210 protein-coding genes, 1 tRNA gene, 1 pseudogene and 1 riboswitch (2 of these 213 cut by a window edge) are annotated in these 230,686 nt (G+C 50.9%); of the genes and pseudogenes, 127 read left to right on the forward strand and 85 right to left on the reverse strand.

Features of this window, described 5'->3' with window-relative positions; translation table 11 throughout:
• The 4 genes from ACJJJB_RS19465 to ACJJJB_RS19480 all read left to right on the forward strand — a co-directional run.
• Positions 1-582, forward strand: the 3' portion of a protein-coding gene (locus ACJJJB_RS19465; RefSeq protein ID WP_020413828.1) for an SCO family protein. The gene continues 105 nt to the left of window position 1, outside the view; 582 of the gene's 687 nt are visible here — the last part of the coding sequence; its start codon lies beyond the left edge, outside the window; its stop codon occupies positions 580-582.
• Positions 583-645: 63 nt separating this feature from the next.
• Positions 646-1,422: a CPBP family intramembrane glutamic endopeptidase gene (locus tag ACJJJB_RS19470; protein WP_353375827.1), complete on the forward strand. Its 777-nt coding sequence runs from the start codon at positions 646-648 to the stop codon at positions 1,420-1,422.
• Positions 1,423-1,511: 89 nt separating this feature from the next.
• Complete coding sequence (locus tag ACJJJB_RS19475; RefSeq protein WP_020413826.1) at positions 1,512-2,708, forward strand: dipeptidase; 1,197 nt, start codon at positions 1,512-1,514, stop codon at positions 2,706-2,708.
• Positions 2,709-2,786: 78 nt separating this feature from the next.
• Entirely contained in the window at positions 2,787-3,014 is a 228-nt protein-coding gene (locus ACJJJB_RS19480) for a hypothetical protein (protein ID WP_282952004.1), read from the forward strand.
• A 440-nt stretch (positions 3,015-3,454) separates the two neighbouring features.
• Here the strand turns inward: ACJJJB_RS19480 and ACJJJB_RS19485 are convergent, their stop codons facing one another.
• The 3 genes from ACJJJB_RS19485 to znuC all read right to left on the reverse strand — a co-directional run bounded on the left by ACJJJB_RS19485 (position 3,455) and on the right by znuC (position 7,935).
• Positions 3,455-6,070, reverse strand: a complete 2,616-nt coding sequence (locus ACJJJB_RS19485; protein WP_020413823.1) for a TonB-dependent receptor — start codon at positions 6,068-6,070, stop codon at positions 3,455-3,457.
• 224 nt (positions 6,071-6,294) lie between these two features.
• Positions 6,295-7,104 carry an iron chelate uptake ABC transporter family permease subunit gene (locus tag ACJJJB_RS19490; RefSeq protein WP_282952003.1) on the reverse strand — a complete coding sequence of 270 codons (810 nt, stop codon included), beginning with the start codon at positions 7,102-7,104 and terminating at the stop codon, positions 6,295-6,297.
• Entirely contained in the window at positions 7,105-7,935 is an 831-nt protein-coding gene (gene znuC / locus ACJJJB_RS19495) for a zinc ABC transporter ATP-binding protein ZnuC (RefSeq protein WP_020413821.1), read from the reverse strand.
• A gap of 106 nt (positions 7,936-8,041) precedes the next feature.
• On the opposite strand from znuC, the gene ACJJJB_RS19500 reads away from it, so the two are divergent.
• Positions 8,042-8,947 (forward strand): metal ABC transporter substrate-binding protein, encoded by a 906-nt coding sequence (locus tag ACJJJB_RS19500; protein WP_445365347.1) that lies wholly within the window; start codon positions 8,042-8,044, stop codon positions 8,945-8,947.
• Between the two features lie 75 nt (positions 8,948-9,022).
• On the opposite strand, the gene ACJJJB_RS19505 is transcribed toward ACJJJB_RS19500, so the two are convergent.
• Positions 9,023-9,319, reverse strand: coding sequence for a hypothetical protein (locus tag ACJJJB_RS19505; RefSeq protein WP_157533526.1), 297 nt, complete (start codon positions 9,317-9,319; stop codon positions 9,023-9,025).
• Between the two features lie 344 nt (positions 9,320-9,663).
• On the opposite strand from ACJJJB_RS19505, the gene polA reads away from it, so the two are divergent.
• From polA to ACJJJB_RS19530, 5 genes are all read left to right on the forward strand, one after another.
• On the forward strand, positions 9,664-12,402 hold the full coding sequence (gene polA / locus ACJJJB_RS19510; protein WP_444945888.1) for a DNA polymerase I: 2,739 nt from the start codon (positions 9,664-9,666) through the stop codon (positions 12,400-12,402).
• A 457-nt stretch (positions 12,403-12,859) separates the two neighbouring features.
• Positions 12,860-13,504, forward strand: a complete 645-nt coding sequence (locus ACJJJB_RS19515) for a dienelactone hydrolase family protein (protein ID WP_020413817.1) — start codon at positions 12,860-12,862, stop codon at positions 13,502-13,504.
• Positions 13,501-14,469, forward strand: coding sequence for a ribose-phosphate diphosphokinase (locus ACJJJB_RS19520; RefSeq protein WP_020413816.1), 969 nt, complete (start codon positions 13,501-13,503; stop codon positions 14,467-14,469). Before ACJJJB_RS19515 ends, ACJJJB_RS19520 begins: the two co-directional genes overlap by 4 nt.
• Positions 14,470-15,090: 621 nt before the next feature.
• Positions 15,091-15,549 carry a hypothetical protein gene (locus ACJJJB_RS19525; RefSeq protein WP_020413815.1) on the forward strand — a complete coding sequence of 153 codons (459 nt, stop codon included), beginning with the start codon at positions 15,091-15,093 and terminating at the stop codon, positions 15,547-15,549.
• Between the two features lie 31 nt (positions 15,550-15,580).
• Complete coding sequence (locus ACJJJB_RS19530; RefSeq protein WP_157533525.1) at positions 15,581-15,736, forward strand: hypothetical protein; 156 nt, start codon at positions 15,581-15,583, stop codon at positions 15,734-15,736.
• 171 nt (positions 15,737-15,907) lie between these two features.
• Here the strand turns inward: ACJJJB_RS19530 and yihA are convergent, their stop codons facing one another.
• Complete coding sequence (yihA, locus tag ACJJJB_RS19535) at positions 15,908-16,567, reverse strand: ribosome biogenesis GTP-binding protein YihA/YsxC (RefSeq protein WP_020413814.1); 660 nt, start codon at positions 16,565-16,567, stop codon at positions 15,908-15,910.
• 124 nt (positions 16,568-16,691) lie between these two features.
• Here yihA and ACJJJB_RS19540 point away from each other — a divergent pair, with 124 nt between their 5' ends.
• The 9 genes from ACJJJB_RS19540 (at position 16,692) to ACJJJB_RS19580 (ending at position 24,741) form a co-directional block, all read left to right on the forward strand.
• The gene (locus ACJJJB_RS19540) at positions 16,692-17,351 is read left to right on the forward strand and encodes a c-type cytochrome (RefSeq protein WP_020413813.1); all 660 of its coding nucleotides are present in this window, start codon (positions 16,692-16,694) and stop codon (positions 17,349-17,351) included.
• Positions 17,352-17,581: 230 nt separating this feature from the next.
• Positions 17,582-18,268, forward strand: a complete 687-nt coding sequence (locus ACJJJB_RS19545; protein WP_020413812.1) for a thiol:disulfide interchange protein DsbA/DsbL — start codon at positions 17,582-17,584, stop codon at positions 18,266-18,268.
• A gap of 129 nt (positions 18,269-18,397) precedes the next feature.
• Positions 18,398-19,597 carry a hypothetical protein gene (locus ACJJJB_RS19550; protein ID WP_282951996.1) on the forward strand — a complete coding sequence of 400 codons (1,200 nt, stop codon included), beginning with the start codon at positions 18,398-18,400 and terminating at the stop codon, positions 19,595-19,597.
• Positions 19,598-19,643: 46 nt separating this feature from the next.
• The gene (locus ACJJJB_RS19555; RefSeq protein WP_282951995.1) at positions 19,644-20,108 is read left to right on the forward strand and encodes an ecotin family protein; all 465 of its coding nucleotides are present in this window, start codon (positions 19,644-19,646) and stop codon (positions 20,106-20,108) included.
• Positions 20,109-20,373: 265 nt separating this feature from the next.
• The gene (locus tag ACJJJB_RS19560; protein ID WP_353375820.1) at positions 20,374-20,859 is read left to right on the forward strand and encodes a hypothetical protein; all 486 of its coding nucleotides are present in this window, start codon (positions 20,374-20,376) and stop codon (positions 20,857-20,859) included.
• An 88-nt stretch (positions 20,860-20,947) separates the two neighbouring features.
• Positions 20,948-21,664 carry a hypothetical protein gene (locus ACJJJB_RS19565; protein WP_020413807.1) on the forward strand — a complete coding sequence of 239 codons (717 nt, stop codon included), beginning with the start codon at positions 20,948-20,950 and terminating at the stop codon, positions 21,662-21,664.
• 153 nt (positions 21,665-21,817) lie between these two features.
• Positions 21,818-22,228 carry an ACT domain-containing protein gene (locus tag ACJJJB_RS19570; RefSeq protein WP_020413806.1) on the forward strand — a complete coding sequence of 137 codons (411 nt, stop codon included), beginning with the start codon at positions 21,818-21,820 and terminating at the stop codon, positions 22,226-22,228.
• A 10-nt stretch (positions 22,229-22,238) separates the two neighbouring features.
• A complete protein-coding gene (locus tag ACJJJB_RS19575) occupies positions 22,239-22,982 on the forward strand; it encodes a hypothetical protein (RefSeq protein ID WP_445365348.1) in 744 nt (247 codons plus the stop codon).
• Positions 22,983-23,121: 139 nt separating this feature from the next.
• Entirely contained in the window at positions 23,122-24,741 is a 1,620-nt protein-coding gene (locus ACJJJB_RS19580) for a M28 family metallopeptidase (protein WP_445365349.1), read from the forward strand.
• Positions 24,742-25,119: 378 nt separating this feature from the next.
• On the opposite strand, the gene ACJJJB_RS19585 is transcribed toward ACJJJB_RS19580, so the two are convergent.
• Complete coding sequence (locus ACJJJB_RS19585) at positions 25,120-26,007, reverse strand: LysR family transcriptional regulator (protein WP_020413802.1); 888 nt, start codon at positions 26,005-26,007, stop codon at positions 25,120-25,122.
• Positions 26,008-26,131: 124 nt separating this feature from the next.
• Here ACJJJB_RS19585 and ACJJJB_RS19590 point away from each other — a divergent pair, with 124 nt between their 5' ends.
• Both ACJJJB_RS19590 and ACJJJB_RS19595 read left to right on the forward strand, forming a co-directional pair.
• Positions 26,132-26,908 (forward strand): ferredoxin--NADP reductase, encoded by a 777-nt coding sequence (locus ACJJJB_RS19590; RefSeq protein WP_445365350.1) that lies wholly within the window; start codon positions 26,132-26,134, stop codon positions 26,906-26,908.
• A gap of 139 nt (positions 26,909-27,047) precedes the next feature.
• On the forward strand, positions 27,048-27,608 hold the full coding sequence (locus ACJJJB_RS19595; RefSeq protein WP_020413800.1) for a lipocalin family protein: 561 nt from the start codon (positions 27,048-27,050) through the stop codon (positions 27,606-27,608).
• Here ACJJJB_RS19595 and ACJJJB_RS19600 read toward each other — a convergent pair.
• From ACJJJB_RS19600 to ACJJJB_RS19645, 10 genes are all read right to left on the reverse strand, one after another.
• Positions 27,600-29,291: a hypothetical protein gene (locus ACJJJB_RS19600; RefSeq protein WP_445365351.1), complete on the reverse strand. Its 1,692-nt coding sequence runs from the start codon at positions 29,289-29,291 to the stop codon at positions 27,600-27,602. The two genes, ACJJJB_RS19595 and ACJJJB_RS19600, sit on opposite strands and share 9 nt — an antisense overlap.
• Positions 29,288-31,516 (reverse strand): hypothetical protein, encoded by a 2,229-nt coding sequence (locus tag ACJJJB_RS19605; protein ID WP_445365352.1) that lies wholly within the window; start codon positions 31,514-31,516, stop codon positions 29,288-29,290. The genes ACJJJB_RS19600 and ACJJJB_RS19605 overlap by 4 nt, the downstream gene beginning before the upstream one ends.
• Entirely contained in the window at positions 31,509-32,714 is a 1,206-nt protein-coding gene (locus ACJJJB_RS19610) for a BatA domain-containing protein (RefSeq protein WP_445365353.1), read from the reverse strand. Before ACJJJB_RS19610 ends, ACJJJB_RS19605 begins: the two co-directional genes overlap by 8 nt.
• A 1-nt stretch (position 32,715) precedes the next feature.
• Positions 32,716-33,618: a DUF58 domain-containing protein gene (locus tag ACJJJB_RS19615; RefSeq protein WP_445365354.1), complete on the reverse strand. Its 903-nt coding sequence runs from the start codon at positions 33,616-33,618 to the stop codon at positions 32,716-32,718.
• 5 nt (positions 33,619-33,623) lie between these two features.
• On the reverse strand, positions 33,624-34,622 hold the full coding sequence (locus tag ACJJJB_RS19620; protein WP_353375814.1) for an AAA family ATPase: 999 nt from the start codon (positions 34,620-34,622) through the stop codon (positions 33,624-33,626).
• Positions 34,623-34,624: 2 nt separating this feature from the next.
• On the reverse strand, positions 34,625-35,350 hold the full coding sequence (locus ACJJJB_RS19625; RefSeq protein WP_445365355.1) for a DUF4159 domain-containing protein: 726 nt from the start codon (positions 35,348-35,350) through the stop codon (positions 34,625-34,627).
• Between the two features lie 214 nt (positions 35,351-35,564).
• Entirely contained in the window at positions 35,565-37,196 is a 1,632-nt protein-coding gene (locus ACJJJB_RS19630) for a TldD/PmbA family protein (RefSeq protein WP_444902404.1), read from the reverse strand.
• A 27-nt stretch (positions 37,197-37,223) separates the two neighbouring features.
• The gene (locus ACJJJB_RS19635) at positions 37,224-38,555 is read right to left on the reverse strand and encodes a TldD/PmbA family protein (RefSeq protein ID WP_282951987.1); all 1,332 of its coding nucleotides are present in this window, start codon (positions 38,553-38,555) and stop codon (positions 37,224-37,226) included.
• A gap of 35 nt (positions 38,556-38,590) precedes the next feature.
• Positions 38,591-40,222, reverse strand: a complete 1,632-nt coding sequence (locus ACJJJB_RS19640) for a TldD/PmbA family protein (RefSeq protein ID WP_020413791.1) — start codon at positions 40,220-40,222, stop codon at positions 38,591-38,593.
• Positions 40,223-40,431: 209 nt separating this feature from the next.
• A complete protein-coding gene (locus tag ACJJJB_RS19645; RefSeq protein ID WP_020413790.1) occupies positions 40,432-41,814 on the reverse strand; it encodes a nicotinate phosphoribosyltransferase in 1,383 nt (460 codons plus the stop codon).
• 297 nt (positions 41,815-42,111) lie between these two features.
• On the opposite strand from ACJJJB_RS19645, the gene ACJJJB_RS19650 reads away from it, so the two are divergent.
• From ACJJJB_RS19650 to ACJJJB_RS19685, 8 genes are all read left to right on the forward strand, one after another.
• Positions 42,112-42,567 carry a hypothetical protein gene (locus ACJJJB_RS19650; protein ID WP_445365356.1) on the forward strand — a complete coding sequence of 152 codons (456 nt, stop codon included), beginning with the start codon at positions 42,112-42,114 and terminating at the stop codon, positions 42,565-42,567.
• 101 nt (positions 42,568-42,668) lie between these two features.
• Positions 42,669-43,397: a PspA/IM30 family protein gene (locus ACJJJB_RS19655; RefSeq protein ID WP_020413788.1), complete on the forward strand. Its 729-nt coding sequence runs from the start codon at positions 42,669-42,671 to the stop codon at positions 43,395-43,397.
• Positions 43,397-44,050, forward strand: coding sequence for a YqiJ family protein (locus ACJJJB_RS19660; RefSeq protein WP_020413787.1), 654 nt, complete (start codon positions 43,397-43,399; stop codon positions 44,048-44,050). Before ACJJJB_RS19655 ends, ACJJJB_RS19660 begins: the two co-directional genes overlap by 1 nt.
• A 15-nt stretch (positions 44,051-44,065) precedes the next feature.
• Positions 44,066-45,760, forward strand: coding sequence for a flotillin family protein (locus ACJJJB_RS19665; RefSeq protein ID WP_020413786.1), 1,695 nt, complete (start codon positions 44,066-44,068; stop codon positions 45,758-45,760).
• A gap of 129 nt (positions 45,761-45,889) precedes the next feature.
• Entirely contained in the window at positions 45,890-46,453 is a 564-nt protein-coding gene (locus tag ACJJJB_RS19670) for a TFIIB-type zinc ribbon-containing protein (protein WP_282951983.1), read from the forward strand.
• Positions 46,454-46,935: 482 nt separating this feature from the next.
• Positions 46,936-47,304 carry a hypothetical protein gene (locus tag ACJJJB_RS19675; RefSeq protein WP_020413784.1) on the forward strand — a complete coding sequence of 123 codons (369 nt, stop codon included), beginning with the start codon at positions 46,936-46,938 and terminating at the stop codon, positions 47,302-47,304.
• Between the two features lie 150 nt (positions 47,305-47,454).
• Complete coding sequence (locus ACJJJB_RS19680; protein WP_020413783.1) at positions 47,455-48,414, forward strand: DnaJ C-terminal domain-containing protein; 960 nt, start codon at positions 47,455-47,457, stop codon at positions 48,412-48,414.
• Entirely contained in the window at positions 48,411-48,737 is a 327-nt protein-coding gene (locus ACJJJB_RS19685; protein ID WP_020413782.1) for a chaperone modulator CbpM, read from the forward strand. Before ACJJJB_RS19680 ends, ACJJJB_RS19685 begins: the two co-directional genes overlap by 4 nt.
• Positions 48,738-48,740: 3 nt before the next feature.
• On the opposite strand, the gene ACJJJB_RS19690 is transcribed toward ACJJJB_RS19685, so the two are convergent.
• Both ACJJJB_RS19690 and ACJJJB_RS19695 read right to left on the reverse strand, forming a co-directional pair.
• Positions 48,741-49,727, reverse strand: coding sequence for a glycerophosphodiester phosphodiesterase family protein (locus tag ACJJJB_RS19690; RefSeq protein ID WP_020413781.1), 987 nt, complete (start codon positions 49,725-49,727; stop codon positions 48,741-48,743).
• A 134-nt stretch (positions 49,728-49,861) separates the two neighbouring features.
• Entirely contained in the window at positions 49,862-50,842 is a 981-nt protein-coding gene (locus tag ACJJJB_RS19695; RefSeq protein ID WP_020413780.1) for a calcium/sodium antiporter, read from the reverse strand.
• Positions 50,843-51,192: 350 nt separating this feature from the next.
• On the opposite strand from ACJJJB_RS19695, the gene ACJJJB_RS19700 reads away from it, so the two are divergent.
• The 4 genes from ACJJJB_RS19700 (at position 51,193) to ACJJJB_RS19715 (ending at position 54,395) form a co-directional block, all read left to right on the forward strand.
• Entirely contained in the window at positions 51,193-51,447 is a 255-nt protein-coding gene (locus tag ACJJJB_RS19700; RefSeq protein WP_282951980.1) for a hypothetical protein, read from the forward strand.
• 288 nt (positions 51,448-51,735) lie between these two features.
• A complete protein-coding gene (gene hppD / locus ACJJJB_RS19705; RefSeq protein WP_020413778.1) occupies positions 51,736-52,815 on the forward strand; it encodes a 4-hydroxyphenylpyruvate dioxygenase in 1,080 nt (359 codons plus the stop codon).
• 15 nt (positions 52,816-52,830) lie between these two features.
• Positions 52,831-53,391: a VOC family protein gene (locus tag ACJJJB_RS19710; RefSeq protein WP_020413777.1), complete on the forward strand. Its 561-nt coding sequence runs from the start codon at positions 52,831-52,833 to the stop codon at positions 53,389-53,391.
• Complete coding sequence (locus tag ACJJJB_RS19715) at positions 53,388-54,395, forward strand: fumarylacetoacetate hydrolase family protein (RefSeq protein WP_020413776.1); 1,008 nt, start codon at positions 53,388-53,390, stop codon at positions 54,393-54,395. The genes ACJJJB_RS19710 and ACJJJB_RS19715 overlap by 4 nt, the downstream gene beginning before the upstream one ends.
• A 65-nt stretch (positions 54,396-54,460) precedes the next feature.
• On the opposite strand, the gene ACJJJB_RS19720 is transcribed toward ACJJJB_RS19715, so the two are convergent.
• A complete protein-coding gene (locus ACJJJB_RS19720) occupies positions 54,461-55,318 on the reverse strand; it encodes a carbon-nitrogen hydrolase family protein (RefSeq protein ID WP_445365357.1) in 858 nt (285 codons plus the stop codon).
• 624 nt (positions 55,319-55,942) lie between these two features.
• Between ACJJJB_RS19720 and ACJJJB_RS19725 the strand changes: the two genes are divergently transcribed.
• Positions 55,943-56,851, forward strand: a complete 909-nt coding sequence (locus ACJJJB_RS19725) for a hypothetical protein (protein ID WP_020413774.1) — start codon at positions 55,943-55,945, stop codon at positions 56,849-56,851.
• A 392-nt stretch (positions 56,852-57,243) separates the two neighbouring features.
• The gene (locus tag ACJJJB_RS19730) at positions 57,244-59,028 is read left to right on the forward strand and encodes a DUF885 domain-containing protein (protein WP_445365358.1); all 1,785 of its coding nucleotides are present in this window, start codon (positions 57,244-57,246) and stop codon (positions 59,026-59,028) included.
• A gap of 96 nt (positions 59,029-59,124) precedes the next feature.
• On the opposite strand, the gene ACJJJB_RS19735 is transcribed toward ACJJJB_RS19730, so the two are convergent.
• From ACJJJB_RS19735 to rtcR, 3 genes are read right to left on the reverse strand one after another with little or no spacing between them, the layout of a single operon-like run.
• Entirely contained in the window at positions 59,125-59,904 is a 780-nt protein-coding gene (locus tag ACJJJB_RS19735) for a TSUP family transporter (protein WP_445365359.1), read from the reverse strand.
• A 38-nt stretch (positions 59,905-59,942) separates the two neighbouring features.
• Positions 59,943-61,433: a C13 family peptidase gene (locus tag ACJJJB_RS19740; protein ID WP_445365360.1), complete on the reverse strand. Its 1,491-nt coding sequence runs from the start codon at positions 61,431-61,433 to the stop codon at positions 59,943-59,945.
• Between the two features lie 58 nt (positions 61,434-61,491).
• Positions 61,492-63,090 (reverse strand): RNA repair transcriptional activator RtcR, encoded by a 1,599-nt coding sequence (gene rtcR / locus ACJJJB_RS19745; protein WP_020413770.1) that lies wholly within the window; start codon positions 63,088-63,090, stop codon positions 61,492-61,494.
• Between the two features lie 219 nt (positions 63,091-63,309).
• Here rtcR and ACJJJB_RS19750 point away from each other — a divergent pair, with 219 nt between their 5' ends.
• The 4 genes from ACJJJB_RS19750 to ACJJJB_RS19765 all read left to right on the forward strand — a co-directional run bounded on the left by ACJJJB_RS19750 (position 63,310) and on the right by ACJJJB_RS19765 (position 70,774).
• Complete coding sequence (locus tag ACJJJB_RS19750; RefSeq protein WP_020413769.1) at positions 63,310-64,539, forward strand: RtcB family protein; 1,230 nt, start codon at positions 63,310-63,312, stop codon at positions 64,537-64,539.
• A gap of 628 nt (positions 64,540-65,167) precedes the next feature.
• On the forward strand, positions 65,168-66,328 hold the full coding sequence (locus ACJJJB_RS19755) for a slipin family protein (protein WP_445365361.1): 1,161 nt from the start codon (positions 65,168-65,170) through the stop codon (positions 66,326-66,328).
• A gap of 49 nt (positions 66,329-66,377) precedes the next feature.
• A complete protein-coding gene (rtcA, locus tag ACJJJB_RS19760) occupies positions 66,378-67,391 on the forward strand; it encodes an RNA 3'-terminal phosphate cyclase (protein WP_444945876.1) in 1,014 nt (337 codons plus the stop codon).
• A gap of 248 nt (positions 67,392-67,639) precedes the next feature.
• A complete protein-coding gene (locus ACJJJB_RS19765) occupies positions 67,640-70,774 on the forward strand; it encodes a S8 family serine peptidase (protein ID WP_444945875.1) in 3,135 nt (1,044 codons plus the stop codon).
• 83 nt (positions 70,775-70,857) lie between these two features.
• On the opposite strand, the gene ACJJJB_RS19770 is transcribed toward ACJJJB_RS19765, so the two are convergent.
• Positions 70,858-71,163: an ArsR/SmtB family transcription factor gene (locus tag ACJJJB_RS19770; protein ID WP_020413766.1), complete on the reverse strand. Its 306-nt coding sequence runs from the start codon at positions 71,161-71,163 to the stop codon at positions 70,858-70,860.
• 109 nt (positions 71,164-71,272) lie between these two features.
• Between ACJJJB_RS19770 and ACJJJB_RS19775 the strand changes: the two genes are divergently transcribed.
• Both ACJJJB_RS19775 and ACJJJB_RS19780 read left to right on the forward strand, forming a co-directional pair.
• Positions 71,273-72,310, forward strand: a complete 1,038-nt coding sequence (locus ACJJJB_RS19775; RefSeq protein WP_445365362.1) for a permease — start codon at positions 71,273-71,275, stop codon at positions 72,308-72,310.
• A gap of 24 nt (positions 72,311-72,334) precedes the next feature.
• The gene (locus tag ACJJJB_RS19780; RefSeq protein ID WP_445365363.1) at positions 72,335-73,558 is read left to right on the forward strand and encodes a MalY/PatB family protein; all 1,224 of its coding nucleotides are present in this window, start codon (positions 72,335-72,337) and stop codon (positions 73,556-73,558) included.
• Positions 73,559-73,591: 33 nt separating this feature from the next.
• Here ACJJJB_RS19780 and ACJJJB_RS19785 read toward each other — a convergent pair whose 3' ends face one another.
• The 3 genes from ACJJJB_RS19785 to ACJJJB_RS19795 form a co-directional block, all read right to left on the reverse strand.
• Entirely contained in the window at positions 73,592-74,035 is a 444-nt protein-coding gene (locus ACJJJB_RS19785; protein WP_445365364.1) for an SRPBCC family protein, read from the reverse strand.
• A gap of 53 nt (positions 74,036-74,088) precedes the next feature.
• Positions 74,089-74,763: a CHRD domain-containing protein gene (locus ACJJJB_RS19790; protein ID WP_445365365.1), complete on the reverse strand. Its 675-nt coding sequence runs from the start codon at positions 74,761-74,763 to the stop codon at positions 74,089-74,091.
• 404 nt (positions 74,764-75,167) lie between these two features.
• Positions 75,168-77,018 (reverse strand): histidine kinase, encoded by a 1,851-nt coding sequence (locus ACJJJB_RS19795; protein ID WP_020413761.1) that lies wholly within the window; start codon positions 77,016-77,018, stop codon positions 75,168-75,170.
• Between the two features lie 320 nt (positions 77,019-77,338).
• On the opposite strand from ACJJJB_RS19795, the gene ACJJJB_RS19800 reads away from it, so the two are divergent.
• The 6 genes from ACJJJB_RS19800 to can are packed head-to-tail and all read left to right on the forward strand — an operon-like array spanning position 77,339 to position 85,618.
• A complete protein-coding gene (locus ACJJJB_RS19800; protein ID WP_445365366.1) occupies positions 77,339-81,091 on the forward strand; it encodes a nitrate reductase subunit alpha in 3,753 nt (1,250 codons plus the stop codon).
• 2 nt (positions 81,092-81,093) lie between these two features.
• Positions 81,094-82,641: a nitrate reductase subunit beta gene (gene narH, locus ACJJJB_RS19805; protein WP_020413758.1), complete on the forward strand. Its 1,548-nt coding sequence runs from the start codon at positions 81,094-81,096 to the stop codon at positions 82,639-82,641.
• Between the two features lie 19 nt (positions 82,642-82,660).
• Positions 82,661-83,395 carry a nitrate reductase molybdenum cofactor assembly chaperone gene (narJ, locus tag ACJJJB_RS19810; protein WP_444902392.1) on the forward strand — a complete coding sequence of 245 codons (735 nt, stop codon included), beginning with the start codon at positions 82,661-82,663 and terminating at the stop codon, positions 83,393-83,395.
• Between the two features lie 4 nt (positions 83,396-83,399).
• Positions 83,400-84,089, forward strand: a complete 690-nt coding sequence (narI, locus tag ACJJJB_RS19815) for a respiratory nitrate reductase subunit gamma (protein WP_020413756.1) — start codon at positions 83,400-83,402, stop codon at positions 84,087-84,089.
• 55 nt (positions 84,090-84,144) lie between these two features.
• Positions 84,145-84,969 carry a peptidylprolyl isomerase gene (locus ACJJJB_RS19820; protein ID WP_445365367.1) on the forward strand — a complete coding sequence of 275 codons (825 nt, stop codon included), beginning with the start codon at positions 84,145-84,147 and terminating at the stop codon, positions 84,967-84,969.
• Position 84,970: 1 nt separating this feature from the next.
• Positions 84,971-85,618 carry a carbonate dehydratase gene (gene can / locus ACJJJB_RS19825; protein WP_353375799.1) on the forward strand — a complete coding sequence of 216 codons (648 nt, stop codon included), beginning with the start codon at positions 84,971-84,973 and terminating at the stop codon, positions 85,616-85,618.
• Positions 85,619-85,884: 266 nt separating this feature from the next.
• Here the strand turns inward: can and ACJJJB_RS19830 are convergent, their stop codons facing one another.
• From ACJJJB_RS19830 to ACJJJB_RS19925, 20 genes and pseudogenes are all read right to left on the reverse strand, one after another.
• Positions 85,885-86,361 carry a hypothetical protein gene (locus tag ACJJJB_RS19830; RefSeq protein ID WP_444945866.1) on the reverse strand — a complete coding sequence of 159 codons (477 nt, stop codon included), beginning with the start codon at positions 86,359-86,361 and terminating at the stop codon, positions 85,885-85,887.
• Positions 86,362-86,415: 54 nt separating this feature from the next.
• Complete coding sequence (locus ACJJJB_RS19835) at positions 86,416-86,868, reverse strand: GNAT family N-acetyltransferase (protein ID WP_445365368.1); 453 nt, start codon at positions 86,866-86,868, stop codon at positions 86,416-86,418.
• A gap of 115 nt (positions 86,869-86,983) precedes the next feature.
• Positions 86,984-87,559, reverse strand: coding sequence for a ClbS/DfsB family four-helix bundle protein (locus tag ACJJJB_RS19840; RefSeq protein ID WP_444945864.1), 576 nt, complete (start codon positions 87,557-87,559; stop codon positions 86,984-86,986).
• 38 nt (positions 87,560-87,597) lie between these two features.
• Complete coding sequence (locus tag ACJJJB_RS19845; RefSeq protein ID WP_444945863.1) at positions 87,598-87,999, reverse strand: hypothetical protein; 402 nt, start codon at positions 87,997-87,999, stop codon at positions 87,598-87,600.
• A gap of 108 nt (positions 88,000-88,107) precedes the next feature.
• Positions 88,108-88,899: a hypothetical protein gene (locus ACJJJB_RS19850; RefSeq protein ID WP_444945862.1), complete on the reverse strand. Its 792-nt coding sequence runs from the start codon at positions 88,897-88,899 to the stop codon at positions 88,108-88,110.
• Positions 88,900-89,307: 408 nt separating this feature from the next.
• A complete protein-coding gene (locus tag ACJJJB_RS19855; protein WP_444945861.1) occupies positions 89,308-90,486 on the reverse strand; it encodes an alpha/beta hydrolase in 1,179 nt (392 codons plus the stop codon).
• 217 nt (positions 90,487-90,703) lie between these two features.
• Positions 90,704-90,970 carry an MBL fold metallo-hydrolase gene (locus ACJJJB_RS19860; protein ID WP_444945860.1) on the reverse strand — a complete coding sequence of 89 codons (267 nt, stop codon included), beginning with the start codon at positions 90,968-90,970 and terminating at the stop codon, positions 90,704-90,706.
• Positions 90,971-91,006: 36 nt separating this feature from the next.
• Positions 91,007-91,111 (reverse strand): annotated as a pseudogene (locus ACJJJB_RS19865) (MBL fold metallo-hydrolase); the annotation flags it as partial.
• On the reverse strand, positions 91,108-91,497 hold the full coding sequence (locus ACJJJB_RS19870; RefSeq protein ID WP_282951951.1) for a VOC family protein: 390 nt from the start codon (positions 91,495-91,497) through the stop codon (positions 91,108-91,110). The pseudogene ACJJJB_RS19865 and the gene ACJJJB_RS19870, both read right to left, overlap by 4 nt.
• A gap of 153 nt (positions 91,498-91,650) precedes the next feature.
• Entirely contained in the window at positions 91,651-92,283 is a 633-nt protein-coding gene (locus ACJJJB_RS19875; protein WP_020413744.1) for a class I SAM-dependent methyltransferase, read from the reverse strand.
• Positions 92,284-92,395: 112 nt separating this feature from the next.
• Positions 92,396-92,659, reverse strand: coding sequence for a hypothetical protein (locus ACJJJB_RS19880; RefSeq protein ID WP_444945859.1), 264 nt, complete (start codon positions 92,657-92,659; stop codon positions 92,396-92,398).
• A 435-nt stretch (positions 92,660-93,094) separates the two neighbouring features.
• The gene (locus tag ACJJJB_RS19885) at positions 93,095-93,400 is read right to left on the reverse strand and encodes a GFA family protein (protein WP_445365369.1); all 306 of its coding nucleotides are present in this window, start codon (positions 93,398-93,400) and stop codon (positions 93,095-93,097) included.
• A gap of 91 nt (positions 93,401-93,491) precedes the next feature.
• Positions 93,492-93,782 (reverse strand): DUF1330 domain-containing protein, encoded by a 291-nt coding sequence (locus ACJJJB_RS19890; protein ID WP_444945858.1) that lies wholly within the window; start codon positions 93,780-93,782, stop codon positions 93,492-93,494.
• A 299-nt stretch (positions 93,783-94,081) separates the two neighbouring features.
• Positions 94,082-94,480, reverse strand: a complete 399-nt coding sequence (locus ACJJJB_RS19895; protein ID WP_020413740.1) for a nuclear transport factor 2 family protein — start codon at positions 94,478-94,480, stop codon at positions 94,082-94,084.
• Between the two features lie 857 nt (positions 94,481-95,337).
• A complete protein-coding gene (locus ACJJJB_RS19900; protein ID WP_020413739.1) occupies positions 95,338-95,901 on the reverse strand; it encodes a hypothetical protein in 564 nt (187 codons plus the stop codon).
• A gap of 250 nt (positions 95,902-96,151) precedes the next feature.
• On the reverse strand, positions 96,152-96,526 hold the full coding sequence (locus tag ACJJJB_RS19905) for a hypothetical protein (protein ID WP_444945857.1): 375 nt from the start codon (positions 96,524-96,526) through the stop codon (positions 96,152-96,154).
• 59 nt (positions 96,527-96,585) lie between these two features.
• On the reverse strand, positions 96,586-96,936 hold the full coding sequence (locus ACJJJB_RS19910; RefSeq protein ID WP_444945856.1) for a hypothetical protein: 351 nt from the start codon (positions 96,934-96,936) through the stop codon (positions 96,586-96,588).
• A gap of 78 nt (positions 96,937-97,014) precedes the next feature.
• Positions 97,015-97,527, reverse strand: a complete 513-nt coding sequence (locus ACJJJB_RS19915) for an SF0329 family protein (RefSeq protein ID WP_445365370.1) — start codon at positions 97,525-97,527, stop codon at positions 97,015-97,017.
• 321 nt (positions 97,528-97,848) lie between these two features.
• Positions 97,849-98,112 (reverse strand): hypothetical protein, encoded by a 264-nt coding sequence (locus ACJJJB_RS19920; protein WP_445365371.1) that lies wholly within the window; start codon positions 98,110-98,112, stop codon positions 97,849-97,851.
• A gap of 101 nt (positions 98,113-98,213) precedes the next feature.
• Entirely contained in the window at positions 98,214-98,711 is a 498-nt protein-coding gene (locus ACJJJB_RS19925; protein WP_445365372.1) for a DNA-deoxyinosine glycosylase, read from the reverse strand.
• A gap of 787 nt (positions 98,712-99,498) precedes the next feature.
• On the opposite strand from ACJJJB_RS19925, the gene csrA reads away from it, so the two are divergent.
• On the forward strand, positions 99,499-99,687 hold the full coding sequence (gene csrA / locus ACJJJB_RS19930; protein WP_444908461.1) for a carbon storage regulator CsrA: 189 nt from the start codon (positions 99,499-99,501) through the stop codon (positions 99,685-99,687).
• Between the two features lie 37 nt (positions 99,688-99,724).
• On the opposite strand, the gene ACJJJB_RS19935 is transcribed toward csrA, so the two are convergent.
• From ACJJJB_RS19935 to ACJJJB_RS19950, 4 genes are all read right to left on the reverse strand, one after another.
• Positions 99,725-100,576, reverse strand: a complete 852-nt coding sequence (locus ACJJJB_RS19935; protein WP_445365373.1) for a DUF4238 domain-containing protein — start codon at positions 100,574-100,576, stop codon at positions 99,725-99,727.
• A gap of 119 nt (positions 100,577-100,695) precedes the next feature.
• Entirely contained in the window at positions 100,696-101,067 is a 372-nt protein-coding gene (locus tag ACJJJB_RS19940; protein ID WP_445365374.1) for a hypothetical protein, read from the reverse strand.
• A 753-nt stretch (positions 101,068-101,820) separates the two neighbouring features.
• Positions 101,821-103,593, reverse strand: a complete 1,773-nt coding sequence (locus ACJJJB_RS19945; protein ID WP_445365375.1) for a bifunctional protein-serine/threonine kinase/phosphatase — start codon at positions 103,591-103,593, stop codon at positions 101,821-101,823.
• A gap of 101 nt (positions 103,594-103,694) precedes the next feature.
• On the reverse strand, positions 103,695-105,170 hold the full coding sequence (locus ACJJJB_RS19950) for a NarK family nitrate/nitrite MFS transporter (RefSeq protein WP_444903609.1): 1,476 nt from the start codon (positions 105,168-105,170) through the stop codon (positions 103,695-103,697).
• A 419-nt stretch (positions 105,171-105,589) separates the two neighbouring features.
• Between ACJJJB_RS19950 and ACJJJB_RS19955 the strand changes: the two genes are divergently transcribed.
• From ACJJJB_RS19955 to ACJJJB_RS20010, 12 genes are all read left to right on the forward strand, one after another.
• Complete coding sequence (locus ACJJJB_RS19955) at positions 105,590-106,891, forward strand: MFS transporter (RefSeq protein WP_020413727.1); 1,302 nt, start codon at positions 105,590-105,592, stop codon at positions 106,889-106,891.
• A gap of 142 nt (positions 106,892-107,033) precedes the next feature.
• Positions 107,034-108,257, forward strand: coding sequence for an alginate export family protein (locus ACJJJB_RS19960; protein ID WP_445365376.1), 1,224 nt, complete (start codon positions 107,034-107,036; stop codon positions 108,255-108,257).
• A gap of 218 nt (positions 108,258-108,475) precedes the next feature.
• Positions 108,476-108,626: riboswitch (molybdenum cofactor riboswitch) on the forward strand.
• The gene (moaA, locus tag ACJJJB_RS19965) at positions 108,615-109,592 is read left to right on the forward strand and encodes a GTP 3',8-cyclase MoaA (RefSeq protein WP_413664021.1); all 978 of its coding nucleotides are present in this window, start codon (positions 108,615-108,617) and stop codon (positions 109,590-109,592) included. It overlaps the preceding riboswitch by 12 nt.
• Positions 109,593-109,596: 4 nt before the next feature.
• Positions 109,597-110,196, forward strand: a complete 600-nt coding sequence (gene mobA / locus ACJJJB_RS19970) for a molybdenum cofactor guanylyltransferase (protein ID WP_445365377.1) — start codon at positions 109,597-109,599, stop codon at positions 110,194-110,196.
• Between the two features lie 2 nt (positions 110,197-110,198).
• Positions 110,199-110,741, forward strand: coding sequence for a molybdenum cofactor biosynthesis protein B (gene moaB / locus ACJJJB_RS19975; protein WP_445365378.1), 543 nt, complete (start codon positions 110,199-110,201; stop codon positions 110,739-110,741).
• Positions 110,742-110,744: 3 nt separating this feature from the next.
• Complete coding sequence (gene moaC, locus ACJJJB_RS19980; protein ID WP_020413722.1) at positions 110,745-111,236, forward strand: cyclic pyranopterin monophosphate synthase MoaC; 492 nt, start codon at positions 110,745-110,747, stop codon at positions 111,234-111,236.
• A gap of 21 nt (positions 111,237-111,257) precedes the next feature.
• Positions 111,258-111,503, forward strand: a complete 246-nt coding sequence (gene moaD / locus ACJJJB_RS19985; RefSeq protein WP_282951930.1) for a molybdopterin converting factor subunit 1 — start codon at positions 111,258-111,260, stop codon at positions 111,501-111,503.
• 10 nt (positions 111,504-111,513) lie between these two features.
• Complete coding sequence (gene moaE, locus ACJJJB_RS19990; RefSeq protein ID WP_353375778.1) at positions 111,514-111,993, forward strand: molybdopterin synthase catalytic subunit MoaE; 480 nt, start codon at positions 111,514-111,516, stop codon at positions 111,991-111,993.
• The gene (modA, locus tag ACJJJB_RS19995) at positions 111,978-112,760 is read left to right on the forward strand and encodes a molybdate ABC transporter substrate-binding protein (protein ID WP_445365379.1); all 783 of its coding nucleotides are present in this window, start codon (positions 111,978-111,980) and stop codon (positions 112,758-112,760) included. The genes moaE and modA overlap by 16 nt, the downstream gene beginning before the upstream one ends.
• Positions 112,757-113,479: a molybdate ABC transporter permease subunit gene (gene modB, locus ACJJJB_RS20000; protein ID WP_445356347.1), complete on the forward strand. Its 723-nt coding sequence runs from the start codon at positions 112,757-112,759 to the stop codon at positions 113,477-113,479. Before modA ends, modB begins: the two co-directional genes overlap by 4 nt.
• Positions 113,479-114,597 (forward strand): ATP-binding cassette domain-containing protein, encoded by a 1,119-nt coding sequence (locus ACJJJB_RS20005; protein ID WP_445365380.1) that lies wholly within the window; start codon positions 113,479-113,481, stop codon positions 114,595-114,597. The genes modB and ACJJJB_RS20005 overlap by 1 nt, the downstream gene beginning before the upstream one ends.
• A 99-nt stretch (positions 114,598-114,696) precedes the next feature.
• Positions 114,697-115,899 (forward strand): Ig-like domain-containing protein, encoded by a 1,203-nt coding sequence (locus tag ACJJJB_RS20010; protein ID WP_445365381.1) that lies wholly within the window; start codon positions 114,697-114,699, stop codon positions 115,897-115,899.
• A 54-nt stretch (positions 115,900-115,953) separates the two neighbouring features.
• Here ACJJJB_RS20010 and ACJJJB_RS20015 read toward each other — a convergent pair whose 3' ends face one another.
• Positions 115,954-117,567 (reverse strand): MFS transporter, encoded by a 1,614-nt coding sequence (locus ACJJJB_RS20015; RefSeq protein ID WP_445365382.1) that lies wholly within the window; start codon positions 117,565-117,567, stop codon positions 115,954-115,956.
• 132 nt (positions 117,568-117,699) lie between these two features.
• Between ACJJJB_RS20015 and narL the strand changes: the two genes are divergently transcribed.
• From narL to ACJJJB_RS20040, 5 genes are all read left to right on the forward strand, one after another.
• The gene (gene narL, locus ACJJJB_RS20020) at positions 117,700-118,431 is read left to right on the forward strand and encodes a two-component system response regulator NarL (RefSeq protein ID WP_020413714.1); all 732 of its coding nucleotides are present in this window, start codon (positions 117,700-117,702) and stop codon (positions 118,429-118,431) included.
• Positions 118,432-118,478: 47 nt separating this feature from the next.
• Positions 118,479-119,720 (forward strand): molybdopterin molybdotransferase MoeA, encoded by a 1,242-nt coding sequence (gene moeA / locus ACJJJB_RS20025; RefSeq protein WP_445365383.1) that lies wholly within the window; start codon positions 118,479-118,481, stop codon positions 119,718-119,720.
• An 875-nt stretch (positions 119,721-120,595) separates the two neighbouring features.
• A complete protein-coding gene (locus ACJJJB_RS20030; RefSeq protein ID WP_445365384.1) occupies positions 120,596-122,746 on the forward strand; it encodes an ATP-binding protein in 2,151 nt (716 codons plus the stop codon).
• Positions 122,743-124,113 carry a hypothetical protein gene (locus tag ACJJJB_RS20035; RefSeq protein ID WP_445365385.1) on the forward strand — a complete coding sequence of 457 codons (1,371 nt, stop codon included), beginning with the start codon at positions 122,743-122,745 and terminating at the stop codon, positions 124,111-124,113. Before ACJJJB_RS20030 ends, ACJJJB_RS20035 begins: the two co-directional genes overlap by 4 nt.
• 5 nt (positions 124,114-124,118) lie before the next feature.
• Complete coding sequence (locus ACJJJB_RS20040) at positions 124,119-124,535, forward strand: very short patch repair endonuclease (RefSeq protein ID WP_445365386.1); 417 nt, start codon at positions 124,119-124,121, stop codon at positions 124,533-124,535.
• 101 nt (positions 124,536-124,636) lie between these two features.
• On the opposite strand, the gene ACJJJB_RS20045 is transcribed toward ACJJJB_RS20040, so the two are convergent.
• Positions 124,637-125,620, reverse strand: a complete 984-nt coding sequence (locus ACJJJB_RS20045) for a DNA cytosine methyltransferase (protein ID WP_445365387.1) — start codon at positions 125,618-125,620, stop codon at positions 124,637-124,639.
• Between the two features lie 584 nt (positions 125,621-126,204).
• Positions 126,205-126,281, reverse strand: a tRNA-Arg gene (locus ACJJJB_RS20050).
• Between the two features lie 189 nt (positions 126,282-126,470).
• On the opposite strand from ACJJJB_RS20050, the gene ACJJJB_RS20055 reads away from it, so the two are divergent.
• Positions 126,471-126,890: a c-type cytochrome gene (locus ACJJJB_RS20055; RefSeq protein WP_020413711.1), complete on the forward strand. Its 420-nt coding sequence runs from the start codon at positions 126,471-126,473 to the stop codon at positions 126,888-126,890.
• Positions 126,891-126,968: 78 nt separating this feature from the next.
• Here ACJJJB_RS20055 and rep read toward each other — a convergent pair whose 3' ends face one another.
• The gene (gene rep / locus ACJJJB_RS20060) at positions 126,969-129,002 is read right to left on the reverse strand and encodes a DNA helicase Rep (RefSeq protein WP_353375769.1); all 2,034 of its coding nucleotides are present in this window, start codon (positions 129,000-129,002) and stop codon (positions 126,969-126,971) included.
• Positions 129,003-129,155: 153 nt separating this feature from the next.
• On the opposite strand from rep, the gene ACJJJB_RS20065 reads away from it, so the two are divergent.
• The 7 genes from ACJJJB_RS20065 to ACJJJB_RS20095 all read left to right on the forward strand — a co-directional run bounded on the left by ACJJJB_RS20065 (position 129,156) and on the right by ACJJJB_RS20095 (position 134,288).
• A complete protein-coding gene (locus tag ACJJJB_RS20065; protein WP_445365388.1) occupies positions 129,156-129,380 on the forward strand; it encodes a DUF3565 domain-containing protein in 225 nt (74 codons plus the stop codon).
• Positions 129,377-129,829, forward strand: coding sequence for a YaiI/YqxD family protein (locus ACJJJB_RS20070; protein WP_445365389.1), 453 nt, complete (start codon positions 129,377-129,379; stop codon positions 129,827-129,829). Before ACJJJB_RS20065 ends, ACJJJB_RS20070 begins: the two co-directional genes overlap by 4 nt.
• 15 nt (positions 129,830-129,844) lie before the next feature.
• A complete protein-coding gene (locus ACJJJB_RS20075; RefSeq protein WP_282951921.1) occupies positions 129,845-130,330 on the forward strand; it encodes a GNAT family N-acetyltransferase in 486 nt (161 codons plus the stop codon).
• Between the two features lie 28 nt (positions 130,331-130,358).
• On the forward strand, positions 130,359-130,934 hold the full coding sequence (locus tag ACJJJB_RS20080) for a GNAT family N-acetyltransferase (RefSeq protein ID WP_353375766.1): 576 nt from the start codon (positions 130,359-130,361) through the stop codon (positions 130,932-130,934).
• A 125-nt stretch (positions 130,935-131,059) separates the two neighbouring features.
• A complete protein-coding gene (locus tag ACJJJB_RS20085) occupies positions 131,060-132,022 on the forward strand; it encodes an alpha/beta hydrolase family protein (protein WP_445365390.1) in 963 nt (320 codons plus the stop codon).
• A 10-nt stretch (positions 132,023-132,032) separates the two neighbouring features.
• Entirely contained in the window at positions 132,033-132,896 is an 864-nt protein-coding gene (bla, locus tag ACJJJB_RS20090) for a subclass B3 metallo-beta-lactamase (protein ID WP_445365391.1), read from the forward strand.
• A 150-nt stretch (positions 132,897-133,046) separates the two neighbouring features.
• Positions 133,047-134,288: an amidohydrolase family protein gene (locus tag ACJJJB_RS20095; protein WP_445365392.1), complete on the forward strand. Its 1,242-nt coding sequence runs from the start codon at positions 133,047-133,049 to the stop codon at positions 134,286-134,288.
• A 118-nt stretch (positions 134,289-134,406) separates the two neighbouring features.
• On the opposite strand, the gene ACJJJB_RS22165 is transcribed toward ACJJJB_RS20095, so the two are convergent.
• The 5 genes from ACJJJB_RS22165 to ACJJJB_RS20115 all read right to left on the reverse strand — a co-directional run bounded on the left by ACJJJB_RS22165 (position 134,407) and on the right by ACJJJB_RS20115 (position 137,246).
• The gene (locus ACJJJB_RS22165) at positions 134,407-134,697 is read right to left on the reverse strand and encodes a putative antibiotic biosynthesis monooxygenase (protein ID WP_507021917.1); all 291 of its coding nucleotides are present in this window, start codon (positions 134,695-134,697) and stop codon (positions 134,407-134,409) included.
• The gene (locus ACJJJB_RS20100; RefSeq protein WP_444902362.1) at positions 134,601-135,041 is read right to left on the reverse strand and encodes a MarR family winged helix-turn-helix transcriptional regulator; all 441 of its coding nucleotides are present in this window, start codon (positions 135,039-135,041) and stop codon (positions 134,601-134,603) included. Before ACJJJB_RS20100 ends, ACJJJB_RS22165 begins: the two co-directional genes overlap by 97 nt.
• 6 nt (positions 135,042-135,047) lie before the next feature.
• Positions 135,048-135,335 carry a putative quinol monooxygenase gene (locus tag ACJJJB_RS20105; protein ID WP_282951914.1) on the reverse strand — a complete coding sequence of 96 codons (288 nt, stop codon included), beginning with the start codon at positions 135,333-135,335 and terminating at the stop codon, positions 135,048-135,050.
• A 140-nt stretch (positions 135,336-135,475) separates the two neighbouring features.
• Positions 135,476-136,972 carry a YifB family Mg chelatase-like AAA ATPase gene (locus tag ACJJJB_RS20110; protein WP_282951913.1) on the reverse strand — a complete coding sequence of 499 codons (1,497 nt, stop codon included), beginning with the start codon at positions 136,970-136,972 and terminating at the stop codon, positions 135,476-135,478.
• A 31-nt stretch (positions 136,973-137,003) separates the two neighbouring features.
• Positions 137,004-137,246 carry an accessory factor UbiK family protein gene (locus ACJJJB_RS20115; protein WP_020413697.1) on the reverse strand — a complete coding sequence of 81 codons (243 nt, stop codon included), beginning with the start codon at positions 137,244-137,246 and terminating at the stop codon, positions 137,004-137,006.
• Between the two features lie 442 nt (positions 137,247-137,688).
• Between ACJJJB_RS20115 and ACJJJB_RS20120 the strand changes: the two genes are divergently transcribed.
• The 5 genes from ACJJJB_RS20120 to ACJJJB_RS20140 all read left to right on the forward strand — a co-directional run bounded on the left by ACJJJB_RS20120 (position 137,689) and on the right by ACJJJB_RS20140 (position 141,136).
• Positions 137,689-138,402 carry a TorF family putative porin gene (locus ACJJJB_RS20120; protein ID WP_445365393.1) on the forward strand — a complete coding sequence of 238 codons (714 nt, stop codon included), beginning with the start codon at positions 137,689-137,691 and terminating at the stop codon, positions 138,400-138,402.
• A 51-nt stretch (positions 138,403-138,453) separates the two neighbouring features.
• A complete protein-coding gene (locus ACJJJB_RS20125) occupies positions 138,454-138,792 on the forward strand; it encodes a P-II family nitrogen regulator (protein WP_020413694.1) in 339 nt (112 codons plus the stop codon).
• A gap of 55 nt (positions 138,793-138,847) precedes the next feature.
• Entirely contained in the window at positions 138,848-140,107 is a 1,260-nt protein-coding gene (gene amtB, locus ACJJJB_RS20130; RefSeq protein WP_282951911.1) for an ammonium transporter AmtB, read from the forward strand.
• 85 nt (positions 140,108-140,192) lie between these two features.
• A complete protein-coding gene (glnK, locus tag ACJJJB_RS20135) occupies positions 140,193-140,531 on the forward strand; it encodes a P-II family nitrogen regulator (protein WP_020413692.1) in 339 nt (112 codons plus the stop codon).
• A gap of 380 nt (positions 140,532-140,911) precedes the next feature.
• Complete coding sequence (locus ACJJJB_RS20140; RefSeq protein WP_282951910.1) at positions 140,912-141,136, forward strand: hypothetical protein; 225 nt, start codon at positions 140,912-140,914, stop codon at positions 141,134-141,136.
• Between the two features lie 82 nt (positions 141,137-141,218).
• On the opposite strand, the gene ACJJJB_RS20145 is transcribed toward ACJJJB_RS20140, so the two are convergent.
• The 4 genes from ACJJJB_RS20145 to lptM form a co-directional block, all read right to left on the reverse strand.
• Entirely contained in the window at positions 141,219-141,956 is a 738-nt protein-coding gene (locus ACJJJB_RS20145; protein ID WP_020413690.1) for a DUF484 family protein, read from the reverse strand.
• Between the two features lie 128 nt (positions 141,957-142,084).
• The gene (gene dapF, locus ACJJJB_RS20150) at positions 142,085-142,915 is read right to left on the reverse strand and encodes a diaminopimelate epimerase (protein WP_445365394.1); all 831 of its coding nucleotides are present in this window, start codon (positions 142,913-142,915) and stop codon (positions 142,085-142,087) included.
• Between the two features lie 228 nt (positions 142,916-143,143).
• Complete coding sequence (gene lysA / locus ACJJJB_RS20155) at positions 143,144-144,397, reverse strand: diaminopimelate decarboxylase (protein WP_282951908.1); 1,254 nt, start codon at positions 144,395-144,397, stop codon at positions 143,144-143,146.
• Entirely contained in the window at positions 144,394-144,669 is a 276-nt protein-coding gene (lptM, locus tag ACJJJB_RS20160) for an LPS translocon maturation chaperone LptM (protein ID WP_020413687.1), read from the reverse strand. Before lptM ends, lysA begins: the two co-directional genes overlap by 4 nt.
• A gap of 106 nt (positions 144,670-144,775) precedes the next feature.
• Here lptM and cyaY point away from each other — a divergent pair, with 106 nt between their 5' ends.
• Entirely contained in the window at positions 144,776-145,102 is a 327-nt protein-coding gene (cyaY, locus tag ACJJJB_RS20165; protein ID WP_445365395.1) for an iron donor protein CyaY, read from the forward strand.
• Positions 145,103-145,159: 57 nt separating this feature from the next.
• Here the strand turns inward: cyaY and argH are convergent, their stop codons facing one another.
• Complete coding sequence (gene argH / locus ACJJJB_RS20170; protein ID WP_445365396.1) at positions 145,160-146,584, reverse strand: argininosuccinate lyase; 1,425 nt, start codon at positions 146,582-146,584, stop codon at positions 145,160-145,162.
• A gap of 90 nt (positions 146,585-146,674) precedes the next feature.
• On the opposite strand from argH, the gene ACJJJB_RS20175 reads away from it, so the two are divergent.
• Positions 146,675-147,832, forward strand: coding sequence for a sensor histidine kinase (locus ACJJJB_RS20175; RefSeq protein WP_282951905.1), 1,158 nt, complete (start codon positions 146,675-146,677; stop codon positions 147,830-147,832).
• Positions 147,829-148,575 (forward strand): LytR/AlgR family response regulator transcription factor, encoded by a 747-nt coding sequence (locus tag ACJJJB_RS20180; protein ID WP_020413683.1) that lies wholly within the window; start codon positions 147,829-147,831, stop codon positions 148,573-148,575. The genes ACJJJB_RS20175 and ACJJJB_RS20180 overlap by 4 nt, the downstream gene beginning before the upstream one ends.
• Before the next feature lie 11 nt (positions 148,576-148,586).
• Here ACJJJB_RS20180 and ACJJJB_RS20185 read toward each other — a convergent pair whose 3' ends face one another.
• From ACJJJB_RS20185 to ACJJJB_RS20200, 4 genes are all read right to left on the reverse strand, one after another.
• Positions 148,587-149,186, reverse strand: coding sequence for a LysE family translocator (locus tag ACJJJB_RS20185; RefSeq protein ID WP_020413682.1), 600 nt, complete (start codon positions 149,184-149,186; stop codon positions 148,587-148,589).
• A gap of 11 nt (positions 149,187-149,197) precedes the next feature.
• The gene (locus ACJJJB_RS20190; RefSeq protein WP_020413681.1) at positions 149,198-149,953 is read right to left on the reverse strand and encodes an SDR family oxidoreductase; all 756 of its coding nucleotides are present in this window, start codon (positions 149,951-149,953) and stop codon (positions 149,198-149,200) included.
• 163 nt (positions 149,954-150,116) lie between these two features.
• A complete protein-coding gene (locus ACJJJB_RS20195; RefSeq protein WP_020413680.1) occupies positions 150,117-151,268 on the reverse strand; it encodes a PilT/PilU family type 4a pilus ATPase in 1,152 nt (383 codons plus the stop codon).
• Between the two features lie 67 nt (positions 151,269-151,335).
• Positions 151,336-152,370, reverse strand: a complete 1,035-nt coding sequence (locus ACJJJB_RS20200) for a type IV pilus twitching motility protein PilT (protein WP_020413679.1) — start codon at positions 152,368-152,370, stop codon at positions 151,336-151,338.
• 69 nt (positions 152,371-152,439) lie between these two features.
• Here ACJJJB_RS20200 and ACJJJB_RS20205 point away from each other — a divergent pair, with 69 nt between their 5' ends.
• Positions 152,440-153,144 carry a YggS family pyridoxal phosphate-dependent enzyme gene (locus ACJJJB_RS20205; RefSeq protein WP_282951902.1) on the forward strand — a complete coding sequence of 235 codons (705 nt, stop codon included), beginning with the start codon at positions 152,440-152,442 and terminating at the stop codon, positions 153,142-153,144.
• Positions 153,145-153,183: 39 nt separating this feature from the next.
• Positions 153,184-153,408 carry a hypothetical protein gene (locus ACJJJB_RS20210; protein WP_020413677.1) on the forward strand — a complete coding sequence of 75 codons (225 nt, stop codon included), beginning with the start codon at positions 153,184-153,186 and terminating at the stop codon, positions 153,406-153,408.
• A 126-nt stretch (positions 153,409-153,534) separates the two neighbouring features.
• Here ACJJJB_RS20210 and ACJJJB_RS20215 read toward each other — a convergent pair whose 3' ends face one another.
• A complete protein-coding gene (locus ACJJJB_RS20215) occupies positions 153,535-155,538 on the reverse strand; it encodes a S9 family peptidase (protein WP_445365397.1) in 2,004 nt (667 codons plus the stop codon).
• Positions 155,539-155,678: 140 nt separating this feature from the next.
• Here ACJJJB_RS20215 and proC point away from each other — a divergent pair, with 140 nt between their 5' ends.
• From proC to ACJJJB_RS20280, 13 genes are all read left to right on the forward strand, one after another.
• Complete coding sequence (gene proC / locus ACJJJB_RS20220) at positions 155,679-156,512, forward strand: pyrroline-5-carboxylate reductase (RefSeq protein ID WP_040628952.1); 834 nt, start codon at positions 155,679-155,681, stop codon at positions 156,510-156,512.
• 64 nt (positions 156,513-156,576) lie between these two features.
• Positions 156,577-157,185: a YggT family protein gene (locus ACJJJB_RS20225; protein ID WP_020413674.1), complete on the forward strand. Its 609-nt coding sequence runs from the start codon at positions 156,577-156,579 to the stop codon at positions 157,183-157,185.
• Between the two features lie 151 nt (positions 157,186-157,336).
• Positions 157,337-159,304 carry a dynamin family protein gene (locus ACJJJB_RS20230; RefSeq protein ID WP_020413673.1) on the forward strand — a complete coding sequence of 656 codons (1,968 nt, stop codon included), beginning with the start codon at positions 157,337-157,339 and terminating at the stop codon, positions 159,302-159,304.
• Positions 159,305-159,419: 115 nt separating this feature from the next.
• Positions 159,420-160,625 (forward strand): homoserine O-succinyltransferase MetX, encoded by a 1,206-nt coding sequence (metX, locus tag ACJJJB_RS20235; protein ID WP_020413672.1) that lies wholly within the window; start codon positions 159,420-159,422, stop codon positions 160,623-160,625.
• Positions 160,615-161,205, forward strand: a complete 591-nt coding sequence (gene metW / locus ACJJJB_RS20240) for a methionine biosynthesis protein MetW (protein WP_020413671.1) — start codon at positions 160,615-160,617, stop codon at positions 161,203-161,205. The genes metX and metW overlap by 11 nt, the downstream gene beginning before the upstream one ends.
• Before the next feature lie 141 nt (positions 161,206-161,346).
• Positions 161,347-161,799, forward strand: a complete 453-nt coding sequence (locus tag ACJJJB_RS20245) for a DUF4426 domain-containing protein (protein WP_020413670.1) — start codon at positions 161,347-161,349, stop codon at positions 161,797-161,799.
• 97 nt (positions 161,800-161,896) lie between these two features.
• On the forward strand, positions 161,897-162,514 hold the full coding sequence (gene rdgB / locus ACJJJB_RS20250) for an RdgB/HAM1 family non-canonical purine NTP pyrophosphatase (RefSeq protein WP_445365398.1): 618 nt from the start codon (positions 161,897-161,899) through the stop codon (positions 162,512-162,514).
• Positions 162,498-163,721, forward strand: coding sequence for a radical SAM family heme chaperone HemW (gene hemW / locus ACJJJB_RS20255; protein ID WP_445365399.1), 1,224 nt, complete (start codon positions 162,498-162,500; stop codon positions 163,719-163,721). Before rdgB ends, hemW begins: the two co-directional genes overlap by 17 nt.
• 141 nt (positions 163,722-163,862) lie before the next feature.
• Entirely contained in the window at positions 163,863-164,192 is a 330-nt protein-coding gene (gene trxA / locus ACJJJB_RS20260) for a thioredoxin TrxA (protein ID WP_020413667.1), read from the forward strand.
• A 370-nt stretch (positions 164,193-164,562) separates the two neighbouring features.
• A complete protein-coding gene (gene rho / locus ACJJJB_RS20265) occupies positions 164,563-165,822 on the forward strand; it encodes a transcription termination factor Rho (protein WP_020413666.1) in 1,260 nt (419 codons plus the stop codon).
• Positions 165,823-166,092: 270 nt separating this feature from the next.
• Positions 166,093-166,362 (forward strand): RNA-binding regulator, encoded by a 270-nt coding sequence (gene rbp / locus ACJJJB_RS20270; RefSeq protein ID WP_020413665.1) that lies wholly within the window; start codon positions 166,093-166,095, stop codon positions 166,360-166,362.
• A 156-nt stretch (positions 166,363-166,518) separates the two neighbouring features.
• Positions 166,519-167,985: a 4-hydroxy-3-polyprenylbenzoate decarboxylase gene (ubiD, locus tag ACJJJB_RS20275; RefSeq protein ID WP_020413663.1), complete on the forward strand. Its 1,467-nt coding sequence runs from the start codon at positions 166,519-166,521 to the stop codon at positions 167,983-167,985.
• A 1,613-nt stretch (positions 167,986-169,598) separates the two neighbouring features.
• Complete coding sequence (locus ACJJJB_RS20280; RefSeq protein WP_020413661.1) at positions 169,599-169,928, forward strand: hypothetical protein; 330 nt, start codon at positions 169,599-169,601, stop codon at positions 169,926-169,928.
• Between the two features lie 211 nt (positions 169,929-170,139).
• Here the strand turns inward: ACJJJB_RS20280 and ACJJJB_RS20285 are convergent, their stop codons facing one another.
• The 9 genes from ACJJJB_RS20285 to gshB all read right to left on the reverse strand — a co-directional run bounded on the left by ACJJJB_RS20285 (position 170,140) and on the right by gshB (position 178,893).
• Positions 170,140-171,210: an alpha/beta fold hydrolase gene (locus tag ACJJJB_RS20285; RefSeq protein ID WP_020413660.1), complete on the reverse strand. Its 1,071-nt coding sequence runs from the start codon at positions 171,208-171,210 to the stop codon at positions 170,140-170,142.
• A 110-nt stretch (positions 171,211-171,320) separates the two neighbouring features.
• The gene (locus tag ACJJJB_RS20290) at positions 171,321-172,571 is read right to left on the reverse strand and encodes a heme biosynthesis HemY N-terminal domain-containing protein (protein WP_444902353.1); all 1,251 of its coding nucleotides are present in this window, start codon (positions 172,569-172,571) and stop codon (positions 171,321-171,323) included.
• On the reverse strand, positions 172,568-173,917 hold the full coding sequence (locus tag ACJJJB_RS20295; protein WP_444902352.1) for a uroporphyrinogen-III C-methyltransferase: 1,350 nt from the start codon (positions 173,915-173,917) through the stop codon (positions 172,568-172,570). Before ACJJJB_RS20295 ends, ACJJJB_RS20290 begins: the two co-directional genes overlap by 4 nt.
• Before the next feature lie 113 nt (positions 173,918-174,030).
• Complete coding sequence (locus ACJJJB_RS20300; protein ID WP_444902351.1) at positions 174,031-174,801, reverse strand: uroporphyrinogen-III synthase; 771 nt, start codon at positions 174,799-174,801, stop codon at positions 174,031-174,033.
• A gap of 11 nt (positions 174,802-174,812) precedes the next feature.
• Positions 174,813-175,730, reverse strand: a complete 918-nt coding sequence (hemC, locus tag ACJJJB_RS20305) for a hydroxymethylbilane synthase (protein WP_445365400.1) — start codon at positions 175,728-175,730, stop codon at positions 174,813-174,815.
• Between the two features lie 87 nt (positions 175,731-175,817).
• Complete coding sequence (gene ruvX, locus ACJJJB_RS20310) at positions 175,818-176,243, reverse strand: Holliday junction resolvase RuvX (RefSeq protein ID WP_026305114.1); 426 nt, start codon at positions 176,241-176,243, stop codon at positions 175,818-175,820.
• A 59-nt stretch (positions 176,244-176,302) separates the two neighbouring features.
• Positions 176,303-176,887 carry a YqgE/AlgH family protein gene (locus tag ACJJJB_RS20315; RefSeq protein ID WP_445365401.1) on the reverse strand — a complete coding sequence of 195 codons (585 nt, stop codon included), beginning with the start codon at positions 176,885-176,887 and terminating at the stop codon, positions 176,303-176,305.
• 35 nt (positions 176,888-176,922) lie between these two features.
• On the reverse strand, positions 176,923-177,831 hold the full coding sequence (locus tag ACJJJB_RS20320; protein ID WP_020413653.1) for an energy transducer TonB: 909 nt from the start codon (positions 177,829-177,831) through the stop codon (positions 176,923-176,925).
• Positions 177,832-177,936: 105 nt separating this feature from the next.
• Positions 177,937-178,893: a glutathione synthase gene (gshB, locus tag ACJJJB_RS20325; RefSeq protein WP_444902349.1), complete on the reverse strand. Its 957-nt coding sequence runs from the start codon at positions 178,891-178,893 to the stop codon at positions 177,937-177,939.
• 351 nt (positions 178,894-179,244) lie between these two features.
• Between gshB and pilG the strand changes: the two genes are divergently transcribed.
• The 6 genes from pilG to ACJJJB_RS20355 all read left to right on the forward strand — a co-directional run bounded on the left by pilG (position 179,245) and on the right by ACJJJB_RS20355 (position 190,153).
• A complete protein-coding gene (gene pilG, locus ACJJJB_RS20330) occupies positions 179,245-179,640 on the forward strand; it encodes a twitching motility response regulator PilG (protein WP_020413651.1) in 396 nt (131 codons plus the stop codon).
• Between the two features lie 235 nt (positions 179,641-179,875).
• Positions 179,876-180,238 carry a twitching motility response regulator PilH gene (gene pilH, locus ACJJJB_RS20335; protein WP_026305112.1) on the forward strand — a complete coding sequence of 121 codons (363 nt, stop codon included), beginning with the start codon at positions 179,876-179,878 and terminating at the stop codon, positions 180,236-180,238.
• 16 nt (positions 180,239-180,254) lie between these two features.
• Positions 180,255-180,794 carry a chemotaxis protein CheW gene (locus ACJJJB_RS20340; protein WP_020413649.1) on the forward strand — a complete coding sequence of 180 codons (540 nt, stop codon included), beginning with the start codon at positions 180,255-180,257 and terminating at the stop codon, positions 180,792-180,794.
• A gap of 163 nt (positions 180,795-180,957) precedes the next feature.
• A complete protein-coding gene (locus ACJJJB_RS20345; RefSeq protein WP_020413648.1) occupies positions 180,958-183,096 on the forward strand; it encodes a methyl-accepting chemotaxis protein in 2,139 nt (712 codons plus the stop codon).
• Between the two features lie 159 nt (positions 183,097-183,255).
• A complete protein-coding gene (locus ACJJJB_RS20350) occupies positions 183,256-189,636 on the forward strand; it encodes a hybrid sensor histidine kinase/response regulator (protein ID WP_445366293.1) in 6,381 nt (2,126 codons plus the stop codon).
• 34 nt (positions 189,637-189,670) lie between these two features.
• Entirely contained in the window at positions 189,671-190,153 is a 483-nt protein-coding gene (locus tag ACJJJB_RS20355; protein ID WP_020413646.1) for a chemotaxis protein CheW, read from the forward strand.
• A 117-nt stretch (positions 190,154-190,270) separates the two neighbouring features.
• On the opposite strand, the gene ACJJJB_RS20360 is transcribed toward ACJJJB_RS20355, so the two are convergent.
• Positions 190,271-192,931 (reverse strand): penicillin-binding protein 1A, encoded by a 2,661-nt coding sequence (locus tag ACJJJB_RS20360; protein ID WP_282951892.1) that lies wholly within the window; start codon positions 192,929-192,931, stop codon positions 190,271-190,273.
• A gap of 147 nt (positions 192,932-193,078) precedes the next feature.
• Between ACJJJB_RS20360 and ACJJJB_RS20365 the strand changes: the two genes are divergently transcribed.
• The 11 genes from ACJJJB_RS20365 (at position 193,079) to ACJJJB_RS20415 (ending at position 208,786) form a co-directional block, all read left to right on the forward strand.
• A complete protein-coding gene (locus ACJJJB_RS20365; RefSeq protein ID WP_282951891.1) occupies positions 193,079-194,155 on the forward strand; it encodes a pilus assembly protein PilM in 1,077 nt (358 codons plus the stop codon).
• A gap of 1 nt (position 194,156) precedes the next feature.
• On the forward strand, positions 194,157-194,732 hold the full coding sequence (locus ACJJJB_RS20370; RefSeq protein ID WP_020413643.1) for a PilN domain-containing protein: 576 nt from the start codon (positions 194,157-194,159) through the stop codon (positions 194,730-194,732).
• 12 nt (positions 194,733-194,744) lie between these two features.
• Positions 194,745-195,365, forward strand: a complete 621-nt coding sequence (locus ACJJJB_RS20375) for a type IV pilus inner membrane component PilO (RefSeq protein ID WP_020413642.1) — start codon at positions 194,745-194,747, stop codon at positions 195,363-195,365.
• On the forward strand, positions 195,362-195,892 hold the full coding sequence (locus ACJJJB_RS20380; protein ID WP_020413641.1) for a pilus assembly protein PilP: 531 nt from the start codon (positions 195,362-195,364) through the stop codon (positions 195,890-195,892). Before ACJJJB_RS20375 ends, ACJJJB_RS20380 begins: the two co-directional genes overlap by 4 nt.
• Entirely contained in the window at positions 195,892-198,099 is a 2,208-nt protein-coding gene (locus tag ACJJJB_RS20385; protein WP_445365402.1) for a type IV pilus secretin PilQ, read from the forward strand. The genes ACJJJB_RS20380 and ACJJJB_RS20385 overlap by 1 nt, the downstream gene beginning before the upstream one ends.
• Entirely contained in the window at positions 198,096-198,620 is a 525-nt protein-coding gene (aroK, locus tag ACJJJB_RS20390) for a shikimate kinase AroK (protein WP_020413639.1), read from the forward strand. Before ACJJJB_RS20385 ends, aroK begins: the two co-directional genes overlap by 4 nt.
• Before the next feature lie 78 nt (positions 198,621-198,698).
• Positions 198,699-199,784 carry a 3-dehydroquinate synthase gene (gene aroB / locus ACJJJB_RS20395; protein WP_445365403.1) on the forward strand — a complete coding sequence of 362 codons (1,086 nt, stop codon included), beginning with the start codon at positions 198,699-198,701 and terminating at the stop codon, positions 199,782-199,784.
• Between the two features lie 346 nt (positions 199,785-200,130).
• Positions 200,131-204,579: a glutamate synthase large subunit gene (gene gltB, locus ACJJJB_RS20400; RefSeq protein WP_020413637.1), complete on the forward strand. Its 4,449-nt coding sequence runs from the start codon at positions 200,131-200,133 to the stop codon at positions 204,577-204,579.
• Positions 204,580-204,599: 20 nt separating this feature from the next.
• On the forward strand, positions 204,600-206,018 hold the full coding sequence (locus ACJJJB_RS20405) for a glutamate synthase small subunit GltD family protein (protein ID WP_020413636.1): 1,419 nt from the start codon (positions 204,600-204,602) through the stop codon (positions 206,016-206,018).
• A gap of 162 nt (positions 206,019-206,180) precedes the next feature.
• Positions 206,181-207,260, forward strand: coding sequence for a uroporphyrinogen decarboxylase (hemE, locus tag ACJJJB_RS20410; protein WP_020413635.1), 1,080 nt, complete (start codon positions 206,181-206,183; stop codon positions 207,258-207,260).
• Between the two features lie 173 nt (positions 207,261-207,433).
• Positions 207,434-208,786, forward strand: a complete 1,353-nt coding sequence (locus tag ACJJJB_RS20415) for a cyclic di-GMP phosphodiesterase (RefSeq protein WP_020413634.1) — start codon at positions 207,434-207,436, stop codon at positions 208,784-208,786.
• A gap of 60 nt (positions 208,787-208,846) precedes the next feature.
• On the opposite strand, the gene asd is transcribed toward ACJJJB_RS20415, so the two are convergent.
• Genes asd through rsgA form a run of 3 tightly spaced genes read right to left on the reverse strand, consistent with a single transcriptional unit; the run spans position 208,847 to position 211,568 of the window.
• Positions 208,847-209,710: an archaetidylserine decarboxylase gene (asd, locus tag ACJJJB_RS20420; RefSeq protein ID WP_020413633.1), complete on the reverse strand. Its 864-nt coding sequence runs from the start codon at positions 209,708-209,710 to the stop codon at positions 208,847-208,849.
• Positions 209,711-209,736: 26 nt separating this feature from the next.
• Positions 209,737-210,531 carry a sulfurtransferase gene (locus tag ACJJJB_RS20425; RefSeq protein WP_020413632.1) on the reverse strand — a complete coding sequence of 265 codons (795 nt, stop codon included), beginning with the start codon at positions 210,529-210,531 and terminating at the stop codon, positions 209,737-209,739.
• The gene (rsgA, locus tag ACJJJB_RS20430) at positions 210,528-211,568 is read right to left on the reverse strand and encodes a small ribosomal subunit biogenesis GTPase RsgA (RefSeq protein ID WP_282951882.1); all 1,041 of its coding nucleotides are present in this window, start codon (positions 211,566-211,568) and stop codon (positions 210,528-210,530) included. The genes ACJJJB_RS20425 and rsgA overlap by 4 nt, the downstream gene beginning before the upstream one ends.
• 86 nt (positions 211,569-211,654) lie before the next feature.
• Between rsgA and orn the strand changes: the two genes are divergently transcribed.
• Positions 211,655-212,194 (forward strand): oligoribonuclease, encoded by a 540-nt coding sequence (gene orn / locus ACJJJB_RS20435; protein ID WP_020413630.1) that lies wholly within the window; start codon positions 211,655-211,657, stop codon positions 212,192-212,194.
• A 35-nt stretch (positions 212,195-212,229) separates the two neighbouring features.
• Here the strand turns inward: orn and queG are convergent, their stop codons facing one another.
• Positions 212,230-213,336 (reverse strand): tRNA epoxyqueuosine(34) reductase QueG, encoded by a 1,107-nt coding sequence (gene queG, locus ACJJJB_RS20440; RefSeq protein ID WP_444945824.1) that lies wholly within the window; start codon positions 213,334-213,336, stop codon positions 212,230-212,232.
• A gap of 135 nt (positions 213,337-213,471) precedes the next feature.
• Between queG and ACJJJB_RS20445 the strand changes: the two genes are divergently transcribed.
• The 13 genes from ACJJJB_RS20445 (at position 213,472) to ACJJJB_RS20505 (ending at position 228,896) form a co-directional block, all read left to right on the forward strand.
• Positions 213,472-214,953: an NAD(P)H-hydrate dehydratase gene (locus tag ACJJJB_RS20445; protein WP_282951880.1), complete on the forward strand. Its 1,482-nt coding sequence runs from the start codon at positions 213,472-213,474 to the stop codon at positions 214,951-214,953.
• A gap of 2 nt (positions 214,954-214,955) precedes the next feature.
• On the forward strand, positions 214,956-215,441 hold the full coding sequence (tsaE, locus tag ACJJJB_RS20450; RefSeq protein WP_020413627.1) for a tRNA (adenosine(37)-N6)-threonylcarbamoyltransferase complex ATPase subunit type 1 TsaE: 486 nt from the start codon (positions 214,956-214,958) through the stop codon (positions 215,439-215,441).
• A 60-nt stretch (positions 215,442-215,501) separates the two neighbouring features.
• Complete coding sequence (locus ACJJJB_RS20455; RefSeq protein WP_020413626.1) at positions 215,502-216,812, forward strand: N-acetylmuramoyl-L-alanine amidase; 1,311 nt, start codon at positions 215,502-215,504, stop codon at positions 216,810-216,812.
• A 55-nt stretch (positions 216,813-216,867) separates the two neighbouring features.
• Entirely contained in the window at positions 216,868-218,751 is a 1,884-nt protein-coding gene (gene mutL / locus ACJJJB_RS20460; protein WP_020413625.1) for a DNA mismatch repair endonuclease MutL, read from the forward strand.
• A 70-nt stretch (positions 218,752-218,821) separates the two neighbouring features.
• Positions 218,822-219,745: a tRNA (adenosine(37)-N6)-dimethylallyltransferase MiaA gene (gene miaA / locus ACJJJB_RS20465; RefSeq protein WP_040628948.1), complete on the forward strand. Its 924-nt coding sequence runs from the start codon at positions 218,822-218,824 to the stop codon at positions 219,743-219,745.
• A 190-nt stretch (positions 219,746-219,935) separates the two neighbouring features.
• Positions 219,936-220,220 (forward strand): RNA chaperone Hfq, encoded by a 285-nt coding sequence (gene hfq, locus ACJJJB_RS20470; RefSeq protein WP_020413623.1) that lies wholly within the window; start codon positions 219,936-219,938, stop codon positions 220,218-220,220.
• Positions 220,221-220,351: 131 nt separating this feature from the next.
• Positions 220,352-221,683 (forward strand): ribosome rescue GTPase HflX, encoded by a 1,332-nt coding sequence (hflX, locus tag ACJJJB_RS20475; protein WP_445365404.1) that lies wholly within the window; start codon positions 220,352-220,354, stop codon positions 221,681-221,683.
• A gap of 164 nt (positions 221,684-221,847) precedes the next feature.
• Positions 221,848-222,990 (forward strand): FtsH protease activity modulator HflK, encoded by a 1,143-nt coding sequence (gene hflK, locus ACJJJB_RS20480; protein WP_445365405.1) that lies wholly within the window; start codon positions 221,848-221,850, stop codon positions 222,988-222,990.
• An 11-nt stretch (positions 222,991-223,001) separates the two neighbouring features.
• Complete coding sequence (gene hflC, locus ACJJJB_RS20485) at positions 223,002-223,874, forward strand: protease modulator HflC (RefSeq protein ID WP_020413620.1); 873 nt, start codon at positions 223,002-223,004, stop codon at positions 223,872-223,874.
• A 201-nt stretch (positions 223,875-224,075) separates the two neighbouring features.
• Entirely contained in the window at positions 224,076-225,275 is a 1,200-nt protein-coding gene (locus tag ACJJJB_RS20490; RefSeq protein WP_026305107.1) for an ATP phosphoribosyltransferase regulatory subunit, read from the forward strand.
• 111 nt (positions 225,276-225,386) lie between these two features.
• On the forward strand, positions 225,387-226,709 hold the full coding sequence (locus ACJJJB_RS20495; protein ID WP_282951876.1) for an adenylosuccinate synthase: 1,323 nt from the start codon (positions 225,387-225,389) through the stop codon (positions 226,707-226,709).
• A 114-nt stretch (positions 226,710-226,823) separates the two neighbouring features.
• The gene (gene trhA, locus ACJJJB_RS20500) at positions 226,824-227,504 is read left to right on the forward strand and encodes a PAQR family membrane homeostasis protein TrhA (RefSeq protein ID WP_020413617.1); all 681 of its coding nucleotides are present in this window, start codon (positions 226,824-226,826) and stop codon (positions 227,502-227,504) included.
• A 171-nt stretch (positions 227,505-227,675) separates the two neighbouring features.
• Entirely contained in the window at positions 227,676-228,896 is a 1,221-nt protein-coding gene (locus ACJJJB_RS20505; protein ID WP_282951875.1) for a lytic murein transglycosylase, read from the forward strand.
• Positions 228,897-228,900: 4 nt separating this feature from the next.
• On the opposite strand, the gene ACJJJB_RS20510 is transcribed toward ACJJJB_RS20505, so the two are convergent.
• Together ACJJJB_RS20510 and ACJJJB_RS20515 are read right to left on the reverse strand one after the other, a co-directional pair.
• Positions 228,901-229,923: a succinylglutamate desuccinylase/aspartoacylase family protein gene (locus ACJJJB_RS20510; RefSeq protein WP_020413615.1), complete on the reverse strand. Its 1,023-nt coding sequence runs from the start codon at positions 229,921-229,923 to the stop codon at positions 228,901-228,903.
• A 93-nt stretch (positions 229,924-230,016) separates the two neighbouring features.
• On the reverse strand, positions 230,017-230,686 hold the end of the coding sequence (locus tag ACJJJB_RS20515; RefSeq protein ID WP_445365406.1) for a DUF6531 domain-containing protein. Its footprint extends 2,411 nt past the window's final position; 670 of the gene's 3,081 nt are visible here — the last part of the coding sequence; the start codon falls outside the window, past its right edge — the gene reads right to left on this strand; it ends in the stop codon at positions 230,017-230,019.

A 230,686-nucleotide genomic window follows, 5' to 3' on the forward strand; every position in this document is an offset into this window, starting at 1 on the left:
TTAGTCGGCTTTGTTCATAAGTTGAGCCAGCCACGAGTAATAACAGATTCCGAATTGCGATTAAATGGTGCGGTAAAACTTCAGAAGGCAAGGATATTAGATAATTTTCAGTTGGTTTCAGATACTGGAGAAGTATTTCATACCGATAGTCTAAAAGGCCAATGGACTTTAGTTTTTTTTGGTTTCACACACTGCCCAGATATTTGTCCTACCACATTATCCACTTTAAATAGTTTTTATCAGCTCCTTGACGGTAATACCCGGAGTAATACCGAAATAATTCTGGTCACTGTTGATCCGGCCAGGGATAATCCAAAAATTTTACATGATTATGTACGTTATTTTAACAAAGAGTTCCATGGAATTACTGGGGATTTTTTTGAAATAAAGCGTTTTGCTAGCCAACTCAATGTTCCTTTCAACAAAGTAATGCTGGATGAGGGCGGTTATACGGTTGATCATGGTTCTCAGGTGGTGTTAATAAACCCCCTTGGCCATTATCATGCTTTTTTTAAGGCACCTTTGGATCCTGCTAAATTAAAATTAACTTATCGCTCAATTCGGGCGACATTTAACGGATGATTTTCAGTTACATTCATTATATTTAAAGAGGGGGAGGATCGCTTTCCAAACGGTGAGCTGAAGATGCGAAATAGTATTTCTGAGACTAGAAATTTATTAGATAGAGAAGATATTCCCTGGGGAGCACCAGCTCTTTTATCTCTGTGTGTAATTCCTTTTGGTTGGGCGGGTCTGCTAGCACCAGTTATCTGGTTTGTATTGATAGGGTTGGAAGTAAGTAAAGGTTGGCGGCGCTTTACCCTATATTTTATTGCGGTGATTTCTATGCTAGTGGCTGCTTCTAATATCATTCCTGGCAGTAATCGCTTACACGTCTTGCCACCTTATTCAGATAGTAGTGGAAATCTCATATATGCTGGTTTTAATGGCGGTAAAGCAATTGTTTCAATTGCAATACTCGCTTTTATGTTACGATTACGTCAGACGATAAGAATTTCTGATCTCCGCTATCTACTCTTGGCTATTATTCCTGTAATTACAGGTATGTTCCTTTATGGTCCATCGATAAAATTATCTTGGGTAATTTTTTTTGCCGCGCTTATTAACTTAATTATTGTTTGTGTTAGTGAGGAAGGTTTTTTCCGTTGGATATTACAGAGAGGTCTGGAGGAGGGGCTGGGCCGCTTACGATGGATTTCCGTTCCTATTATTGCAACTCTGTTTGTTCTACTACACACTGGCTGGTCGGCCAATTCTGCTGCTGTTTTGTTATTGGGGATCGCCTCATTATGCTATGCCATACTGTGGTATATGTTTAGAAACTTTTGGATCTGTGTGTTGGCACATTGGGGGGTTAATTTCCTCCATATGCTAACTCTTCCTTATCCGTTGCCTGGCTAATTGATGAATAACAAGCCTTTTAAAACTGATAAATTATCCTGTAAAAAATTGATTAGTCTGGGTGATAATTGAATTCTGGAATTTATTTTATGAAAAAGTGTTCTCTTCTTCTGATAATACTGTTGACTGCTTGTAGTAACGAAACAAATGTTGACTTGCAGACTCGGGCACGAAAACTGGTTCAAGAAAATATTTTGATTGATGGTCACATTGATGTTCCTTATCGTTTATCTAAGGAAAATGTGGATGTTGGGTTATCGACTACAGGAGGCGATTTTGACTTTCCAAGAGCGAAAAGTGGAGGTTTAAATGCGCCCTTTATGTCGATTTATATCCCGGCAGAAAAAGAGAAAGATGGTAGCGCTAGAGCGTATGCGGATCAGTTAATAGATAATGTTGAAGAACTGGTGGGCAAACACCCTGATAAATTTGCTATTCCTATGTCCTTGAATCAATTGAATAGACAGGTAGCACAGGGCAAGCTCTCCTTCCCTCTAGGAATGGAAAATGGTGCTGCTATTGATGGTAGTATCGAAAACCTCCGGCATTTCTATAATCGAGGGGTGAGATATATCACTCTGACTCACTCAAAGAGTAATCATATCTCTGATTCCTCCTACGATAAAGAGCGCCCTTGGCAGGGGCTAAGTGATTTTGGTAAGCAATTAGTTCAGGAAATGAATGTACTGGGTGTCATGGTTGATGTATCTCATATTTCTGATCAAGCTTTCTGGCAGGTACTGGAGATTTCCCAAGTTCCTGTAATAGCTTCTCATTCATCAGCGAGGCACTTTACGCCTGATTTTGAGCGCAATATGAGTGATGAAATGATCAAGGCCCTCGCCAAAAAGGATGGCGTAATAATGATTAATTTTGGTTCAACGTTTATCAGCGCCAAGTCCAGAACATCTTATGCTGAAATTAATTCGGCGGTCGATAATTTTATAAAGGAGAGAAACTTAGTAAAAGAAAATACTGAGGTGAAAAAATATACAGAAAAATTACAAAAAGATAAATTCATTTACGCAGATCTAAATGATGTCCTTGATCACTTTGATCATATTCGAGATTTAGTAGGTGTTGATCACATAGGAATCGGTTCTGATTTTGACGGCGTTGGAGATAGTTTACCCGTCGGCTTGAAAGACGTATCTGAATATCCTAATTTGGTTCTTGGTCTGTTGAAACGTGGTTATAGCAATGACGATATTAGAAAGATTCTTGGGGGTAATTTATTACGTGTTTGGCAGAGGAATGAAGATTTTTCTGCCATGCAGAAGATTTGAGTGCCTGTTGAAGCCTCATTATTAAACTATGCTGTCACTAGTTTATTCTCTCAGATGTCATAGCGGATAGTAAATCTGTTGAAGAAAAAGGCCGACACCGTTAGTCGTTCTAAGAAATTCCGATTGGTAATTGGTTGGATCGGATTGTTGGTAGCTATGCCATTTTTCTTCTGGGCTTTGTTTGGCCTTTTGGGAATGGTTCCTTCAATACTTCAAGTTTTTGGAATAACAGGGATGCGAATACCTGCAAGCATCACAATAATCGGTTTGTTAATGGCGGCTGTTGGATTTTGGGATTATGACTAGCGTAAAGGGGAAATAAAGTGCTAAAAATGTCTGATCTTTTTATCATGTTGGCAGTTTTCATATCTTTTTTCCTGTCGGGGTTCTTATGGTTCAATGGATATAAAGAACAAGGAATTTTTACTGCCTTGTGGGTGCCGAGTATTTTAGGGTTTGGTATCTACTTTAAAGTGTCTGCACTACTAGCGCGCCGAGGCTAAATGTGTCTGATTCATTTATTTTAATAATTGGAATTGGTGTTTTTATTTGCCTGTTGATTGGTGTTACTTTAACTGTATATGAGTTTCATAAAGCGGGCTCAGAGTTGGTGAAAAAAAAGTCTAACGAGAATTAAGCTATAGAATTGTAAGAACTGAGTATTGTTGCGCTAGTTGATTGTTGAAAATAAAAAAGGGGAAGCTTCAAGCTTCCCCTTTTTTATTGGATCAGTGGTTACTTTTTATTTAAAAGGTGTAAGTCATCTTGCCGTAGATAAAGCGACCACGAGGATCGTGTTGAGATTCAACATAACCATACAGGTCAGTGTTTCCGTCGCCAATCGCAAATGGTGGTTCTTCATCGAATACATTGTCGGCACCCAAGCTCAGAATCATATTTTCAAAACCGGTAAAGCGTGCCTGTAGATTCATGGTCATAAATGAATCTACGGTGCGTGAGCTGTTGGTGTCATAGTCAAGGGTGCCATCGAAATCAATATCTGGCGTATCCTCAAACTCACCAATGTAACTCAGACCAGCACTGAAGCCGAAAGTATCAAAGGTCCAGTCAGCAGTAGCATTCCATCGATGCTGTGGATACTCGTATTCTCCAGCTAAATCCCTGGTGAGGAAGGCGCTGCCCTCAGAGTTCAGTTCTACTCTTTCAAACTCTGCCAGGTAGGAATAGTCCAGGCGAAGTCCTAAATCACCGCCTGCCAATTCGAGCCCACTATAAACTACGCTTAGATCTACGCCCGATACCTCTTGTTCGCCGATATTAGTGAAGCCGCTGCGAATAGATTGTAGAGCTCCCAAAGACTGACCGGCTACCGGTGTATCCCGACGGCAGATAGTGCTGCTTTGGTCATTACAGTACTTGTTGTAAAGGTAGCCAAAAGGTACTTCATCAATCTTTCCTTCTTGGGTGATATTCCAGTAATCCAGCGATAGCTGTAGGCCTTCGAGGGGTTGGAAAACACCACCGATATTGAAGGATTCTGATTCCTCAGCATCCAAGTCAGGATTTCCGGAATAAATAATGGTGTAGTCGGTCTGGTTACAATATGTATCGTTAACCTCACATCCATAGGTGTCGATGAAGAATAGAGACTCTTGTGAATCTCCAAGACCAACCTGCGCCAGTGATGGAGCACGGAACCCGGTACCCCAGGACGCGCGAAGGGATAGCATATCGTTGGCTGTCCACAGGAGGTTGGCCATGGGATTGGTGGTGCTGCCGAAATCGCTATAGTCGTCGTAGCGGCCAGCCAGGCTCAACTCAAAATTGGCTGGCAGTGGAATGGCAAACTCAACATAGGCCGAGGTGATATCCCGGCTGGCTTTGGCGGAAACTGATTCTGTACCAAAGATCAGGCCACGCTGGAACTGGTCGTCGGGGATATCTGAGGCTTTTTCCTCACGGTACTCAAGGCCTGCTGCCATGGCGATAGTCCCGTTACTGGTATCAAACAAGTCGCCATTAATGGAGAGGTCGTAAGCGGTAAGATCAGACTTGCCCTGGCGAACCAAGCTGGTGGTAATCGCATCAATCACTGAATCGGGGTTTTGGACCCCACCAAAGGGGTTGTAACGCCCGGCATTGATTTCCTGCTGGAGCAGGTCGGTGCGCACCCAGCCCTGGGAACGGTCCCCGGTTTGGGTCGATTCGCTGCGTGAACGCTGTACAGAGGCTTCCCAGTCCCATTCAGCAATACTACCGCGCAGGCCGAAAACACCGCGCAAGTTGTCTGTCTCGATATCCCATTGGCGCGCACCGGCATCCACGGTGCGGTAGCGGAAGATGTCCACATCCTCACCGAAAGGATTGTTGGGGTGATCGGCAGGTACATAGAGGCCTGCATCACCATCCAAGGGCGTTGGGGCTCCTTGGGCTACAGAAGTATTGTGCTGAACAGCGATTTCGCTGAAGAATTCGATATTCTCATTGAGGTCTGTATGGCCCAGCATTAACAGGCCTGTTCGCTCGGCCTCCGGGGTAATTAAGGTCCAGGGGCCGTAGTCATATACACAAACCTCGCCAGTATCGCGATCCTCCGGGCAATTGGGATCAGGCAGAATGGTCCCATTGCCCAGGGTAAAGCTGCCTGGGTAACCGCGGGAAGAGCGAAAATCCATACCGCCACGTCCAGACTGATTCGCTGTATCCAGGCCGCTGCGCTCTGTACTCGCCAGGCGGCTGTTTTTGTGGTGATCCAATATAACGGTGAAATTGGAGTTTTCCCCATTGATGCCCCAAACTGCGGAGAAAGACTGCTCGTCATATCCATCTGCACTGCCATAATCCATGGATACTTCAGTGCCTTCAAAGTCCTTGCGCAGTACCAGGTTGACCACACCGGCTACCGCATCAGAGCCGTAAATAGCCGAGGCGCCATCCTTCAAGACTTCCACACGCTCAACCGCAGCCAGGGGAATACTGTTGATATCCACGAAGTTAGTGGTAATGCTTTCGGCGAAAGCGCTGATAGCGACTCGCCTGCCGTTGACCAGTACCAGGGTGGCGTCGGCGCCCATACCGCGCAAACTAACTGCCGCTGCGCCATTGGCGGTAGAGTCCTGGTTGTTGCCGCGGGTGGAAAAGGTGCCGTTACCAGCTGCGGGGTTTTTCTCAAACAGCTGCTGCAGGTTGGTGTAACCAGACCTCTCGATGCTTTCGCGATCCATTACCTGGACCGGAGTGGCATTTTCAAATTCTGAATTGCGACTGATACGGGAGCCAACAACAGTGACTTCCTCTATAGCACCTTCCTCTGCAGCAAGGAGGGTTTGCGGGGTTGTTGTTGCGGCCGCAGCCAAGATGGCGCTGGCCAATACGTTGCGACGGAGAGTGAATTTTTCCATGTTTTTGCTCAACCTTTTTATTGTCATAGTCCGTGACTGGCCCAAAGTGGCTGGTCGTCGGGCAACACTAGCAATGGCGATAAATTGAAACAATTGGCTGGAGGCGGGGCTCAGGCTTATTGGGGAAATAGGTGATATGAGTCACCTTAAATAGATCATATGTGCGCCAAAATACGACAAGTGGCACTTATCGATTGATTTATACAGTGAATATTATTTTGGCGTTACTTGCTTCTGGATAGGCGTATCTGGCAGACGAGAAAAAATATTGCAGCAGCCAGGACGATAGAGGGGCCGGCGGGCGTATTCCACAAAATTGAAGCCATCAGGCCAAGTATGACGGCAAGGCAGCCGATCAGAGAGGCTAGCAGTGCCATCTGTTCCGGTGTATGGGAAAGTTTTCTAGCGGCTGCTGCGGGAATAATCAGTAATGCAGTGATTAGCAAAACACCGACTACTTTCATGGCAATAGCGATCAGTAGTGCCAGCATCAGCATCAGAGTCATGCGCACCCTTTCCACCGGTACGCCTTCGACGGAAGCCAGCTCTTCGTGCAGGGTAAAAGCCAGAAGTTTTTCCCACAGGAAGTAGAGCAGCGTCAGAATTCCCACCACCGTGATGCACATAAGTAGCAGGTCCTGACCGCCGACAGCGAGAAGGTCGCCAAGTAAAAGGGAGAGTAAGTCCACTTTTATTTTGAACAGGCTCACTGTCACTATGCCAAGGGCCAGCATCGAATGGGATAGAATGCCGAGCAGGGTATCCACTGCCAATTTCTGTCTGCGCTGTAGATACATCAACAATATTGCCAATAGACAGCAAGTGGCGCCTACAGCCAGCGTCGGCATGATATGCAGGATAAAGCCTAGAGTGACGCCGAGTAGAGCGGAGTGAGCCAGAGTGTCACCAAAGTAGGCCATGCGTCGCCATACGGCGAAGCACCCCAGGGGGCCACTTACTACAGCGACTAGCAGGCCGGCACCGAGGGCGAACCAAAGAAATTGACTGTGCAGTAATTCGCCGAATTCCACCACTTATTTTTGCTCTCTTTTTTTGCCGCTGGAGGCTGTATCGGAGTGGTCGTGGGTGCAGTCCCCTACAATCGCTATATCACCGCCTAATTTGTGCTGGTGGTTATGTTGATGGGTGTAGGGAGCCACCTTGTCACCAAAGAGTTCCAGGTATGCGGGATCCCGGCTCACCTGCTCCGGATGACCATGGCAGCAGATATGCTGGTTTAGGCAGAGCACTCTGTCTGTAGCGGCCATTACCAGATGCAGGTCATGTGAAACCAGTAGTACCCCGCAACCGAGCTCGTCGCGGAGAGTGGCGATCAGCTGATACAGCTCGCTCTGTCCACTCACGTCTACTCCCTGAGTGGGCTCATCCAACACCAGTAATTGCGGTTTGCGGGATGCGGCGCGGGCGAGGAGGACTCGCTGCATCTCGCCGCCGGAAAGGTTGGCCAGGTTGGCTTTGAGTAATAGCCCCGCTCCCACTCTATCCAGTGCTTCTTGCGCCTGAAGAGGGGTCATACTGGCTTGGCCCAGCAGCAAAAAGCGCTCGACGGACATTGGCATGGAGCTGTCGATATGCAACCGCTGGGGCATATAGCCAATGCGCAGCCCCTTTTTGCGCCAGATGTTGCCACTGGTTGGCTTAGTAAGGCCAAGTAGTAACCGCAATAATGTGGTCTTGCCGGCACCGTTCGGGCCGATCAGGGTGACAATTTCCCCCTGATCTAGCTCCAGGGAAACGTCCCTAAGCAACTGCCGGCCGGCAAGTTGTAAAGCTATGCTGTCGGCGGTAATTAGTGGCGCTGAAGAACTCAGGTTGTTATCTCCGGAGTTGGCGGGGAAAACCATATTATGTTTGTAGGCCCTTGGGTGCTTGGTTGCCAGATGCACCGAAGGGTAATCGGGCTGGCGGCTTAAGGCCGCTTGTGATTATATCGCAGTTTTGTGTCGTTAAATGTCTCCCATGTCTCTCTCTGTACGTACTTTGTTTTCTTCTGCGCTGATTGTGCTGATTTTATGCCTATTCGCTTGTGGTAAACCTCAACCTGTCGATAGGACGGAGCTGGTTGTGAGTGTGCGTCCTTTGGCATTGATTGCTCGCGAAATCGCTGGTGAGGAGACACCGGTGCGGATACTGATTCAGGGGAGTGATCCACATCATTACGCCCCTAGTGTGTCTGAGCGCGCCCTTCTGGAGCGCTCGCTACTCCTGGTATGGTTGGGGCCGCAGATGGAAGCTGTTCTCGCGAAGCAGGCGACCTTCTTGCCTGAACAAAGGCAGTTGCAACTGCTTGGCGCGGCCGACTATGAGTTCCAGGGTGCGAGTGCCACTGACCCACATGTCTGGCTGCGCCCACGTAATGCGGCGATTGCTGCGGCCCAGATAGCAGAGCGCCTGGCCAAGCTGCAGCCTCAGCGGGCCGAGATCTACCGGGCGCGGGCGCGGGATTTTTCCAAGTCTATGGCCAGCCTGCAAAAGGTGTTAGATCGGGCACTGTGGGGTTACCGCGATGTGCCGGTAGTGGTGACCCACGATGCCTATGGGCATTTCTTCGGCTCTGCCGGGGTACAAACCCATGCCCTCAGTGATAGCAGTGGCGTCAGTCACGGTGTTCGGGCAATGCTTGATCTATCCGCGGTAGAGAAGGGCTGCCTATTTGGCGGGATACCGGAGAATGATCGCGACAGACAGTTGGCCCTGCATTTGGGCCTGGAGTATGCGGCTCTGGATCCTCTAGGGGAGAAATTAGCCGCCGGCGCCAGCTATCAAGACCTGATCGAGTCCCTGTTAATTCAGGCTCGTGCTTGTCTAAGCCAGATTCCTGATAATACAACCAAGCTGGGCGAAGTACCGGGTTGATGTTCAGGAGGCTTGTGGAGTTTGGAGAAGGTGCCCGGCAATAATCTTGCCGGGCATGAAAGAGGTCGGTGGTGGTTAACCAGCATTGGTGGTATCACTTTTCAATTGCTGTAATTTCTCGGCGCGCACCGCTTCGCGTTCAGCTTGCTCGCGCAGTTTTTCCAGTTGGCGCATCTGGCGTTTTAGTAAGGCTTTTTCTTGTTCCCTTGTAGCCTGCTCCAGCATCAACTCGTGCCCCTGCGTGTGTGGAAATGCCGCTGTGGCAGAATTTGCCTTTTGGGTCTTCTCCGTTTCACAGGCTGAAACCGCACCAGCCGGTGTGGCCAGAGAGTGGGCGGCAAGTATAAGAGCGGCGTACATCACTCCTCTCATAGTTAGAATCCTTCCTTTAAACATCTGATGGGTATCGTTTTCCGGAAAACAAAAGGTCCCGCGCCGCCTGCAGGCAGCCAGTTGCCAGAAGTTCCCGGGGAGATAGCGAATGGTTAAGTCGCTACCCGCAAGACTAGTAGAGACTGGAAATATGGTGAGGTTGCTGCGCCGATAGTTATCGACCTTACGTCGAGGCGAGTTGGCTTTGATGCAATGTGAGGTACAGAGGCGGCAATTGCCTGTGAAGGATCTCGATAGGCGGAAAAACTATGTGAAGGGCGTTATCCTATCAGCCTGCCATTCGCGCCAAGCGCCCTAATAAGCAAGCAAGATTCCCATAATTTATGAGTAAACAAGATACCCACGCCGCCCCTCTGATCCTGGTGGATGGCTCGTCCTACCTTTACCGCGCTTTTCATGCCCTGCCGCCACTGGCTACCACCCAGGGTAAACCCACCGGGGCAGTGCGTGGTGTGATCAGCATGCTGCGCCGCCATTTGAAGGAGCATCCGGATAGCCCTGTAGTGGTGGTATTTGATGCCAAGGGCAAGACTTTTCGCGATGAGATGTTTGCTGAGTACAAGTCCCATCGCCCGCCTATGCCCGACGATCTGCGTGAGCAGATTCAGCCGATCCACGACATCATCGACGCCATGGGACTGCCGCGCCTGGTAGTTGATGGTGTTGAGGCGGATGACGTAATCGGTACCCTGGCTTTGGAAGCCCAGCGCAAAGGTCAGGAAGTCATTATCTCCACCGGTGATAAAGATATGGCGCAACTCGTGCGCCCCGGCGTCACCCTGGTCAATACCATGTCCAACACTGAAATGGATAGTGATGGTGTTGTAAAAAAATTTGGGGTTGGGCCTGAGCTGATTATCGACTTCCTCGCCCTGATGGGAGATAAGTCCGACAACATACCCGGTGTTCCCGGAGTAGGTGAGAAAACTGCACTGGCATTGTTACAGAATCTAGGCGGAATCAAGGATATTTACGCCAACCTGGATGCTATTGCGCCTCTAGGTTTTCGCGGTGCCAAGACCCTCGGCAGGAAAATGGCCGAGCATCGCGAGGCGGCAGAGCTTTCCTACAAGCTTGCGACCATCAAAACCGATGTAGAAATGCCTTACCATCCACAGGACCTGCACAATGCTGAGCCTAATACAGAGGCATTGATAGAACTGTTTACACAAAATGAATTTCGCGGCTGGTTGGAGGAGCTGACCAGTGAGGAAGCCGATGAAGCTATGGCTGAGGCTGTTGAGCGGGATTACGTTACAGTGACGGATATGGCGGAATTTGATGCTTGGCTGCAGCAGCTAAAAGACTCAGATATGTTCGCCTTTGATACCGAAACCACGAGCCTTAACTATATGCAGGCAAAATTGGTGGGGGTGTCTTTTGCCGTTCAACCACACCGCGCCGCGTACGTTCCCCTGGCCCATGACTATATGGGGGCACCTGAGCAGTTACCCTTTGAAGAGGTTTTGCAAAAACTAAAGCCCCTGCTGGAGGATGCCAGGCAGAAAAAAGTGGGTCAGAATCTCAAGTACGATAGTCATATTCTGGCCAATTACGGCATAGAGCTCAGCGGCATCACACGGGATACCATGTTGGAATCCTATGTGCTTGATAGTACCGGCAGTCGCCATGATATGGACAGCTTGGCGCTCAAGTACCTTGGTGAGCATACGGTGCACTTTGAGGATATTGCAGGAAAAGGCGTAAAGCAGCTCACTTTCAACCAGATTGAGCTGGATAAGGCTGGCCCCTATGCGGCTGAAGACGCGGATATCACCCTACGGTTACACAATGAGTTGGATTCCCGGTTGAGGCGGGAGCCAACTCTAATAAAGGTGCTCGATGAGATCGAGATGCCACTGTTGCCGGTACTCGCGCGTATGGAACGTAGTGGTGCCTATATTGATGCGAAGATGCTCGCGGAGCAGAGCGCGGAGCTTGAGCAGAAAATGCGAGAGCTGGAGCAACAGGCCTACGATGTAGCAGGTGAGGAATTTAACCTGGGCTCCACCAAGCAGCTTGGCGCCATCTTATTTGAGAAACTTCAGATTCCGGTAATTAAAAAGACCCCTAAAGGAGCACCTTCTACGGCAGAGGCGGTGCTGCAGGAGCTGGCTCATAACCATGAGCTGCCGGCTCTGATCATGCAGTACCGAGGTTTGGCAAAGTTGAAAAATACCTATACCGATAAACTGCCAAAAATGATCGACCCCAGCAGCGGGCGCGTGCATACCTCTTATCACCAGGCGGTGGCGGCCACAGGTCGCCTGTCTTCCAGTGATCCCAATTTGCAGAATATTCCTATTCGCACTGAGGAAGGACGTCGAATTCGTCGAGCTTTTACTGCCGACCCCCGAATTAATGGTGGCAGCGAAATTATCGCGGCGGATTATTCACAGATTGAGCTTCGTATCATGGCGCATTTGTCTGGCGACAGGGGGCTTCTGGATGCCTTTGCCCAGGGAGCGGATATCCACCGCGCCACCGCAGCCGAGGTCTTTGAAGTGGCTTTGGGCGAGGTGAGCGACGAACAGCGCCGCCGCGCCAAAGCGATCAACTTTGGTTTGATCTATGGCATGTCCGCTTTTGGCCTGGCAAAGCAATTGGATATTCCGCGCGGCGATGCACAGACTTATATCGATCGTTATTTCGAACGCTACCCGGGTGTGTTGCGCTATATGGAGGAAACACGTGCCCAGGCTGCAGAAAAAGGCTATGTCGAGACGCTGTTTGGTCGCCGGCTGTATCTTCCGGAAATTAATTCGCGCAATGGTATGCAGCGCCAAGCCGCTGAGCGTACAGCGATCAATGCGCCCATGCAGGGTACTGCCGCTGACATTATCAAGCGCGCTATGATCGCCGTTGATGCCTGGCTCACTGAAGAAAAGCTGTCTAGTAAGCTGATTATGCAGGTGCACGATGAACTAGTGCTTGAGGTACCCAAAGGGGAGATAGAGACAGTGGCCAATGGTTTAGTGGAACTGATGCAGGGTGCCGCCCAATTGCATGTGCCGTTAATTGTCGATGTCGGCCGTGGCAAAAGCTGGGATGAGGCCCACTGATTTTGCCTTAAAAGCACTTTGGCGCCACAAGATGGATATACCATCGTGACTTTTGTCACCTTGGCGGTTACACAGGTGCTTGTTTGAAGAAAATAGCGCCAATCTTCGTGTTTTGATCGGCGTTTTTACTTTCTTTGCATAAATTCGTGGAACTGTTCCGGCGACAGACTTTCTAAAAAGGCAAGATTGTTGGAATGCGTCATCATCCCCCAAGGAAGTCAGATGTTTGCCCCGGAACTCCCCCAAGTCCGGGGCATTTTTTTTGCCCTAAGACTTCTAACTCCCACAACCTAAACTGTTAATGGTTTAAGCCATTTGGCTCCAATTGGCAGAGCTTCTGGCGTTCTGCTGGTCTAGTCTGAGCACAACAGAGGATTTATTCATTCTGGTTTTTCTTCAGGCTTCTTTATCCCAGGGACACTATCGTGCCTGGCCAATTGTCTGTTGGAGGCAGTGGATGCAGAGCCAAGCCATAGCGCTGGCGACAGAAGACATAACTTTGAACGCCTCGCTCACGCTGCCACAGGGGGCGCGGGCACTGATAGTGTTTGCTCACGGCAGCGGCAGCAACAGGGCCAGTCCGCGCAATCTGACTGTTGCCAGTAGACTGAATGATGCTGGTTTTGCCACATTGTTGTTTGACTTATTGAGTGTCGAAGAGAGTCGCGCCGATGCTTCTACTTGCGAGTACCGCTTTGATATCGACCTGAGCGCAAGGCGCCTTGTGGAAGTTCTGGACTGGTCGGCCCATGAGGAGAGCACTGAGCACCTGAGAGTTGGTTTGTTCGGTGCCAGTACAGGTGCCGCCGTAGCCCTGGTGGCTGCCGCTGAGCGGCCGTCCCTGGTAGGCGCAGTGGTCTCGCGCGGTGGTCGGCCGGATCTTGCTGGCTCTGATCTGCCGCTGGTGAAAGCGCCGACGCTGTTGCTGGTCGGAGGGGATGACAAGCAGGTATTGGAGGTGAACAAAGAGGCCCTGACGCATATGGTAAATGGTCCTCGGTTACAGATTATTCCCCATGCGGGTCACCTGTTTGAGGAGCCCGGCGCCATGGATGAGGTAGTGCATCTTACTAGCCGCTGGTTTCGCACGAACCTGTTATGAGCCGTTTGAAACTTTTCAGCCTGGATGCCGGTGCCGATTTTGGCGGGCGAGTGGCGGCAGCCCTTGGAGAGCCACTGGCTCGACATGAAGAGCGCTATTTTGCTGATGGAGAGCACAAAGTGCGCCCCCTTGATGATGTGGAGGGGGCAGACGTATTCCTGGTGCAATCCTTATATGTCGACCCTCATAGCAGTGTGGATGAAAAATTGTTGCGCAGCTTGTTTTTCATTGGAGCTTTGCGGGATGCCGGTGCAATGCGGATAACCGCGGTGATGCCTTACCTGTGTTATGGACGCAAAGATCGGCGCACCAACCTGCGCGACCCACTGCCTACCCGCTATCTCGCCAGCTTATTGGAGGCGGTGGGTGCGCACACAGTAGTGACATTGGATGCCCATAATCTTTCCTCCTTTGAAAATGCTTTCCGCTGTCGCACAGTGCATTTATTGGCCGAATCTCCACTGTTGGATTTCGTCGTACCGCGCTTGGCGAATGAAACGCGGCCATTGGTTGTGCTGTCTCCGGATGAGGGGGGCATAAAGCGGGCGGAAAAATTGCGCAAGGCACTGGGTGAGCGATTACAGCGTCCGATTGGTAGGGTGTTTGTCGAGAAGTACCGGCGTGGAGAGCAGCTGACTGGTGGCACATTGGTCGGTAAAGTTGCCGGGGCTGCGGTCGTTATCGTAGATGACTTGATTGCCAGTGGCGCTACACTCTGCTGTGCCGCAGGTGCTGCGCAGAGAGCCGGAGCGGAACGGTTATTGGCGCTGGCCAGTCACGGCCAATTTAGTGGTGATGCTCGAAATGAATTGGCGCGCCTCCCCTTGGAGTGTCTGGCTGTCACTAATTCTTTGCCTCAGGTGAACTTGCCCAAGAATTGTGAATTGGTGGATTGTGCCCCCCTGGTGGCCGAAGCAATCCGTCGCCTGCATACCGCCGGCCCGGTGAGTGAGCTAACTATTTGAGGGCGCGTGGGAGTTGAGAATAACGCCACAATTGCTACTGGCGCCTGCTTCATTGATCTGGTTGCGTTGGTTTCAACGGATAGCTGGCGGTTTACATTTATTTACGCAAGCCCTGGGAACAAATGGGGGTGGTGATGTATCAGAAAGTACAGATCATTGTTGCTCCCTAACCCCAAAGCGTTCAGCTTTTTAACCCCGGACTTCCCCAACTCCGGGGTTTTTTTTGTCCCAGAAGATTTTTTTCTTACGAAAGTTGCCCTCCGTAAGTCTCCTTTTCATTGCGTGAATGGAATCTATTTCCTGAATTTATTTCTCTGTGAGCATAGTATTTACAGTTCTTCGATGATACCGGTTGGCGGCTGGGAATGTTTCTGGCACCAGCCTAGCCTTCAAGTAGGTTAAGGATGTGTTATCAAGGAACCCTCAGGCGTATCCGTCCCCCTGGATGCGTCTGGAAGTGCCCCACCCCAAGGGCACTGACCCCTAGCCGGCAGCCCCCATCTGCCGGCTTTTTTTATTCGGTGTGGCCCCCTCGCAGATTTGCAGAAAAACCTTCCTGACTTACTTGCAAATGATAATGGTTCGCATTAATGTTAATTGAGTTCTAACAGGGGGGTTACCGTGAATTTACGTTACCTATGTGCAAATCACCGTCAATGGTTGTTCGATAACAGGGATCGTGCAGAAAAGGCGTGGTTAGACTGGATGGAGCGCGGCAGGCTCCTAATAGAAGATGGACATCACTCGGAGGCTATTCCTTATCTGGGGTGTGCTTTTGATGTTGCCGGTATGTTGCTGGCACGCCAGTGGCCCAGCTATGCCGTTTCTGCGCAGCGCTTTAGCGAGAGCGCGGCCAGCCTGATGGAAGCTTACCGGGAGCAGGGCGATGAAAAATTACACCACTACATCCTCGCGGGAGCCAGTTCAGTACTCGCCCGCCAGCTGGGAGAGCGCGATAAAAATAAGGTTGCCGCTGAATGCATTAGTGCCCTCTACCCAGATGGCTCAGGAGAATTCATGTCAGCAGTCCCCAGAGGCAAAGCCGCAACTGGAGCCGAAACGAGTTGGCGCCTGCACTGAGGAACAGTCTCCCGCTGGGGAGCCTTCGGATTTGCTCACAGTTGCTATTCGCGAGGAGACTCTTGTTGAGTTATTGGCACAGCGGTACCTCTCTGCTGAAGAGCTATTCTGTCCAACGCCCAGGGCGCATCAACGGTTGCGCAAGGTCTTATTACGTGCCCTGATGCCAGTTGCGAAGCGCGGTTAGGCCCAGTGGGGTTAAATAGATCTGGCGGCCTTTGAGTCCCCGACCTCTCTGGTCGCCACCTTATTGATATCTACTGTACAGGTCTTGAGCAGTGGGGAAGGTATTGGTGGCAGTTTGGAGCCTGATCTGGGATTCGTCCCCCCGGTTGAGGCTCCTTCGGCAAGTGATACATTAGCCCCCTGCTGTATTTCCCTCTACTGGTGGGGCAAGCCATGCGTTTAATTTACGCTCCAGTTTGTCCAATCCAGCTTTCTTGGTGGAGGAAAAAGTCTGCACCGTTACACCACGGTCGAGGCCCTGCTGTTTGATGGCCTTTTCTACAGCAAAGCGGGCATTGTTAGCGGGGCCATTTTTTAGTTTGTCTGCCTTGGTGAGTAGGATATGCACAGGCAGACCGGCTTCAACGGCCCATGTGAGCATATGTATATCGAACTCTTTGAGAGGTTGTCGAATATCCATCAATAGCACCAGGCCTTTCAGGCAGGTGCGCTGCTCCAGGTATTCGGCCAGATGGCGTTGCCATTCGTCCTTCATGGCGCGGGCTACTTTGGCGTAGCCGTATCCCGGCAGGTCCACCAGGCGCTGTTGCTCGGAAAGGCTGAAGAAGTTGATCAGCTGGGTGCGACCAGGGGTTTTAGAGGTGCGTGCTAATTTGTTATTGCCGGTAAGGGCGTTTATGGCGCTGGATTTGCCCGCATTGGAGCGGCCGGCGAACGCTACCTCCGCACCTGAGTCCTCTGGACACTCAGTCAGGGTGGGGGCACTGGTAAGAAATCGTATAGTACGATAGTTCAGTTTTTGCGGTTGGGCTTCAAATTCGGTAATTGACATCGTTTAAGTCTGCTGATTCGGTACACTCGCTTGGCGCGCAAGTATATAATGCCGCGGTTTTCGCGTCGCAGGACTATTGGGGGCGACACGAAACGCCATATCTCAGCGCGCAACGGGACGACGTATGAACAGCATTATCAAGAACACTGCTCTGGCACTCGGTTTGGTTATCGGCCTGGGGGCCGTACCCTTTGCAATGGCCTCGGGCGATGCTGCTGCGGGCAAGGCGAAAGCCGCCCAGTGCGCCGCTTGTCACGGTACTGATGGCAACAGCCTGGCCCCGGCCTTCCCAAAAATTGCCGGCCTCGGCGAAAAATATCTCTATAAGCAGCTCAAGGACATCCAGGACAAAACCCGCGATGTGCCGCAGATGATTGGCCAGCTGGATAACTTCAATGACCAGGATCTGCAGGATATTGCCGCTTACTTCGCTTCCCAGCCCATGCAACTCTCCGGTTCCGAGGCGATCGCCATTAAATTAAACAGTGGAGACAGTGTTGACGGCCTGGCGTTCGGGCGCAAGCTGTACCGAGCCGGCAATATGGAGACCGGGGTGCCCGCATGTATGGGTTGTCACTCTCCCACTGGATTGGGCAATGCGCCCGCTGGTTACCCGCGTCTGTCCGGTCAGTATCCCGAGTACATTGAGGCTCAACTTAAAGCTTTCCGCGCTGGTACCCGCGATAATGATGGCGATACCCGCACCATGCGTACCGTAGCCAAGCAGCTCTCTGATGCAGAGATTAAGGCTGTGGCCAACTACATTGCTGGTCTGACAGAGTAAATCACCCAGTCACAGTAACGAGAGGCCGGTCACACACCGGCCTTTTTTGTACCCGAAGCTCGCTTAAAGGCCGGGGAATTGGGTAAAGTATTGCAGCTTTTACGGCGTTTCCTTGCGAGTGGCAACGGGAACTTAAATAATCTGCGTTGTCTATTGTGTCCTCAGTGGTCCGCCAGCCAGTCGCAAGCCGGTATTCGAATCACGAATGTACAAGTTGGAGAAGACTTATTATGAGAGCAGTTCTCGCCCCAATAACGATGGTAGTGGCTGTATTGTTCAGTCTGGTGGCCTGCGCCCAGGAAAGCGGCGAGTTTAAGGCTGGCCAGCACTATCAGGTACTACCACAGGCGGTTGCACAAAAGAGCAATAACAAAATCGAAGTTACTGAAATGTTCTGGTACGGCTGTGCTCACTGCTACCATTTCGAACCTACTCTGGATCGCTGGAAAAAGAATATGCCCAGTGATGTTGCTCTGCTTAAGTTGCCCGCCATTTGGCAGCCTGTGATGGATGTGCACGCGCGCCTGTTCTACGTGGCTGATGCTATGGGTGTTCTGGAGAAAATGCATACTCCGCTGTTCAATACTATCTACAACCAGCGCCAGATGCTGGCTACCCGCGAGGGACGTAATTGGAAGCCGGACCTGCAGGCAATTGAAGCCTTGTTTAACAAGCACGGTGCTGACGGTGCCAAGGCTGCCAAGCTGATGAACTCCTTCGCCATCAACAGCAAGGTTAAGCAAGGTATGGCCAATCAGCGTGCCTACAAAATGACAGGTACTCCAGAAGTGGTTGTAGCCGGAAAGTATCGTATCAGTTCCTCATTGCCAGGCTATAAGGGCAAGAGCAACTCCCAGGAAGTGATGCTGCAGGTGGCGGATTACCTAATCGCTAAGGAACGCGCAGATCGCGGTTGACATTCCTGTTGAGACAAACCCCGCCTTGAGCGGGGTTTTTTATATCCGGCGTTCCTGTAGGACCAATCTTTAGACCAAACTTGTGCCTATGCGGCGCCCTTTGGCTGCAATGCCCACCGGGAAGTACCCATGAGATACAAATGGATCTGGCTCTGCCTTTGCTTCCTGGCCCTGTCCCCTGAAATTCTGTTGGCACAGCTTGCCCCAGAGAACGACAGGCTGGCTGCGCGAGCCAGCAACCTCCTCTCCTATATCGCAGTGGACTACGGCGACGCTGTGGATGGTGGCAAGTTGCTCGACTCCGGGCTCTACCAATTGCAGCAACAACATGCCATTCAGGCTCTGCAGTTGGTGCTGCAGCTACCAGATCGGCCTGGCCGTAACTCTCTAGAAAAGGGAATCACTGAATTAGGTAAGGCTATAGAGCGCAGGGAGAGTGGGAAAACGGTGAGGCGGCGCGCCAATGAACTGGCCGACCGATTGGCGGCTCTTTACCAAATGCAAAGGTCACCGGCCCACACACTGCCGGCAGCGAGCCTTGCTATGCCTCTCTATCAAGAGCGATGTGCCAGCTGTCACGGTGGCCAGGGTGAGGGTGGAGTGAGCGGGCCGGGTTTTCTCGAAGCATCCCGAATAGGCAATTTCAGTCTCTATGACCTCTATAACACTTTGGACCCCACGGTTGATGAGATTCATGGACTTGATATTGATGGCAGTCTGACTGTCTGGCAGCGTTGGGCACTGGCAGTGACCGTGGCTGCTTTTTCAGTTCAAGGTCAGTTGCCTCCGGCTGCAGATATCGCTGAGCGTTACCCAGCCCTGGTGGGCTTGCCCGGTCTGGCGGTCACACGCCCGGTAGAATTGCCAGCTGATGCACAGAAGGCTTTGATGTGGTGGCGTGCCCACCCTCACTTAGTGCGCGCGCTGGAGCCCCCATTGGCCAGGGCTGATGGCCTGCTGCAACTGGCGCTCACGGATTATCGCAGTGGAGATAAAGCCGGTGCCTACCACAAGCTGATGCTCGCCTATCGCGAAGGTTATCTCCCACTGCGGTCACAAATTGAAGTTCGGGACCAAGTACTAATGAGCCAACTACAGTCGCGATGGCAGCTGCTTCGCAGTCAAGTATTAACAGGTGCGCCGAATACTAAGGTAATTGCCTCCTTCCAAGACCTGCGAGCCATGCTGGCTTCGGCACAGACCCGAATCGAACCAGCAGTGGACAGAGGCTATAAATTCTTTGGAGCTTTGCTGCTCTTTATCGTGGCCCTGGTGTTGGGATTAACTCTGTGGTGGGGGCTGCGGCGGAAAAAGCTGTCTAAACTTTAAGGAGGTTTGTGCGCCAGAACAGAGGTCGTTAGCTGAGGAAGTCCCAATGGCAAGATCCTTCGTTGCATCACTGGTTCTTTTTAGTAGTCTAACGGCCCAGGCCGCGGAGCCACTGGACGCCTTCCCGGTGGAAGTGGAGGGAAAGCAGCGCCATGTTATTCAGCTGCCAAAAGTAGTGGATGAAAGCCGTTTTATGGTGGAACTGGTGCCAGGAAAGAGTGAAGTCGCAGATTGTAACCTGCAAAGCTTCTCTGCACCGCTGGAGCGCCAGTTATTACCGGGCTGGGGCTATCCCTACTATGTTTTGTCTGAACTGAAGGCAACACCTGATACACAAAAGGTATGTGCGCCGGGGTCTGAGTCGAGGCGCTTTATTCGCGTGCGGGCTGAAGGCCTTATACTGCCTTACAGAAGTAGCCTGCCGCTGGTGGTGTACATGCCACAAGGTGTACAGCTCAAGTATCGCGTGTGGCGGGCGGATAAAAATATGTCTGATGCGCGCACCCGGTAAAGACCGCTCTCCTTCTCTTGATCAAACCTATTTATTCCATGCGCCTTTCTGGCGTCTCATTTAATATTTTTAATGCTTCTAATGCCACTGTGGGATTTTGCGTCTAGCCTTACTAAGCAAAGGATGTGAAAAGGAGCGCCTAAGCAACTTTTCACGCCGGTCGCCAAGGCTGTAACCGGACAGGAAAATTGGTGGCAACTTGGCCGCCGTTCGCAGAAACTCCACCTCGCGGTAGCTTCCGCGGGCTGACACAGTAGAGTAGCGCATGAAGTATTTGCGTCTTTCCCTATCGAATCGTGTCCTGGTTTCCCTCTTTCAGACTTATGCCGTCGTCTTGGTGCTTTTTCTGCTGTTGCCACTAGCAGCTGCAGCGGAGTCAGCGCAACAGAAATGGGCTGGCAACTGGCTGGTGGTTAGCGAGGGTGATGACCAATTGGTTTGGCAGCTGAACGCCGATGGTTCTGGCTATGCCTATGGCTTTAACTCTGGTGGACGCCTGACCCATGGATTCGCAATCAACTGGCAGCTCGATGGTGATCGAGTGCGGGTTCGCACCGGCGCTTCGGTTCACTGTAAGGGCGGTGTGGTGTCAGTGGCATTTCGGGGTTGGAGTAAATCCACGCTGCTATTCGCAGTGATTGATGGTCGACACTGGCTGCAGGCGGGAGGTGGCTTACTGAGCTTCCAGCGTCGACTCAGCAGCTGGCGTACACCGAAAGCGGGTAGCAATTGTCCGAATATTGCCAGCTGAGCGCTTTTCAATGTCATTTCAGGCTCGAAATGTCAAAGCCAGGAGTAATCCACTCAGGGAAGAATATGCCAACCTCCGGAGAAGCTTCGTGATTCAGAGGTGCCTGACTGTCGCTCTGATATTTATGCTCACCTGTACCTCGGTATTTGCGAAAGAGGAAATTAATAAGAAAGAAAAAGAGAAAACGCGAGTCGATGGTTGGCATGCACAGTCTCGTCTTAATGCCAGTCAGTGGGTTGGCGCCTGGTTAATCTCCAGAGATGGTGAAGCCCGCCATGTCTGGAGTTTAAAACCAGATGGTACTGGTCGCTCTTATGCATTTCTACCGAATAAGAAAGGGAAAATGCAGTTTGCTTTTGGGTACGATATACATTGGTACTTTGACCCATTCACACAGATGGCAAATATCAAAACCGGCCGCAGGATTATTTGTCGTCGTGGAAAAATATATCCGTATTTCCTGACCCTGAAATCTTATGAAAGTGACTATGCAGTGCGGGGAAAGTTTGCTTGGCAGACTACCTGGACGGAAGTGAGTATCGGCCGCAATAGGCTGCATAAATCTCTGGTGGTTTTTGTTGCCCCCCTCTCTGCTTGGCACGACCCGGAACGGGATGCGCCTTGCCCGGAATTTCCTAGCCTGGATCTTGAGAAAGATATCGATTCAGCCTTGAAAAGCTGGGAGAGAGAGGAGTCCCCGGATTTAGAAGTGGATACTACTCCGGCTCAAGGTGAACCGGAATTTGAGGGGGAGGAATTAAAAGAAACTGCAAAAAAAGGCGTGAAGAAGCGCAAGCGAAATTAGAATAAAAATCTCCAAGCCTAAGGGGTGCTCCTAAACAGAACATGTTCAGAGCATCTGGTCATTTTTCCAAGAATTCATAGCTGGTGGCTTGTGGATACAAGGTAGCTATTGGTTATCAATCGCTGAAGGTCTTCAAAAAAATGGCATTAGGATATGAGTGCTGAAGTCTCCCTCGCCAAGATCTTGCGAAATATGTATCCAAAACTGCAGGAAGAAACTTTCGTTTTTTGTCAGGTGTCTGATACTCGTCTCGAGGAAATACTGGCGGAAAGCCTGTGTATCTTCCGCGAAGGGGAGGGCATGAGTGCAATAATGCCGTTACACCTGGCCCAACAATATGGCATCGCCTCTAGCGCACCATTTCGACAGATTACTTTACAGGTATTTTCTGGACTCAGTGCGGTGGGGTTGACTGCAACTATCGCTGGGGAGTTGGCAGAAGCCGGTATCGTTGCCAATGTGGTGACTGCTTTGCGTCACGACCATATCTTTGTTCCGGAAGACAGCGCCGAACGCGCCCTGCAGCTATTGCGGGGTATAAGCAATCGGGTGCAGTACACCTGAGCGAAAGCCAGTGCGAATCAACTATCCACAGGCCCAACCCCACGGAGAGATTCGCCAGCTCTTGCCAGATCTGTTCTGCGTTCCGGGCACCGTAAAACTGGCTCCCGGTGTGACTATTAATCGTAATATGGCCATAGTGCGTTGGCGAGAAGATCTAACTTTGATAAACCCCGTACGTCTGCGTCCTCAACAGGAGGAAAAGTTGCGCGATCTCGGTAGAGTCCGCCATGCAGTCCGTCTCGGTTACCATCATGGCCAAGATGACCTCTATTACCGAGATCATTTCGACCTTACCTTTTGGCGGCAGGTTGGCTCTGATTTTTATCCCCCTGGTGCTGACCGGGTGATCAGGGAGAATGGAGAGTGCCCTATACCTGATGGACGTTTCCTGGAATTTTGCCACAGCCGTTTTCCAGAGGCAGTGCTTTGGTTGCCGTTTAATGGTGGTTTGCTGCTGAGCTGTGATGCCTTGCAGTATTGGGGTAGTTGGGGTGGTTGTAACTGGTTTGGCCGCAATCTCTTGCGCTTATCCGGTTTGCGTTGTGGAATGCAGATTCCACCTGCATGGCGCACGCGTATGACCCCGGATGGAGGTGACCCCAGTTATCATTTACAGGTCGACTTTCGGCGTTTGCTAGGCCTAAGTTTCCTACATCTATTGGCTGCTCACGGTGAATTTTGTCCTGATTGCGCCTATGAAAAGGTAGTTACCGCCGTGGAGCGGGCTTTCCCGGGGATTGATAAGGCAGCCTGAAAGTTATTCCGATACCAATTTTGGGTAAATAATCGCTAACGGTATTCTGCACGCAGTTACTGTCTATCGTGATAAGCTTGCGCCCCTTTCACTGGCGGCATCAACCCGTCGCGATGGTTTATTGAGAAGTAGAGCTCCCATGAGAAGCAAGATCCTGTTCAGTGCCCTTTTGGTGGCCCTGTTGGTGGCCTGCACCACTGTCCCCACGACTTCCGCTCCCAGTGCCAATACCGACCATATCCGCCGGGATGTGGATTACTTGGCATCGGCTGAACTGGAAGGTCGCGATACCGGCAGTGAGGGTTATCGCAAGGCTGCACAGTATGTTGCGGAACAGTTCGAACGTATGGGGTTGGCCCCCGCCGGTGATGAGGGTTACTTCCAGGACGTGCCTTTCCGCAGTGCAAGCTGGAATGGTGCAGAGCCTAGCTTTGTCCTGAAGGGGAAGAGTGGGCATGTCACTTTCCGTTTTGGCGAGGACTTTATCGCAGGTCCATCGGCGGTCAGTGAGCGCAGTAGCCTGGAAGCAGATTTGGTGTTTGTTGGTTACGGAATCGAGGCCCCTGAGTACAACCTCAATGATTATGCTGGCTTAAATGTTCAGGGCAAGGTGGCGGTGATCCTGAGTGGACGTCCCGAGAGCCTACCCAGTGAAGTTGGAGCCCACTACGCTTCAAGCCGTAATAAGCGTGAAACTGCCGCCCGCCACGGGGCCGTCGGCTACATCACCGTATATACCCCGGAAAGGGAAAAGCGTCGCCCCTTTGCCCGCTATGCCGAGCATCGTCACGATGACACCTTTGATTGGGTTAATAGGGAAGGCAACCCGGGCAGTGCAACTCCCGGGCTGCACCCAGGCGTTATGCTCAGCAGCGAAGCAGCGGCCAAGCTATTTGTCGGTGCGCAAAGCAGCCTGGAAAGCATCTTCAGCGATATTGAAAAAGGTCAGAATCCGAAGGGATTTCCACTGCCTTACAGTGCAGCACTAGGTACTAGTTCCAAACATAAGGAAACTACCAGTCCCAATGTGGTGGCAGTATTACCTGGCAGTGATCCCCTTTTAAAAAATGAATATGTAGTCTTCTCGGCCCACCTTGATCATATTGGTAAAAAAGAGGATGGCCAAATTTACTATGGTGCCCAGGACAATGCAGCAGGCATAGCAGTAATGCTGGAAACTGCGCGTCTGTTCGTGGAATCCGGTCATGCGCCACGGCGCTCACTATTATTTGTGGCTGTGACCGGAGAAGAGAAAGGGCTGTTAGGATCAGATTACTTTGCTGAATATCCTACCGTTCCTTTGCAGTCTATAGTAGCCAATATCAATCTTGATATGCCTATGCTGCTGTACCCGTTTCGCGACATTATCGCCTTCGGTGCCGAGCACTCGTCCTTGGGGCAGATTGCCGAGCGTGCCGCAGTGCGCAGTGGCTTAAAACTGAGCCCAGATCCCATGCCGGAAGAAGTGATCTTTGTTCGCAGTGATCACTACAATTTTGTGCGCCGAGGTATTCCCTCAATTTACCTGATTACTGGACGAGAGGCTCAGGATCCAAATATTGATGGTACCGCTATGCAAGTGGCCTTCCTGAAAGAGAGCTATCACAAGCCCGGGGATGCTCCCGATGCAGGGGTGAATTATATAGCTGCCAAGCAGTTTACCGAGGTAAATTACCTAATTGCCAGGGAAGTGGCAGATGCTGAGGGCAAGCCATTCTGGTATGAGGGGGATTTCTTTGGGGAGTTGTTTGGAAGGTAGCCCGTAAAAACTTCTTATTAAATCTATAAAAAATTTGTGAATGGATTCTTTTCTTCTGCAAGCTATACGATTGAATGCCATATGGCTGGTTACAAAGAGCAGAGCTTTCAAATTCAACCTGGTCTGAATGGTTGGAACATAGGTAATATTCTAATTGGCGGCCTTATTGGTATGCTGATAGTGGATCCTGCTACTGGTGCAATGTGAAAATTACCTGAATCGGCAAATATAACTTTACAGTCAAATACTGCATCTATTCCTAAGGGCGGACTGACAATAGCTTCTATTGATGAAGTTCCAGATGAAGCAAAATCACAGTTGGTACGAGTGAAGTAACTTAGGTAGTTTTGCTGGAAAAACCACCCAAAGGGTGGTTTTTTATTCTGATGATTCCTGTTTACATAACTCCAGCCATCGTTCAATTCCCGCACTTCTATATTTTTGTGTGTGCAAAGCGAAATAAAACTCTCTGTGAAAATCCCGTTGTGGTACAGGCAGCGCAATTAAAGAGCCTCGTTTTAATGCGTCAGCCAGTGAAACTTTAGATAGACAGCTAATTCCAAGACCGGCTTCCACGGCCCGTTTGATAGCCTCTGTGTGCTGTAGCTCTAAAAGAATGTGCAGACTGGGAAGTAAGCCAGCCATAGCCCGGTCAAAAGTCTGGCGTGTACCGGAACCGGGTTCCCGGGTAATCCAGATGGCTTTGAGCAGATCTCTGTCTGTTAGGCGCTTGCGTTTGGCCAGGGGATGAGAGGGGGCGCAAAAGACGACCAATTCATCACTGCGCCAGGGAATCATTTCCAGATCCGGGTGATTAAATTCACCCTCGATAAGCCCAAGGTCCAGCTCAAAGTTAAGCACCCGCTCTGTGATTACTGATGTATTAGCGACCTCCAGCTCCACTCGTGTGCCGGGCTGCTCTTCCATGTATCGCGCCATTACGTTTGCTGCCAGGTAATTGCCGATGGTTAGTGTTGCTCCTATTTTTAGGCGCCCGAGATCACGATGACTGGCCAGGCTCTGTTCCAGTTCCTGTGCCCTTTCCAGCAGCTCCTCCGCCTTGGGCCATAGTTGCCTGCCCAGCTCATTCAAGCGCAGGCGCTTACCGGTGCGCTCAAACAGGCGCAGCTCAAACTGCTGTTCGAACTCCTTAAGGGCGGTGGAGGCGGCGGACTGGGACATGCTCAGGCTCTCTGCTGCGCGGCTTACATTCTCGTGGTGAGCACAGGCAAGGAACACCTCCAGTTGGCGCAAGGTATAGCGCAAAGGGAAATCTCCACTTGATCGTTAAAATAGATAAGGAATATCGAAATATCCCACTTTGCCAATAGATCTTCCAGGGCTAAAATTCAACTATCAAGAGACTCGTGGAATAACCGGTTTTAAGTTTATGTCCAAATTGAATATAGAGAAGGTGTTGGAAGTCCGTCATTGGAACGACACGCTGTTTAGCTTCAAGACCACCCGGGATTCGGGTTTTCGCTTTGAGAACGGACATTTCACGATGATCGGCTTACAGCAGGACAACGGTCGTCCACTACTGCGCGCCTATTCCATTGCCAGTGCCAACTACGAAGATGAGTTGGAATTCTTCAGTATCAAGGTTCCCGATGGCCCCCTGACTTCCCGCTTGCAGAAGATTGTGCCGGGCGACGAGATCTACGTGAGCCAAAAACCCACCGGTACCCTGGTGGCCGATCACCTGCTGCCGGGCAAGCGCCTGTGGTTGCTGTCTACGGGCACCGGCTTGGCACCTTTCATGAGCATTATCAAAGACCCCACTGTCTATGAGCGTTTTGACCAGGTAATCCTTACCCACGGGGTGCGCTATGTCTCTGAGCTGGCCTATCAGGAGCAGATCGAGAATGAGCTACCGGAGCATGAGTATTTTGGTGAGATGGTACGCGAGCAACTGCTCTACTACCCGACTGTGACCCGTGAGCCCTACCGCAATACCGGTCGCCTGACCGACTTGATGCTGACCGGTAAGCTCTTTACAGATCTGGATGTGCCCAAGCCGAATGTTGAAGAGGATCGCTTTATGCTGTGCGGTAGCCCGGCAATGCTGAAGGATCTCACCAATATCCTAGATGACTGGGGATTCAAGGAGACACGCGCAGGGGTACCGCACGAGTATGTGATTGAGCGCGCTTTCGTCGAAAAATAAGTTGGCCAGTCCAGCGATAAAAAACCACCCTCGCGGTGGTTTTTTTATGGGTGAAATACAAACTCTCGAAACTATCCTGACCTTGTGAAACCCTTGTCTTCTATTTTGATTTGAGGGTGAGTTTGCTGGGAGTGGCTAGATGAAGCAGTTTTCCCTGGGAGTACTACTGTTTTCCTTCCTGTGGTTAGGTGCCTGCACGCGGGTACCGGAGGGGGTTGAGCCAGTACAGAATTTCCAGCTGCAGCGCTATTTAGGCCACTGGTATGAAATAGCCCGTTTGGATCACTCTTTCGAGCGGGGTCTAACCCTGGTGACTGCGGACTACAGCCTCAATCCTGATGGTTCCGTCGCGGTAATCAATACGGGTTACTCAAAAGCACGTGATGCCTGGCAATTAGCGGAGGGGCGGGCTGAGTTTGTCGGTTCCAAGGATGTAGGCCACTTGAAAGTATCTTTCCTTGGTCCCTTTTACTCTTCCTATATCGTAATTGCCCTGGCAGATGATTATAAATATGCGATGGTGTCCGGATATGACAAATCCTATTTGTGGATATTGTCCCGCACCCCAACTATGCCAAAGGATGTACTGGAGCAATTTATACAGAAAGCCAAGGCGATGGGTTATCCCGTCGATCAGCTGATATTCCCCAAGCAGGAGGCGCAGCCGGGTAATAAACCCTCCGCGCAGTCTTCAAGATAAGGGCCTGTTCAAGATTCTGCGCTCCCTCCACCAGCTTGTGCAGACCAATAACAGCAAAATCAAAGCCGGCCATTGGCGCTCAATAGGCATTTTGCCTGAGTGACGATTATCAACTGGCCCCAAGCGTGCGGCGGCCATTTGTCGGGCCTCCCTGGCATTTAGGGACCGTTGCCACTTGGGCCAGTCCTGTTTGGCAAAGATATAGAAGTTTAATACCGGCTCCCCATCCATATCAGTCTTAAGCTGATGCCAGCCAGAACCCTGTGGCCAGAAGCTGTAGCACTGGCCCTGGGAATTACTACTTACGGCGACACCACTGATGGGTAGGGAGTTTTCTTGGGAGCTTAATAATATTGGTCTCTGATTAGAAAAAAGTGGGCTGCATAGGATGGTGCGTTCCTGAGTCCGCGGTAACTTATTGGAGAGGGTTACTGGCGGCTGACTACCCAAATGCTTGAGTTGGTAATCAATAATGGACTTCCACAGGCTGGCGAATTCAGTAGCAAACCCACTGGTTAGCCAGCGGTGGCTGTCGCTAAATAGAATAAAACCCAAGTGCTGCGTCTGGGTTGAACGTCCCCAGAAAAGGGGAGTTTCTTCATTATCCAGTAAGAAGTCACTGGAGCCGGGCTGCACGGCTATAAAGCCAGAATTGCGCAGTGGGGGAATCTCCGCATTGGCCGCTTTTTGGTAGCCAAAGCCGGAGTGTAAACGGGTATCTTCTCCCTTTTGCAGAGGCATGGATTGGGCTGCAGCGTATTGGAGAAACTCTTCAGAGCTATCGCCACTGACTAACCATAACAGTGACTTTGTGGTGGCCAGCTCGCTGAGCTGATGTTTTTGTTGAGAGGAGAGTTGCGGCCACAAACTGCTATCGAGAATGACTAAATCGAAGGGACTTTCCTTTGTGAGTAGAACCGCAGACTCGGTAAGTGGAAGCCCATTGAGAGTCTCTTTTCTACTAATTTCAGGTGCCAACTGGGTCATCACTTGTGCTGCTACACCGGATTGACGCAGCCAGCGGGAGAGGGCGGCTGTCTCAAAAGAGGGGCGTGCCAGCCACAGTAACAATTTGGGCTGGAGCGGTTCTCGCACCAGGATGGGTAAAGGATCTGTATGGATTTCGCCGGTTTCGCTTTCCGTCCGTACTCGGTATAGCTGGGGGCCCGCGAGTTTTGGAGTGGCAGTGAGTTGTGCCTGAATTGCTTCTCCCACTTTCAGCTCAAGACTGTCTTCAATATGGCCGTAGGGATTGAGCAGACTAATTTGTCGGTTTTCAGTCAGTGGCTGGTTGTTGTGAACCTTTAACTTTAAAGAATCACCCAGGGTAATTCGCCGCTGCCAGTCGAATTCCCAGCTGCTATCAGATTCCTGGATATTCGATAGCTCCAGGCGCACTGGTGCCAGGTCCCGCAGTTTGTCGCGGCCGAGTGGCTCCCCATTGAGGGAGATATTTTCCACACCATTGAGATTTATTGGATGTGAACTCGCCAGCGCTTTGCTGTCGATAGAGATATTGCGCTCGGCGGGAATGATTGCTGGCGGCTGCCAGAGCATCCAGGCACTCAACCAAATCGCCAGTTGCAGGCCATAGTCGAACGGCTTGGCACCTCGGCGGCGCAATAGTACGAGTGATGCTAAACAGGCCAACAGGCACAGGCCGGGTATCAAGAAATCAATCACAATGACTTCACCCCTTGCTGGTGTAGCCAACGTCTGAAATGGCCGTCGGCCTCTGTTTGCAAAGGCAGTGAAGGCGCAGATTCCGGTGCTGGCAGTAGCTGATAGAGCAGCTGATTCAGGGAGTTTGTGCAATCAATACAATTCGGTTGCTGGTGGCGCTGCTGGTATAAACGCAGCTGTTTGGATAGCTCCAGGCCGAGATCCAGTGATTGCTCTGTGGCTAGCTCATTTATCTGCACCAGCAGATCGGTATCGAGTTCGGCACCAGCGCCTACCTGGGCCATTAGGGCGAGCACCTGTGCTCTTTGTATTTGTTCAAAGGCACTGTCGACGGTTTCTGGCGCTACGTCTTCCCGTTCACCGCTAAGCCGGCGGCTTTCGTCTATGGGGGGCGCCTCGAAGCCGACTCTCTGTAAGTAAATACGCGAAGCCTGCTGTACTTCCTTGATAAAGCGCAGAGCCCGGTGCTGATGGGGCAGGGAGGCCAGGGGCTCTATAACCGACAGGTCGCGCCAGGAACTCCACATGGCATTCAGCGCGTTGCGCAGTAGCTCCTTGGTCTGGGGGTCGAACAGGGTGGCATGTTCAGAGCTGTCATGCTGATGCCCGGCGGAAGCGACTATGCGTGCTGCCTGTTGGAAGTGGGAATCCCGCTGTACGAAGGGAGTCGCATTTTCTTCGCCATGTGCCTGGTGCTCACCTTGTTCTGTATGATCGTGGCTATGGCCGTGTTCGGACTCCTCTTCATCATCGTGCTCCTCGGTCTCTGCGCCAGAATGCTCCGCTTCCGAATCCTCTTCGCCGAGAAAGCGGCCGTAGCGCATGCGCAGCAAATTCTGTTCATAGGCTAAACCCTCGGAGCGTTTGCGAAATGCCTCCGGATGCAGCTGTTCTCGCTCGGATAGCAGGGCCTCGGTATCAATAATCAGCTGGCGTTGGCTGCGGAAGTACTCCGGCAATATTTTAATCGCCATACCCTCGCTGTCGCTCAGCCCGAAAATCTCTTCTTGCGGCCAGCGCAAGATAAAGTGTTGGCTCTTGGCAACGTTGGCGCTGGGCTCGCGGTTATCCCTGGCTTCCAGATACCAGTAGAGTTCATCTCCCGCTTCCATGGAAAACTGGTGGATGGGCAGGGTGAAATCGTAGCGAGCTGCTTTCTTATCTTCCGAGGGGCTTGTTGATAAAGCAGTGGATTGCAAACTGGTGAGTGGAATACGCTCTTCGCGAAAGCGTAAATTTTCCCCGGTGCCGCTGGCGAGGGTGACCAATAAATCTGCAGAACTCACCTGGTAATCATCACTAATTATTACTTTCACGGGAATACCTTGGGTGCTCCCTTGAATGGTATCGACGCGCAGGCTGGGTGCCTCAAAGGTAAACTCCGGGGCACTATCTTTATGCACCCGAATATTATGGATTTCCGGCAAAAGTATTTGGCTCTCCGCGAATTGCACTGAAAGCTGGTAAAAGTCTGCCTTAGCGATAGTGCGTTGTAATTGCCATTTTTTACTGGGTAGATTACCTAGCGGAGAAAAGGCGAAGCGCTCAGTTTCAGCCAACATTTCCAGCCCTTGCACCGGCTGATTCAATTCGAGTTGCCACTCGACCTTGGACTGCTCCGGCACATCGATTTGTAGGGATTGGCTTTCGGCTGTGAGCCCAGTGTAGGCGGGCGGCTGGATATGGGTTGCCGCGCGCATTATGGCAAGCTTTTCGGCAACGGGAATAGCTGTATTTTGTTGCGTGGTCTCAGTTTTATCCCCGGTGAAGTGAGAATCGCTCAGTACAAATAACAATAGTCCCAGGCAGGCACCAAAAGCATTTGTCAGGGCACTGCGGAGTTTTTTTGGACCGAAAGGCGACCGGTCGCCACTTTCCAGCAGTTGTTGCAGCGCTGTTTCGATACGCGCGCGCTGTAATTGCTGCAATGGACTTAGGTTGGTTTTCTGTTGGCTAAGCAACTGGCTGCTGTCTTGCAGCTGTGGATATTGTCCATCCAACTGTCGACATAGGCTTTCAGGGCTTGGGCGCCAGCTGCGATCCAATAGAATTGCTACAACAATAATTCCGAGCCAGGCGAGCAATAGCCACTGTGGCCAGCCGAATACAAAAATACCCAAGCCAGCCAGAAGGCTGAGGCCAGTGGCAAGCCAGAGATAGGGCCGCAGGGCTGCCAGTTGCCAGCGCCTGCGTACAGCGTTAAGGGTTAACTGACGCTTATCCATGGTCAGCCTCCCCATTACTAACGGTTGCCATAATGGCTGCAGGTCGCGATAGGGCAATTAGGCGTTCAAAAGCCAGAAGTAACAGTAGGGCGATAATTAACCAGGGTTGCAGTTGTTCAATACGACGGTTTTCCACCTCGCTGTCTTCTACAGGAAGGCCTGCCATTATTTTGCTAGCAGACCAGTGGCCACGATTTTCGTGCTGTAGCGACCAGTCTTGCCCAGACCACTGCTGCCATAAACGTTCAGGTAAATCTGCGCGGCGATAAAACACCTCGCTGTACCAGTCACTTTCGTAGCGCAGCCAACTTCCCCGTCCCACTGAGGCCACCTGAGTTGACTGGCTGTTATCCACAGCAACGAAGTTGAGATTATCGGTAGGGGGGATACTGTTGTCGGTGATTAACAGGCCGCCATCTGTAACAAATTCCAGCACGGCTTGTGGCAGGGGTGCGAGGCCTGTGTAGATCAACCAATCTGTCTGTTCGGCGCTGGGCGCCTTTTCTTGTTCCTGAATATGCACCGATAGTCCTGGCATTTTAATTTGCCAGTCTTCCAGCACTGGCGCCCACCAACTGGGCGGTTTGCCCATTAAAGCGATACTCGGTAATACCGGGCTCGGAGCTGTGGATGCTTTATCGAGGCCATGCCACTGCCAATGGGGACTGACTCTTAGTGCCTGGTGGGACGCTGGAACTCCGTTGTTTATCAACAGGATATGAGCCCTACGCAAATCCGCCCGGCGTGATAGTGCTGATAGAGTTTTCCACAGGTCCACATTTTGTGGTGGGGGTGAGGTTACGGAAGGTGTTTCTGGGGATAACCACAGCACTTTATAACCTTCCCCCACAAGCTGCGGCAGTGAATTGTGGATAAATGTATTCGCTTCGCCCGCCCCAATTCTGGGGTCCACCAGTATCACGCCCTCTTGGGGATAAATTTCCCGTTTAATCAGCGGCTGAGCCAACAAACTTGTCAGCAGGGCGACGATTAGCAGGCGCAATAGCAGCAACCACTTGTTATCCACAATAGGGCGGCGCGCGCGACTCTGTGAATATCTTTGTACCCATTGCAGCGCAGCAAAGGAGATCTGCTGTGGATTACTTCGGCGCAGCAAATGAATGGCGATAGGGATAATCAGGGCTGTGAATAGCCATAGCCACTGTGGGGATTGAAATAAGTTATTTATCCACAACATCTCAGCATAACCTGCCGTGCAGCTGAATAAATTGCCGCAATGACTTTTCCACAGGCTGCTCGATAAGGTCGGTCTGTAGTGAACATTCCTGTGTGGCAAAGCGTGCTTTTAACTCGCTCTGTGCATGAGCAAAAGCATCCAGGTAAGACTGGCGTTGCCGCTCGGCGTCCACTTCTAAAGTTGCGGGCGTACTGGCGCTTACTTCTGGATTGAGCAGCTTTAGCTCTCCGCCAAAAGGAAAAGTCTGTTCTGCCTCAATTAACAATTGCAGTGGCAGGCAGGGGCGGCCGGCGGCATGCAGGCGTGCGACAAAATCGCCGATCTCATTACCCTGTTCAAAAAAATCACTCAGCAATACCACCTGACAGGGCCGCTCAAAGTATTGCCACAGCGGCGCCAGTTGAGTGTGATCTGGCCAGTGGTCGCTGGCGTCGAGTTGTTGTAGCTGAAGGGCGATTTGACGCTGGTGGCTCTCGCCCTGGCCTTCCGGCACATAAACCGTCCGACTGCTGTTAAACGCCAATAGGGAATAGCTGTCTCCCTGGGCGTTGAGCAGCCAACAGAGGCTGGCAATCCAACACTTGGCGTAATGCAGTTTATTCAGGCTGGACTCGACAAAGCTTGCCTGGCCCAGGGAAGCGCTGGTATCGAGCACAAAGCACACGTGCATGCGGCTCTCCTGCTCGGTCTCGCGCACATAGTAGCGATCGCTGCGGGCGAATAGTTTCCAGTCGATATGACGAATGGAATCACCCGCTTGATAGCCTCGGTATTGGTGAAATTCCAGACCGGTGCCACGGCGCTGGCTGTGTTGCACACCGAGCATCACGCCCTCGGCGATATGCCGCGACAGCCACACCAGGTCGCGACAACTGGCCAGGGTTTTGGGGGACAGGTATTCCACGCTGATCAGTCCCGGCCCGGTTCCGGCACCGCTGTCAGTAATTCGTCAATCAGCTGTGGCATCTGCACGCCATCGGCCTGGGCCTGGAAGCTGAGCAGCACCCGATGGCGCAGTACCGGTAGTAACAGGCTGCGGATATCCTCGCGGGTGACGGCGAGGCGTCGTTGCAAAAGGGCCCGCGCCTTGGCGGCGAGAATCAGAGCCTGCCCCGCGCGGGGACCGGCGCCCCACTTGATCCACTGTTGCAGGGTATCGCTGCCGCTGGTTTCCATGCGTGTAGCGCGCACTAGTGTCGCCACGTAGCGGTACAGATCGTCGCTGACATGAATTTCCCGCACCAGTTTCTGCATTTCGCGCAATTGCTCTGCATCCAGGCTGGGGCTGGGTTTGACCCTGCTGGCACCGGTGGTGGAGCGCAGGATTTCAACTTCATCCCGCTCATCGGGATAGTCGATATGAATATTTAACAGGAAGCGGTCCAGCTGAGCTTCCGGCAGTGGATAGGTGCCGGCCTGTTCGATGGGGTTTTGTGTGGCCAGTACGAAATAGGGATCGGGCAATTTGAGTGTTTTACCGCCCACCGTTACCGAGCCTTCCTGCATGGACTCCAATAGGGCTGCCTGGGTTTTCGGCGGTGTGCGGTTAATTTCATCGGCGAGCAGGATATTGGTGAAAACCGGGCCCTGCTGGAATTTAAAAAAGCGCTTGCCGGTGCTGTGATCCTCTTCGAGGATCTCACTGCCAAGAATATCTCCGGGCATTAAATCCGGGGTGAACTGTACCCGCTTAAAATCCAGCGCACTGGCATCGGCGAGGGTTTTTACCAGCAGGGTCTTACCCAGCCCCGGCACCCCTTCGAGCAGGGCGTGGCCCCCGGCCAACAGGCAGATCAACATCTGCTCCACCACGGGTTTCTGGCCGACAATCACTCGCGCAATCTCCTGTTGCAGATTGTCGAGGCTGTGCAGTTGTTCTTCGATACTATTTTCCAGGGTGGTCAGCATAATCAGCTCGTCAGTGCGTAAATAACAATGTTCACCGCAAATTTTGTGTTATCGATGGCGAGCCAGCGTTTGTTGCGGTAGTCGTAGTCCCATTCGCAGCCGAAATCTTTGTTGCTGTAAAGCACGGCGATACGGCCGTTTACAACAATGGCTTTCAGGTAGTCGTGTACCAGATCATCACCCCAGCCATTTAATTCAAAGCTGGTTACCGGCAATTCATCGAATTGAAAGAAACAGCGGTAGAGGTCGTGATCGTCCGGGAGCTTTTGCAGGCAGTCTTCGCCAAACAGCTCGGTCATTTGCGCTTCGAAGGATTTGGCAAAGAGACCGTCGATATCGTGGTTGCAGTCGTCGACAAATATAAAGCCACCGCGATTGACGTAATCGCGAAAATTCTTTGCCTCTTCCGTGGTGAACTGCACCAGCTTGTGTCCGGCCAGGTAGCAGAAGGGCGCCAGCAGCATTTTCTTATCGGCCAGCGGCACTATGTGTTCTTTGGGGTCAACCCTGAGATTGGTGTACTCCACCAGAGAATTGAGCAGGTTGGAGGGCATGCGCTGATCTACATCCCAGTCACCGGATTCGTACATCAAGCGGGTGAAATAAAAATCGTAGTGCTCCTGCGCACTACCCGGTGCGGTATTTTGCGCGCGTGTACCCAGCGGCAGCGCTGCGGCGCAGCTACCCAGGATCAGGCGCTGGAGAAAAGCCTTGCGGGTGAGGGACACGGGATAACTCTGTTACTGCGTTGGTTTTTATTGTTGAGAGCAAAGGAAAAAAGGTGCTCCATTCGAGACACGCTGTAAATACATCCCTGTACGCTCGTAATCGGCATCCATGCCTCATACGGTCTCAAACGGAGCACTTTCTTTCCTTCTACCCATTTATTTTCAATGCTGGGAGCTGACTGGTTTGCTGGCCAGCTCCCGCCTGGATCAATGGCTAGCCCAGCTTGCGCTTGGTGTTAATCACATTGATACTGTCGAAGCGTGCAGTGGAACTACCGTGGGATACCGCACTGGTTTGCATCGGCTGTCCCTTACCGTCAAAGAAGGAACCACCCAGGCGGTAATCATCTTTGTCGCAGACCTGCGAACAGGCATTCCAGAATTCCTGGGTGTTGGACTGGTAAGCGACGTCCTCCACCATGCCGGTAATCTTGCCGTCTTCAATTTCGTAGAACAGCTGTCCACCAAACTGGAAGTTGTAGCGCTGCTGATCGATGGAGAAGGAACCGGCACCCACAATATAAATGCCTTTCTCCACATCCTTGATCATATCGTCGACGCTCAGCTCCTCCTTGCCAGGCAACAGCGAAACGTTGGACATGCGCTGGAATTGCACGCTGGACCAACTATCTGCGTAGCAGCAGCCGTGGGATTTCTTTTGCCCCAGCATATGTACCTGATCGCGGGTGGCCTGGTAGTTCACCAGCACACCGTCTTTTACCAGATCCCAGTTGCGGGTCTTCACGCCTTCATCATCGTAGCCGACGGCACCGAGAGAGCCGGGCTGTACCTTATCGGCAAACAGATTGACCTTGTCACTGCCGTATTGGAATTTGCCGCTGCGCCATTTATCGATAGTGGCGAAAGAGGTACCGGCAAAATTGGCCTCGTAGCCGAGTACGCGGTCCAGCTCCAATGGATGGCCGACAGATTCATGGATGGTGAGCCACAGGTGGCTTGGGTCCAACACCAGGTCGTACTTGCCCGGTTTGACCGATTTAGCCGTGAGCTTTTCCTTGGCTTGTTGCGCCGCCAGGCGTGCGTCTTCGGCCATATCGTAGGAATCGCGGTAGAGCACTGTCTGCGCTTGGATCTTGTCTTCGGCGCGGCCATCCAGGTATTCAAAGCCGCGTCCTACCGGCTGGCTGAGGCCCTGGCGGGTGCGGAAGCCGCCGGTTTTCTTGTCCACTGCGGTAACCGAGAAGGGCGCCCACAAACGGTGAACATCCTGGTCGATATAGGAGCCGTCGGTAGAGGCAAAATACTTTTGTTCATTCACCAGGTACAACATGGAGTTGATATAGCTGGCGCCGGCATCCATAGCGGACTTGTTCACGTCCATCAACAGATCCACCTTGTCGGCCAGGGGGATCTGCATAGCGTTTTTCTGGATGGGTGTCTGCCAGCTCACCTCGCCGTGGCCTTTTACCGGAGCCAGCTGTACTGGCTCCTGCTGGTATTTGGAGTTGGCCTTGGCCGTGGCTACTGCCTGGCGGGTGGCGCGAGCGACGCCATCGGCTGTCAGGTCATTGGTGGCGGCAAAGCCCCAGGTGCCGTTGGCAATAACCCGAATCCCCATGCCGATAGATTCGGTGTTCACCACGTCCTGCACTTTCATCTCGCGGGTGATCACGTATTGATTCAGGTAGCGACCAATACGCACATCGGCATAAGTGGCGCCGAGTTTAGTGGCGGTATTCAGGGCGACATCGGCAAATTCTTTTTTTACCGAGAGATCAATACCGCTTTGGGTCAGTTTGCTCTCGGCCACCAGATTGCCGGACAGCGGCAACATGGAAACACCCAGGCCGGCACCGCTGAGCTGGAGAAATTTTCTTCTATCCATTTCGTTATCCTCGATGGGTGCTGGCGGTTAAACGGCGTCGGAAAGGCTGCTGAAAGTAAAATCGCGTACTTTCAGTGCGGGAATCATGGCTGATATGCCCCACATCCCCACTCGCTGGGGTACGCCCATATCCTCAATATTGTTGAGCATGATTACCGGGCTCTCGTTGAAGCGGAAGTTCTTCACCGGGTATTTGATCTTGCCGTTTTCGATATAGAAGGTGCCGTCACGAGTGAGGCCGGTGAGCAACATGGACTGGGGATCGACCATACGGATATACCAGGTGCGGGATACCAAAATGCCGCGGCGGGTATTTTTGATCAGTTCTTCGGTGGATTTATCGCCGCCCACCATAATCAGGTTGTTGGGCTCGGGGACCACTTCGCCTTTGCTTTGCTCGGCCCAGTAGCGACTGCGCGCCAGGTTTTTCACCACGCCATTTTTCACCCACTCGATGCGTCCAAGCTGCATAAAGTCATCGTCGGTCCAGGGTTGAGCTGGCACATCGAGACTGGTGGGGTCGGAGTAGAAATTTACGCGCTTGTCGAACATCTTCTCGCCGGTACGGTTGCCGCCGCCCTTCTTGCTCATAAAGCTGCGGCCTTCGTCGGCACTGCGCGCATCGAAGCCGCTCATCATGTAACCCACCAGGCCGGACACCGCATTGGGCTCCAGGATCACGGTGTACTTGCCCGGTTCCAGGGCGCGGGCTTCCTGGGACAGGACCGCCTTGTCGATGGCCACAGAGGAAGTGCTGCCAGTATTCATCGCGCCGAAATCGGTAACGTCACTTTCAGCCCAACCGGAACCCAGGCCATTCTCGGTGCGCATGGTTACGGTGAAGTTGGCAGAGGTAGAAGCGTGGTAACCGAACAGGCCTTTGCTGGTGGCGACTGCCGCAAAAGAGCGCTGGTCTTCCAGGTAACCTGCGGCAACCACTTTCTTTTCCTTGGCTGCAATAATGGAATCTGCCGCAGCCTTGGCGCGCTGGTCTGGAGTGATATCTGCGGTGGACTTGGCGAAGCCGTCTACGCTGACATATTTCTGCGGTCCCAGCATCGGCATGGCTTCCGGGTTTTCCGGAGACAGCTTGGCCAGCTCTTCGGCGCGACGCATCACTTTTTCCAGGGAGGCATCGCTGAATTCATTGATGGTGGCCACACCGGATTTCTTGCCGAAACGGGCCTCTACAGCCAGCTCGATATCGTTGACGATGCCACTGGTGGAAACACTGTTGCGCGCGTAGCGAATATTGCCGGTCTCGCTGCCGGCCAGTTGCGCGCTGGCTTCATCGGCGCGGCTGTATTTTAAAACCTTGTCGAGAATACGCTTCGCTTCACTTCTACTCAGAATTGCCATTGCCTTTTCTCCAATTACTTATTCTTGTGCGCCCTTCAGGAAATCTTGCGCTTGGTATTGATTACATTAATTTTGTCAAAACGGGTGGTGGAGCAGCCGTGGGATACGGCGCTCACCTGGCTGGGCTGGCCTTTGCCATCGAAGAAGGTTCCGCCCAGGCGGTAATCACTGCTGTCGCATATCGCCGAGCAGGAATTCCAAAATTCCTGGGTGTTGGACTGGTAGGCGACGTCCTCAACTTGGCCGACGATCTCCCCGTTTTTGATCTCGTAGAACAGCTGTCCGCCGAACTGGAAGTTGTAGCGCTGCTGATCAATGGAGTAGGAGCCGCGCCCGACGATGTAAATGCCTTTTTCCACATCGCGGATCATGTCTTTGGCTGAGTACTTCTTCTCGCTCGGAGCCAGGGAGACATTGGGCATGCGCTGGAATTGCACGCTGGACCAGCTATCGCCATAGCTGCAGCCGTGGGATTCCTTTTGGTCGATCATATGTACCTGATCGCGGGTAGCCTGGTAGTTCACCAGGATGCCGTCTTTTACCAGGTCCCAACGCTTGGTTTTAACCCCTTCGTCGTCATAAGCGACGGCACCGAGGGAGCCCGGTTGTACTTTGTCGGCAAACAGGGTGACTTTGTCGCTGCCGTACTGGAACTTGCCGCTGCGCCACTTATCCAGGGTGGCGAAGGAGGTTCCCGCATAGTTGGCCTCGTAACCCAGCACGCGGTCCAGCTCTAATGGGTGGCCCACAGATTCGTGGATGGTCAGGCATAGGTGCGAGGGTTCCAGTACCAAGTCGTACTTGCCCGGATCGATGGATTTAGCCGAAAGCTTGGCCTTGGCCTGCTCTGCCGCGAGCACCGCATCCTCGGCCATATCGTAGGAGGCTTTGTAGAGCGTGGTCTGTCCGCGAATCTTGTCTTTATCGTGGCCAGCCAGGTATTCATAACCTCTTCCCACTGGATCGCTGAGGCCATTGCGCGTTTTGAAAGCACCACTCTTTTTATCTACAGCGGTCACCTGCATGGGCGCCCACAGGCGGTGGATATCCTGGTCGATGTAGGAGCCGTCGCTGGAAGCAAAGTATTTCTGCTCATTGACTAAATACAAGGAAGAGCGGATATAGCTGGCTCCGGCTTTGAGTGCACCGTTATTAACATCCATCAGGAAATCGACTTTCTCACTGATGGGCACCTGCAGGGCATTCTGTTTGATCGGTGTCTGCCAGGAAACCGCGCCTGCGCCTTTAACCGGTGCCAAGCGCACTGGCTCGGTCTGGTATTTCGCGTTGGCCTTGGCAACCGCAACCGCCTGGCGTGCGGCGCGGGCAACGCCATCGGCAGTCAGATCGTTGGTGGCGGCGAAACCCCAGGTGCCATTGGCGATTACGCGGATACCGGCGCCGAGGGATTCCGTATTGACGATATTCTCCACGTTGGTTTCGCGGGTCATAACGTACTGATTGAGATAGCGACCGATGCGCACATCGGTATAACTGGCTCCGGCTTTGCGCGCCGTATTCAGCGCGACATCTGCCAAGTGTCGTTTGTGCGAGCTGTGCATGCCCTCATTGAGCAGTTGCTCGGCGCTGACCTGAATGCCCTGTAGTGGTAATAAAATACCACTGGAGCCGACGCCGGCGATCTTGAGGAATTTTCTTCTTTCCATTGGCTACCTTTATCCCCCCAATAGGGTTTGGGGGTGTGCTTATTGTTATTGTGCCCGATACATACAAGAGGCCCGGCCGGGCGCCTTGTCCAGACAACAAACCTATACAGGTAACAGGCCATGATTGCTTTTGTAAAGTGTTGGTTCGGTGAAATGAGGTTTGCTAGGGGCAAATGGTTACGGAAAGAGGAGGCGGATGAATCAAGTTGCTAGATGGCTGCGCGTTGGCGTACCTCAGAAAAAGTCGTTTCTGTAAGCAGTTTACCATTACGAAACACTGGTCTCAGTAAATTCTTGTAATGATTTACATCCTCCAGACGAATGGTTCTGAAGTCGCCATTTTCGCATTGAATCAGGGCCAGGCGTCCGCGCTTGGATTTTTTCTCTGGCCCTGTGCGCGGGTCCTTGTAGATGTCCCGCCAGATACCATTGATGCGAATAGCACTGGCTTTCATGGCAAAGCTCATTAAATCCCTATCGACTTTTTGCAGCAGCCCGCCTCCCATACCGAAAGCTACATTCTCAGCACTTTGCTTATGCTTCTGCATTGCCTGCAGTATTTTGGGAATAGTGAAGCGAGAGATGCTATCTCCCTGGATAACACGAATATACTCAGGCAAAACACGGTAACCTTTGCTGTTGATGTGAGCTCCAAATATATGCATCAATCGCTCTATACAATCGACAACGATCTGCACAGGGTTGCCGGAGTCTGGGCGGATAACCAAGGTCCCACCACTGTTTTGAATCGTGTTTTTTAATTGGCCACCCCAGATATTTTCCACTGCGTGCCATAAATCATAGCTATCACTGACCACAGCAACGGTTTTATTTTTACCGGAAAAATGCTGCAGAATGTTTTGATAGGCCAATGCTTCCCCATCTCGGCCCCACGCGGTGATGGTGCTATGCTCCGCCGCCGGAATAGAAAATCCGGGCATATCGGCATGGTAAAAATTTCTCGCACCTATTATTCCCGAGAGAGTATCTGTTCCGTGAAAATTCACCAGATGAGCCATACCGCCCAACATGGCACTTTCCAAGCTACTGGCCCCACGCGCACCGAAATCGTGTAATTGGAAGGGGAGACTCTTTTGGCTGTCGGCCGTTTGCTGTAAATAATGCGCAATGAGTTTTTTAATTTCCCGGCTCTGTGTGGCGACAGTACAGGGATACCAGAGAGCACGCACTAGTGCGGTCTCAAGATAACTGGTCAACCAGAAACAGGATGGGCAGGTATTAACAATTTGTGCCATGACATTGTGTAAAGGAATGATGCCTCCCTCCTCTACAGCACAAATCTCTAAAGGCAGCAGTCCTCGATGTTTACTGACGATATGTTCCCAGCCTGCGCGATTAAAGGGCAAACCGTGGGTTTCTAGTAGCTTTTTTGCCTCTTCGATATTGGCAATTGTGATAGGTCTTTGTAGGTACTGCTTGATAAAAGCTTGTAAACCAAAAAATACCGTTTCAGAAAATTCCCCGCCGCGGCACTCGATATAGCTGCTAATAAATTCCGTACCTGGTGGATATTGCAGGTAGTGGCTGGCTTTATAGCTATCGACATTGAGAATCAGGTTTTCTATCGACATTACATCCGTCAGTTGGCGATGGAACTACTGGGTGTGTCGCCAAAAGCCCGTTTCTGGGTGTGGGAAACAAAAATATTTTTGCGGAAATTCATCTCTGTTAGGATGTGTAAATTAAAACGACTGGCGGTAATAAGAACAATTCCTTACAAAAGTCTCCTGAATTATAGATAGCACAGTTACTAGCATAATATTTTCCTGCGTCGGTTGGTTCTGCCGTACTAATAAGCCATATGAGTTTTAATTGACCCTGTGCATAGTGGTGTGTACTTTTGTATACATGGCAGGTAAGGGATCATTATGCTCAATAAAACACAATCTATATCGGCACGCCTATCGGCGGAAGATTATGCATATTTGATGTCGATTGATCGCAATGGGGCGGTCACCCAAAGTGAAAAAGTACGCGAAATTATTGCAATGGCGAGGGAGTCTATTGGCGGGGATTGTCTTTTCCGCAGCTATCTCTCCTCTGCAGAGGCCATGCTGCCATTAAAGGCTCGTTATCTGGAGGAAAACCAGCGGAGTCTGTTGATTGAGGCGGTAATGGAGTTGCTCACAGAAGGTGCCGCCATTATCAAAGTTTGTGCGGGTAAAGAGCCAATGGCACCGGAATTGGAGAAAGACTTGTTGCCGAGTGTCGAGGCTTTCCTGGAAAAAATGTTGCTGATGTCACAACAGAGTAATCCACGGAGCATTCACCGTGATTCCGCCGTGAGAATTCGTGAATGCCTAGAAGGTGAAACTGCGGAATAAGTATCCGCACAAATGAGTTTTATGCTTAAACAAGCAGCAGTATTCATCTTGAAATAAAAGCGGTAATTCAGCAGCCCGTTTTGGGAAGTAATTAATAAAGTTTGTCAGAATTTGAGGGACTTGGTCTGGCTTTATTGGAAATTGAAATAGTAAAAGGAAAGATGATCTTGAGAGAAGGATTAATTAAGCGCATTTCACGCTTAATCTCTGTGTCTGCGAATTCAGTCGTGGGCTCAGTTGAAGCCGCTGCGCCAGAGTCAGTAATGGAACAGGCAATTCGGGATGTGGATGATGCGATTAAGGATGTGCGAGGCCAGCTAGGGAAAGCAGAGGCATCTAAGTATCTAAATAGTAGAACGTTAAACGACGAAAATACACGTCATAAAAATTTAGCTGAACAAATTACCATCGCTATAAATGAAGGTCGTGATGATTTGGCTGAAGCCGCCATTGCCAAGCAAATGGATATTGAGGTGCAGCTTCCAATTTTAGAGAAAGCGATCAGTGAAAATGAGATAGAAATAAAGGAGCTAGGCTCCTATATTCTTGCTCTGCAAGGTAAGAAGCGGGAAATGCGTGAGAAATTGCAAGAATTTATCGCGGTCAATAAAAATGTAAGAGGTAGCGTTGTTGCTGATGAATATGGTAGGGATAGAAATTCGAAAGCCCAGGTAGAACAAGCTACAGATGCATTTAATCGAGCAATAGATAGTACAGCTATATCGACATTTGATTCCGAAATAGATGCCAGCAAGTTAGCAGAGCTTGAGGAGTTTGCACGAAAGAATCGTGTGAAAGAACGTTTAGCCAAAATTAAGTCGGGGGGCTGATGATATTCTTGTTGCAAGATCAAAACCTGATCTTCACTGGTGCGCTAATTTTAATGTTTATGATAGCGCTTCTTGAAGGTGTGATGACATTGATTGGTGTTGGTATTTCAGATCTACTCGATAACATGCTGCCGGATATTGATATCGATGGGCCGGATGGTGGTGCAACAGGTGGATTGACTAAAGTTTTGGGCTGGTTGCGCTTTGGCGAAGTACCAGCACTGATTCTTTTAGTGGCATTCTTGGTTGGCTTTGGTGTTACCGGTTTACTGATCCAGGTGTTTGTTGAGTCTACTTTGGGTCTGTTATTACCGGGCGGCCTGTTGGCCCTGGTAGTTTTTTTCCTGGCGCTGCCACAGGTGCGCTTTGTTGGTAATTTACTGCGGCGTTTCGCTGTCGGTGATGAGTCTGAAGCGGTGAGAAGAAACTCCTTTATTGGCAGAGTCGCGGTAATTACTGTCGGTAAAGCCGAGGCAGGATCACCCGCAGAAGCACGCTTTAACGATGAATATGGCACCACGCACTATGTGATGGTGGAGCCTGATGAGAGTGAAACTTTTAACCAGGGGGAAAAGGTGTTACTGGTAGAGGAGTTGGGTGTGCATTTCCGTGTGACTCGTCCAACCAGCGAGCACCTGATGGAAAGTAATTAACTGGAGAATCTAGAAGTGATAGGAAACCTACCCATTGTAGTATTTATTGCCGGTGCAATACTGGTTGGCCTGATTGTAATCGGTACCATTTTCGCGCGGCTTTATACCCGTGCCTCTAAAGAACGTTCGTTTGTACGTACCGGCATGGGCGGGCAAAAAGTCATCATGAATGGCGGTGCATTGGTATTACCGGTTTTACATGAAATTATTCCGGTAAATATGAATACCTTACGTCTTGCGGTATCCCGCAAAGAGCATCAGGCGCTAATTACCAAGGACCGTATGCGCGTCGATGTGCTCGCTGAGTTCTATTTGCGTGTAAAGCCCGATGTCGAGGCGATAGCCAACGCGGCACAAACTTTAGGCCTGCGTACTTTGGACCCCGAAGCCTTGAAGGAAATGATTGAGGGCAAGTTTGTCGATGCGTTGCGCTCTGTGGCCGCTGAAATGGAAATGGCGGAGTTGCATGAACAACGCAGCCAGTTTGTACAAAAAGTACAACAGGTGGTATCTGAGGATCTGTTGAAAAACGGACTGGAACTGGAGTCTGTTTCTTTGACCGGCCTGGACCAGACTCACAAAGAGTTTTTTAACCAGGATAATGTCTTCGATGCTGAAGGCCTTGCCAGCATGACCCGTTCTATTGAAGCGCGTCGTAAAGAAGTTAACGACGTTGAGCAAGAGACTATGGTACAGATCGAGAAGAAAAATCTCGAGGCAGAGCGTCAGAAACTGGAGATCGATAAAGAAAAACGCTACGCACACTTGGAGCAGCAGCGTGAGTTGGAAAATCGTGAAGCAGCACAAAAAGCAGATATCGCCCGTGAATTGGCTGCACAAGAGAGAGGCGCACGTCAGGCGGAGATCGAAGCTCAGCGTGAGGTTAGCCAGTCCCAGATTGCTGCAGAGCAGGCTACAAAATTGTTGGAGATTGAAAAGGAACGTCGCCTAAAGGAACAGGAAATTGAACGTGAACGTATCCTTGATGAGCAGCGTATCTCCAAAGAGAAATCTGTAGAAATTGCGGAGCAAGAGCGGGCAATTGCTGTTGCGGAAAAATCCAAAGAGCAGTCCCAGGCAGACCAGCAGGCCAACGTTGCACTGGCTGAAGCGGTAAAAGCAGAAGAGCAGGTGCGCACCGCCAAGGACGTGGAAGTGGCAGAGCGTGATAAACGTATCGAGATTATCGAAGCCCAGAAAGTGGCTGAGCGTCAGGCTACCGGTATTAAAGTAATGGCCGAAGCGGAGAAGTCAGCTGCAGAAGATAAAGCCGAAGCACTTCGCCTGCAGGCTTCTGCAGAGGCAGAGGCAATTCGTATTAAGGTTGAAGCAGATCGTGAGAAATATGCGGTGGATGCTGAAGGTCAGCGTCTGATGAACGAGGCATACAACAGTCTCAATGAAGCTCAGATTGCACTCAAGAAGGTGCTGAGCCTGCATGAGAATCTGCCCAATATTATCCGTGAGAGTGTTAAACCGATGGAAAGTATTGAGGGAATGAAAATTATTTCTGTTGAAGGTTTAAATGGTGTGGAAGGTCGTGCGTCCAGTGGAATTCTGGATGGAGAATCGGAAGCTAAAGGCCAAAGCCTGCCGGAAGCTTTAGTCGGTAGCGCTCTGAAGCACCGAGCGATGGCCCCTTTAGTGGATTCTCTCTTGAAAGAAGCGGGTGTAGGTAACTTAAGCAACCCCGTTGAGACTGAGGTTTAATATTTTTCAGATTTTGTAGATAAATGTTATTCAGGCTTTATTTACAAGTTATTCAACTGATAAAAACTCTAATTTATCAACCCAGGTCTTTAAAAAAGACCTGGGTTATTTTCTTAGGGAAAGGAAATTATGAAACGCTGTACCAGTTGTAAAAAAGGTGTGCTCAAACCAGTTGTTATTGAGGAGTTGTTTCGTGCACATACCTGCTCTAGCTGCGGGGGAAACTGGATTCTGGTTGAAGACTATCTGACTTGGAAAAGAAAAACCCCCGAAAATCATTTTTCAGATAACTTAGATGTGCTGAATGAAGTGGTGGCAGAAGATACCAAGAAAGCTATTTTATGTCCGGTAACAGGCATGATCATGCAGAAGTTAAAAATTACTGCAGGCAGTGAACACCGTTTAGATTATAGCCCGGCAATTGGTGGTATTTGGCTGGATAAGGGAGAGTGGGAGCTTCTGAAGGCTGAGGGGCTTGCTGCTTCTCTGAACTCTCTAGTCACTCATGAGTGGCAGAAAAAGGTTAGGGATACTAAAGCACAAGAGACTTTTTCTGAAGTTTATCGGAGCAGATTTGGCGAAGAGCTATATGAGAAAGTAAAAGAGGTCCGTGAGTGGTTGCACTCCCAAGAACAGAAAGCGGATATGCTTGCCTATTTGATAGCGGAAGACCCTTATTCTGCCGAGCGCTAGTTGCCAGTTTTTATAGTGTTATTGATCTGGGGGCAAGATTCACTCCTGTCCCCTTTAGCTAAATAATTGCTACCCAATTGTTATTCAAGTTGACTGTTGTTGGCTCGCTTCTTGATGGCATTAAGAATCACTAAAATCGATTATAAGATCGCTTTAATTATGATATAGAAGCTGCCTACATTTTTGTGATTGAATTTCTTCATTTCTAAACGAGACGATAGGCTATCTAAGAATGGGAATTGTTTTCCTTATTTAATCGAGGAAAGCCTCATTGTCACCTAAATCATCCGTCTCTGGATTTTCTAAATCAATGTTTTAATAGTAAAAAATATTTGTATGAAATTGATAATTTGTTCTCATTTTTTTTCGAGAGGATTTTGTAGGCGTCTTTGAAAATTAAAATCTTGATGTTAATCTAATTTAGGTCGCTAATTTGTTTAACTGTGACAATTAACATATAAAAAAATAATTGAGTTAGGAAGATGACTATTAAAAAATTATTCTTAGCGGTTTCTTTAATTGTTTGTTCTTTTACTGCATTCCCTGCATTTTCTGCAGATCTGGTGTGCAACCTTAATGTGAAAGCTGGAGGAAGTGTATTTGGTAATGGCACGAACCGCTGTGGTGGTCTCGATTTCAGTTTTGGGAATTCAACTTCGGGAAGCTGGGAAATTACTAATATCACCAAGTCTATCGATCGTATTAATTGGGTGAAAGGTTGCAGCTCGGGCTTATACTGTTCCGTGACAGTAAGGGCTTATTCGCCTAACCAAGCTGAAGTCTATATACATTATGTTGATGGAAGTATTGAATACTTGGAAGGCTCAATGTTTTACGAAACTGGACATTAAGTTAGTAATTTAAGTTAGTAATTTGGCGCCGATTGTTCTATCGGCGCTTCTATCTATCAGTGGACATCTGCTTAATCAGATAATACTCACGCCAATTTTCTCGCTTCAATTACATGGCGAACCCTCTCATCATCGGCTTTTATTAAAGCCATGGAATACAAGGACTATTACAAGATTCTCGGTCTGGAGCGAAACGCTGATCAGGCGGAGATTAAACGTGCCTATCGAAAGCTGGCACGTAAATATCACCCGGATGTCAGTAACGAGGAGGGTGCAGAAGAGCATTTCAAGGAGGTAAATGAGGCCTATGAGGTGCTTAAAGACCCCGAAAAGCGTGCAGCCTATGATCAGCTAGGCGCCGGTTATCAGTCTGGACAGGACTTTCGGCCGCCTCCAAATTGGGATCAGGGATTTGAGTTTCATGGTGGTGGTTATACCAATGCTGACCCAGAGGCTTTTAGTGACTTCTTCGAAAGTCTTTTTGGCCGGGGTGGATTCAGCCAGGGTTACGGTGGCAGGCAGAGGCGCCAATTTAGTGCCCAGGGAGAAAATACCTATGCGCGAATTGCCATAGACCTGGAGGATAGCTACCGCGGTGCCACCCGCCAGATCACTCTGAAGCACTCGGTATTGGGTGCGGATGGGCGCCCGCATATGCAGGAGCGTACCCTCAACGTAAAAATTCCTAAGGGTATTACTGAGGGGCAGCAAATAAGACTGGCAGGACAAGGTGAACCGGGTATTGGTGAGGGGAAGCCGGGCGATCTGTATCTGGAGATCAACTTTAATCCCCACCCTCTTTATCGTATTGAGGCTAAGACCGTCTACTTGGAACTGCCTCTTGCACCTTGGGAAATCGCATTGGGCGCTAAGGTACAGGTGCCAACACCAGAGGGGGCGATCAAGCTGACAATTCCAGCTAACAGTGAAAATGGCAAAAAGCTTCGCCTTAAAGGCCGCGGCATTCCCGCCAAACAGCCGGGGGACATGTATGTTGTGTTGCAGACGGTAACACCGTCGGCGTCTACAGATGCACAGCGCGATGCTTACCATAAATTCAGCGAAGCGTTTGAATATAACCCGCGTAAGTCTATGGGGGGTTGGGAGTGAGGATCAAAAAACTTGAGCGGGTGACCGGCATCCTCTTGGATGAAGATAGTGAGCTAAGCCTGAGCGAATTGTGCCGGGCTTGTGGAGTTCCTGCAGAGCGAATAATTGCCCTGGTGGAGGAGGGTGTAATCGAACCCCGCCACCGGGAACCACAGTGGCGCTTCAGTGGTATCTGCGTGCGCCGAGTTCGGCGGGCATATACCCTGGAGCGTGATTTAGGTGTCAATTTGGCCGGTGCGGCTCTGGCTATCGAATTACTAGAGGAAATTGAGAGGTTACAGGCACACTTGGCGCGGCTAGAGGCGCGCCACAGGCGTAAATAATATCTAGCGCACTGATCGCATGTGTGGACCTATAACCTCAATTTTTTCAATCCAAATGGCCCCACTGTAATCTTGTGGCAAGTAGTCTAACTCCTCCGGTTCATAGATACCGGCAAGGCCCCGCTTGCCACCTTGGTGATTTACCGCCATAACCAAGCTTCCCACCTGAGCTACCCGCGCAGAATAGCGATTGGGCCAGCCCCAAAGGGCCCATTTCCAAGTGTTGGGGGCAACCACTATGCTGTTGCGGCAGGCATCAGGCATGTAGCCACTCCAACCAATAAGCACATATTGCAGTGCACATTTCTTTGCACTGGTCTTGCTGAAGGCTAGTGCGTTTGGTCGTAATTCCCGGATCCTTTCTATTGGGCGGGTACCCCCATAAACCATCAGGCGGGAGTCAGTGAGTAATTGGTGCTGGCGTAGATAGGCATCCAGTCGGTCTGCTTCCGTTGGGTCATTGCTTTTTATATTGATAAGAAATTGTCGATTCGGGAAGTGTTGCAGAACCTCCTTTAAAGTAGGTAGCTGTCCAATACCTTGGCCGCGAAAGGGAAAAGTTTCACCACCATCGAAGGTATAGCCGTAGCCAATATCGAGCTTCTTTAAGTCTGCGAGGGAATGTTCCCGAGTAACGCCTTTTCCATCTGTACGGCAATCCAGGGTCCAGTCATGAAAAACGGCAAACTCACCATCAGTGGTGGGGTGAATGTCTAGTTCAACAATATTTGCACCGTGAGCAAAGGCAGCCTCCATGGAGGGTATAGTGTTTTCCAGGTAGCTGTGTTCAGGTCGGAATATACGAATAGCTGTGCAATCGTCACGTCCCAGGTTATCGCGATTGTAGGTTTGGTAGACTCCACGATGGGAAATCAGGATGGGGTCCCCCTGGGGAGCCGGTGCCAGCCAGGAAGCATTGAGTAGATAAATCACCCCAAATCCGAGAAGAGAAGTCAGTACTCCAATTTTGATGATAGGACCCCGCCCCATAAAATTGTCTCCGTATTTCCTGTTGAAGGTGCGCCAATACTAGCTGGCTTTGGCTCAAAAAAATGGGCGCTGGGAGGGCAAATTATGGCGAATTGAGGCGGGGAACAGGGCGGCTGGAACCGCCCCGGATCTGACTAGAGTGCGGCCTTCGTGATAGTAACAGTCAGGTAACCAGTGTAGACAAGGTAGGCCGTCAATAGTGCGGCGCCTTCCCACCGATTGATACGTCCCTGGCCGCGGAAGCCGTAGGCGAATATAAATAAAGCAATGGTGAGGCCAATCACCATGGGCCAGTCCCTGGACAAGACTTCAGGGGGTACGCTCGACATAGGTGCAATGGTTCCGGCGATACCCACGACTGCGAGCAGGTTAAACATATTGGAGCCGACCACATTGCCGATAGCGATATCGTGCTCGCCTTTGCGTGCCGCAACTATGGTAGCGGCCAGCTCTGGCAGGGAAGTGCCGAGAGCAACGATAGTAAGACCGATAACCAGGTCGCTGACTCCGAGGGATTCAGCAATCGTAACCGCGCCCCATACCAGCATGCGGGAACTGATAATCAATAAGGCTAGGCCGGCCACCACCCAGAAAATAGCCCGGCCGAGGGGCATGGAGTGCTCCTCCAGTTCGCCAGCTACTTCGCCTTCTAATTGATCGCCCTTGTTACGCAAGGCCGAGAAAACACTCCAGCCGATGAGGGCGAAGAAGCCCATAAGCAGAATAACGGCTTCCCAGCGCTCCAGTTTGCCATTCCACAGGAATGCGCCACCTAATAAGGTAATTGCCAGCAATAGCGGCAGTTCCTTGCGTACGATTTTTGAGTGCACCGTAAGGGGAATAATGAGTGCACTCAGGCCGAGGATCAGGCCGGTATTGGCAATATTGGAACCGTAGGCATTACCCAAGGCGAGACCGGGGCTGCCGTCCAAGGCGGCAATAGCGGAAACCACCATCTCTGGTGCGGAGGTACCGAAGCCAACGATCACCATGCCGATCAATAGTGTGGGCATTCCGGCATGTTTGGCAGTGGCTGCAGCGCCTTCTACAAAGCGGTCAGCACTCCAAACCAGCACAACAAAACCGGCGATAATGGCGAGAGCGGCAAGAAGCATAGGCGATCCTCAATAGTGGGCATTCAGATTGGGGCATTGCCCGACAAACGGGTGGCGATTGTACCGGCTCTCTGCGCTACAAACAGGGTGTTACCCCGATCAACGGCGCGATAAGTGAAAATAAACGTAAATGTCCCGCCAGTCAGACGGTTCTGCTGCCAGTGTGAACTACAGTCAATGCATGGCCCGGTAAATCTGCGGGGTGACCTATGGGCAGCGCACTTTGGCGCGGCGCCTCGTTCAGCTGGTGGAGATGTCGGGTAAATCTACGCGGGTCGCACAAAGCAATGCGCGGCAGATTCCGCGATATCCATGTCACCGGCCACTCGCCGGGTATCTAGGAGGCCTATATGCAACTCAAAGCTTCAATTGGAATACTGGCCGCGGCGCTGGTGCTGACCCTGTCCGCTTGCGAACATCGCAAAAAGGAAGAGGAGATGGACAAGAAAGGGATGGCGACCATGGAGACTGGATGTTGCCAGCACGCAGAGAGCGCCTGCGCGGGTGATGTCACCAAGTCTCAATGTGACCAGATGAGCGGCAAGTTTCACAAAGACCATATGTGCCGCACTGATAATGGTAAGTGTGCCCGTAAGGAGCGCTAGTGATATCGGGTGTGGTTAGAGGCTCATAGGCTAAGGCCACACCCGAATTCCATCCGCTCAATACATTTCCCCATTATCTTTCCCTGATGGGTCATTTCCTGTCTTTTATTTAACTCTCCATCTGAACAAATCTCTGTGACTGAAATTAACCTCTTGGTAACCGCTGTAGGGTCCAATAACAGGGGCCCTTGACATTAGTTACATCTGCAACTAACTTCGTTTGCGCTTTAAATCCACAATCCGCAGCCCCCATCAAAGGCGCTGCGATGATAAGAAATGGAGGACCGCATGGCGGACTTATTTGAAAACCCGATGGGTCTTAACGGCTTCGAATTCGTAGAGTTTACTGCGCCAGAAAAAGGTATCCTTGAAACCGTATTTACTGCCATGGGCTTTGAGAAAGTCGCCCGCCACCGCTCCAAGGATGTTGAGCTATGGCGCCAGGGTGATATTAACTTTATCACTAACTACGAGCCCAACAGCCACGCCTATTACTATGCCCAGGAGCACGGCCCCTCCGCTTGTGGCCTGGCTTTCCGTGTGAAAGACGCAAAGTTCGCCTATGAAGAGGCCCTGCGTAAAGGTGCACAACCTGTACAGGTGAATACCGGCCCGATGGAGTTGCACTTACCCGCGATTAAGGGAATTGGCGGCGCTACCCTGTATTTGATCGACCGCTACGAAGATGGCGAATCCATTTACGATATCGACTTTAATTGGGAAGAGGGCGTCGATCGCCGCCCTGAAGGCTGTGGTTTCCATACCCTGGACCACCTGACCCACAACGTATATCGCGGTCGTATGGACTATTGGGCCAAGTACTACGAAGACCTGTTTAATTTCCGCGAGATCCGCTACTTCGATATCAAAGGCGAGTACACCGGCCTGCTGTCCAAGGCTATGACCGCGCCCGATGGCAAGATCCGTATCCCGCTGAACGAAGAAGCGGCCGGTGGCGGTGGCCAGATCGAAGAATTCCTGATGAAGTACAACGGTGAGGGTATCCAGCATATCGCCTTCGCCTGTGACGACTTGATTGCCTGTTGGGATCGCCTGAAAGAGCGCGGTATGGAGTTTATGACTCCGCCGCCGGACACTTACTATGAAATGCTGGAAGAGCGCCTGCCCGGCCACGGTGAGCCCACCGAAGAATTCCAAAGCCGCGGCATCCTGCTCGATGGCACTACCGAAGGCGGACAGCCGCGCCTGCTGCTGCAGATCTTCTCCGCCAATATGCTAGGCCCCGTATTTTTCGAGTTTATCCAGCGCAAGGAAGACGAAGGATTTGGAGAGGGTAACTTTAAGGCCCTGTTCGAATCCATTGAGCGCGACCAGCTCAAGCGCGGCGTCATTAAAGAAAAGGAATAAAAAACGGAGGCTTCAATGGGTATTAAGCGCATTCACCACGTGGCGTATCGCTGCAGGGACGCCAAGGAGACCGTGGAATTCTACCGCGACCTTCTCGGTATGGACTTCCAGCTGGCCATTGCCGAAAACGAGGTACCCTCAACCGGTGAGCCGGACCCTTACATGCATGTCTTTATGGATGCGGGTATGGGGAATGTGCTTGCCTTCTTCGAAATCCCCAACTCTCCAGAGATGGGGCGCGATGAAAATACCCCCAAGTGGGTGCAGCATATCGCTTTCGAAGTGGAATCCATGGAAGAGATGCTAGCGACCAAAGAAAAGCTGGAAGCGGCCGGGGTCGACGTGCTCGGCCCTACCGATCACACTATTTTCCAGTCGATCTATTTCTTTGATCCCAACGGCCACCGTATCGAGCTGGCCGCCAATACCGCCAAGCCTGGTATGCACAAGGAACTGAAGCGGGTTGCTGAGGATATGTTGGAAGAGTGGTCTCGTACGAAAAAAGCCCCAAGGCATGCCGCCTGGATGCATGGGGAAGAAGAATTTGTGGAAAAAACTGAAGGGGAGGCACAGTGAAGTTAGCCAGCCTTAAATCCGGCCGCGATGGTCAACTGGTTGTTGTCAGCGACGATCTTACCCGCATGGTGCCGGCCGGCGATATTGCCCCAACCATGCAGAGTGCGTTGGACAACTGGGCATCAGTCAGTGGTGAGCTGGAGAAACTGCACGAGCGCCTGCAAAACGGTGAGATCCAGGGGGAGACATTTGATCAAGCCCTGTGCGCTTCACCTCTACCACGCGCTTATCATTGGGCCGATGGCAGCGCTTACGTGAATCATGTTGAGCTGGTGCGTAAAGCCCGCGGTGCAGAGGTACCGGAGAGCTTTTACAGTGATCCGCTCATGTATCAGGGCGGTTCCGATACCTTCCTGGCTCCGCGCGAGCCGGTGAAGATGCCGCAAAGCAATGGCTTTGGCATCGACTTCGAAGCAGAAATCGCCGTGATTACCGACGATGTGCCTATGGGGGTGTCCGCCGAGGATGCGCTGTCCCACATCAAACTGATAATGCTGGTGAACGATGTTTCCCTGCGTGGTTTGATTCCTGCGGAATTGGCTAAGGGGTTTGGCTTCTACCAATCCAAACCCTCCAGTGCTTTCTCACCGGTATGCGTGACTCCAGAGCAGCTGGGTGAAAACTGGCGTGAAGGCAAACTGCACTTGCCACTGGTTTCCCACCTGAATGGCGAGAAGTTTGGTGAGCCCAATGCCGGAGTGGATATGACGTTCCACTTTGGCCAGCTGGTTGCCCATGCAGCCAGAACCCGCCCACTTTGTGCGGGCACCATTATTGGTTCCGGTACTGTATCCAATAAGTTGGATGGTGGCCCTGGTAAGCCTGTCGCAGAGGGTGGAGTCGGCTACAGCTGCATTGCAGAGATCCGTATGATTGAGACCATCCAGAATGGCTCAGCGAGCACGCCGTTTATGGACTTTGGCAATAGCATTGCTATCGAAATGCTCGATGATAAAGGCCAGTCAATTTTTGGTCGTATTGAGCAGACAGTGGAGAAGGTTTAATACCATTTTTTTGCGACGGCTTATACCATAGAAAGGGGTACCCGATGGGGCCCCTTTTTTATTATTTATATTCCAAGTTGGCGCATGGAAAGTAATGGCATTTGCCGCCGTATATTGGTCAGCTTTTCAGCTTCCAACGTGGCAGTGATGACTGCTTCACCCTCGCCGGCTCCGGCCAGGATTTCACCCCAGGGATCGATAATCGCTGAATGTCCCCAGGTACGTCTTTTCTCCGAGTGGATCCCCCCCTGATTGGCTGCAATTACAAAGCAGCCGTTCTCGATCGCACGGGCTTGCAGTAGGGTCATCCAGTGTGCCCGCCCTGTGGTGTGGGTAAATGCTGCTGGCACCAAAAAAATCTCAGCACCGGCTATGGCCAGCTGGCGGTAGAGTTCGGGAAAGCGCAAATCAAAACAGATACTGAGCCCCAGGGCACCCCAGGGCGATGTCGCCACACAGGGCTCGTTGCCGGGTTCAATACTGGCGGATTCACGATAGCTGCCGGTAGCGTCCTCAACTTCCACATCAAATAAATGTATTTTGTCATAGCGAGCCATTAAAGTGCCTCGATCGCCGAATATCAGGCACGCTGAGCGGCTGCGCTTTCCCTCGGTAGGGCTACCGTCGGCTCGCTCCAGTAAGGGTATCGAACCAGCGACCAGCCAGATACCCAGCTCCTCTGCCCAACTCGCAAGCGCGTGTTGAATGGGTTGTCTATCTGAATTGGTTTTACCAGAAATGCAAAATGGTTCGGCCACGGAAAAACTACCTTTATCCGAAAAATGTGCAAAGTTTTCCGGTAGCAGTATTAGTTTCGCGCCTCGTCCGGCGGCTTCCTTAAGCAGCTTGTAGGCCTGTGAAAGATTCTCTGTAACGCTTTCGCCGCTTACCATTTGCACCGCTGCGACACAAAGATTTTTCACTGGGGATCTCCTTTTTCTCCAATAGTTTTACGGAGTATGATAAAGCTGGAACCTTACGGGATAAATCTCAAGTACGCTTAAGTGTGCCAACTGTGGGCAGGTTGAGTATGCAATACTTGATAGTGATATTTTTCTCATTGTTAGCCCCGCTTGTCTAAATGTGTTTGTTGATGATTCCTTATCGGTTTAGCAATCTCTTGTTAGCGTAGACCCAAATTTTCAGAAAAATAATTTTCTGTAGATTTACAAAAAAAAATCTATAGAGATTTGTGTTACATGTTATTCATAGTTTTATATCAAATAAAAGAACTATAGATTCTTAGAGGGCATGGTAATTCCGAAGGAATATCTGATCAGTTAAATTTCTTTATTGAGTGGCTTTAGAGGTTAGCTACCTTTTTATATTGGGTAATAGAAAAACTCATCTTTAATCAACGAAATTTGGTCAGTGTCTCTCAATAATCCCCTTCAAATAACTGTTTATGCGGCGTGAAAAAATAGTGCCAGAGTCGATTTAAAAAGCTTTTTTATTCCCTGTTGAAGTTGAAAATTTTCTGCTTCAATATGATTTAACTTGTTGAATTGGTTGATTTTTTGTGGAGTTGTCAAAGCGGATGGCTCTGAATGCCCAATAGATTAGTCGAATTTAATCAGCTAAATATTGATAATTTTCACTATAAAATTGACCATAAGTTATGGAGAGAAAACATGCCAATGTTAACAGGTAGACGAGGCGAGCTGACTCGTTCAAAACAAGATGTTATTAATGCTGGAGGGTTGGTTCCTAAATTAGGTTTAAATGCCCATAAGGGCGGCTTCAAAGGATTTCTCGATTGTAAAAAAAAGGTCAATGGCGTAATGGGCTGCCAATGTCCAAATATGGATGAAAAATGGCTTTATTACAGGGGCGTGGCTATGATGCGTGGCTTTGCCTTAGATCCGGGGTTACTTACCGTTCATGTAAAAGCTAATACTGCTGGTCTTCTTTCGTGGGCTGGACCTGGTAATGAGTGCTATGCCGGTCAGCAAACTCGATATACCTCACCTGACATGGCTGTATTTGGCTGGGAAGATGGCAAAGAAGCGTTGAAAGAGGTTTATAGAAGGCTCGAGATACCCAGTGCACCAACTAAGACTGCTTTCGATCTTTTTAGGCAACATCAAGTAAAGTTTGCCATGAGCCCTGACATGAAAGTTTTAGCAATGATCGTGAAGAATGGAGTCGAATATAGCTATTTTACACCAATCAAAACAAAAGACATTGAATTTGGTGGCATATATGATGGTGGCCTTCAGCCAAAAGAAGATCCGATACTTAAAATACTGAGAATTAGAAGAATACCGAAAGATTCGTCTCAATATCAAGAAGCTCTTAGGAAAATTGAGCGGGACAAAGCGATTGAATCTAAGCCATTTTTAGACATTGTGACAAAAGCACAACCAGTCAATTTAAAATGGTACCCAGTTAATTTTAGGCTTCCTCAGCCATATAGTGGCCTTGGTGTGGGGAGAAAGGAAAAAATAGGATTGTAATAATTCAAATATGCAACTAAGCCCATGTCAATTTGAATGTTGTGTTCAGGTAGGAGACTTCCGCAACTATCACTAAGTGCGTTGGTTATTGTGGAAATGCAGGGTTTACTCAGTCTTCTGGTATCAGCTCACGTACTTCATGTTCCTGAAGGGTAGCTCTGCTATTAGATCTTACAAGAGCGAGGGACTAGCTGCGTATATTGTGGGGCCGTAGGCATAACGGTTCCCACAATGATTTCACTTTGCACCTTTTCATGTAATCAACTTTCCATAAATCACAACCTTTCTTGGTTCATGGGGCATAGAAAGCAATCTCGCAGAGGGCAACCCATGTTAAGGTTGGTCGATCTAATTCTGATAACTAAAAACCGAGCGATTTAATGGAGAGCAGCGTGAAATCCGGCAAGGCCCTGGCAAAACACATTAAGCGGGTATCTGGTGTTATCTTGGCTACTTGTGTACTAACCCCCGTATCTTGGTCCCTAACAGCAACAGAACAGCTCCAGGGTGTGATTGAAGACCACTGGCAATACAGTCTGCGTGAGGACCCGATTACTGCGGGTCGTATGGGTGTGTCGGACTATAATCGCCAATTACCGGGGGTGGCTGCCGAGGACAGGGCACGTCGACTCAAAGCCGAAGAGGAATTGCTCCGGCGTCTGCAAGCGGTGGACACCAATGAATTGAACGATTCGGATAGGGTTAATCGCGAGTTACTCGCCTGGGTTTTGGAAAACTCTATTGAAGCCAATGAATTGTTCCTGGAGCGGGTGCCCCTCAATACTTTTTACAGTTTTTATAGCGCTGCCCTGGATGCCAATAGTGGTTTGGCGATGACCCGTGTTGGCGATTATGAGGACTATATCGCCCGCATCCGGGACTTTGGCCGGTATTTCGATGAGAATATTGCCAATATGCGTGAAGGAGTTCGCACAGGTTTTGTCTTGCCCAAAATAGTGGTGCAGGGCATAGCCCCCACCGTGCGAGCTCAAGTTTATAAGGATCCCACTAAGAGCAGCTTGTACAAACCTTTTGTTGAGATGCCTATATCAATTCCCCCTGCAGAGCAGCAACGTCTGCGTGAAACTGGAAAAGCGGCAATTGAACAGGTAGCTATTCCAGCCTTTGCTCGGGTGGCAAACTTCCTTGAGGGAGATTATCTCAAAGCTGCCAGCGAAACTATCGGTGCCGAGAAAATGCGCGGAGGTAGTGACTATTATCGCCACAATATCCGTAACTATGTGACTCTGGATATGGACCCGTTAGAGATCCATCGAACCGGCCTTGCTGAAGTCAAGCGTATCCGTGCAGAGATGGAGGAGCTGATTAAGGAGTCCGGCTTTAAAGGGACTTTTGAAGAGTTTACCCATTTCCTGCGCACCGACCCGCAATTCTATGCTCAGACTCCGGAAGAGTTACTTAAAGAGACTGCCTATATCTCCAAGCGCATCGATTACCTGCTGCCAGAGTTCTTTAACCTGCTGCCACGCACTCCTTACGGAGTGGTTCCGGTACCTAGCGAGATCGCGCCCAACTACACCACGGCTTCCTATAATCCTGCCGCTATTGGTGGTACCCGCGGTGGAGCTTACTGGTTGAATACTTACGGCTTGGATCAGCGCCCTCTGTACGAGTTACCCGCTTTGACCCTGCATGAGGCGGTGCCTGGCCACCATCTGCAGAATGCCCTGTCCCAGGAGCTTGAAAATGTGCCGGACTTTCGACGGAATCTTTATTTGAGTGCTTTTGGGGAGGGTTGGGCACTTTACTCCGAGCGTCTCGGCAAAGAAATGGGCCTGTACACTACGCCTTATGAGCATTTTGGGCGTCTCAGCTATGAAATGTGGCGTGCGGCACGCCTGGTAATTGATACCGGCATCCACTCCCAGGGCTGGACCCGTCAGCAAGCGCTCGATTTTCTATCCAGCAATACTTCACTTTCTCCCGCGAATGTGCGTGCAGAAGTGGATCGTTATATTTCCTGGCCGGGCCAAGCCCTCTCTTACAAAATGGGAGAAATTAAGATCCGCCAGCTGCGTGCGCAGGCGGAAAAAGAGCTTGGTGATCGGTTTGACTTACGTGTCTTCCACGATGCGCTGTTAAAAAATGGAGCCTTACCTCTCTCCATGTTGGAAGAGCAGATGCAAGGTTTTATAGAGGAGCAGAAATCTTCTTAAAATATCGTTTTGCAATCCCGCTCTCAATTGCTAAAGCGGGATTGCAAATGAGAAAACAGATGCGCTTCTGGCTAATTTCCTATTCACGCTAATAGTTCACATAAAGTCTATCCACCCCATGGAGTGGGCGTACTTTATTAGCATCCCGCTACACATAAAAACGACTACTCCTCTCAGGTAGGTAGGATTAATTTTAAATAGGCAGTGTGACCCTATCCACGCACCTATGATTTGTCCAATCATCATTAGGATGCCTACTATCCACGCAATATGTCCGGCAAGTAAAAATATAATTAAAGAGGCTAAATTGGTGGAGAAGTTTAGAGGTTTTGCCATCGCAGTAGATGTCAATATATCTTGTCCCCGGCAAGCTATACCTGACAGGGTGAAAAATGACCCTGTTCCAGGTCCGAACATGCCATCGTAGTACCCAATCAATGGAATTACCCCATATTTATATTTTCTGCTGGATAATTTTGGCTCCTCATTATTCTGAGTCAATGACGGGGAAATTAGGAAATAAACGGCAATAAATAAAAGCACTACAGGAATTATATATGACAAGATGTCAGTGTTAATAAATTGTACTGCTATTGTTCCAATAGCCGCACCAATAAAAGCCGGTAGCATTAAGCTCTTAATCCCACTCCAGCTTATTTTACTGCTCTTAATCATCATATAAGTTGCAGTTGCTGTACCGATACTGCCTTGCAATTTATTGGTGCCTAGTGCGGTTAAGGGCGGTACACCACTCAGAATTAAGGCCGGTACTGTTATCAGGCCGCCACCACCTGCCAATGTATCGAGTAGGCCGGCTATTACGGCAATAAAAAACAAAATAGACAATAATTCAATAGAGAAGCTTGCGAACTCCAAGAGAATACCTCCTATCGCATGTTGCTAAGGCTTAACTTTCAATAACCTTCTTTATTTTTCTTCCACCATGTTAGGAAATTTTCCCCAATGGAATGCTGTGGTAGGGAATGGGAATCTTTTTCTATCCCCTGTTCCTTTTCCATTTCAGTGACCTTTTTATTCGCCGTGCTAAACCAAACCTTGGGGTCTTTTATTCCCTGCTGTAGAGCATCGCCATAGAGTGCAGAACTGAACCAGGTGCGCTGGGAGTCGTCGCTGCAACCAAAAGAGGTTCTGTTATCGGCAGCGGAGGTAAATACGATACGATTTGGGGTGCTCAAAGGCTCAATCCACTGGCCGGAATAGCAGGCTGAAATTACTATCCACTGGTATCTTGCATTAAGGTTATCCAGCCATTTTTTTCCGTCTGCCACAGAGAGATCCTTTAGTGGCATTTTACCCTCAGCAATTGTTAAGTCGCCATTGCGTGCACCGTGGCTGACAAGGTGCACTAACAGTAGGTCTTCCTGTGGGTCCAGTAACTGATCCAGGGCATTGAGACTTTCTTGGATACTGGTGCGGGTGGCGAGAGGAAAACTGTAGCCGCCACCGTTACTGAGGCGCAGTACACGTTCATCAATACCAAAGGCCTTATCAAGGCGTTCTGACACCCAATCCAATTCTCTGGCAAATACCGGAGAGGTGCCATCACCGCCTACTAACAGCGTGTACACATCGCGTACACCAGGCCTCTGCGGTGCCAGTGCATCAATAGCGCTTTGTAAGCGATCACTCTCGCTGTAAAGGCGTGTTTCCGCCTCGGCTGCAGGAATTTCTTGTTGTGTACGCCAGGCCGCCTCACTGGGAAAATAGATGCCCTTCGCAAAATAGCCGGACTCTTCAATAGTATTTCCCTCGCCATCAATGCTCACACGCTGGCCTTCTCCATCCGCCTCTCCGTAGCGAAAGTTGGCGCGAATAGTGGTCCCATCAGGTTGGGTCAATTCACCAGCGCCAGAGTAAAAGCCGTATTCGAAGTCGCCTTTGTATCTGTAGCCTTTGTTATCTGAGTAGTCTCCGCGTAGAAACATTCCCTGCTCGAAAGTACCTTTATATTGACTGCCATCTTCAGTGGTCAGCTCACCTTCACCGTGTGGACCGTAATCCAGAAACTCACCACTATAAGTTTCTCTGCCATCCCATTTTGCTGTGCCTCTTTGCAACTCCCCATCATTGAAATGACCCGACCATTCATTTTCACCACAGGTATAGCGGCCTTCGCCATGTGGTTCTCCATTGAGGAATTCACCCTCATAAGTACAGCCATCTGTTTTGGTAAGTAATCCCTGGCCGCTAATGCGACCATTGTGAAATTCCCCGCGATAGTGATTACCATCGGGCCATTGCAACTGGCCCTGACCATGGAAAAGGCCATCTTGTAAGTCACCTTTGTATACAGAACCATCTGGCAGGGCGGTGCCGCCTGCAAACTGTGTTGGCTCGCAGGCACTGAGAAGAAGAAAAAGAGGGGTTAAGTAGGCGTATCTCATTCCATGGTCCATCATTGATGCTCTGGAGTGAGATTAACAAAATGGTGCCAACAGGGCTCTAGGCTTTATTCAGCTGCTCGAACTTAAGCCCGTATTTTTCCAGCAGCTGGCGTACCCGGTGGGAATCGTTGTTGGATTTTTTAGCTGTGCGGCTTATCTGAAAAAGCCGGCGCCCGGCTTCCGCCATGGAGCTGGATTCCTCACAGACCTGGATCAGTCCTGCCAGTTTGATCTGCTCGTAGTAATCCATCTGTTCAATATTGCCGGGGCCCAGTAGCGCTTCAATCCGTGCAATGGGTAGCGATGACTCATTGGTAGAGGCTTGCCACTTTAAGCACAGTCGCTGGATTTCCTCTTCCACCACTTCAGTGGTAATACGCCCACCATCGGCGAGAGTGCCCATGCGCAGGATACTGGCGTTAAGGTCGCGAAAGTTAGCGGACCAGCTGGCCTCTCCTGAATGGCCAAAGTTGAGATACCTCTCCCGTGCCGCTTTATTGAAGCTCACCAAATGGCCAGACTTTCTGGAAAAAGCCTCCAGCTCAAAGTCGATATTGGGTTCCAGGTCTTCAATACGTTCACGCAGGGAGGGCAGGCGGTAAGTCCACAGGTCAATTCGGGCAAGCAGGTCCGCACGAAACTTACCTTCGCGGCTGTGCTGGACAAGATCCCGGTTAGTACCGGCGATCAGCTGGAAGTGACTGCTCACCTCTTTGTCTGAGCCAAAGGGCATAAAACGTTTGTGTTCTATAGCGCGTAACAGCATGGCTTGCTCGTCCAGTCCCAGCTCGCCGATCTCGTCCAGAAAAAGTAGGCCCTTATCAGCTTCCATCAACAGCCCGGGACGATGTGCGGTGGCACCGGTAAAGGCGCCTTTGCGGTGGCCGAACAGAGCGGACATGGCATTTTCGCCGCGCAGAGTGGCGCAGTTTACTGCTACCAACCCGCCTTCCAGCTTACCGCGCTGTTTGCGCAGCTCATAAACACGCTGGGCCAGTTGTGATTTACCCGCCCCCGTAGGGCCGGTTATTAATATTGGGGCGTCAGAGCGGATAGAGACCTGCTCCAGCTGCTCGATCATCTGGTTAAAAGCGAGATTATTAGTTTCAATGCCACCTTTCAGGTAGGTGGTGCCCTCTTGGTGTTCCCTCTGGAATCGCGAGGCAATCTGATCGTATTTGGAAAGATCCAAATCGATAATTTGGTACTCGCCCGGCAAACCACTGTGCTTGCGTGCCGGGGATGTTTGTAGCAGGCGCCCGGGGAAATACCCCGCTTCTGTTAATAGATATAGGCAGATCTGGGCCACATGGGTGCCCGTGGTGATATGTACCAGGTACTGCTCATCATCCGGCTTGAAGCTATAGGCGCGGGCGAAATCCAGCAGGTTGCTGTATACGCTCTCGAAATCCCAAGGGTCGTTAAAGTTCACCCGGTGGTGGACCACTTCAGTCTCTGGAGAGACCCGTGCAATATCTTCGGTGACCTGGTCTGCCAGGTTCTTTGAGTGATTGTCGAACAGAAGTTCCAGACGGTCGATAAGCAGGTCTTCGTGCTGGCACATGGATATGTTTGGGCGCCATTTGTCCCAGCGCTTGTCACCTTTGCCGCGCCGATCTTTGCTGGTACCGAGAATACTGATAGCAATTGTCTTCATGCTATCTAAAATATTATTTTACTATCAAAAAAGATAGATATTTATGGCTTTGTTATTTCAAAAAAACTCTCAAGAGTTTTGGTATTAAAAATAAATTCCATAAAAAACAACAAGTTATAAAAAATTTCCAACTTTGATAAAAAGTTGGCACTCAATTCGCTATATCAATAGAAAAATGAAGCGTAAGAACATCGAGCGCGGTTTCAAAAGGAGTTAAAGATGAAACCAATGCCATATGAAGTGATGCAGGCAGGTGGGGTGCCGATTAAGTCCTGGACCCTGGGAGTGCCCTTTGAGGATGAAGCCAAGGCGCAGCTCAAAAATATTTCTCAGATGCCCTTTATCCACAAATGGGTGGCAGCGATGCCCGATGTACACCTGGGCAAAGGCGCCACGATTGGCAGTGTGGTACCTACCCTGGGGGCGGTAATTCCCGCAGCTGTGGGTGTGGATATCGGCTGCGGCATGATGGCGGTGCGAACCAGCCTTACAGCGGCGCAACTTCCGGATAACCTGGCAGGGGTGCGCAGCGCTATTGAACGCGCAGTGCCCCATGGCCGTACGGGCCGGCACCGGGGCAGGGGGAGAGATAAAGGTGCCTGGGAGAATCCGCCGGATGATGCACTTGCCGGTTGGGCGCCATTGGCAGCGCAGTTTGAGTTGCTTAAAGAAAAGCACCCTGTATTAAAAAATACTAATAACATCAACCACTTGGGAACATTGGGCACCGGCAACCACTTTATTGAGATGTGCCTGGATGAGCACGGTAGCGTATGGCTGATGCTGCATAGCGGTTCCCGTGGTGTGGGTAACCGTATTGGTACCTACTTTATCGAGAAAGCCAAGCGGGATATGGAGCGTTGGCATATCCATCTGCCGGATAGTGACTTAGCATATTTCCCCGAAGGCACAGAGCATTTCGATGACTATGTACTAGCGGTGGAATGGGCACAGGAGTTTGCTCGTATCAATCGTGAAGTAATGATGACGCGTACTATCGGTGCGGTGAAGCAGGCTCTGGGCATGGATTTCGAAGCGCGCATGGAGGCAGTGAATTGCCATCACAATTATGTTTCCCGAGAGCACCACTACGGCAAGGATGTGCTGGTGACGCGCAAGGGGGCTGTAAGAGCTCGTGTTGATGAAATGGGCATTATTCCCGGGAGTATGGGGGCCAAATCTTTTATTGTGCGGGGGCTGGGTAATGAGGAAAGCTTTTGCAGTTGTAGCCACGGTGCTGGGCGAGTGATGTCGCGTACCAAGGCAAAAAAACTGGTGTCCCTGGAGGAGCACCGCGCGGCTACCATCGACGTAGAATGCCGTAAAGATGAAGGTGTGATCGACGAAACCCCATCGGCCTACAAACCTATTGAGAAGGTTATGGCAGCACAAAAAGACCTGGTGGAAATCGTTTACACCCTCAAGCAGGTAGTCTGCGTCAAAGGATAATCGGTGTCGGTCAGGGATAAGTCCTTCAGTATGTAAAGAATGCCGGAGATAGTGCCCAACGGGCCGGTTCTCCGCAAACAAGTTTGAGTGTTTTTGTTCCAGTCAGCGGAGCCGGTTCTGTATGCCGGCCTGGCACCACCGCCGCTGGCGGCAGGTGTACCCTCTGGGCCAATCCTCAAACGCTAACTTTGTAGCTCAATTGGTAGAGCAACCGTTTTGTCGGTTGGTTACGGGTTCAATTCCCGTCAAAGTCACGTCGCCTGGAAAGCGATCTTAAGGGAAGGCGAGAGCCTGGGGTTCGAATCCCCGCAAAGAAGCCCTCTTTGTTGAAATCTATCCGGGGCCCATTGTGCCTTATGGTTTCGGCTATTCGGTATTACACCAATTGCCAAACAAAAAGGTACTTCGGTGGCAGTGTCGCCTTTCGTGGGTTTGCACTGTGCGAGCGGATTACAGGTTATGCATTGACTCTATTTTGACCAGGGATGTTGGCTGTATTTCCCAGGAGAGGAGAAAGAAAAAGTCTGCAAAACCGCTGTATTTTGCTCCTACTTTGTACAAGCGCTGGGCCACCCTGGGATCGGGTGGGCCCCACCCAAAAGGAATAAAAAGATAAGAGATCGGAGAAATGAAGTCTCTCTTTAAAATATGGAAGATTGTGGATGTGGCTGATAACGAGCGTGCATTGCTGTTTCGCCGCAGTCGATTTGAAAGGGTATTGCCTCCTGGACGTCACCGTATCTGGCTACTTTCCGGTGATGTGCGGGTGGAGACCTATGATATTACCGAAGTGGTTTTTGATGCGATTAAAGCAAAATTCCTGCTGAATACTTATGGACAAATATTGGGTGAATATTTGCAGTCCTATGAGTTATCTGATCATCAGGTAGGCCTTTTTTACCAGGATGGTCACCTGGTGGATATCCTTCCTCCTGGTACTTATCGCGCTGTGTGGAAGGGTAGTGAAACCGTGCGTGTAGGTATTGTAGACATTTCAAAGGAGTATTCCATTGATGACAATATATTGGGATTGCTTGGTCGTGGGGTGAAGGTCGGACAAATGCGTATTGCCGCTCAGGCGGTTAGCTACAACGAAATTCCCGATGAGCACGTAGGCCTTCTGGTTGTTAATGGCAAACTGGAAAAAACCCTGCAGCCCGGTCGTTATGGATTCTGGAAGTACAATCGCTCCATCGTGGTGAAATTGATGGACATGCGCTTGCAAACTATTGAAGTGAGTGGCCAGGAAATTCTTACCAAGGACCGGGTAAGTTTGCGTATAAACCTGAGCGGTAGTTTCAAGATTACTGATCCAAAGCGGGTAGCATTAAAACTCAGTGACTACAAAAGCTATATTTATCGTGAATTGCAACTATATCTGCGTGAAGCAGTGGGTACCCAGACTCTGGATAGCTTGTTGGCAGATAAGGATCGGCTGAATATTGTTATTGCTACGGGCATTCGTAAAAAAATAGCGGAGTACGGTATCGAGATCGTCAGTGTCGGTGTGAAAGACATTATTTTACCAGGCGATATGAAAATGATTCTAAATCAGGTAGTGGAAGCACAAAAAGAATCTGAAGCGAATTTAATAAAACGCCGGGAAGAGACCCAGGCCATGCGTTCCATGCATAACACCGCCAAGATGATGGATAACAATCCTGTGTTACTGCGGTTAAAAGAATTAGAGTCGCTGGAAAAGATCAGTAATCGTATCGATAAAATTTCAGTATACGGCGGTCTTGAGGGTGTGCTTAATGATTTAGTGAAACTGCGCCCAACTGCTTGAATAAAATAAAGACATCGAAACCGTTTAGTTGTATTTAAGGGAATTATTAGTGATTGAGATTGATGGCGCCCAGGGGGAGGGTGGCGGCCAGATTTTACGGACTTCCCTCACTTTGTCCATGTGCCAGGGAATACCGATTCGTATTAAAAATATTCGAGCAGGCCGCAATAAGCCTGGACTATTACGCCAACATCTCACTTGCTTACGCGCTGCCAAAGCTATTAGTGATGCTGATGTTAGCGGTGAGCAGCTGGGGGCTACGGAAGTTACTTTTATTCCGGGAAAAGTACGATCTGGCGAGTATCATTTTTCCATCGGCTCGGCCGGTAGTACCAGCTTGGTATTGCAAACGGTGTTGCTGCCTCTTTTATTTGCTGATGGTATTAGTGAGCTGCACTTGGAAGGGGGTACCCACAATAAAAAGGCCCCAAGCTTTGATTTTATAGCTCAGGTTTATTTGCCTCTATTAGCGCGTATGGGCGCGGGAGTGGAGGTGGAGCTAACGGATTATGGTTTTTATCCAGCTGGTGGCGGTGCCTGGCGTGCGCGTATCCACCCCCTCTCCAATTTATCAAAACTGGAACTGACTGAAAGAGGAGAGCTGCTGGAGCGCAAAGCTGTAGCCATATCCGCGAATATACCGGCTCATATTGGCTTGCGTGAACTGGCGCAGGTGAGTAAGCAATGTGAGTGGCCGGCTGAGTATTTGCAGCGAAAACAGGTGCGTTCCCAAGGGCCCGGTAATTTGCTGTCGCTGCGGTTGCAATCTGAACAGGTAACTGAAATCTTCGATTCCATGGGCGAGCAGGGCGTAAGTTCAGAGCGGGTTGCCCAGCGTGCGATTCGGCAGATGCAGCGTTATCTGAATTCTGGTGCGCCGGTAGGTGAATATCTGGCCGATCAACTGTTATTGCCTATGGCTTTGGGCAATGGTGGTCGCTTTTGTACATTGAAGCCCAGCCAGCATTTATTGACCAATATTCAGGTGATCCGAGAAATTATAGGTACGGACGTTCGGCTGGAAAAATTTGGTGCAGATAAATGGGAAGTACTTGTTGTTTAGAAGTAAAGAAGCTTGATACTTAGAAATTACAAAAGTGTACCTTTAAAAAGTATTCAGGCCATTGATATTCTGCTCGTTTAGAATCGTCTATTTGTATATTATCTAGAAACAAGATATCACATTTATAATGTGGCACACCTCATGGAGTCCCTTGTAATCACTCGTCTTAGCTCTTGAGTGTATTCAAGCATGAGAGCTTATTTTATTTCGAATGTAAAATGTCAATATAAAAGGAATTTATTAGGAATATGTCTAAGTTGTTAAGATTAGCCGTACCCTTAATTGCCCTTGTAACAGCCGCATGTGGCGGTGGTGGCAGTGGCGGCAGTGATGGAAATGCTGAAAATGGAAATGGTGGGACGACTGTTCCTGTCGCCAACCAAGCCCCGGTAGCAAGCTTTACTTTGTCTTCGCAGTCTGGGCTTTCACCTGCGCTGGTTAAGTTTGATGCATCTGCTTCAAGCGATACGGACGGCAGTATCACTAGTTACGAATGGAATTTTGGTGATGGCAGTGATGCTACTGGGAAGGAAGTTGAGTATACCTTTTATGCATACGACGGGGTTGACAAGGAGTATACGATTCAGCTGACGGTTACGGATAATGACGGTGCGACTGCCACTTCCGAATTGACGTTTACAGCCCTTAAAAATTCACCGCCCGTTGCAAAATTTTCATATAACCAGCCAAATCTTGAATCACGATTGGTTTTATTCGATGCATCGGAAAGTAATGATGCAGAAAGTACTGACTTATTGTACAAGTGGGATTTTGGTGATGGTACGACAGGTGAGGGTATTCAACCGGAGCATGAATACCAGGAGTATGGAGCTTATACCGTCACCCTAATTGTGGATGATCAGACAGGTAACACCAATAATTATGTGACTAACTTGTTAGTCAGTGATGGTCAGTTCGTTGCGTTTGGAAAGATATCTCTCGCAAAAGGAGAATATGCTGATAGCGATACCAATGATCCCAACAGCGAGCTTGTACCCAATAATTCAATGAAAGAAGCACAGACAATTTCCGGGGTTAGTGAAGTTGTTGGTTTTGTTGTTGCTCAATTTGCTTCTCAAGATAAGAGTTCAAGTGCCTACCGGGATGAGTTTGATTTCTATGTTGCCTCGTTAAAAAAGGATCAGAATGTTTCTCTACATATTCAGGACTGGCAAAATGGTGATGCAGATATCGATCTTTGGTTGATAGATGAGTCTGGTAATTTACTCATAGGTTCAAATGGTGTTGAAGAAACGGAATCCCTAAAAATCCCAGAAGATGGAAGTTATTATTTGGCAGCATTGGCATTTGGTGGGGCTTCTGCTTACCGTATGCAAATATCCTCTGCTCCGACAGTTGATAGCGTTGGTAATTCAATCCGTACCAATGAAAATTTTGTCGCTGGTGAACTTATAGCTCGTCTAAAGCCCAGGGCTAAATTAGCAGGTATTGGGAAGCTTACTGCGGCAGGCGCGGTCAAGCACACTACCAGGGATAATGGCCCAATGCTACTGGATTCAAATCAGGCGGCGAAGGGGTTTGGCTTATTTAAGTCAGCGGGAGTATCCTCGCTATCGAATACTGCTGGCGTAAAGGTTTCAGCTGAAATACAGCGTAAATTGGAGACCATTTATAATCTCAAGCGTCTTAATGCTAGTGGCCAATTTGAATATGTTGAACTGAACCGGATTCGTCAGCGTCAATCAGTCAGCGATCCCTTGTATCCAAAGATGTGGCATTACTCACAAATTGCTGTACAGGACGCGTGGAGTACGTCAACCGGAAGAGGTGCAATCGTTGCGGTATTAGACACGGGTATCTTATCAGGTCATCCAGACCTCCAGGGTCAGTTGGTAGCTGGCTTCGATATGATCAGTGATATTGATAATTCCGTGGATGGAGATGGTATTGATCCAAACCCTGAAGACCCAGGTGATGCTCCAGACAGTGATAATGATTCCTGGCACGGTACTCATGTGGCGGGCACAATCGCTGCAGCTACTAACAACGGTATTGGTATTGCAGGCGTTGCCCATGAAGCCAAAATAATGCCTGTACGGGTGCTGGGCGCTGAAGGAGCTAGCGATTATGACATTGCTCAAGGGATTTATTTTGCTGCAGGTCTTACAAATGACTCTGGTAAAGTTCCAGATCAAAAAGCTGATGTAATCAATATGAGCCTCGGGGGGGCGGGTTACTCTCAAACGATGCAGGATGCCATAAGCGCAGCCCGTGAAGCGGGCGTGATAATTGTCGCTGCAGCAGGTAATAATAGTGATGATGTTAGTAACTATTCGCCAGCTAACCTCGACGGTGTTGTTACCGTGGCTGCCACCCAACAAGGTGGTGAGCCTGTTTGGTACTCCAATTTTGGGGGGAATGTTGATTTAACAGCTCCTGGCGGTTTAATGCCAATTGATCGGCGTGACCCTTTTGATCCCTTTGACCCTAAGGTAATAGCGAAATCTGATGGCGGTGTGATAAGTACTCTCGGGAAAGAGACTGAGAGCGGTGAAATCGAGTTTATCTATGGGGGTATGCAAGGTACTTCTATGGCTGCACCTCATGTGTCCGGTGTTATTGCCTTGATGAAGGAGGAGTGGGAGTCGATGACTCCCGACGATTTTGACAGCTTGATAACAGACTTTAAGGTCTCCTACGGTAATACGCCAAGTCCTCGGTTTGGTTATGGTGAAATTAATGCTGAGCTTGCAGTTGCTTCTGCAAAATCTCGTGCGTTCGTCACGCCGCAGCTTGGGCGTCTGTATATTAAAAGTGGCCATCAGCATGAACTGTGGGCCCAAAAAGAAACGAAGGTAGAACTGTTGGCAAATATGCCTGGAGTTTCGGTTGCTGAGATTAATGCATCTGAGTCTTGGTTGAACGCCAGCTATCTAGATGAGGATTCAAGTGGTCTTGGTAATTATCAAATTACTGTAGATACCTCCAACCTGGAGGCAGGTCGTTATTCTGGTATTTTGAGCTTTGTTGCTTCTACCGAAACCCGTTTTGATTTATGGGTATCAGTCCAGGTTATCGGTGAAGATGTGGAATCTGGTGGTGATGCCGGTGCCGTTTATGTCGATTTTGTTGATATCAAAACTGGTGAGGCTGCAGGCCGGGTAATGGCAACTTTCGATCCAGAGCAGGGCGTCTACCATTATAAGTCCCCAGAATTAGATGCCACTTCTGAGTTAGGGTATGGTGTGATGGCAGGAACCGATATCGATAATGATGGGGTTATCTGTGAAGTGGATGAACTGTGCCACCGCTTGGTGACTAATGATGATTGGTTACCAATAGTTAGTGGGTATTTTCACGAAGATGTAGAAGTTACGGATTTAGAGTTAAGGGCGTTATGGTTCCCCTTGAAAGATCTATAACCTTAGGCGCTGTGCTAGCCGATAGCCATCCCCATCCTTTTGGGTGGGGATAATCATTCAATCTTATTTAGATCATCTAGTGATTAATCGTCGCAGTGAGGATTACCGTCAATACAGCACTCCTCCTGCAGGAATTCCACCAGCCTGAATAGTTCTTCATACTGAGGCACACAATAGAGGGTGCGGCCCTCTCGTCGTTGAATGACCAACCCCACAGATACCAAACGGTTAATGTGGTGGGAGAGAGTGGAGCCAGGAACATCCAGCGCTTCCTGTATTTCTCCAACAGGCATGCCCTCTGGGCCACCTCTGACCAATAGGCGGAATATTTCCAGGCGGGTTAAATGGCCTAATTCAGCGAAGCACTTGGCGGCTATGTCTGTCTGCATTGTTGTGTTCCTGGGGCTCCAATATTTCTATATTACTAGAAATAACTTGTAGTCACAAAAAAGCTGCACTAATATATTTCCATGAATCTAGAAATACGGAATGAATGCAATGTCTCCAGAAGTTCTTGTAATGCTTGAAGAGGCGCTGGGCATGTTTGTATGGCTCGGTATCGAGCTGACAGCGTTATTTTTGGTAATCAGTTTTATTATTGGCGTAATTCAGGAATACCTGCCGTCAGGAAAAATCCAGGCTATTCTCAGCTCAAAGAATGGCCGTGGCTACTTTTCTGCAGCGATACTCGGTGGTCTGACACCATTCTGTAGTTGCTCAACCATCCCTATGCTGAGCGGCCTGTTGAAAGCCCGAGCCGGTTTTGGACCAACAGTCACCTTCTTATTCACTTCGCCACTTTTGAATCCCATCATTATTGGTCTATTCCTTGTGACCTTCGGCCTTAATATCACTTTGGTTTATGCCGCAACGGCACTGGCAGTTTCAGTGACTGCTGGGTATGTATTGGAGCGGCTCAACTTTGCTCGCTTCATTCGCCCGGAAGTATTGAAGGGGAATACTGGAAGCGGCTGCTCTGGTGCGAGTAAACCCAGGAAACCAGAGACTGGCGGCTGTGGTGCCAGTGCATCTGCAACTACTTGTACAGAAGAGAAAGCTTGCAATGGACCGCTTCCCCAAGTCGCCGCTTGCGATGGTACCGTTGCATTGAGTGCCGTGCAGGACAATCGCTGGGTGCGGATCTGGCGGGAAACCTGGAGCCAGTTTAAGAAAGTACTGCCCTACCTGTTGATTGGGATCGCAATCGGTGCTTTCACCTACGGCTTTATACCTGCAGATTTCATTGCAAAGTATGCTGGAGCCGGTAACCCTCTCGCCATCCCTTTCGCGGCAGTAATTGGGGTCCCGCTATATATCCGTGCTGAGGCCGTAATCCCCTTATCTGCGGCGCTGCTCGCAAAAGGCATGAGTATGGGGGCAGTAATGGCATTGATTATTGGCAGTGCCGGTGCCAGCCTAACTGAGGTGATCCTACTGAAGTCGATGTTCCGCAAACCAATGGTAGCGGCTTTCCTGCTAGTGATCTTCGGTATGGCAATTTTTGCAGGTCTGCTGTTCCACCTGTTTTTCTCATAAACCCCTGAACCACATGTAGGAGCAATGATGGACTTTGATAAAAATAATTCCGGTGCTGAAAATCACTTTGTGCGTAACAGCCCATCGGCACTTAAAAATATTTTTGGCACAGAGAAAGTAACTCCCTTTTGGGTAGCGGATATGGATTTCAATGTAGCCGACCCTATTAGAGCAGAATTGCAAAGGTTGGTGGATAGAGGGCAGTTCGCCTACGAGTTCTACCCCGAGGGGATCTTTAGTGCAATTAGTAGTTGGTATCAGCGGCGTCACAATTTGCGGTTAGAAACGGATAAATTTGTTCAGGTTACAGGCGTTTTGACTGGTATTGCGCTATTGATCCGTGAGCTTACTGAAAAGGGTAATTCCGTTCTGGTTCAGCCCCCGGTCTATCACCAATTTAGTAAAGTGATCCAAAGTGCAGGCCGTAAAATTGTTAAAAGTCCGTTGCGAATGAGTGATGGAAGGTACCGGATGAACTTTACGGATCTGGATAAGCAGTTCGCAGATCCGGAAGTAAAAGCAATGATCCTTTGCAATCCGCACAACCCGGTTGGGAGGGTCTGGCAAAAGGAAGAGCTGGAAAAGCTCCTGCAATTAGCCAATAAATATAATGTGACCATTATCAGCGATGAAATCCATGGTGATATTATTTATTCGGGTCATCAATTTACCAGCTTGATGGCTCTGGATTCAGAGAAACATGTAGCCTTGATTGGCTCGCCAGCCAAGACTTTTGGTATGCAGAGTATTTCCAATGGATACATCTATACCCAAAACAGCAGGTTGCTACAGGCAGTTAGTGATAAAAGTGAATCCATGTATCTGAATCACGGCAATGCCTTCACCACTTTTGCAACTATTGCTGCTTTTGAAAAGGGGGATGCCTGGCTGGATCAGTTACTGGCTTATCTTCAGGATAACTTGGGTTGGATAAAGGAGTTTTTGCTGGAGGAATTATCGGTTGTAAAAATGACGTCCGTAGAAGGTACCTATCAGGTCTGGCTGGACTTTTCAGAAACTGGCTTTGCGGGTAGCGAGCTTACTACAAAATTGGCTGAAGCCGGCTTTGGCGCATCGCCAGGAACCTGGTTCGACGACACAGCAACACAGTTTGTACGGATGAACTTTGCTGTACCCAGGGCCGATATAAAAAAGGCCTTCCTGCGTTTAAAAGAGGTTTTTGCAAAGCCCAATACAAGTTCTGGGAGCAGTGCCGGTGATAGAAAGTGTTGTGGCTGCTGCGATTAGCTCAAAGTATCATCGTTTGCTAGTTGTCTATTGTTAGTAAGTATTTGGGCGGCCTCCAGTGCCGCTCAAGAAGTTCTTAAGGCTACCAGGTAGATAATGGTCCCAGCCACTTTTGCACATATCCCAACATTTCATCTCAGGGGAAAGGCCAATGTGGGTAAAAGTAACCAGAGTTCCCTTATTTTCCTCAGAAAACTCGAAGCGCAGGGTACTGCCCTTCCACTCCTCGGGGTCATCCACGTTATCGGACACCATATTCGACTCGATGCATTCGAGCTCAATCAGTTTTTCTGGCTTCAATGTTTTGGCGCGGAAAACCCAGTAAGACTCTCCCTTAAAACCGGTTTTGGCAGTGTCGCCCACCTTTAGAAAGGGTGCGCTTACCGGTGTCCACCACTGGGAAATTTTTTCGGCTACCGCTTTATAAGCATCTCCCTGGGAGCTTGGGCTAAAAAATGAGGTGGTGTAGTTGGACATTACCGCTCTCCATAAGGTTGTTGTAATTGGCCCAGCAGGGCATTCATTAAATACTATTTATCTTTTACCAATAATCCAGAGACTTCGCCTTTGGGGTCCAGTTTTGTATGCAAGTTAATGAACACTTTATTATCCATTAATCCTTTCCGATAAGGTTCCTCGACAAGCCATTTCCCCATAATAAAACCACTGTTGCCCTCAGAGCATTTCTTTTTAAGTCCGTGTTTATCCTTGTCTGTTTTGGTAGCGGGCCAGTCTGGGACCATCCCCGGTTGGGTTGGCATACCACAGATAGTTTGAATAATCGGGCCGCTCGCCTTGCCAGGCTTGCAAATAGGTGGTTCCTTGCTGTCGCCCGAACACTGGAGGTGGAAATGCGACATGGCGACCCCACCCTGTGATAGACCACTGTACCCAACCATAAAGCTCAGCATATGCGTCTGGTTGTTATAGGCGCCGATTAAGAAACCATTAGCATCTTTGGGGGTTTGCGGATTGACTTTTTTACCGAGCATATTTTCATTAGCAGTGGTTAGGTCAGCTTTAAAGATGGTAAACCGCTTGTCATCTCCCGCATCAGACCAGGCTTTCTCGCCAGCACCATGTTTAGCGGTTGGTGTATCTTTTTCTTTTTTATTGTGGCTATCGGCAGTTGTGAAAGTGGAATAGGCCAGTACAAGCATCGCCATTATTGAAAAAACGGCGATGGGCAATGAATTCAGTTTCATTAACCTCTCCTCTTTATTAAATCAATATTGTCATTGCACGGTGGAAAATGGGATGCCAGCCCCTAAACAAGACTTATTCACCATGATGAATGGGGACAAATCATGGGGTGTATTGGCGATAAGTACTTGTAGCATATGTGGTAGGTATTGGCCTTACGGGGCCAATTTAAAAGACAGTATTTTTTACCCTATTTTTTATCCTAGACATGTTTAAGGTTGGGCGAACCCCGCGGTGAGAGCCTGGTTCACAGCGACCTACTGGCTCACGGAGTGGGGAATCAATCGGAAAATATTGGGATATTTCGCTGAATTTTATTAACAGAGGTATTTGCCAAATTTAAAAAACTGGTTACGGAGCTTATTTATCCGTGCCCAATGATTCTTCTATCTAGAGTGGGGTGCTATCACCCCACATCCTTCCAAACCAATTCCCGCTCCCGGGCATACAGGGGAATAAAGTTAAACCGTACTTCTGTGCCCCCCTCATCGCGCCGGCGAATATTTAATTTGCCGTTCAGGTTGCTGGCGCGCTCCTGCATGATCGACATGCCAAAGTGATTGCGCTTTTCCGGAGAATTGCTGATACCGACGCCATTGTCACGGATACGCACGTTGAGAGAGTGATTCTCGGCCTGGGTAAGGCTGATCTGTACCATATCCCCTTGGGAGTGGTAGACGGCATTTTGCGAGGCCTCGCGCACCAACTGCAAAAGGTGAATTTCCTCATGGGGAGTGAGAGGTACCTCGTTGAGGTGATAGTCGAGCAGGATGGTGATTTGCGGGTGTTGCTCACGGTAAGCGAGGATGGATTGCTCGAGGATATTACGCAGGCCACCGGGGCCTATTTGCAGGCGGAAGGTGGTGAGCAGTTCGCGCAACTGGCGATAGGAGGAGTCCAGCCCCTCCTTCAATTCGGTAATAATTTCCTCCACCTTGGCTTTGTCCATCTGCTCATTGCGGTTGGCGCGATTGAGCCTGGTAACCTGGATTTTCAGGTAGGAGAGGGATTGTGCCAATGAGTCGTGCAGTTCCCGCGCGATTATTGCGCGTTCATCCAGCAAGGCGACGCGGCGTTCCTGGGCTTCACGCTCGTTGATGGCGATGGCAGCGGTAACGCTGTCGGCAAAGGTAGCCAAGCGTTGTTGCTGCTCCTCATCGAGGCTTTCACCGCGGGGTAGGGTGCACATCAGTACGCCGTAATTGCGCTTGTCCACTTCCAGCGGGAAGCGGTACACGCGGTAGTCGCCCTCGTCGGAGGGACCACAGGTGCTTACGCACATACGGCACTCATTACCGTCACACTGGCTGTTGCCGAGGCCCTGCACCAGGTGCTCGTAAGGAGCTTCGCCCTCGGGAGTCATCAGGCAAAGGTCCAGGTTGCTCAGATCGGCCACATTAGCGAACTCTCCCAGCCATTGTCCCAGCTCAGCACTTGCCAGGGGGCCCTCGCTGATACGTCGCGCCAGGCGGTATTGGAAGTCCAGTGCCTCGTGACTCTTTTGTAATTGTGCTGTTTTGAGTTCTACACGATGGGCAAGGTCACGGTGGGTTGCGTGGATCTCATCGCTCATGTAATTGATGGTGCGCGCCAACACCCCCAGCTCATCCTCACTGTCGATTTCCAGGCGGTGCCCGTTGAAGTCTCCCTGTGCAATGCTCAGGGAGCGGTTGGTGAGTTGCTTGAGTGGTTGTTCCACGGAGCGGTGGAGTATGTAAAGAGACAGGTACACTAGCGCCACTATGGCGAACAGGGAGCCCACCTGTACTAAGCGCAGCAAGCTGATCTTCTCTTCAGCGATAGTTTGGTAGTCGGATACCAGGGTATCTACATCGCCAATAAACGGTTCCAGGCGGTTAGCCAGCTGCAGAGAGTCCATGGGCAAGCGGCCGGCGGCAATGGATTCCAACAGGGGGCGTATCTCCCCTTCCCAACTATCGATCACCTTGCGGTAGTTGTGTGCTGCGCGCAGGTTGTCGCTGGCGTTGAAGTCGGAGATGCTCAGTACCCGAGCCAGGCGCGATGCAACCTCATCGGCGAGTTCGGTAGTGGCATCAATATCGCCGGAGGGGGCGGTAGCGGCCAGCCGGTAGCTCATGGCGCGCAGGGAGCCAGCCAGGTTTACCGCGGCGGCATCGTTTTCGGCGGCATCGGAGATGATATAGGACGCCACCATGGAGCTCAGGGCCACCAGCACGGTGAGCAGCATCAGGGTACCGATGCGGTAGACGATGGATTGTCGGATTCGGTTCAGCATATCTGATTCACTTCGCCCCTGGGCGGTTGTGGGAACTCCTCCCTATTGTGCCGCCCACGGGTGCTCAAATTTGTGAGTACCACCAAAGAACGCCAGTTTTGCACAAAATTTAACCTGATGCCTGCTTTTTAAGCGGAGGCCCAGCCACTCTGCGGTTCGCGCAATACCTTAGCCATGAGTTGGCGCCATTTCCCTACCCACTCTGGGGTAGTTCGTCGCTTTTCTACCCCTTTTTGGTCAGGTGATCCTTCCGCACAGCGCTTTTATATTCCCCGCTAAACCGATGCTTTAACCGCATTTCGATGCCCTGGGAGTACCGCATGAGCCATTTCCTGGACCGACTGAAATACCTGAAGAAACAAAAAGAGCCTTTTTCCGGAGGACACGGGGAAAAGACCGATGACGACCGCAGCTGGGAAGACGGCTATCGTCGCCGCTGGCAGTTCGACAAGATTGTGCGCTCCACCCACGGGGTGAACTGCACCGGCTCCTGCAGCTGGAAGATCTACGTCAAAGACGGTCTGGTCACCTGGGAGACCCAGCAGACCGACTACCCGCGCACCCGCCCGGACCTACCCAACCACGAGCCCCGAGGCTGCCCCCGTGGTGCCAGCTACTCCTGGTATATGTACTCGGCCAACCGCCTCAAGTACCCGAAGATCCGCAAGCGTCTGGTAAAACTCTGGCGCGAAGCCAAGTTGAGACACAGCGATCCGGTAGAGGCCTGGGCCAGCATTGTTGAGGACCCGGCCAAGGCCAGGTCCTACAAAGAGCGCCGCGGTATGGGCGGATTTGTGCGGATCAAATGGGATGAAGCCAATGAGCTGATCGCCGCTGCCAACGTATACACCACCAAGAAATACGGACCCGACCGGGTAACCGGCTTCTCGCCAATTCCCGCCATGTCCATGGTCTCCTACGCCGCCGGTGCCCGCTATTTGTCATTGATCGGCGGCAACTGCCTGAGTTTCTACGACTGGTACTGCGACCTGCCGCCCGCCTCTCCGCAGATTTGGGGTGAGCAGACCGACGTGCCCGAGTCCGCCGACTGGTACAACTCCAATTACCTGATCGTTTGGGGTTCCAATGTGCCGCAGACCCGTACCCCGGATGCGCACTTCCTCAGCGAGGTGCGTTACAAGGGTGCCAAGACCTGCGTAATCACTTCCGACTACTCCGAGTGCTCCAAGTTTGGCGATACCTGGCTGGCACCGCGCCAGGGTACCGATGCGGCCCTGGCGATGGCCTTCGGCCACGTGATTTTGAAAGAATTCCACGTCGACAAGCCCAGCGCCTACTTCACCGAATATGTGCGCACCACCACCGATATGCCGATGCTGGTGACCCTGGAAAAGCGCGACGGCAAGCTGGTACAGGGCCGCTTCCTGCGTGCCTCCGACCTGGCGGATGACCTCGGCCAGGACAACAACCCCGAGTGGAAGACCATCGCCGTCAACCATGATGGCCAGCTGGTGTCCCCCCAGGGTTCTGTAGGTTACCGCTGGGGCGAGCAGGGAAAATGGAATATCGAACAGCGCAACGGCCTTAGTGGCGAAGAGGTAGAGTTGAAACTCAGCCTGAAAGACTGCGCCGATGAAATTGCCCAGGTGGCCTTCCCTTACTTCGGTGGCCAGACCCACGAGCACGACTACTTCCAGCACACCGACCACAGCGATGTGATCGACTACAAGGTGCCGGTGAAGTACGTGCGGAACAAAGACGGCGAGGTGCTCAAAGTTGCCAGCGTCTACGACCTGACCCTGGCCAACTACGGCGTGGAGCACGGCCTCGATGACCCCAACTGTGCCCACAGTTACGACGAAGACAAGCCCTACACACCCGCCTGGCAGGAGAAAATCACTGGCTGTCGCCGTGAGAACGTTATCCAGGTAGCGCGCGAGTTCGCCAATACCGCTGACAAGACCCGTGGACGCTCCATGGTGATTGTGGGTGCCGCCCTCAACCACTGGTACCACATGGATATGAACTACCGTGGCCTCATCAATATGTTGATGATGTGCGGTTGTATCGGCCAGAGTGGCGGTGGCTGGGCCCACTATGTGGGGCAGGAAAAACTGCGCCCGCAAACCGGCTGGACCCCCCTCGCTTTCGGCCTCGACTGGCAGCGTCCGCCGCGCCATATGAACGGCACCTCCTTCTTCTACAACCACGCCAGCCAATGGCGCTACGAGAAGTTGGAGATGGACGAAGTGGTTTCGCCATTGGCCGACAAGAGCAAGTGGCAGGCCTCCATTATCGATTACAACAGCCGCGCCGAGCGTATGGGCTGGCTGCCCTCCGCACCGCAGCTGGGTATGAACCCGCTGCAACTGACCAAAGACGCCGCCGCTGCGGGTATGTCCGCCAAGGATTACACCGTGCAGCAGCTCAAGCGTGGCGCGCTCAAGTTCGCCAACCAGGACCCGGATAATCCGCAGAACCACCCGCGCAATCTATTTATCTGGCGCTCCAACCTGCTGGGTTCCTCCGGTAAAGGCCACGAGTACATGCTGCGCCACTTGCTCGGCACCAAGCACGGTCTGATGGGTAAGGACCTGGGCGAAGCCGGCGGCAAGAAGCCGGAAGATGTGGCCTGGCACGATACCCCCAGTGAGGGCAAAGTCGATCTGCTGGTGACACTGGACTTCCGTATGTCCACCACCTGTCTCTACTCCGACATCGTGCTGCCGACGGCCACCTGGTATGAGAAGGACGACCTCAATACCTCCGACATGCACCCCTTTATCCACCCGCTCACCAAAGCGGTGGACCCGGCCTGGGAAGCGCGCAGCGACTGGGACATCTTCAAAGGTGTGGCGAAGAAATTCTCCGAACTCACCGATGGCCACCTGGGGGTGGAAAAGGATCTGGTAACCCTGCCAATCCACCACGATACCCCCACCGAAATCGCCCAGCCCTTTGGGGTGAAGGCCTGGTGGAAGGGCGAGTGCGACCTGATCCCCGGCGTTACCGCGCCAAGCATGATCGAGGTGGAGCGCGACTATCCCAACACCTACAACCGCTTTACCTCTATCGGCCCACTGCTGGAAAAACTCGGCAACGGCGGTAAGGGCATCAGCTGGAATACCGATGACGAGGTGGACTTCCTCAAGAAGCTCAACCGCACCTGGAAAGATGAAAGCGCCCGCGATGGCCGCGCGCGTATCGACAGCGCGGTAGATGCTGCCGAGATGATTCTCTCACTGGCCCCGGAAACAAACGGCCAGGTAGCGGTGAAGGCCTGGGAAGCCCTGGGCAAGATCACCGGTCGCGATCACACCCATCTGGCCAAACCCAAGGAAGACGAGAAGATCCGCTTCGCCGATATCGTGGCGCAGCCGCGCAAGATTATCTCCTCGCCCACTTGGTCCGGCCTGGAAGATGAGCATGTGAGCTACAACGCCGGCTACACCAACGTGCACGAGCTGATTCCCTGGCGCACCATCACCGGCCGCCAGCAGTTCTACCAGGATCACGAGTGGATGCGCGACTTCGGCGAGACCATGTGTGTGTACAAGCCGCCCATCAACCTGAAAACCGTACAGCCGGTGCTGAACCAGAAGCCCAACGGCAACAAGGAGATCCTGCTGAACTGGATCACCCCGCACCAGAAGTGGGGCATCCACAGTACCTACTCCGACAACCTGCTGATGCTCACCCTGTCTCGCGGTGGACCCATCGTGTGGATGAGTGAGAACGATGCCAAGCTGGCGGGTATTGAAGACAACGACTGGATCGAAATCTTCAACGTCAACGGCGCCATTGCCGCCCGCGCGGTGGTGTCCCAGCGGGTGCCCGACGGCATGGCCATGATGTACCACGCCCAGGAGCGCATCGTGAATACACCGGGAGCGGAAACCACCGGCACCCGGGGCGGTATCCACAACTCCGTAACCCGCGCGGTAATGAAACCCACCCATATGATCGGCGGCTACGCCCAGCAGTCCTACGGCTTCAACTACTACGGCACTGTGGGCTGTAACCGGGATGAGTTTGTGGTGGTGAGAAAAATGAACAAGGTCGACTGGCTGGATGGCGAAGACGTCAAAGAGCCGGCGCGAGAGGAGGTGTAGCAATGAAAGTTAGAGCCCAGATCGGCATGGTGCTGAACCTCGATAAGTGTATCGGCTGCCACACCTGCTCGGTGACCTGTAAAAATGTCTGGACCTCCCGCGAGGGGGTCGAGTACGCCTGGTTCAACAACGTCGAGACCAAACCCGGCGTCGGCTACCCCAAAGAGTGGGAGAACCAGGACAAGTGGAATGGCGGCTGGACCCGCAAGAAAAACGGCAAGTTGCAGCCGAAGATCGGCAGCAAGCACCGGGTGCTGGCGAATATTTTCGGCAACCCGGATATGCCGGAAATCGACGACTACTACGAGCCGTTCGACTTCGACTACCAGACCCTGCACAAGGCGCCGGAGCAGAAGCACCAGCCGGTGGCCCGCCCGCGCTCGCTGATCAGTGGCGAGCGTATGGAGAAGATCGAGTGGGGTCCCAACTGGGAAGAAATTCTCGGTACCGAATTCGACAAGCGCAAGAAGGACAAGAACTTCGAGCAGGTCCAGGCAGATATCTACGGTGAGTTCGAAAACACCTTTATGATGTACCTGCCGCGCCTGTGTGAGCACTGCCTCAATCCCGCCTGTGTGGCCTCCTGCCCAAGTGGTGCCATCTACAAGCGCGAAGAGGACGGCATCGTCCTGATCGATCAGGACAAATGTCGCGGCTGGCGCATGTGCGTATCCGCCTGCCCCTACAAGAAGATCTATTACAACTGGAAAACCGGTAAATCCGAGAAGTGTATCTTCTGCTACCCGCGTATTGAGGCGGGCCAGCCAACTATCTGTTCCGAGACCTGCGTGGGCCGTATCCGTTACCTGGGGGTGCTGCTCTATGACGCCGACCGCATCGAGGAAGCTGCTGCGGTAGAAGACGAAAAAGCCCTCTACCAGGCCCAGTGCGATATCTTCCTCGACCCCAGCGATCCCAAGGTCCAGGAAGCTGCCCGCGCCGAGGGTATCCCCGAAGCCTGGCTCGAAGCTGCGCAACAATCCCCGGTGTACAAGATGGCCATCGACTGGCAGATCGCCCTGCCGCTACACCCGGAGTACCGCACCCTGCCCATGGTTTGGTACGTGCCGCCGCTGTCTCCGATCCAGAACGCAGTGCAGGCCGGCCAAGTGGAAACCGTCACCGTGGGCCGTAGCGCCGAGATCCCGGATCTCTCCACCCTGCGCATCCCGCTGCAATACCTCGCCAACCTGCTCACCGCCGGCGACGAGAAGCCAGTGGCCCGCGCCCTGGAGCGCATGATTGTGATGCGCGCCTATATGCGCGGCATCCATGTGGACGGCGTGCAGGAACGCGAACTACTGGAAGAGGCGGGCCTGACCGTACAGCAGGTAGAAGAAATGTATCGCTATATGGCCCTGGCCAACTACGAAGACCGCTTCGTAGTGCCCTCAAGTCATAAGGCCTACGCGGAAAACGCCTACGACATGAAGTCCTCCTGTGGTTTCAGCTTCGGCAACGGCTGTAGCACCGGCAACGACAGCACCAATATCTTCGGCGGCAAGCAGCACGCAGTGCGCGAAGTAATACCAGCCAAAGTGGTCGACTGAGGCCGAGGGGAGAATACCGATGAAAGTGTTAAACCTGATTGCCCGCCTACTGGATTATCCATCCGAAGAGCTGGTGGCACACCTGGATGAGCTGACCAACTGGGTGGCGGAGTCCGATGAGCTGGATGCACCCCTGCGGGATATGTTGCTGGCATTTATTTCCCACTACGAGTGTATGGATGCGCTCGACTGGCAGAGTGAATACGACGGCCTGTTTGAGCGCGGCCGCGCCGTGTCCCTGCACTTGTTCGAGCATATTCACGGCGAATCCCGCGATCGCGGCCAGGCCATGGTGGACCTGACCGCGCGCTATCGCAGTGCCGGTCTTGAACTGAATGAACGCGAGTTACCGGACTATCTGCCCACCTATCTGGAGTTCTGCGCAACCCAGGGTGAAGAGGCCTACGGCTGGGTGCATGACATCACTCATGTCATCGCCTTGTTGAGCGCGCGCCTGTCCAAGCGCGAAAGCCCCTATCACTTGTTGATGGACTCACTGCTGCTGATGGCAGGCGTTTTTGTCGATCTGACTGCACTTAAGGAAGAGGTGGCCAACGAGGAACGCGACGACACCCCGGAAGCCCTGGACAAAATCTGGGAGGAAGAGGTGGTCAGTTTTACCGGTGCCAACAATTGCGACCAGTCCATAACGCGGCCCAGCGCAGCGCAGCTGCGCGACGGCCAGCCCCTAACCTGGGCCCCCAGTGCCAAAGATGCAGCGCAGAATTCTGCCCAGCCCGCACCACAGGAGTAACAAGATGAACTATCTGAATACGCTGCTCTTCGCCATTTACCCTTTCGTCGCCCTCACGGTCTTCCTGGTGGGGAGCCTGATCCGCTACGACCGCGACCAATACACCTGGCGCACCGGCTCCAGTCAGTTATTGGAGCGCAAACAATTGCGCATCGGCAGTTACCTGTTCCATATCGGGGTGATCGCCATTCTCGCGGGCCATTTTGTCGGCCTGCTCACGCCCAAAGCGGTGTGGCACTTCCTCGGCATTGAAGCCTCCACCAAGCAGATGATGGCAATGGGGATCGGTGGTTTCTTCGGGGTGATCTGCTTTATTGGCCTTACCATTTTGATCAAGCGCCGCCTCACCAATCCGCGTGTGCGCGCCACCACTTCCAAAATGGACCTGACCATACTGTTGATGCTCTACGCCCAGTTAATCCTCGGCCTGATCAGCATCCTGGTTTCCGCCGGCCATATGGACGGTGCCGAGATGCTCAAACTGATGGCCTGGGCCCAGTCCATTGTCACCCTCGATGGCTCCGCAGCCGCAGCGGCTATCGCCGATGTGAATATCATCTACAAGCTGCATATTTTCCTCGGCATGACCCTGTTCCTGCTGTTCCCCTTCAGCCGCCTGGTACACGTATGGAGTGTTCCGGTGCAGTACTTCCGCCGCAATTACCAAATAGTCCGCGCCAAAGCCGCGCGCTAATCCCAGCAATTGTTAACCCGGCCCGCTATGAGCGGGCCTTGTGTGGAGTAGAGTCATGAGTGCATTACTGGCCTCCGACGCCGCCGGGCGCGAATTCGAACTGGCTGAAGCCGTGGCCGTTAACGGCAATGAAATCCCCGCAGACCTGATTTACCAGGAGATGCAATACCAGACCGCCAACTCCCCGCGCCAAGCGATTTACCGCGCAGCGCGGGCCCTGGTTATCGGTTGGCTTTTACGGGAAAAGGCCGCGGGGCAGGGGCTTTGCGCCGCCGATGAAGACCTGCATAGCGAAGCTTTCGATCACGCAGTTTCAGACCTTTTAAAAGGCGAGCTACAAGTGAGCCCGGCCAGTGAAGCCGAGTGCCGCGCCTATTTCGCAGCCCATCCACATAAATTCCGCTCCGATCCCCTCGCCGAAGTGCGCCATATCCTGATCCCGGCCGCACCGGATGATTCCGAAGCTTGCGCCAAAGCGCGCGCCGCCGCCGAGGACATGCTTAAGCAGATCCGCGCCGATGCCAATCCGCTACAGGCCCTCGCCCAGTTGGCCCAATCCCACTCCGCCTGTTCCTCTTCGGAAGCCGGCGGCAGCCTCGGCCAAGTGGGGCGCGGTGATACCGTCGCCTCCTTCGAGCGCGCAGTGTTCGAGCAGGGCACCGGTTTGGTAGCGGAACCCGTGGAAACACCTTACGGTGTACACCTGATTTATGTAGAGCAATGTGAGCCGGGCCGCCCGCTGGAATATGAATATGTTGCGGAGCGAATCGAGGAATACCTGACCGAAAAACGCCGCCGCCAAATGACCAGCGACTACCTGCAAAAAATGGTGCAGGCCGCGCAAATATCCGGCCTGGACTTATCGGGGGAGGCCCACTGAGGTGGCAGAGATTCGCCAACTGTTCGCGCGCAATCGCGCCTGGGCAGAGGAGAGGACGGCAAAGGACCCGGAATTTTTCCAACGTCTGAGCCGTCTGCAGGTTCCCAAGTATTTATGGATCGGCTGCTCCGACTCCCGCGTGCCCGCCAACGAGATTGTGGGTATGGCACCGGGGGAGCTATTCGTACACCGCAATATCGCCAACGTGGTGGTACATACAGACTTTAATTGCCTCTCGGTGCTGCAATACGCCGTGGAAGTACTCAAGGTGGAACACGTGGTGGTGTGTGGCCATTACGGTTGTGGCGGCGTACAGGCCGCCATGGGCCACAGCGAATGTGGCCTGGTGGATAACTGGCTGCGCCATATCAAGGATGTCTACGCCCGCCACCAGCAGGAACTGGAATCCCTCGATAAAGAATCGCGTTCGGCACGATTGTGCGAATTAAATGTGATGGCACAGGTACAAAACCTGGCCATGACCAAGATAGTGCAGCACGCCTGGGACCGAGGCCAACGCCTCAGCCTGCACGGCTGGATCTACGATATTCGCGATGGCCTGATTCGAGACCTGGGTATGCGGATGGACGATCGCGGCCAGGTGCCGGAGATTTATCATGTTTATGGTGGGGTGTCGGAGGAGGGGTGAGGCTTTACTGCGTATCTTAATCAGAAAGTCCCTAAGTTATTTTCTGCTCAAGCTTCTAATAATTGGGCGCAGTATAACACCCGTTGTATACACGGCTTTGAAATGAAGGTAAAGTCGAAATGGAAAAGCCGATACCGAGCCTGTGAGTGTTATGTGGCTAGCTCGCTTCTGATCTGCACCTCAGGTGCAATATGATGCAAATCAATATAAAGCTCAAGCATTGGTCTTCAGCCATAATCATCTCAGTTACAATTTACAGAAATTAACTACTGCTCATCAGCTTGTATTTGTTTCTCGGCCAGAATTTCTTGCTGCTTCTGTTTGGCATGCTCTTCGCGCAGCCTGTTAGACTTTACAATGAACTTACCATCAATAAAGTCAAAGTTTTTTGTAGAAATAAGCGTATATAAATCGTCTTTTTCACCAGAACCCTCTGTAACAAAGACAAAATAATTTTTCCCAACTTGGTCATCCGGTATTCTTAAGGTACAACTGGTATTATAATCATGTACTGCTGAAATAAAATTCTTCTTTTCCCCTTTATATATTTTTATCACTTCAAACTTAGCGACCTGCAGATATGCTGGGACATACATTAAAGATAAAAGTTTGCCTTTAAATACAGATTTTGAACGTTTAATAACTTTCTGAGGGTTTTGAAGAGCAATCGTTCCAGGGGTAATTATACAGGCTGATGTATTCAGGCTAATCAGTATAAAAAAAAGAGCTATAAGAAATTTCATAAAATAAAACATCATTAGCAATTGTGAATTAAGGGGCCGAAGTGATTTTTCCGCTCACCTAAGTTTATTAATTTTGTCCAGCTCCATATGTAGCAGAGGATACGGTTTTCCTTGACCATCTAGCGGAGATCTACCTACTACAGCAAAACCTAAATGCTTATAGAACCCTAGGGCTTGAAGATTCTGTTCGTTGACGTCAACTTTTGTCACACCTAGATTTTCAATGGCATACTTAGTTAAAAAAGTTCCAACGCCTGAGCCTCTTGATTCAGGCGCAATGAACAGCATTTCAATATTCCCGTTAAGAACTCCACAGAATCCAAGAATCTTTCCATCCTCATTTTTTGCACACATCAGGTCTACTGAGTCGAAGTATTGTTCTAATATGAGCGGTTTAAGAATGACAATACCCTCTTCTTGCAAAAAATCGTGAGTAGCTCGAACAGAATCCTCCCATATTTCGATCAGCGTTGAATAATCGCTTTTACCTGTTGTCTCTACTTTCATATATTATTCTGATAGATATGTAATACCGTGAGAATCGGCATGCCGTGTGAAGCGTAGCATTTCCAGTAGGGCCTGTAAGGCCGAAATAAAAAGCATATACCTTAGTATATGAGCTTCACTCCTTACATTTTAATTTCTTGAACTTTCGCACTTTTGTACGAATATTTTTCATTGGGGATGAAGTGTTAAATTGAATCATTCGTCCCAGTGTGTAATTTTTATACCAACTTCTAGCATAGAGTTCATCGTTGCTCAGTGACTCGATTAGCTGCAATATTTGCTCGGTAGTTAATTGAAACTCTGATAGCAGATTTTTATAAGACCAATCTCGATATTGCCTGTGAAAATGATGAGCTAACCGACCAAGTTCATTCCATTGATAACCTGTTTCAGGAAAGTCTACCTTAAGTCCTCTTGATGTGAGGTCATACCATTTCAGGACCAGTTTTCCCCATCCAATCAAATATGACAGTGTATCGCAAACACTTATCTCAGTATTCTTTATATTACCTTCAACACCAATTTGTCGTGAGTATTCTTCCGGGATTTCTGAATAATCCGCAAGAAGTTTATCAAAAGTGGTTCGAATGGCTTGATGCAACTCTTCTTTATTATTGGGTATTGATGACATAGTTGATTGATTTGCATAATGCCCGGCATAGCGGAAGTTTTGTAGCAAAATGGTTTGCATGCTAATGTCATAGCAAACATAAATGAGCTGAAGGAAAACTATTCAGCTGATGCTAATTGTTTATCTTCAAGAGTACCCTTGGAAATTTTAAAAATCCAATGAGCACCAACTAAAATTGGTAAAATCCATGGCGTGGTTACCGGCTTAAACAATTGACTGACACTAACTTCACCAACTAAAAATAAGCAAGCGATACTTAGTACTCCAGACAAATAATAATAAGTACATTTTGTTAATATTAAGCTCACCCTAAACTCAAGAAACAGAAACATTCTCCATAATGAATATACTCCAAGAATACCACCAATGTAAGCTGGAATAATGAATTCAGGACGGAGTAATATTCCAAATGGAAAAAGTAAAGTGGCAAACAAAATAATGGCTGTAGATGGTAGTACCACCACAGTGAACTCAGTCCAATGTATGAAACGCTCAATCATAAAAAGCTAATGCTCTAAAAGCGGGTAGCCGTAGAAGCTAGGGTTGCCGGATGCACGTTTTCCGTGCATGAAATTGGTTGGCTTGTATGATAAATATTATCCAATTCCTTAGCACGGAACTAGACTCCCCGCCTGGCCAATAGCTTTAAGGCAGGCATTGAGTGCTTCTGTTGTTATCCTGGCTCCATTAAAAACGATGTCACATAAGATAGCAAAGACAAAGCTCAAGTAACTAACATATGCGAAACCGGTATAGTCATTGTAAATTATGGTGTAGAACCAATTCTGCTCAAAGAGATAAAAATATGAGCATATACCTGTTGATGCCAGCATTAACCCAGCAGGCAAGAATAATTGTTTGATAGCCCTAGGCTGCATAAATGAAGCAATTAATAAGAGGATAAAAACAATTGAATTAGTGGCCAAAAAAATACGTACGTCCAAAGTTAATTTATGGACAATTTCCATGTACTTGATATGGCTGAGATCAATTAGTTTGGTCTTGGCAGTCTCAAGCGAGGCAAGCTTTGACTGCATAGATACCCTGATTGATCGTTCCCATTTTCTTCGACATTCGCAATCCAGATTTCGAAGTTTTGCAATTTGATTTGCAAGAATGGCTGGTGCATCTTCTTTGAGCTGTTGCTTTACCTTTTCAAGATCCCGCTCAGTTTTAGCTCGAAACTCTCGCGCTTTGGCACCTAGCAGACCTTCTAGCTTCGTTGGCGCAGGAAGTCGTAAGGCATCAATCCTTTTATCGGCTTCAGATTTAAGCTTCCATTCGATAAAGGAACTGCCTGATTTTTCTATGATATGAGGAGCGGCGAATGTAAATAGAAATAGAGGAACAAATAAAAGCACCCCTAGAAGCCCCCAAATTCTTAGTGACACTTTTTCCATGTATTACTCTGGTACCATTTAATAGCGTATTAAAAATAAATTATATTATATCTTGTTATTCTATTCCTTTAGATCACAGGGTCAAATCGTTAAAACTCAATAAGTTTGAATTACCATGGCACTAGCACCGACAAAAGTTGCAAGAAAGCTTCAACCAGGCTCTATTTATTTCCTGCACAACTTATATCTTGCAGCTCGACTAAAAAAGTGACTGTCAACTTCTCAGCTTTTGTTACAGCAATACCCTTGTAGCTTGGGCGGGTCCTATTTTCATAGGCTTTTAATGCCGAATTTTTGGGGCCGGAGTCTAGAAGCGGAGTGATGGAACGGAGGTCTCAGTCGCAATACGGCGACAATAATAGCGAGCAATCTATGGGTGGGCAAGATCGCCAGGTAGAACAAGCAATACTACGGTGCATTGAGTTTAGCCACAGACGCCTCAATAGAAGAGAGGACATTTCTCACACGTAAGCGCAACATCTCGACCTGTGTAACTGTTTCACGTGCTCCGACTTCACCGTACCAAAAAAAGTGATTGCCAGGGACACGGGCGTTTAGTGCACCAGAGGTTGCATAACTAAACTGATCCATTAAATTCTGCCAATTCTCCGGGTCAATCTCTTCAGATTTTGACAAAGCAGGAAGCGCGATATTTCGATATAAATGCTGAACCTGATAAAGCCCCCAATTGCCTCGATCAGTTAGCGCGTGGTCATTGTCTAGCACTTTATTACCAGAGATTGTGACGACCATGGGAAAGTCGGTAAATTTAAGGGCTCCTGTATCGGCAATTGCCCAATCCAGATCCTGTACAAAGTTGCCGTTATCATAGCGAGATGCAATCATAATCGCATTTAGGGCTACCGGAATTTCTCCGAGTACATCACTTTCGAACGTCTCCCAAGGAATAATAACGTGCCCGTTCATCTTGTTCTGAGCAGTCACGTACCTCTTAAACAACTCGTAGAATTGCGGCGCTTTCGAAAGCCCATTCTTTGACTTTGAGATTGCACCTGGTGCAGCCAGTAGCAACGGGATAGGTGGGGTTGATGCAATTGAAACGTAAAGGCTCATATCCAGCCCGGCCGCCTGTGAAGCCTCGTAAACTGATTGAGTAATCTGCCCGCCTGCGCTCCAACCAAGAACAATGATCTCACCCGAAAGCCCATGCTTGTCCACGTAGTGTTTGGCGACCGCAGCTACTTGGTTGCCCCAATCACGGATCGAGAATGCAGGGTAGACCTTGGAATAGACCTTGTTTCCAGTCGGATAAGATGCGCCAAGAAAAGAAAACCCTTTCTGCCCAAACCAATAGGCGAGAAAATCCTTCTCGTCGCCACCAGGGTAGCCATAGGCGACACGAGCTAGATGAAACCCACCCGGAACGAAGATCACCAGAGGTTTTTGAGTATCGCCGGCTTTGAAATAATTCAGTGTTTCTATGCCGTTGGTTAGTAGCATCTCCTCACCTGGATAAAGGTGAGCATTTACCCTGGTTTTTTCGACCGTCCAACTCTGCACAGCCTGGGCTCCCAAAGAGACTAAAGAAAAGAATAACGCATGAAATACATTAATATATAGCCTCATTTTTAGGCTCCTATATGGGCTTAATACCTATTTATAGGCTTTTCTCATCATTAATCACTGAAATATTTCTTTCTATAAGGCTTCTATAAGCTTTTTGGGGGAGGAATAGGGATTTGTTCTTTAAATTGAATTTTTCCAAAATATCCTTAACTTGTGTATCTATCATTATTCCTCCCACACTCCCCCCTTTTTGATGAAGCTCTCGAATTTTGTTTACTCATTCGAAAGTATTTTTCCTAAATTCAAATAATGAGAGTTTACTTGATGGAACACCATGCCCCGGTATTATCAAGCTTTGTTCATCACCTAGATTTAAAATAGCATCAATCGCTTCATTAAAGCCTTTAATTCCGCCAGAATAAAATACTGGGTGCCAGCTGGTATCGAATACATCACCGACAAATATTGAATTACTTTCCTTAAGGTAATAGATATTGTCGATTGCTGAATGAGACTTGACTTTAATGTGGGTAAAGCTATCCAAGTTAAAGGTATTCTCTTTAAGTTTTCCTCCTCGCTTTTCAAAGTACTCGTTTCCACCGGTGTGGTCAGAATGTGCATGTGTGTTTAAAATGAAAGAGATTGGCTTGTTGTGAATTAATGTTTGCTGGTGAGAACTAGCTATTTCATTGAATGAAAACCGATATTATTTCCTTCGGTATCTTGCGCTATTGCGATAAAACCATGCTCCCCAATAGACATTTTAGGCACTACTAGCTTCCCACCTGCTGGCTCGACTCTGGCCAGTTCAACAGAACAATCTTCGCAATCAAAATACACTAGGGTGCTATTACCTCCAGCTTCAACACCATCCATTTTACAAATTGCCCCGCTTGCACCCGGTTCTTGTTTCATTGGAAATGCCCACATCTCGGGCTGAGGAAAATCTTTTACTTCGTCGGGATTGTCTAGTCGAGTTAACTCCTGCTTGAGCACAGCTTCATAAAAGGACTTTGCGCGTACCATATCATTTACATAAATTTCAAACCAACAAACTGCATTTGTATTCATTTGAGTATCCTCACTGTTAAGTATCTAGGTATGGTTTGTATTTCTGGAGACATAACGAAGTTTTAGAAAAATCATCCATATTTTACGTTGGCGCGGAGCTAGTCTCTATTTGGCTAGTAAGGCCAATATACCCGCCGCCTTCAGCTCACCCTATTATGAGTCAATTTTACGCGCAATAATGAAAACTACCATATTATGCATTCCATGTTGCCATTGAACTTCAATGGTAAAACCAGCGTCTTGAATTTCTTTCGCTAATTTTACTTTTGTTAGGATGAAGACATCGGGCATTATGCCCATGAATTTTCCCAGAGGTGCTAAGAGCTTAATAAACCGTATATAGGAATTGCCCATACAAACGGTACTACTCACGAAAACACCACCAGGCTTGAGGATTCTAGCAGCTTCTGCCAAAACATCTTTTCTATCTGGTAGTAAGTGAATAACATTTAAACCCAATACTGCATCAAAACTCTCAGACTCAGCATTGAATTCGGTTAACGTACCTCTGGTAAATCTAATATTATCGATGCAGGCTTCCCTGGCCTTAGTTCGACCAATCTCAAGCATGTTTTCAGATATATCTACCGCTTCAATATGTTGCACATACGGAGCGTGGTAAATCGCCGTAGTCCCTGTTCCGCAGCCAAACTCCAAAATATTCATATCGGGCGTAAAGAATTTTTGGGTATCTGAGAGCTTCTTCTGATAACTTGCCTCGTCAGAAATAGGGCTCCTAGCATACTCCTCTGCTTTTCTATCCCAGAACTTATCAGACCTAGTCATATCAGTTCCTATATAAACGCCAAGGCGTTATCGACGCTGTTTATTTACTCCCTGATTCATAAAGCCTCAAGCTGCGGACCGAAGCGTCCGAAAGCCTTAATATTTTATATTTCTAAAACCCATTAAGGACACCCCACAACTTATCCCAGCGTTCAAGCTTTTCATCGGCACTCAAGAGTCTTGGCTGAATTTGAATAGGATTGCCAAGTTGATTCACGCCTTCCAATAAATTGGAATTTACTGCCCCGCGAAGCTGACCATGTATATTGCAGCCTACGGCTAGTAGTTCATTACAAGCTTTGCAATGGTAGAAATTAGCAAGCTGATCACCATTTTGTTTGGTTGAAATCCCATCACCAATGAAAGCCACTGACATATTCGGATCACTTATAATAAGTGACGGGTTGGCTTGGCAATAATTACAATCGCAAACGCGCGGATTCAAACCTTCGAGCGGTCCAGCTAACTGAACTTCAACCCGCCAACGGTTACATTTACACGATCCCTTAAAGAGCATAATAATTAGTGCCAATTACGATGAAAGATACGCTTGCCTCAATTGCCGGAGGCTACTGGCGCATTTCTTGCCGGTATTGTGGCAAAAAAACGTGACAGCAACCGGGGATCAGATTGCAGGTATTTGGTACGCCCAGCATAGGCGTGAACTAATAGGGTGAAACTTCCCTGTAGGAAGATCACCATTTAATGGCATTCCATTAAATGCTAACTACCAGCGAATGGCAACTGCAACACGGTGAGATCTTAGGGGGAGGGGGCCGCTGGCAAAACTACGAATTGACAAACAGCAATATCATTTAATGCTTGGCCCACAGGGGAGGTGGCCAAGGACGCCGAAACCGTGCGATTTAATGGGTAGAGTAAATGATGCAGTTCTGTAGTGAAAGCCATATCCATGTTTGCCGACAAACGAGGTTAAGAGAGACTCGCCAGAAAGCCACTCAAATTCATCTGGATCTACAAGGGCTGATGCAGATGAACTAAATGCCTTGCGACATCGAGAGCAATGGCAAGATTTTGAATCTCGAAGTTTTCCATTTACTCTATATTGAATGTCTCCGCAGAAATATTCTCCCGTTATAGGCATAAATTCTTCCATGATTCTTAACGCCGCCAGCACAGGCCGGAGCGCGTAGTGCGGAGGTTCACCCCAAAAAGTGAGCGATTATGCCTAGCTTTGTTATGATTGATTAAACACAACCTTCCGCCAATATTAATTGACTATTTGTTGTGTTGTGGCGTATCTCAAATAGATCCTGTGCTTCTGGATCAGCTAAAAACTCTTTTGCTTTTTCAGTTGATGGAAACTCCAATATCACCAACCTCTCCGGAATCCAATTACCTTCCATTTTTTCTGGAACTACTCCTTTTACAATGTATCTGCCGCCATGCTTTTCAATAAATACCGGTATTTTTTCAGCGTATTCTAAGAAGCTCTCTAATACTTTAATTGAGAAATCTAAAACCAAATACCCTTTCATTTGCATTTACTCTGTAATCTCTTTTGATGCATAACGCCTCAACCAGCCGGTCGCGAAGCGTTCGGCTGGATTAACTTATTGTGTGATATGTTCTCGTACCAGTCGGCACGCGAGTACCGGGCTAGGATTTGTTTCGGTCTGCACTTGGGTGTTGCCTTAGATGATCATAAAGCTCTGGGCGACTCGTAAGCTGATTAAGCAATTCGAAAGGAAGTTGGAGGACTTCGCGAAAACCGATGCCTGGAGGCAGTTCGCGTTATCATCTCCAGTGAAACCGAGGTCCACGCCGGCCTATCGCCTCATTCACCACGCACGAGTAATTGCAGGTCCTCCGGATTCCCTTCGATAAGGCGGCTAAGGGATTCGGCGCGCGAGATCCGACCGTCTCTTAGCGTGTACAGGCTGATTACCTTGATTGTGAGCTGTTGGCCATCTTTCGCCTTCGCGCGCACCAGATGCACATCAGCTATCCGATCGCCCTCGCCAATTACGGAAAGGTAGTCGAACCTGACGGCCGAGTACTCCATACGGAACAAATTGATACGCGAATCGAGTTGCGATCGCCCAATCGTCGTGTCATCGATCTCCTGCACGAAGTCTTCGGTAAAGTAGCGGTCGGTGACCTTAGAATCAGCGTTCGGATCACATACCGCTTTGGCCATCTCATCCAGGAACGCTTCGGCCTGTTCACTATTCATTTTTCGATTCTTCTCCGTTCGCGTCCGATTGTGGTCGAACGCATGGACAGACATCTACCACTGTCTAACGTTAAGGTTGACCGAGCCGTCATGCAGCTCGCAAGAATTTAACAAACTAGGCGAAGCCTATCCCGCGAATTTGATTATAGCGGCTTCGGGCCAGTGCTCAGTTATGCGCAAGTTGGTCCGCCCAAACCTTCGGTAGCCGGTTGGCAGTAAAGACAACCGCTGCCCTGAAAGTCGAAAGTGAGTAATGCACGAGTATTGCACCGGTTCATGATACTCGGGTCAGAATTTCCATGGAATGCGTGTACAACTCTGTTTCTATCAATTCAGAAAGCTCCCCATGCGTCACATGTCTCAAGGTGGAGCGTAGGCTGTACAGCCCAGCCACCGGCTGGGCGATCTTACCTGGCCTGGTTATAGCTGTCGCACATTGAACGACCTGCTTAGAGCGATTTCATTTATGTGACGTTTTGTCTTCGCGCCGGCGCATGCTAAGTATTGATGTATGAACTTAATCCCCTCCTATACCTCCATTGGAGGTAGGGTAGGCATCTTGGCTTGGCGCCACGTCAGGCGATTTATAATTTGGACTTGTATCCATTGGTTCCGAAAAATGAATAATCACCAAACCGCCAACCAATGGAAATAGCCAAACCAGGATGCATTGGATGATCTTTTGAGCCCTATGGGAGTAATCAGAACGTATACATCTGTATGAAGCGTAAAGATTAAAAGCTGCTAGCAAAAATAAAGAAAATATCAAACCATATTCTTGGTTCATAGACTATTAACCTTCGTACTTTTAGCAGATTTGGAGCAAAGCGGAAAATTAGATCGACATCAAGTGCATGTTAGCTTTGTTTGCACTTAACTGTTTTATCAATAGCTTCAGACCAGGCTGATTGACTATCAAAGTTCTCAACTAGACCATTGTTAGCTTGGTTGTCGGTGAAAGCACCTATACCATGCTGAATCATGTATTTTGGATGATAGGTCGGTAGCCCTCGTTCACTTAAAGCCTTGCATACCTGCTCATTACTTTCCAAGATCGCATTGATCTCTGATTGTAGAAGAGAAAACTGTTGCTCTGAAAGGCCGCTTAATGTATTCATGCGAAGAACTATGACGCCTTGATGTGATGTTTTATCGCTAACCCTTTTGGTGTCATAAATTCCATAAGTCATAGCAGCGTAATACATTTTTGCTGCATCTGAATAATTTTCAGAGTTTAGGCATGTCTTCATGCCTGCAAATATATCAGCAGGATTTTGATTGGCCTGGAGCTCATTAATATCCACACACGATGCTGGCTTGGATGCTTCTAGGTTTCCATTACTTTGAAAGTTTGTAACATTAGTGTTGTTTGCGCATGACGTAATAGCTATGGATGCCAGTATTGTAAATATTTTATTCATATATTTGATACCTCTTGTGAAGCCACCAGTATTTTAAAAATAATACTGTATTATATCACCTTTAAATATATCCCAAAAATAAAGGATCACTCTAACTAAAAAACATACCAATCAGTGTGTTGGCTAATGGTGACAAAGCTATTTTAGTGGCTATATTAGTTTTCCCCGATCCTTACTGCGATGAAATCGTCTTGTGCTAGCGTGGCGTAAGCACGGAATGTAGGTTATCGAATATGGATCTAATATCATGTTACTCCGCGATCCACTGTTCCAAGTCCTCTACGGGCCTTGGTAAGCGCCCCAAAAGCCACTCCGCGCAAGTTCCGGGTCTGAATTCAGAATCATGGCACTCAATGACCCATGATAATAACTCTTCCGGTCCGCCATTTATGTAAGGAGGTGGAGATACTGGATGAAACGAAGTCGGCAACCTTTCATCCACAGAAAGGTAATTTAGAACATAGCCAAATTCTTGAACAGTATGCCATGCGAACTGGTGAGTTATATCGATCTCAAACTTTACCCACCAGCGACCTATTTCATCTGATCCTTTTACAACAGTACCATGAATCGCAGGAACTTTTTCCAGGAAATCGATCAGCTTTGTAAATGCGCGGTCATCCATAGTGTCCCTTGACAAGGAATTTTAAATAAGCTGAATCATATCACTTGTCATACTTAGGATTACAACCAAATCGTATAAACGACATACTTACCTGATTCGCAGTATAATGTTATGAAAGTGCTTTCTTTAGTTTCTGGTTCAATAGAAAATGAAAGCCAGCCTTCAACTGGCACCAGTATCTTATCCGGAAATTTATCACTTTTTGTTTCCAGGATAGCCTTTTCGAATATGCAATCCCTAAATTCAGACAGATTAATATTATACGTTAATTGCTTTTCTGACTTTATTTTTACTTTTGCCCCACCTTCGATTATATGTTCGATAGATACTCCAATAGAATAATTTATTGAAGATTCTGTATGGGCATCATAGCTGCAAAATAGAACTGTAAGTATTAATAGATTTCTCATAATAGATATAAAATACTAAAATCTGTCTGAAAAAACATAAGACAATGGGATTGCTGGACGTTGCATTGAGGTTGTTTGTTATGTGTTGGTCGGGGCTCTAATGCCTTCAGCTTCTAATCTAAAGCTCAATAATTTCTTTGCTAGTGGGTGTAAATTCGAAGTATTGATTTCTTTAAGTCTACGTTTGCCTAAACGCTTATCCAGTGTTGCTAGGGATTGAATCAATGGATCTTTAGAATCTAGAGCTTCGTCCACTTTAAGATCATGAACGAATTCCCAGCAGGCTTCATAGGCATCTTGTCGAGATAACTCTCCATACTCCACCTCACCATAGGATAGTTTCTGCTTTTCACTTACATGCTCAGGCACATCGGAATCAGTAACCCAGCGATTATCTTTTCTATAGAAATTACCACACGCTCTATTCCAAAAGGCCCTTGTACAGAAGTTTGCTATGACCTCTTTATCAAGAGTCAACCAGGCATGTCCACATGAACAGTTTCCATAACTGGTACTGTTGATAGAGATACTGCTATCCAGGGATGGAGAAAATTTTTCTTCAACTAGAGATTTGAGCTTGCTCCATTTCATTGGATGATACTCCTAATTACCAATAACATCTCACGGACAAATGGATTCGAATGCTGTGGCCAATCAAAAATTAGGGTCCGGATAACTACATCCTTCTAAACGAGAACACCAGAACTCTACGCTTTTGTTATAAATTACTTTTATAGGGTTGTCCATTTCTAAATGTTTGGTCCATAGAGCATATAGATACTTATTAAGATTAATACCGAATTGAGAATAAGTTAAGGCTTGAGTGAAGAATCCTAACGTATACAAGCTTAACATCATTAAAAATAAGATCTCTATCTTCTTTATTTGTAAGCTTATTATCTTCAGTGTAAATCATTTATCTAACTCCTTTTTAAAGTCATCTAAACTCAGAGATCCTTGCCTATTCTTTGAGCGGCTATTAATTTCTTCGACATTCTGTTGAACATCTATTTGGTCAAGATACCATTCATATTGCTCGGCCGTTAGTATCGCCCCAACAACCTTACCTTTAGTCGACAAAACTAATTCCGACTTGTTTGTTTCTATAGAGTCTACGAAATTCAAGACAGATTCCATATCAGTTACATCTTTTTCTATATATTCATCAATACTCATTTAGATTTCCTTAGTTTTGTTTTATATGGAGCTTATGCTCGTTACTCGGGCGAGCTACGCGTGGCGCGTTTCTTAAGTCGTATGATAATTTAGCTGTTTGTTTAGTGAGTGAGTTTCTCATGCCAAACTTCAATTTTATTTTCTAAGGTTAGTGGATAAGTAGCACTTGATGAAGGCAAGCGAACAAAGCTAATAGTTTCGCAGTTCATATTGGGTTTAACATACGTATTAAAGCTCTCTTCTGCCTTTACTCCGTTGAACCCAACTTTATGAATATTTCGATACTTTTCAAAGAATGATTGAAAGTCATTTGGAATCTGAGAGTCTGATTTAATAGAGCTATCAAGGCTGCCTGAACGAACGCAGGTATGAAGTACATCCCAAAGTGCGATCCCTGATGCTTTTAACTCCTCTATACGAGCTTCGTAAGATAATTCAGTACTAAAACCAACAATGCCAGCCATGATATCCCAGAATTTATTTCGAGAGTTGGCATAATACTGGCTGTATTCGAGTGAAAGCTCACCCGGCATACTGCCTAAAATTAGAATACGAGATGCTTTATCTGCGATAGGACTTAAGCCTGTAATAGTGCTCATTGGGGTGCCTAACAGAGTGTTCAAAAGAAGCTGGATTATACTGCTTGTCAAAATATTCTAATAATGGGAGATCACCTTAATCAAAGGGCGTTCTGCATCAGCATCTTAGCAAGAATGGATTATCGTACCAGACAGCCCAAGATTTAAGCACTTAACGAAAATATAGTCACTACTAAAAAAGCGTGGCCATCCAATCCCCCTGCTCTATGGACAACTGAAAATTTCCACAGTGTGAGCACACGAAAATATAGGCACAAAAATGATCTTATTGGATTTTATTCAGTTTGTTTTAGTGTCAAAGCTGCGTAAAATCGATAGATATTTATTGGTATTTTGGCCGGAATTGGGTGGCCTTTTGAAGGCCGATGGCCAAAGACCAAAGACCAAAGACCAAAGACCAAAGACCAAAGGGATTCGAGAGAATCAAGATATCTAAGAGTTTTCTAAAGAACCATCTTCTCACAGGAGAACGGTAGCGTGACGTAAGAGACAGTAAAAGGCGCTGACCCAAGGTGCAGCAACACCAGGGGCCAGCTAACCAAATTGATAAACACAGTATCAAAATGGCTATATGGATCATACGCTAGAAACCCGCTCGTCTTCAATAAAGTGGAGTACATTCAGCGGCTTGGTGCGATTCCCCAAGCTCTGGAAGCGTTGTGCCTGCCTTTTCTTCTTCTATGCCTATCGTTCCCGCGCACCACCCTAAATTTCCTCATAACGTTACTTTCTCGGCCTTCTATCAGAGAAGGTCTCCCCATGGTTTTAGTATCAGTAGGAAATAACTATGTTGATCTTAAAACGTCGGACAGGTGAAAATTTAAGGATTGGAGCTAATGTCTCAGTTACAGTCTTGGAGGTTAAGGGTAATCAGGTGAAGATAGGGATACGTGCTCCCAAATCTTTACCTGTTCACCGTGAGGAAGTATATATACGTGAGAAAAAGGAAAGAGCACCGGCGAGAAGGGATCGTTGAAAATCTAGTCTCGTTTATTATTTACCACGTTTACCGGTTAGGCTGGAGTGACGTCCTTTTTGGTGGAGATTTTATGTTTGTGCGTTGAGAGGTTGTCATTTACTAAAAGAATCTCAGAATTAGTTGGGTAAAAAAATCTATCAGCAGAAAGAATCACTTTAGTGTTAGTTAAACCAATCAGCTGCTCAGTAGCTTTGAAAGAGCCCTCAGCTATTTTTTCATTTCTGGCGATTATGATTGCATGCTTGGTAATTGGAACACAGATTTCCACCATTGGGGTATTTAATCCGAAACAATAGCCATTGCTACTATTTGGATGGCTTAGAATAAATGGACTGTCAGAAGTAACTACATTAGATTTTGTGTCATCAATAACATGGAGCTGAAAGTACTTATTTGATAAGCACTTTTGAACAGTATCAATTAGTCTAAGCTCAGACATAATGATGTCTGTTTGATCATATTCAAATTCACTTTTGTTTCGTATTTTTATATCTTGGGCGATACTATTTGTAATTTCTCTTGTTCTTTTTAATGGAGATTCTATTAAATTTCGAAATGAAGGGACACGTAAATAGAGTGTGGCCAAGAGTAAAAACAAATAGCGCATCTCTTCTTTGGGGGGTAAAGATGAGTGTTCTTTGATATGCAGAATTCCTTTCTTTATCTTTGGTTCGATTTCTTCGGCATACCAGTCTTCAACTATAAGAGAATTTGAGTGCTGAACAGTATAGTAGTCTCGTTTTGCACATGCGTCATTTGGGCTCGTTTGGAATGGAGTGTTGTTATTAATTGGCACACACCAAAATGGTGAAGTATCTTCACCACCTATAGTAAATTCTTTTAGGTAGCATTTCGGTATGTAGTGATGCTTTGCCTTTCTTCCCACAATGCTTCCTTGGCACTTTAATACTAAGTTATGAGACGGCCTGGTGGTGGTCGCCCGGTGTAGGTCTGTACAGATCCTGCTGAAGTGAACTTGACTAGCTTAGCTAGACTTGTGCTCAACTAATATTTTCTGCATATAAAGTGCACAAGATCAGATTTACTCGATCCAGTAACAAGAGATGTCCATTTGGAACGATTAGACCAGTCCTTTAACGGCTTACTAGGTTTTTGCTTAGCTCCATCCTCACTTGAACCTCCAAGTTCAAAATACTGCATACGGTCGCAATTGACCTTAAGTTCAGTAAAATCTGTATAAGCACTTCCTTTGCCAATGCGACTACTAAGGACACGTATGTTTCCATCACTTAGAGGTTGTCGCTCAATGACATAATATGTACCTTTATCCCCTGAAGATGGCTCTCGATACAGTTCATTGGAGGTTGCTGCTGAGCTAATAAGCAATAAAGTACTTATTGCAATTCCTTTTTTCATATTACCCTCTTGCTAGATATTTTATGAATCTTAACTTTACAATGACGATCTTTCTTATAAAAGAGTAATTCGCACTTGATTGTGATTAGAAAATTCGTTCTCTATTAACTGTTTTTAAAATTTTCTACCAACACGGGTTGAATTTTTTAGTTTTTTCACTGCCTGAACACTCTTCATAGTTTCATTTATTTTATTTTTAATATAATAAGAAAAATAGATAAGCTCCAACTTTCTTTGACTTATGATGTACTTCGCAAATCTTGTGATATCCTCTTAAGTACCTTCCTTATTCTTGAAAAAGAATAAGGCCAATTTTTTGCCTCTAGAGATTCGAAAACTCTTTGGTTTTTTTAATTGCTTTCCTTTTGGATGTTAAAGAAGCTGGATATCTTTCAGAGTTATTAATGTTAAAACGGTGATAATATTTTTCTCGAGCCTTTTCGATAGCTACCAGAACTAAGTCTAAGCTGTACCTTATGAAAACCCCATATGGCTCTAAACGATTCAGCCTATTCGAAAGAGGCTGTATGATATCACCCGTCAATAAATTCTAAGAATGGGTATTCACTCTTAAAATTACAACACAACTAGCAGTTCTGGTCAGAACCAGCATAAAACCACTCTGTTTGATATATGAAGCTACTATTTATCTCGGGTATTGAGAGATAAGAAATTGGCAAATACTATTCTGTATTTAGACATTCATGGCCAGTATATTTGCAAACTGGAACTACCGCACCAGAAAAACTATTCTTAAGCACTAGAAGAAAACAACGCCGCCACCGCCAACAAAGTGGCCACCCATATCCCACAAAGAATCTTCCAGAACAAAGACGCATCCCCTTTCTCAGCAGGATCTTCCCTTAGGTAATCCGGGTTCGGATTGGCCAGGTCGCGCATAAATTCCGTCAGCGTGGAGTAGCGCTGTTCCAGGTCGATACTGCATCCGCGCTCCAGGGCGCGGTCGAACCAGATGGGGACTACCGGATTAAATTGGCTGGCGGTGCGGTAGCGCAGGCGTTCGAAATCGGCGTGGGAGCGGCAGTTTTCTATTTCCTCGCCGTAGGGCAGTTCTCCGGTAAACATTTCGTAGGCAATGGTGGCGAGAGCATAGACATCGCCGCGAATACCGCTGTTGTGCCCGAGGATATAGTGGGGGTCGGAGTAGCTGGCGGTGCCTAGCGCTTCCGGGTGCTCCAGGGGACGAAAAATCTCGGCACTGCCGGCTACATAAACTGAGCCGAAATCGATAATTTTTACCCGCCCGTCGCCGTCGATCATGATATTGGCGGGGCGCAAATCCTGGTGAATGGTTTCCTGATCGTGGAAGGCCTGTAGCCCGGTGGCAATCTCCTTAAGGATGCGAAACGCTTCCGCCGGTTTGGGAAAGCGGTTGTTGGTGATCCACTGTTCCAGGGTGCTGCCCTGTACATACTCCATCAGGTAATAGAGCGCGGTGCGCGGGCGGGTCTGCCGGTGCAGGCGCACTACCTGGGGGCTGCGAATACGCAGGCCTATCCACTCCTCCTGAATAAAGCGGTCGATATAGTGGATATCGTCCTCGTAATTTACCGAGGGGGTTTTCATCACCAGAATTTCCCCGGTGGCACTGTCGCGCACCAGGTACAGCTGGCTGCGCTGGGAGGAGAACAGCTCTCGCTCTACCTGGTAGCCATCCAATACCATGCCCGGTTCCAACTCCGGCGGGAAGGGCAGGCGGGTAAGCTGGCGGCTGTAGTCGTCCAGGGTGGTTTGTGGCAATGCCTTTACCTTTACCACTAATGCGGAGAGGTTATCGTCACTGCCGTTTTCCTCGGCGAGGCGCACCAGGGTTTCCGCTGTTTCCTGTTCGCTTAGTTGGGTATCTGCCAGCAGCTCGCGCAGCAAATCCTGTTTGATAAAGTCGTGCACGCCGTCGCTGGTAATCAGCAGCACATCGTCCTTAGCCAGGCTGAGCTGGCCGTAATCCACTTGCAGGCCGGTATCCATGCCCAGCGCGCGGGATAGCATCTGCTGGCGGTGGGCCAGGGTGATGTTGTGGTCCCGGGTGAGGCATTTAAGGTTGTCACCGCGCAGGTGATAGATACGGCTGTCGCCGATATGAAAGTAGTGGGCAGTGCGGGATTTAAAAATCAGGGCAGAGAAGGTGCACAGGAAGCCCTTTTCCTGTTGGGGAAAGTCGTGGCTCTTGCGGTATAGCTTGCTGTTAATTGAGGCGAGGATTTTCTGTCCGGCGTGGGCCACAGACCAGGTATCCGGCACCTTGTAGTAGTCCCGCACAAACTGCTCGGTGGCGGTGTGGCTGGCGAGAGCGCCGGCTTCGGCAGAGCTGACGCCGTCCGCCAGCGCGGCGACTGCGCCCAGGTATTCCTGCAAGTGCGGGTTGTCTGGCCAGTGATAGATTGCGGCATCTTCATTCTGCGGTTTGATGCCGGCACTGGTGCAAAGGCCGTGGCTCAATCGCGGTGTCTGGGCTTCGGGGTTTGCCTCGGTTTCTGTTTGCACCCCGGAATTGGTTTCGCTCACAGCTTTCTCCACTCTCTTTTCGTCCCCTCAGACCAACGGCGAAAAACAAAGAAGGGCCATTGGCCCTCCTTTGCGTTTGTTGCTGGATAACTGCTTTCCAATCATTCCACGCTGATCAGCTGCACTGTGCCATCTGGTAGCACTTCGGCGATATTGCCTTTGGGCTCTTCCAGGAACAGGCAGGCGAAGAAGATCACCGCTGCTGCGCCGCAGATAATCAGGAAGAACTGGCTGTAGCTGACATAAGACAGGGCGGTGAGGAAAGTAACCGCACCCACGTTGCCGTAGGCTCCGGCCATACCGGCGATCTGCCCGGTCATGCGACGCTTCACCAGGGGTACGACGGCGAATACGGCACCCTCACCGGCCTGCACAAAGAAAGAGCAGCACATGGTGGCAACTACCGCAGCGGGAATCCACCAGCCGCCGTTGATCTGGCTCAGTACAAAGTAACCCACTGCCAGGCCGCCGATCAGAAACATCAGGCTGCGGCGGCGTCCCAGTTTGTCAGAGAAGTATCCACCGGTTGGGCGAGCCACCAGGTTCATAAAGGCGAAGCCAGAGGCGAGCAGGCCGGCCTTCACCGGGCTCAATCCTTCAAAGGTTTCCAGGAAGAACAGAGGCAGCATAGAAACCACGGCCAGCTCTGAGCCGAAGGTGACGAAGTAGGCCAGGTCGAGGATGGCTACCTGCTTGAAGTTGTATTTCTCCAGCTCGGGCACACCTTCGCGCAGGTGGTCTTTGTTTACATTCCAGATCATGCGGGTCTGGAAGGCGAACAGTACTACCAGCAGTCCCCACATCACGTAGGTGGCATTCTGGCTCAGCAAGGCTACGCCGCTGGGAGACAGTTTGTAAGCCAGCGCTGCCAGTGCCAGGTACATGGGCACATTCATCAGCAGGTAGAAGTAGAAATCCCGCTTGCTGGTCACTTCCAGGCCGCCGCTCTTTTTCGGTTTGAAGTAAGTGGAACCTTTAGGAGTGTTGCGGGCAACGCGGTAGTAGATGATGCCGTACAGGCCGGCGATGATGCCGGTGAGGCCCAGGGCATAGCGCCAGCCGTCTTCACCGCCGAACAGCAGGGCGATGGTGGGCAGGGTCATGGCACCGGCAGCAGAACCGAAATTCCCCCAGCCGCCGTAAACACCTTCTGCCAGGCCGACTTGTTTGGCTGGGAACCATTCACCAACCATGCGGATACCAATTACAAAGCCGGCACCCACAAATCCCAGCAGGAAGCGGAACAGGGCCAGGGATTCATAACTGTCTGCGGTGGCGAAGCCCAAACAGATTAAAGATGAGGTCATCAGCAGCCCGCTGTACACCAGGCGCGGCCCCAATTTATCCACCAGCATACCGATAATGATACGAGCGGGGATGGTGAGTGCCACATTGAGGATTAACAGGGCTTTTACTTGCTGGCTGGTGAGGTCGAACGCTTCCTTGATAAAGACCATCAGCGGAGCGTGGGAGAACCACACCACGAAAGTCAGGAAAAACGCAAACCAGGTAACGTGCAGCGTCTTTATTTTGGGATCGCCCCAATTAAATAAATTGAGGCCGCTGGATTGACTCATGACTATTTTCTCCGGCTTCTCAGAAATTTAGAGGTGGATAGGGTCATGGCCGATAGTATTTGAGCAGCGCTACAGGAAAAGCGCGCAAAAGGGGTAGTCAGGATAGGGGCTGATATCCGAATAGTATGGAGTAACCCCTTTGGATTAGTCCTGTGGAGTGGCGAGCATCGTGAATATCTTGCTAACTACCCCATGGTGAGTAGTAGCGAAAAATTGTCTTATCACCGAAAGGTTTTTGGGAGTAATTGTCGGCCTTAGGGTTTTTGTGCATCTTGCAAGCAGGTGGCTTCGAACAATCATGCAAACGTTACTGTATTTTTACTGCTTCTGTCTGTGAAGGGAGTAACTACCGTTCGGGGTATCGGCGTGATGGCCAAATATATTTTCCGAAAAATTGAAAAAGTTGGGAGAAAACTGCCGTGCAATATACACAGCAACTCGCCGGACGTGCGCTGATATTTGCCTCGGCCATGTTTGCCGCAAACTTTTCTGTTTGGACACTCTATGCAGTGCTCGGAGTGGAAATCGGCGAGCAGCTGGATCTCTCAGCTACAGAATACGGCATCTTGCTGGCCGCGCCGATCTTAAGCGGTGCGCTACTGCGTTTTCCCGCCGGGTTGTTGGTGGAATATTTCTCTGCAAAAAAACTCATCCTCTTGCAAATGCTATTACTGCTGCCGGTACTTTTACTCTTGCCCTATATCGAGAGTTACGGTGCGCACCTCCTGGCCGGTTTGTGGTTGGGGATTTCCGGAGTCTCCTTCGTGTTGGGTATTCGCTATATCAACCCATGGTTCGAAAGGAGGCAGCAGGGCACGGCAATGGGCATTTTTGGTGCAGGCAATGCTGGGGCAGCCATCACCCTGGCCCTGGCGCCAGCGATCCAAAATTGGCTGGGGCGTGAATGGATCGGGCCGATTTACGGTATTGGTATAGTGATCATGATGGTGCTATTCGAATTTTGTGCACCTGAAGAAACCCGCTATATGCGCAGCCGCAGCAAGGTGGATATTCACAATCACCTAAGACCACTGATGCAGATCAAGGTGTGGCGCTATGGGCTCTATTACTATTTTGTCTTCGGCAGCTTTCTCGCACTTTTACTGTGGCTGCCGAATTACTACCTGGCGGTGTACGAAGTGAGTACACAGGTGGCGATGGCTCTGACACTGCTGTTTGTGGCCCTGTCCAGTTCACTGCGTGCCCTGGGTGGCTGGTTTGCAGATCGCTATGGTGCGCGCACGGTGAATTGGAGTGTTTTCTGGACTTGTCTGGTATGCCTTTTTTTCCTCAGTTACCCCCCAACCAGTATGACGATTCATGGGGTGGAACGGGATGTGCATCTAAATATCGAGGTGGGCATTGAGTTGTTTACCTTGTTGTTGCTGGTGATTGGCATTGCCCAGGGGTTTGGTCGCGCCTCGGTATACAAGGCGCTACACGATAATTTTCCGGCACATATGGGAAGTGTCGGTGGCACTGTAGCCACAATCGGTGCGCTGGGTGGTTTTACCCTGCCAGTGCTGTTTGGTATCGCACAGGATTTAGTGGGTATTCACAGTGCTGCGTTTATGTTGCTCTATGGTGTGCTGGCAGTTTGTATGTTGGTAATGTACCTGGCAATCCAGAGAGAGCATCATCAACAGCGTTTGGCTTTCGCTCGGCAAAATAATTTTTTGCATGAGGATGCGAGTAACTCTGCGGCTTTACCAGATAGGTAGTACCCACTACCAAAATGGAATTATGTGTGCGTAGAAGGTAGGGGGTAATGATTTTTTCTGTTGAAAAAAACTGTGGTTTCAACCACGTCTGAAAAATTGTAATTTGTCACTGTTCACTCCGTTGTTGCAAAGGAAAAGCGTAATGACCATTTCCAGATTCCCCAAAATATTCGGTGCTTTACTGTTGGGTGCCTGCAGCACTGTCGCATTGCAGGCCGCTGCGCAGGATGGTGAAAATGCCACTCTTGTCGACGCGCTAAAATCCGGTGAGGTCGGGTTGAATCTGCGCTATCGCGTGGAGATCGTCGACCAGGAAGATTATGACCAGGATGGTATTAATGGAGACGCAACCGCGTCCACTTTGAGAACCCGCCTCAACTGGCGCAGTGGTAGCTACAAAGGCTTTACCGGTTTTCTTGAAATGGATGATGTCACTTCCGTAGGTAACGATAATTACAACTCTACCGTCAATGGTAAAACCAATTACCCGGTTGTGGCTGATCCAGATGGTACCGAGGTTAACCAGGCCTATATCCGCTATAACGGTGAAAATTCCGTAGTCACTGCCGGTCGTCAGCGTATTAATCTGGATGGCCAGCGCTTTGTCGGTGGTGTTGGCTGGAGGCAGAACGAGCAGACTTACGACGGCGTACGTTATCAGTATGGTAGCGCTGACAGTCTGCAGTTGGACTACAGCTATGTGTACAACGTAAACCGGATTTTTGGTGAAGATAGCGCCGGCGCTGAATTTGAAGGCAATATCCAGTTATTCCATGCTAGCTACCCGGTGGCTGAAAACCACAAAGTCAGCGGTTTCGTTTACAACCTGGATTTAGAGAATTTCGTTGAAAATGCCAGCCGCACTTATGGGGTGGACTACAAAGGGAATTTCGGCCCTGTAAAAGCCAATCTGAGTTATGCACGCCAGAACGATATTGGAGATAACACCTTCGATTACAGTGCGGACTACTACCTGGCAGAAGTGGGTACCGACCTGGGCCCGGTCACTGCGAAACTCGGTTATGAAGTATTGGGTTCCGATAATGGTGTCGGTTTCAGAACGCCTCTGGCTACCCTGCATAAATTCCAGGGCTACACCGACCAGTTCCTGACAACCCCCGGTGATGGCATAGAGGATATGTACATCAGCGGCGCTATGAAAATAGCCGGCGGTAACTTGAATATGGCCTATCACAATTTTGATGCGAATGAAGGTTCCGCAAATTATGGCCATGAGTGGAATATCAGCTACGGGCGCAAGCTAACAGAGGAAATTTCTGCACTGGTGAAATACGCCTCTTATCAGGCTGACGACCACAAGGTGGATACCGACAAGTTCTGGTTAATGGTGACCGCCAATTTCTAATTAAATAAAGCAGCTCCATAGCGAGGCCCCCGGCTCCGGCCGGGGTTTTCCCTGTAAAAACCGATCAATTTCTGTAGAGGAATTTTTCGGTTTTTAGTAATTCTGCCCACTGAATTTCCATTTTGTGATGTTATTTCCCTTAACGGTTGGCATCACTGTGAGTACCTAAGGAGTACCACCTTTGCCCCAAGCATAAATTAACCAGCTTGATACACTGACATCAGTTTAAACACCGAGTCCCGCTACCTAAACAGCGCTGATTTTTATTGTCGCTGCAAGGTGCCGGGACCGTGGCCGTACCGGCCACCAGGGTCTAGCGGGAAACTGCGCGGCCTCCCGAAATTGGAAAGGCGTTTAATGTTACAAGACAATTTTGGCCGTAGGTTTTATTACCTGCGCCTGTCCGTGACGGACATCTGCAACTACCGTTGCAACTATTGCCTGCCCGAGGGCATCGGTTGCGGACGTTCCCTGGAAGGGGAAAATCCTCTCTCAGTGGCTGAGGTGGGCACATTGGTGCGCGCTTTCGCTTCCCTGGGTACGGAAAAGGTACGCCTTACCGGCGGGGAGCCCTCCCTGCGCAAAGACCTGGTGCCACTACTCGAAGCCGTGCGCGCTAGTGATAAGATTCGCCGCTTGGCCATCACCACCAACGGTTACCGCCTGCCCAGTCAGATTGACGACTGGCACCGCGCCGGCCTGGATCAGGTGAATGTCAGTATCGACAGCCTCGACCCGGCTCAATTCCACCATATCACCGGGCACAATCGCCTGGATAAAGCCTTAGCCGGCCTGGATCGCGCCCTGGCCCTGGGTATCGATACCAAGGTCAACGCAGTACTGATGCGCCAGTACAACCTGGCTGAGCTGGATAATTTCCTCGCCTGGGTTCGCGAGACTCCGGTGACCCTGCGCTTTATTGAATTGATGCGCACCGGCGATAACCGCGAGTTCTTCGCCAGCAACCATGTCTCCGGTGGCGATATAGAAACCCTGCTGCTGCGGGAAGGCTGGGAGCAGGTTATCCGCACCCGCGATGCGGGTCCTGCGCGGGAGTATTTCCACCCGGATTACGCCGGCCGTATCGGCCTGATTACCCCTTACGGCAAAGACTTCTGTGCAAGCTGCAACCGCCTGCGGGTATCGGCCCAGGGCAAGTTGCACCTGTGCCTGTTTGCGGACCAGGGTTTTGATATGCGCGAAATCATCGCCGATGGCGATAGCGAGGCACTGGCAGCCCATATCCGTGAGTTGATAGTGGATAAGACTGCAGGCCACCAGCTGCACGAAGGTTTTACCGGCGCTACCCGCAACCTGGCGATGCTGGGGGGCTAGGGTTATGGCCAGGGCTTTCGTTGGCAAATCGACAACCGGCGTGGTGCTGGCCGGCGGCCGTTCCAGCCGGATGGGCCGTGACAAGGCCCTGCTGGCCCACCCCCAACGGGGCAATTTTTTGCAGCATGCTGAGGCATTGCTGAGTGAGCTTCCGCTGGAAAAAGTCGTCACCAGCGGCGCCCGCCCCGGAGCGATTGAAGACCTGGTGCCAGAGCGGGGCCCACTGGGCGGCCTTTATTCGGTAGCCCTGGCAACCGGTGCCGATGCGGCCCTGGTGATCCCGGTAGATATGCCCCTGCTCGGGCGTGAGCACCTCGCAGAGTTATTGGCTGAAGGGCAGGCAAGTGGCCGGCCCTGTTATTTTGAAAACTTCTTTTTTCCCCTGTGGCTGCCTTTAAATGGCGACTGCCTGGATTATTTGCGCCGTGCCGTTGAGGGCAGTGCACGCAATTCTGTCGGCGCGCTGCTGCGTCACCTGGGGGCCAAATCCATACCCATAAAAAGTGCCGGCGATTGGCATCGCAATATCAATACGCCGGCAGATTATCTCGGCTTGAGTACGCCGGATAAAACTCCAGAAAACAGTTTTTTGAGAGACCACTGATTATGTCCGCACACGCTAGCAAAGAATTTGTACCGCTCAACATTGCGGTACTTACCGTATCCGATACCCGCAACGAGCAGACTGATACTTCTGGCCAGTACCTGGTGGAAGTCCTTAAAACTGCCGGCCATCAGCTTGCGGATAAGCGCATTACCCCGGACGATGTTTACCAGATGCGCGCGGTGGTCTCCGCCTGGATTGCCGATCCCAAAGTGCAGGTGGTGTTGGTGACCGGCGGTACTGGTTTTACCGAGCGCGACTCCACACCGGAGGCTCTGAGTCCGCTGTTCGATAAAACCGTCGACGGCTTTGGCGAGCTGTTCCGCCATATTTCCCTGGGGGATATCGGCAGCTCCACCGTGCAATCCCGCGCGCTCGCCGGCCTCGCGAATCGCACGCTGATATGTTGTATGCCCGGTTCCACCGGAGCCTGCCGCACGGCTTGGGAAGGCATATTGCTGGAGCAGCTGGATGCCCGCCACAAGCCCTGTAACTTTATCCCCCATGTGCGCTTTGCCAGCGCGCCCTGCGAGAGCCGGGGGTAATTTGTGAGCCAGTTAACCCACTTAAACCAGCGCGGCGAAGCCAGCATGGTGGATGTTACCGAGAAGGACATCACTGACCGCAGCGCCCTGGCCGAGAGCAGCATCTGTATGAGTGCAGAGGCTTTTGCACTGCTGAGCGAGGGGGCGCACAAGAAAGGCGACGTCTTGTCTGTAGCTCGCATCGCCGGTATCCAGGCTGCCAAGAAAACCTCGGATTTAATTCCCCTGTGCCATCCACTGGCACTAACCAAGGTAGCGGTGGATTTCGAATTACAGCCGGAAAAACACAGTGTGCATATCACTGCTTTCTGCCGCCTGGCCGGGCGCACCGGGGTGGAAATGGAAGCGTTAACGGCGGCTTCGGTAGCGGCGCTGACCATTTACGATATGTGCAAAGCCGTGGACCCGGCGATGGAAATCGGCCCGACCCGCCTGCTACAAAAAACCGGCGGTAAGCGCGGCCACTGGCGCGGCGATGCTGCGGACAAGGCGTAACAATTTCAGAGGTGTAAAGCGATGGTAAAGGTTCTGTTTTTCGCGCGTTTGCGCCAGCAATTGGGCATGGGCGAGACTACCCTGGAGGACTTTTCCGGCAGTCTCAGCGAGTTGCGCAAAACCCTATGTGAACAGCACCCGGATTGGAGCCCGCACCTGCAAAGAGACGATATCCGTATGGCCTTGAACCAGGAGCTGGCAGAAACTGGAGCCCAGGTGAAGGCTGGGGATGAAGTTGCATTTTTCCCGCCGGTTACCGGCGGCTAGTGGTGCCAATATGAAAGCCGTTGATCGTATTGAAGTCTGTGAAACGCCCCTCGACGTAGCGGCTGAATATACCGCGCTGCAAGGGAACAGTGGTGATGGTGCCTGCGCCCTGTTTGTGGGTTCGGTGCGGGACTTCAATGCGGGCAGTGATGTCTGCGGCCTGGCCCTGGAACACTATCCGGGCATGACGGAAAAAAGCCTGCAACAGATTATCAATGATGCCCGCGATCGCTGGTCTTTGGGTCGTGTGACTATCGTCCACCGTGTTGGCCCCATGCAGATCAACGACGAGATTGTTTTTGTCGGCGTTACCAGCCCCCACCGCCAGGCTGCCTTTGCCGCCTGCCAATACATCATGGATCGCCTCAAAACGGAGGCGCCTTTCTGGAAGCGCGAAGCGGTTGCGGATGAGTCCGGTAAGCCTTCAGAGCGCTGGGTTGAAGCCCGGGCCAGCGATGCTGCGGAGATGGAAAAGTGGTCCGTCGGCTGAGCCCGCTGCTATCCGCTTTACTGGTGGCCATCGCGCTACCGGTTAATGCGGATAACTGCACCTTGCGGGTGGCGGTAGCGGCCAGCTTTCGCCCGGCACTGGAAGAGGTACTGCCGGAATTTGAGCGTCGCCATGCCTGTGTGGTGCAAATCAGCAGTGGCAGCTCAGGGGTGCTCTACCAACAAATAGCGCACCGCGCGCCCTTCGATTTATTCCTGTCCGCCGATCGCGAGCGGCCCGAACTGTTGGAAAAGCAGGGTGGGGCACTGGGTAGCAGTCGCCAGACTTACGCCCTGGGTTTACTGGCTCTCTGGCACCCAAAATCGGAATCCAATATCAAGCAGCTACTGCAAACTTGGCCCGATAAAATTGTATTAGCCGATCCGAAAGTAGCGCCCTTCGGCAGTGCCGCACGGCAAGCGCTGCAAAGCCTGGATTTGTGGAAGAAAAAACAAACTCAATTAGCCCGGGCCCACAATGCAGGCCAAGCCTATTTAATGCTGGATTCTGGCAATGCGCAGCTGGGCTTTGTTGCCGCCAGCCAGATGCAAGCGGCCGGCCGCGATAACTACTGGTTGCTGCCGCAGCATTTGTACAAACCCATTGAACAGCAGCTGCTGATTCCCACTCAGAGCCGTCGGCCGAAAGAGGCACAGTTCCTTGCGGACTATTTGCGTTCAGCGGAAGTGCAGGCGCAACTGCACCACTTGGGTTACGGTGTTTTGCCGATTCAAGATCGAAGTAGAGATGGAGGGAGTGGCTTATGAATATCGCCGCTGCCGACTGGCAGGCCCTGTGGCTAACTTTAAAATTGGCCGGCTTAACTACCTTACTGCTGTTTATTATCGGCGTGCCCTTGGCCTGGAAGTTGAGCCAATGGCAGAGTCGCTGGCGCCACGGTATCGAGGTATTAATAACCCTGCCGCTGGTACTGCCACCCACGGTGTTGGGTTTTTATTTACTGCTTTTATTTTCTCCCAACTATGCCCCCGGGCAGTGGCTGTCACAACTTTTTGATGGCCCTTTGGTGTTCTCCTTCACTGGCCTGGTGTTTGCGTCAGTGATTTATTCCCTGCCGTTTATGGTGCAGCCGCTGCTAGCCGCGTTTAATGCCAATGGCCAGCGTTTGACCCAGGCTGCCGCAGCACTGGGTATTCCGCCCTGGGCGGCACTATTAAAAGTTCTTTTACCGGCGAGTCGCGCCGCTATTGTGAGTGCCTGTGCTTTAACCTTTGCCCATACCCTGGGTGAGTTTGGGGTAGTGCTGATGATTGGTGGCGCTATTCCCGGTGAGACCCAGGTGGTTTCTATCGCTCTTTATCAACATGTGGAGGCGATGGAATACGGTGCGGCGCACCGGCTGGCTTTGATGTTGATGGGAATTACTACGGTACTGCTACTCGCTGCCCGTTGGCTGGGACATAGTTTGGCCCCGCGCGGATCAAACAACGAGCAGGCTAAACCGGTAATGGGGGTGCTGGGCTAATGGAAATCACCTTACCCTTATTCGGTACTGCGTCTACCACTTCTGATTCCACCGGATTGAGCGTTACAGAGCTGGTGACTTCGCTTAACGCTGCCACTCCCTGGCAATTAGAGCTGCCTGCCTCTGGGATTTTTGGTCTTACCGGCCCCTCCGGCAGTGGCAAGAGCACATTACTGGCTGCTTTGGCTGGCCAGCGCCACTGCCGTGGCAATATCACTTTTGCCAATACGGTTTGGCAGCGCGGACGCCGCGCCCTGGCTACCCACAAAAGAACGCTTTCTTTGGGCTTTCAGGATAGCCGCCTGTTTGCCGGCCAGTCAGTGGCAGATAACCTGGTACTGGCCCGCCGTTACAGCCGCAGGCCACTGCCTATGGAGGAGTGTGATCGGCTGTTAAAGGCTTTTGGTATTGAACCGCTACTCCATCAGCCGGTGGAGCTATTGTCTGGTGGAGAGGCCCAGCGAGTGGCTGTATTACGCCAGCTTTTTAACAACGCGCCGCTGCAATTATTTGATGAGCCGCTTTCAGCGGTTGACCGCGCCCAGGTACTGCGGCGCCTATTGCCGACCCTACGGGATTTCTGGGCCCGATATCCGGCGCTGGTAATCTGGACCAGTCACGACTTTGATGAAATCCAGCTGCTGGCCCAGCGCTGTTTGTGGATGGATTCTGCCAATTTGTCCGCGCCACTTCCCTTACCTGAAGTTGCCCAGCGCCTGGATAACCACGGCGTAGGGGATAGCTGCCGCAGCCGGATTGAAGCGCGAGTGGAATCCCTAAACGATGGTCTGCTGACTTTGGATTTAGGGGGGATTTCCATCTTTGCAGATAGGGTGGCAGGCCATTATCGCAAAGGCGATACCGCAGCTTTTCTGCTGGAAGCTGGAGATATCAGCCTTAGTGTAGAGAAGCCGGGCCTGTCCAGTATCCTCAATTGCCTGCCGGTAACTTTAGTTGCTAAGCAGAAACTTACTGATGGCCGTATTCGCCTACAGTTAGCCGCTGCTGGGCAGGTGTTCTACGCAGATATTTCCCGTCTCTCCTGCGAGCGCCTAGAACTGCGTGAAGGCACTACCTACTTTGCCCAGTTTAAGGCCGGTAGTCTTGCCGGTTTGTAAGTAGTTCCAGGGCAATTTCTGAAAGTGCATTTCTTCGATCCCTAAAACCCCAGCAATTTTTTTGCTAAGTTTGAATACTAGCTAATAATTGGTGCTCCTATGGGCGTTGTGTTGGGAATTTCCCTCTTTAACGAGGGCGATAAGTTTTACCGGGAAAAAGCACAGGTCGAGGGCTTACCTGTAGCGAAAGCTGTGACCATTGAGGATCTACACCCGGTACTTACTCGCTGCATAGAAGAAGGCGGGTACAACTATCGAGTAAGCCGCCTGGAATCGGGTGAGCTGGAAATTGCCGAGCTACTTGAGGATTGTGAGCCCTACCGGATCGATGCTTTCCGCTATCAGCTTCGCCGAAAGGGCGACGCTATCGTTATCCACTCTACTTACAAAGATGATGCCCTGTACTTTCATCTGGCTTGCCGCGCAGCCAGTGGGCAGAGAGTTAAGATAGATTTCCACGGCGAGCACCCGTTTTATAACTATGACTCCATAGCGGAATACCAGGGTGGTGGTAACTATCATCTGGCCAATTTCTTCGACCTTCAATATTTGCCCGGTTATATCGAAGAGCACTGCCGGCGATTTATTCGCTGCCCGGAGTACTGGTCCTTTACCTTCTTTATCCCGTATTTGGGCAAGGTAGAGCTGAATAACCACACTTCCGATCCAGAACAGCCTCTCTACCACCTCGATTTCCATTGCCCGGAGCGCAAGCTAAAAATCTTCCAGTCGGCAACGGAGAGAGAGGGTTCTTACTATTTTCGCGACGCCATCTCGGCAGAAAAGCTGGTGCAATTGCTTGAAGCCATGGCGACTGAACTGCTGCCAGAGCTGCAAAAAGCCGATGTTACGTCTTGCTTGAGCTGCTTTGAGGCTATCCACCAGGCTTACAGTGAAATAGAGAGCACCATTGAGACGGATGAAAGTCTTGCCTCAGTTGCGGAGGATCTTATTGGGTACCAGCAGAATATCCGTGGCAGACCTGTCCAATACGAAGTCACTGAAAATGCAGATGGATCTATTACTGTGCAGGCCTACTATTTTCAGCCGCCCGTAGGTTACAACTATACGGTCAGTGCTGAGGATATCGCCGGGGGCCATATCTATCTGGATAAGCTGCACGATTTAGATTTTTATGAGCAGATGTGCAGAGCTATTGCCAGACATCTATGCCCGACGATGCCGACCGTTGAAGATTTGGATGAAGTGACAATTTATTATCATCGGGATTCAGATAAAAAGCTGATTGCCAGCTTACTTGAAGGCTCGGATATAACGCCGATATTGATTCAGGTGAAATAAAAAAGGGGAGGTAAAACCTCCCCGAATCAACGGTATCCCGTGAGTGAAACCGAATTAAGGATTGTAGAATTCGCCGTTCTTGCGCAGGTAGAACCAGTAGTTAATCACCAGGCATACCGCGTAGAAGATGGCGAAACCTGCCAGTGCATATTCCGGGGTAGTGGCTTTGATTTGCTCGCCGAAAACCTTGGGAATGTAGAAGGCACCGTAGGCGGCAACGGCTGAGGTCCATCCCAATACCGGACCTGCCTGCTCTTTCGGGAACACCATGGCGATGGTGCGGAAGGTAGAACCATTGCCGATACCGGTAGCGGCGAACAACAGCAGGAACAGCAGGAAGAAGGGCAGGAAGAACTCTTCCGGAGTGGCTGAGCCGTAGGCAGCCTTCATGTAGTAGGCCACCCCCAGGGCGCTACCCACCATTACCGCTGCACAGATCTGGGTGACCAGGGCACCGCCGATACGATCGGAGATCCAACCACCTACTGGGCGAATCAGGGCGCCGATAAAGGGGCCCATCCAGGCGTACATCAGGGCGCTGGGGCCATTGTTGTTGATGGTATCGTGGGTCATAACCCCGTCCACCATTACATGGCTGTAACCAAAGATCACCTTGATAGCCAGCGGGAAAGCCGCAGCGAAACCGATAAAGCTGCCGAAGGTCATGGTGTAAATCACACTCATCACCCAGGTGTGCTTGTTGTTGAAGATACGGTACTGACGCTGCAGGCTGGTTTTGATCTCACCGGGCAACAGTTTCAAGCCGAACACGGTGGCAGTGATTACCAGCACCAGCACGATTTCCTTGGGCACGCCCCAACCAGAACCGTTTGCCGCTTCAGGTAAGAGCAACCATAGCCCCACGATGGCGGTGAACAGGCCGATTCCCAGCATCATGGTCATCTTCACCATGGCGCCGAGAGAACTGCCTACATCCGGGGTAACTTCCTCGGTGCGCAGGTTGTTCATACCGAACCAGCCAATAAAGGCTAGCGGTACCAGGAACAGCAGCCATACAAAACCGGCATTTTGAATCCACGCTTCAGAACCGGCGGGTACCTTGCCAATCAGGGAGCCAGAGCTGCTCACCAGGGTCATGGGATCGCCGCCGGCAGCGCCAAAGGCACCGAAGGTCATAAATAGCGGTACCAGGATCTGCATGGTGGTAACACCGAAGTTACCCAGGCCCGCGTTTAGACCAAGCGCCAGCCCTTGCTTTTCCTTGGGGAAAAAGAAGCTGATATTGGACATGGAAGAGGCGAAATTACCACCGCCAATACCTGACAACAGAGCCAGCAATTGGAATACCCACAATGGAGTCTCCGGATTTTGCAGGGCGATACCCGTGCCTAGGGCAGGGATCATCAATAGGGCCGTGGTAAAGACAATGGTGTTACGTCCACCGAACAGCCGGATAAAGAAGCTACTGGGTATTCGAAGGGTAGCGCCGGTGAGACCGGCAATCGCCATCAGGGTAAACAAGTCGGCTTTGGCAATAGGAAAGCCGAGATTGAGCATTTGAACGGTGATGATGCCCCAGTAGAGCCACACGGCAAAGCCGCACAGTAGACTGGGAATGGATATCCACAAATTGCGGTTTGCGATTTTCTTGCCCTTGGACTGCCAGAATTTGCTGTCCTCCGGGGCCCACTCGTAGATGTCTGACACGGCGGCCACTCCTCCTCGAAATGATTCGTGCTGCCACTATGGGCCGGGGATTTAGCCCGCTCAATTACCAACAGTAAGTAACCCTTTTGCTCCCGCGCGTAACAGCTACCTCTTTAGGGGTAAGCGCAGCCAATGGACGCTATGGTAAAGTCACTGTTCAGATTTAAACCAATTCTCACCAATGAAGTAGGATCTCCCATGACTTCTTCTGCCACGGTAATGATGGTCGATGACCACCCCCTGTTCCGCAAAGGTCTCAAGCAGCTGTTTGCCATGGAGCCCAGTTTGGAGTTGGTGGCTGAAGCCAGTAGCGGAGAGGAAGCGCTGGAGTTGGCCAAGCAGTATGAGCCGGACCTTATTTTGCTGGACCTGAATATGCGCGGTATGGATGGGCTGGATACCTTGCGGGCGATGCGGGCTGCCGATGTCTCCTCGCGTATCGTGATACTGACGGTTTCCGATAACAATGCCGACGTGGTGTCCTGTATCCGTGCCGGTGCTGATGGTTATCTTCTGAAGGATATGGAACCGGAAGATATTCTCGACCAAGTAATCCAGGCCACCCACGGCAAGCTCGCTATCAGCCAGCGCCTTACGGAGATCCTTGCTTCGGCCCTACGCAAGCCAGATAACTCCGGTGCAGATACTCTCTCCACCCTTACCAGCCGCGAATATCAGATATTGCAGCTGATTGCTGATGGCCTCAGCAACAAATTGATTGCCCGCGAGTTAGATATTAGTGATGCAACCGTGAAGGTACACGTCAAACATCTGTTGAAGAAACTGGGGATGCGCTCCCGCGTGGAAGCTGCCGTGTGGATGGTCAACCAAAAGCGTTCAGAGTCCCAGGACCGGGCGCACTGACCGGCACTGCCCCAACTGCAAAGGATTGAAGTAAGAGAAATTTTTCCATGCCCACCATTGATTGTTGTAGCCAGCCGGGCCTGATGCCCATAGAGAGCGCTCGCGAGAAACTCCTACAGGCACTGAACCCTATTGAGGGTACTGAGATATTACCGCTGGCCCAAGCGAATGGTCGGGTATTGGCTGAAGATGTTATCTCCACAGTAAACCTACCACCCTGCGACAACTCCGCGATGGATGGTTACGCCCTGCGATGTGAAGACCTTACCAGTGGCTTACCGCTGGAGCTGATCGGTAAATCCTTTGCCGGCGCGCCCTTCGATGGTGTGGTGAACCCGGGTACCTGTGTGCGCATTATGACTGGCGCCGCAGTACCTGCTGGGGCTGATACCGTGGTGATGCAGGAAAATGTCGATGCCCAGGGTGAATCGATACGTATAAATTGCGAGGTTCGCTCCGGCGATCACATCCGTCGCTGTGGTGAGGATGTAGCTGAAGGCTCCATTTTGCTTAAAGCTGGAGAGTGTATCAGCGTCCCCCATATCGCCCTGCTTGCCGCTGCCGGTGTTGGCTCAGTGACAGTAGTGCGCAAACCGGTAATCGCTCTTTTTTCAACTGGTGATGAACTGCGCCAGCCCGGTGAAGCCCTGGGCAAGGGCGATATCTACGATAGTAACCGCATTGCTCTATTGGCAGCCTTGGCCCAGATGGATCTGGAGGTTTTGGATTTGGGCATATTGCCCGATAACAAACAGGCTATTACCGATGCGCTGCAGCGTGCAGCCCAAGAGGCCGATGCCATTATTACCTCCGGCGGTGTCTCTGTCGGTGAGGCAGATTACACCCGCGAAGTGTTGGAAGAACTGGGAGAGATCGGTTTCTGGAAAGTGGCGATGAAACCCGGCAAACCTTTCGCTTTTGGTTTCCTTCAAGGGACGCCTTTCTTCGGCCTGCCTGGCAACCCGGTTTCCGCCCTGGTTACTTTCTACCAGCTGGCCGTGCCCGCCTTGAGTGAAATGAAAGGTGAGCAGTGGGATGGTACGCAGACCTTGCAGGCCAAGCTGTTAAAACCCCTAAAGAAAAAGCCCGGTCGTACCGACTTCCAGCGGGGAGTCTATTACACCGATGATAGTGGAGCTTTGGTGGTGGAACCGGTTGGCACACAGGGAAGCCATATTCTCACAGGGCTAGCTGCTGCAAACTGCTTTATTGTTTTGGCGCGAGAGAGTGGCAACGTGGAAGCGGGGGAACAGGTAGCGATTGAGCCTTTGGGGGTGCCGTTGGGGTAGGGGGAGGTTCCCTATCTGCGGCTGTGGGTCGATAGGAAATTCTATCCTGCTAACACTAACCTTTTCAAATGAGCTTTAGCTTATAGCTTCGTAGCATCAAGCTGATCCTTGATGCTTTTGGCAGCAGTAATCTATGGATGAATGTGCTAAGAGTATTACTTCTTTAATCCAGCCTTTCCTACGAAGTGGGAGATAAATATCTAGAATTGCTGGATAAGGTACATATGGTTATTGTTCTCGATCCTTGTTCACCTCCATTTCGGTTGTGCCTTCATCCTTTCCTGATTCGTTCCCTACATTAGTATTGAGGAAAAAAAGAGGTTTGTTCAATCATCGAGTAATTTTTGATTAACCTGAAGTAGGTTGGTATAGAAGAGATCGTCTATTTGAGGTTATGACGTCCAATATTTTAAAGCGATTTAGAATCCAGCTTGTACCTAGTTGAGTACTTAAACTTGAGGCCTCTAACATAGTGGTCCATATCTCAGGTTTCTTAGGAAGATAGATTTGCCTATAAACTTGTTTGAATTTGGTTGAATATTGGGCGCCCTCATCAGCATATCGCTCAACACGCTAATAATCGTTACAATGCCAAATATCATTGCTTTCACTGAAAATATAGTTTTGCATAACTGCAGGCTAAAATGTTCAGAAATTGATCAAAAGTACAGAGGGTCGGCGTTTACTAAGATTTACCGTATATAGCTGCCACTATTTAAAAAATAGAAAGAGTGAAGTGGCAGTTCTTTATGTATATGTACTAATTATAATACCAAGTTCACGCATTTAGGCTTAAGCCTAAAGTTGAAATTTTTGAATAAAAAATAAGCCGTATTTTGGGGTGTGTGATTAAGGATTAACCAGAAGGATTCTATATGTCTGAACCTATTCCATTTAAAGCCAGAGCCCATCTCTTGAAACTACTAGGAGATGAGTTGATAGGTGATGATAGGCTGGCTATTTTCGAGTTAGTTAAGAATTCATATGACGCTGATGCTATTCAGGTTGATGTCACATTGGATCTAGAGTCCGCTGACCCAAAAATAGTTGTCAGGGATTACGAAGGTCATGGAATGGATGAGGATACCATTCTAAATAAATGGATGGAGATTGGTACTGACAGTAAAAGAAAAAAAAATAGAAACAGAAGCCCAAAATATAAGCGCATGCCACTGGGAGAGAAAGGAGTTGGAAGGCTTGCTGTTCACAAGTTGGGTAAAGACCTAACGATCCATACTAGAGCGAAAGGACATCCGGAATTTAGAATTAAAATTAACTGGCCATCTCTAATTGAAGAAGCGGATTATATTGAAGATACAAAGGTCAAGGTTGAAGAGCTGAAGGTTCCGGAAATCTTTCATTCAGATCACACGGGCACAAAAATTGAGATTCACGATTTAAATACAAAAGACTGGGCTAGAGGCGATATAAGACGTTTGAAGCGGTTGCTTACAAGCTTGGTATCGCCATTTAAAAGTGTATCCGATTTTTCAGTAAATCTACATATTCCTGGCAGAGAAAAAGACCTTAAAGATGTACTGGAGGCACAGGATGTTCTGGATAGAGCTATTTGGAAGTACGACTTTCTAATAGATGAAGAGGCAAAATTTTCTTATTCATATGAGTTCAATCCACCATCCTTATTCAAGGGGCTGTCTGATAATTCAGAGAATGTAGATGATGAAAGATTAGAACTTATACCTCCAGATAAATCTAAGAAAGCATCTAGAAAAGACAAAAATAAAGAAAAGTTACTTCTTTCCGATGGTGATCTAGAAGGAATTGGCCCTATATCTGGTACATTTTACATTTATTTACGAGACAGGAAAGTCCTAAATGCACAAGGCGCATACCAGGATGTAAAAAATTATTTGGATGAACAAACGGGTGTAAGGGTCTATAGAGATAGTATTCGAGTATTCAACTATGGTGAGATTGATGATGATTGGCTGGACTTGAATACGGCAAGAATAAATGCACCCGGTAAGAAGATTGATACCAATATGGTGATAGCAAGTATTGATCTTGATTTAGAAAAAAGTTGTTCTTTAAAAGAGAAGACCAATAGGGAAGGCTTTGATAATAATCCATTCTATAAAAGATTCAAATGGATTGTCTCAAGCGCGCTAGAGAATTTTTATCAGCTTCATTATGAAGATCGAGAGAATATAAATAATTATCTAAAGGGGCAGGCAAAATCTGAAAAACCAGATCCAGATACACGATTCTCTGACAATATAGGGGCAATTAGACGTAGTCTCGAAAAGCATGGGCTTCAGAAGGAAGTTGGAGGGAAGATAGATCAGATTGAAGCCGACTATAAGCAAATGAGAGATGTAACTCTGACTTCAGGTATAGCTGGTATTAATCTTGCTGTTATTTTTCATGAGGTCGAAAGAGGAGTGGATGAACTAAATGAAGCAATTAAAAATAATGTACCAAGGGAAAATTTGCTTGAGCGTTCCGACCATCTTTCAAAGCTTCTTGAAGGCTTCACGCCATTGCTTCGAAAGAATGAGCAAAAAACTTTCAGTATAAAGGCTCTTGCCAAAAGAGTTATAGGTCTTTCCGAGCATCGCTTTGAACATCATAATGTAACGATTTCTTGTCCTTTGTTAACAGATGAATCTCCAGATTTTAAAATAAATGGTCCATTTGGCCTTTTACAGGCTGCCCTGAATAATCTTATTGATAACTCTATACACTGGACCCAATTGAAAGCAGAAAAAGAAAATGGCGATTACCAAGCAGCAATTCGCTTGCTTACACTTAAGGATTGGTTTAAAGAAGGCCCTGCTCTTGTTGTAGCAGATAATGGCCCTGGATTTGAGTTGTCTCCAGAAAAAGCAATTCAACCATTTAAAACGACTCGCCCAGCTGGTATGGGAGTCGGTTTGTACTATACAGACAAAGTCATGGAGACCATTGGTGGTCGTCTGATAATTACTTCATGTGAAGAGTTGGAACTTCCTGAAGCGTACTCGGGAGCTGCAGTTGTTATGATTTTCAAAGAGGTCAAGGAATGATGTTTGGAGTTCCCAATATAATTGTTGTTGATGACAACCCTGAAGAATTGGAAGATATTAAAAGAAGTTTTTATGAAGCGGGTATGCCATGTTTACCCATTCAGTATGTTAATGATGATCCTGATAATGTTAGTGGGATAGATCATATCAGTTTATCGGACAGTATTGCTCCGAGAGTGGTTGTGACAGATCTTAATTTGACGGAATCTCTTAGCTCAAAGGCGACGTCTCTAGTTGCACCTCTCGCAGAAGTATTGAAACAACTACCTATTAAAGGCCCCTATATCTTGTGTGTTTGGTCTAAGTTGGCAGATATTGTTGACGAAGTAATAACTCTATTGGAAGAAAGGTACAAAGAAGATCTTTTGTTGCCAATTCATTATTCCGTTATACCAAAGCATGAATTTAGCAAAAATCCAAAAGCTTTAAGAAATAGAGTCGAGGAAGTTGTGTCCGAAAATGATCTTTTCAATGCGTTACTTAGTTGGGAGTATAGAGTGGCAGAGGCTGCAAGAAATACTACAAATACCCTTTATGATCTTGCAAGAAGTATTGAAAATGGCTCTATAGATGCTTCTAGCAATCGCTTAAAAAATATATTGGCTGCGATTGGGAATGAGTCTATTGGAGTTAAGAATGCTATAGATATGCCAGCTTTAGCCATGGAATCTGGGTTAACACCCATATTAGAAGATCAGTTGACTACTACATCAGAAGTTAATCTGGATGAAAAATGGTCCAAAGCTATACCTTCTCTTGGAAAATCAGAAGAGCTAGATACTAATGCTAAAGCTAAACTGAATAGTTTTTACCATATCGAAGAAGTTATCAATGATTATCCTAAGGCTCATCGAGGGGTTTTTGTAAAATTTAATAATGAGTATCTTGGAGCTGAAGAGAGTTCCAAAAAGTTTGAGCGTAGTTTAGGTCGCTCTTTAAAGTCCCTGTTACATGAAGAGTTCCTGAATCCGAGGTATGGATCTAAGACTGAGAGGCAGGTGGCGAGAGAACAGCTGGAGCTTGGATTTCTCGAGGTCTCAGCTGCATGTGATCATGCACAGAGAAAAACAAAATTACCTAAATACATATTGGGAGCATTAATACCTGTTGAGTTTGAGAACTTTACAATTTTTCAGAATGGCAATAAGGATAGAGCCCACGAAGGCATATATAGATTGCCAGTGATTGAGCTAGGAGGGAAATCATATATCGTGAAATTTAGTTTTAAATATCAATTCGGTGTCCAGCCTGATCATAATAAATGGTTTGGTGAATGTATGTTTAGAGTGAGAGATCAGGTGTTATCATCAATCATTTTTAATAAGTCTCAACATGCTTCAAGGCCAGGAATAATTAGCTTTGGGTGATGGTTATGGTAGATGTTCTTTCAAGAAATCAACGCTCTTATTGCATGTCTAAGATTAAGGGGAAAAATACGAAACCAGAAGTTGTTTTGAGAAAGTCTTTATGGGCAATGGGTTTTCGTTATAGATTGAAAAATAAGCTGCCCGGAAAGCCCGATATAGTTTATCCATCGCTTAAAACTGTTATTTTCGTGGATGGTTGTTTTTGGCATAGGTGTCCAAAACACTATCAGTCTCCCAAGGCGAGAAGTGAATTTTGGGAGGATAAGATTTCTGGGAATGTGGATAGAGATAAGAAAAATAATCGGTTGCTAAAGGAGATGGGATGGATAGTCCTTCGAGTATGGGAGCATGAAATCAGAGATTCACTCCCTGAGTGCATTGAACGTTTAGTAAAAGCCCTCTCGAATCAAAGACCTAAATAGTTTTAGTTGTTAACTGATCGAGGCAGCGATGCCTATACGTATTCTAAGTGTAGATGAAATATTCCATACTTCAATAAGGTCACATTGAACTAACTATATACTCAAGAGACGAGTTCCAACTCACTAGCATATACTTGAGAAATTTTTTTGAAAATAATTTCCATTACTGGTGAACAGACACCATTACCGCACAGTTTAACTTTATCTCTTCTGCTTCCATGTGGAAGTACATGTTTTGAGCCAGTACCCATTGCTTTCATTAACTCTTGTGGTTGCAGCATTCTTAAGTATGGAGTATCACCTTTCCAGGTCACAAGGCCGAATCGATCAATGGTGGTTACAGTACGAAGTGGTACATCAAGAGATTGCCATCCACCTGCATAGTCAGACCCATAGTAAACAATAATGAAATCCTTCTTATGGCCAAGCTTTGCCATAGCACGTTCAGCGCGATCAATAGTTGCTTGAGCTCTTCCATCTTTATATAAGGGGTTTGATCTGTATTTACCTGACCAATCAATGATATCTCTTGCTGTTTTATTACGTCGGTTGTGTAGAGATTTAAGGTCCTTCTCATTAATAACTGTACCCTCATTGTCGCATATCAAAAACATGCGTTTTCTGGATTGGGCGGTACCAAAATCAGCTGCATTCAGTAGAAGATCGTTGACTTGATATCCATGAGACTCGATAGAGGATATTAATTCGTTATGTCGTCCCCATTTCTTCATACGATTGACGTTTTCTACGATCAACCAGCGAGGCTTCATAGCATTTATCCAGGGCACAATTCCAATGGCGGTTTCTTTGCTCTTTTCACATCCAGGTTTTGATCCGCGGGCAATGGAGTGCGAGGTGCATTCTGGAGAGGTAAGGAGTACATCAGGTTTATAGAGTTTAGCGAGCTGACTTGGCTTTAATTCCTCAATTGGAGAACAAATAACTTCTGCACTGGGGAAGTTACTTTTATAGGTTTTTGCTGCTAGCTCCCAAGCGTCTACTGCCAGTATTGGCTTCGCTCTGGCACTGACTGCTCCGCGACCACCAAAGCCACCACCGCAAAACAAATCAACAAAAGTAACCATTCTAAAGTACCCCGATTTCATTGAGGTGGAATACTACCAGGTTTATTTGATTGTTGCTTTAAATCGCATGGACAAATGAGTCTCTTATAGTATGTTCTTTAATACTCGATTCTTTGATACAGGGAGAAACTGATTCATTAGTACAAGGGAGAGGTACTTGGGGTGGTGATTAACTGTCTATTTTGGCCTGAGGATTAGCTTCGCCCTTTGGGCTCGCTGCTCTGCGGCAGCTTTGCTGCCTCCGAGTCGAACCTGGGTTCGAGCGAAGCCTGGGAGTTAGCCATATACAAGAATGCCCGCATAAGCGGGTGGTGTGTGGGAGGATTAGCTTCGCCCTTCGGGCTCGCTGCTCTATGGCAGCTTTGCTGCCTCCGAGTCGAACCTGAGTTCGAACAAAACCCTGGGAGTTAGCCATATACAAAAAAAGCCCGCATAAGCGGGTGGTGTGCGGGAGGATTAGCTTCGCCCTTTGGGCTCGCTGCTCTACGGCAGCTTTGCTGCCTCCGAGTCGAACCTGAGTTCGAACAAAACCCTGGGAGTTAACCATATACAAAAAAGCCCACATAAGCGGGCTTTTTTGTATATGGCCCGCCCGAGAGGATTCGAACCTCTGACCTTCGCCTCCGGAGGGCGACGCTCTATCCAGCTGAGCTACGGGCGGTTAATTGGCTATCTGTGCCAGTGGGAGGCGGATTATACAGAAGGGTAGGGGTGTGCGAAAGGACTTGCGGCAAGGTTACGTAAGCTTTGGCAGGGGGCGGTGCAGTGCTTATAATGCGCGGCGTAGAAGTTTGCGGCAGTAAATCGATAGTCTACGGGCCATCTCACTTCGGTCCTTTGGGGGAATAGTATGAAGAGTATTTTGGGTATTGTGGCGGTACTGGCCGTCAGTGCAGCTGCGGCAGTGGCCCAGCAGTCTGTTAATGAAGAAATTGCAGAGCGCATTGCTCCGGCAGGTGAGACCTGTATGAAAGGTGAGGAGTGCGCGGCAGCAGTAGCGGCGGCTCCTGAGGGCGCAAGTGGTGGCGAACGTAGCGGCGAGGCTGTTTACAATGCCAGCTGTACAACTTGTCATGCCATGGGTATTGCAGGTGCACCAAAGTTTGGTGATGCTGCAGCCTGGGCACCGCGTATTGCCAAGGGAATGGACACTCTTTATACCAATGCTATTAAGGGTATCAATGCCATGCCGCCTAAGGGCTTGTGTATGGATTGTAGCGATGGTGAGATTAAAGCCGCTGTGGACTACATGGTGGATAACAGTAAGTAATCTTCTACTTACTGTCGAAAAGGCCGCTTATTAAGCGGCCTTTTTTGTTTGTAAGGTTGATAGACAGGATCATACTCATCAATCAAACATACTCAACAAAGACCCCAGAGTTTCCTCCCCCTTTGCCTGATTCTGCTCCGGCGTCGCCTTACCAAACCCTTCAAGCAACACATCTTCTTCCGGCAATTCGTCGATAAAGCGGCTGGGTGTGGTGTCCTGGGTTTCGCCAAACTGTTTGCGCTTGCCCGCCAGGGTCATGGTGAGGGTACGTTGGGCGCGAGTGATACCCACGTAGGTGAGGCGGCGCTCTTCTTCGATATTGTCATCCTCAATACTGTTGCGGTGGGGAAGTAAGTTCTCTTCCATACCGATCATAAACACGTGGGGGAATTCCAGGCCCTTGGCGGCATGCAGGGTCATCAGGCTGACCTTATCGGTGGCTTCCTCTTCTTCCTGGCGTTCCAGCATATCCCGCAAGATCAGTTTGGAGATAGCCTGTTCCAAGCGGATATCCTGCTCCAGCTCATCGTCGGTGCCCTCCATAATCTTGTTAAGGCTTTCCAGCAGCCAGTACACATTCTCCATGCGCTTCTCGGCCACCTTCTCGCTGCTGGCGTTTTGCGAGAGCCAGCCGGCGTAGTCAATATCCTCTAACATTTCACGCAGGGCGCCATTGGCAGAGGTATCGCGACAGTTGCGTTGCACCCCTTCGAGCCAAAGGGCGAAGCGGTTCAGGCGCTCGTAGCCCTGTTCGTTGATATGCTCCTTAAAGCCCAGTTCCGAGCAGGCTTTAAACATGGAGATTTCGCGACCCTTGGCATAGTTGCCCAGGGCTTCCAGGCTGCTGGTGCCTATCTGGCGGCGTGGGGTGTTGATAATGCGCAAGAACGCATTGTCATCGTCCGGATTTACCAACAGGCGCAGGTAGGCCATCACATCCTTGATTTCAGCGCGGGCGAAGAAGGAAGTACCGCCGGACATCTGGTAGGGGACCTGGTGTTCCTGCAATTTCATTTCGATCAGGCGCGCCTGGTGGTTGCCGCGATAGAGCACGGCGAAATCCATAAACTTGCAGCCGCGGCGGCTCTTTTGCAGGAAGATCTCGTTGGCAACCCGCTCGGCTTCCTCATTTTCATTGGCCACCTTGAGTATGCGGATCTCTTCACCCAGGCCGCGATCGGACCACAGTGCTTTATCGAACTCGTGGGGGTTGTGGGCGATCAGATGGTTGGCCACTTTAAGGATGCGGCTGGTGGAGCGGTAATTCTGCTCCAGTTTGATCAGGCGCAGGTTGGGAAAGTCGGTCTTGAGCGCGCTCATATTTTCCGGGCGTGCGCCGCGCCATGCGTAGATAGACTGGTCATCATCCCCCACTACAGTGAGGCCGCCACGTCCGCCGACTAGCAGTTTTACCAGCAGATACTGGGAGTTGTTGGTGTCCTGGTATTCGTCCACCAGCAGATAGCGAATTTTCTTGCGCCAGCGTTGCAGCAGCTCCGGGTCTTTGTCGAATAGCTGCACCGGCAGCAGGATCAGGTCGTCGAAGTCTACTGCGTTGTAGGCCTTCAGGGCTTCGCAGTATCGGTCATAGGCAATAGCGATAGCCTGCTCACCGGGACTCTGTGCCTGCTCCAGGGCGCGGCGCGGGGTGAGCATATCGTTCTTCCAGTTCGAGATCTGGTTTTGTACCCGATCCAGCAGATCCGTATCCAGGTCGCCATCTCTCAGCATCAGCTCCTTGATGAGGGCGCGGGCATCCTCGGCATCAAAGATGGAGAAGCCGGGCTTAAAGCCGGCGGCGCGGTACTCTTTGCGCAGGATATTCAGCCCCAGGTTGTGGAAGGTGGACACGGTGAGGCCGTGACTCGCCTTGGAGCGCTTGCCATCCGGGCCCGCCAGCAGCTTGCTCACCCGCTCTTTCATCTCCCGCGCCGCCTTATTGGTAAAGGTGAGGGCGGCGATATTGCGCGCGGCATAGCCACACTGCTCGATCAGGTAGGCGATCTTGCGAGTGATTACGCTGGTCTTGCCAGAGCCGGCGCCGGCCAGAACCAGGCAGGGGCCATCGACATACTTCACGGCTTCAGATTGGCGGGGATTGAGTTGAGTCATAGATGGGGTTGCATCTTCGCGTGGCGAGAAAGCGGGGGATTCTAGCAGCCTTGGTTCGAATCCTCCCAGCACCACTGAGAACGATCGACCGTATGTGTACTTTGCACTTGGGATTGGCTATAACTGCGCCTTATTTCCTGCTTGTGTAACCCCATGCAACAACCCATCGCCGGCTACCACCTGGATGAAGAGGATCACTGGGTGGCGGAGCTCGCCTGTGGCCATTTTCAACATGTACGCCACAATCCCCCCTGGATCAATCGGCCCTGGGTGATCACTGAAGAGGGGCGCGAGTCCATGCTGGGTTTCCAGCTCAATTGCAAGAAATGCGATGAGGGCGCACCGCCCGATACGCTCGAAAAGGTTGTACAACCATGACAAAACTCTGGGTTGATGCCGACGCCTGCCCTGTAGCTATTAAGGAAATTCTGTTTCGCGCCGCCGAGCGCACTGCCACTGAATTGACACTGGTAGCCAACCAGGCGGTGCGGGTACCGCCGTCGCGCTATATCCGCTCTGTGCAGGTAACTGCCGGCTTTGATGTGGCGGATAACGAGATAGTACAGCGCTGCGAGGCTGGGGATCTGGTCATTACCAGCGATATCCCCTTGGCGGCAGAAGTGATCGATAAGGGTGCTGAAGCCCTAAACCCCCGTGGAGAGAGTTACACCAAAGCCAATATCCGCGCGCGACTCAATATGCGGGACTTTATGGATACCCTGCGCTCCAGCGGCGTTCATACTGGCGGACCGCCAGCGCTTAGCCAGGCGGACCGCAAAGCCTTTGCCGATCAGTTAGATCGGTGGTTGGCAAAAAGTCGCAAATAGGCTGGAGGGATGGCCATGGAAGGTTTAAGGCTGGAGCCATTACAGGAATGGCAACTGCCAACGTTGATGTCCTGGTTGCCGGATAAACAGCAGTGCCAACAGTGGGGTGGCCCCAATTTCCGATTTCCGTTCGATCAAGGATCTTTTCTAGAGGACTGCCGGTGGCCGGAGTTGCCAAGCTATGTTCTTCTGGATCGAGAAGGAGAAATGCTCGCCTTCGGTCAATATTACCAACACCTGGACCGGTGCCATTTGGGCCGTCTGATTGTCTCCCCAAATCACCGTGGGGCCGGCCTTGGGGGAGAACTGGTAACACTTATTGCACAAACCGGTATCAAAGCCCTGGGTGTAGCAGAGTGCTCTTTGTTTGTATTGCGTACTAATTTGGCGGCGCGCAGACTCTACGATAAGTTGGGTTTTATACAAGTTGCCTACCCTAAACAACGCGAATGGCTTGATCTGTGTGATTTTATGGTCGCACCGGCTGAAGGCTTTCAGTGAGAACAGATAATAGAATTGTGATTATCCGATGTCTGAATTAATACAACCAGCTACCGAGCGTCTGCAGCTACGCCAATGGCGGGAAGAAGATAAGCCCGTGTTTGCCGAAATGAACGCTGATCCCAGTGTGATGGAGTTTTTCCCTTCGCTACTGACACGGGAAGAAAGTGATGCGGGTGTCGATCGTAGTAGCGCACATATAGAAAAGTATGGATGGGGCTTCTGGGCTCTGGAGCTCAGGGAGAGCGGAGAGTTTCTTGGCTTTGTCGGTATAAAAAATGTGACCGATAACCTGCCCTTTGCCCCGGCGGTAGAGATTGGCTGGCGACTGGCTCGCCCCTTTTGGGGTAAGGGTTATGCCAGTGAAGCGGCACGGGCATCTCTTCATGTAGCCTTTAACTCTCTGTGTCTTAATGAGGTGGTATCTTTTACGCCGTTACAAAATATTCGTTCTCAAAAAGTAATGGAACGCTTGGGTATGCAGAGGGATTTTCTCGTTTTTGAGCACCCGCAGGTTCCCCGCGAAAGTCCTTTACTGCGTCACTGCCTATATCGTCTAAGCGCCAGTGACTGGAAAAAATTTAATGTAATTGGCTTCGACTAACCCGGGAACAAATGCTCTTGGCTGGGTTCGGATAGGAAGGCGAAAAAGGTTCGCTCTCTTTTTAATAATAACCAGTCAGATATTTCCTCACTTCCGATGTCAGGTGAGGATAGGGAGTTCTCGCTATGGGATGGTGGTTTTCTTTTAAGTCGATCTTTATAACGGCTATTGGCCTTTTGCTAATGGTTGTTCATCTCAGTGCATCTGCTGAACCTTTTCTCAAAATCAGTCAGCGCCCGGATGGTTCATCACTTTATTGGTCTCTGGAAAAACCAGCGAATAAAGGAAAAATTGGTTTGTTCCTGATGGCCCAGGGCTCTGGCTGTTTACCGGCAATTAAAAACACCACTCTTCAGCAGGCCAAAGAGATGGCTGTGGATTATGCCGTGTTAATGGTAGAGAAATATGGAGTAACCCATACCGACAGCCCCGAAGAACAATTTAAAGATTGTTCTCAGGAATACATAGCCAATCATACTGTTGAGCAGCGTACGCTAGATGTTGAGCAAATTGTTGACGAACTACGCGGGGCCGATTGGTGGAATGGCAAGCTGGTCCTGTTTGGTGGTTCCGAGGGCGGTGACCTTGTTGCCCGATTGGCCCCCAGGTTGAATCCAGATGCTGCAGTGGTCTTTTCAAGTGGGTTGGGGGAGTCGTTTGCCCAGGCGTTAAAGGGTTTGGTTCCACCCCATGTCGCTAGAGAGGTGGATGTCAAACTTGCCTATGCCCGAGCCAACCCCAAAAGCGCGGAAATCTGGGGTGGAAACTCTATGCGTTGGTGGGCCGATGTCGCTGATCGGGTACCGGTCAATGACTTACTGGATAGTCGTGCCCCTGTCTTGTTGATTCAGGGCGCAGAGGATAAATCTGCTCCGGTCAGTTCCGGCCGTGCAGCGAGAGATGCTTATGTTTCCGCCGGGCGCTGTGAGCTGACTTATTGGGAGTATTCTGGTTACGATCACTTTATGACAGATACTGATGGGATCAATCACCGAGGTGAGGTATTTGAGCGGATTACTGGCTGGATTGAAGACGCTGTACTGAATGGAGCTCCTGGATGTATCTCCGATACAAGAAAAAAGAAATAGAGACCTATAGATGAATATAAGAATCAAATTAGCCGTAATAGTAATGGCAACTTATTCCAGTATTGCGATGGCAGAAAATTTCCCTGTATTGCCGCAACTGGATACCTATAAAGTGCCGGAATCCTGGCGTCAGCCGGTAGCGCCGCTAAAGATAGCGGATAATACATGGCAGATAGGTACCCAGGGAATTACTTCTTTACTGCTAAAGGGTAAAGAAGGTGCGATTCTAATTGATGGAGGAATGGAGCAGACGGCCGAGCACTTATTGGGAAATATGCGCAGATTGGGAATTGCACCCACCGACCTGAAATTAATTTTGCACAGTCATGCCCATGCAGATCATATTGGTCCCCTGGCCGAGCTAAAACGTATTACCGGCGCCCAGGTAGTGACAAATGCTGAGTCGGCAGTATTGATGGCTCGTGGTGGCGCTAATGATATTCATTTTGCAGATCAAATTTTATACCCATTAGTAAACGCGGACCGTATCCTGCATCATGGAGAGCAAGTTGTCCTTGGGGACTTACGACTTCGTGTACATTTTATTCCGGGGCACACTCCTGGCAGTATGGCTTGGACTTGGCAGGATACTGTTGATAGTAAGGTTATCGATATCGCTTATGTAGATAGCCTTACGGCTCCGGGTTATCAGTTGGTCAATAATCTCCGTTATCCCGATATTGTTCAAGATTACCGAATGAGCTTTGAACGGGTGCGTAAATTACCCTGTGACCTACTTATCACACCTCATGCGGGCGCAAGTGGATGGGTGTTTCGTGATACAGCTAAGCAGGAAAAAGCGGTTAGCTGCGAGAAATATGCAGCTAAAGCTGGCAAAAATCTGGAGAAAAAACTTGCAAGTAATTCACAATAGAATCTCTCTGGACATATGAAATTACATGGTTAAATTTTTAACGTCCCCTACTGGATTTAGATTGTAATAGTTATTGCAGAGTAATATGTGATGTTTACAAAATTATTCAAAAAGTATCCTAAGAAGAATTCTGGATCTCAATTTTATTTTTTGAAATTGGCTTATATTTTTTCTTTGCTTCTATATCAGCAGGTTGCCAACGCTGACACCTTTGCCATTGAAGGGGGGAAGTGGTTTGATGGAATGGGTTTTAAGCCAGCGATCTGGTTTGTTGATGATAATGGCCTCTTGACCAAGACTCGACCACAAGAAGTTGATTACATCATTGATGCCAGAGGAAAATTTGTAGTACCACCGTATGCCGAGGGGCATAATCACAATCTGCAAAACCCTTGGGGTATTAAGAATTTTGGTGCCTTGCAAGTGAAGTCCGGAGTTTTTTACAGTGTGCAGATGTGCAGCTTTGGTAAGGGGTTGGAAACGCAGTTTAGCGGTGAAGATACCATGGATGTTTTATTTGCCTCAGACTGCATAACGGCTTCTGATGGCCATCCCCTAAGGGTGATTTTAAATGGTAAAAAAAATGTCACCAATGATGAATTAAAAAGCGCCCAGGAAATGGTCATGGTGGCAGAGGATAAAGGGGATCTAGATCAAATATGGGAGAAAGTTGAAGCTAACCATCCCTCTTTTATTAAAATTATACTTGTTGGCAGTGAAAAGTTTGAGGAGCGCCATGGTGATAAGAAATACCTTGGAGTTAATGGCCTCAATCCTAAGCTGGTGCCGGTTATTGTCGAGCGTGCGCATAAATTGGGGATTCCGGTAGTGGCTCATGTGGATACCGCTCATGATGCCATGGTAGCTATAAAAGCGGGTGTAGATATCTTGGGTCATTTGCCCGGGTATCGAATCGCAAGAAATGAAGGGTTTGATAGACAGGATTATGTGTTAAGCGATGCTGTTATTGCTGCGGCTGCTAAGCAAGGTACCAAGCTGATTGCTACTGCCAGTGTGCCTTCTGAGCATAGCTATCCTGAAGATGAATTGAAGGAAATCCAGACGGTTCAAAAAGATAATCTTTCTCGTTTACGCAATGCGGGCGTACCCTTATTAATGGGGAGTGACAACTTCTCCGGTACGGTGCTTCGTGAAATTCGTTACCTGGATACTCTGGATATTGCACCGAGAGAAGTATTGCTGAAGTCCCTAACTATGGATACTCCAAAGTGGATGTTCCCAGAGCGCCACTTGGGCTCGTTTTCTGAAGGTGCGGAGGGCAGCTTCTTAATATTAGAGGGTAACCCTCTGGAGGATCTTGGGTTTCTCGATAAGATTTATATTGGTGTTAAGCAGGGGCATATATTAGTCAGTTCCCCCAGTAGTAATTAGCGATAAATATACTCAGAATTTTTTCTTTGGCCAATGTAAGCTTGGTTGAATATCCCCAGCTTGATGACCAAGCTGGGATTTAGCCCTTATATTTGCTATCCGTCTTCTGCTTTTATATTTACTTTTCCAACAAGCGATGTACTTTTGGCACAAGATAGAAATACATTAGGGGGACGAGAATTCCTGTCATGATCAAAGATTTCAGTCCTATCGCAATTTGTAGATCCAGTGCTTTTATTGCCAATAGTAAAAGAGTGACAATCGGATAAACCAATGCCCATATACACAGGGCATGTAGTATAGATTTATTCATTATTTTAAGCCTTCCATAAAATTGGATATCATCCGGAAGTATCCGGGCAATATTTTTTGTAAAAAGTACTTTCCGTCTGTAGTGAGTGCTACACATTTAGCCCGGCCGTCACTGGAATCTGCTTTCATGGTGATGAGTCTATCCTCCACCATACTTTTAAGTGTGCGCGTCATTACTGGCCGGGAAATATCGATACGCTCTGCAATCTCCGAAACCAGTAAGCTATTTCTTTCCGGTTCCCGGTCGATAACGATCATTATCAAAAAACGTAGTTGGGATGTCCCATGGTCGGAAAAATAACTTTCCAGCTCCCGCAAAAGCAGGCTCGCATCCCGCATTATGGTGAGAGCATCCTGAATCGCTTTGGGGTTATTTACAGAAAACTGCTTTGCATAGCCTTCCACCATTTGTTGTGAAGGTAGTTCTTTAAGAAAAAACATAGGGAGCTACACCAATCTTTCCAGCTTATTGATTTCTACAGGTTCTTTTAGCCAGTCTTTATAAGCTTCAAAAATCGGTACGATGTAGGGCATGGCGTAATGCCTATCGAGGTCTTCCTGGCTGCACCACTCTTCGTATAAAAACAAGCTTTTCTTATCCTGGTGTACAGCAAACTGCAGGCAGCCCTCCTCTTCCAAGGTATTTGGAACTATGGATAGGATTGCCCGTCTGGCTTGTTCGAAGAACTCCGCCTTTGGTGAGATTTTGGCAATGATAAATAGATGGCTTTTCACAGTCGCTTTTCCAAAGTATCAATATAGTTATCATGATAACTATATCCCAAAAGACGTCAACCGTTAGTGGCTGATGTAGCAATCTAGGGAAATGCCACCTATCAGCATTAAATGACAGGATTCTGGTCTATAGGAATTAACTAATTGAAAGAGCTGGCCACCTGGCGTCTATCAAGGTTTCGGTAAGCCAGAGCCTCGGCAATCTGCGTGGAGCTTATCGTTTCTTGCTTGGCGAGATCCGCCAGGGTGCGAGCCACTTTGAGCACTCGGTGGTAACTGCGTGCGGAAAGGCCCAGTTTTTCCACTGATTGGCGCAGAAGATGTTTCTCTTTATCCCCCAGGGTACAGTGTTTTTCCAGCTCTGCCCCTTTTAAAAGGTTGTTGGTACTTCCTTGCCTTTGAACCTGTAGTTGCCGTGCAGCGCAAACCCTTACCCGCACACTTTCGGATGCTTCCCCAGGAGCTGCATCCTGCAGTTGCACAGCATTCATAGCACCAACCTCAATCTGCATATCGATACGATCCAGCAAGGGGCCAGACAGTTTATTGCGATATCGGTCTATCTGGTCCGGAGTGCAGCGACAGCGGGGCTCACCCAAGTAGCCGCATGGGCAGGGATTCATTGCGCCTACCAGTTGAAAATTCGCGGGATAAGTAACCTGGGCGCGTGCACGGGAGATGCGCACTTCACCGTTCTCCAGGGGCTCGCGCAGGATTTCCAGGGCGTGACGGGGAAATTCTGGCATCTCGTCGAGGAACAATACTCCGCAATGGGCGAGTGAGATTTCACCTGGCTTTGGAGTACTGCCGCCACCGACCAAAGCGGTTGGTGAAGCGCTGTGATGTGGAGCCCGGAAAGGTCTCTGGCTTTGGTGAGGCATACCGGCACTGGAGTAGACAGCGGCGACCTCAATCGACTCGGCAGTTGTGAGTGGTGGCAATATACCGGGCAGACGACTGGCTAACATGGTTTTGCCTGTTCCCGGAGGGCCATAGAACAACAGGTTGTGCCCCCCGGCTGCGGCTACTTCCAGGGCGCGTCTGGCTTTAAGCTGACCGCGAATATCTGCGAGGTCTGCGCACTGGATGGTGGGCTCCTCCTGAGATTTTACGGCTTGGGACAGGCTTTCACGTCCATGCAACTCCGCGCAGATCTGCAGCAGGGAGCTGGCGATTAGAGTTTCACCCTCAGCCAGTGCTGCTTCAGCTCCGCACTCCCGGGGAGCTACCAGTTTGCGTCCGGCGGCCGAGCAGGCAATGGCAGCGGGTAAGCTACCGCTCACTTCACGTAGAGCGCCGGTAAGGGCTAATTCCCCGATAAACTCGTAGTTTTCCAAGGCTTCAGCGGGAACCTGCCCCGAAGCAGCGAGTATGCCTATGGCAATGGCGAGATCGTAGCGACCACCTTCCTTGGGAAGGTCGGCGGGGGCGAGATTGACTGTGATACGACGCTGGGGGAACTCAAAATGGCTGTTGATCAGGGCGCTGCGCACCCGATCGCGACTCTCTCGCACTGCCGCTTCAGGAAGGCCCACTATATGAAATGCGGGGAGGCCATTGGCCAAGTGAGTCTCTACGGTAACTAGTGGGGCAGATACCCCTAACTGGGCTCGGGCATGGGTTACTGAGAGGCTCACAATTTCATTCCTGAAATGGTTGCCGGAGAGTTCAGTCTTCGGCTTGGTTATCCCTTTGTGCCAGAGCTTGCTCCAGCATTTCCACTTTATCTTCCAGGCGCGCCAGTTTTTCACGGGTGCGCCTCAATATTTCCACCTGGGTATCGAATTCGCGCTGGGATACCAGCGGTAGCTTATCCAGAGACACTTCCAAAGCGTTGCGTAGGTCATTGCTGACCACTGCGCCCTGTTGTTGCAGTTCTTTCAGTAGCTGTTGCAGTTTATCCGCAGCCACAGGCAACTCCTTACTGAGTAATTCATATCTTTTGGCACTGGATTGTAACCCACAGAGTTTTGCCGCAACAGTTGCCTAAAGGTGCACTATTCTGAACTTTGCTCCTGCAGGAACTCCCCACTTCTGTGCATATACCGACAATTGGAGCCATCTTGGTGCGCACTGGTTTGCGGGCGCTCTGTTCGTATTTATTTCAATTTCTCATTTTCTTATCTAACTCATTGATTTTATTGAGTGCTGCGGCTTTGGCATCAACTCTGCAAACAGTCAGGGCAGGTGTGCCATTTACGATCACTGGGAGTCCGGGAAAGTAGCGGTTCACAAGACGCAAGAGACCCTCTGTCATACCCGACAGTAAAGGACTGGTTGCAGGCGGCGCCATTTCAAGAATCAAAAAATTTCAGACTTAATAAATCTTGGAGGATTAAAGGTGAAAACTAAAATGAACAAAATCGCCACTGCCTTCTCTGGCGCTGCCCTAGCACTAGCTATTAGCAATATATCTTTTGCCGAGCAAAGTGATCCAAGTTTCAGTGTTAATGCTGGATTGGTTTCAGATTACAAGTTTCGAGGTATTAGTCAAAGTGATGGAAGGCCAGTAATTCAGGCTGGAATGGATCTGGATGTTGGCAATGGCTTTTATTTGGGTACCTGGGCTTCCCAAGTGGATTTTGATTATGGCAGTGATGAAACTGATTATGAGCAAGATTTCTACGGTGGTTACTCCACAGAAATTAATGAATCTATAAGCTATGATATTGGATATATTTATTACGCCTATCATGGAAGTGGTCGCGATGAAGATTATCAAGAGATCTATGGAAGCCTAACCTTCTCCGATCTAACATTAGGTTTTGCATATTCAGATGATTATTGGGCCGATTCAGGCAATTTTTATTATCCATATGCAGGTTACAGCTTTTCTTTGCCTTCTGATTTTAGTTTAGACCTTCATGTTGGTTTAAACCTATTTGATGAAGAAATATTTCTGTACGAATCCGACTCTTATATCGATTACTCCGCAACTCTCAGTAAAAATTTTGGCGGCCTTACTCTGAGCGCTGCTTTTGTTGGCACTGATGTGAGCGACAGAGAGTGTTTCGATACCGACTGGTGTGAACCCACCTTGCTCGCTGGAGCAACCTACGCCTGGTAATAAAAACGCCCGCAATTGTTAGCGGGCATTATTTTTTTGTGGGGGAGATCCATGAAACTGATTACTGCAATTATCAAGCCCTTCAAATTGGATTCAGTGCGGGATGCTCTGCGAGAGGCCGGTGTTAAAGGCGTTACAGTCAGTGAAGTGAAAGGATTTGGCCGGCAAAAAGGCCATACAGAATTATATCGGGGCGCAGAGTATGTAGTGGATTTTTTGCCTAAAACCATGTTGCAAATTGCTGTAACTGAGGAGCAACTGGATGAAGCATTGGAAGTAATTGGCTCCAGTGCACAAAGCGGAAAAATCGGCGACGGCAAAATTTTTGTGGCTAATCTTGAACAGGTGGTTCGCATACGTACTGGAGAGACCGGTAGTGAAGCTATTTGAGTCAGTAATAATCAATAAATAATTTTAAAATTCTAAGAATTAAACGGAGAGAGAAATGGAGAATCAAGTATTTCAATTGCAATATGCAATTGATACGTTTTATTTTCTAATGTGTGGTGCACTAGTGATGTGGATGGCTGCAGGCTTCGCCATGTTAGAAGCAGGCCTGGTGCGCTCAAAAAACACCACTGAAATTCTGACTAAAAATGTCGCGCTATTTGCAATTGCATGCATTATGTATCTGATGACCGGTTACGCCATTATGTATGATGGCAGCTGGATGCTTGCAGGCATAGAGGCCTTTAGTCTTGAAGGTGTATTGGCCGACTCTGCCAAGAATGGCTTTGAAGGGGACTCGGTATATTCCGGTGCTTCCGACTTTTTCTTCCAGGTAGTATTTGTTGCTACCGCAATGTCCATTGTATCTGGTGCCGTTGCAGAGCGCATGAAGCTGTGGAGCTTCCTCGCATTTGCTGTAGTGCTCACAGGGTTTATTTACCCGCTTGAGGGTTCCTGGACCTGGGGCGGCAAAGATGTATTTGGACTGTACAGTTTGAGTGATCTTGGCTTCTCTGACTTTGCCGGTTCCGGCATTGTTCATATGGCTGGTGCTGCTGCCGCGCTGGCAGGTGTTCTACTGTTGGGTGCCCGAAAAGGTAAGTACGGTCCCAATGGGCAGGTCTATGCCATTCCCGGTGCAAACTTGCCGCTGGCAACCCTTGGTACATTTATTTTGTGGATGGGCTGGTTTGGTTTTAATGGCGGTTCCGTGTTGAAGCTGGGAGATGCAGCCAGCGCGCATTCTGTGGCTATGGTATTTCTCAACACCAATGCCGCTGCAGCAGGTGGGGCTATAGCCGCACTAATTACTGCCCGCCTGCTATTTGGGAAGGCTGATCTCACTATGTTGTTGAATGGAGCCTTGGCCGGCTTGGTGGCTATTACTGCAGAACCATCTACGCCGACTGCGTTACAGGCGACCCTGTTCGGTATGGTTGCTGGAGTCCTGGTAGTTTTCTCTATTATCACTTTGGACAAGTTGAAAATTGATGATCCGGTTGGTGCTATTTCTGTGCACGGTGTTGTCGGCTTGCTTGGTCTGTTATTGGTTCCAGTGACCAATGAAGGTGCCTCTTTTATTGGCCAGTTCGTTGGTGCATTGACTATTTTCTTCTGGGTTTTTGTCACTTCCTTTGCCGTGTGGTATCTGCTTAAGTTGGTGACCGGTATTCGTGTCAGCGAAGATGAAGAACAAGAGGGTGTTGACTTGGCTGAATGTGGTATGGAAGCTTACCCGGAATTTATGAGCAAATAGTTGTCCTGCGACGATACTGCCCCATGTAGGGGCGCTATCTGACTGAGGTTCCCGCAAAGAAGACAAATCAGGGGAAATACAAGAAATGAAATTGATTACGGCCGTTGTAAAGCCCTTCAAATTGGATGACGTGCGTACCGCATTGTCTGAGGTTGGGGTTCAGGGGATGACAGTAACTGAAGTAAAGGGCTTTGGTCGCCAGAAAGGGCATACGGAGCTCTACCGTGGCGCTGAGTATGTGGTGGATTTTCTACCCAAGGTTAAGCTGGAGTTAGCGGTCGACGACGATATGGTGGACTCTGCTGTTGAAGCGATTACCAAAGCTGCACAGACCGGGAAGATTGGTGATGGAAAAATCTTTATTACAGCACTGGAAGAAGTGATCCGTATTCGGACCGGCGAAACCGGATCTGAGGCTGTTTAATCGGCAGCAAACTTAGTTATTCTCTTCTCTCAGGCCATCTGTGTCTGGTGCCTATACAAGCCCCTTCCGGGGCTTTGTTATTTCAAAACCTTAGTCCTCCTAGATGCCTTTAGGTTATTTGCAATGGTGGGCTGCCGTATTGTCGCTAAATTCCCCATAGCAAACCGTAATATTCCCCGGTTTTTGTCCCAACAAAAAACTCTACTGTACCGGCTGCTTGTGGCTGGCGGCTCAGATCGAGAGTGCCTATATATTAATCGCCGCTTTGATGCGGTAGGGGATCGCCACAGATTGTGGCTTTCGGTTTCATTCTCGCCGCGGGAAGGGGCGGCACAGAGGTACTCCCTCTGTAACAGGAGTAAGGGTTACAGGGTTTTGCTATGAAAGATGGTTATGAAGATCAAGGCAAGAGCTCCCGCAGCAAAGAGTCTGAGGAATTTGCCGAAGAACGCTCTATTACCTCCCGTGAACGTGCCAGAAGCCAGTTGAGCACGGATGTGGAGGAATTTCTCGCCAGCGGCGGGGCAATTAGTGAAATTGACCCGGAAGTTACTGCCGATCCCCCGCGTAAACCGCAGCCTAAATACGGCAGTCGCCCTATTTAGCGCCTGAGGGATTGCCGCCCCTGCAGTGAGGATGGCGGCAATTCCTTTTTAAAGATCCTCCCGGGCTTTGGAAGGTGCCGTTTCAGCGCCCCATCAGACTGGGCAGCAGGCGCTCTAATACTTCGCCAATGTAGGAAAGAAACAGGGTGCCGAGGCTTGATCGATAGTACTGAGGGTCAGAAGAGCCAACGGCGAGCACGCCCAACTGGTTACCTAAGGGAACCACCGCCGCGGAAGCGACATCCTGCCAGCTTTCACCAAAAAGGAATTCTTTCTCGCCGGGGCGTAAGGCACCACATACTGGGCGACCATTACGCAAAATTCCTCCAATTGCCGTTTCTGCACCTGCGTGTGAGCTGGTTTGTACCTGTCCCAGGCTGCGGGCACTGGGTAGTGGCCCAAATAGGGTCAGGTTGGTGAATTCCACATTGAAATCATTAGCAAAGCTGGAATAGAGAGCGTCTGTTGCTTCGCCGATGTCCTGAGCTTCAAGAAGGGCTAGGATCAGGCGGCGGCTGTTAAAGAAGAGTTGGTCGTTGTCACGGGCATTGTGCAGTAGTTGGTCCAAGCGCTGGCGCATTTCAATATTGCGCTCTCGCAAGAGGTTGGTTTGATGTGTCATCAGAGACACGGTCTTCCCATTTTCCCGCGGTAGCTTGATGGTTTCGAGTAGGTCCATCCGGTCGACAAAGAATTCGGGGTTTTGCATCAGGTAGCGAGCCACCTGCCGAGCTAGAAGCTTGTCATCCCGCTGTGTTTCCTTGTGACTGCCGGCGACAATCTCTTCAGAGCTCTGATTGGCGTCTGTCTGTTCCATCATGGTCCATTTACATTATTGGCGCGGGTTTTGGGTGAAATGACAGTCCCAGTGGGTAAGGACCCACTATCGAAAGGTACTACAGAGTTCCCCGGGAGGTCGGATAGCCGCCATCTTGCCCGCAAAATTATTCAAATAATGATTTGCCCGTGGAAAACTGTTGTTGCGGGCCCGGTCATAGTAACCGGCTGGCCTGGCCCACTCCAGTGAATTGTCAGCTTGCCACCGGGAAGGTGAATTTCAACCTTCTCATCCACAAGCCGGCGCTGGTGGGCATAAACCATTGCCGCGCAAGCACCGGTGCCGCAGGCACGAGTTTCTCCCACCCCTCGTTCAAACACACGCAGTTGCGCTTCGTCACGGGAGTCGATTTGTAGAAAGCCCACGTTGACCTTTTGTGGGAAGCGCGGGTGATCTTCAATTAGCGGTCCCAACTGGTCAACTGGGGCTTGCTGTACATCCTCAACCAGCAGTACCGCGTGGGGATTGCCCATAGATACGGCACCGATGGTATATGTCTCGTCAAGGACATCAATGGGGTAACTGTCAGCGTAGCGATCGGCACTGAAGGGGATTTGTTCCGGCTCCAGCACTGGTGCGCCCATATTGACGCTTACTTGGTCGCCATCCATGACTTTAAGTTGCAGGATGCCACCGGCCGTTTCGACTTTTAAACGCTTCTTGCCGGTGAGGCGGCGGTCGCGCACAAATCGGGCGAAGCAACGCGCGCCATTTCCACAATTTTCCACTTCACTGCCATCGGCGTTGAATATTCGGTAGCGGAAGTCTGCATCGGGGTCGCGGGGAGATTCCACCAGTAAAACCTGATCGCAACCAATGCCCAGGCAGCGGTCGGCAATTCGACGAATTTTGTCGGGGGATAGTTTGATTCTTTGACTGATGCCGTCGAGCATCACAAAATCGTTGCCAAGCCCATGCATCTTGCTGAATTTAACGCGCATTCCATTTCTCTAATGATTTTGTGTACCTGACGGATATGGATGCCTCTCAGGCTCGAATATGCCGTGGCGACACAGGTGTTTCCTGGTCCAACTGGTCACCATCGATTGGCATTACCAATATGTCGAGATTTTATAAGTATCGAACAGCCTGTCTGTGGGGTGTTCGCGTAGCCCCCAGAGATGGTGGCACTAAAATCTTTATTTTGACATCTATTTCGCCACAAAGAATCAGGCTTTCTCCGGTACCGGGGTTTCTCCCCGCACCAGGTCGCTAAAGCTTTCCCGCGCCCTTACCTGGTAGGTGTTGCTACCGTCGACCAGCACTTCCGCTGCCCGTGGCCGGCTATTGTAGTTGGAACTCATGGTAAATCCGTAGGCACCGGTAGAGAGCATGGCTAGCAGCTGACCCTGTCGTAGAGTCAGGGCCCGGTTTTTGCCGAGGAAATCACCGGTTTCGCATACTGGCCCGACGATATCCCACATGGCGTTTTCCCCGTGATCGGGGGTCACCGGCACTATATCCTGCCAGGCCTGGTACAGGGCCGGACGCAGATTATCGTTCATTGCCGCGTCAACGATGGCGAAATTGTGCTCCTGCGTGCGCTTTAGATAGTCAATGCGGGTCAGAAGCACACCGCCATTGGCGGCGATTGAACGCCCTGGTTCAAGGACCAAGCCGAGATTGCGATCGCCAATGCGCTTAAGTACTGCCTCGAGGTAATCCGCCACCGGTGGGGGCTCTTCACCTCGATAGCGCACGCCCAGGCCGCCGCCCAGGTCCAAATGCTCTAATTGGATGCCTTTATCGGCGAGGTCATCTACCAAAACCAGGAGTCGATCCAGGGCATCGAGGAAAGGTGCGACTTCAGTGAGCTGAGAGCCGATATGGCAGTCCACACCAATTATTTTCAAGTGGGGGGACTTGGCTGCATCTAGATAGACTTTCAGGGCACAATCAATAGCGATGCCGAATTTGTTTTCCTTGAGACCGGTGGAGATATAGGGGTGAGTTTGCGCGTCGACATCCGGATTTACGCGCAGGGAAATTGGGGCGACGGTTTCGCATTCGGCAGCTACCTGCTCCAGGCGCAGCAATTCAGCTTCAGATTCGATATTGAAGCAGTGCACACCCACTTCCAGCGCGCGGCGCATCTCATTGGCAGTTTTGCCCACACCGGAAAAGACTATCTGTGAGGGATCACCGCCTGCCAGTAATACACGCTCCAGCTCACCGCCAGAGACGATATCGAAGCCTGACCCCAGCTGAGCCAGTAATGAGAGTATGCCAAGGTTGCTGTTAGCCTTGACCGCGTAGCAGATCAGGCCGGGATGGTTGCCCAGGGCATCGGCATAGGCCCGGTATTGCCGCTCAAAATGAGCGCGGCTGTATACATAGGTGGGAGTGCCGAATTGCTCGGCAACCTGCTCGAGGGAGACGTCTTCAGCCCAAAGGCTGCCGTTGCGATAACTGAATTCACTCATTTCTCAGTTTCTTGCTCCTCTGGGTATTCTTCATACAGCGGCTCTTCTCCTAATGGTTCAGGCACAGCTTCACCGGCCGGTTCAATGGCTGGTCCACTGGGCTCCACTGCAGTGCTGCTGGTAGGCGCCGTATTGGGCGGACCAGTAGTAATACTCGGCGCGGGCTCTGCCGGTGCCTGAGGTAAGTACAGCGGGCCCTTCTGGCCACAGCCTGCAATCAGTGCGGAGGCACCTAGCAGCGTGAGGAGCGGGAGAAGTATTTTTTTCGGCATGGGTGACATCCTGCGCTCGGGCTTTCGAAGCGGTGTTCGGCAAAAGCCTGATAGTATAGCGGCCGAATAAATTCATCACAGTAGACGGTAACAGAAGTAACAAAAGATGAGCCAAGCGGAATACGAAGCGGCCATTGAGCGGAGCCTGATGGCGATAGAGGATGCTCTGGATGAGTGTGATTGGGACATCGATTACGAGCGTAGTGGGTCGGTTTTAACTCTTACGCTGGAGGATAATGGAAGCCAGGTGATTCTCTCTCGCCAGTCGGCCAGTCGCGAATTGTGGGTGGCAGCTAAATCCGGCGGTTATCACCTGGCCTTTGAAAACCCCGGCTGGAAATGCGGCACTACCGGGGAGGATCTGGCCACTCTGCTTGATCGTGTGCTGAGTGAGCAGCAGGGCGAAGAGGTCAGCTTGGGGCTGGGGCCCTAACCGCAGTAATTTGGCTTTTTAGAAAGCCCGGAAAGCCGGGCTTTAACTTCAAATCCACTAACAGCGCTGTTTGATTGCTTCACGTGCGTGCGCACAGGCCGCACGTACCTGATTGGGTGCGGTACCACCGATATGGTCACGGGCGGCCACCGAGCCCTCAAGGGTGAGCACTTCAAATACATCCTCGCTGATTTCAGCAGAAAATTGTTGTAGTTGCTCCAGGCTTAGTTCAGCCAGGTCCTTGTTTTGTTCAATGGCAAAGGATACTGATTGACCGACGATCTCATGGGCATCACGGAAGGCAACACCTTTGCGTACAAGGTAATCCGCCAAGTCCGTCGCGGTGGAAAAGCCCTTGGCGGCCGCCTCCAGCATATTGTCTTTTTTCGCCTTGAGAGCCGGTATCATATCTGCAAACGCGCGCAGGCAATCCAGAGCGGTGTCGGCGGCGTCAAACAGCGGTTCTTTATCCTCCTGGTTGTCCTTGTTATATGCCAGCGGTTGACTTTTCATCAGAGTCAGTAAGGCGACTAGGTGCCCGTTTACACGGCCGGTTTTACCGCGTACCAGCTCAGGCACATCCGGATTTTTCTTCTGTGGCATGATGGAGGAGCCGGTGCAAAAGCGATCCGGTAGATCAATAAAATCGAACTGGCTCGAAGTCCAAAGGACCAGCTCCTCGCTCGCTCGGGAAAGGTGAGTGAGCAGCAGCGCGGCGAAAGCGCAGAATTCAATGGCGAAATCCCGGTCGCTGACGGAATCCAGAGAGTTTTCGGTCGGGGCATCAAAACCGAGTAATTCAGCAGTGCGTGCGCGATCAATAGGGTAACTGGTGCCGGCCAGTGCGGCTGCACCCAGGGGAGAGCGGTTGACTCGCTTGCGGCAGTCCATCAAGCGCTCATAGTCCCGGGTAAGCATGGCGTTCCAGGCCAGTAGGTGGTGGCCAAAAGTCACCGGTTGAGCGCTCTGTAGGTGAGTAAAGCCCGGCATAATAGTGCCCGCTTCGCGTTCCGCCAGCGCTACCAGGCCGGTTTGCAAGCGGGTTAGCTCGCCTGCAATCCTATCGATGCGCCCCCGCAGCCATAGGCGAATATCCGTTGCTACCTGATCGTTGCGGGAGCGGCCAGTGTGCAGTTTTTTACCGGTGGCACCGATGCGCTCAGTCAGGCGCGCCTCGATATTCATGTGCACATCTTCCAGCTGCACTGACCACGGGAACTCCCCTGCCTTAATTTCCTCTGCTATTTCCTTCAGGCCATGGGCGATCTTTTGATATTCATCTGCACTCAATACCCCTACCTCAGAGAGCATCTGGGCATGGGCGAGAGAGCCTTGGATATCCTCCAATGCCATGCGTTGGTCAAAGGTGACTGAGGCGGTGAACCTCTCTACGAAGGCATCAGTGGCTTCACTGAAGCGGCCTCCCCAGAGTTTGGCGGCCGGGTTATTGGCGGAATCGGTGGGGGCTTTTTCGTTGCTCATGGTTTTCCTGGCTGCAGTGAGGTGAAAGGCCGGGGAGCTTGGTGGTATCTTGCGCTTTAAACGTTAGGGACAGTCAAGAATAACAATTGCATGTCAAACTCCAGGCCGGCAGGCATTATATCGCAGAAAATTCGAAAAACTGATACTGATAACAAGGATTCTGCGCTTCCTGGTATTTTGCCTTTCCTGCCGGATTTGTGCAGCGTCACTTCCCTGGCAGCACTGGTGCTGATGGGAGAACTGTTGGCCCTGGTGCTGGTATTGGCGCTGGATGGGTTGCGAGAATTCAGCTGGCAGCGCCTGGGGTTGATCTCCCTGGTTATCCAGTGGGTGATATTGCCCTCTGCAGCTGTACTCTGCCGCCTGCGCCCCCTTTTGGCCAAGCTCTCGCACAAGCGCGCCGGTGCTATCAGCTTTATAGCGGTGCTGGCGGTATTGATAAGCGTGATGGGAATACAGCGCTATCTGCGCGTACTGCTGTTACAGGCTGATTTCGATTGGTGGGGCCTGGCCAGTGATTGCTTGCTGGGGGCCATTTGCTCTGGGGTGGTTTTGCGCTACGCCTATTTGCAGCAGCAGTTATATAACCAGCAACAAGCTGAGCTCGGCGCACGTATTGAGGCGTTGCAATCCCGTATCCGTCCCCACTTTCTGTTTAATAGTATGAATAGCTTGGCCAGCCTGATCGCTGTGGACCCAGATCGTGCCGAACGACTGGTAGAGGATTTGTGTGCTCTGTTCAGGGCCAGCCTAGCCGATCCAAAACTGGTGCCTTTACGGCAGGAGATTTTGCTGGCGCAGCGCTACCTGGAGATCGAGGCATTGCGTCTGGGGGATCGCCTGAGACAAGAATGGCAATTGGGTGAAGGACTGAATGACATCCAGTTACCCAGTATGTTGCTACAGCCCCTGCTTGAAAATGCGGTGTTACACGGCGTGGCTAAATTGCGTGAAGGTGGGGAAATCAACGTACGAGTTGAAGTTGAAAGTGGTGTTCTCAGGATTGCTATCGAAAACCCCTTGCCCCAGGAAACTGTGCACACCTCCCGGGAAAATAATGGCATGGCGATGGAAAATATCCGCCAACGCCTGTCCGCTTATTACGGCAATCGCTTTATGTTTACCGCCTGTCGGGAGGATGGACACTACAGAGTGGCCCTGCAGCTACCCTTGTTTCCCCGGGAGGCGGCTCTGCGGGAGACAAAGGCCGCTGTATCTACCACTAGAAAAGCCGAGGTGATGGAGTGACCCAGCTGCGAGTCCTGATTGTCGACGATGAACCCCTGGCCCGTGCGCGCCTACAGCGGCAATTGGCCGCGATCGATAACTGCACAGTGATCGGTGAGGCAGCCGATATTGAAACCGCACTAGTGCAGGTGCAGATACTTGATCCGGACCTTGTATTGCTAGATATCGAAATGCCCGGTGGCAGTGGTTTGGAATTGGCACAACAGTTATCTGTTCGCGAATGCCCACCGGCAGTTATTTTTTGCACTGCCCACGATGAATTTGCCTTGCCGGCATTCGCAACTTCAGCAGTGGGCTACTTGTTAAAACCGGTCACTTTAGAGCTGTTGCGCCAGGCTATTACGAAGGTACAGCGCCTCAGCAAACCCCAACAAAAAATGCTGGAAGAGCAGGAATCAGAAGCATCCGATCATCGAAGCCGCATCAAAGCTGTCAGCCGCCGGGGAGTGGAATTACTGGAAGTGGATACGATCCGTTGCCTGGTTGCCGATAGTAAATATGTGGTAGCTCACCATCTTGCCGGCGAAACAATTTTGGATGAGTCCCTTAAGGAGTTGGAGAGTGAGTTCGGCGATCGCTTTGTGCGCGTACACCGCAGCGCCCTGGTCGCTGTGGAATATATCGCCGGTTTGCGCAGGGAGGGTGGAAATTATCGGGTGGAGTTGGATGGTGTAGCAGAGGCGCCGCTGGTAAGCCGACGCATGCTGCCTTCTGTAAAAGCACTAATTACGGAGATATGCTGATTATTCAGTTTTTAACGCAGAAAAACAAACAGTACTGCAGCTACCATCAATAGAGCAAAGCTCACTCTGATTACTCTCGCTTGTTTTGGTTTGTGGAAAACTGGCCGCAGGCTGCCCCCAAGGTATAGCCAGATAAAATCCACTACAGCAGCGACAATCAAGCAGACCAATCCTGTGGCAAGATAGCTGAAACCGCTCTCTTCGATAGGCAGTAGAAACTGGGAAAAGATCGCAAAAAAAGCGGCGTAGGCTTTTGGATTGAGCAGATTAAAAATAAACCCATCCAAAAGGGATGGCGGTTGGGCTGCTGCCGACTGTTCCTGAACCAGTACCGGTGCCGTGGCAATTTTGAATGCGATATAGCCAATGTAAAGTGCTCCACATATCTGCACTGTCAAACGAGCCTCGGGCCAGGCAGAAAGCAGGGCGGCTACACCGGCAGTGGCACCGACAATGGCTACGCATAACCCAAGCAGGATACCGATAAGGAAACCGGTACTTTGCCTCACTCCAAAGGTTGCTCCTGAAGCTGCCAGAGCGAGTGGTGCGGGGCCGGGAGAGCCGAGTAACAGGCCTGTGGCTGCAATCAGTGAAGATAATGCTTCTAACATAAACTCTTGCCCTATTTCCCACCTGCGACATCAATAAATGAGCCAGTGGTAAACGACGATTCATTGCTTAAAAGCCAAGCTATCGCAGAGGCCACTTCTTCTGGCAGTCCCCCTCGTTTTAGAGGGGTCGTAGATTTTAGCCGCTCCACCCGATCTGGTTCTCCGCCAGCAGTATGCATCTCTGTATAGATCAAACCTGGCCGTACTCCATTTACCCTGATTCCCTCGCTGGCAAGTTCCTGGCTTAGCCCGATGGTCAAGGTGTCTACTGCCCCTTTACTCGCTGCATAGTCAATATATTCGTTGGGTGAGCCCCAGCGGCTGGCAGCAGAAGAAATATTGACGATGGCACCACCGCTGCCCCCCTGTTTGGTCGACATTCTTCTTATGGCTTCGCGGCAGCAAAGTAGGGTGCCAGTAACATTCGTTCGAAGTACCTGGTTAATTCGCTCCGCTTCCATTTTTTCAACGCGCATTTGGGGTTTGAGTGTCGCGGCATTGTTCACCAGGTATTGAAGGGGGCCGAGTTGCCGGTCTACTTCATTAAATAAGTGGGTGATATCGGCTTCTGATGAAATATCAGCGCGTACGGCGATTGCTTTAGTACCTAAGGCCTTGAGTTCATTCAGCAGGCTTTCGGCCGAGTCTTTTCTCTCCCGATAACTGATGGCGATATGGTATCCATGCTGGGCAAGTAATCGTGCCGTTGCGGCACCGATCCCACGGCTTCCGCCGGTGACTAAGGCAATATTATTTTTAAGGGGCACTTTGCAACTCCTGAAAAGGGGGAACTATTGGGAATAAATAGGGGTACCTTTGATTTTTTTTGTTGTTAAAGAATGAGGGAGGGTATCTGAAAAATACGGAGGAGGCACTGACGGCAGCGCTGTCAGTGCCCCTGGATGAGATCGGTCTTAATGGGCTTTAATTTTAATACAGTTGCGGGCCACCATCGCCGTATTCCGAATCATTTTGCAGGCTTAATTCGCCAGCGGCACTATTCAAATATTCCGCATCGGACTCGGACTTGAGTTTGATCATCAAGCGCAAGTCGTTGGAGGAGTCAGCGTGGGCGAGGGCATCCTCGTAGGTAATCTCGCCGCGGTCGTAGAGTTCATACAGGGCCTGGTCGAAGGTCTGCATACCCTGTTCGCCGGAACGCTTCATCAATTCTTTCATTTTGTGTACCTCGCCCTTGCGGATCAGGTCCGACATCAGCGGGGTATTGATCATAACCTCCAGGCAGGCCCGGCGGCCATCGCCGTCAGGTGTTGGCACCAGTTGCTGTGCCACCATCGCTTTCAGGTTCAGCGACAGATCCATAAACAACTGTTGGTGGCGGTCTGCCGGGAAGAAGTGAATGATACGGTCCAGGGCTTGGTTGGCGTTGTTGGCATGCAGGGTACAGAGACACAGATGGCCGGTTTCGGCAAAGGCAATGGCGTGGTCCATTGTCTCGCGGGAGCGTACCTCACCAATCAGAATGACGTCTGGTGCCTGACGCAGGGTATTTTTCAGGGCCACTTCGAAGGACTCTGTATCCAGGCCAACTTCACGCTGGGTTACGATACAGCCGCGATGCTGGTGAATAAATTCAATCGGGTCCTCAATAGTGATGATATGGCCTTTGGAGTTCTCATTGCGGTGGCCAATCATCGAGGCAAGGGAGGTAGACTTACCAGTGCCGGTTGCACCTACAAAAATAATCAGGCCACGCTTGGTCATCGCCAGCTCTTTGAGTACATCCGGCAGGCCAAGCCCGTCAATCGTGGGAATCTTCGTTTCGATACGACGCAGCACCATGCCCACCAGGTTGCGCTGGAAAAATGCCGAGACCCGGAAGCGACCTACGTTGCGTACGGCAATGGCGTAGTTCAGTTCCTTTTGTTCAGCGAATTCGCGTCGCTGCTTCTCATTCATGGTGCCCACCACCAGTTCGCGTGCTTTCTCTGGTGTGAGCGAGGTACTGCTGCAGGGTACAACACGTCCGTGCAGTTTGATCGAGGGTGGTATGCCTGCGGTGATAAACAGGTCCGATGCACCTTTCTCTACAACCAGTTGTAGGAGTCTTTCAATTTCCATGGGTGTTTACCGCGTTTATTTTTGACTTTGAGGGGCCCTGCAGCGAGCCCCCGGTGCGCTGTAACGCTTAGAAGTTTTCCGGCATTTTGGCTTTTTCTCGCGCGACTTCGCGGCTGACGATACGGCGTGCCACCAGATCCTCAAGGCACTGGTCCATGGTCTGCATACCGACACTGGCGCCAGTCTGGATAGCCGAGTACATCTGCGCGATTTTGTCCTCGCGGATCAAATTACGGATTGCCGGGGTGCCGCGCATAATCTCGTGAGCGGCGACACGGCCTCCGCCATTTTTCTTCAGGAGGGTTTGAGAGATTACCGCCTGTAGTGACTCCGACAGCATTGAGCGAACCATCGCTTTCTCCTGCGCAGGAAAGACGTCTACAACCCGGTCAATGGTTTTTGCTGCAGAGGTGGTGTGCAGGGTACCGAACACCAGGTGACCGGTTTCTGCGGCGGTTAGTGCCAGTCGGATGGTTTCCAGGTCCCGCATCTCACCCACGAGAATAATGTCCGGGTCTTCACGTAATGCAGAGCGCAGAGCTTCGGCGAAGCCGTGTGTATCCCTATGTACCTCGCGCTGGTTTACCAGACACTTTTTTGACTCGTGTACGAATTCAATTGGGTCTTCGATGGTGAGGATATGTTCGTACTTGTTGTCGTTGATGTAATCCATCATCGCGGCCAGCGTGGTGGACTTACCGGAACCGGTAGGCCCAGTCACCAACACCAGGCCACGCGGGGTATCGGAGATCTGTTTAAAGACCTGGCCCATCCCCAGGTCCTCCATGGTCAGTACCTTGGAGGGAATAGTCCGGAATACAGCGCCGGCCCCACGGTTGTGATTAAAGGCATTCACACGGAAACGGGCCACGCCAGGTACTTCAAAGGAGAAGTCGGTTTCCAGCAGCTCTTCATAATCCTTGCGCTGCTTATCATTCATGATCTCGTAGATCAGGCCGTGCACCTGCTTGTGCTCCATGGCTGGCAGGTTGATGCGGCGCACGTCGCCGTCCACACGAATCATCGGTGGCAGACCGGCGGAGAGGTGCAAATCCGAGGCGTTTTGCTTGGCGCTGAAGGCGAGGAGTTCAGTGATATCCATACTGCTACCTTATGGTTCTTGTTTGGGCTCAGGTAAAATCGCCACTTATTTCGGTAAGGGCCCCAGTATATGCGCAAAGAGACAATCGTCGAAAACCTGAATGCAGTAGGTGAGCGGATTGTGACATGCTGCAACAACTGCGATCGCAACCCGGCAGAAATCACTCTGCTGGCGGTTTCCAAAACGCGACCCCCACAAGATTTGCGAGTCGCCTACGCGGCTGGCCAGCGCCACTTTGGCGAAAACTATTTGCAGGAAGCCCTGGAAAAACAGGATGCCCTTTCTGATCTCGATATTCACTGGCATTTCATTGGGCCGTTGCAGTCGAACAAAAGCCGTGCGGTTGCCGAGAGGTTCCAATGGATGCATACAGTCGACCGGCTGAAAATTGCCCAGCGTCTTTCATCGCAGCGCCCCAAAAACATGGGCCCTCTCAATATCTGCCTGCAAGTGAATATCGATGGCGAGCAGAGCAAGTCTGGCATAGCTCCACAGGATTTGGTGGCTCTGGCGCGTGAAGTGGTGAAACTACCTGGGCTTCGTTTACGCGGGTTGATGACGATTCCCGCTGAGCGACAGGGTATTACCGCTCAACAAGAGCCCTTTGCCAGGCTAGCCAGCTTGTTGCAGCACTTACGTGAAGAATTTCCTAACGAAACCATGGATACCCTGTCGATGGGAATGTCCGGGGATATGGAGGCAGCGATTTCCTGTGGCGCCACCATTGTGCGCATCGGCACAGATATTTTTGGCGCTCGTAATTATTCTGCGTAAATGGGGCTGTGTTTTACCCAAAACTGTTAGGGAAATGGAATGACGAAATCAGGGAATCTCGAGGTGGTATTACTGGGATTAACCCTGTGTGCTGTAATGGCTTTATCAATGGCGCAGAACTTGTGGACCACTTGGTTGGCACTTGAGTGGCTAGCATTTATTTGCCTTCTCTCATTTTACTTCCCGAAGATGTCAATGATTACCGACTTCCTTAGTAATACGGTAACCCGATCGCTGTGGCCGGAGAGCCGACAATGGTTGTAGCTGGTGACAATTGCCTTAAATCTCCTTGCGATAATAGAGGCGTCCCTATTTGGCAGTGATTAAAAAGGTGCTAGTAGAATTGATATGAAAACGGCCCAAAGGGCCGTTTTCGTTAGAGGGTTCGTATTAATTTTTCAGCGCCAGTTTCTTTTTCCGCTCTTCGCCGAGCAAATGTTCTGCAAAGAACAATGCCGTAGCTTGAGTAAAGGCATCGCTATTCTCCTTTTTGCGATAACCGTGTCCTTCGTTTAATGCGTTCATATACCAAACCCGGTTGCCGTTTTCACGCAGGGCGTCCACGATCTGCTCGGCTTCTGTAACAGGTACTCGAGGATCATTTTGTCCCTGTACCACAAACATCGGCACCTGGATTTTCTCCACATTATTGTTGGGGCTGATTTTTTCCAGGAAGGCCCGCATCTTCGGATCGCGTTCGTCACCATACTCTACCCGGCGCAAGTCTCGACGGTAGCTCTTGGTGTTGGTGAGGAAAGTGACAAAATTAGAGATGCCGACAATATCTACAGCAGCTTTCAGGCGGTTTGAGTAGTAGACACTACTGGCCAGCACCATATAGCCGCCATAGCTACCGCCGAAGACAGCAACCCGCTCGGCATCCAAGTCTGGTTGGGTGGCGATCCAGTCCAGTAGGGCACCGATGTCTTTCACCGAATCCTCGCGCTGATACCCGTTGTCCATGGCCAGGTAGCTTTTACCGTAGCCGGCAGAACCGCGTACGTTGGGAGCAATTACTGCGGCCCCAAGCTCCTCCAACCACATTTGATAGGTGCTGGAGAACAGCGGGCGATACTGTCCCTCGGGTCCGCCATGAATGGAAATAATGACTGGCACCGGGCCTTTAGTGTTGCGTGGTTTGTACATGAAAGCTGGAATTTCCCGATGCTTGCCATCTACCTTGTCGAAAGTTGGATAGTGCACCAGCTGGGGTTCGACAAATTGCTCGGTGTCGAGGCCGCCGACTTCGCTGAATGTCCAGCGGTTGAGGTCACCACTGGAGAGTGGACGACGGCCCAGCTCTAAAACGAAAGTATCTGTAGGGGTTTTTGGGGTATTCAGGGACATCGCCAGCCTATCGCCTCGAGGATTGAACTCGATGCCGCCGATAACGCCAATCGGGAGGGAATTGATCTTGCGATAGCGGTCATTGCGCGGGTTATAGAGATAGAGTGAGGACATACCCCCCTCGTTAGCCACGAAGGCACCGCGACGACCGTCTTCGCTGAGAACAAAATCGTTGATGTCCCAGGGGATATCAGCGGTAATGACTTTTTCATCACCACTGGCTAAGTCTTTGCGAATCAGCTGGGTGAATTCTCCCCCTTTATCACTCATCAGGAATGCAGAGCGGTCGTCGTGGCTAAAGCCAACGGGAAAATTGCGGGAGTCTACATCGTCATCCCCGGCGAGCAGTTTCAGTTCTCCGCTATCTAGGTCCAGCAGGTGGACTTTGGATCGAGTGGAGGAAACATACTGCAACACGAGCAGTTGGCTACCGGATTGTGAGAAGCCGCCTGGCCCCCACCAACTGCCATCTGTCGATTTCAGAATCAGGCGGTCTTCTTTCTTAGCTCCGTCAAAAGTGGTGAGCCAGATATCATTGGCTTTACCGTCGCGGCGAGTACTCTGATAGGCCATGGCGGAGCCTTGCTTATTCCAGAGGATAGCGCCGTTTCGGGATTCGCCATCAGTGATCATCTCACTCTGGCCATTGTGCGTATCAAATAGAAATATTTGTGTATATTCATTCCCGCCAGCATCCATAGTGAATGCCAGTTGCTCGTGATCCGGACGTGTGGCGACACTGCCGATAGGCTCTTCGAAGAAGGTCAACTGGCGGCGGGCGCCACCGGCGCGATCTACTTTGTGTAATTGATTCACCTCGCCAAAGCGGGTGCTGACATACATTCCGTTGCCATCTATATCCCAGCCGCGGAAGCTGGCTGATCGTACATTTTGATAGCGGTTCAGTTCATCAATGATGCTCTGGGGTATCTGTGGAATGTCCTGCAATATCAGTTGGCCGTTGTTTTCGGTACGAGTTTCTACCGCACCGGCAGCGCCCGTCGCGCAAAGCAGTGCGGCGGTCACTAAAGAGCGCCATTTATGCATATCATTCTCCTTGGCAACGCGTGAGGCGCGTTTCTCTTGTTATTGGAATTGAGTGACCACATATTAACGAAATCCCCGCTGGGGAGAATAGCGACTGAAATTCACAGCAGCTGAGCCGAGTGCTCGCCGAGGTAATCCGAGTGACTGTAAAAAATCCCAAAATCGTTTTTATCGGCGGCGCCGGCAATATGGCTGGAGCGGTGATCGGCGGCCTGCTCGCGGCTGGCTATCCGACGGAAAAGGTTGTTGCTACTGGGCGCGATCCTCTCAAGTTGGAGTCGTTTGCCAAGCGCCATGGCGTTGTCGCGCACGATGATAACATCGCTGCAATTGATGAAGCCGATGTTATCGTGCTGTCAGTTAAACCCCAGGTCATGCGCGATTTGTGCATGGATCTGCGTCCGCATCTGACTAGACGCAATCCCCTGGTGATTACTCTGGCTGCCGGTATACCCCTGGCTGCCTATCAACGCTGGCTAGGTGAGCACCTGCCAATTGTGCGTGCTATGCCAAATACTCCAGCGTTGGTTCAGGCAGGGGTCACTGGTCTTTACGCCGATGCGGCGGTGACCGCAGAACACCGCGCTATTACCGAGCGTATCGTCAATGCAGTGGGTATTTCCCTGTGGGTGGAGCAAGAGGAGGGAATTGATCAGATTATCGCCGTTGCAGGATCTGCCCCAGCATACTTTTTTCAATTTATGGAAGCCATGATTGATGCATCATCTGCCAGTGGCTTTGCCCGTGCTGATGCGGAGCGCCTCGTGTTGCAAACTGCCCTGGGCGCCGCCAAACTGGCCATGGTCAGCGATGTGGATGTAGCCCAATTGAAGCGTAACGTAATGTCGCCGGGCGGTACCACAGAGCGTGCGGTACAGCGCTTTGAGCAGGGCGGCCTTCCCCAGTTGGTAGCGGATGCAATGCGTGATTGTGCCGAGCGCGCTGCAGAAATGGCCAGGGAGCTGGACCGCTAGGTAAAAACAAATTAAAAGCGGCGTATTGAGCGCTGTAATTCACTCAAATTTTTGGAACTTTTCGATGGCAAATACCTTCAGCAATATCGGGGTCTTCCTGGTGGCAACCCTCGGTATCCTGTTCCTGTTTGTGGTTTTGATGCGCTTTTTGCTTCAGTTGGCCCGCGCAGATTTTTACAATCCAATTTCCCAGGGCATCGTGAAAATTACCAATCCGCTGTTATTACCACTGCGCAAAGTGGTGCCGGGGTTTCTCGGTGTGGACATGGCCTCGCTGGTTTTGGCACTTCTGGTGGGGTTGGTGATGATTTTGGTTTGTGGCCTGTTCGCCGGCTATGGCCTTTTTAATCCTTTGAGTGCACTGCTTTGGTCTCTGATCGGCTGTGTAGCGACGGTGATTGCGGTTGTTTTTGTAGGAATGTTGATTTCGATCGTGTTCAGTTGGATCGCGCCCCATAGTGGCCACCCTGCTTTGATGTTGTTACGTCAGTTGCTCGAACCATTTTGTGCGCCGATACGCCGCCTGATACCGCCTTTGGGGGTGATTGATATCAGCCCGATCTTCGTGTTTATCCTGCTGACAGTGGCAGATAAATTGCTGTTTGGTTTTGCACAAATGGCAAATATGCCAGCTTTCGTCTACAGCCTTTTCTGGCATATCCCCGGATTTTAAGTGGTGATGTCGCAAGTTTTCTTGCGGCGCGCGCACTGGATCGCATTTGGCGCGGTGTTAGACTCTTATACTTAAGGTTGACCATCCCAATACTCGTATTCGGAGTGTTGGGGTCTTGTCTGCAGGGTATAGATAACAAGAACACCGTGAAATGGAAGACGCACTCCTTCGCCAGCACATCTCCGATTACGACCGTTGGAAGAAAAACCTGGACCGCCAGTTTGCCCAGTTCAACCAGTGGTTACAGCAACATTTCCCAAACTCAGCCGGTGCTTGCCAGGTTGTCCAGCAGGCACGTGCTTTACTCACCGATGATCAATTTACCCTTGTATTGGTCGGTGAGTTTTCCCGTGGCAAGACCGAGCTGATTAATGCTCTGCTATCACAGACCTACAGCCAGAGGCTGCTGCCATCTAAACCTGGCCGCACCACAATGTGCCCTACGGAAATTTTCAGTGATGGCAGCGAGCGTGCCAGTCTGCGACTGTTGCCTATAGAGACCCTCGCTACCAATACCAGCCTGGAGAGTTTTCGCCGGATTCCGCAGAAGTGGATTACCCACGAGTTCGATGCCAATGATCCCGAGGCTACTCGCACGGCGTTATTGAAGGTGGCTGCGACCAAATCAGTGTTGCCTGAAGAAGCTGCGCGTTACGGCTTTGATCGTCGCCACTTGGATGATAAGGGCAACTTGGTAGAGATCCCCGCCTGGCGTTATGCATTGATCTGTCTGCCACATCCTCTGCTTGACCAGGGGTTGCGTATTATCGATACGCCGGGGCTCAACGCTCTCGGCAACGAGCCGGAACTGACATTGAGTACACTGCCCAGCGCCCAGGCTGTGGCCTTTCTATTGGCCGCGGATGCCGGCGTCAGTGGCACCGATATGAATATGTGGGAGACCCACCTGGCTCCGCTGCGCGATCACCGCGGCACTGCAGTGATGGCGCTGTTGAATAAGGTCGATGTACTTTGGGATGATCCCGATGAGGACGCGGAACTGCTACTTCGGCGTATGAGTGCCCAGGTGGCAAAACTGTTGTCTGTACCACAGGAAAGCGTTGCTGGTGTCTCGGCGAAAATGGCATTACTTGCGCGCCAGCAGCAGGATCTGAACTTATTGCGTAACAGCCGGTTTGGCGATTTCGAAAAGCTGCTGGTGCAGCGCCTGTTGGAGCACCGCCAAAAAGTGGCAGAGCATCGCTCATTGCACCAGGCCCTTACGCTGATGGCGGACACCCGCGATCTCCTCAAGCGCCGCCTTAATAGCGGCCGTGCCGCATTGGTACACTTACAGCGCAATAGTGCCAGCACCGAGGAGCAGTTGGCAGAACTGGGCCAGCTGCAGCAGACCGTGAAGGAGCAGCACAAGCTCTGCCACCACGAACTGCTTACTCTAAAGTCCAGCCAGCGCATGTTGATGCGGCAGAGTACGTCCCTTTTGGCGCCAATTTCCACTCAGCAGCTGCAGCAACTGATTGATGACACCAGCAAAGCGCTACACAAAAGTTGGACACCCATGGGGCTGGCCAAGGCTATCGACACTTTCATGGAAGGTGTCGATCACCAACTCGCCAACCTGGAGCGGGAGGTAGACCAGGCAAATCGGTTACTCGATGCGGTTTTTGAGCGTTCCAGCCTGAAGAAGGTCGACAGCGTCGAGCAGTATTTCACCGTCCGGAAATTCCGTGCCACCCTGCGTGGTTTACATCGTCAGGCGGCCCAGCTGCGCCGCTCTCCACAGTTATTGCTTGCTCGACGCAATCGCCTTAGTGAGCGATTTATAACCACCCTTGCCAGTGAGGTGGGGCGCCTCTACAACCAAATGGGAGTTGCTGCGGAAAGCTGGCTGGAGCAGGCCCTTGAGCCGTTGAAACAACATGTTCAGTACCAGAAACACCTGCTCAATCGCCACCTGATTAAGCTTACCGAGTTGAAGCAGAAGACCCGCAGTAGGCGCACCGATCTGCGCACGCTTGAAGATGAAGTACTGCGCAACGATCGTGCGTTGACGGCACTTGAAGAATTGCTGCGCCATAGCAGCTCTGCACCGCAGCCGTTGGCTCCTGCACCTCGGGCTCATAATGTCACACCACTGAAGGCCTCCCTCTCGAGTTGAGTTGGAGTGGAGGCTTAATTGGCGGTTACAGTGATTGTCATAAGTCGCGGCGCTCCCGTACACTTGAGGCATCAGCATTTGCCAACCGCCAAATAACCCGACAGATATAAACACTTTGTCTACGGAAAACCCCACCGCTTCCAGAGAGTGCCAGAATACCGCTGATGCGGACTCAGTAGGCCTTGTTACGCCCAAGAAACAAGAATTTACTGAGCCATTACAGCTTGCCTGTGGGCGTGTATTACAAGGCTACACCCTGGTCTACGAGACTTACGGAACACTAAACACTGATAGAAGCAATGCGATTTTGATTTGCCATGCCCTATCAGGCCATCACCACGCTGCTGGTAGGCACAGCCCTGATGACAAGCGGGCGGGCTGGTGGGACCACTACATTGGCCCTGGTAAGCCTATTGATACCAGCAAATTCTTTGTGGTCTCCCTGAATAACCTGGGTGGTTGCCACGGCTCTACCGGCCCGGTTTCTATCAACCCGACCACAGGCAAGCCCTGGGGACCGGATTTTCCCCCAATGAGAGTACGTGATTGGGTTCACAGCCAAGCGCGTTTGGCGGATCTATTGGGTATTGAGCAGTGGGCAGCGGTCATCGGTGGCAGCCTGGGTGGAATGCAGGCTATGCGCTGGGCATTGGAGTACCCAGAGCGACTGCGCCATTGTGTGGTGATTGCTTCAGCTATGAAACTCTCAGCCCAGAACATCGCTTTTAATGAAACTGCACGTCAGGCTATTACCTCTGACCCGGACTTCTGTGGTGGGCGTTACCTTGAGAGGGAGAAATTACCGCGGCGTGGTCTGGCTGTGGCGCGTATGATCGGTCACATTACTTATCTTTCCGATGATGGACTGGCCAATAAATTTGGGCGCGAATTGCGCACTGGCAGTTTTCAGCCGGGTTCTGATGAGGAGGTGGAATTCCAAATCCAGAGTTACCTGCGCTATCAGGGCGATAGCTTCTCCAGCAGCTTTGACCCCAATACCTACATCCTGATGACCCGTGCGCTGGATTATTTTGATCTTGCGCGGGAGTACAAAGATGATCCGGTGGCGGCATTTGCCAATGCCAGTTGTCGCTTCCTGTTGGTTGCCTTCACCTCCGATTGGCGTTTTGCCCCCGATCGCTCTCGGGAGATCGTCAATGCTCTGATGCACGCTAACGTTTCGGTAAGCTATGCCGAAATTGAGTCCGCTATGGGGCATGATGCATTCCTGCTGCCAAACGAACGCTATGAGGGGATCTTCCGCGCATATATGCAACGAGTGGCCGCTGAGATAATAGAGGAGGGGCGCTATGCGTATTGATCTCGATGTTATCCAGGACTGGATAGCGCCCAATAGTCGTGTTCTGGACCTGGGCTGCGGTGACGGTGCACTGCTGGAGCAGCTGGGGAAAAATAAGAATGTTATTGGCTATGGCTTGGAGATTGACCCGGAACAAATAGAATTGTGTGTGGAGCGTGGCGTTAATGTAGTTGAGCAGAACCTGGATACGGGGCTCGGTAACTTTGCTGACGGTAGTTTCGACGCAGTGGTCATGACACAGGCTCTGCAGACCCTGAGGCATCCGCACGAGGTTGTACGGGAGATGTTACGGGTGGGGCGCGACTGTATTATCACTTTCCCCAATTTCGGGCAGTGGAGGGCACGCTGGCACCTGGCGTTTTCCGGACGAATGCCAGTTTCGGATCTATTACCTTTTGAGTGGTACGACACGCCCAATATTCACTTTTGTACTTTCCGTGACTTTGAAGTGCTGTGCAAACAGAACGACTGGACTATTTTACACCGCCAGGTAGTATCCGAGTCGAAAATTGGTGTGACTTTCAAAGACTTTTTACCAAATTTATTTGGTGAGACAGCGATATATCACCTAACTCGCTAAACTAATATTTGCGCCAAGTTTTTGTCCTTGGTTCGGGGCAGATCGCAGCTTTTGGTGGGTGGCGCACAGATAGTGGCCCGCCGTCGCAGTCCAGCGCCCGCCAACTCAATAGGTGGTGCTCATAACAATTGGAGGTGAAGCGTGAAACGCATCCTTGCCGCAGCCGCCACTCTGGCCCTGCTTTTTATGACCGCCGGTGCCGTTGCGCAAGAGGCCCGTATCATAAAGAACTATGAGGATTTTGGTGACTACCGGGTAGTTTATTCTGTGTTCAACAGCGACTTTATCCAGCCTGATATCGCCCAGAAGTATCAGCTGGCGCGAGCCAGGGACCGCGCTTATGTCAATGTCTCGGTGGTAAAGAAAGATGGTGGTACCCGGGGCCTTGGTGCAGAGCTGACCGGCAATGCAACCAATCTGATCCAGCAATCGCGCCCATTGAAGTTTAAAGAGATCCGCGACGGCAATGCGGTTTACTACTTGGCGCCGTTGCGCTTTGAGAATGAAGAGACCCTTACCTTCAATGTGGATGTCACCTTACCCAATGGTAAAAAGGAGAGGATTACTTTCCGCCGCAAACTGGAAAGGCCTTAACCGCTTCAGCGTTTTGTTTGTATCTAGACGCGGTGGCGCACCTTTCATTTGATTGAGAATCGATGCGGGCCTCGGCCCGCTTTTTAGTTGATGCAACATGCTAAAAAAAATTGTCTTAGCCAGCGGCAACGCCGGCAAACTACGAGAGTTCTCGCAGCTTTTCAGTACTTGGGATATTCAGGTTCTGCCCCAATCGGAGTTTGGTGTGGAAGACGCCGAGGAGACTGGGCTGAGCTTTATCGAAAATGCTTTGATCAAGGCCCGTCATGCTAGCCGCATCAGCGGTTTGCCCGCGCTGGCTGACGATTCCGGCTTAGCGGTAGATGCCTTGGGCGGCGCTCCTGGGATTTACTCTGCGCGCTATTCCGGTGAAGGGGCGAATGATGAACGCAATAACAGTAAGTTGCTTGATGCTTTGCGGGGGATTGAAGCATCGGCTCGCAGTGCGAGTTTTCATTGTGCCCTGGCTTTCGTACGTAGCTATGACGATCCGGTGCCATTAGTGTGTAGCGCCCAGTGGCGTGGGCGCATACTGGAGACGCCCATGGGAGAGCAGGGCTTTGGTTACGATCCGCTTTTCTATGTAGCTTCAGAGGGCATGACTTCCGCTCAGTTACCGCGAGAGGTAAAAAACCGATTGAGCCATCGCGCTCGGGCTGTAGGGCTGTTTGAGGCTATGTGGCGTGAGCAGATGGCGGGTGCCGATCTTGAATGATAACAGTGGGTTATTGCAGCTGCCGCCTCTCAGCCTGTATGTGCATATTCCCTGGTGTATACGCAAATGCCCCTATTGTGACTTCAATTCCCACCAGGCTGCGAGGGATCACACAGATACTGCCTATGCCCTTCCGCAAGAGGAGTATGTGGCTCAGCTGCGGCGAGATTTGTTAAGTCAACTGCCTTGGGTTCAGGGGCGTAAGCTGCAATCGATTTTTTTTGGCGGCGGCACGCCAAGCTTATTTTCCGCAAATGCTATCGGGGAAATTGTGGCTATGGCTGCAGAGCTGGTGGGCTTTGCCGAAGGCATAGAGATTACCCTGGAAGCCAATCCCGGTACTTTTGAGCAGGCAAAATTCAACGGCTACCGTAGGGCAGGCATCAATCGCTTGTCGATCGGGGTGCAGAGCTTCAATAGCACACAGTTGCATAACCTGGGCCGCATCCACAGTGGTGATGAGGCTGCCGGCGCCCTGTCTATGGCGCGCAGGGCCGGTTTTGACAATATCAACCTGGACCTGATGCACGGCCTGCCAGGGCAGATGGAAGATGAGGCACTGGAGGATCTGCGCCGTGCTGTGTCCCTGGGACCGGAACATATTTCCTGGTACCAGCTTACGATTGAGCCGAACACCGCCTTCTACAGTGCTCCACCGTCCACACCTGGTTCACAGCTGATTGCCAGCATACAGAGTAGCGGGCGCGAGTTTCTCGCTGCAGAAGGTTACCTTCGCTATGAGATATCTGCTTATAGTGGGCGCGGTTTGGAATCTCGCCACAACATCAATTACTGGTCGTTTGGGGATTATCTAGGTATAGGTGCAGGTGCTCACGGCAAGGTCACCCTGCCTCATGAAGGTCGAATCCTGCGCAGTCGGCGCACACGTACGCCGCGGGATTACATGAATTTTGCAGCTTCGGGGAACGAGTTGTTGCACAGGGAGCTGGCAGCGCCCCATGCCGATGCAATAGAAAAGGCCGATTTGCCTCTGGAGTTCCTGATGAACACCCTGCGCCTAGCCGGCGGGGTGCCGAAAGGCACTTTTGCGTACTATACCGGCCTGGCCCTGGAGACTTTACAGCGACAATGGCCGACCTTGCTGGCGATGGATCTGGTTCAGCCGCTGGAGCAACGTATTGCTGCCAGTGCTTTTGGCTTCGACTATCTTGATGAGATTCTGCAGCGCTTTCTGGAACAGCCGTGAGCCCAGGGGACTTGAAAAGTGCACCTGCGCCCCAATCTACGCGTTCAATGGCGCATTTTGGCTGTACTCTCATAGCCCCCATCGTGAGATGATGCGTCCGCGGTGGCACCGCATTGTGTAACTAAAGAACAGGAAAGCAATATGAGCGAGCACGCAATCATCAATGTAACTGACGCCGAGTTCGAAGCTGAGGTTCTCAAAGCCGAAGGTCCGGTGCTGGTGGACTTTTGGGCTCAATGGTGCGGTCCGTGCAAAATGATCGCTCCGGTTCTGGATGATCTGGCGGGTCACTACGGCGAAAAGCTGAAGATTGTCAAAGTCGATGTGGATGCAAACAAGGAAACCCCGGCTAAATACAATGTGCGCGGTATTCCTACCCTGCTGTTGTTCAAAGGTGGTAACGTGGAAGGTACCAAGGTTGGTGCTCTGTCTCGCGCCCAGCTGACTGAGTTTATCGATAGCCAGCTGTAATCCTGCCGCTCCATCCTGTGAAGAGGGTAAATTTCTTTGCAGGATGGGAAACACCCGTTATACTGGCTGTAATTCTGTAATAGTTCAGTCAGCTGTGAATCCAGTGACGACCAGCTGAAGATAACGCCCCTCCACAGGGTCCCTGACCATTCCCGGCGTGTATATTCCTCGAATTGAGCTTAATTGGTAGTGCTCTGCCTTTTGATTATGTAGAGCCAAAGCTTGATAGGTATTACGCTTTTGATAGGTACGGGTGCCTAAGTGTACTGGGCAAATAAACGAGCAAATCTCTGATTTTCAAACCCCTCCCCAAAATAATTTCCGGCGTGTCCGCGCCAAATGACAACAGAAACCTTAATAAGCAATTGGTATGAATCTCTCCGAATTAAAAACCAAACCCATTGAAGAGTTGATTGAAATAGCCAAAGGTATGGGCCTGGAAAACCTGGCTCGGTCGCGCAAACAAGATATTATTTTCAATATTCTTAAGCGCCACGCCAAAAGCGGTGAAGATATTTACGGCGATGGCGTATTGGAAATCCTTCAGGACGGTTTTGGATTTTTGCGTTCTGCTGATTCCTCTTATCTTGCGGGACCGGATGATATATACGTTTCCCCTAGCCAGATTCGCCGTTTTAATTTGCGTACGGGTGACTCAATTTCCGGAAAGATTCGCCCACCAAAAGAGGGTGAGAGATATTTCGCTCTTTTAAAGGTTAACGAAATTAATTTCGACAAACCCGAAAACGCCCGTAATAAAATTCTTTTCGAAAACCTTACTCCCCTTTTCCCTAACGAACGTCTCGGTCTGGAATGCGGTAATGGCTCTTCCGAAGACCTTATTGGCCGAATTATTGATTTAGTGGCCCCGATTGGTAAAGGGCAGCGTGGGTTGATCGTGGCTCCCCCAAAAGCCGGTAAAACCATCATGCTGCAAAATATGGCGCAAGCCATAACTCGCAATAACCCCGAATGTCACCTGATCGTGCTGTTGATTGATGAGCGCCCGGAAGAGGTGACTGAGATGCAGCGTTCTGTTCGCGGCGAAGTGGTTGCATCTACTTTTGATGAGCCGCCTGCTCGTCACGTCCAGGTTGCTGAAATGGTGATTGAAAAAGCCAAGCGCCTGGTGGAGCACAAGAAAGATGTGGTTATTTTACTGGATTCTATTACTCGTCTGGCACGTGCGTATAACACCACCGTACCCAGTTCTGGCAAGGTACTGACCGGTGGTGTGGATGCCCATGCCCTGGAGAGGCCCAAGCGTTTCTTTGGTGCTGCACGGAATATTGAAGAAGGCGGAAGTCTGTCTATTATTGCTACTGCACTAATTGATACTGGCTCGAAGATGGACGAAGTGATTTTCGAGGAGTTTAAAGGTACTGGTAACATGGAATTGCAGCTTGATCGTAAGATCGCTGAAAAGCGTGTATACCCGGCCATTAATGTACGACGTTCCGGTACCCGCCGCGAAGAGTTGCTAATGCCAGAGGGCGAATTACAGCGGGTATGGATTTTGCGTAAACTGTTACACGATATGGAAGATGTAGCAGCAACGGAATTCCTAGTGGATAAGTTGAAAGATTTCAAGACAAATGACGAATTCTTCCTGTCCATGAAACGGAAATAATTTTTGTATATAAAAGGCGCCGATTCAGGCGCCTTTTATATTCTGGATTGAATAAGGCGATTATTTGCGCTGATTAATGTTGAAAAGGCGAGCTATTAGGCATATAAAGTTCCACATCGTGGCGCTGGGTATGAATTTTATTAAGCGGCGCCCGACCGAATTGGCTCAGGAGATACTCCGTCAAAGGGCCAATCTCAAATGAATAATCTGGTGGAGCTGGTTATTCATTTGTGACTGCACGACAGCCCACACATCTAGTGAGAACCTTTTGTGAATATCTATATTGGAAATCTGGCCTACGCGGTAACCTCTGACGACCTGCACGAAGCTTTCGGCGCATTCGGAGAGATCTCTCGGGCTACTGTAATCACCGACCGTGAGACTGGCCGCTCTAAAGGCTTCGGTTTCGTAGAAATGCCTAACGACGATGAAGCGCGTAAAGCAATCGAAGAGATGAACGACCAGCCACTGTCCGGCCGTAACATCCGTGTTAACGAAGCTAAGCCCCGCGAAGATCGTCCGCGCCGCCCCCGCTTCTAAGCTTGCGACAAGCTTAAGATTTTTTCGGCCCGCAGCTTAGCGCTTGCGGGTCGACTCTCCCCCCTTATTTTAAGCACCCTGACCAGGGCGCCATTCCCCATTTTGTCTTTTCTGTTTTACACTGCGCGTTAGTTTATTTTCATCGTCCGGTAATCCATGAAATACAAAGACCTGCGCGACTTTATCAAGCTGTTGGAAAAGCGGGGCCTATTGAGGCGGATTCAGCACCCTGTAGATCCGATTCTCGAGATGACGGAAATTGCAGACCGCGTGTTGCGCAGTGGCGGTCCGGCCCTACTTTTTGAAAATCCAGTAGGCTTTGAAACCCCTGTACTTGCAAACTTGTTTGGTACTACCGAGCGGGTAGCTCTGGGAATGGGGCGTGAGAATATCGGTGAATTGCGTGAGGTCGGTGAACTGCTGGCCTTTCTTAAAGAGCCACAGCCTCCGGAAAATTTGCGGGATGCCTGGGAAAAACTGCCAGTTTTCAAGCAGGTTCTGAATATGGGGCCAAAAGTGGTCAAGGGAGCAGTCTGCCAGCAGGTTGTGCTGGATCAAGAGCAGGTGGACCTCAACAAGCTGCCTGTTCAAACTTGCTGGCCAGGAGATGCAGCGCCCCTGGTGACCTGGCCCTTGGTGATAACTCGTGGACCAGAGAAGAAGCGCCAAAATTTAGGTATTTACCGAATGCAGCTGATTGGTAAAAACCGCTTGATTATGCGCTGGCTCAGTCATCGTGGCGGTGCACTTGATTTTCGCGACTGGTGTAAAAAACATCCCGGCCAACCGTATCCCGTTGCTGTAGCACTGGGCGCAGATCCCGCCACCATTCTGGGGGCTGTTACTCCAGTACCGGATACACTGTCTGAATATGCATTTGCCGGCCTGTTGCGTGGTGATAAAACTGAAGTAACCAATGCACTGCTCAGTGATTTACAAGTTCCTGCCAGTGCAGAGTATGTGTTGGAGGGATTCATTTATCCCGATGATATGGCCGATGAAGGGCCATATGGAGACCATACCGGCTATTACAATGAGATAGATAGCTTTCCTGTCTTCACTGTTGAGAAAATTACTCATCGCAAGGACCCAATCTATCACAGCACTTATACCGGACGGCCACCGGATGAGCCCGCGATCTTGGGTGAGGCTCTCAATGAAGTGTTCGTGCCGATTTTACAGAAGCAGTTCCCGGAAATTGTCGATTTCTATCTACCTCCTGAAGGTTGTTCTTATCGGCTCGCCGTGGTGACCATGAAGAAACAGTACCCCGGCCATGCAAAAAGGGTGATGATGGGGGTCTGGTCTTTCCTGCGCCAATTTATGTACACCAAGTTTGTTATCGTCACAGATGATGATGTAAATGCGCGAGATTGGAATGATGTTATTTGGGCTATGACAACCCGCATGGATCCAGCTCGGGATACCGTAATGGTAGAAAATACTCCGATTGATTATCTGGATTTTGCTTCCCCAGTATCGGGCTTGGGATCCAAAGTTGGTTTTGATGCCACTAATAAGTGGCAGGGTGAAACTGATAGAGAATGGGGCAATCCTATTGAAAGAGACCCGATGGTAGTTAAAAAAGTCGACGAGATTTGGTCCAAGTTGGGTCTTGGATAATTTCGTTAGCGATAATTTTAATTTTCTATCCCCTTCGTGCTGGAGCAACACTGGGGTGTTCTGCCTACGGCTGCTTACTGGTTCGCTTGCCTAGCAGCTGTAGTTTGTTGTATCTCTGATTTATTTATATCAATTTGTTTACATCTATAAGTAGTGCGTGTGACCTCTTGTGGTGGAGTCTTTGCAGATTCTTAAAAGTGTTGATGAGAAATTTTTAAGAAAATAATTTACTCAATTAGTACTGTCATTTTTTTATTTTAATATTTGTGATGGCATTACCAGGTGAATAAGAAAAAGGCATAGGTGTTAATAATATTAGGGAATTTATACCCGAGATAAGACAGAAAAGTTTTTTCTGAATCCATGTGTAACGGAATGTTTCGCTTCCGATTGTCAGAAGTTATTTCTGACTCAGAGCGCTTCTTTTGGCAGGATCGCAATGGTTTCACAGGATAAATGGGGTCAGACCTGAACTTGTCTGCGTCAATGTATTTTGATATTGAACGTAAAGATGGATTTATCTTGGTTGTGAATCGGGGCGTTGATACTAAATCAGCTTATGCGATGAAAAAGACTACTGGCCGGTTAAGAAGCTTAGCAATATATTTGTCGTTTGAATATTTTGAGGCGGGACTATGATTGATAGGTCAAATAATTTACTAAAATAGAGCGGATTTAAACTGTAAGCTGGCAGAGGTGATTAGTAAAGTGCAAATAAATATAAAGGTCATATTTTAAAAACAAGTAGTGGAAATTTATTTTCTGGTTTTTAGATCAATGATTAGATATGTCGAATATGTTGAGAAAAAAATTACGTTTTTTTAAAAGCATGCTTATTAGCCCTGTCTTTAACAGTTGTAGCTGTAAATGCAGCCGAATCTGGTTCTAACGTAAAATGGGCATTTGATCGTATAAAATCTCTTGAGGGGGATTGGAAAAAAGAAGGGTCTGATCGGGAGAAATTCTATATTAATTTTTCTCAAATGGCTGGTGGTGCTGTACTAATTGAGAATTGGATCTATGATGGACAATCCCGCTCACTTACCATATACCATATGAATAATGGAACTCTTCTTGCTGCACATTACTGTCCCCAGGGGAATCAACCACGCTTATGGCTAGAAGGCCATGTAAGTGATGAGCAGTTAGCTTTCACATTTATGGATGTTACAAGCTTAAAAAATTCTTTAGTAAATCATCAGCACGATTTGGCTTTTAAATGACTGGAAAACGACAAACTGCTACGCAGAGAAAGCTATATTGAGGCAGGCAGTCTTGTTCCGCCTGAGATGATGTTAGTTCGTAGATAAGCTGTCATTGCTCCCTAAGCAAAATTACTGACGCTTATTTCATTGAATAAAGAGGGGCTGTGATTTTTCCTGCCATCTTTTTTTATGCGTTTGCTTAAACGAAATTCCAATAAAGTAGTATGATACTCGAGATATAGAACTTTAGTGCCATAAGTTCAAAAAAGTGCCGTCGATGTAGCCTGCCTTGGTTGCAAGGCTATATTTTATCCATTGGCGACGACCTGATAAGTTAAGCATCACTTGGTGAGAAATATCGATTGTGGGGATTTTTTAAATAAATACAAAATGAAGGAGTGGTAAAAAATGGAATTGATTATTTTTGTAATCATAATGGTGGCAGTTCTTGTTTTGCCATTAAAGTTGGCCGCTGCTATGTTAGGTGCAAGAAATACAGGGGTTTTTTATTGTCTTTTTGCTCTGTTATTAGCATTAATTATTCAGAGGATTGTTGGTGGGATGTTGCCTGGAGTTAGTGACAGTGCAGGTGTCCTACTAACGATTCCATTAGCGGCAATTGCCTATATGCTGGTTTTAGGCACTGGTTTCTTAAAAGCAATTCTTATTGCTTTACTGCAGGGGGTAATCACTTTCTTTGCCATGTTGCTATTTGCGGGAATGTTTGCAAATATCTAGTTACTTTATTTGGATTTCAGTTGTACTTTAACAAGTCTGTTTTCTGCAAGCAGGGAGCCTACCCTAAGGACCCTGCTTAAGTTATTATCCAGTCAAAATTCAATACAAACAAATCTCATCCCAAGGTTTATTTTCTTCTTCTCCGAGCCTGAGGGGAGATAACAATTCTTCTTACCCTTAATCTGCAATTTTATATATAGAGAATCACTGTTTATTTTCCAGTGTGCTTATTTGGTTTCCCTCTTGCTGAGTGAAAATTTTCTTTTTGTAAAAAGTGGCTCAGTGCATCGAAGTATGCGGGAAAAGCTTCATATTGGGGGATATGTCCGACGTTGGTAAGTTCCACTAGTTTCGCATTAGGGATTGCTTCGGCGGCTTGCCGGCCCAGCTGATCATAACGTCCAAGGGAACTCTGAAGTGCCGCAGGTGCGCGATTGCGGCCGATGGCAGTGCGATCTCGGGTACCGATAATGAGTAAGGTTGGCACTTTCAGATCGGAAAATTCATAAAGTACAGGCTGGGTAAAAACCATTTCGGAAGTAAGTGCGTCTATCATGCCCATATGGGCGGCATCGGGTCCTAGGGTCCAACCGGCCTGGATACCGAGAAGGGGTGTATACCGGGCTTGCCACTCCCCTGCAAAGTAGGCGTTGGACATATAGCGTTGGATACTTTCCGGTGTTTGTGCTTGTTCCCTGGCGATAGCTTTTTGCAATGGTTCATAGGGTACAACGCGCTTCCAGTCCTCAAGGCCGATAGGGTTTATCAGAGCGAGCTTCTGGGCTACCTGTGGATACATCAGTGCAAAGCGCACTGCTAACATGCCCCCCATAGAGTGGCCAACCAGCGCAACCTCGGTTATCCGGAGGTGATCCAGCAGTGCTTTGGTATCAGCGGACATACTGTGCAAGGTGTACTGGCGTAGGGGTTTACTGGATTTCCCAAAGCCAATCTGGTCTGGTGCAACTACTCGGTAACCCAGCTGGCTAAGCGCATCAATGGTGTCTTCCCAGTAAGCACCAGAAAAATTTTTGCCATGTAAAAGTAGGACAGTACCTCGCTGGGCTCTTTTTCCGAAGGCTGGTACATCCATGTAGGCGAGGGATACAGGCTGATTTTGCCACGTTTGCTGGAATACCTTTACCGGATAGGGGTATTTGTAATCGCTCAGGAGTGCATCCTGTGGTTTGATCTGATTATTTACCGGTGCCTGAGCATAGGCATGCACTAGAGTGTTAAATATCAAAATGCTGATAAAAATGTAAAAACTGGGGGGTTTCATTGGCCTTCCTATCCTATTTGCCTGAATAGTGACAGAGAATGCACACTATAGAGAGATTCGGCTGCGCTAGAAAAAGGGCCCGAGGAATTGTGGGCCCGCGGGGAAAAGCGTCAGGCATGCACGCCGAGTAGGGGTTTGTCCTGGCTGGGCATAGGCAGTTGTGGTAAGTCTTTAACCGCTTGCATTAGCCCTTCCTGGAAAAGCCGTGCGGCTTTGTCTTTTTCTCCCAGCGCTTCGAACAGGCGGGCAAGTTCAGCGGAAGTTACTGGGTCTTGACGTAACAACAGGCTCTTTTCTAAATACTGTTGGGCTTTCCCCCACAACTCATTACGCATACACAGGCGGCCGAGGCAAGTGAGGAGGTCGGCACTTTCTCCGTATTCCTTAAGCCAGCCCTCGGCGGCAGAAAGCTGTGCAGAAGAATCAGCTCCAGTAAGGCAGCCATATAAATCAGCCAGTTTGGGGTTCCACTCTCTGTTTAGTAGCCAGCGTAGATGTTTCTCTGCTTCGATATCGTCACCGATCTGGTGCAGTAGCCGTGTATATAGATTGCGCAACTCCATATTACGCTGCCAGCGCCCGTTCAGACTGTGCCAGACACCCTGTAATATTTCACTGTCATTGCGGTTTGCAGCCTCATTCAACTGGTGCTGGTAAACTTCCAATTCTAGCTTCTGCAATTCTTCATCATGCATGTTGGCGTGTTTTTCCAACTCTGGCAGAAGCTCACGCAGGCTGCTCCAGTCGCCCAGAGAGTAATAAGCCTGTTTTAGCAGTTGCAGTAAGGCGGGATGTTTGGGCTCTAGTTGTTTGGCCCTTTTAAGGCTGGCGATACACTGCTCATAATGTTTGTCCTGGAGCTGCATACGTGCCTGACTGAGAGCCACGGCAAGGCGGGTATCCTCTCCGCAAGCTTCTGCTTTTGCCAGAAGCTCATTGGCCTCCTCGCGAAAGCCCAGTTCAAAGGCGCTACGCGCCGCTGCCAGATAATTGATCAATGGTGCTTCAGAGCGTGGCGCACTTTTCAAAAGCTGCCGCCGTGCGCGGGACCAGTTGCCCTCCATAAATTCCACCAAACCGCTGGTGAGCCTCCGACGGGCGATACGTTGGCGGCCAAAACGAAGACGGTCGACACTTCCTCTAATCGCCCGAAACAGACTGCGCGCGAGCCAGACCAGTATAAAGAAAGCGAATAACAGGGACACCAATGCGACTATGGCGAACCAGAGATTCATCTCATAACCTTTGTTCAATGCGCCACCAAAACCGATGATCAGATATCCCGGATAATTTTGATTGATTTGTGGCAGCAGGGCGCCGAGTAGTAGCAGCGCTATAGCGATAAAAAGGACCTTTCTCACTGAGCTGTCTCCTCCAGTGCAGGACCACCTTGGCCGGAGGTTTTATGCAGGCGCTCGATATAGTTGTACAGGGCTAACTGTGAGGCGTTTAGATCAGGCATTTGCGCCAGGATGGGTTGTCTGCTTAGCTCAGCCAGCTGTTCGGCCAGCGCATTGCGCTGAGCGTTGGCAGTGCCATAAGTCAATAGCAGCTCGCGGGCACTGTCCAGGGCATCCTTGTATACCCTAGAGTCGCCGCGCAGCAGAGCGAGCTGCGCCTGCTCCATATTTAAACGCAGGGTCTGGCGAAAGCGTGTTTCACTCTGCGGAGAGAGCATGACAGGGTTGATATCACCATCAATGGGGCGAACTGAATCACGGAGGAAGGAGGTAAATCGCTGCCAACTGCGCTCCCAGGGAGCCTGATCGACTTGTGCAGGCTCCGCCTTAGGCTCATCTTCCTGGGCCTGGGTCATGGTGAATTCCGGTTGAATATTGGCGCGGATCAACTGCTCCTCCAGGGCACGTAAGCGCACGTAAATCCCCTCCCGGTCTACATTCTCGACCAGTCTCAGTGCGGTGATATCTTTCGCCAATTGTTGGCGTACGCCATATAAATCAGGCAGGTTAACTTGGCGGAGTATTTTGTCGACTTTCTCCACCAGGCCCAGGGCAGCGCGGCTGTTATCTTCCAGCATAAGGCGCTGATTGGCCATGCGCAGTAAGTAATCGGCCTCAGCAAGCTGCCAGTCCTGGCGGCTCACATTACCCAGCTCACTCAAGCGATTGCCCTGCGCAGTGATACTGCGCTGCATGCTGGCCAGTTGCTGTTTCAGTTCCGAGATAGTATTTGCTTGTGCTTGAATCTGATTGCGTAGGCTGGCATCGGCCTGCTGCAGCTGGATGAGCTGCTGATTAGGATATGGAGTGGTCGGTTGGCCGGGTGTTTGAGCGGGCTGTGAAAAGCCTGATTCAGAATGTGCCTGGTTCGACAGCCCATCAGTGGTTGGTGCTTTCTCAGTAGGCTCTTCTGCCCGTTGTTCTGTATTAGCCTGCCGCGTTTGGGATGTATCTGTAACCTGGCGTGACTCATTACCAGTTGATGGTGAGAAACCCAGGTAAGCACTAATACGACTGCCTAGTTGAGGCCAGCTGAACCAGACGAAAGCGATGAGAGCTACTACCAGCAGGAAAAATACTAACCACCACCAGTTACCACCACTGTCTTTGGCAGTACTTCCAGCGGGCCTCCCTTGTGTCGCTTTGGCGAAGTTACTTGTGCTTTCCGCCTTGCCCTTATCCGCGGAAGTGGGCGCTACTTTTTTTGCGGAGTTGTTGTCCTGGGGTTTTTCGTTGGTCATGGGCATGGAGCGAAGCTGAAAATTGTCGTCGAATTATAGCGAGTGGCACCGGCCTTTATAGTCGGGGTGGCGCTGTTTTGGGAACTTTTACCAAATAGGGCGGAGAATCCGATGGAAACTCAGTTCAGTGCACGGTGCAGAGCTTCCAGCATAGCTTTGTCGCTGGCATTGATAGCAGTGTGGACCACGGAAAAGCCGATCCCCTTTGCCTGCCCGGCAACCCGGGCGCTTGGGCAGATAAGCGCTACTTGGCGCAATTGCTCCATTGAAGTTTGTTCGATGCAAAAGGATAGATTTGTGAGTGTTTCACCACTATGCACAGTAATGGCGTCTGCATCAACGCCATACTTTCTCAGTTGCTCCTGAGAGTTACTGGGTAGGGTGCGATTGTATAGCTCGCAATAATCCACCCGAGCACCACGAGCGCCCAAGGTGTCACCAATCAAAGTGCGCCCGCCACTGCCACGGAAAATAAGAATACGCTGCCCGCTAATCTCCTGCAGCGATGGCAGGCCAAGCAAATCCTCAGAATTCATATGAGCGCCGCTTTGCTCACAGGGAATGCCTCGAGCATCCAAGGCTTTTGCTGTGGCGGCGCCGATTGCATAGTAGCGCGGTCCTTGTGGTAATTGTGGCCAGTAGTCTTCCAGCCAATTCACTCCATAGTGCACGGCGTTCTGTGAGACAAAAATTGCCACTTCCACTTGATCAAAATCGAGGATACGTTTTTTGATTGCCTGTCGGGCATCGTCGCTCTCGAGGGGCTCAATACCCAGCATGGGAATGTTTTCCACCTGAGCGCCCTCTGCCTGTAGCAGAGTGCACCAGCTCCCCGACTGGTGAGCTGGGCGGGTGGTTAATATACGCTTGCCACGCAGGTGATTGGGCATTTTAAGAGTGCTCAGAGAGCGTCGAGAATTTTGTCGGCGCCACTGACCAGTAGTTGCTCCGCCAGCTGGGTGCCAAGGGTCTCTCCGTCGGAGGCAGCACCGCGGCACTCGGCGCGAATCATGGTTGTACCGTCGGGGCTCCCTACCAAGCCTCGCAGCCACAGGCTGTCTTCATTCAATTCGGCGTAGCAGCCAATAGGTACCTGGCAGCCGCCGTTCAAACGCTTGACCAGGGCGCGTTCGGCGCGGAGGCGAGAGGCAGTTTCTACACAATGCAGGGGTTGTAGAAGTGCTTCCAGCTCAGCATCGCAGCGGGCTTCGATGCCTACGGCGCCCTGGCCACCGGCGGGCAGCAGTAGATCCGTTGGGAGGAAGCTGCGGATGCGCTCTGGCATTTCCAGGCGTAGCAGGCCGGCAGCAGCCAGGATAATCGCGTCGTATTCCCCGGCATCGAGCTTGGCTAAACGAGTATTTACGTTGCCGCGCAGAAACTTGACCTGTAAATCAGGGCGTTGTGCTAGAAGTTGGCACTGGCGACGCAAGCTTGAAGTGCCGACCACTGCGCCCTGGGGCAACTCTTCAAAACTGCCGTAGAGATTGCTGACAAATGCATCGCGGGGATCTTCGCGTTCACAAATGATAGGCAGGTGTAAGCCTTGTGGAAACTCCATAGGTACATCTTTCATGGAGTGTACGGCGATATCTGCGCGCCCCTCCAGCATTGCCACCTCCAGCTCTTTCACGAAGAGCCCCTTACCACCAACTTTGGTGAGGGGGATATCCAAAACCTGGTCGCCACGACTGGTCATAGGCAGTAATTCAATCAGAAGCTCGGGATATGCCTGCTGCAGACGGCCCTTCACGTAATTGGCTTGCCAAAGGGCCAGGGCGCTCTCGCGAGTGGCGATACGGATGCGGGAAATGGACATACTGCTCGATCAATTGGTTGAGTGGGAGGGCAATTCTATCAGACAGGTGCCTACCATGTTTCCAATGGCGGGATTCGGAGCGGGTAATTATCGGTCACGGGCTCGTAGCCAATCTTCAAGAATAATGCGTGCGGCAATGGAGTCCACCGGGTTGTCGGCGTAACTGCCGCGGTGACCTCGCTCAGCGGCCTCTTCCTTGGCGGCACGGGTACTGAGACGTTCGTCAATCATTTCCACTGGTAACCCGGTGCGCCCGTGCAGGCGCTGGCCAAACTTGCGCGCGCGCGCGCCGAATTCACTCTCAGTGCCGTCCATATTCAGAGGAAGGCCGACCAATAGGTAGTGCGGTTGCCACTCGTCAATTAAACGCTGAACTTTTTCCCAGTCCGGCTTGCCGTCCTTCGCTGGCAGTGGGGGCAGCTCCTTGGCGCTGGCAGTCAGACTCTGGCCAAAAGCGAGGCCAATAGAGCGGGTGCCAAAATCGAAGGCGAGGGCGGTAACTGGTTTATTCATATGCCGGGCAGTTTTCATTGTAAAACATGTGGGCGGGCAGTTTACTGCAAGAGGAGTGATCAGGCGTGTCCAGCCTGTGAACCGAGGCCGGAGAGGTCAATACCGTGACGCGCCGCAGCGCTCTGCCAGCGTTTTTCCACGGGGGTGGCAAATAGGATTTCGGGTTCCGCTGGCAGGGTCAGCCAAGCGTTCTCTACCAACTCCTGTTCCAACTGTCCCGGGCCCCAGCCGGCGTAGCCGAGGGCCAGTAGCACATCGTCCGGGCCGCGTCCGGCAGCGAGAGATTCAAGAATGTCCTTGGAGGCGGTGAGACTGATATCCATATTGATTTCGGTGGTCGAGTCAAATTTGATCCCGGCGCCGTGCAGTACAAAGCCCTGCTCCGGTGACATTGGCCCCCCCAGGAGTACGGCTTCTTCGCCCCGCAGGCTGGTGTCGTTTAGGGACAACTGTTCAAACACCTCTCTCCAGTGAACCTTGCTGGGGGCATTGATCACTATACCCATGGCGCCCTCTTCATTGTGCTCGACAATAAGCGCCACAGTTTGCTTGAAGCGCGGATCCTCCATGCCGGGCATGGCCAGCAGGAACTGGCCGCGCAAGCTGCCGTGGGTTAGGTCACTGTCGATATTGGAGTTGGGCATAGCTTGATTCTAGGTTGCCTGAGTGAAACGCAAGTTTAGCCGCGCTCGGGCAGCTCACCTGCACTGGTGGAGAAGCCGGTCATCTCAAAGCGCCAAGTGCGGATGATTTCCAGGCGATCGGCGTCCTTGCGAATTTCAGCAGGAAAAGGTGCAAAGGGCGCCGCCAGGCGAACAATTTGCTGGGCGGCATCATCGAGAATTCGCTCCCCGGAGGATTCAAGGATGACTACCTCCTCTACCGCGCCCGTGGGCAGTAGGCGTACCATCATACGCAGGCTGCCAGTAATTTGTTGCTGCAGGGCCTCTTCGGGGAAGTTGTCACTGCCGATGGCCTCTACTTTCTGGCGCCAGTCGTGTAGATATGTGGCGTCTGCAGATGCTTTGGTTGCGACTGAAGTTAGGCGGCGCACCCGTGGGCGCTGGGCGATTGTCTGGCGGATTTTATCCAGGCGGGCTTGCAGGCTGGCGATCTCGGGGTTGGTGCGGGTCAAATCACTAGGAGCATCGCCACGCTTTTCTTCAGAAAATTTGTCTTCGGCAGGGAGTTCCGGAGCCTGCTGCGGGCTATTGCCAATAGTGGTGATCAGTTGTCGGCGCTGATCAGCTGGGCGAGCGGCCTGTTGCTGCGGCAAAGGGTTTACATCGTGAATTTGTGTGTCGTCAAACTCCGCGCGGCGATTGCTCGATAACTCCTTGGGGGTGTCAGCAGTGCCGCTGGCTAGTTGGTTATATTGTGCCAGATAGTCAGCGTCTTCCGGTGCTTGTGCAGAATTATGTTGGGCCAGTGTGACTTCCAGAGTAGGCGCCGCTCGGCGCCCTTCAGGATCGGTAAAGGCCACGCCAAAAATCAAAAGCGCATGAATGGCGCCGGCGAGAAATAGCGAGAACACAAAACGCTCGCGTTGGGCTGCGTTAAGTGGCGTCGTGTTGGCGGTGGAATTCATTGTTTGTTATCGATTACTGCTTTTGTTGCCGAGCTTTTGCTCGGCTTTCCGCCCGGTCCGTTCACTGGCAAACAGCCTGGGTTAATTTAAAATTAAGCGCCCAGTTTACCCTTTTTGTGCCAATCGGTGTGTGATGGCGCTCATTAGTCGTGCACCGATATCGGTATTGTAAGCCGCATCAATCTCACGCACGCATGTTGGACTGGTGACATTGATCTCGGTGAGGTAATTGCCGATCACATCCAGGCCGACAAAAAGCAGCCCTTTCTTTTTCAGAGAGGGGGCAACCTGCTCCACAATCCAATGGTCACGATCAGTAAGTGGACGCGCTTCACCACGCCCACCAGCGGCCAGATTGCCGCGTGTTTCACCCGCCTCGGGAATTCGCGCAAGGCAGAAGGGAATCGCTTCACCATCGACAACAAGAATCCGTTTATCACCATCCTTGATTTCGGGAATATAGCGTTGCGCCATGATCTGCTGGCGCCCATGTTTGGTGAGCATTTCCAATATTGCACCAAGGTTGGCACCATCAGGCTTACAGTGAAAAATACCGGCGCCACCCATGCCATCCAGTGGTTTGAAGATTACATCTTGGTGGGCCTTGTGGAATTCACGCAGCCTGCGCATATCCCTACTTACCAGAACAGGTGGGCAGCACTGCGGGAAAGTGGTAGCGAAAATTTTCTCGTTACAGTCGCGCAAGGACTGGGGGTTGTTTACTACCAGCGCACCTTCGCGTTGTGCGGCCTCGAGAATATAAGTGGAATAAATGTACTCATTGTCAAAAGGGGGATCGACACGCATCAAAATAGTATCTAGTTCGCCCAGCGGCACTTCCTGAGGCTCCTCCAGGGAAAACCAGCACTTGGAATCGTCAAATACTTTGAGGGCCCGTGCCCTGCCAATTGCCCGGCCGTTGTCCAGATACAAGTCTGTTTGCTCGAAATAAAATAACTGAAAACCGCTGTCTTGTGCGGCCTGTAACAGTGCGAGTGTCGTATCTTTTTTAAAATTGATTTGGGCGATGGGGTCCATCACCACACCGAGGGAGTAATTCATATGGGCTTCCATATTTGATGGGATATTTCATCCCGCGCCGCGGTGGTTGTGGCTTTAGTAGTATGGCCACTCCCGATTTTTAAGATGGATAAGGTAAGAGCAGCTTCGTCAAGGTGCAACTTTTTAACACCTCCGACCGGGAGGGCGTGCAAAGTGGTGATAATTTGAGCTGCATCGCTAGGGGTATGTCGACTCTGCTAGATTCACCTGGGGTTCTGTGATAAAAGTTCCATCCAGTGTGCGATCTTGGCTAAGCGAGACACCCAGGCCCCATAGGCGGTCCAAATAAGGGTGCAGGTAAAAAATTTTCGCGTGCCCGAAAATAAGTAAACAGGGGATTCAAAAAAGACTATGGAGCTTAACTGGGAAAGTCTGACTGTAATGGTGATTGACGACAGTAAGACAATTCGCCGCACTGCTGAGACGTTGTTGCAAAAGGCGGGTTGTACTGTAGTCACAGCAACCGACGGTTTTGATGCGCTGGCAAAAATCGCGGACTCCCGTCCGGATGTTATTTTTGTCGATATTATGATGCCGCGCCTTGATGGCTATCAAACCTGCGCACTGATCAAAAATAACAGTGAGTTCCGCTCTACCCCTGTTGTAATGCTGTCGAGTAAGGATGGTTTGTTCGATAAGGCAAAAGGGCGCGTAGTTGGTTGCGATCAATATCTAACCAAGCCGTTTAGCAAGAGTGAACTTTTGGGCGCTATTTCCGCCCATGCTAAGCCGCACCACGCGGCTTGACAGCGCACATAAAAAGAAAAAGGCCCTGTGGAGGCCACAAGCCTGCCGCAGGGCAGGATTTATATTGAGGGAAGCGCGATTTTTTCATCTATCAGGATGAAAAAATCCTGTAGTCAGGCAGTAAATTGGTAGTAAGTGCAGACTTGGCACACGCTAACAAAGATAATGACAATAATACCGCCAAGCGCTGTCGTTGTTGCACAGTTGCCGATTAGAAGATGTCATGGGGGAAATGATGGCAAGAGTATTAATAGTTGATGACTCTCCTACCGAAACACACAAACTCACCACGATTCTGGAAAAGAACGGCCACGCAGTAATTACTGCACCTAATGGTGAAAATGGTGTGGATGTGGCGCGTACGCAGCGCCCGGATTTAATTCTGATGGATATTGTGATGCCGGGTCTAAACGGCTTCCAAGCCACTCGCCAGTTGAGCAAGGACGGTAGCACAGCTGGAATTCCAATCATTATCGTTACCACCAAGGATCAGGACACGGATCGTGTCTGGGGGATGCGTCAGGGTGCGAAGGCCTACCTGACCAAGCCTGTGGATGAAGGCAAATTGTTGAGTGCCATTGAGGAGGTGTTGGCCTGACGGTCAGCTGCTCAAAGTGCAGTCACAAACACCTTATTTAGCTCTTGTTGATATCGCACGGCGCGCAAAGGCGCAGGCCACAGGCCTGCCTGGGCGCCGGGAAATCAAACCCTATTGGACCGGAATCGGTTTTTCTCTTCTAGACCATAACTTTGTCGCCTCTATGGATGACGTTGTGGAATTGCTCGAAGTGCCACCGTACACCTTTATTCCTGGAGTGGAACCCTGGGTAAAAGGTGTTTCCAATGTACGTGGCCGCCTGTTACCCCTGATTGATCTCGCTGCCTTTTATGGTGGCAACCTCACCGGGCCACGTCAGCAGCGTCGTGTTTTGGTGTTGGAGCGAGATAAAACCTATGTGGGACTGATTGTCGACAGGTTGCACGGAATGCAGCACCTGGCATTTGAATATGCCCGGGAAGCTCCAACAGATTTGATTGAGCCATTTGCGCCGATGGTGCATGGCCAGTTTATTTTGCAGAAGGACCGATGGCTGGTGTTCGACATGCGGGCTTTGATTAGTGATTCCCGCTTTATGGATGCCGCTGTCCATTAAAAATCCAATCTGATTATTTCCAGCATTTCGTATCGAGATGCTGGGGATGACCCGCAAGCGGTGCAGGGATGTCCGCACTGGCTGAGGGCCATTGTCGTTAAAGCGTTAAAAGTAAAAAGTGGTATTTAACCGGCCTCATGCTAGGGCCCGCTAGGAGTAAACTATGAAAACAGGCTCCCAGAGTTCCTTTTCCGCGTTGCGCAGTAACCCTGCCGCGCTGGGTTTGGGTCTGCTGGTACTCGCCGTACTGGCGGGACTGATTGTCAGTATCTATTTGGTGCAGACCCGCAGCGATCGCGATAAAGAATACCTGCAACAAGTCGCGGAACTGCGTGCACTTTCCTATCAGGTGGTTTCCTACGCACCTGCGGCTACTTCCGGTGATGATGCTGCATTTGCGGAACTGGAAAAGGTCTCTGGACAGATGGCCAGTGCCTGGAACCAGTTACAGGGTATGGATAAAGGGAGCCGAAAAGCTCTCGATGCTGAACTGGCTACCTATGGTACCGTTTGGCGCAAACTGCGCGAGCAGGTAGATACCATTATCGGTAACAAGGAAACCATTATCTTCCTAAACGATGTGGCTACCACGCTTAGTGCCTCGCTGCCTGAACTGCAGGCAGAGCACAACAATATTGTGGAGATACTGCTCGCCAACAATGCCCCGGCGAATCAGGTGGAACAGGCACAGTTGCAGGTATGGCGTGCGGAGCGTATCGGTCGGAATATCGACAAAATGCTGCAGGGCGGTGACGATGCGGAGTCGGCCGCTGATCAGTTCAATACTGATGCCAGCCTGTTCGGTAAAGTGGTGGATGGCATGAAGAGCGGTGATGTGGTGATGGGCATCTCCCGCGTTACCGATGAAGAAGCACGCCGCTCTCTGGATGAAATTACTGAGCTGTTTGAATTCGTAAGTTCCTCTGTACGCGAGATATTTGAGGCGACTCCAGCCCTGTTTGCAACACGCCAGGCCTCTGACGGCATTATCGCTTCTTCGCCGCAGCTGCTCGAAGCCCTGAGTACCCTGAATGACCGCATCGTAAACCTGGCGGACGAACGCCAGCCAAACAATATGACCATCACCATTCTGGCAGCGGCATTCGTGCTTCTGATCTTTGCGATGATGGGAATGGCGTTCTCCGGTACCCGCCGCAGCCTGATACAGGAATCCGATACCAACGAACGTAACCAGCAGGCCATTATGCAGCTGCTGGATGAGCTGGCAGACCTCGCCGATGGTGACCTGACTACCTCCGCGACAGTAACAGAAGCTTTCACCGGTGCGATTGCCGACTCCATCAACTTTACAATCGACCAGCTGCGCGTTCTGGTATCCCGAATCAACGGAGCTGCACAGGAAGTATCCGGTCTGTCCCAGGAAACCCAGCAGACCGCGCTGCATCTAGCCGAAGCCTCTGAACACCAGGCACAGGAAATTGCCGGAGCCTCTGCGGCGGTGAATGAAATGGCGGTGACCATTGACCAGGTATCTGCAAACGCCTCTGAATCTGCCCAGGTAGCCGAGCGCTCGGTACATATCGCGAGTAACGGTGCCAAGGTGGTACAGAACACCATTAAAGGCATGGATAACATCCGCGAGCAGATTCAGGACACCTCCAAGCGAATCAAGCGTCTGGGTGAATCATCCCAGGAGATTGGCGATATCGTAAGCCTGATTAACGACATTGCTGACCAGACTAACATCCTGGCCTTGAATGCAGCCATCCAGGCGAGTATGGCTGGTGATGCTGGTCGGGGCTTCGCGGTGGTTGCGGACGAGGTTCAGCGACTCGCGGAACGTTCCGCCGCCGCTACCAAGCAGATTGAAGGCCTGGTTAAAGCCATTCAGTCTGATACCAACGAAGCGGTAATTTCCATGGAACAGACCACCACTGAGGTGGTACGTGGAGCCCGCTTGGCTCAGGATGCCGGTGTTGCCCTGGAAGAGATCGAAAGCGTATCCAGTAACTTGGCATCCTTGATCCAGAACATCTCCAACGCTGCCCGCCAGCAGGCCTCTTCTGCAGGTCATATTTCCAACACGATGAACGTGATTCAGGAAATTACTTCGCAGACTTCTGCTGGTACCCAGGCTACTGCCCAGTCCATTGGTAACCTGGCACAAACCGCCAGTGCCTTGCGTGAATCTGTTGCCGGCTTCAAGCTGCCACAAGACGAGAGCATTGAGACGAACAGTGAACTGTACGATGTGGAACTGCCGGAGATGGACGCTGAGACTTTCACTATCGATAGCGAGGAATCCGATTCCTTGTCCCGTGAAGATCGGGCTCTGGCCTAACCCACTTATAAAACCCGGTAGCCAATTGGAGACCGGGCACATAGGGGCGCACGGAGTACCCTCCAGATAATCGCGGATTCAGGTTCGCATCGGGGTATAGCGCCTGTGTAGAGAATGAATTATTGGGGGCTCGGCGTGAGTCACGACAATCCGAACTTCATGGCCCTGGATTGGCTGATTGGTGAAATCAACGAGACCCTGGCGCAGGCGCGCCAGTTCCTCGAGACATTTGCCACGGATCCAGAAGCGGGTGCAACACTGCTGCAGAATAGTTTGTCCCTGGTTCACCAGGTACACGGCAGCCTGCATATGGCTCAACTCAGTGGCGCAGCGATGCTCGCCGAAGAGATGGAACAACTGGTACAGGCCCTTGCCAGTGGCAGTGTTGAAAACACCGACGAAACGCGCGAATTCCTTATGCGCGCTTTGTTGGAGTTGCCGCTCTACCTTGAGAAGGTCTCTTTTCAGCGTCGTGATAACGCAGTCCTGCTGTTACCCTTACTCAATGACCTGCGTGCGGTCCGCCGTGAGCGCCTGATCACCGAGGGTGCGCTCTTCTCTCCAGACCTATCCTCCCTGGATCGTATAAGTGGCAAGCGCCAACCACTGACTGCTGATAGTGCACGTTTGCAGGAGCTTGTAACAAAGCTACGCAAAATGTATCACGTAGCAGCTGCCGGCCTGATTCGGGATGTGAACAGTGGTGAGAGTCTGGCGTACCTGAATAAAATCATTGAGAAAATGCAGCTGCTTTATAGCGGCAGTCGGCGCCAATCTCAGTGGGAGATTCTACTGGGGCTCCTGGAGGCGCTCGGCGAGCACCGCATCAATGTCCAGCCGGCCCTTCGCCATCTGTTGCGCCGTGTAGATGTGGAATTCCGATTATTGCAGGGGCGCGGTGCCAAGGTGTTGGATGCCCGCCTTGATGCGGATTTCCTGCGAAACCTTCTTTTTTATGTATACCTGGCGGGCCCAAATGGCCCGCGCTGTCAGGATTTATACCAGCGTTTTGCCTTGGATAAAGCGGTTCCGGGGACACCACGACCGGATACAGAGGACGTGCTGGCCATGGGCCCTGAGGCTCTGGGTACTGCGATCGCTGCACTGCGGGAAGAGTTGCAATTGGTTCGCGAGGCGCTGGAACCGAGCGGCGCCAGTGAGCAACCACCGTTAAGTGATACCGCTGCAGTTGCCAAGCGGATCGCAGATACCCTTGGCGTACTTGGCTTGGAGGCGCAGCGCGGCCGCGCCCGCGGCATCTATGAATATCTGCGTGATGCCTCCCGCGGCACCGATGTCGAGGAATACCTACTGCGTGCTGCCGGTGAGCTGGTACAGCTTGATTCGGCCCTTGCTGCCACTGTTGACCGCAATAAGCAGGTCGATGATGAACAGCCGATAATGGGAGATGCCACCGACTCAGTTTTGCGCGAGGCGCGCCTGGGCCTTGAGGCCGTGAAAGAGGCGGTAATGGAGTATGTCGCCAGCCATTGGGATATCAGCTATTTAAGCCGGGTACCGCAACGTCTGCAGGAAGTTTGTGGTGGTCTGGAAATGGTAGGCTACCAGCGTGCTGGTGAAATTATTGCCTGTTGTAACCATTACATTAATAAATCCCTAATCGAGCAAGCTGAACAGCCTGAATGGCGCATGCTCGATACCCTGGCTGATGCGATAACCAGTGTCGAGTATTATCTGGAGCGCCGCTCAGAGGGGCTGGAAGATACTGAAATGCTGTTGGCGCTGGCTGAGGATAGCGTGGCCAACTTGGGCTTTGCCCTCGAAAGTCCTCAGATTGAGGCTTCGGAAGTAATTGCTCCCCAGGACGAAGCACCGCAGGCCACTGTGGAGAGTCAGGAGGGGGATGATGGCTTTAATCTGCTTGACCCCGAATTTGCCATATCCGGGGAAACTGGAAGTGAGTTAACCGATCACCATACTTTTGTACCTGAATCGGTGGAATCGGAAGCAGTTAATGAGTTGCCGGGTGGCAGCGACACTGATGAAGAAGCAGCATTACCATTTGAGAGTGTTGCCGGTGGAGACGATGTTACCAAAGCGGAATCCATTTCCGTTTCTGCTCCACGCGTTGCCAAAGAAGAGCTTTCCACTACGGCTGATCAGGACGATGACAGGCTCTCAAATAATGGGGTAAATGCACAGGCTGAAGTAGCTACACAAGCGGTAGAGAATTCCGCTGTTGAGACTTCGGAAGTTGAGGTGCCCGTACCGGCAGGGGAGCAAACTAGTGTTCAACCCGTTGAGGGGCCGGCCCAAGAGTCTGCAGAACCCCAGGTATTTGTGGACGACAGCGAAAGCTTGATCGACGATGAGATCATTGAAATCTTCCTCGAAGAGGCCAGTGAAGTCCTTACCCATATAGGCAACTACTTCCCTGAGTGGGCGGCAAATTTTGCCAATACTGATGCTCTGGTGGAATTCCGACGTGGTTTCCACACCCTCAAAGGGTCCGGCCGTATGGTTGAGGCGCTGGACATCGGTGAGCTCGCCTGGTCAGTGGAGAATATGCTGAATCGGGTGATTGATGACAGCGTCACGCCTCAGCGGGCCCATGTACTCCTGATTGAGCAGGTCTTCCAAAAACTGCCCTCAATGGTTGAGGCTTTCCGCCTTGGCAAAGGGGACCCAGATCAGCCTCTTACCCTGCAATTGCAGGCTTGGGCTGAGCAGCTTAGTCAGGGGCAGATCCCTGAGGAGCTGTTGGCGTTGGATGTTGGTGAAGCCTCAACGAGCGATACTGTTGAAGATGACAACAGCGACGATCGCGCGCAGCTTTGGGAGATTTTCGCCCAGGAAGCTGAGACGCACCTCGCTGTTGTTGATGATTTCCTCATGGAAATGCGCGCAGTTGCCCCGGTATATGGAGTACCAAGCGATCCGCTCCATCGCGCGTTGCACACCCTCAAAGGCTCTGCCCACATGGCGGAAGTTAAGGTGGTTGCCGAGATGATGGCGCCGCTGGAGCGCTTTGCGAAAGAACTGCGCATTTATCAGGTGCCCATTGATGCGGATATCTTCGAGCTGATCGGTGATGGTGCCAGCTATGTTCGTCAGGTATTGGGGCAGATTCGCGCGGCCGAGCTCCTTCAGGTAGAAAAGTCTGAGCAGTTTGTTGCTCGCGTAGCGGAATTGCAGGAGCGCTCTGTAGGCCATCTGATACGTGAGCGCGAGGCCAACGAACCGAAAGCGGTAGACCCACAGTTGCTTGCGGTGCTGATGGCCGATGGCATGCGGGTTCTGTTGGATGCCGACCAGATGCTCAACCAATGGCGAGCGAATCCCACGGATAAAACTCAAGTCAACGAAGTTGCTGAAGAGCTGGACGTCCTGCAAGAGGCTGCCAGTCGTGCGCAGTTGCCCATTCTGGCCGAACTAGCACAATTGCTATTGGCTGTTTATCGCAAGGTGCTGGCCGGCAAGCTTGAGGAGGAGCCTGCACTTTGGGCTTCTCTGGAACAAGGACACAATGAGCTGCTCGACCTTGTTGATGCCGTGGCTGCAGCCCAGGATCTGCCAGAAGTGAGTGAAGCCGTTGAAGAGGCGCTGCGCTATCTGGCGGAGGACGAGGCAACTGTCGAGGCTGCGGAGGAAGACTACGATCTGAGTGAATTGGGGATAGAGCCCCAAGAGCTGGACTCTGTCGCATCCGCAGAAGAGGAGTCAGAGCAGGTAGCTATCGCTGTAGAGATTGAAGCGGAGCAACCAGTACTCGAGCCGGATGATTATGAGTCGCGGCCAAGAGCTGAAGTCATTGAGCCGGACAGTAATATTGAAGTGGCTGAGCCCCAAGCAGAAGAGGCCCAGGAACCCACACTGGATGACCTGTATCAGGCACTCTCCGAGACTCCAGCTGATAGTCGTGCCGATAGAGCTATCACTGAGCACCCTGATCCGGAGCTTATCGATATCCCTCAGGAACTTACAATCGCGGAGGAACCTGTAACGGCGATCTCTTTGGTTGCTGAGCCAGCTGCTATCCACAGCGAAGACCGGGTTGCGGAACAACAGCGTCTGCTGGCTGACATTGATCCCGATGTGGTTGATGTCTTTATGGAGGAGGCCGGTGATCTTACCGACGAGCTGGAAGAGTTGATCCAGAGCTGGGAGGACGTGCCAGAAAGTCACGAACAAGCGGAAGCCTTGAAGCGGGTGTTGCATACCTTTAAAGGTGGTGCGCGTATGGCTGGCTTGATGGGGCTTGGTGAAGTTGCCCACCGTTTTGAAACTGTCATTGAGGGTATGCGTGATAATACGCGCCCCACGCCAGAATTTTTTGCCGATGCTCACCGTATCCACGATCGAATAGCTGACGGGGTTGAAACCATACGCGCCTGGATGGTGGGTGAGCAGCTGGAAGCTTTCGTTCAATTGCTCAGTACCGATTGGGCAGATCGACATGTTGCGTCAGCAGCTGCAGTGCAGGTTTCTGGCAGCGAAGCGCCTCTGCAGGAAATGCCCGTTGAAGCACCTCCAACCGAGGGAGAGGTAAACAACGCTGTCGAAGAGCCTATGCCGACAGTAGAGTTGCCGGGTCAGACCCCGATCGACTCATCCGACATACCTTCCCTGCTGCCGGAGCCAGTGGAAAACCCGGAAGGCGGGAACGTATTGCCGTTTATTCGCAAGTCCAGCACTACCAATACAGAGGTTGCGACTCCTACTCGTAACCAACCCCAGGAAATGGTACGTGTTGCCGCTGAGCTTCTGGAAGAGCTGGTTAACCTTGCCGGTGAGACTGCTATTTCACGTGGTCGCCTCGAAGAGCAGATGAGTGAGTTCGGCCTGGCCCTGGACGAGATGGATGCAACTCTGTTGCGCCTCAATGAACAGCTGCGCCGTCTGGACCGGGAAACCGAAGCACAAATTCTCTTCCGCCAGGAGCAGTTGGCGGAACAAGATGGTGACTTTGACCCACTGGAAATGGACCGCTACTCATCTATTCAACAGCTGTCCCGCTCTCTATTGGAGTCTACCTCTGACTTGATGGAACTGCGCTCAACGCTTGATAACAAAGCGCGTGATACAGAGACTTTGTTGTTGCAACAGTCACGGGTGAATACCGAGCTGCAGGAAGGCCTGATGCGCAGCCGCATGGTGCCTTTCTCCCGTCTGGTACCGCGTTTGCGTCGTATTGTGCGTCAGGTGAGTGCCGAGCTTGGCAAGCAGGTTGAGCTCGTTTTCTCCAACGTGGAGGGTGAGCTGGATAGATCCATGCTCGAGCGTATGGTTGCGCCACTTGAACATATGTTACGCAACGCCGTGGACCACGGTATCGAGATGCCGGGAGAACGTCTTGCAGCTGGTAAAGCAGAGCGCGGTCGTATCGATGTAGCCCTGGCGCGAGAAGGTAGCGAAGTGGTTTTGACCATTCGCGATGATGGCGCCGGAGTTAACTTAATCAGGGTGCGGGAGAAGGCCGTCGAGAATGGCTTGATGCGCCCGGATGCTGAGCTGTCCAATAACGAGATACTGCAGTTTATCTTGCAGGCGGGGTTTACTACTGCAGAAAAGGTAACCCAGATTTCCGGTCGAGGTGTGGGGATGGACGTAGTTTCCGCCGAACTCAAGCAGATCGGTGGCAGTGTACATATCAACTCCGAAGCAGGTGCCGGAACTGAGTTTGTCGTGCGGTTGCCGTTTACGGTATCTGTTAACCGCGCCTTGATGGTAAAAATCGGTGAGGACTTATTCGCCCTACCGCTGAATACTATCGAGGGTATTGTGCGTCTCAGCCCTTTTGAGCTGGAGCATTACTACCGTTCCGAGGATGCGCGCTTTGAGTACGCCGGTGAACTTTATGAAGTGAACTACTTCGGTACCCTACTGAAGTCCGGTGCCCAGCCCAAACTCAGTGTTGACGATATGCAGCTGCCAGTTTTGCTGGTGCGTTCAGAAGGGCACGCCATGGCTTTGCAGGTTGACGCTATCCGCGGCAGCCGGGAGATTGTGGTGAAGAGCCTGGGGCCACAATTTGCGGGGGTTCAGGGAGTTTCTGGAGCTACAGTAACCGGTGATGGCACCGTGGTTGTGATTCTCGATGCACATGCCCTGCTGCGCCGCCAGGCAACTCAGCTCGCTCGCCCGGAAATGCCACAGTTGCAGCTGCAGGCTGAGCCTAAGCCCGAACCGGAAGATCGCCAGCAAACAGTGATGGTGGTGGACGACTCCGTGACGGTACGTAAGGTAACCTCGCGTTTCCTTGAGCGCGAGGGTTATTTGGTAAGTACCGCCAAAGATGGCCAGGATGCGGTGATCCAGCTTCAAGACAAGATTCCCGATTTGATTCTGCTGGATATAGAAATGCCACGTATGGATGGTTTTGAGGTTGCGCGCCATATCCGCTCCAGCAGTCGCTTAAGGGATATCCCTATCGTGATGATTACCTCGCGTACCGGTAGCAAGCACCGGGATCATGCCATGTCGCTAGGGGTAAACCATTACCTGGGCAAACCATACCAGGAAGATGTTTTACTTGAGGCAATCCGTGAATACGCAGGTGCTTCAGCTGTTGGCAGCTGAAGCGGCCTCGAAGACTATAGACAAGAGATAGGCAATGAGTGAAGTTGAAGCACTGTCAGTAGATGTTCCGCAGGAAGTGAGCAGTTTGTTGTTGCCCCTGCAACAGGGACAGATGCTGGTGCCCGTAGAAAGCCTCTCTGAGGTCATTGCGATACAGACCCCTGTGGCTGTGTACGACGCCCCCGAGTGGTATCTCGGAGACTTAATCTGGCGTGAGCAGAGGTTGCCACTGCTGTCTTTTGATGTGATGCGCGGTGAATCTCTCAGTAGCACTTCTGAAAATGGACGTATTGCGGTGCTAAGCAGTGGTAACCCTGATGGTGACCTGCCGTATTTTGCGCTCATTCTGCAGGGGACTCCTCGACTGGTACGGGTGACTCCAGAAGAGCTGGCTCTGCGTGAGCATACATTGAATCCTGGTGAGTTGATGCACGTGGCACTTTCCGGTGAAGAAGCTGTGATCCCCGATCTACAGGGACTGGAGCGGGCCTGTCTTAAGTACTGTGAGATGGACTGAGGCTACTCCCAAATAGTGCGATATCTTTTTGGATAGAGTGTTAAAAAAGGGGCCATTAGGCCCCTTTTTATTTTTGTAATTGGCAAATGCCCCTTCATATTTGCCGAAGCAAATCTACTAGAATAGTTCCTCCGGCAGGGATTCTCTCGGTTGTTCCCGTCCGGGCATATCCCGATCTTCATCCGTATAGCGGTTGCGATAGGGGTTGTAGACCTCGCGGCTGGGCACCCGATTGGTGCGGAAAATTTCGAACATGCCGCCATAGGAAGTACGCAGGCCGTTCTCCGGGTTGATGCGTACGGTCTCAATGTCGTCGGGCTGGGCCAAATGACGCTCCGGCAATCCCTCCAGCGCGGCCGTCATAAAGTCTATCCAGATAGGTAGGGCTGCAGAGCCACCGTATTCATTTTTGCCCAGTTCGCCATAGGAGTCGAAGCCGACCCAAGCGCTGGTGGCCAGGTAGGGGCTGTAGCCCGAGAACCAGGCATCGCGGGGTCCGTTGGTAGTTCCGGTTTTACCAGCGATATCCCCGCGCTTCATGGCGAGTGCACGGCGGCCGGTGCCTTTCTTGATCACATCCTTGAGGATGGAATCCATGATGTACGCTGTCTCTGGTGACATGGCACGCGGCGCCAGTGGCCTTGCCTGGGATTTTGTCGGGTCCATAGGGCCGACAGGAAGAACCTCTAGTTCTGGGGGCGTCTCGCCTTGATCTGGCCCTTCCCCTTCCTGTTGCAACACTGCCAGATCCACAGGTTCCCGATTAAAACCCTGGGGTTCGTTGCCGGGCTCTGGACAGTCGTTACAAACGGTGAGCGGTAAAGCTTGGTAGAGCATTTTGCCATTAACATCCAGCACTCGGTCCACCAGGTAGGGTTCCACCCGATAACCGCCGTTGGCGAAGGCGGCATAGCCACGAACCATTTCTAATGGAGTCAGAGCCGAGCTGCCGAGCGCGATAGTCAGGTTGCGTGCCAGCTTGCTGCGCTCAAAGCCGAAGCCCTCCACAAAGCCCAAGGCATAGTCCAGTCCCAGAGCCTGCAGCAGGCGAATGGAGACCATATTGCGTGACTTGTAGAGTGCCATACGCAATCTGGTTGGGCCTAAGAATGTGCCGCCATCATTTTCGGGGCGCCATACATCTTGAAGGTTGGTTTCCTCAAAAATAATCGGGGCATCATTGATCATGCTGGCGGCAGTGTAGCCCCGCTCGATAGCCGATGCGTAGATAAAGGGTTTAAAGCTCGAACCGGGCTGACGTGCCGCCTGGGTTACCCGGTTGAAGTGACTTTGGCGGAAGTCATAACCGCCCACCAATGCGCGTATTGCGCCATCCTCAGGGGCGATGGAAACCAAGGCTCCCTGGGCGGCGGGTACCTGGGTCAGCTCCCACTCTTCGGTGACCTGGGGCTCCTGGGGATCGGGACCCTCTTCTTCAGGACTGGCGAAAGGATCGGGTTGAGGCACTTCTTCCGCCACGCTCACAGTTTGAACTGCAGCTTGGTCCTCATCAGTTTTATCAATTTCAATGCGGCGTAACCGAACGACGTCACCGGGGGCAAACATTTTGTCTGCGGACTGCAAAAGTGGTCCGCGAGCACTTTCGGAGATATAGGGGCGAATGGATTTAAGTCCATTCTCCCAGGGAACCTCTACAACCCGGCGATCCCGTAACTGAACCTGTAGGAGCTTGGGCTTTACTGCCGTTACTACCCCTGGCTCAAGTCCTCCCAGGACTGGTATTTCATTGAGAAGATCGATCAACTGGTCGCTATCGTGCAGCAGCTCAGGTGGTAGGCGTTGCTCGGGACCACGATAGCCATGGCGTGAATCATAGGTTTCCAGGCCATGCTGAAGGGCTTTGCGCGCTTCGTCCTGGAGGCGGCTATCGACAGTAGTGATGACTTGGTAGCCATCTGTATATGCGCTGTCACCAAATAGCTCCACCGCTTCCTTGCGTGCCATCTCGGCAATATAGGGGGCATCCAGGTCCAGGTCGCGGCTATGGTAGCTGGCGGTCACAGGAGCGGTAATGGAGTGTTTGTATTCATCCTGGTCGATATAGTCGAGATCGAGCATGCGTTTCAAAATCCAATTACGCCGCACCAGGGCACGGGTCGGATTGGCAATTGGATTGAATGTGGAGGGCGCCTTGGGAAGGCCCGCCATCATGGCCCACTGGGCCAGGTTCAGGTCTTTGATATCGCGGCCGTAGTACACATGAGCGGCGGCCTGGAAGCCGTAGGCGCGGTTTCCCAGGAAAATTTTGTTGATATATAAGGCGAGAATTTCATCTTTGCTGAGTTCGCGCTCAATCTGTAAAGATAGCAGAATCTCATTAAACTTACGTACGAAGCGCTGTTCCCGGCTCAGGAAGAAGTTGCGCGCCACCTGCATGGTCAGGGTACTACCGCCCGATTGAATTGAACCGGTTCGAATTAGTTGTGAAGCCGCGCGGATCAAGCCTTTGATTGAAACACCATTGTGAGAGTAAAAACTCGCATCCTCGGCAGCTAAAACCGCTTTGATAAAAGGCTCTGGCGTCTGCTCAATGGTAATCGGGTTACGTCGTTTCTCCCCGAACTCCCCAATAAGCTTCATATCCTGTGAATAGACTCGCAGGGGAGTCTGCAGGCGAATGTCGCGCAGACTCTCAACGGAGGGCAGCCCGGGCTTTAAGTAAAGATAAATGCTGGCGAGAGTCATGGCTGCGCCGGCCGTCCCGGCGAGACAGAGCCAGAGCAGTGCTAGTAGACGATTTCGGGCTTTTACGGTCATGAAACTGCTTCTGTGTACTTCATTTGTAAGATTCGGTGAATAATTATACGAATATTGTGCGCTATTACCTATGCAAATGCTGGTTGAAGCGGTAATTTAAAGTGCTATAACATCAAACTTTCATAACCCACGGAAAAGATAAGAAAAATGGGGATTTTCCCTTTTCTGGATAAAGGCCCGAAGGCCATGCTGGGACTCGATATTAGCTCGACTGCAGTGAAGTTGCTGGAGCTAAGTCGCAATGGTGATAAATATCGTGTCGAAAGTTACGCCGTGGAACCTCTTCCACCCAATGCGGTGGTAGATAAGAACATCAATGATGTTGGAGCCACAGCCGAAGCTATTCGCAAGGTGGTGCGCCGGTCCAAGACTCGTCTGCGTCGTGCCGCAGTAGCCGTTTCCGGCTCGGCAGTAATCACAAAGACTCTCGAAATGCCCGCAGATCTCTCCGATGAAGATCTGGAGGCGCGTATAGCTCTCGAAGCTGATCAGTACATCCCCTACCCACTTGAAGAGGTGAGTTTGGATTTTGAGGTGCAGGGGCCATCTGAAAAGGGTGAGGATCAGGTGGAAGTTCTGCTTGCGGCTTGTCGCAGTGAAAATATTGAGCAGCGAATTTCTGCTCTCAGCGAAGCGGAGTTGGAAGCGGGTGTTGTCGATGTGGAGGCTTATGCCATCGAGCGAACTTATACCCTGTTGGAAGATCAATTTCCGCCTCAGGAGCAAATGGTTGTCGCTGTAGTGGACATTGGTGCCACCATGAGTGCTTTGTCAGTTCTTGTTGACGGCAAGACTGTTTACACACGTGAACAGCTTTTCGGTGGCCGCCAGCTTACTGATGAAATCCAGCGCCGTTATGGTCTGTCTGCCGAGGAAGCCTCATTGGCCAAGCACCAGGGAGGCAGCGGATTGCCGGATGATTATTACGCTGAGGTACTGGAACCTTTCCGCGATGCTGTCATTCAGCAGGTTACTCGCTCACTGCAATTCTTTTACTCCTCCACCTCATATAGTGATGTGGATTACATTCTGCTCAGCGGTGGCGTCGCAGCAATGGAGGGATTATCCGAGTTAGTTGGTGAGAAATTGGGTAAACCCACACTAGTCGCTGATCCTTTCCATGGGATGAGCCTCTCCTCGCGAATAAATCGCCAGTCTCTGGCCAATGAGGCACCTGCGTTGATGATTGCCGCAGGGTTAGCGATGCGGGAGAAGGAGTACTGATATGGCCAAAATAAACCTGCTACCCTGGCGCCAGGAGTATCGAGCTAAGAAGCAAAAGGACTTTCAACAAGTAGCTTTGCTAGTGGTAATTGCTGCAGCGCTATTAGTGTTTGCATGGATAGAGACTGTGGACGAGCAAGTTTCAAACCAAAACGCGCGTAACCAGCTTCTTCAGGAGAAAATCAGTGCGCTAAATAAACAGGTGCGTGAAATTAAAGATTTGAAGAAACGGCGCCAGGAGCTCATTGACCGCATGCGGGTGATCCAGGAGCTGCAGGGGAATAGACCTCTAGCTGTGCGCTATTTTGATGAATTGGTCCAAGCGACCCCAGAGGGGCTCTGGTTAAATTCTCTCCAGCGGAAGGGAAATAGCCTGGAAATATCTGGAATCGCTGAATCCAATAACCGGGTTTCTTCTTTTATGCGAAACCTGGATCAGTCTGATTGGTATGATTCCCCAAATCTTACTGGCGTCACTGCGAGCCCAGCTTTTGGCGAGCAAGCCAGCGCTTTTCAATTGGCGGTAAATCTCAGTGGACGAAAAAAAGAGAATGAACACGTCGATGAAGCAAATTAAAGGATCCTGATCATGGCATTGGGGGATACGTTAAAACAGCTTGAAAATCTGGATATCAATGATATCGATTTTAGCCGTGTTGGAGTTTGGCCCTTACCTGGGCGTGTTGCTCTACTAGTGATCATTACGGCAATTATAATTGGTCTCGGTTATTATTTTTGGGTTGGTGATTTATATAGCAGGCTGGATATTGCCGCTAAAAAAGAGCAGGACCTTTTTACTCAGTTTGAAAAGAAACAATTTGAAGCTGCGAACTTGGATGCTTATAGGGAACAGCTGGTAGAAATGGAGGAGACTTTCGGTGCTCTTCTTAAGCAGCTACCGAAAGATACTGAGGTCCCAGGTCTGTTAGAGGATATAGATGAGTATGGTCGTGGCAGTGGTTTAACTATTGAAAAAGTTGCTCTGCAAGACGAATTGGTAGGCGAATTTTATGTGGAGCTGCCAATTAGAATCCAGGTTCATGGTGGCTATCATGAATTTGGCTCTTTTATTAGTGGTATTGCGGGCATGCCGCGAATCGTGACTCTACATGACTTTAATATTTCAGCGAGCCGTGACAGTGGTGGTTTGCTCAATATGGTGATTAATGCCAAAACATATCGTTATAAAGACCAAGGGGATGAGGAATGATAAGACTTTCCATCCTTGTTATCGCGTTCGTTACAGTGTCAGGCTGTAGTTTGAATGCAGACCATTCAGATTTAACAGAAAGAATGGCTGAGGTTGAAAGAAGACCCCAGGGGCAGATAGAGCCAATTCCGACGTTTACTCCTTACAGCCCATATGTATACAGCGCTGCGGCACTGAGAAGCCCGTTTACAAGACCCATATTGGAGTCAGAGCAACGCTTAGTGGGACGAAAACTGGATATTGCCCCCGATATGAGCCGTCGTCGCGAGTTGCTTGAAGGTTTCAACTTTGACGCTCTTTCTATGGTGGGTACTTTGTCACGGGATGGCCAACTATGGGGGCTGATAGATGATGGTGCCGGAGGTATTCATCGAGTGACGATAGGAAACTATCTTGGGAAAAATCACGGCCGAGTGGTCAATGCTAATGCCGATCAGCTCGATGTATTGGAAATTGTACCTGATGGCACTGGTGGCTGGATTGAGAGGCCGCGGGCACTGACGTTGGAAGAAAAGGACAACGGATAATGATTAAAAAGCAACTTGCCAAGTTTTTAGCTCCGTTTCAACTATTATTGCTCGCTTTATCGGTACTTCCAGCTGCTTTACAGGCTCAAATAAATCAGCTTAATGATATCCAGTTTTCTGAGCTGCCTGGTAGCAGGGTGCAATTACGCTTAACATTTACCGATGTACCCCCTGAGCCAACTGGATATACGATTGAGCAGCCAGCACGAATTGTGATGGATCTTGCTGGTGTAGAGAGTTCTCTGCCACAAAAGAAGTATTCTCTCGGAATAGGCGGGGCTCGAAGCGCAGTAATTGTCTCGAATGAAGATCGAACCCGCTTGATAGTTAACCTGGACCAGCTTCCGGCTTATACCAGTGAGGTTAAAGGTAATCAGCTAGTCTTGGAGATTGGTGCCGGTTCGGTTGAGCAGGCAACGGTAGTCGCTCCCTCTGACACAATGACTCATGATAGCGGCCTTAGTATTGGAGGTGAAAAGCAGTTTCGCACTTCAGGCTCTATTGCGATTAACAATGTTGATTTTCGCCGCGGAGAAGAAGGGGAGGGCAAAGTAATAGTCAGCCTTTCTGACCCAGCAGTAAATATTGATGTAGAGCGTACCAAAGGAAAGATTTATCTAACTTTTCTGGGGGCGAAATTACCTGAGTCATTGCGTCAACGCCTTGACGTCACTGATTTTGCTACAGTGGTAAATTCAATCGTTGTTGACTACGATGGACAAAATACAGTTATAGCTGTTGACCCCACCGACGTTGATTATGATTATCTCGCCTACCAGGCAGATACGGAATATGTGCTCAGTGTTAAGCCTCTCACCGCTGAGGAGATAAAGGAGAAGGAAAAAGAGTTTCAGTTTAGTGGTAAAAAGTTATCGCTGAACTTCCAGGATATTGAAGTGCGATCTGTCCTTCAGATAATTGCCGATTTCACGGGACTGAATCTTGTAGCAAGCGATACAGTTGAGGGAAGAATTACCCTGCGACTTGATGGAGTACCTTGGGATCAAGCACTGGCTTTGATTTTGAAAGCAAAAGGTCTGGATAAGCGTCAGGAGGGCAGCGTGATCATGGTTGCGCCTGCCGCTGAGATTGCTGAGCGGGAGCGCCAAGAGCTTGAAACCCGCAAACAGCTTCAAGAACTGGCTCCATTATTAACTGAATATATCCGTGTCCGCTATGCTGATGCTGGAGAAATATTCACTTTATTTTCAGGGAAAGATAGCGATAGCTCCGGACAAGGTGGATTTGCTGGTGGAAATAGCCGGGATGTCAATAAAGCGAGTATTTTGTCACCTCGCGGTAGCGCAATTGTAGACGAGAGAACAAACACAATTATTCTGACGGATACGGAAGATAAAATTGCACAGTTTCGGGAGTTGATAGAGGTTATTGATATCCCAATCCGCCAGGTGATGATTGAAGCGCGCCTTGTTACAGCTAATAGTGACTTTGCCAGTGAATTGGGCGTTCAATGGAATTATGTTGGCGCTGATGAAATTAATGATAGTACTTCGGGAATTGGCGCTGGGGGGCACTTGCCTCTTGATGAGGATGATGATGTAGGAATTGTCAATGGAGTTTTGACTGGCTCACCAAATGTATTGGACCCCTTAATGGTGGACCTTGGTGCGCCAAATGCGGTGGGAAGTTTGGCCTATGCTATCTTGAAGGACAATTTTTACCTGGGGCTCGAGCTGTCAGCTATGGAAGATGTGGGTAAGGCTGAAATAGTTTCCCAGCCTAAAGTTGTTACAGGGGATAAGCAGGAAGCAACGATTCAATCTGGTGTGGAAATCCCTTACCAGGAAAGAACCTCTTCAGGTGCCGCATCTATAACTTTTAGAGAAGCCGTATTGGAACTTACGGTACTTCCGCAAATTACCCCAGATAACAATATTATTATGGCACTAAATATCAAACAGAATAGTGTTGGTGAATTGATTGAAGTAACTGATTTTGCATCAATACCCTCAATTAATGTTAATAACCTGTCAACTAAAGTATTAGTGCGAAATGGTGAGACTATTGTCTTAGGTGGGATATTCGAAAGTAATATCCTTGAAAGTGAAACTAAAGTGCCTTTATTGGGGGATATTCCTTATTTAGGTAACCTATTCAAGAGAAGCGTTCGAACTGATGATAAGAGAGAGCTTCTCATGTTTATCACTCCTCGAATTATGGAAGATGAGAATTTTTACTCTAAGTGATTAACCGTTCCATATTTTTGGTCGGCCCCATGGGGGCCGGCAAATCTACCATCGGCAAATTGCTTGCTGCACAATTACAGCTGCCGTTTGCCGATACCGATAAGGTGCTGGAAGAGCGTACCGGTGCCGACATTCCCTGGATTTTTGATGTAGAAGGGGAGGCGGGTTTTCGACGCCGTGAAAGTGAAGTACTCGAAGAACTATGCCATGGAGAGTGTCAGATTATCGGTACTGGTGGCGGAATAGTGCTGTTGGAAGAGAACCGCCGGCAGTTGCAAAAGTACGGCCTTGTTGTCTATCTGCAGGCCAGTGTGGATCAGTTATTCGAACGTACCTCAAAAAACAGCAACCGACCGCTTCTACGGGTTCCGGACCCACGTGCGCGTATTGAGGAAATATTGCACGAGCGCGAACCTCTCTATCGTGAAGTGGCAGATGTTATTTGCGATACTGATAACCTGACACCCAAGCAGGCTGTAGCGCTGGTGGTTGAACGATTGCAGAACACCCTCTCCCAATAACCTCCCTGGACTCTGTGCTAAAGTGCCTCTCATTTACTCAGTTCGCTGAATCTCAGCGGTGGCGGGAAGGAGAGCACAATGCATTGCCTGAATGTAGAGTTGGGGGAGCGTAGCTACCCAATTATTATTGGTTCACAACTCCTGGGTGATTCACAGTATCTGCTGCCCTATATACGTGGACAGCAGATTTGTATTGTTACCAATGAAACTGTTGCCCCCTTATATCTAGACCAATTACTCAAGGGCTTGTCCAGCTTCGACAAGGTCGATGTTGTCGAGTTACCTGATGGCGAGTCCTTTAAGACCCTCGATACACTAAATCGCATTTTCGATACTTTACTGGAGCAGCGCCATAACCGCACAACAACCCTGATTGCATTGGGTGGTGGTGTTGTTGGAGATATGTGTGGTTTTGCTGCAGCTTGCTACCAGCGCGGCGTTGATTTCATTCAAGTGCCTACGACACTCCTCGCACAGGTCGACTCTTCTGTCGGCGGTAAAACAGGTGTAAATCACCCACTTGGTAAAAATATGATTGGGGCTTTTTACCAGCCGCGCCTGGTCTTGGCGGATATGGATACTTTAGTGACCTTACCTGATCGGGAGTTCTCTGCTGGCATAGCCGAGGTCATTAAGTATGGCCTGATTTGTGATGAACCATTTTTCTCTTGGATCGAGCAAAATATTGACGCCCTGTTGAGCCGTGATCCGCAGGCGCTGGCTTACGCCGTTGACCGCTGTTGCCGGGATAAGGCTGAAGTTGTGGCCAGTGACGAGCGTGAGGCTGGACGTCGTGCCATATTGAATTTTGGCCACACATTTGGTCATGCCATTGAAGCCGTCCAAGGCTATGGACGTTGGTTACACGGAGAGGCGGTTGCCGCAGGGATGGTGATGGCACTGGAGTTATCACGATTGCAAGGCGATGTAGATGATGATTTATTAAAGCGGGTTCGAAGCCTACTAGCTAAAGCCCAACTACCGCAGCAATCCCCTGCGGATATGACCGTTGATCATTTCCTGCAAGCTATGCAGGTGGACAAAAAGGTGGTGGATGGAAAACTGCGATTGGTGCTCTTAAGGGCGTTGGGCAATGCAAAAGTCGTCGATGACACACCGAGGGAAAAGGTTATAGAAGCGCTAAAGAACTGTGGTGCTAAGTGATGACCGCCTCGAAAGATCCTAAAATCGGAGTACTGGATAACTAGAATTCGCCAATACAGGAAATATATCTGCTTAATTGGTGTTTGGCAGATAAAAAAACTACAAAATATTGAAAAGCTAGTGTTGGGCAAGTAATATTGCGCGCCCCCCGAAAATAATGGCGGGGCGTGACGACCGCCAACAAGAACAATAAAGAAAGCCCCACCAGAGGGCTTTTTTTATCTCGGGATCTTTTAGCCAGGGACCGCAGGAGAGCGTAGCGCAAAGCTTTGAGCATTTTTTGCCCATAACAGGTAGAGCTTTGGAACTACCTGTGGTCCCCCAATCGATAGTGACGAGGAATTCTATGGGTAGCAGTCTGTATCAGTTGGATGAGTTCAAAGACAACTGTGGTTTTGGTCTGATCGCTCATTTGCATGGTGTGGCGAGCCACAAATTAGTGCAGACAGCCATAGAGTCCCTTACCTGCATGACCCACCGCGGTGGTATCGCTGCCGATGGAAAAACCGGCGATGGCTGTGGCCTCCTGTTACAGAAGCCTGATGCATTTCTGCGCGGCGAAGCCCGCGACCTACTTAATGCTGAACTGACGGACGTCTATGCGGTAGGTTCGGTAATGTTGCCCCTCGATGAAGGCGAAGCCCAAAACGCCCGCCGAACAATAGAGAAAGAGCTGGAAGCCCAGACCTTGCAAGTCGTCGGCTGGCGCACCGTGCCAACCAATCCAGAGTGTCTAGGGCCTATTGCCCATGACTGCCAGCCTCGCTTCGAGCAACTGCTGATCAATGATGCCGAGGCGCCTCTGGGAGAGGCCCGTTTCAATGCGCGTTTATATGTTGCACGGCGCAAGGCCGAGCAGCAGCTGAATAGTGATGTATATATTGCCAGCCTCTCAACCAGTGTCCTCTCCTACAAGGGCTTGATGATCCCGGCAGACCTGCCAAAGTTTTTTCCAGAGTTAGCCGATCCGCGCCTGGAAACTGCAATTTGTGTGTTTCACCAGCGCTTTTCTACTAATACCATGCCGCGCTGGCCATTGGCGCAGCCTTTTAGGATGTTGGCGCACAATGGCGAGATCAATACCATTACCGGCAACCGCAACTGGTCGGTAGCGCGTACCAACAAGTTTGTTACTGAGTTGATCCCGGAGCTGAATGAGCTGACCCCTCTGGTAAACCGTGAGGGCTCCGACTCTTCCAGTCTGGATAACATGCTGGAAATGCTGCTTGCTGGCGGGATGGAGTTACACCGTGCACTGCGCATGCTGGTACCCCCTGCGTGGCAAAATGTTGAGGGCATGGACGCAGATCTGCGCGCCTTCTACGAATATATTTCCATGCATATGGAGCCCTGGGATGGACCTGCCGGCCTGGTAATGACGGATGGCCGCTATGCCGTATGTACACTCGACCGCAATGGTCTGCGCCCATCCAGGTGGGTGATTACCAAAGACGATATTATTACCGTGGCCTCAGAGATTGGGGTTTACGATTACGCGCCTGAAGATGTGGTGGCCAAGGGGCGCCTGGGGCCAGGTCAGATGCTTTCTGTGGATACTCTGGAGGGCAAGCTGTTCCACACTGCTGATATCGACAATATGCTCAAGCGCGCCCAGCCCTATAAGCGCTGGTTGAAAGAGAAGGCGCGACGCATTCGCTCAAAACTGGTTACCGCCCCTGTAGATAACAATTTCTCCCATCAGCAGTTCAAGGTTTACCAAAAACTGTTCAGCTCTTCTCTGGAGGAGCGCGATAAGGTAGTGCGCCCGATGGCGGAAGCCGGCCAGGAAGCGGTTGGTTCCATGGGGGACGATACGCCGATGGCGGTTTTATCCCGCTACAACCGCTCCCTTTACGATTACTTTCGCCAGCAGTTTGCCCAGGTTACAAATCCGCCGATAGATCCGTTGCGCGAAACTGTGGTGATGTCCCTGGAGACCTGCCTGGGGCGTGAGAAATCTGTATTTGAAGAGACACCAGCACATGCAGACCGGGTGATACTGTCTTCCCCGGTTCTGTCCCACATGAAATACACCGCATTGCTATCCCTGGATCGCCCTGGCTTTGATGCGGAAATATTCGACCTGAATTACGACCCGGCGGAGCTGGGCCTGAAGGTTGCAATTGAGAGACTGTGCGCACGGGTTGAGGCCTCTGTCCGAGCCGGTACAGTTATTGTTGTGCTCTCTGACCGCGATATTCGCGAAGGTCAGCTGCCTATTGATGCGTTGCTCGCCACCGGTGCAGTACACCACCATTTGGTGCATGCGGGCCTACGTTGTGATTCCAATGTGGTGGTGGACACTGCCAGTGCTAGAGATCCACACCAGCTGGCTTGTCTGGTAGGTGTTGGCGCCACAGCTGTGCACCCCTATTTTTCTTACAGCATTATCAATCATCTGATCGATACCGGTGAATTGCTGCTGGATGCCGCAGAAGCGCAGAAGAATTATCGCAATGGCATTATCAAGGGTTTGCTGAAAATCCTATCGAAAATGGGAATTTCCACGGTGGCCTCGTATCGCGGCGCCCTTCTGTTCGAACTGGTGGGACTCTCCAGAGAAGTCGTGGATCTGTGTTTCCCCGGTGCGCCAACCCGTATCGAAGGTGCCGGTTTTGCTGAACTGGAGTCGGATATGGCATCGCGTGCCAGTATTGCCTGGAAGGCGCGCAAGCCGGTCTCTCCCGGAGGGCTGCACAAATACGTGCACGGTCAGGAGTACCACACTTTTAATCCGGATGTTGTGACCGCGCTGCGCCGCGCTGCCAGTACTGGGGACTATTCCGCTTGGCGTGATTATGCGGAATTGGTAAATCAGCGTCCGGTAGCAACCCTGCGGGATATGCTCGGATTCAAAGAAAATATTGAGTCAGTACCTCTGGAAGAGGTGGAGCCAGTTGCGGCAATTGTGCGCCGCTTTGATTCTGCCGCTATGTCTTTGGGGGCCCTGTCGCCCGAGGCTCATGAATCACTGGCCCAGGCAATGAACCGGCTGGGCGGCCGTTCCAATAGTGGTGAGGGTGGTGAAGACCCGGCACGCTTTGGCACTGATAAAGTCTCCAAGATCAAACAGATCGCCTCCGGTCGCTTCGGGGTGACACCGCACTATCTGGTGAATGCCGAAGTATTGCAGATCAAGGTGGCCCAGGGTGCCAAGCCCGGTGAAGGAGGTCAGTTGCCCGGCGGTAAGGTGAATGGCCTGATCGCACGCCTGCGTTATTCTGTGCCCGGTGTGACGCTAATTTCTCCGCCACCTCACCACGATATCTATTCCATCGAGGATCTTGCCCAGCTGATTTTCGATCTAAAGCAGGTCAATCCGGACGCGTTAGTGTCGGTGAAACTGGTTTCGCGCCCGGGCGTTGGCACCATCGCTGCAGGTGTGGCCAAGGCTTATGCGGATCTGATTACCATCTCTGGCTACGACGGCGGCACTGCGGCTAGCCCTATAACTTCTATCCGTTACGCGGGATCTCCATGGGAGCTGGGCTTAGCTGAAACCCATCAGACCCTTCGCGCGAATGATTTGCGCGACAAAGTGCGGGTGCAAACTGACGGTGGTTTAAAGAGCGGTCTCGATGTGATCAAAGCAGCCATCCTGGGAGCCGAGAGCTTTGGCTTTGGTACCGCACCTATGGTGGCCATTGGCTGTAAGTACCTGCGTATTTGTCACCTGAATAACTGTGCTACCGGCATTGCTACCCAGCGTAAGAATCTGCGTGATGAGCACTATATCGGCACTGCTGAGATGGCGATGAACTTCTTCCGCTTCGTTGCCGAAGAGACCCGGGAATGGATGGCGCGGTTGGGAGTGCGCAGCCTGGAAGAACTGGTTGGCCGCGTGGATCTGTTGCGTGTGTTGGAAGGAGAGACCGACAAACAGAAGAAGCTCGATCTTTCTCCACTGTTACATACCGATGAACTGCTCGATAGCAAACCGCAAACCTGCCAGTCTGCCAGGAATGAGCCCTGGGACAAGGGCGAACTGGCCGAGCGAATGGTGGAAGAGATTTTGCCTTCCATTGAGAAACTTGCTGGTGGCGAGTTCAGCTATGACATAACCAACTGCGACCGCTCCCTGGGGGCAAGGCTGTCCGGTGAGATCGCCAAGCGTCATGGTAATCAGGGCATGGTAGAAGCACCGATCAAGCTACAGCTTAACGGGGTGGCAGGGCAGTCGTTCGGTGTTTGGAATGCAGGTGGCTTGGAGATGTATCTGGAAGGGGATGCTAATGATTACGTCGGCAAAGGTATGGCCGGTGGCAAGCTGGTGATACGACCACCTGAAAACAGTACCTTCGCCTCCGAGGAGACCAGTATCGTCGGCAATACCTGTCTGTATGGCGCTACCGGGGGCAAGCTATTTGCTGCAGGCCGCGCTGGGGAGCGTTTTGCCGTGCGTAACTCTGGTGCTTTTGCCGTGGTAGAGGGAGCTGGCGATCATTGCTGTGAATATATGACCGGTGGCATGGTTGCAGTACTGGGTCGCACCGGCTTTAACTTTGGTGCCGGTATGACCGGTGGCTTTGCCTATGTGCTCGACCTGGAACGGGATTTCTTCGACCGTTGCAACCATGAGTTGATTGAGTTGCGCCGTATTAGCAGTGAAATTCTTGAGCCGCATCAGAGCCACCTGCGCGAGGTGATAGAAGAGTATGCCGCCGAAACCGGTAGCGCCTGGGGCGCGGAGCTACTGGATAACTTTGATGACTACCTGAGTCGTTTCTGGCTGGTAAAACCCAAGGCGGCGAGCCTTGCGGATCTACTTTCTGACGTGCGCAAGCGCGGCGAATAAGGCTGGGGTGGAGAAACAATATGAAAGACAGACTGAATAACGATTTCCAGTTTATCGACGTATCCCGCATCGATCCGCCAAAGAAGGACGTCATTACTCGCACTAATGAGTTTGTAGAAATCTACCAGCCCTTCAGTGAGAATCAGGTAGCTAGCCAAGCCCACCGTTGCCTGGACTGTGGCAATCCCTACTGTGAATGGAAGTGTCCGGTGCACAACTATATTCCCAACTGGCTGAAGCTAATCAGCGAGGGGAATGTGATTGAGGCGGCAGAGCTTTGCCATGAAACTAATACGTTGCCAGAAGTCTGTGGCCGCGTTTGCCCACAAGATCGCCTGTGTGAAGGTGCCTGCACCCTTAATGATGGTTTTGGTGCCGTAACTATCGGGAATGCGGAAAAGTATATTACCGATACAGCTTTTGCGCTGGGCTGGCGGCCGGATCTGAGTCATGTGGAAAAAACGGGCAAGAAGGTTGCGATTGTTGGTGCCGGCCCCGCGGGCCTGGGCTGCGCCGATATTCTCGTGCGCAATGGTGTGCAGCCGGTAGTATTCGACAAGCACCCGGAGATCGGCGGCTTAATTACTTTCGGTATCCCAGAGTTCAAGCTGGAAAAGTCAGTGATGCAGAAGCGTCGCGAGGTTTTTGTGGAGATGGGGGTGGAGTTTTGCCTCAATACCGAAGTGGGCAAGGACATCACCTTCGAGCAACTGCTCAGCGATTACGATGCGGTATTCCTTGGAATGGGTACCTACAACTATATGAAGGGCGGCTTCCCTGGTGAAGACCTCCCTGGGGTTCACGATGCCCTGCCATTTCTGGTGGCCAATGTGAACCGCAATATGGGGTGGGAGAAAGACCCCTCGGAATTTGTTCCTGTGGAGGGTAAGCGTGTGGTGGTACTCGGTGGTGGTGATACCGCTATGGACTGTAATCGCAGCTCCATTCGCCTAGGTGCCAAGAGCGTCACCTGCGCCTACCGCCGCGACGAACAAAATATGCCCGGCTCCCGCAGAGAAGTGGCCAATGCCAAAGAGGAGGGGGTGCAATTCCTATTTAACCGCCAGCCGGTGGAAATTGTCGGTGACGGCAAGGTCTCTGGAGTTAAGGTGGTGACAACGAAATTGGGTGAGCCAGATGAGAATGGCCGCCGTCGCCCACAAGTTGTGCCTGAATCGGAGGAAGTGATCCCCGCCGATATTGTATTGGTTGCCTTCGGCTTCCGCCCGAGCCCCGCGGAGTGGTTTACTGAACACAATATTGCAGTCGCCGATTGGGGTGGCGTTGTCGCTCCGGAAAAGCAGAAGTACAAGTTTCAGACTTCAAATGAGAAGGTCTTCGCTGGCGGTGATATGGTGCGCGGCTCCGATTTGGTGGTTACCGCTATTTGGGAGGGGCGTCAGGCCGGTGAGGGTATCCTCGACTACCTGGATATCTGATGGACCTCGCAGGATAGGAGAGGGTGACACCCCTCTCCATACTTTTCTTTGTTGATCTTCCCTATCAGCTCAAGGCTGCGCACCGCTATATTTTTGCCACTCTATTTATAGTGGCCCCGCCCCCTGTACAATGGCCGCTTTTTTAGCCCGCTCGGTGTGCTTATGTCTGATATTAAATCGCCCGAATTGAAAAACGATCGTTTCCTTCGCGCCCTGCTACGCCAGCCTGTGGATCGAACACCAGTGTGGATGATGCGCCAGGCGGGTCGCTATCTGCCAGAGTATCGTGCCAGCCGTGCCGAAGCTGGTAGTTTTATGGACCTGTGCCGCAACACCGAGCTGGCTTGCGAGGTGACACTGCAACCTTTGGAGCGCTACCCTCTGGATGCGGCAATCCTATTTTCCGATATCCTTACTATCCCCGATGCCATGGGGCTGGGCCTCTATTTTTCTGAGGGCGAAGGCCCGAAATTCCACAAGCCTCTGCGCACTGCGGCAGATATTGAGTCACTGGAAGTGGTTAACAGCGAGCGGGACCTGGATTATGTGATGAATGCCGTGTCCACCATTCGCCGAGAGCTGAATGGGCGTGTACCACTGATCGGTTTTTCCGGTAGTCCTTGGACTCTGGCCACCTATATGATTGAGGGTGGCTCCAGCAAAGATTTCGCTCGCTGCAAAGAAATGCTCTATAACCGTCCTGAGTTGATGCACCAGCTGCTATCAGTATTGGCCGATTCCGTAACCGACTACCTGAATGCGCAGATACGTGCCGGTGCCCAAGCTGTGCAGATCTTTGATACCTGGGGTGGAGCGCTGAGCCACAGTGCCTACCGCGAGTTCTCCCTGCAGTATATGGCGCGTATCCTGGGCGGCTTGATTAAGGAGGTCGACGGCCGTCGTGTGCCCGCCATCCTGTTCACCAAAGGCGGTGGGCAGTGGTTGGAGGCGATGGCGGAAACTGGTGCCGATGCATTGGGCCTGGATTGGACTACAGATATTGGCAGTGCCCGTGCCCGTGTCGGTGAACGAGTTGCCCTACAGGGTAACCTTGATCCCTCAGTCCTCTATGCCAGCCCCGAGCGTATCCGCCAGGAAGTGGAAACTATCCTGCAGGCATTCGGTCATGGTAGTGGCCATGTATTTAACCTCGGTCACGGAATTACTCCAAAGGTCGATCCCGCCCATGCCGGTGCCATGATTGAGGCGGTAGTAGAGCTTTCTGCGAAGTATCACGCTTAATGGTGGTAACTAGTGTCTGAGTCTGTGAATGCAGTCTCACTTTGGGCGGGTGCTCGCCAATATCTCTCCGTGATATAAATGTGCGCCTGCCCAGAGGGTTCCGAGTTAGGCACCCTGCTCCTTGGCATTGGGCGGCTTTCAGAAAATTATCTCAGTGGTCGGCACCTCTCCAAGTGGCAATCGAACAGGCAAAAATCTCCGTCGGTGACCTACAGCGCGGCATGTTTGTTTCCAGGCTGGACAGGCCCTGGACACGAACACCTTTTGCGCTGCAGGGCTTTTATATCCGCGACCTGGAGGAAATACGGCAGCTGCAAAAATGCTGCCGCTTTGTCTATGTAGATGTTCACAAGACCGTTGGTAGCGCTGGTGCGACCCTACGCCGCCTGGTTGGTGGCAGCGGTGCTGGTATAGTTGGTGAAGGTCGCACCCCCCGCGTTACTATCCCCTGTCGTCCAGTGGCAATTTCTCACAAAGCATACCCTCCGCCACAGCCTGCCCGGCGCGAAGCCAGTAATGCACGCAAACTGCATGGGCAGATATTGCAGGGCATGGGGCAGGTGATGGGGTTAGTGGCGAGCAACCGGCCGCTACCAGTACAACAGGTCAACCGGGTGGTGGAAGACCTTGTGGATAGTGTGTTGCGCAGCCCCGATGCTTTCGCCTGGCTGGCTCGGGTGCGGGATAAAGATGAGCATACCTATAGCCACTCGGTGAGGGCGAGTATCTGGGCAGTACTGTTTGGCCGCCATATCGGTTTAGGGCGACGTGAACTATTACAGCTGGGGGTGGCGACTCTTCTAAAGGATGTCGGTAAATTGGCTATCCCTGCGGAAGTGTTGCAGATGAAGCAACGAGATCCACGCAGTGAGCTGGAGTATCGAAAGTTTGTGCTGCACAGTGCGAATATGCTTGCTGCCGATGTACAGATGGACCCACAAGTAATTAATATTGTTCGCTGCCACCGCGAACGTCACGATGGAAGTGGTTATCCGAAAGGCCTGCGGGGTGACAAGATTCCCGTGTTAGCGCGTATGTGCGGGATTGTGACCTTTTACGATGAAGCAACTAACCCCCGTGGTGTTAGCGAACCTATAGCTCCATCTCGTGCCGTGGCGGGCCTGTATGACTTGCGAGGTATCGCCTACCAGGAGCAGCTGGTAGTGGAGTTTATTCAGGCGATAGGCCTTTACCCAACGGGTACCCAGGTGGAGCTTTCCAATGGTGAAGTGGGCGTGGTAGTGGAGCAAACTTACGATCGTCGCCTTAGGCCGAAGGTGATGATTGTACTGGATGAGAACAAGCGCCAATTGAATAAGCCTCGCCTTCTCGACCTGGCTGAGACTGAGGATCGTGCGAAGAAGCTGATTGAGCGAGGAAAGATGAGTGCTCAGGCGCAAGTGAGTATTTTGCGTGATATCGAGCCCGGCGCTTACCCCCAGGTGGATACTGCTGCGGTGCGGGATACTTATTTATTTAAAGGTAATGGGCAGCTATTCCGTTTGATTTCCCGCCTGGCGAAATAACTGCTGCTACTCACTACCCAGACTATCCACGATGGGCGGTTTATGCCGCCCCTCTCAAGTTCAGTCATTCTCAGCGATAAGGTTTCCGAAATGCTCACCCATTCGTACGGTGGTTTCCGCATCCAATGAGTCCAGCCAGCGCACTTGCTCCTTGCCGAACAACATAATAACGGTGGATCCCAGTTTAAAGCGGCCCATCTCTTCGCCCTTTTTCAGGTGGATTGGTGCGGTGTCTAGATAATTGGTGCTACGCACATCGCGCTTGTGTGGGGTTACCTGGCCTGCCCATACGGTTTCGATACCGGCAACGATCATAGCGCCGACAAGAATCATAGCCATGGGGCCTGCTGCAGTATCGAATACACACACCAGCCGCTCATTGCGGGCGAACAGGCGAGGAACATTTTCCGCTGTCACTGTGTTGACTGAAAAGAGTTGGCCCGGCACATAGATCATGCTGCGCAAGGTGCCGGCCATAGGCATATGCACACGGTGGTAATCCTTGGGCGACAGATAAACTGTGGCGAAATGGCCGTCGTTAAACTGTGCTGCCAGCTCCGGATCACCGCCCACAAGTTCGAGCAGGCTGTAATCGTGTCCCTTGGCCTGGAATATGCGGCCGTTGTGAATGCCTCCCAGCTGACTGATGGCACCATCCGCCGGGCAAGCAAGGCTGTGCTCACCGCTGACGATTGGGCGTACGCCTTCTTTTAGTTCGCGGGTGAAAAAATCGTTAAAGGTGCGATAGGCGGTACAGTCGGTCTCCTTTGCCTCCTGCATATTGACACCGTACTTATCCACAAACCAGCGGGTGAAGGGATCTTTGATCGATTTGATTTGTGTGTTCGCCAGCCAGCCGGCAGCACGTGAAAAGGCATGCTGTGGGGTCAGGTATTGCAGTGTGGCAAAGAGTTTTGGATTCATAGAATTACAACGTTTCTTGGTGATTCTTACTGTTCTACCGGTGTATCGGGCAGGTTACCCCACTCGCTCCAGGAACCGGGATAGGCGTGTATATCAAAGCCCAGGGATTTACCCACCAGCCAGGTGAAGCCAGAGCGGTGATGGCTTTGGCAATGGGTAACGATTTTGTGCTTGTCGTCAATTCCCAGCTTGGCAAGAAATTCCCGTGCATCGGTGCGGATACGCAAGTCGCGCTGAGGATCCATTAGCTGGGTCCACTCGCAGTTGATAGCTCCGGGAATATGGCCACCTTTCATGGCTAATACCCGTTCACCAGAATATTCCTGCGGTGAGCGCGCATCCCAAATAATGAAATCCGGGTTGCCTAGTTGTGCCTGGATTTGTTCGGCGTCAATGGACGGGGTTGAATCGATGGATATTTCGATATCGCTGGGGTTGGCTTGTGATTCGTCAGTGGAGAGAGGCAGGCCAGCACTGCGCCAGGCGTGCATACCACCATTCAGATAGCTGTAGTTATGGTGGCCTATCATCTCCAAGGTCCACAGAAAGCGTCCAGCCCAGCCGCCTCCTTCATCGTCGCAGGCGACGACATGGGTTTCTGGGCGCAAGCCAATTGCGCGGAATATTCGGGTCAATTGTTCCAGGTCTGGCAATTTACCGGGCGCTGGAGGGGTACCGGCCATCAAAGCCTGGAAAGGCAGGTGCAAGGCGCCGGGAATATGGCCGCTCAAATAGTTTTGGTTGGAGCTGAGATCGACAATTAGCAGCTCCTCACGCTCTAGTTCGGCAGCGAGATCTTCCGCTTCGATAATCAGGTTCAAAATTTATTCTCCGATTCCAGGCTGTTGCGCAGGTGTAAGAAACTGTTCATGCGGCGTTCGGTGATGTCGCCACTGGACAGTGCTTTGTGGATGGCGCAACCGGGTTCACCCTGGTGACGGCAGTCCCTAAAGCGACAGTGGCCGATAAAGGGGCGGAACTCTACAAAACCTTCCAGCAGCGCAGTTTCCTCCATATGCCAGAGGCCAAATTCACGGATGCCAGGGGAGTCTATCAAATCGCCGCCACTTGGCAGGTGAAACAGTTCCGCCGCAGTAGTGGTGTGGGTGCCTTTCAAGGTGGCTTGTGAAAGCGCACCAGTACGTGCGCCGGCACTTGGGAGCAGTGCGTTCACCAATGATGATTTTCCCACGCCGGATTGTCCTACAAAAACACTGCTGCCCAGGGCCAGGGTTTCCAGTAATTGGGGTAAGCCCTCACCGGTTTTCGTGGAGAGTTTTAGTACCGGATAACCCAGGTCTGGGTAAGGGGCCAGCAACTCATCCAGTGCTTCGCGGTTACTGTCGTTGATCAGGTCGATTTTGTTGAGCAATAAAATAGGTGGAATGCCGGTGGTTTCTGCCGCTACCAGGTAGCGATCGATAGCATTGGCGAAGGGCTCGGGATAGGGTGCTATAACGATGACAATACGATCGATATTGGCGGCGACGGTTTTTAAATCGCCGTAGCGATCTGGTCGCTGTAATTCCGATGTACGGGGTAGGCGTGCACCGACCACACCATACCCACCATCGCTGTCACTCGTGGCCGGGCGCCAGGCAACATGATCGCCGGTAACCAATGTCTCAATATTGGCGCGCAGGTGGCAGCGCTGGCGCAGGGAGGAATCACTTTCACTCTCTACCAATATCTGGGTGCCATAATTGGCGATCACCAGGCCGGTCTGTTCCTGGGCCAGCTGACCTTCATCCATCGCTTGTTCCGCCGACTGCTCGCGCTTGCGCGCGCGGGCCTCGCGTTCCTGCTGGATTTTGGCGATACGCCATTGCTGGCGCCGGTTCAATTTGCGTTTACTCATGCATTGGTACCTGGGGATCAGCGGCGGATTATAGCTATTGCCGGGTAGTTACGGTAACTTGCGCGGAAAGTTTGAGGAGACCCCCTGTGGATCAGAACAACCTGATCTGGATCGATCTGGAGATGACCGGCCTCGATCCAGAGAAAGAGCGCATAATCGAGATTGCTACCATTGTGACCGATTCGCGCCTAAATGTTCTCGCTGAAGGCCCTGCAATGGTAATTCATCAGAGTGATGCTCTGTTGAATGCAATGGATGATTGGAACACTGAACAACACGGTGGTTCTGGTCTGGTAGCACGGGTGAAGGAGTCGACCATATCCGAGCGAGAAGCGGAGCGTGAAACTATTGAATTCTTGCGCCACTGGGTACCGGAGGGTGCGTCCCCTATGTGTGGTAACTCTATTGGCCAAGACCGCCGCTTTTTAGTCAAATATATGCCGCAGTTGGAATCCTACTTCCACTATCGCAACCTGGATGTGAGTTCGGTGAAGGAGCTGGCCAGGCGCTGGCGCCCGGAAGTGCTGGAAGGGGTAAAGAAGCACAGTAACCACCTGGCTCTTGATGATATCCGCGATTCGATCGGAGAGCTGCGCCATTACCGCGAGACTTTTTTTCGTCTCTAACTCTTGCCCCTTAGCTTTGCGTGTCGCTGCGCGGTCTAGGTGGGAGCGCGCTTGATCTTGCGCTTGCGCTTTCGGCCACCACGCAGGCGTGCCAGGGCCCAGTCAATATGTTCAAGCACTAATGGCGTGGCGGTTTGCCGCGCTTGTTCCAGGGTGTCCAGGACTCTATCGACGGGTTCGCCATTGCCGAGGGCAACCGCCAGATTGCGTTGCCAGCGTTCGTAACCAATACGGCGAATGGGGGAGCCTTCAGTTTTGCGCAGAAACTCCTCTTCGCTCCAGTTGAATAGTGCCAACAGCTCGCCGTTATCCAGTCCGTGGCGTGGGTGGAAATCCTGTTCGGCGGTGGGTTTGGCGAATTTGTTCCAGGGGCAGATCGTCTGGCAGTCATCGCAGCCAAATACACGGTTTCCGATGGGCTCGCGAAATTCTTCGGGTATCGGCCCTTTATTTTCGATGGTCAGGTAGGAGATACAGCGGCCCGCATCCAGGGTTCGAGGACCGATAAAGGCATCGGTTGGGCATACCCGGAGACAGGCCACGCAGTCGCCGCACTCATCGACGAAGTCACCTTCGTCGATAGGTAGCGGTAGGTTGGTATAGATTTCTCCGAGGAAAAAGAACGAGCCGGCTTTAGAGTTAATCAGTAGGCAGTTCTTGCCCACCCAGCCGAGTCCGGCTTTGCGAGCTAATGCCCTTTCCAATACCGGGGCGCTATCGGTAAATGCACGCCCTTTGGATTCGATCCCGTGCTCGGCACAAAAAGCATCAATTTTCTTGGCCAGGTTAGCCAGGCGTTTGCGAATCAGCTTGTGGTAATCGCGCCCATTGGCATAACGTGAGACATAGGCTTTACTGGAGTCTTTCAGTATTTTGATGGGTTGGGTATCCGGTGGAAGGTAGTCGAGACGCACACTGATGGCGCGGATAGTACCTTCCTCCAGGAGTGCTGGGCGCCAGCGCTTTTCCCCATGAGCACCCATCCATTCCATATCTGCGCTGTAACCGGCATCAATCCATGCGCGTAGGCGCTCGCCATCCTCCTCCAGCTGGCAATCAGTAATGCCAACTTGCTGGAAGCCCAGCTTCCGCCCCCAGGTTTTAATCAGGTTGGCTAATTCTGCGAGCAGTGAATCGGTCATAGGTAAAAGCGGCTCGATATCCCAGGCAAGCACATTGACTGGCCGGGGCGGTATACTCTGCTGACAGAGCAACTGACAGCGATGCAATCGCCTATTTTGCCACAGATGAATTCTTGACCACATTGCGGGAGCCGCATGGATACGCCTCAATCTCTGTACAGTGCCGAATCGGTACGGGAACTCGACCGACAAACCATAGCTGCGCTGGAAATTCCCTCTATTCAATTAATGAAACGCGCCGGCCGCGCGGCCTTCAAGCATTTGCAGGCACAGTGGCCCGATATTGGCCGAATACAGGTCTTTTGTGGCGGTGGTAATAACGGTGGGGATGGCTATGTGATTGCGGCCCTGGCTGCGCAGAAAAAGATCCCGGTTACGGTTTATGCCTGTACTGAGCCGGGCAAGCTGAAAGGTGATGCGCGAGAAGCCTGTGAATATGCCCTTCGAGAAGGCGTACAGGTGTTGACTTCCTTAGCAGAGTTGGACAATGCCGATGGCAATACCCTGATCGTGGATGCCCTGCTTGGTACTGGGTTTAGTGGGGCTTTGCGCGAGGATGTCGCCCATGCGGTGGAGAGAATTAAGAAGAGTCCTGGGCCGATATTGGCTGTGGATATCCCGTCCGGTCTAAGCGCCGATACGGGAACCGCTGACCTCGCTGTACATGCGGATATGACGGTGACTTTTATCGGGCGCAAACTCGGCCTCTATTGTGGTCGAGGCCCGGCGCTATGCGGTGAGGTCCAGTTCGAGGATCTGGGCGCGCCAGCGCAGGCCTACTGTGATGTTGATGTCTCAGTGCACCGCTACACGGCGGAGGGTATTAAACGCTTGCCAGTGCGTGCTGCGGACAGCTTTAAAAACCAGTTTGGCCATATTCTGATCGTTGGAGGCGATAGCGGCTTTGGCGGTGCTGCACTTATGGCTGCTCAGTCCAGCGCGCGGGCTGGAGCCGGTCTGATTTCTCTGGCGACTCGCCCTGAGCACCTCTCTGCAGCTTTGACTCGTTGCCCTGAAGTTATGGCTTATCCGGTAATTTCCGGCCAGGAGCTGGAGCCACTGCTGGACGGCCCCAGTGTTATAGCTGTTGGTCCCGGCCTCGGGCGCTCGCCCTGGAGCGAACAGCTGTTAGCCCGCGCGGGGCGAGCAGAGGTGCCATTAGTGGTGGATGCGGATGGGTTAAATATCCTGTCCGAAGGGCGGGTATTGGCCGGCGTGAAACGGAATGATTGGGTACTGACGCCCCATGTGGGAGAGGCGGCACGCCTGCTCGGTTGTGACACTGCCGATGTACTGGTCGATCCCCGTGAAGCAGCTGCCGCAGTTCAGGAGAAGTTCAGTGGTGTGGTGATACTTAAGGGCGCAGGTACCCTGATTGCCCACGATGGTGGTGTAGATCTGATAAATAGCGGTAATCCGGGTATGGCCTCTGGTGGTATGGGCGATCTGCTTACCGGTATCGTCGCTGCACTGATCGGGCAGCACCTGCCCCTGGTTGAAGCGGCCCGTCTGGCAGTTTGGCTGCATGGAGAAGCCGGTAATCGCGCTGCTGAGGATGGCCAGCGAGGTTTGTTGGCCACCGATTTATTGCCTTGGATTCGACGGTTGGTAGATTGATAGTGAGTGAACTCAAAATACATTTGGCGGACGAAGAAGCAACAGTCGCCAGTGGAGAGGCGCTGGGGCGCGCATGCCTGGCCAGTGGCCTGCAGCATGGACTGACCTTGTATCTGAATGGCCAGTTGGGTGCTGGGAAAACCACTTTTTGCCGTGGCGTGTTAAGGGCTTTTGGTCATGACGGCGCAGTAAAGAGTCCCACCTATACGTTGGTGGAGCCCTATGAGCTGGGTACGCAACGGGTTTATCACTTTGATCTATACCGGCTGGGTGACGCCGAGGAGCTGGAGTTTATGGGGGTGCGGGATTATTTCGCTGCCCACAGTCTGAGTCTGGTGGAGTGGCCGGAGCGCGGTGCTGGTGTTTTACCGGAGCCGGATTTGCAATTGGACCTGGAGGTGCCAGATAGCGGAAGACAGTTATTGCTGATTGCTCACTCCAAACAGGGCACAGCAGTGCTCGATACGCTGGAAAAATTGCTGCAATAGTATCGGCAGACCTTAATTCGAGGGTGTGTGAATAACAATAAGCGAAAGGACTGAGATGTAATGAGTTTGATGTGGCGGTCACTTTTGGCCCTGATTTTTGGGCTGGTGATAGTAGTGCCGTTAAAGGCGGCAGAAGTGGAAGGTGTACGCCTGTGGCGTGCGCCGGATCACACACGCCTGGTTTTTGATTTGAGTGGGCCGGCGGAGCACAAGCTCTTTACCCTGAGTGGACCACACCGGGTAGTGGTGGATATTACTGATACCAAATTGAAAGCTCAGTTGGATGCACTGGATTTAAAAGACACCCCTATTGCTCAGGTACGTCACGCGCGCCACAACAAGAAAGATCTGCGTGTGGTGCTCGATCTCAAACAGCAGATCAATCCACGTAGTTTTGCCCTGCGTCGCCACGAGAAATTACCAGATCGACTGGTAATCGATCTTTACGACAAAGTTGAAAACCAAGAAAAAACTCTACTACAAGTAAGTAGTGAACGAGATATCGTTATTGCTGTAAATGCTGGTCACGGGGGCGAGGATCCGGGGGCTCTAGGTCCTGGAGGTCTGCGGGAGAAGGATGTAGTGCTGGCGATCGCGCGCAAACTTCAGCGGGAACTCGATCGAGAGCGGGGGTTTAGCGCGAAATTGGTAAGAACAGGTGATTATTTTATCCCCCTGAGACAGCGAGTGAAAAAAGGGCGCAAAATGCGCGCTGATTTATATGTCTCGATTCACGCCGATGCCTTTACCCGTAAAGAGGCTCGTGGTGCTGGTGTCTACGCAGTTTCCTCTCGAGGAGCGACCAGTGAGACGGCTCGCTTCTTGGCCCAGCGAGAAAATGAGTCTGATTTAATTGGGGGAGCGGGAGACCTGAGTCTGGATGACAAGGATGATACTCTTGCCGGGGTGTTATTGGACCTGTCGATGACTGCGACTATGAATGCGAGTCTTGACGTTGGTGCCAGCGTACTGAGCTCCCTGGGGAGTTTTACCCATTTGCACAAAAAGAAAGTGGAGCAGGCAAATTTCTCAGAGCTACGTAATCCCGATGTACCTTCAATCCTCGTAGAAACAGGTTTTATCACTAATCCCTATGAGTCTCGACGCTTGAGTGACCCTAAATTCCAGCAGCGCATGGCAGAAAAACTCAGCGAAGGTATAGTGGGCTACTTCAGCCGTCGTCCACCGGCAGGCACTTGGCTAGCAGCTAACCAGGGCACCAAGTCGCGGCGTCATATAATTGCCCGAGGTGAGACACTATCCGGGATAGCTGCGCGGTATAATGTCTCTGTTACAGCCCTAATGAGGGCTAACGGCATTAAAAACTCAGTGATTCGCGTGGGTCAAACCCTGAGTATTCCCTCGGGGTAAGGTCGAATTCCATAGCCTTTCAGGCCGGTCAAATAAGCGTTAACAGGCCAGTGTCATGCACGAACGTATCCAGCAATTATCGCCCCGCCTTGCCAACCAAATCGCCGCTGGCGAGGTGGTAGAGCGCCCGGCTTCAGTTATCAAGGAGCTGCTGGAAAACAGTCTCGATGCAGGTGCCACGCGTTTGGAGGTGGATGTCGATAGCGGCGGTATCAAACGTATGAAAGTGCGCGATAACGGTAAAGGTATCGAACGCGAAGACCTGCCTATGGCTCTGGCCCGCCACGCTACTTCAAAGATTCATGTGTTGGAAGACCTCGAGGCTGTAGCGACCCTTGGTTTTCGCGGTGAGGCTCTCGCCAGTATTTCCTCAGTAGCGCGCTTGGCGCTGACCAGCAGCCGTGATGAGAGTGGCAAGGGTTGGCAGGTGAGTGCAGAAGGGCGTGATATGCAGGCGCAGCTATCCCCGGCTGCCCACCCTCGCGGTACCACCGTGGATGTGCGTGATCTATTTTTTAATACCCCTGCGAGACGCAAATTCCTGCGTACCGAGAAGACTGAATTTAACCGCATTGATGACACCATTAAGCGCTTGGCCCTGTCCCGTTTTGATGTCTCCATCAGTTTGCGCCATAACGGCAAAGGAGTGCATAACCTGCGAGCAGGCAGTGGCCGTGTTGAAATGGAACGCCGTGTTGCCCAGGTTTGCGGCCCGGCTTTTATGCAAAATGCCCTGCATATTGATGTGGAACGAAATGGTCTGCGTCTCTGGGGTTGGGTGGCTGAGCCTGCATTCTCACGCTCCCAGGCCGACTTGCAGTTTTTCTATGTCAATGGCCGTGCAATTCGCGACAAGGTAGTGAGCCATGCGGTGCGCCGTGCTTTTGCCGATGTGCTCTATCACGGTCGCCATCCTGCATTTGTACTCTACTTGGAACTGGACCCCGCATCAGTGGATGTTAACGTGCACCCAACCAAGCACGAGGTGCGCTTTCGCGATGGCCGTTTGGTGCATGATTTCCTGTTTGGCAGTTTGCACCGGGCCCTGGCTGATGTGCGACCAGGACAGCGTGAAGAGGCCGTAGAGGAGGCGGCTGAGGATACAGAAGTTGCGAGTGCAGACAGAGTTACTGGTATCCAGGCCGGGGAGTTTGCCGGACAGCAGAAGATGCCGCTGAGCAATAAACCTTCTCCTGGAAACCTGCAGCAGCAGATGAAGGCCTACGGTACTTTGCACCAACCCTATCAAGGGAGTGGAGCGGTGGCTGAGCTTGTAACTAGGGGGGCTGAATCTGGCAGTATGGCAGCGGTGGCACCGGCACCTCTGGGGGGGGAAGTAAGTTCTGGAGAAGAGGCGCCACCTCTGGGTTTTGCTATTGCCCAGTTGCACGGGATTTACATTCTCGCGCAGAACGAGCAGGGCATGGTTGTGGTGGATATGCATGCCGCCCATGAGCGTATTGTTTACGAGCAGATGAAGGTCGCTCACGCTGCCGGGGGTATCCAGGCCCAGCCGTTACTGGTGCCGGTGAGTCTTGCAGTAAGCCAGCGCGAAGCGGATTGCTTCGAGGAGCGCAGTGAAGTCTTTACGTCTCTTGGCTTTGTATTACAGCGCGCCGGTCCTGAGACCCTGCTGGTGCGCCAAGTGCCTACCATGTTGCATGGCGCGGAGGTGGAGCAGTTGGTGCGTGATGTCCTTTCCGATTTATTGGGGCAGGGTGATAGTGAACGTATCGGTGAGCGCATTAACGAAGTGCTTGGCACCATGGCCTGCCACGGTTCAGTGCGTGCCAATCGCCGCCTGACGGTGCCTGAAATGAATGCCCTGTTACGGGATATGGAGCGCACCGAGCGTAGCGGCCAGTGCAATCACGGCCGCCCCACCTGGACCCAGGTTAAACTGGCAGATATGGATAAGTGGTTTATGCGCGGTCAGTAGCCGTGAACTGGAAGTAGGTGGTGATTTGAACAAGCGCATTTTGGGTGACAAACCCCGCGCAATTTTCCTGATGGGCCCCACGGCATCGGGCAAGACGGATCTGGCAATGGCGCTGGCGGACAATCTGCCGGTGGAGTTGATCAGTGTGGATTCTGCTTTGGTGTATCGAGGTCTGGATCTGGGTTCCGCAAAACCATCCCAGGAAGAGTTAGTGCGCTATCCTCATCGCCTAATCGATATTTGTGATACCAGTGAATCCTATTCCGCAGGTCGATTTCGAAAAGATGCCCTGGAAGCTATGGACGAAATCAGTGCAGCAGGTAAGATCCCTCTTCTGGTAGGCGGAACTATGTTGTATTTCCGTGCTCTCCTGGAAGGTATGGCAAAACTACCTGAAGCCGATGCACAATTGCGTGCAGAAATTGAGGCTCGTGCTGAACAAGAAGGTTGGCCAGCCCTGCACGCAGAGTTGGCTGAAGTGGATCCGGATTTGGCGGCGGAGTTACATCCGAATCACTCGGTACGAATCGAGAGAGGGCTGGAGGTTTACCGTCTCACCGGAGTGCCCATGTCCCAGTTGCGTCGCGAGCAGGCCGGTAGTGGGGTACAGAAACGCTACCAGCTGAGCCAGTTGGCGATTATGCCGAGGGATAGGTTGCTGCTGCACCAGCGTATTGAATTGCGCTTTAAGAGGATGCTTGAAGCCGGGTTTGTCGATGAGGTGCGTGGGCTACGTGCTCGGGATGATTTGCACGAGGACCTCCCGGCGATTCGCGCTGTGGGTTATCGTCAAGTTTGGCATTACCTGGATGGCCGCTGTGATTATGATGAAATGGTTGCGGCGGGTGTTGCGGCTACACGTCAGCTGGCCAAGCGACAGCTGACTTGGTTGCGACGCTGGCCAGACCTGCAAACTTTGTATACTCAGGATGCCGATGGCAGGGTGCGTGAGAATGACGAAATATTGGCGGAAGCCTTGAAATTTCTCGCCTGAGCATCCATAACGTGGTTGGGCTAATAAACGACAAGCTCATTCAGTCAGTTTTCAAAGGGCCGGCCTTTTCCGGCTTACTACTACACTACTTACACGCGTATTCAACCTCAGTCGTTCTTTGATCCGCGCTCTTCGCGGATGCGATTGCGGCCTGCATACCGCATTCAGCTTTTTGACAAGGAGAAAAAAGATGTCAAAAGGGCATAGCTTACAAGACCCTTACCTCAACGTACTGCGCAAAGAGCGTATCCCGGTTTCTATCTATCTGGTAAACGGCATCAAGCTCCAAGGGCAAATTGAATCTTTCGACCAGTTTGTGGTGTTACTAAAAAACACCGTTAGCCAAATGGTCTATAAGCACGCTATTTCCACTGTTGTTCCGTCCCGAGCTGTGCGTGTGCCCTTGCTGAATCCGGCGGCACAACACGGTGGTGAAGGTAACGGTGAGGGCGGAGAGCGCGAATCCTTTAGCTGATAAGCCACCTATTTTGACCAGCGCCTCTTTACGAGGGGTGCCTGCAGCGGGTGAGCCCTGAATGACTTGCCCACTGCCACTTCAGTCTGGAAGGTGGGTTGCTGTCCACTTCCGCATATAGAGATTTCCCATTGTTTTTCGATCGACCGGAATCCGGTGAGCTGGCGGTGCTGGTTCACCTAGAACTCTCCGCAATCGACAGTCCCGAAGACCCTCGTGAATTTGAGGAGTTGGCCCTCTCTGCCGGAGCAGATCCGGTCAGTTTTATTTTTGGCCAGCGCGCAACGCCGGACCCGAAAACTTTTGTCGGGCGCGGTAAGCTGGAAGAAATTCGCCAGGTGGTAAAAGAGCAGGGCGCGGAGCTTGTGATCTTTGATCACATTCTTTCTCCTAGTCAGGAGCGCAATATTGAGCGTGAGTTGAAATGTCGGGTGCTAGACCGTACAGGACTGATCCTGGACATTTTTGCCCAGCGCGCACGTACTCATGAGGGTAAGTTACAGGTAGAGTTGGCACAGCTACGCCATATGGCTACCCGGCTTGTGCGCGGTTGGACTCACTTGGAGCGCCAGAAGGGTGGTATTGGCCTGCGTGGACCAGGTGAAACGCAGCTGGAAACTGACCGCCGCTTGTTGCGTGCGAGGATTGATTCTATCGAAAAGCGCCTGGAGAAAGTCAGGCGACAGCGGGAGCAGGGCCGGCGCGCGCGCTCCCGTGCGGATGTGGCCACGGTATCCTTGGTGGGTTATACCAATGCCGGCAAGTCCACTCTGTTTAATCGCCTCACCGATGCAGAAGTTTATGTGCGTGACCAGCTGTTCGCTACGCTGGACCCGACCATGCGCCGGGTTGAATTACCCAATGTTGGCGCCATGGTATTGGCTGACACAGTTGGTTTTGTCTCCCATTTGCCTCATAAACTGGTCGAGGCATTTCGTGCCACGCTAGAGGAGGCTGCTCAGGCAACCCTGTTACTGCATGTGGTAGATGCCGCGGCAGAAGACCGTCTGCATCTGATAGAGGAGGTGCAGAATGTTCTCGAAGAAATTGGCGCAGCGGACCTGCCACAGCTGTTGGTGTATAACAAAATTGACCTCCTGGCCGATTGTGAGCCCCGTATCGATCGTGATGAGGATGGTATACCGCGCGCGGTATGGCTATCCGCAGCTACTGGAGCAGGATGTGAGCTTCTGATAGAGGCTATTGCTGAACGCTTGGGAGAACAGATGGTGCGTGGTCTGTTGGTGGTAAAACCTCAACAGTCCCGACTGCGAGCACAGCTTTACCAGGTTAACGCAATCCAAAGTGAGGTGTATCGCGATAATGGCGACTGTGAATTAGAGCTGCTGTTGCCGCGTAGCGACTTCCAGCGCCTGCTGGCCCAGTTTACCGTCGATGGTGAGGGCCCCGAGTGGTTACCACAAGAATGTGAAGGGGAGGACAATGGAGAGGCAGAATATTAGCGCTCCTGGTGTCATAGTGTTGGTGCTATAGAGAAAGGTTTCTGCGCAACTACGGTTGCGACAAACTTGCCACCAGTTGAGTCCTGGCGGCAATATTTTGCCGGCGGAGGATGCTAGAATCCGCCGGAGACAAAGCTTAAATGATCAGAGTTGGAGTAAGTTAGATGGCCTGGAATGAGCCGGGTGGTAAAGATAAAGACCCGTGGGGTGGTGGCGGTGGCAATCGCAATAATGATGGACCGCCGGACCTTGATGAACTATTTCGGAAAGTCCAGCAAAAGTTAGGTGGTCTGTTTGGAGGCGGTAGCCCCAGTACTGGTACAGGCAACTTTCCTTGGATGCTGGTGATTGGTGTCGCCGTATTAATCTATGCGGGCCTGGGAATCTATCAGGTGAACGCCAATGAACAGGCAGTAGTATTACGCCTGGGTAAGTACCACTCTACAGAATCTGCGGGATTGCACTGGAATCCGCCCCTGATTGATAGTGTCACTAAGGTCAATATGACCGAGGTGCGTACTGAGCGTACGACAGGGCAGATGCTGACGGAAGACGCCAATATCGTTGAAGTCGTATTGACCGTGCAATGGCAGGTTGGTGATGCGGAATCCTTTGTTCTGCGTGTGCGCGATCCTGTGAAGAGCCTGCAAGAGGCCACGGACAGTGCCCTGCGCCATGTGGTCGGCTCCTTGACCTTAAACGGCGTTATCTCTCAAAACCGTACCCAGGTATCCACAGATACCCAACAGCGTCTTCAGGAGTACCTCGATCTTTACCAGACGGGGATTCGTGTCGATGTGGTTAACCTGACTGATGCCAAGGCGCCGCGCGAAGTTCAGGATGCGTTTGACGATGTTACCAAGGCTCGTGAAGACGAGGTACGTTTGCAGAATGAAGCCCAGGCCTATGCAAACCAGGTGATTCCGGTGGCCCGTGGTCAGGCCCAGCGGATTATTGAAGAGGCAGAAGGCTATAAGGCCCGCGTAGTGGAGAGTGCCCGCGGTGAGGCGGTTCGCTTCGAGAAATTGCTGGCTGAATATGAGCGTGCCCCGGAAGTGACCCGCGAGCGTCTGTACCTGGATGCGGTCCAGGAGGTGATGTCCAGCACCTCGAAAGTGATGGTGGATGTCGAAGGTGGCAATAACATGATGTATTTGCCATTGGACAAGTTGGCCCAGGAAAGCACCAGCAAGGCGGTACAGCGCAAAGACACCTCACCGATCGTGATTGAGGAAGTCTACCAGCGCATTGTCGAGCGTTTGCGCCAGGATGCTGCCAATGGCCGTTGCAGCCAGTCTGTCCGCTAGGAGGTGATGGAATGAACAACAAGACTTTGGGAATCATTGCCATACTGCTGGTTGGCATACTGGTGGTATCTTCCAGCGCTTTTGTGGTGAAGGAAACTGAAAAGGGCGTACTGCTGCGATTTGGTGAACTGATACGCACCTATAACGAACCGGGACTTTATTTCAAAATCCCGTTTGCAGAGAAACTGCGCAAATTTGATGCGCGTATCCAGACTGTGGACTCCAGCCCGGTGCGTATGCTTAATAGCGAAAACAAGTTCATGATGGTGGACTCGTATGCTAAGTACCGTATCTCCGATGTGAGCAAGTTTTACATCGCAACCCGTGGTGATGAGCGCAACGCTGTTCGCCTGCTGTCCGAGCAGATCAATGACCGATTACGTAACCAGTTTGGTGTGCGAGACCTGCACGAAGTGGTCAGTGGTGAGCGCGATGAGCTGATGGCAGAGATCACAAAAAACCTGAATCAGGTAGCGCAGAAAAACCTCGGTGTGGAAGTGATTGATGTGCGTGTTAAGCGTATTGACCTGCCACCGGAAGTGTCCGAATCAGTGTTCCAGCGTATGCGCGCCGGACGTGAGCTGGAAGCACGGGATCACCGCGCTAAAGGCCAGGAAGCCAGTGAGCGCATCCGCGCTAATGCCGACCGCCAAAAAGTGGTTATTGAGTCTGAGGCCTATCGCCAGTCTGAGGAGTTGCGTGGTGCCGGCGATGCAGAAGCTGCGGCTATTTATGCCTCGGCTTACAACAAGAACCCCGAGTTCTATCGCTTTACCCGCAGCTTGCAGGCGTACAAAGAGTCTTTCCAGAGTAAATCGGACATGCTATTGGTGGACCCGGACAGTGAATTTTTCCGCTATCTGAAGGATCCTAAAGGGCAATAAACCTTATTAGGGGTTAAACGGCAGCTGATTACTCATTTCAGCTCGCCGTTTTCGGCGAATCCAATCTGTCGTCATCAATACCCCCAATAGCCCTACCTTCCCAGCAGCACTTGATGCTAAAATCACGCAAACCGGGCCTAGCCCGGTTTTTTTGTGGAAGCTGCTGGCTCGCCTTATTAACCCTGATAAACCCGTTTCACCATGACTCAAGCTGATCGCTGGATGTTGCCGGATGGCATCGCGGAAATTTTGCCTGCGGATGCCATTCAGGTTGAGACCCTGCGCCGCCAACTGCTGGACCTCTACTCCTGCTGGGGGTACGAGTTGGTAATACCGCCAATGCTGGAATTCACCGAATCCCTGTTGATCGGGATGGGGCGTGATGTGGATCTGAGTACCTTCAAGGTTACTGATCAGATCTCCGGCCGCACTCTCGGTATTCGCGCTGATATCACTCCGCAAACCGCGCGTATTGATGCGCACAGTTTTCCCCGCGTAGGCGCTAACCGCCTGTGCTATGCGGGTCATGTTCTCTATACCCGACCGCGTACTGCTATGGGCTCGAGGGCTCCAATTCAGGTTGGTGCGGAGCTGTTTGGTGTGGATAGCCTCAGTGGTGATATAGAGGTGATCTCCCTGATGCTGGAGAGCCTGCAGGTCGCTGGGATTGAACAGATTTACCTGGACCTGGGCCATGTTGCCATTTACCGCAGTCTTGCCGAGGCGGCAGGATTGGGTGAGGTTCAGCAGGATGAGTTGTCGGCGCTGCTACAGAACAAGGCGAGTGCCGATGTGCATAGTTGGGTCGCTGCAAACGTTGCAGATGCGCAGGTAGCGAACTGGTTGCAAGCGCTACCTGGCCTTGCCGGGGGTTCGGACTGCTTGGAGAGAGCCCGCGAGTTGCTTAGCGGCGCTCCAGAGCCGCTCCTGGCAGCGCTATCCGACTTGTACCAAGTCGCCGAGGCGCTGGGAGAGCGCTACCCGATGGTAGAGCTGTTTTTTGATTTGAGCGAAGTGCGTGGTTACGACTATGAAACCGGATTGGTTTTTGCTGCCTATAGTCCGGGCCATGGCCAAGCCCTTGCTAATGGTGGGCGTTACAACGGTATAGGTGCTGTGTTCGGACGGGATCGTCCGGCTACTGGCTTTAGTAGTGATTTAGTGGCCCTGAATACCTTGGGTAATAGAGCTGAGCCCAAGGGTGGCGCCATTCTCGCGCCGGAAGTCAGTGGCCCGGACGGTGTTGGACTTTGGCATGCAGTTGATGAGTTGCGCAGGCAGGGAGAGGTAGTAATCGCTACCTTGTCCGACGGCGCGGACAGTGATCTCCACTCGCGTTGCGACCGCGAGCTGGTGCTCGAAAGTGGTTCCTGGATAGTAAAAAGCCGCGGGACTGATTGAGGGCGGGCGCAGTGGAAGTGCCAGTATAGGTGCGGTGTTCACCGCAAGATCCATTGATGTCGGGGGCTCCAAGCACCCGCCGAGAGAAACCTGAGTTAGAGATTTATACAGATGGGCAAGAACGTAGTAGTGCTGGGAACCCAGTGGGGTGATGAAGGCAAGGGCAAAATTGTCGATTTGCTGACAGAGCAGGTCTCCCTGGTAGTGCGCTTTCAGGGCGGACACAACGCCGGCCACACGCTAGTGATCGATGGTGAAAAAACCGTACTGCACCTGATTCCCTCCGGTATCCTGCGCCCCAGCGTAACCTGCCTCATTGGCAACGGCGTGGTGCTATCCCCTGAAGCGTTGCTCAAGGAAATGAAGGCGCTGGAAGAGCGCGGTGTACCTGTGCGTGAACGCCTGCGTCTGTCGCCGGCTTGTCCACTGATCCTCCCAGTGCATGTGGCACTGGACCAGGCTCGTGAAAAAGCCCGCGGCGACAAGGCAATTGGCACCACCGGCCGGGGTATTGGTCCTGCCTATGAGGACAAGGTGGCTCGCCGTGGCTTGCGACTCGGCGACCTGTGTAATTGGGAAAGTTTCTGCAGCCAGCTCAAAGAGCTGATCGATTACCACAACTTTGCTCTGACCCAGTATTACCAAGTGGCGCCGGTGAGTTACGAAGAGACTTTGGAGGAGGCGAAGATCTGGCGTGAACAGCTGATGCCGATGATTACCGACGTTGCGGATCACCTGCATAAGACCCGTGAACAAGGTGAACATATTCTGTTTGAAGGCGCTCAGGGTTCGCTGTTGGATATCGATCACGGCACTTACCCCTATGTAACCTCCTCCAATACCACTGCAGGTGGAACCGCTACAGGTTCTGGCTTTGGTCCACTTTATCTCGATTACGTTCTGGGTATTACCAAGGCTTACACCACCCGTGTTGGTAGCGGCCCGTTCCCAACTGAACTGGCCTGCGAAGTGGGCCGTCATCTGGGCGAGAAAGGCCACGAGTTTGGTGCCACTACCGGCCGCCAGCGCCGTACAGGTTGGTTTGATGCGGTGGCGGTACGCCATGCAATTCGTATCAACAGTATCTCGGGCCTGTGTTTGACCAAGTTGGATGTGCTCGATGGTCTTGAGGAAGTGAAAATCTGCATTGGTTACCGCAATAGTGCCGGTGAAGAAGTTCCGGTGCCCTTCGATGCCGCCGGCTGGGAGGGAGTTGAGCCAGTTTATGAAAGCATGCCCGGCTGGGAAGAGACCACAGAAGGTGCACGCCGTGAGTCAGATCTGCCGGCCAATGCCAAGGCCTATATAGCCCGCATTGAAGAGCTGGTTGGTGCGCCTGTAGATATTGTTTCTACCGGACCTGACAGAAATGAGACCATTGTTCGCGCTTCTTCCGCTCTGTGTGAAATGGGAATCCATAACGCCAGCGAATAAGTGGTTATGGTCCGGTTGTGAACCCCTGGTCTGATCCTGGCCTTGCTATTTTAGGTGAGGCCTCTGATCATTAGACCTGATTCAAGTTATTGGTCGAGTGCCGTTGATGTGCTTATGACCAGAATTCAGCCGGGCCAATTTATGACTTCGACCGTTTCCGTTGCCAGCCGCTATAGCTTCGCAGAAGAGATTGCCAATAGCGTTACTCACGGTGTCGGGGCCCTACTGGCTATCGCCGGCCTGGGTGTTCTCACAGGTTTCGCCGCATTGCGCGGTGATGCTTGGCATATCGTCAGCTCTAGCGTTTACGCCTCTACACTGATTCTCTGCTTCCTTGCCTCGACTCTGTACCATGCTGTCAGTCATATCGGTGCCAAGGCGATCTTGCGTACCCTGGATCACTCTTCAATTTTCCTTTTAATAGCGGGGACTTATACGCCGTTCACCCTGGTGACTCTCCGCGGTCCATGGGGTTGGTGGTTATTTGGGATTATCTGGGGACTGGCACTGCTCGGGTTGATAATTCAGTTCACCCCGCTGAAAAAAATTCGCGCCCTGTCTATCACTTTAAGCGCCTTAATGGGCTGGGTAGTTATCGCTGCAATCAAGCCACTGGCGAATAGTCTTGAGACTGGTGGTTTGTGGCTGCTGGTTTTGGGTGGGCTCTGTTATACAGGTGGTATCGCTTTCTACCTGTGGCGCAGTCTGCGTTTCCATCATGCGATCTGGCACTTGTTTGTACTGGCAGGAGGGATCTTGCACTTCTTTGCAGTTCTTTTCTATGTAATCCCATAGTTTTGTGGCCCTGACAACAGGGCTGTGACACAAGCAGAACTTTCCCGCAGGTTTATCTGTCAACATTGATGACTGGTCGGGCGGATGACACCATTTGATAAATCCGCCTTTCGGAAAAGAGAGGCTCGTCCTAACCTTGAGCGAGCAAAAAGTTGTGTCAAAGGTACTCTCATGCCCAGATTGTCCAGGTTCCCCATGCTTTCCTATTTTCTCGCCCTATACCTGGCGCTGATATCGCTAGGTGTTCAGTCAGCAGATAAGCCGGACCCGGCCTTTGAGAAATGGGTTCGGGACTTTCGCCAGACGGCGATAAAGAGTGGTATTTCCCCCCAGGTTTATGATCAGGCATTTAAGGGCATAACCTCTCCTGACCAGTGGGTATTGGATCGTGCCAGCTACCAGCCCGAATTCAAGGCACCAGTATGGCAGTATTTCGACAACAGGGTACAGAAACGAGCTATAGAGCGGGGTAAGCAGGAAAAAGAGAAGATGAAGCCCTGGCTCGACAAGATCCAAAAGCGCTTTGGAGTTGACCCAGATATCCTTTTGGCGATCTGGTCGGTGGAGTCGAGTTTTGGTGGCATCCTCGGTAATGACAAAGTCATGCGTAGTGTGATCCGGTCCCTGGCTACCCTTGCCTACGCAGACCCTCAGCGCAAGAAGTTTGGTCGCCAGCAGTTACTCGCGGCTCTGAAGATATTACAGGCCGGGGATGTCGAGGGGCAGCACCTGTTGGGGTCCTGGGCCGGGGCCATGGGGCACACCCAGTTTATCCCCACCAGTTATCAAGCCTATGCGGTAGATATCGATGGCGATGGCAAACGTGATATCTGGAATTCGGTGCCAGATGCACTGGCTACAGCGGCGAACCTGCTGTCGAGCAATGGGTGGCAAAAGGGCAAGCCCTGGGGCTATGAGGTCACTATACCCTCGCGCAAGATGCCGGGAGGTAAGTTGACTGTAGCAGAGTGGGAAAAGCTCGGGGTCAAACGCGCCAATGGTGAATCATTCCCAAATAAGAAAGCTGTGGCAGAGCTGAAGCTGCCGGATGGACGTAACGGCCCCGCCTTTCTGGTTTTCAAAAACTTCTTTGTACTGAAGCGCTACAACAACTCCGATCGTTATGCGACCGCTATTGGCCTTTTGGCGGATCGCATCGGTGGCGCACCACCTCTGGTAAAGGACTGGAATCGACCCTTTACCCCACTCGATGGCAGCCAGGTGGAAGAGTTACAGAAGTTGCTGAAACAGAAGGGGTTTTATACAGGTGAAGTCGATGGTAAGGCCGGCCCTGGCACGCGCAAGGCTATTCGGGAGTTTGAAAAACGCGCTGGTGTCGAAGTGAAAGGGTTTCCCAGTAAGGAAGTACTGGAGTTATTACAGCAGCAATAGCGCCCTAGAAATTTTCGTCTGGCAGCAGGCTGTCCTGAAGCAATTCGAGGTTTTCAACTACTTCCTGAGGCTTGCGGAAATAGGCGATGTGATACATCGCCTCGCCCTCGAGCACCAGGGGAATGTTCTGCTTGCCAATAATGATCCCCTCCCCGTTAGATCGCACCTGGTCGAGCTCCTTGCCGTAAGGGTCAGTAATAGTGGCTAGTAATTCGCCCTCGTATATGTGATCCCCCAGAGCCTTGATATGTTTTGCGATACCACTATCTCCAGCACGCAGCCAACCGCTGCTACGGGCAATAAACGGTTCTATCGAATTGCCACTGCGGCCTTTTGGCAGCATTTCCAGGTGCCGCATTACGTTGATTACGCCCTTGACCCCTGCGCGAATACACAATTCATCAAAACGCAGCGCTTCGCCCGCTTCATAAAGCAGGATTCTTACTCCAAGATCGGCGGCGGCCTGGCGCAGGGAACCATCGCGGATGGAGGCGTTGAGCAGTACCGGTACACCAAAAGCTCTGGCCATGGCACGAGTGTCGGTATCGTCCAGGTTGGCGCGGACCTGAGGTAAGTTGCTGCGGTGCGCAGCGCCGGTGTGAAGGTCGATGCCGTAATCACATTTGGCCACTATCTCCCGCAGGAATACATAGGCCATACGAGCGGCCAGGGAGCCCTTGGCTGAGCCGGGGAAAGATCGATTCAGGTCGCGCCGATCGGGTAAGTAGCGAGTGTGTTGAAGCACGCCGTAGACATTGACCATGGGAACAGCAATCAGAGTGCCACGCAGGGACTTGAGGCCGCGGCTCTGAATCAGGCGGCTGATTATCTCGATGCCATTAAGTTCATCTCCGTGTACCGCCGCACAGACAAAAATTGTAGGGCCGGTCCGCTTGCCGCGCTGTACATAGACAGGGATTGCCATATCCGTATTGGTATACAGGCTAACCACTGGCAGGTTTATACGACGGGACTCCCCCCTGGCCACTTCAATACCGCCGATTTCAAAGTCCGGGGAATCTCGCATATCTCAGCCACTCTATTGGACTTAATTGATTGTAGAGGGCGGAAGGGGAAGCCCTGTGGAGTCTTCCCGATAGGTTGTATCAGGCCACTGACCTTAAAGTTTGGCCAGAGAAGAGTCGGGTGTCGAGCGGGCAAAAACCTGGGTGCCATTCAACCAAATATTCAGCGCCGGGTTCCAATATCCTGAGGTATGGTACCAGAGGCCGGTTTCGATATCGGCAATGAGGTTGGCACCACGCCAGGGGCTGGGTTCCTGGCCAAAGCCGCGGTTGGCAGTAACTCCGGCCTCGCTGCCGCGGGACCATTGTATCGAGCCCTGCGACTCAAAAATGGCCAGGGGCTTGCCCTCCGGATCGGTCAAATAGTGCTCGCTGGTACCTGAACTCCAGTGGCAGAGAAGTGAGCCGCTCAAGGGGTGTTGTATCCAGTGTCCGATACCGCGTGATTTTCCATCAATCTGGTGTGCTTCCGCCCAGATGCCAAGTCCGCTCCAGCTGGTAGTCACACGGCGTTGGCGTGTCGACTTGCGATGGGTACAGGTTTTACTCAGACGGCGCCCAAACGGGTCATAGCGGAAATAGGTTTTGAACTCACCACACTCTGCGGTACTCATCAGACCCCAGCCATCGTACTGGTATTGGTAGTCCTTGCGCCCGGGAATCTCCCGCTCAATGGTGATATTGCCGCGTTGATCTCGCTCGATATGTGCCTGGGCGAATCCAGCCTGGCGAATAGGCGTCGTGAGTTGCAGCGGCGCTTGTCGA

This window comes from Microbulbifer variabilis, from assembly GCF_052468405.1.

Bases quoted from the DNA above. Each gene is read 5' to 3' on its own strand.
- ACJJJB_RS19470 (WP_353375827.1), top strand. From the start codon at position 646: ATGCGAAATAGTATTTCTGAGACTAGAAATTTATTAGATAGAGAAGAT.
- ACJJJB_RS19475 (WP_020413826.1), top strand. From the start codon at position 1,512: ATGAAAAAGTGTTCTCTTCTTCTGATAATACTGTTGACTGCTTGTAGT.
- ACJJJB_RS19485 (WP_020413823.1), bottom strand. From the start codon at position 6,070: ATGGAAAAATTCACTCTCCGTCGCAACGTATTGGCCAGCGCCATCTTG.
- znuC (WP_020413821.1), bottom strand. From the start codon at position 7,935: ATGGTTTTCCCCGCCAACTCCGGAGATAACAACCTGAGTTCTTCAGCG.
- ACJJJB_RS19500 (WP_445365347.1), top strand. From the start codon at position 8,042: ATGTCTCCCATGTCTCTCTCTGTACGTACTTTGTTTTCTTCTGCGCTG.
- ACJJJB_RS19505 (WP_157533526.1), bottom strand. From the start codon at position 9,319: ATGAGAGGAGTGATGTACGCCGCTCTTATACTTGCCGCCCACTCTCTG.
- polA (WP_444945888.1), top strand. From the start codon at position 9,664: ATGAGTAAACAAGATACCCACGCCGCCCCTCTGATCCTGGTGGATGGC.
- ACJJJB_RS19515 (WP_020413817.1), top strand. From the start codon at position 12,860: ATGCAGAGCCAAGCCATAGCGCTGGCGACAGAAGACATAACTTTGAAC.
- ACJJJB_RS19520 (WP_020413816.1), top strand. From the start codon at position 13,501: ATGAGCCGTTTGAAACTTTTCAGCCTGGATGCCGGTGCCGATTTTGGC.
- yihA (WP_020413814.1), bottom strand. From the start codon at position 16,567: ATGTCAATTACCGAATTTGAAGCCCAACCGCAAAAACTGAACTATCGT.
- ACJJJB_RS19540 (WP_020413813.1), top strand. From the start codon at position 16,692: ATGAACAGCATTATCAAGAACACTGCTCTGGCACTCGGTTTGGTTATC.
- ACJJJB_RS19545 (WP_020413812.1), top strand. From the start codon at position 17,582: ATGAGAGCAGTTCTCGCCCCAATAACGATGGTAGTGGCTGTATTGTTC.
- ACJJJB_RS19550 (WP_282951996.1), top strand. From the start codon at position 18,398: ATGAGATACAAATGGATCTGGCTCTGCCTTTGCTTCCTGGCCCTGTCC.
- ACJJJB_RS19555 (WP_282951995.1), top strand. From the start codon at position 19,644: ATGGCAAGATCCTTCGTTGCATCACTGGTTCTTTTTAGTAGTCTAACG.
- ACJJJB_RS19560 (WP_353375820.1), top strand. From the start codon at position 20,374: ATGAAGTATTTGCGTCTTTCCCTATCGAATCGTGTCCTGGTTTCCCTC.
- ACJJJB_RS19570 (WP_020413806.1), top strand. From the start codon at position 21,818: ATGAGTGCTGAAGTCTCCCTCGCCAAGATCTTGCGAAATATGTATCCA.
- ACJJJB_RS19580 (WP_445365349.1), top strand. From the start codon at position 23,122: ATGAGAAGCAAGATCCTGTTCAGTGCCCTTTTGGTGGCCCTGTTGGTG.
- ACJJJB_RS19590 (WP_445365350.1), top strand. From the start codon at position 26,132: ATGTCCAAATTGAATATAGAGAAGGTGTTGGAAGTCCGTCATTGGAAC.
- ACJJJB_RS19595 (WP_020413800.1), top strand. From the start codon at position 27,048: ATGAAGCAGTTTTCCCTGGGAGTACTACTGTTTTCCTTCCTGTGGTTA.
- ACJJJB_RS19605 (WP_445365352.1), bottom strand. From the start codon at position 31,516: ATGGATAAGCGTCAGTTAACCCTTAACGCTGTACGCAGGCGCTGGCAA.
- ACJJJB_RS19610 (WP_445365353.1), bottom strand. From the start codon at position 32,714: ATGTTGTGGATAAATAACTTATTTCAATCCCCACAGTGGCTATGGCTA.
- ACJJJB_RS19620 (WP_353375814.1), bottom strand. From the start codon at position 34,622: ATGCTGACCACCCTGGAAAATAGTATCGAAGAACAACTGCACAGCCTC.
- ACJJJB_RS19630 (WP_444902404.1), bottom strand. From the start codon at position 37,196: ATGGATAGAAGAAAATTTCTCCAGCTCAGCGGTGCCGGCCTGGGTGTT.
- ACJJJB_RS19635 (WP_282951987.1), bottom strand. From the start codon at position 38,555: ATGGCAATTCTGAGTAGAAGTGAAGCGAAGCGTATTCTCGACAAGGTT.
- ACJJJB_RS19640 (WP_020413791.1), bottom strand. From the start codon at position 40,222: ATGGAAAGAAGAAAATTCCTCAAGATCGCCGGCGTCGGCTCCAGTGGT.
- ACJJJB_RS19645 (WP_020413790.1), bottom strand. From the start codon at position 41,814: ATGTCGATAGAAAACCTGATTCTCAATGTCGATAGCTATAAAGCCAGC.
- ACJJJB_RS19650 (WP_445365356.1), top strand. From the start codon at position 42,112: ATGCTCAATAAAACACAATCTATATCGGCACGCCTATCGGCGGAAGAT.
- ACJJJB_RS19660 (WP_020413787.1), top strand. From the start codon at position 43,397: ATGATATTCTTGTTGCAAGATCAAAACCTGATCTTCACTGGTGCGCTA.
- ACJJJB_RS19670 (WP_282951983.1), top strand. From the start codon at position 45,890: ATGAAACGCTGTACCAGTTGTAAAAAAGGTGTGCTCAAACCAGTTGTT.
- ACJJJB_RS19675 (WP_020413784.1), top strand. From the start codon at position 46,936: ATGACTATTAAAAAATTATTCTTAGCGGTTTCTTTAATTGTTTGTTCT.
- ACJJJB_RS19680 (WP_020413783.1), top strand. From the start codon at position 47,455: ATGGAATACAAGGACTATTACAAGATTCTCGGTCTGGAGCGAAACGCT.
- ACJJJB_RS19690 (WP_020413781.1), bottom strand. From the start codon at position 49,727: ATGGGGCGGGGTCCTATCATCAAAATTGGAGTACTGACTTCTCTTCTC.
- ACJJJB_RS19695 (WP_020413780.1), bottom strand. From the start codon at position 50,842: ATGCTTCTTGCCGCTCTCGCCATTATCGCCGGTTTTGTTGTGCTGGTT.
- ACJJJB_RS19700 (WP_282951980.1), top strand. From the start codon at position 51,193: ATGCAACTCAAAGCTTCAATTGGAATACTGGCCGCGGCGCTGGTGCTG.
- hppD (WP_020413778.1), top strand. From the start codon at position 51,736: ATGGCGGACTTATTTGAAAACCCGATGGGTCTTAACGGCTTCGAATTC.
- ACJJJB_RS19710 (WP_020413777.1), top strand. From the start codon at position 52,831: ATGGGTATTAAGCGCATTCACCACGTGGCGTATCGCTGCAGGGACGCC.
- ACJJJB_RS19725 (WP_020413774.1), top strand. From the start codon at position 55,943: ATGCCCAATAGATTAGTCGAATTTAATCAGCTAAATATTGATAATTTT.
- ACJJJB_RS19740 (WP_445365360.1), bottom strand. From the start codon at position 61,433: ATGAGATACGCCTACTTAACCCCTCTTTTTCTTCTTCTCAGTGCCTGC.
- rtcR (WP_020413770.1), bottom strand. From the start codon at position 63,090: ATGAAGACAATTGCTATCAGTATTCTCGGTACCAGCAAAGATCGGCGC.
- ACJJJB_RS19750 (WP_020413769.1), top strand. From the start codon at position 63,310: ATGAAACCAATGCCATATGAAGTGATGCAGGCAGGTGGGGTGCCGATT.
- ACJJJB_RS19755 (WP_445365361.1), top strand. From the start codon at position 65,168: ATGAAGTCTCTCTTTAAAATATGGAAGATTGTGGATGTGGCTGATAAC.
- ACJJJB_RS19765 (WP_444945875.1), top strand. From the start codon at position 67,640: ATGTCTAAGTTGTTAAGATTAGCCGTACCCTTAATTGCCCTTGTAACA.
- ACJJJB_RS19770 (WP_020413766.1), bottom strand. From the start codon at position 71,163: ATGCAGACAGACATAGCCGCCAAGTGCTTCGCTGAATTAGGCCATTTA.
- ACJJJB_RS19775 (WP_445365362.1), top strand. From the start codon at position 71,273: ATGTCTCCAGAAGTTCTTGTAATGCTTGAAGAGGCGCTGGGCATGTTT.
- ACJJJB_RS19780 (WP_445365363.1), top strand. From the start codon at position 72,335: ATGATGGACTTTGATAAAAATAATTCCGGTGCTGAAAATCACTTTGTG.
- ACJJJB_RS19785 (WP_445365364.1), bottom strand. From the start codon at position 74,035: ATGTCCAACTACACCACCTCATTTTTTAGCCCAAGCTCCCAGGGAGAT.
- ACJJJB_RS19790 (WP_445365365.1), bottom strand. From the start codon at position 74,763: ATGAAACTGAATTCATTGCCCATCGCCGTTTTTTCAATAATGGCGATG.
- ACJJJB_RS19795 (WP_020413761.1), bottom strand. From the start codon at position 77,018: ATGCTGAACCGAATCCGACAATCCATCGTCTACCGCATCGGTACCCTG.
- ACJJJB_RS19800 (WP_445365366.1), top strand. From the start codon at position 77,339: ATGAGCCATTTCCTGGACCGACTGAAATACCTGAAGAAACAAAAAGAG.
- narH (WP_020413758.1), top strand. From the start codon at position 81,094: ATGAAAGTTAGAGCCCAGATCGGCATGGTGCTGAACCTCGATAAGTGT.
- narJ (WP_444902392.1), top strand. From the start codon at position 82,661: ATGAAAGTGTTAAACCTGATTGCCCGCCTACTGGATTATCCATCCGAA.
- narI (WP_020413756.1), top strand. From the start codon at position 83,400: ATGAACTATCTGAATACGCTGCTCTTCGCCATTTACCCTTTCGTCGCC.
- ACJJJB_RS19820 (WP_445365367.1), top strand. From the start codon at position 84,145: ATGAGTGCATTACTGGCCTCCGACGCCGCCGGGCGCGAATTCGAACTG.
- ACJJJB_RS19830 (WP_444945866.1), bottom strand. From the start codon at position 86,361: ATGAAATTTCTTATAGCTCTTTTTTTTATACTGATTAGCCTGAATACA.
- ACJJJB_RS19835 (WP_445365368.1), bottom strand. From the start codon at position 86,868: ATGAAAGTAGAGACAACAGGTAAAAGCGATTATTCAACGCTGATCGAA.
- ACJJJB_RS19840 (WP_444945864.1), bottom strand. From the start codon at position 87,559: ATGCAAACCATTTTGCTACAAAACTTCCGCTATGCCGGGCATTATGCA.
- ACJJJB_RS19845 (WP_444945863.1), bottom strand. From the start codon at position 87,999: ATGATTGAGCGTTTCATACATTGGACTGAGTTCACTGTGGTGGTACTA.
- ACJJJB_RS19850 (WP_444945862.1), bottom strand. From the start codon at position 88,899: ATGGAAAAAGTGTCACTAAGAATTTGGGGGCTTCTAGGGGTGCTTTTA.
- ACJJJB_RS19855 (WP_444945861.1), bottom strand. From the start codon at position 90,486: ATGAGGCTATATATTAATGTATTTCATGCGTTATTCTTTTCTTTAGTC.
- ACJJJB_RS19870 (WP_282951951.1), bottom strand. From the start codon at position 91,497: ATGAATACAAATGCAGTTTGTTGGTTTGAAATTTATGTAAATGATATG.
- ACJJJB_RS19875 (WP_020413744.1), bottom strand. From the start codon at position 92,283: ATGACTAGGTCTGATAAGTTCTGGGATAGAAAAGCAGAGGAGTATGCT.
- ACJJJB_RS19880 (WP_444945859.1), bottom strand. From the start codon at position 92,659: ATGTCAGTGGCTTTCATTGGTGATGGGATTTCAACCAAACAAAATGGT.
- ACJJJB_RS19885 (WP_445365369.1), bottom strand. From the start codon at position 93,400: ATGGAAGAATTTATGCCTATAACGGGAGAATATTTCTGCGGAGACATT.
- ACJJJB_RS19890 (WP_444945858.1), bottom strand. From the start codon at position 93,782: ATGAAAGGGTATTTGGTTTTAGATTTCTCAATTAAAGTATTAGAGAGC.
- ACJJJB_RS19895 (WP_020413740.1), bottom strand. From the start codon at position 94,480: ATGAATAGTGAACAGGCCGAAGCGTTCCTGGATGAGATGGCCAAAGCG.
- ACJJJB_RS19900 (WP_020413739.1), bottom strand. From the start codon at position 95,901: ATGAATAAAATATTTACAATACTGGCATCCATAGCTATTACGTCATGC.
- ACJJJB_RS19905 (WP_444945857.1), bottom strand. From the start codon at position 96,526: ATGGATGACCGCGCATTTACAAAGCTGATCGATTTCCTGGAAAAAGTT.
- ACJJJB_RS19910 (WP_444945856.1), bottom strand. From the start codon at position 96,936: ATGAGAAATCTATTAATACTTACAGTTCTATTTTGCAGCTATGATGCC.
- ACJJJB_RS19915 (WP_445365370.1), bottom strand. From the start codon at position 97,527: ATGAAATGGAGCAAGCTCAAATCTCTAGTTGAAGAAAAATTTTCTCCA.
- ACJJJB_RS19920 (WP_445365371.1), bottom strand. From the start codon at position 98,112: ATGAGTATTGATGAATATATAGAAAAAGATGTAACTGATATGGAATCT.
- ACJJJB_RS19925 (WP_445365372.1), bottom strand. From the start codon at position 98,711: ATGAGCACTATTACAGGCTTAAGTCCTATCGCAGATAAAGCATCTCGT.
- csrA (WP_444908461.1), top strand. From the start codon at position 99,499: ATGTTGATCTTAAAACGTCGGACAGGTGAAAATTTAAGGATTGGAGCT.
- ACJJJB_RS19940 (WP_445365374.1), bottom strand. From the start codon at position 101,067: ATGAAAAAAGGAATTGCAATAAGTACTTTATTGCTTATTAGCTCAGCA.
- ACJJJB_RS19950 (WP_444903609.1), bottom strand. From the start codon at position 105,170: ATGAGTCAATCCAGCGGCCTCAATTTATTTAATTGGGGCGATCCCAAA.
- ACJJJB_RS19960 (WP_445365376.1), top strand. From the start codon at position 107,034: ATGACCATTTCCAGATTCCCCAAAATATTCGGTGCTTTACTGTTGGGT.
- moaA (WP_413664021.1), top strand. From the start codon at position 108,615: ATGTTACAAGACAATTTTGGCCGTAGGTTTTATTACCTGCGCCTGTCC.
- mobA (WP_445365377.1), top strand. From the start codon at position 109,597: ATGGCCAGGGCTTTCGTTGGCAAATCGACAACCGGCGTGGTGCTGGCC.
- moaB (WP_445365378.1), top strand. From the start codon at position 110,199: ATGTCCGCACACGCTAGCAAAGAATTTGTACCGCTCAACATTGCGGTA.
- moaD (WP_282951930.1), top strand. From the start codon at position 111,258: ATGGTAAAGGTTCTGTTTTTCGCGCGTTTGCGCCAGCAATTGGGCATG.
- moaE (WP_353375778.1), top strand. From the start codon at position 111,514: ATGAAAGCCGTTGATCGTATTGAAGTCTGTGAAACGCCCCTCGACGTA.
- modB (WP_445356347.1), top strand. From the start codon at position 112,757: ATGAATATCGCCGCTGCCGACTGGCAGGCCCTGTGGCTAACTTTAAAA.
- ACJJJB_RS20005 (WP_445365380.1), top strand. From the start codon at position 113,479: ATGGAAATCACCTTACCCTTATTCGGTACTGCGTCTACCACTTCTGAT.
- ACJJJB_RS20010 (WP_445365381.1), top strand. From the start codon at position 114,697: ATGGGCGTTGTGTTGGGAATTTCCCTCTTTAACGAGGGCGATAAGTTT.
- narL (WP_020413714.1), top strand. From the start codon at position 117,700: ATGGACGCTATGGTAAAGTCACTGTTCAGATTTAAACCAATTCTCACC.
- moeA (WP_445365383.1), top strand. From the start codon at position 118,479: ATGCCCACCATTGATTGTTGTAGCCAGCCGGGCCTGATGCCCATAGAG.
- ACJJJB_RS20030 (WP_445365384.1), top strand. From the start codon at position 120,596: ATGTCTGAACCTATTCCATTTAAAGCCAGAGCCCATCTCTTGAAACTA.
- ACJJJB_RS20035 (WP_445365385.1), top strand. From the start codon at position 122,743: ATGATGTTTGGAGTTCCCAATATAATTGTTGTTGATGACAACCCTGAA.
- ACJJJB_RS20040 (WP_445365386.1), top strand. From the start codon at position 124,119: ATGGTAGATGTTCTTTCAAGAAATCAACGCTCTTATTGCATGTCTAAG.
- ACJJJB_RS20045 (WP_445365387.1), bottom strand. From the start codon at position 125,620: ATGGTTACTTTTGTTGATTTGTTTTGCGGTGGTGGCTTTGGTGGTCGC.
- ACJJJB_RS20055 (WP_020413711.1), top strand. From the start codon at position 126,471: ATGAAGAGTATTTTGGGTATTGTGGCGGTACTGGCCGTCAGTGCAGCT.
- rep (WP_353375769.1), bottom strand. From the start codon at position 129,002: ATGACTCAACTCAATCCCCGCCAATCTGAAGCCGTGAAGTATGTCGAT.
- ACJJJB_RS20065 (WP_445365388.1), top strand. From the start codon at position 129,156: ATGCAACAACCCATCGCCGGCTACCACCTGGATGAAGAGGATCACTGG.
- ACJJJB_RS20070 (WP_445365389.1), top strand. From the start codon at position 129,377: ATGACAAAACTCTGGGTTGATGCCGACGCCTGCCCTGTAGCTATTAAG.
- ACJJJB_RS20075 (WP_282951921.1), top strand. From the start codon at position 129,845: ATGGAAGGTTTAAGGCTGGAGCCATTACAGGAATGGCAACTGCCAACG.
- ACJJJB_RS20080 (WP_353375766.1), top strand. From the start codon at position 130,359: ATGTCTGAATTAATACAACCAGCTACCGAGCGTCTGCAGCTACGCCAA.
- ACJJJB_RS20085 (WP_445365390.1), top strand. From the start codon at position 131,060: ATGGGATGGTGGTTTTCTTTTAAGTCGATCTTTATAACGGCTATTGGC.
- bla (WP_445365391.1), top strand. From the start codon at position 132,033: ATGAATATAAGAATCAAATTAGCCGTAATAGTAATGGCAACTTATTCC.
- ACJJJB_RS22165 (WP_507021917.1), bottom strand. From the start codon at position 134,697: ATGTGTAGCACTCACTACAGACGGAAAGTACTTTTTACAAAAAATATT.
- ACJJJB_RS20100 (WP_444902362.1), bottom strand. From the start codon at position 135,041: ATGTTTTTTCTTAAAGAACTACCTTCACAACAAATGGTGGAAGGCTAT.
- ACJJJB_RS20120 (WP_445365393.1), top strand. From the start codon at position 137,689: ATGAACAAAATCGCCACTGCCTTCTCTGGCGCTGCCCTAGCACTAGCT.
- ACJJJB_RS20125 (WP_020413694.1), top strand. From the start codon at position 138,454: ATGAAACTGATTACTGCAATTATCAAGCCCTTCAAATTGGATTCAGTG.
- amtB (WP_282951911.1), top strand. From the start codon at position 138,848: ATGGAGAATCAAGTATTTCAATTGCAATATGCAATTGATACGTTTTAT.
- glnK (WP_020413692.1), top strand. From the start codon at position 140,193: ATGAAATTGATTACGGCCGTTGTAAAGCCCTTCAAATTGGATGACGTG.
- ACJJJB_RS20140 (WP_282951910.1), top strand. From the start codon at position 140,912: ATGAAAGATGGTTATGAAGATCAAGGCAAGAGCTCCCGCAGCAAAGAG.
- ACJJJB_RS20145 (WP_020413690.1), bottom strand. From the start codon at position 141,956: ATGATGGAACAGACAGACGCCAATCAGAGCTCTGAAGAGATTGTCGCC.
- dapF (WP_445365394.1), bottom strand. From the start codon at position 142,915: ATGCGCGTTAAATTCAGCAAGATGCATGGGCTTGGCAACGATTTTGTG.
- lysA (WP_282951908.1), bottom strand. From the start codon at position 144,397: ATGAGTGAATTCAGTTATCGCAACGGCAGCCTTTGGGCTGAAGACGTC.
- lptM (WP_020413687.1), bottom strand. From the start codon at position 144,669: ATGCCGAAAAAAATACTTCTCCCGCTCCTCACGCTGCTAGGTGCCTCC.
- cyaY (WP_445365395.1), top strand. From the start codon at position 144,776: ATGAGCCAAGCGGAATACGAAGCGGCCATTGAGCGGAGCCTGATGGCG.
- argH (WP_445365396.1), bottom strand. From the start codon at position 146,584: ATGAGCAACGAAAAAGCCCCCACCGATTCCGCCAATAACCCGGCCGCC.
- ACJJJB_RS20175 (WP_282951905.1), top strand. From the start codon at position 146,675: ATGTCAAACTCCAGGCCGGCAGGCATTATATCGCAGAAAATTCGAAAA.
- ACJJJB_RS20185 (WP_020413682.1), bottom strand. From the start codon at position 149,186: ATGTTAGAAGCATTATCTTCACTGATTGCAGCCACAGGCCTGTTACTC.
- ACJJJB_RS20195 (WP_020413680.1), bottom strand. From the start codon at position 151,268: ATGGAAATTGAAAGACTCCTACAACTGGTTGTAGAGAAAGGTGCATCG.
- ACJJJB_RS20200 (WP_020413679.1), bottom strand. From the start codon at position 152,370: ATGGATATCACTGAACTCCTCGCCTTCAGCGCCAAGCAAAACGCCTCG.
- ACJJJB_RS20205 (WP_282951902.1), top strand. From the start codon at position 152,440: ATGCGCAAAGAGACAATCGTCGAAAACCTGAATGCAGTAGGTGAGCGG.
- ACJJJB_RS20210 (WP_020413677.1), top strand. From the start codon at position 153,184: ATGACGAAATCAGGGAATCTCGAGGTGGTATTACTGGGATTAACCCTG.
- ACJJJB_RS20215 (WP_445365397.1), bottom strand. From the start codon at position 155,538: ATGCATAAATGGCGCTCTTTAGTGACCGCCGCACTGCTTTGCGCGACG.
- ACJJJB_RS20225 (WP_020413674.1), top strand. From the start codon at position 156,577: ATGGCAAATACCTTCAGCAATATCGGGGTCTTCCTGGTGGCAACCCTC.
- ACJJJB_RS20230 (WP_020413673.1), top strand. From the start codon at position 157,337: ATGGAAGACGCACTCCTTCGCCAGCACATCTCCGATTACGACCGTTGG.
- metW (WP_020413671.1), top strand. From the start codon at position 160,615: ATGCGTATTGATCTCGATGTTATCCAGGACTGGATAGCGCCCAATAGT.
- rdgB (WP_445365398.1), top strand. From the start codon at position 161,897: ATGCTAAAAAAAATTGTCTTAGCCAGCGGCAACGCCGGCAAACTACGA.
- trxA (WP_020413667.1), top strand. From the start codon at position 163,863: ATGAGCGAGCACGCAATCATCAATGTAACTGACGCCGAGTTCGAAGCT.
- rho (WP_020413666.1), top strand. From the start codon at position 164,563: ATGAATCTCTCCGAATTAAAAACCAAACCCATTGAAGAGTTGATTGAA.
- ubiD (WP_020413663.1), top strand. From the start codon at position 166,519: ATGAAATACAAAGACCTGCGCGACTTTATCAAGCTGTTGGAAAAGCGG.
- ACJJJB_RS20280 (WP_020413661.1), top strand. From the start codon at position 169,599: ATGGAATTGATTATTTTTGTAATCATAATGGTGGCAGTTCTTGTTTTG.
- ACJJJB_RS20285 (WP_020413660.1), bottom strand. From the start codon at position 171,210: ATGAAACCCCCCAGTTTTTACATTTTTATCAGCATTTTGATATTTAAC.
- ACJJJB_RS20295 (WP_444902352.1), bottom strand. From the start codon at position 173,917: ATGCCCATGACCAACGAAAAACCCCAGGACAACAACTCCGCAAAAAAA.
- ACJJJB_RS20300 (WP_444902351.1), bottom strand. From the start codon at position 174,801: ATGCCCAATCACCTGCGTGGCAAGCGTATATTAACCACCCGCCCAGCT.
- hemC (WP_445365400.1), bottom strand. From the start codon at position 175,730: ATGTCCATTTCCCGCATCCGTATCGCCACTCGCGAGAGCGCCCTGGCC.
- ruvX (WP_026305114.1), bottom strand. From the start codon at position 176,243: ATGAATAAACCAGTTACCGCCCTCGCCTTCGATTTTGGCACCCGCTCT.
- ACJJJB_RS20315 (WP_445365401.1), bottom strand. From the start codon at position 176,887: ATGCCCAACTCCAATATCGACAGTGACCTAACCCACGGCAGCTTGCGC.
- ACJJJB_RS20320 (WP_020413653.1), bottom strand. From the start codon at position 177,831: ATGAATTCCACCGCCAACACGACGCCACTTAACGCAGCCCAACGCGAG.
- gshB (WP_444902349.1), bottom strand. From the start codon at position 178,893: ATGAATTACTCCCTCGGTGTGGTGATGGACCCCATCGCCCAAATCAAT.
- pilG (WP_020413651.1), top strand. From the start codon at position 179,245: ATGGAGCTTAACTGGGAAAGTCTGACTGTAATGGTGATTGACGACAGT.
- pilH (WP_026305112.1), top strand. From the start codon at position 179,876: ATGGCAAGAGTATTAATAGTTGATGACTCTCCTACCGAAACACACAAA.
- ACJJJB_RS20345 (WP_020413648.1), top strand. From the start codon at position 180,958: ATGAAAACAGGCTCCCAGAGTTCCTTTTCCGCGTTGCGCAGTAACCCT.
- ACJJJB_RS20350 (WP_445366293.1), top strand. From the start codon at position 183,256: ATGGCCCTGGATTGGCTGATTGGTGAAATCAACGAGACCCTGGCGCAG.
- ACJJJB_RS20355 (WP_020413646.1), top strand. From the start codon at position 189,671: ATGAGTGAAGTTGAAGCACTGTCAGTAGATGTTCCGCAGGAAGTGAGC.
- ACJJJB_RS20360 (WP_282951892.1), bottom strand. From the start codon at position 192,931: ATGACCGTAAAAGCCCGAAATCGTCTACTAGCACTGCTCTGGCTCTGT.
- ACJJJB_RS20365 (WP_282951891.1), top strand. From the start codon at position 193,079: ATGGGGATTTTCCCTTTTCTGGATAAAGGCCCGAAGGCCATGCTGGGA.
- ACJJJB_RS20370 (WP_020413643.1), top strand. From the start codon at position 194,157: ATGGCCAAAATAAACCTGCTACCCTGGCGCCAGGAGTATCGAGCTAAG.
- ACJJJB_RS20375 (WP_020413642.1), top strand. From the start codon at position 194,745: ATGGCATTGGGGGATACGTTAAAACAGCTTGAAAATCTGGATATCAAT.
- ACJJJB_RS20380 (WP_020413641.1), top strand. From the start codon at position 195,362: ATGATAAGACTTTCCATCCTTGTTATCGCGTTCGTTACAGTGTCAGGC.
- ACJJJB_RS20385 (WP_445365402.1), top strand. From the start codon at position 195,892: ATGATTAAAAAGCAACTTGCCAAGTTTTTAGCTCCGTTTCAACTATTA.
- aroB (WP_445365403.1), top strand. From the start codon at position 198,699: ATGCATTGCCTGAATGTAGAGTTGGGGGAGCGTAGCTACCCAATTATT.
- gltB (WP_020413637.1), top strand. From the start codon at position 200,131: ATGGGTAGCAGTCTGTATCAGTTGGATGAGTTCAAAGACAACTGTGGT.
- ACJJJB_RS20405 (WP_020413636.1), top strand. From the start codon at position 204,600: ATGAAAGACAGACTGAATAACGATTTCCAGTTTATCGACGTATCCCGC.
- hemE (WP_020413635.1), top strand. From the start codon at position 206,181: ATGTCTGATATTAAATCGCCCGAATTGAAAAACGATCGTTTCCTTCGC.
- asd (WP_020413633.1), bottom strand. From the start codon at position 209,710: ATGAATCCAAAACTCTTTGCCACACTGCAATACCTGACCCCACAGCAT.
- rsgA (WP_282951882.1), bottom strand. From the start codon at position 211,568: ATGAGTAAACGCAAATTGAACCGGCGCCAGCAATGGCGTATCGCCAAA.
- queG (WP_444945824.1), bottom strand. From the start codon at position 213,336: ATGACCGATTCACTGCTCGCAGAATTAGCCAACCTGATTAAAACCTGG.
- ACJJJB_RS20445 (WP_282951880.1), top strand. From the start codon at position 213,472: ATGGATACGCCTCAATCTCTGTACAGTGCCGAATCGGTACGGGAACTC.
- ACJJJB_RS20455 (WP_020413626.1), top strand. From the start codon at position 215,502: ATGAGTTTGATGTGGCGGTCACTTTTGGCCCTGATTTTTGGGCTGGTG.
- mutL (WP_020413625.1), top strand. From the start codon at position 216,868: ATGCACGAACGTATCCAGCAATTATCGCCCCGCCTTGCCAACCAAATC.
- miaA (WP_040628948.1), top strand. From the start codon at position 218,822: ATGGGCCCCACGGCATCGGGCAAGACGGATCTGGCAATGGCGCTGGCG.
- hfq (WP_020413623.1), top strand. From the start codon at position 219,936: ATGTCAAAAGGGCATAGCTTACAAGACCCTTACCTCAACGTACTGCGC.
- hflK (WP_445365405.1), top strand. From the start codon at position 221,848: ATGGCCTGGAATGAGCCGGGTGGTAAAGATAAAGACCCGTGGGGTGGT.
- hflC (WP_020413620.1), top strand. From the start codon at position 223,002: ATGAACAACAAGACTTTGGGAATCATTGCCATACTGCTGGTTGGCATA.
- ACJJJB_RS20490 (WP_026305107.1), top strand. From the start codon at position 224,076: ATGACTCAAGCTGATCGCTGGATGTTGCCGGATGGCATCGCGGAAATT.
- ACJJJB_RS20495 (WP_282951876.1), top strand. From the start codon at position 225,387: ATGGGCAAGAACGTAGTAGTGCTGGGAACCCAGTGGGGTGATGAAGGC.
- trhA (WP_020413617.1), top strand. From the start codon at position 226,824: ATGACCAGAATTCAGCCGGGCCAATTTATGACTTCGACCGTTTCCGTT.
- ACJJJB_RS20505 (WP_282951875.1), top strand. From the start codon at position 227,676: ATGCCCAGATTGTCCAGGTTCCCCATGCTTTCCTATTTTCTCGCCCTA.
- ACJJJB_RS20510 (WP_020413615.1), bottom strand. From the start codon at position 229,923: ATGCGAGATTCCCCGGACTTTGAAATCGGCGGTATTGAAGTGGCCAGG.